This is a genomic window from Belliella alkalica (genome assembly GCF_022549785.1).
In the GTDB taxonomy this organism is placed as follows: domain Bacteria; phylum Bacteroidota; class Bacteroidia; order Cytophagales; family Cyclobacteriaceae; genus Belliella; species Belliella alkalica.
Genome location: NZ_JAKZGO010000004.1, coordinates 1 through 230686, shown reverse-complemented (window position 1 = coordinate 230686; position 230686 = coordinate 1). Strand labels below are relative to the sequence as shown.

Here is a 230686-nt window from a genome sequence, read left to right as displayed (position 1 = left end):
TTGAGTCTAACTCTAGCGATACCTCTACCGCCCAGCGAATCTGTAGGTTCCATTCCTGGCACGTCGTAATAACCCCCAATCCAAATTCTTCTTTGTTGTGGAGCTCCAAAACCTCCACCAGTCACATCAGAAGGGTTTTCCATTTCAAGAACCCAAATAGATTCAGTATTGCCTTGATTCCTTCTCTGATTGCCTTTGATAAACATATCCGAAAAATAATCACCTGGTTCGTTAGCTTTTACTCCAAATCTTTGATTGATAAGAGAGTATCTTCCACTGTTTATTACAGCAGAAGCTTGAGCCTCAGCATCAGCTGGCTTATCTAGTCTAAGGTAAACTTCTGCCAACAATTGATGTGCAATCATTTTATTGATTCTACTTTCATTTCGTGCAGACCCAGCGTTAGGAAGAAATTCTGTAGCAAAAATCAAATCTTGTTCGATCACTGCGTTCACCTCATTGATAGGAGTACGAACGAAGTCAGTTTTGGGTGCAGTCAATGGCTCAGTCAAAAGAGGGACATCACCATAAAGCGTTGCTAGCATATTGTAAGCATATGCTCTGAAAAAACGAGCTTCTGCATTGAATGCGCTAATTTCCGCAGCTGTCATTCCTGTAGGATTGTTGTTTTCAGCAGCATTGATCAATAGATTGGCATTGTTGATCAAAATGTATAAAGCACTCCAAATTTTTCTTGCTGCAGGATCCAAAGAATTCATTTGAGAATAGCTAAAATAAGGTCTAGCATCACCGTTTGATCTTCCAGATGGAGCCCAAAGAATGTCTGTGCCTAAATGCCAAACGCCTTGCAGAGTTTGATCTTGATCATTGGTGTACATTGATATAAACTGTCTATGTAAACCAATGGCGGCTGCATTGAAACCTAACCTATCATTTAATGATTCAGGAGCATATCTATCTAAGACTTTTTCGTCCAAAAAAGAGTCACTGCAAGCTGTATTGATAAATACCAACACACATAAAATTCCTATATAATTAAGTAATTTTTTCATTTTCTTCAGATTTTAAAGTGTAAGGTTGATACCAAGGGAAACTGATCGAACCAATGGGTAATTATTGGTCCAGTCACCAGAACCTCTAGGCGAGAAATTCATCTCTGGATCCCAGCCTACCCAGTTTGTAAAAGTGTACAGATTTCTACCTGCCATATAAATTGTCAAACCTTGAATACTATATCTCGATAAGAATTCACTAGGTACTACATAGCTTAGTCGAACATCTTTAATCCTTAGGAAGCTATAGTCCTCAGCAAACTGATATCCTCTATAGTTTCTGAAAGCACCTAAACCAGGCCAGTAGTTGTCCTGATTTTCAGGAGTCCAGTACCCGATTTCTTCCGGGATATTTCTTCTACCAGCTTCATCCGCATAAGATAGATCTACATTGTTCTTTAATCCACCTTTTACTGCTTGAAGGAAGATACTCAAGCTAAAGTTTTTATAAGTAAACGTGTTGGTCAGTCCGCCAATCCATAATGGATCCCTTTGTCCTAGTACTACTCTGTCGTCAGCATTGATTTGACCATCACCGTTTTGATCTACAAATTTTAAATCACCTGGCCTCGCAACTGGGTCAACATTAGCAGCATCTTCGCCAACTTGCCAAACCCCAACTCTTTCATAGTCAAAAACTACTCTAAGTGGCTGTCCTATGAACCATCTATTTCCTATATCGTCTCTACCATCACCATAAAGCTCCAGAATTTCATTTCTGTACCTAGAATAGTTTATGTTAGATTCCCAGGTGAAGTTTTGATTTTCAATGTTTACTGTATTCAAAGTTAATTCAAAACCAACATTCTGCATTTTCCCAAGGTTTGTCCAAACATTTCCATATCCAGTAATATTTGGCAGGTTTCTCCTTAGCAAAATGTCATTAGTTACAGTCTTATACAATTCAATACTACCTCTCACTCTGTTTTGTACGACTCCAAAATCCAAGGCTAGGTTGGTAGCTGTAGTTGTTTCCCAATTTAGGTTTGAGTTTCCAAGGTTATTGAATAGTACTCCTACCAATGGTGTTCCGTTAAACGGTAGCAATGAAGTATTGGCTGTAGTGGCTGTTTGATTCACTCCTATGGCTTGATTTCCTGTTTGTCCATGCGACAATCTTAGTTTTAATTCTCCTATAGAAGTTGCGTTTGCCATGAAGTTTTCATTATGGATATTCCAGCCTACGGCAACTGAAGGGAAGAATCCATACTTACTGGTATTGGCACCAAATGCTGAGTAACCATCACGACGGCCCGTTACTGTCAACAAATATTTACTCATATAAGAGTAATTGATTCTACCCATTTGTGAGAGTAATGTGTAGCCATTACCAGCAGATCCTGCCTGTTGTGTAGAGCCAGCACCTAAGTTGTAGAATGAAAGCGCGTCATTTGTAAAAATTCTTGAAGACGCATTGGAAGCAAAGTAGTCAACTTTTTGTGCACTGTACAAACCAGTGAAATCTATTCTATGATCACCTATTTCTTTGGTATAGGATAAAATATTTTCCAATACCCAATTGGTGGTTTCAGAATTGTTTATTTGTGCAGTTCCATTAAGATCATTAAACTGTCTTCCAGTATATTGAGCAAATCTATTGATGTTGTAGGTATAATTCCCATTAAGTCTGTAAGTCAAGCCAGGAATAATTCCAGGAGTAATATCAACATAAGCGCCGCCAGATAAGGTTTTTTGGCGATCTTCTCTATCTACAGTAAGCCCAAGCATTGGATTTAGAAAAAGCTGTTCCGGTGCCATAGGGAATATAATGAAATCACCATTATCATCTCTTGGCCTAGAGTATGGACTCATTGCTGAAGCGAGCAATAAATTCACTCTTCCTCCATCTTGATTTCTATCCGTAAAAAATGCGCTTGTTCCTACTTTGATATAATCATTGATTTTGGCATCAATATTTGTTCTGAAGGATGCCCTCCCAAACTGATATCCCTGCACTACCCCATCTTGATCAACTTTTGAACCAGACACAAAGTACTGTACATTCTCAGTGCCACCAGAAATACTTAAGTTATGTTCAGTTATTCTACCCTGCTGAGTGGCTACATCCATCCAGTCAGTTGTAATCCCATTGTTGAAATTATCAACTTCTGCAGCATTTGGGAGAATGTTTGTCATTGACAAATTGTTGGCAATCAGAAAATCTTCGTATTTCTGAATATACTGATCAGGACCCATTGGTCTGAGCAAGTTTGCAATGCCTTCTACACCAGTATAAGCACTATAATTGATTCGAGGTTTTCCGGCAGATGTAGAACCTCTTTTTGTTGTAATCAAAATAACACCATTCGCTCCTCTAGTACCATAAATCGCAACAGCCGACGCATCTTTGAGAATCTCAATTGACTCAACATCATTTGGACTAATATCATTGATACTTCCAAAAAAAGGAGAGCCATCTACAACGAGAAATGGACTTGTGTTTGCATTAATAGAGTTTACCCCCCTAATTTGAAGACCTCCTGTGCTACCTGGTACTGATGAGCCCTGAGAAACTTGTAAACCGGCTGTAGTTCCTTGGATCGCTTGGGTAATATCAGTTACTGGAAGATTTGAAAGTCTATCTTTGGGAACTGAAGCTACTGAACCAGTGATATCAGATCGCTTTTGGGTACCATAACCTACCACAACAACTTCATCCAACTGACTGATATCTTCACTGAGTGACACTTCAATGAAGCCTTTGTTTGTAATGCTTACTTCTTGTGAAGAAAATCCAATAAATGAAATGGTAAGAATGGCATTGGGAGAACTTACATTAATACTGAACTTTCCATCAATATCTGTAACTGTTCCATTTGTTGTGTTCTTTTCTACAATAGTAACCCCTGGGATGGGTTCGCCATTTGCGGCTTCTTTTACAACTCCTTCGATTGTGCTTGATTGATTTTGGGCTTCAGCAAAATTTACAGCCAAAAAACAAACAAAAAGGATTATAATCCTTCGTATTAGTCTATTCATAATTAGATTGGGTTAATGTTAAATGATTTGTTTTGGACTTGTCGATATTTATCAACAATTGATTTCGGATTACTCTAGTTTTAGTGGTTTTTACATCTGGATTTGAACTATAAATTTGATTTTTTGGTAAAGAAACAAACAGTCAAAATTTAATTGTATCAATCAGCTATTTGACGATCTTTGAGCGATGTAATGATTGCGATTAAAAATTAATAATCTAAATTTAACGTACATTTAACGGTATCTTTAACCGTTAAAACCTGCTCTTATTTTGCTCAAAAGGCATTTTATCATGCCTTTGCTACTAATATTAACTTCTTCCAAAAATGGATCAATCCGAAAAACTTCAAGCTCTCAAACATGTCCTAGAACATAAGTTGTTCTCAAGATCCCCTTCTACTAGCATGTTGCTGAAATATCTTGTCGAAGCATCAATTGAGAATAAAGATTTAAAAGAGAATACCATCTCTATGGAGCTGTATGGAAAGGACTATGCTGATGAAAAAAGTGCCGCCCACATGCGTGTCAATATCTACCATCTTCGCAAAAAGCTAGAAAAATATTATAGCACAGATGGAAAAAATGACGAAATAACACTTGAGATAAAAAAAGGGCAATATCAAGTAGAATTCATAGAGCGCTCAAAAGACCCTCAGCTAATTATAAGAACACGAAGAAAAAAGAGATACTTTTTTATCGCCGCGGCGGTCTTGTTTTCAATAATCATTCTAGGATTGTCCATTTACAATAAAGATGTTCCTGTGTGGCAACCTTTCTTCAGTAACAAAAAGCCAACGACCCTATTTATCGGTGATTTCTTTGGAATTATGGGTAATACCGTAACGGGGAGAAATGGATGGAACAGAGACTATGAAATAAATAACCTCCAAGATTTTTATGAATTTTTGGAGCAAAACCCTGATAAAAAGGAAAACATTTATCCTGCAAACTATCCTTATGTCACAGGAATGGCCGCAAATGGCACCATGAATATCTCTAGACTTTTTCATTCAAACAAAAGTGATTTTGACATTCGCTTTACTTCCCAAACATCTATAAAAGACATTTCTGCAGTCAATTCGATCTATATCGGTCCTGTGAAAAACAAAAACTTATTCCTCGATCTTTTCAATGACAATAACTCAAAGTTCAAAATTGATCAATACACAATTACCTATAAAGATGCTGCTGCTGAAAGGGATACTTTGATCAACCTAAGCATTGAAGACGGAACTAGATACGAGCATGTAGTAGTATCGAGAATTAAAGGTCCAAATGGTACTGAACAATTTATGTTTTTTTCGGATCACGATATCGGTGTAAAAGCTACTACCGATAAATTCACTGATATAAATTGGGTAGAAAATGTGTTTTACAAAATGATCGGTGAAGAAGTTGAGTACTTCACAGCAGTCTTTTTGGTAAAAGGCAAAGAAAGGACAAGTTTAGAGCTTGAGTTATTGATTTGGGATAGGTTGTGATCGAGTCGTTTATTGATTCTGTGATTTTAAATATTATGATTATCCGTTTTTTTACCAGTAGAATCTGAATAATTGAATTAACCTGTGGTTTCGAACCAATATCAATAAATATCCAATATCTATTAGTATCAGTTTGCCAAAAAACAATCGTTTAATTGATTAGTGGCATGATTGCGGATAATCATATTAAATATAATCAACTTCAAAACTCTAAATTATATTTTTAGCCTAAATACGTTGACGGATTGTCCTTTTAGGGAAACTTGTATTTTTTTCTTTTGTATGGAAATGTCATTTTCTTCAGGAACAATCCTTTTTGGTTCTTTCAGACTGTGGGCTTCTGTCAAATCATCAGATTGCAGTTCTAGCCATTTTCCATTCCCTTTTCCTTTGTAATTTCCGTTTAGCCTTACTGTAAATGCTCTTGATTCGGTATTTGTATTGACAATTTTGAAAATCAACTCTTTGGTATTTTCATCATAGGTGGATGAAGCGTATATACCTTCTTCACCTGCCAATGTATTCCCATTCTCTGTTATTTGGATTATTTGGGTTCCTGGATTGGTGGAAAACAATTTTTGGACATAATAATTTGGTGTGGCATAAGAACCTAAATTGTCAAACCAAATCATATCTGGAGCCCACTGCCAGCCATCCACATGCGCCAATAGTGGTGCATAGGAAGCCAATCTCACAATGTCTGCATTTCTTTCCAGCCCAGTCATGAATGCTGCTTCAGACAAAGCTCCCTCCCAATTGTTTCTTTTCAAAGCATCGTTTTCAGTTGTCGAATGGGCTGCATATTCACCTGCGAATACCTTTGGTCCACTTCTATCATAATCATCATACCTTCGGGCATTTTCTCTAAACCATTCTGGGGATTTGTAATAATGCTCGTCAATCAATTCTGCATTTCTCGCTTTGAGTTCCTTCCACAAATAGTCGAACTCATGTCCGTCTGGTGAAGGTCCCGAAGTAGAGACAATAATTATCTCGGGATAAGCTGCTTTGATTGCTTTTTCGAAGATCTCTGCTCTTTCGATATATTGTGGCCCCCAATTTTCATTTCCCACACCTATATATTTCAGTTCAAACGACTCAGGATGACCCATTTCAGCACGTTTTGCCCCCCAATAGGTATCCGTCGATCCATTTGCAAACTCAATCAGATCCAAGGCATCTTGGACATATTCGTCCAAAGCAGCCAAAGGAACCATTTCCCCTGAATTGTATTGGCAAGCCAATCCGCAACTCAATATCGGTAGTGGTTCTGCTCCCAAGTCAGCAGCAAGCTGGAAATATTCGAAGAATCCCAATCCAAAAGATTGAAAATAGTCAGGTGCATTTCTGTGGGCAAACTCAATATTCCATCGATTGATCATCGTGCCGCGATCCTTCATATCGCCAATTGTATTCTTCCATTGATATCGGTTCTCAAGGTCAAAGCCTTCAACAATACAACCTCCTGGAAACCTCAAAAATCCAGGTTTCATATCTGCCAACAGCTGCACGAGGTCCTTTCTTAGGCCTCTTTTTCTTCCCATCCATGTATCCTCCGGAAACAATGAAATCATATCTATGTCCAACTCTCCTTCACCATCCAAAAGTACCTTGAAATTCACACCGTCTGCTGTCTCAGTGGCTTTCAACATTACTTCATACGATTTCCATTCATCTGTCAACTGATCGATTGTCGTTTCTGCCAAGATTTTCTTACCTTTCGTAATCTGTGCATTGATGCTCAGATTCTCTCCCTTAGCCACTTTAGCGATGAATGTCAATCGGTAATTTTCATTTTCCTTAACTGCCATTCCTCTAAATCCTTCATTGGACATCCCAAAGTTACCTTGGTCATTTAATCTCTGTATTTGGAGGTATTTCTTGTTTTTGCTGTCATCTAAATGTGGCTTCGTATAGTGATAGCCCATGGCTCCATCTTCTTGAATTCTCCTCCAACCCATAAAAGGTGAAGGAAACTCAAAGGAATAATTCTTGATCATCTCTGCATAGAGTCCGCCATCGGCAGCAAAATTGATGTCTTCAAAAAATAGTCCCCACATATCAGGTGCAATTGTTGCTCCCTTCTTGTTGATATCAATATCCAAAGTCATGTCTGGAGCTTGTGCTTGGGTTCCAATTATTGAGAAAAATAGGAATAAAATAGAAAGTAAGGTGAGTTTCATGATGGTAAGGGTTTATTAATCGTACAATACAAGTGCTAAAGATAATTAATAAATGTATTTTAAACACTTAAATTCATACGATTATCAGTAAAAATGCCAAAAAGTCAATTTCCATCAGGCTTTTGACTTGAGATTTTTTTACTCAAAGGCCAATAGAAATCTTCAAATTTTCTGGGTTTAGAAGGATCAAATTTGGGAATGTCAGCCTTTAGGTAATACTTCAAATCAAGCTCAGTATTTACCAATCCCTCTACTACACAATTTGCCAATTCGTAAGCGCCAAAGGTGCTGAAGTGCGTATTATCAGCAAAATCGGTGGATTGTCCTTCAAAAGTTCCTGCAGGAAAATGAACAAATGCTTTTTTGGAATTCTCAGGACCCATTGCCTCAAAAAGTACTTTACTCATAGCATTCAGATCGATCAAGGCTACCTTTTCTTCTATAGCCACTTGTCTCATAGCATCAGGATAATCTCCCAAAGTATTGACAATCTTACCTTCATTGTCGAAGTTTCTTCTGTACATCGAAGTTACCAAGACAGGGATTCCACCTTTTGCCTTAGCTTGCTCGATATAGTGCTTCAATTCCTCTTTGTAGGTAGTAAATGGCTCCAAGAAATTTGCTCCAGGTTTTTGATCATTATGAGTGAATTCTATAAATAGATAATCACCAGCTTTCATCAAGCTTAGGATTTTCTCAAGCCTTCCTTCTCTTTTGAAAGCCAAGAGACTTTCTCCAGACTCAGCATGGTTGGCGATGGAAACTTGCTGAGGATCAAAGAAAAAGGGAAACATCTGTCCCCAAGCAGCCCAAGGTTCATTGGCTTGGTCCACCACGGTGCTATTGCCAGCCAAGAAAACGGTAATGGCATCGTCAACTTGGGTGATTTCTACCGCGCAGATTTTGGGAAGGCTGCCGTTGAATTCCAAAGTCAATTTTCTATCCCAATGGAGATAGTCTTGCTCTCTTTCTTTCAGCGCAACTTTCTTTGCAATACCGCTAATTTCAGGATGGCGTACATTTACCATCATCTGCTTTGATATGATTTCTCTGGTGTATGTTGTCAATTTGTTTACCATCAATCTTCTGGATTCAGCTCTGACTATATTTTCAGATGAACCCTTTAGATCTCCAAAAGTCACTTTTACGCTATAATTTCCCTCTGGAACACTTACGGAAAAGTAAAAAGGTTCTTCGCTTTGAATAAACCCATTTTTAAAAGCCTTTCCTTTCCTTCTTTTGACAGATTCCAAACTTTGGATTTCTTCAAAACCATAGCCTTTATTTTCATCAAACAAATCCGTATCAGAAATCGCAATCCATCCCTTTTTGCTGCTAGCTGCTCCAAAATCAAATTTATAACTAACCAGATCTTGTGCATTGACACCTTCAAAAAGTAAAAAACCTAAGATAAAAATAGCGGTATACAATTTCATGATATTTCGGGTTCAAAAGAGCAGAAAAGGTTCTATTTGATTTAAACACAAGCTTCCAATTCAAATAAAAAAGTGAGGGTGCAAACCTCAATTGCACCCTTACTCTTCTATTTCACCAATAGTTGCAAAGAACTATCGTTGATTTCAAATTTATTTTGCTTAAGTAATCTGATAATTTCAGCTCCAGCAGCCACTACAGGGCCATAGCCATGTGCGGCAAACTTATTGACTGGTCTGTGGTAGTAGAATGCAGGGTCAAATGCCATTCCTGTTCCTACACAAGTACCCTCCACTTGTCCTTGTTCATTGACCATGGTGGCTACTGCATTCCAAGCCAAAATCGCCATTGGAGCATGTGCTTTTTCATTGATCCATCCTTCATTGACTGCAGCAGCTATACAATATGCATAGATCGCTGTAGCAGAAGTCTCAAGGTAAGAATCATTTTTGTCCAGCAACTGATGCCAAAATCCTGATCCTGATTGCAAAGCTGCCAAACCTCTAACATGCTTTTGCAACAAATCCATGATCATTGCTCTTCCTGGGTGACTTTCAGGAAGCACTTTCAATACTTCGATTTTTGTCAACAAAGCCCAGCCGTTTGCTCTAGCCCAATGGAACTCCGGATGTACATCCATATCAGCAACCCATCCATGCATATAAAGTCCTTTTTTCTCGTTGAACATTCTATCTGAGAAAAGTTTAATCTGCTTCACAGCTTCGTCAAAGTACTTTTTCTCACCTGTTTTCTTTCCCATCTGCGCGATCGCAGGAACGCTCATATACAGATCATCCAACCAGAGTGTATTATCCAATGGCCTGTTTCTTGCCAAAGTTCCATCTTCAAATCTAAATTCCTTATTCATAATATAATCCATGAAATTAGAAATCAATGGATCTACATTTGCATCTAAGCCATTGGCTTCGGTCTTGATAAATGAAGCACAAAGTGCTCCACAATCATCCAAAGCTCCCGGAGCGACGATTGAGTGAAGTGCATGTCTTTTGTTCCCCATTTTTTCAAAATGTGGATAAAGATCCGCCAAAAACTTCACTCTATTGTTTGTATAATCTGTGTAAGACTGATCACCAGTCACTTCTCCTGCCAAAAGCATCGCAGAATAAGTTACACCCCATTCGTAGCTCAAAAGTCTAAAATCACCTTTTTTCAAAACTGATTTTTCATCAACCTTGCTAAAATCTGTAATTTCGGAACCGCCTTCTTCTGTCAATATGGTCGTGTAAGTAGTATTCTCTAAATATCCTTTTACTCTATCCAAAACAGCTTTCACTTCTGAAACCTCAGGAGCACCATACGGAGTAGGATAATCTGGCTCCAACAAATGAAGCGGAGTATTACTGTCATTCATCTCCTTTTCTACAGGTGGGTTTTCCTCTGTCGTATTGGAATTTTCTCCAGATTGTGGTTGGCAATTCAATAGAAAAAACGCTGCCAAAAGGAGCATAAATGGATTGATAATTCTGGTTATAAGGTTGTTCATTGTGCTTTATGTAAAATATATACCTAATGTAATCCCAAAAATATGCTTATTAAGCAAAAAACTTTCCTGTAGTGTCTGAAAGTGGCTATTTAATTGTACAATCAATGACAGATAATGCCTTAGGTGTTTTTTAATAAACAAAAAAATCACCAAGGGACACTTTTAATCCCTTGATGATTTTTTTTAAAGGTTATGCTAAACTCTTGGATTAATACCCAGGATTTTGATAAGCTGATCTTGCTGCTTCATCCAATGGCGCTCCAGTTTCATCTGTCAATTGTACCAAGTAGTTGAATGGCCAAGGTCTGAAAGTATGGAAAGGTTGCATTTGTCCTTTTCCATTTCCATTCTGTCCATTTCCTCCTCCAGTATTGGAAGCCACAGGCCAAAGTCCTGTTCTGTTGGAAGCCATCTGATTGTAATGCATCACTCTGTCATAAAGTATTCCAGCATTATGAAGATCTTCCCACATAATCCCTTCGGCCAAGAATTCTCTGTTTTTCTCATTATAGATAAAATGGATAAACATGTCTCTTTTTGTGCCTACAGTAGGAATATAACCTTCACGGTTAGCTTCAGGCGTACCCGGAGTGAAGTGGTTTTCTGTTACCATGATTGCATTGTATGAATCGCCATTTGCAGCAAATGGAGGCTCCAATTCGGCCGCATCCAAATCCTGTGCTTCAGGATACCACTGTGCAAAGAGTGAAGGTCTGTTTTCTCCAGCCTTGAATGCCGCTCTTTGTCTCAGCACATTGATGTCACCTACAGCAGAACCATAGTCTCCTTTGCGACCATAAGCTTCTGCCCTAATCAAATAAGTCTCTGCCAAACGCATCAAAATCACATCTCTTGTGCCAGCTTCTGAGTTGAAGTTACCTTCGTCATTGCTACCACCTCTCAATGGATCGACGTATTTTTTTACAGACAAATATGGGGCAGTTTGCGTTGCCAATCCCATATTTGCTCCGTTGATAAACAATCTGTAATAATACCTTCCTGTAGTGGAAGATCTCACCCATCTTACCATAAACTGATAAGGTTGGCTCATTACTTCCATTGAATCCAAAGCATTTTCACGGTCATTTTCCAAATAGATAATAGCTCTTTGACCATTCTGAATTCTTCTATCACCAGCTCTCACTTCAGGTTGGTCAGCAGGCTTGTTGGCATTCCACCATGCTGCAGTTTCTGCAGTCCAAGCAAAAGATGAAGAATTAGAACCCATATTACTGATGTATTCATGTCTGAAGGTTTTTGCATACCTTGAGTCATGCATCTTGTCTTTGTAATTGTCATAGCCATGATCTGTGGGCTTGAATGTACCAAAAGGTCTTCCATAGATCATCGCCCTTGCTACTCCTGATTGCTCAGTGTAATTTCCAACATGGTAATTGACAGATCTATTTCCAAATCTCCCGTTCAGTCCTGTATTTACATCAAATTGACCTGCCCACAAAACCTCAGAGTGTGGACTTGTCTCAGAAATTGCCGGATCAAACAACATATCATAATCAGGTGCCAATCCTCCAGCTCCATCAATTACCTCGGAAGCTATCTGAATAGCATTGTCTAGATCTGTAGGAACATTTCCTTTATAAAGCATTCTCAAAGACTCTTCACTGCTATTTGCAAATTCTGCTGCCTGAGCTCTATTAAGGTAAAGCTTGGCCAAAAAATGACCAGCAGCCAATTTTGTCAATCTTCCCCTAGGGGCTGAACTTGGTAAATTTTCATAAGCAAAAGTTACATCTTCAATGATTTGTGTATAAATATCTTCGAGTGAGGCTTTGGGAAAGTGGTAAATTCCATCGTCAACTCTTCTCGGCTCCAGCAACAAAGGCACATCTCCGAGCTGATTGGAAACAAGATAGAATGCCCATGATCTTAAGAATAAAATCTCTCCTTTTCTCTGGTTTGCGAAAGCCTGATTTGTACCAAAAACTCCCGGAGCAATATTTTCCAACACATCCAAAGCAATGTTACAATTATTAATGTGAGGATATGCACCCATTGGCGCAAAGCTAGCATTACCAGCACCCAAGTAATTGAAAATATTACCTGCCACACTACTTAGATCATTTCCATAAATACCAACTTCCATTCTAGCCCAAGGAGGACTTGTGCTCATATATGCATCAGTTTCTGCTTGAGTAATTCTAGCACCATTGGCATCCCATTCGTGCTTTACTCTTGCATATACATATAGTCCATTGATAAGGGACTCCAAACCATTTTCGTCATTGTAATAATCCTGCGTCAAATTCGCGACTTGTCTTTCATCCAAAAAGTCCTGGCAGGAATTAAGCACGCCTACCGCTGCCAGAGCTAAAATCAATATATATTTTTTCATCTTTTTCTGCTTTAATTTGATTAAAATCCTGCTCTCAAAGTAAATACTAAACTCTGTGGTAGTATGGTGTTGTTATTCATCCCACCAAGAGGATCTCCAGAAGCATTTCTGTTTTCCCAAGCGGTATCATCATCAGGGTTGATTCCCCATCTGACAACGTCTCCTCCAAAAATAAACGGATTGACTATTTGCATATTCATCTGAAGGTTCGACATGCCCAGTTTTTCAATGTATTGAATTGGGAAATCGTAAGCCAATGAAATGTGTCTAACTGTTACGAAAGAACCATTATTAAACTGCATTGGATTAGCAATATTTTCTACGTTGGCTCCAATGGTTGGCATTGGCCAACGTCCACCAGGATTATCAAAGCTCCATCGATCATTTTCAACTCTTCCATTTGGAAATGTGCCTCCCATACTAGGGTATCCACCAAAATACGTCTGTCCAAATCGACCATAAGCCATCACACTCAAAGTCCAATTTTTATAATTGAAGTTATTTGTGATTCCACCCGTCCATCTAGGTTGTCTCGTACCGACTACAACTCTATCATCTCCATCGATTCTAAAATCTCCATTTTGATCTACTACCTTGACAGTACCTGGATAGAAGTTATGTCCATTTGCATTGAAAAGTGCCATTTGCTCCAAATCTTCCGGAGTATTTTGCCAGATTCCTTCATGTCTGTAATCGAAGAATGAATGTATAGGATAACCGATGAATAGATTGTTGGCAATCATATCTTCTGCGCCATTGACAAGCTCAAGGATCTGCTCTCTGTTGGCACCGAAGTTGAAATCTGTCTGCCAAGTAAAACCATTTCTCTCAAGGTTGATAGTGGAAAGAGTCAATTCTATACCTCTATTTCTCGTGCTACCGATATTTTCGAATTTCTGAACATACCCTGTAACTGCAGGAACTGATCTACCAAAAATCAAACCTCTGGTAGTCATATCATACACTTCCAAAGCACCACTTAATCTTCCATCAAAAAGGCCAAAATCCAAACCAGCATTCCACTGAGTCGTTTTCTCCCAACCTAAATCAGGATTCTGTACAAGCTGAGGCAAAAATCCAATAGCAGCATCACTTCCAAACACATAAGGGTTTTGGCTCAAAGGCCCAGTCGTGGTATAAGGATTGACAGCTGAGTTACCTGTCACACCAAAACCAAATCTAGGCTTCAATTCATAAATCCAATCTACATCTCTCAAAAAGCCTTCCTCTTGCATCTTCCAAGCTGCAGAAAACGATGGGAAAAAGTCCCACTTGTTTCCAGGTGCCAATACTGATGATCCATCATATCTACCAGAAGCTGTCAATAGGTATTTGTCTTTCAATGAATAATTCACTCTCAACATCCATGATTGAAGGGTGTTTTCAGTAAATGATGAACCATAACTATCAGGACGACCTACTGTGTTCGAATTAAGGGAATACCATTGACTGGCTGGAATCACAATATTAGATACACTCATTCCCATTCCTTCTCTTCTAGAATACTGGGAAGATTGTAGTAAGGTAAATCCAAAGACATGATCTCCAAAGGTTTTGTCTGCAAACAATAAGTTTTCAGCAACCCACGAGAAATTTTCATCTTTTGACATCCCCGCGGTATTTGGTCTGAGGTTAAGGTGGTTTGAGGAATTTGGACCAGTCCAAGAACCATTTCTAAAGTTTCTAATTTGTCCTCCAAAATTCACCCTGTATTTCAACCATGGGGTAAAAGTCACTTCAGAGAAGATATTAGCCAATATAGAAGTGGTTCTTCTTTCATTTAATGATTGATCAATATCCATCAAAGGGTTCCACAAGTTCAAGTTCCCTCCTGGATTAGGAATCAATTCACCTTCAGGAGTTCTAGGGACTGCATAAGGAAATTGATTATTTGCTCTTGAAAACAGATCTTTTGATCCAGTATTACTCGTATTAGGCCCCATAAACCCATAATTTTGGGTAGAAAATGATCCCAATACTGAGGATCCGACAGTCAACCATTTGGTTGGGGTTACATCTCCATTGATATTAAGTGTAAATCTTTCAAAATCTTGATCCTTCTGTACACCTGTTTGATTGTGGTATCCTAAAGATAAATACAACCTAGAATTTTCTGTTCCAGAAGAAAGTGACAATTGGTGGATATTTGTGATCCCTTGTCTGGTCACATCATCTTGCCAATTATGATTCCCAACATTATTTGAATTGTAGATAGGAACTTGATCTGGCCAGCCTAGAGCTCTTTCCTCGGCAGTAGTTGGTCTAGTTCTTGGCGTCACACCAAATTCTTCCCATTCATATCCTTGCCATACCATATCCCTAGCGATAGGATCCTGACCAAGACCCATTACTTGTTGATCCAAAAAGGGATCTGGGTACCAAGGCTGTGCACGTTCGTTCAAATTTTCATTGTTCGCATCCCCATAAAGTCTTCCGTTGATCAACGACTGTCTCCAAAGATCTACATACTGTCCACCATTCATCCAATCGGTAAGGTTCCTGTATGAATCCATGGAAACTGTAGCACTATAATTTACTTTTATCTGTCCTTTTTGTCCTTTTTTGGTCGTCACCAAGATCACACCATTTGCTCCTCTAGATCCATAGATCGCTGTAGCTGATGCATCTTTCAAAACTTCTATTGATTCGATATCATTGGGACTAATGTCATTCAATGAAAATGAACTTACACCCAATTGAGATACGATCGGAATTCCATCAACCACATAAAGCGGCTCGTTGGAAGCATTGATTGATCTATTACCACGAATTCTGACAGCAGGCAGTTCACCTGGACGCATGTTTGTAGTCACATGGACACCTGCGGCATTTCCCTGAAGTGCTTGGGAAATATTGGCAATTGGCCTTTCTTCCAGCTCTCTTGTCCCCACACTTGTGATGGCACCAGTCAAGTCACTCTTTTTCTGAGAACCATAACCTACCACGACTACTTCTCCGAGTTGCTGCAAGTCTTGTGAAAGTTCAATGTTAATTGTGTTGGTAGACCCTACACGCATTTCTTGTGTAACATATCCAATAGATGAAAATACCAGTACAGCATCATTATTTGGTACAGTAATACTATATACTCCTTCAATGTCTGTAACTGTTCCATTTGTGGTGCCTTTGATGACCACGTTTACACCTGGCAATGTAACTCCATCTTCCTTGTCGGTAACAACTCCTGTGATAGTTACATCTCTTACCTCCTCTATATTACTAGCATGGGAAACTGTCAGGCCTAAGGGAATCATCAACGCTACCAATAGCGTCAGACGAATCCTAAAATAGTACTGAAGCAATAAAATTTGTTTCATTTGATTTGGGGTTTGATTTTAGGTTTATTATGTTATATAAATAGTTGGAAAATTCATTTATCAATTTTCTAGAAGCCTAGTTCTTAGATTTTTAAATTGAAAGATTTATAAATTTACATGGATGAAATAGGAAATCAATCCTGTTCTGTCATGCACACATTCGGATAAAATGAAATTAGTTAAAAAAGTAAGCTTGCTAATCAGGTTAGGACAGGATGGGTAAATCGCAAATTTGCCATAGATTTCCGAAGACTCTAAAACAGTTTAAAATCTATAAAAAAATTATTTCTAATTCCTATCGAAAATATTGTTCTATTATCCTCGTATGCCAAATTACACCATCATTTCTAATAATTAGGGCATTATTTAAAAGTTACCAAAGCCAAAACCCATGAACCAAAAAAAATTCCAATACTTTAGTTTAAAAGCCTTATTTCTTGTTGTATTTATATGTGCTTTGACAAGCTTCACAAATGTAAACCTGATATCCTCGGATTCTTCTGAGAAAACAAATATTTACTTAATTGGTGACTCCACTGTCCGAAATCAATCTGGAACTGGCGGACAAGGTCAATGGGGTTGGGGTACATTTTTACAGGATTTTTTCGACAGTACAAAAGTGGAGGTTCATAACCATGCCATGGCAGGTAGAAGCACAAGGACGTTTGTAAAAGAAGGTCGATGGGAAAAAGTGATGGAAAACCTCAAGCCTGGGGATTATGTCATCATGCAATTTGGTCACAATGAAGGCAGTCAGCCTGATACGACAAGAGCAGGATATCGTGGAGTTCTGAGGGGAATGGGTGATGAAACCAAAGAGCTAACCTGGCCAGATGGCACAAAGGAAACAGTTCATACTTATGGTTGGTACTTGATGAAATTCATCGAAGATGCCAAATCAAAAGGTGCAAATCCGATAGTCGCTTCCATGATTCCAAGAAATAAATTTCAAGAAGGATCTGTAGAACGAGCCGGTATGGATTTCGGACTTTGGGCGAAGGAAGCTGCTAGAAAAGGAGGTGCGGAATTTATAGACCTAAATGGAATTGTTGCTGACCAATATGACAAATGGGGTCAAGAAGTAGTCAAAGGCCTTTTCGAAAAAGACCACACCCATACCAATGAAGCTGGTGCTAGGATTAACGCTTGGTCAGTCATCCAAGGAATCAAATCCCTTAAAAATGAAAAACTCCTTTCCCTTTTACCAGCCAAAAAACCAACCTTGTACCTGATTGGAGATTCTACTGTCAAAAATGGTCAAGGTGATGGCGCAGGAGGATTATGGGGATGGGGAGATTTTATAGCCCCGTATTTTGACGAAGAAAAAATAAAAGTGGAAAACCACGCTTTGGGAGGGACGAGTTCACGAACATTCCAGACTTATGGACTTTGGCAAAAAGTACTTGGAAAGATTGAGCCTGGAGATTTTGTCATTATGCAGTTTGGACATAATGATAGCAGTCCACTGGATGACGAAGCTCGAGCTAGAGGAACCATTCGAAGTGCCGGTTTGGAAGCACAGCATATCTACAACCCAATTACCAAGCAGCAAGAAACCGTATATTCATATGGACAATACCTTCGCAATATGATTCTGGAAGCCAAAGCAAAGGGAGCTACAGCCATCGTCTGCTCTTTAGTGCCAAGAAATAGCTGGAAAGAAAACAAAGTCAACCGAGCATCTGATGGATACGGACTTTGGGCTAAACAGGCTGCTGAAAATTCCGATGCGATCTTCATAGACCTCAACGCAATCATTGCTGATGCTTATGATGAAAAAGGCGAAGCTTACGTTAGAGAACATTATTTCAATACAACTGATCACACGCATACCATTGAAGCTGGAGCAAAATTCAATGCGGAAGCTGTCGTAAAGGGAATTTCCTTGGAGCCTGAAAATCCGTTAGCTGGATTTTTGAAATAGACGTCTGCTAATTGAAAAGTAAAAATATATACATCTTTCTTGTCTCTACAATTAGTTATTAGCGCAAAGGATCAGAGAAATTCAAGGAAATATAAAGGCGTTGATTTATGGAAACACAAAATAAGGGAAAGGTATTAGTTTGTGGAGACACAAACCAAGAGAAAGGTGTTGGATTGCGGGAACACAAACCAAGGTCCCAAACCAAAGGGATAAGCTATTTTTCTATTTCATAAAATTTTGGAGATCCATTTGGTGACACAGATAACTGATCTAGGACAATACCAGTCTGATTTACATATACCTTCAAAACCTGTTTTCCTGATTCTGTAAAGCTAATTGGGTAAATGACCTTTGCATGATTCTGAAGTGTATTTTGTTTCCATTCTTCGCTTCTACCTCGGGTATTGATAGAATGGCTTTTACCAATTTTTCCATTGATCTCCAAAGTCACTTCATGGTCAAAATCATTGGCATGTGTAGGGATTAATCTAAGCTCTACATTGTAGTCTCCTTTTTCTTTTATGTCAAAATGGTATTCTAAGTAGGGCTGTGCTTCTTTATCGAAAACAAAATTGTCAAAAGGAAATAAAGTGACTGCTTGGTCACTATACCCTAATGCCTCCACAGTTTTCCATTCGTAATCTCCTGAGCCTTTTGAATTGACATAATCCTTTGCCTGAATAGCAATTGGTTTTGGAAGTTTACCGCCGTTTTCTGAATCAATTGATATCCTTTCATTTTCTTCCAAATGAAAAGTAGGCATAGAAAATACAGGGAGATTTCTCGGATTCATGGACATCATGCCATTCCATTTTCCAGTACTTATTTGCTGGTTATAAATCTCTGTTAAATTGATGATATTTTGGTATGCCGCCTCTACCCGTTTTGTCAATTTTTCTTTCTGCTCTGGATTCTTCTCCAAAGCCGCTTGCTGAGCGAAGAGGAACTTGTGATTCATCGACGCTGCTGCACGTACAGGATAAGAAACCAATTGGAAAAATGCATCTTGCCTATGGTCTGGAATATCTTCTTGAATGGCTTCTAGTCTGCTTACCAAATTGCTGTATGCTTCAATCCTTCTGCTCACCTCATCATTGTCTTGATCAGCTAAAAATGCGCCCATTCTTGTTTTGGTAGTAGGCTCAGTCTGACTCCAACCCATGTATTCTGGTTTTCTAAGTACTGCCAAGCGATAGTATTCCTGCATGACTTCAGTAATTTCCTTGGCATGGATTTCCCCAAATTCTCGAATACTCCAATCCAAAAGATGTTTGTTAATACTCGATTCGCTGATCGCTTTAACATCCCAAGCCATATCCAAAAATAGTTCTGTGGTATATTCTGCAGGTTTGATATCCCCAACATTGGCTATCCAGATTTTTTTTGCTCCGTTTTGGTAAGCCCTGGTCATTTCGTACCAGATCAATCCAGGCTGTGTCGTGGAAAGCCAAAGGTAATCATGTGGCCTTCCCCAATAGCTCAGATGGTAATAAACCCCACTGCCTCCTTTACGATTTTGCTCTTCTGCTTTGCCCAATCTTCGGATATAGCCGTAGTTGTCATCAGACCACATCAAAGTCACATCATCAGGAACTTTCATTCCTGCATCATATAGCTCTAGTACTTCCTTGTAAAGCGTAAAAACCTGTGGAATTTCCTCAATTGGCTTTTGGTAGGTCTCTTGAAGCATTTGTCGTTGATCCGAAATGATCGTTTCGAGCAAGTCAACCCTTTCTTCGGTACTTGCATCTCCTTCCATACCTGAATCATGGATTCCTCGCATTCCCAAAGTCACTAAGCCTTTTACATCTTTTGTCTCCGTGATTCTCTCCTGCCAATACGCTTTGACTTGGTCACTGTTCGAAAAATAGTTGAACTCCCCATATCTGGATTTGTCCCATTCATCTACATTGTTTCGAAGCATGGGTTCAGCATGTGATGTACCGACGAAAATCTGGTATTTTTCCGCCATTTCCTTATTACCTGGAATCTTGAAAAATGCCTTGGTAGATGGATGCATGGCCGGCCAAATCGTGTTTGCTTTCAAGCGAAGCAGCAATTGGAAAATCTTTTCGTAAGTTTTTGGTCCAATATCTCCTGTCTCCGGTTCAAAAGTCTTGGCTGCCCATGGTTGCAAGCCCCAATCTTCATCATTCAAGAATATTCCTCGATATTGGACAGATGGACCTGATATTAACTTTCCATTTGGCACATTAACGGACACAATTTCTTTCTGTTGTACAACCACATCTGCCCACCATTTCCATGGAGACACGCCAAGCATTTTTGCCAATTCAAAAACTCCATAAACTGTACCCCGAACATCACTTCCGACGATACAGAGTGATTTTTGATTTTGTTCGATGATAAAATTCTCCCACTTATTTTCTAAGTCAATAGCGAGTTTTGCAGATAAATTTTTCCCAATAGAATTTCCAACAGTCCCTACATAAATCCCTACTTTTTGCTCATCTAAATCATCCACATACTGGATTGCAAAACCTTTTCCTGTCATCATCTGAAGATCTTCCAACAAGTCCTTGACAGCCCATTTTACAAGATCATCTGCTTCTTGATCTAGATAAATGTTTGTTTGAAATTCTTCATCGGCTATAAGAAATTCGGCTGTTTTTTGGGTTGAACAAGCAGAAATAGAAATCAGGAAGATTGAAAATAAAATGGCTTTCTTCATAGGTTTATGAAATAGATACTGATTGGTAATGGTGTAATGTTTTTCGATTGTCAAATAAAATATTTTTTGGCATCGTGCAAAACGGCTGACAATAGTTATCACGCTACGCCCATGCGCCTAGGCGTAGCGCACAAGGATTATAAGTCGATCGGCTATATGTGTATCAATTGGCTTAAAACACATCGATTTGTTTGGCTGCTGGCAAGGAAGCAGGTACCCCCATATAATTTAATTTACATGCTATTGATATTGCTGAAAATCTTATTTGACATAAATAAACCAAATTCAATCAACTTAACCATCCTGTAGTATGATATTCCAACGCTACAGGACAAATCAGGATGGGATGTTCAATTTATCATACTAACTTTAAGATTTACTTAATCAAACCTTAAACCTTAAAATTTAATGAAAGAATTATTTGACTTGAGTGGCAAAAATGCCCTCGTAACAGGAGCAACTCACGGATTGGGAATGGCAATGGCTACTTCTTTGGCAAAAAGTGGTGCTAACTTAATTTTCAACGACATTGATCAGTCAAAAATTGATCAAGCGATCAAAGATTACGCAGAAAATGGCATTACTGCACATGGATACCTTTTTGATGTAACTGATCAAAAGGCAGTAGATGAAAACATCACAGCAATAGAGAAAAAGTTTGGTCCGATTCATATTTTAGTCAACAATGCAGGTATCATCATGCGCGTTCCAGCTTTAGAGATGGATCCGGAGGATTTTAGAAAAGTGATTGATATAGACTTGGTTTCTCCTTTTATCATGTCGCAAAGAGTGGCTAGGACAATGAAAGAAATCGGTGGAGGAAAGATCATCAACATCTGCTCTATGATGAGTGAGTTGGGTAGGGATTCTGTATCAGCGTATGCTGCTGCAAAAGGCGGTTTAAAAATGCTGACAAGAAACCTAGCCACCGAATGGGCAAAATACAATATCAACGTGAATGGCATAGGACCGGGATATTTTGCTACTTCCCAGACTGCTCCAATCCGAGTTGGCGGTCATCCATTCAATGAATTTATCATCAATAGAACTCCAGCGGGTCGTTGGGGTGATCCTGAGGATCTTCAAGGCACGACTGTTTTCCTCGCCAGCAAAGCAAGTGACTTCGTCAATGGACAAGTGATCTATGTAGATGGTGGAATCTTGGCTACAATTGGCAAGCCAGCAAACGAGTAGACAGGAAACTAAAATAAAAACCACAGGCTAGCAATTTCTTCACTATTTTCTTTAGAAGAGAAAAAAGGAAACTTAGCAAGCCTGTGGTTCTAATTCCCCTCCTGCTACACTTGGCAGCGACATTAGATCAAAGTTGGACTAAAATAAAAAAAAGCTAACTTCAATATCATTTTTAGAAAAGTGAATTTTTCAAAAAAAAATATTTCGATATAATTAAAAAAATATGCAGATTTTAGGTAAATAGCAATCCTATATGTTTTCATTATAGTAGGTAGGATGTTAGGATTGGGTTAAGCTATTTGATCGAAAGCAAGTAAAATTCTTTAAAAATTTATAATAATATGTATATCTGCTTTCTTACCAGTCGCGAAAAAGTTTGATATTTATTAAGTTAATTAATACTCTTATCGACTACTACGAAACAACGATTTTCCGCATGATTTTATAGGAAAATTGATCTCTTGATGTCATTTCGGGTAATCATAAAAAAATAAAATACAGATCTCTTAAGTCAAAGCAAACTATTTGAATCATAATGGCTTGAAAAAGCATCAGTTAAATTTTAACATATGGAATTATTTGAAAATTTAGACCCTTTGCTCAGAACTTTTTGGTACGTAGCGATTCCAACAAGCTTGATTTTTGTAATTCAAACTATTTTGACATTTGTAGGCGGTGATGCTACAGATGGTTTGGAAGCGGATTTTGAAGGCTATTTGGGCGAAGTAAATGCACCATTTCAGCTTTTTTCACTGAGGAATCTAATTAATTTCCTTTTGGGATTCAGTTGGACTGGAATTTCCTTTTTTACTAGCATTTCCAACAAGACCATTTTAATACTTTTGGCTATTGCGATAGGGTCTTTGTTTGTCTATCTCTTTTTTCTGATCATCAATCAAGTTCGAAAATTGGCAGAGGACAATTCTTTTAAGCTTTCTAATACCTTAAACAGGACTGCAGATGTGTATCTAACGATTCCAGGACACAAAAAAGGAAAAGGAAAAATCATGATTAGTGTAAATGGAGCTTTTCATGAACTCGATGCGGTAACTGAAAACGAAACTATTCCTTCAGGCGCTGTTGTCAAAGTAGTAAGAATTGATAGTAATAACCTTTTAATAGTAGAAACACTCTAACCAAATCAATTTTATGTCACCAATGATAATTGTTGTAGTTGCGGCAATCGTTTTGTTCGTAACAATCCTGGCATTAGTCTCAAGGTATAAGCGATGCCCTTCTGACAAAATCCTAGTAATATATGGCCGAACTGGAGGAACTTCCGCGAGATGTGTCCATGGTGGAGGCGCATTTATCTGGCCCGTGATTCAAGACTTTGCTTTTTTGGACTTGAAACCACTTTCTATCGAAGCCAACTTGACAAATGCACTTAGCCGTCAAAACATCCGTGTAGATGTACCTTGTAGGTTTACAATCGCAATCTCCACAGAATCAGACAGCATGAATACAGCAGCTGAAAGGCTTCTTGGCTTGTCTTCAGAGCAGATTCAAGAGCTTGCAAAGGATATTTTGTTTGGGCAGCTGCGTTTGGTTATAGCCACAATGACTATCGAGGAAATCAATTCTGATAGAGATAAGTTTCTTGAAAACATTTCAAAAAATGTTGACAGTGAATTAAAGAAAATAGGCTTAAAGCTAATCAACGTAAACGTAACTGACATCAAAGATGAATCAGGTTACATTGAGGCTCTGGGTAAAGAGGCTGCTGCCAAAGCGATCAATGAGGCAAAAATCAGCGTAGCCGAGCAGGAAAAAATCGGGGAAACAGGCAAGGCGCTAGCAGATAGAGAGAAAGATACGCAGATAGCAGAAACACACAGAGACCGTGACGTAAAGATCGCCATCACCCAAAAAGACAAAGAAATCAGTATAGCAACCGCTCAGAGAGATGAAACTATCGGTAAGGCTGAAGCAGAAAGAGATACAAGGGTAAAAACTTCCGAAGCAAATGCCGTTGCGATCAAGGGGGAAAATGAGGCTAAAATCTCGATAGCACAATCAGAAGCAAATAGAAGGGAAAAGGAGGCAGAAGCCCTTAGAGTAGCCCTCGCTTCTGAGAAAGTTCAAGAAGCTAAAGCTTTGGAAGAGTCTTATGTAGCAGAGCAAAGGGCTGAATTAGCAAGGTCTGAAAGAGAAAGATCTACCCAAATTGCAAACATTGTGGTGCCTGCCGAGATTGCAAAACAAAGAGCAATCATCGAAGCACAAGCTGCTGCCGAAACGATCAGGGAAAATGCAAAAGGTGAAGCTGATGCTATATTTGCGAAAATGGAAGCTGAGGCTAATGGTCTATATGAAATTCTTACAAAGCAAGCAGACGGGTACAGACAAGTCGTAGCAGCTGCTGGTGGAGATCCGACGAAAGCGTTCCAGTTGTTGTTGATAGAAAAACTACCTGAACTTGTAAAAACACAAGTAGAAGCAGTGAAAAACATCAAAATAGATAAAATAACAGTTTGGGATTCTGGAAATGGACAAGCTGATAATGGGAATTCCTCTACCGCAAACTTCGTCTCAGGAATGATGAAAACTGTGCCTCCACTCAATGATCTATTCAACATGGCTGGGCTGAATCTGCCTACATATTTGAAAGGACCTGATGAGGCAGACAATCAATCCGAAGACAAAGAAGGTAAATAATGCGTAAATAATAAACCGGTAAGTTTCCCAAAAGCAAAACTTCAGAACATTCTAAAGAGATTGATTTACTTGGAAGAAACTTACCGGTAATTTTTTAGGCAGTATCCAAAACATACACTACCAACTACCACCAGCTCCACCACCACCAAAAGATCCTCCTCCGAACCCTCCGAAACCACCACCGCCGCCAAAACCTCCTCTTCCAGAAGAGAAGTCACCGAACTTTCCTCTTCCACTTCCTTTGAGCATATTGGCAAGCATTATTGTGGTGAAGAGGTCTACTCCTCCCCCTTTACCACCCATGTGGTTATCATTATCTTTTCTGTTTTTGATCATTGGAAGAATGACAAAAACGAATATGAAAAAAAGAAACATAAATATAGCTCCACCACCATTTCCACTTGAAGTAACTTTCTCCGCATCGTACTCACCAGAAGCAAGTTTGAAAATCATATCTGTTGCTTTATCTAAGCCAGTATAATAATCTTCCATCCTGAAGTTTGGTACAATAAGCTGCTCTACGATTCTTTTGGCAAGTGCATCGGGAATAGCTCCTTCCATACCATACCCTGTCGCTATGAAGACTTTTCGATCTTTCATTGCTGCCAAGATCAATATTCCATTGTCTTTGTCTTTTCTGCCTATTCCCCACTTATCTCCAAGCTGAAACGCATAATCACTGATATCATAGGGCCCAATAGAGTTGACCATTACTATAGTCACTTGGGACGAAGTGCTATCATTGTAAGCTACTAACTTTCTCTCAAGGCTTTGAATTTCGGAAGATGAAAGGGTTTTAGAAAAATCATTGACCAACTTTGGAGGGTTTGGTACTGCTGGAAAATCCCCTTGTGCCCAAGCGAATGAACTTATCAAATACACAAAAAAGAAAAGCAATAGTGGTTTATTTTTCATAATGTTTTTGTGGATTCAATTTTAGCCAAATGAGATTTCATCAGGCAATTCATTTTCATCTCCTTTTTGATCATAAGGAAAATGCGACTGGAGTTGTTGTCCAGACATTTCTATACCTTTTCTTAATCCTTCGGTATATTTCCCCTGACGGAAATGTAGGGCCATTTCTTCTTTGATGTTTTCCCAAAAATCTTTGGGAACAACTCGATTAATACCTGCATCCCCCAAAATCGCAAATTTGTGATCATCCACTGCAAGGTAGAAAAGAACAGCATTGCGATTTTGGGTTTTATGCATTTTTAGCATTTCAAATACTTCAGCAGCTCTATCAAGGACATCAATTTTACAGTGACTTTCGATATGTACTTGGATTTCGCCTGAGGTTTCTCTTTCAGCTGCATGAATCGCAGCTTCAATGATGCTTTTTTCCTCTTTGCTGAATAATTGTTCTGCCATGGTTTTGTTTAATTAAAATTGTACTGTAGGGGCGTTTTCAGATCCTGCCGCTGCTTCAAAGTATCCTTTGCGCTCAAATCCGTACCAACCAGCAAATAAGTTGTTTGGAAATGTTCTCAAGTTTGAATTATAAGATTGTACTGATTGGTTGAAGTTTCTTCTCGCTACTGCGATCCTGTTTTCAGTACCTTCCAATTGCGCCTGAAGCTCAAGGAAGTTTTGATTGGCCTTCAGGTCAGGATAACGCTCCACTGCTACCAAAAGTCTACTCAAAGACCCACTCAATTGATCTTGGGCTTCTTGGAATTTGGCAATGTTTTCAGGAGTCAAGTCATCAGCTTGAAGTGTGATTGATGTAGCTTTTGCCCTTGCTTCAATCACTCCAGTCAATGTTTGTTGCTCAAAATCAGCGTACCCTTTCACAGTGTTTACCAAGTTTGGAATAAGGTCAGCCCTTCTTTGGTATTGAGTTTCCACCTCAGCCCATTCTCCATTGATGGTTTCCTCGGTTTGTACAAAAGTGTTGTAAACACCCACAGCTTTGGTGTATACAAATAGCCCTATCAGGGCAATTACAATAATTGGAATTAATGCTTTTTTCATAGTTTTGATGTTTTTAAAAACATTGCAGGTATTTGACGTAAATTTAGGATAGAGGTTTGTTTTTTATGCAAAATTCACTGATTTTTTAAAAAAGTGAGGGTCATTTACGCTTAAAACTCAATCATGATCTTGATCCTAAAAACCATCAGAGGACCTGTTTTTCAGAAAACAAATGTACAAAAAAGATGCATAAAGTGCCAGTTTTTGGGAAACAGCCAAAACTAGCTTTAATAGTAATTTATAGAACTAGATTTTTAAGAAAACTCCTCTGTATTGACAATCAGATTTTTTAAGTAGATGGAAAATGTAGTTCCTATCCCTACTTCACTTTCTACTTGAAGGCTACCGTCGTGAGCCCTAATCTGTTCTCTTACTAGATAAAGCCCAAGTCCTTTGCCTTCTACATGAGAATGAAATCTTTGGTAAAGGCCAAAAAGTCGATCACGATATCTTTTCAAGTCTATTCCAATACCATTATCCTTAAATTCAATTACAGTAAATTCATCTTGAGTGAATGTACTGATGGAAATTTTCAGATCCCTGTCAGGATGCCTATACTTAATTGCGTTTGTTGTCAAGTTTGTAAGGAAGTTTTCCAAATGAGAATAGATATAGTTGATACATGAAGCTTTGGTAAAGTCTTTGATAATTTCGGCGCCAGCATCATCTATTTGTTTTGATAGACTTCTTTCAATATTATTAATAATATGGTCAAAACTTACAAGTTCAATTTTTGGAAGCTTATTTTTCTTTATAGCTACCACATCGATAAGATCCTGCAGGGTATTATTTAATATCGTAGTGGCAACCCTGAGGTTTTCAATTATCTCTTTGTTGTCAGGGTCAGAAGAATCCTGATTGTTGTACAACTCCAGCAAAGAAGTAATATTAACTATTGGCGCTCTCAAATTATGAGAAATAATGTAGGCAAACCGTTGTAGTTCTTCGTTTTGCGATTTGAGATCTTTGATTAAATATGTACGTTCTTCTTCTGCATTTTTTGACTCTGTAATATTTTGTGTAACCAATAGAACCCTGTCAATTTTCCCGTTATTATTTACTAAAGGGACTCCATTTTTCAAATAATTCTGATCGCCAATTGTAATCTCAAAAACTACAGATTCACCTATCAACACTTGCACTAAATGTTCTTCTATTTTTTTTGCTGTAGCCTCGTCATATTTTTCAAAAAGAGAAGAACCTATCAAAAAATTTGGATTTATGCCTTGCTGTCTATATTCTTCACCATCGGTGTATACATAATTGAAGGAAGAGTCAAGTACTTCTATGGTACCCTTGGGGAAGTTTTCCGCAATACTCCTAAAAAGCTGCTCGGATGCAAGAAGTCTTTTTTCATAGGAAATTCTACTAAGTTCTGCACCGATCCTATCTGAAATCACACTCATTACATTTTCATAAGCATTACTCACATGCATTTGTCTTGACCCAATCAAAACTAGCATTCCTAATTTATTCTTATTTATATCAGAAAGTGAGACTCCCATATAGGAAGAAGCATTCATTTTTGATAGGTCACTATCCAATGGGAAAATTTTCTGTACGTCTTGAAGAATAATCAATGGTACATCAGAAGACAATGTTTTTTCACATGGAGAATGTGGGATATTGTAAGTAATATTCTGAGCTTTCTCTCCTTTACAGTGAATCGATATAGTGGTGGCTGTGTTGCTTTGTTCATTGATCTCCGCAATAAAACAATAGTCCATGTTCAACCTTTCAGAAAGTAGTAAAGTAAGCTCATCAAAGAACTTCTGACCACTGTACTTGGAAGTCCTTTCTGTCAATTCTGACAAAACATTGTGTACATACTCCTGCTCACTGATGTCCTCAAGTATTGCTTGATAGTTTTTTCCGCTATCTATTGACTTTGCATTGACACGCAAATGATAAAGTCTGTTTGTAAAAAAAGTGATGTATGGACCTTCATATTGACCAAAACCTTTTTCGATAGAATCTCTAAAGGACTGAGTGATAGGCTGACCTCTAGTGAGATCAAATAGGTTTTTACCAATTATTTCTTCTTCTGAAATCAGACCAATGTGTTCCAGAAAACTTTTATTTGCAGCTAGAATTGTACCTTCTTTTGTATAATTAAATATCGATACGGGATTCTCATCAAATAGCGTTTTGTACTTTATCAGGTTGGTTGTAAACTCTTCTTCTTTAAGCTTTCGATGTGTAATATCAACATACAAACCAGCCCAAATGGATTCATTTTGATGCTTTTTAAGCCGATTTGATGCTCCATAAATCCATTTTATGCTCCCTGACTTAGTTTTTATCCGAAATTCAGACTCGAACTTTTGATTCTTAAAGTAGGCATTTCTATCTGCTAAAAGAACATCATTAATATCTTCTCTTAAAATCAATTTTTCAAAAGCTGCCTCATCTTGAAGCATTTCATAAGGATGCAACTCAGCCAACTCCATGCTACCTTCACTAATAAAAATGTACTGATGAGTACCATCAGGGAAAGCTTTGAGCATGTAAACTATCCCGGGAACTACACCTGTGAGTTCATCTAATATATTTTTGTTTTCTAGAAGCTCCTTTTCTATCTCTTTAAACTCTGAAATATCAGAGATGATTCCAAGTATAATCTCCCCACCGCCATCATCATTGATGATAGTCCTTTTTTCATCTTGCAAAAATACATATTGCCCATTGGCATGCAGATATTTGTACACAATGGTATTGGAGTATTCAAAACCACGATTAAAAATCACCCTGTCATCAGGATGTATATGTTCCACCCATTTACCTTTAGATATACCATCCAAAAATCCTACATCATAACCCAAAACTTCTCTGACAGCGCCAGAAAATCTCATTTCTTCTGACTCTGTGTTGTATTCATAATAAATAAAATGGTTTTGTGACTCCGATGGGTCGATTTCCAAGAGTCCCGACTCCAACGCTGACTGTGACGTATGATATTCTAACTGAAAGATATTTATGTCTTCTCCAAGCTGCTTCTTGGTAAGGTAAAGTCTTCCTGGGAAAATTGTCAAAAAAGATGGGAAATCACTATTCTTAAATTTTGTAATCTCGTAGTCTCCAATAAATGAAAACCTAAACTTGACTAATTGTTCCCAATGCGCAAAATTATTTCCTCCGTTTTCATTATTCTGTATCGAATAAGAATGGCTCCCTACCAAAAGCCATGACTGCTTTATATTGTTAGAAATCTGAATTGGAGATACAAGTGCATTAATTAAATATGATCCATCTGCCTGATTGATCACATAACCTTCTATCCTTACCCATTGAAAACAATTGTCCTTCAGAACAATAGGACATACAAATTTATCTCCATTTCCTAAAGATTTGAAAAAAAATTCGAAGATTGGCTTGCTTAATGTGGGAAATAAAGATTCGAAAAAATACTCTTTATAAAATTTTGAATCCACACTAATCAACTCTCTGACTTCAGAAGAAAAATACAATAATTCAAAAGTACCAGTACTATACTTTTTTAGCGTAAAAAGAATGTTCTGAAAGCTGTATTTCGAATGTTCAGACATGTTACTACACAAGTTAAAATCTTATAATCCTTTGATTTAATATTTTATTACTCAAAAAATCTTGATTGTAAAGATACATAATTGGCAGAATAAATTGCACAAATTATTTAATCAACAACTTATATTAAACCTTAGTGTTAATTTACATTACTAGATTTGCCTTCGAAGCCTAAATTGAAATTCTTTCACTTCAACTTCGCCCACATTTTCTGATTCATATCTATTGATAGTAAGATTAATGGTTTTACCCACTTCAGATTTAAAGAATTTGATAATGTCCGATAATTCCCAAAAATCTATTGGAATATTGTTGATTTTGATAATTTCATCCTTTTCTTTTAATCCTATGTTTGCGGCAGGTGAATTTGATCTTATTTTGGATATATAGATTCTTCTTTCGTCAGTTAGAAGGACCTTAGTAGTGATACCGCTCATATCATATTCATGAGGATTCATAAATGTCGATGCTTTCCTAAACATGAATCTTTCCCGAGGATAGTCAAGTATAATCTCTAGCCTTCCAAGAAGTTCTGAACCCAAACTACCCTGCCTACCTGACTCTTTGATAATGTAACTATAATCTGTCTCTTCCGGATATGATGCTAAGATATTACTGAATCTGAGACCTTTCATAGATATGTACTTGGCCCTAGCTATTACTCCAAACAAGTCTCCTCCCAAAGATCTGCCTAAGTCCGCCTCCAAATTAGCTAAAGGAACTACTATGTCCTCAGAGGTTTCAGGATTAAGTAATAGACCATGATTTGCTCCAGTATCGATCAATAACTTACTTTGCAATATAGGCCCTTCACTTTGTCTTATTTTTGCATAGACATAAGGTTTGTTCATTTCAATATTCATAGTTAGCTTTCTAAAACCAAAAGGACGCCATTTTAGAGCACTAGCTTCATAAAAAGTGATTTTACCTCTATCGTAATCGACTTTGATAGGATTAAATTTAAAAAACTCATAGCCTATGACTCCATAAACAGGCAGGCCTATGACGCTTTCAAGTTCAAAAAAATCCTCATCAAGAACGAGAATGGTTTGTGAAATACCTTCTATTTTACCCAAATCTATGTAGTTATTGGGAGATATGGAGGCTGTCAGCACTGTTTTTCCATCTGCACCGATCAGATCCAAACTTCTGGTATAGTTGAGATTCATTTGATCCCCAAGGGACTTGCTGAAAAGTATGTTCGTTCGAACTCCTGTATCCAATATAAAATTTAATGGCGGATTGCCATTGACTGATACAGGAACAATAATTAAGTTATTGGAATTGATAAACCGCACTTCTATTTTTCGGGCAGTTTCCTTCATAAAGAAGCCTGGCAGTTGCGCAAAGGCAACATTACAAATCAGCAGGCATATTTGGGTTAATACAATTGGAAGAACTTTAGGCATAAAATTCTTAAAGGCTTACACATTACTTTCTTAATATAAGAAGAAAATAAATGGAAATTTGTTTTAGATAAATTTTATAAATATCATACCCTTCTCAAAAAATTATAGGACAATGGATACTCGCAAGCTTGATTTTGGGATTTGAATGTCATTAAAGTTGAAATTATCTAAAAAAACCTGCATCTTTAATTCTTAGAAAAAATTTAACATGGCAGAAAAGTCGGTAGTAGATAAAGCAAAAAAAATTTTTGAAAATTTCCTTTCTAGACAAGGAAGTAGAAAAACACCTGAAAGATTCTCTGTGATCGATGAATTGTACGCTCTTCCACAGGATGAGCATATTGATGTAGAGGGGTTATTTTTATTGATGAGAAATAAAGGATACACCATCAGCCGCGCTACGATTTATAATACTCTTGATCTTTTGGTAGAGTGTGGATTGGCCGTAAAGCATCAGTTCAAAGATAAAGTTGCACTTTACGAACAGGCCTTGACTTATAAGCACCACGATCATCACGTTTGCAATCAATGTAGAAAAATCAGGGAATTTTCTGATGAAAGACTGAATATGATCAAAGAAGCAATGGGTCGGGAGTTTCAGTCAGCTATCAGTAGTCACTCACTTGTGCTTTATGGTGATTGTCAGATTCAGAATTGTGAAAATTTACAGTTTGGATAAATCACTTTTTGAAAAGTTTTTTATAAATCGGTTTCCTATACAAAAATTGCAAATATAATGCAGGGTATAGAAGTAATGTCATCAAACCAAAAGGGCCACTGTAGGATATTTCATCACGAATTATACTTCCTTCTCCACTTTTGATAATTCTGTGCTTGTGGCGCCAAGATTTTAAGAAAAATGGCAAGACCGTGCCCTCATCTATAAAGTAAAACTCCTGCTCATCGGTACGGTCTTCTGTAATCTCACTTGTCCACTTTTGTTTGAAAAATATAAAATTCAACTCCAAAGTAACCAAATCTCCTTTCGACGAACCATCAAAACGTAGTAATTTTACTGGAGGAAAAGGTGGGCTAAGTTTCTTAAACAATGTCTCATCAAAGCCTTCTTTGACTTTAAGGTAATCCTGTTCAACTTTTGTTTCTATGTTAATATCCATCTATAGTATAAGCGAAAATCCATGATTATTGTTTGGTAAAGTCATGCTACAAGGATTTAAATCATGACGATAGATTCGAAATACAAGATGAAAAAGATTATGATACAATAAAAGACTTGTGGTAGTTGCAAGAGGAAATCAAATTATTAAAAATCAAATAGGCGGTCACATACTTATAGCTTAGAATAAAAATCTAAAATCAATTGAATTTTTGACTAGCAACTTGGCGTTCTTTGCGACTTCGCGGTTACTATTTACCGCAAAGGCGCAGAGAGCGCAGAGTTTATGATATTTAAATTAAAGTCATTTGAAAACCAATACTTTGTTCTGATTGATACTAGAATTACATCTACCTGTGACATATCCTTAGAGGAATTTGCAAGAGGGCAACAAATTATTAAAAACCCAGCAGGCGGCCACATACTTATGGCTTAGAATAAAAATCTATAATCAATTGAATTTTTGACTAGCAACTTGGCGCTCTTTGCGCCTTCGCGGTTACTATTTACCGCAAAGGCGCAGAGGGCGCAGAGTTTATGATATTTAAATTTAAGTCATTTGAAAACCAATACTTCGCTCTGATTGATACCAGAATGACATCTACCTGTGACATATCAGAGGAAGTTGCAAGAGGGAAACAAATTATTAAAAGTCAAATAGGCTGCCAAGTACTTATTCTTAAATCAATTAAATTTTTGACTATCATCTTAGCGTTCTTTGCGCCTTCGCGGTTACTGTTTACCGCAAAGGCGCAGAGGGCGCAAAGTTTATGAAATTTAAATTTAAGTCATTTGAAAACCAATACTTCGCTCTGATTGATACCAGAATGACATCTACCTGTGACATATCAGAGGAAGTTGCAAGAGGGAAACAAATTCTTAAAAAACCAGCAGGCGGCCACTTACCGATAGCGTAGACTAAAAATATAAATTCAATTAAATTTTTGACTAGCAACTTGGCGTTCTTTACGCCTTCGCAGTTAATCTTTACCGCAAAGGCGCAGAGTTTATGAAAAAAAAAAATTAAGTCAATTGAAAACCAATACTTTTTTCCGATTGATACCAGAATGACATCTACCTGTGACATATCCTTAGAGGAAGTTGCAAGAGGGAAACAAATTATTAAAAGTCAAATAGGCTGCCAAGTACTTATTCTTAAATCAATTAAATTTTTGACTATCATCTTAGCGTTCTTTGCGCCTTCGCGGTTACTGTTTACCGCAAAGGCGCAGAGGGCGCAGAGTTTATGATATTTAAATTTAAGTAATTTGAAAACCAATACTTCGCTCTGATTGATACCAGAATGACATCTACCTGTGACATATCAGAGGAAGTTGCAAGAGGGAAACAAATTATTAAAAACCCAGAAGGCTGCCACATACCGATAGCGTAGACTAAAAATATAAATTCAATTAAATTTTTGACTATCATCTTAGCGTTCTTTGCGCCTTCGCGGTTACTATTTACCTCAAAGGCGCAGAGGGCGCAGAGTTTATGATATTTAAATTTAAGTCATTTGAAAACCAATACTTCGCTCTGATAGATACCAGAATGACATCTACCTGTGACATATCAGAGGAAGTTGCAAGAGGGAAACAAATTCTTAAAAGTCAAATAGGCTGCCAAGTACTTATTCTTAAATCAATTAAATTTTTGACTATCATCTTAGCGTTCTTTGCGCCTTCGCGGTTACTATTTACCGCAAAGGCGCAGAGAGCGCAGAGTTTCTAAAAAAAATTAAGTAATTTGAACAGCAATACTTTGCTCTGATTGATACCAGAATGACACCAAAATATGGAATACTTTCAAATCAAAGGTATGTTCTTTCTGTCCAAGGTAAATTGCTTCTAATTCAATTTTCTTAAATATTTGAAGAATTCAGAATCAGTGGATAACACGATGCTAGTGTTTTCATCCATGGATTTTTCGAAACTTTCCATCGTTCTCAAAAACTTGTACAGCTCGATAGACTGCCTGTTTTTGTTGTAAGCTGAGGCATATATATTGGTAGCTTCTGCATCAGCTTTACCTTTGATTTCTTCAGCTTCTTTGAAAGCTTCTGATTGGATCTGTGCCAAATCTCTTTCCTTGTTACCTTCGATAGACCTGGCGCGACCTTGTCCTTCAGATCGGAATTGATCCGCTATTCTGTTTCTTTCAGAAATCATTCTGTCATACACCCTATCCCTTACCTCATCTACATAGTTCATCCTTTTGAATCTAAAATCCAAAATTCTAACTCCGAGATCAGTAGTTCTTTCATTAGCTTTTTGAAGAACAATGGCTTCTATCTTATCCCTTCCTACTGTAATGTCATCCAAAATCTCAATTTCTTCCATAAAATCCTCAGTAATCTCCGGATCTCTATTCGTAGATCTCACAAGATCTAGCAAGTCATGGCTTGCGATAGCATTTCTTGTTTCCCCATCCAAAATATCATCTAGTCGAGATTGTGCAGAGCGCTCATCCCTAAGTCGGATGAAGAATTGCAATGGATTGGTAATCTCCCACCTGGCATAAGTATCTACGAAAATAAACTTTTTGTCTTTGGTTGGCACTTGGTTTTTGTCCCCATCCCATTCCAAGTAGCGCTTATCGAAGAATTGAACTTTGTGCAAAAATGGTGTCTTGAAATTGATCCCTGGAGAAGTCCTTGGCTCACCTACTGGCTTACCAAACTGTGTGACAATGGCCTGCTGGGTTTCATCCAAGATAAAATAACTGTTGAAAAGCAAGATAGCCAAAATAGCTCCCAATACGATATATCCTATTCTATTTTTTCTCATGGCTTTGCTGTTTTTACTTTATCGATATTCAAAAGTGGCAGAACATTATTTCCTTTTTCATCTACAATTATCTTGTTTCCGATTTTTGGCAGAATTTTCTCCATTGTTTCCAAATAGATTCTTTGCTTTGTTACTTCTGGAGCTTTCATATATGCTTCAAATAGCGCATTGAATCTTTCAGCTTCCCCGATAGACCTGTTTACACGATTGAGGGCAAATGCTTCGGCAAGCTGTATTGTTTCTTCAGCTTCCCCTCTTGCTCTAGGAATTACACGATTGTATTCTGCTTCAGCTTGATTGATCAAAGTCTCTCTTTCTTGCTGCGCCTGGTTTACTGCATTGAAAGAAGGCTTCACTGGTTCTGGTGGATTGACATCTTGCAATACCACTTGGTCTATTCGGATACCGTTTTCATAATCATCACACATGGATTGAAGTAGCACTTCTACACTAGATGCTACTTCTTGCCTACCTACTGTCAAGACTTCGTTTACAGTTCTATCCCCAACGATTTTCCTCATGGCAGATTCAGACATATCACGAAGCGTTTTGTCTGCATTTCTTACTTTAAAAAGGTACTTGAAGGAATCTGTAATTCTATATTGTACCACCCACTCCACATCTGTAAGGTTCAAGTCACCTGTTAGCATCATACTTTCATCGTTGTAGCCTGCTTTGACATAATCTGAACTTCGACCAGCATTTGTAGTCCTGAATCCAAATTCTTGTTTAAGCTGTCTTTGGACTGGGATTTTGTGCATTTTTTCTATTCCGAATGGAAGCATAAAATTCAGTCCAGGCTGAACAGTCCTGTTGTACTCTCCCAACTGTACCACTACCCCTTCTTCTTCTGGACCTACCGTCCTTACACTTGATAAAATTGCTACCAAAAGCAACAAACCAATGACAATCTTGCTCAGATACTTTCTGATCCAATCAGGATTGATATTGATTTCGTAATTTTTTTCTGACATAGTTATAGATTATTTATTTTTATTAGAAGTAAGGCAATAATGTCCGCTTGCGGAAATTTATGCCTCAATATGACAAGAATAAGGCTAAATACCTTGAATAATACGGTTATTACCCATTTGTTTTCCTTGATTACGGGTTATATTTACCATTTGTTGTTCTCTTTTTTGAATTTTTTCAATACAAAATCCCATCAAAGTATTCTGCCGAAGATAGTGTTTTTTAGAAGGAAATGACAAAAATCAAAAATAGTGTCAACCAAATCAAATCCATAAAATACCAATATTTGGAAAACAGCTCAATCCGCATTTTTTCGAATGGATTTGTGAGCATGATAAGGTTTTGAATAGCGTCTTTTTCCCTTTTGTTGTATTGAAAAATCATGATCAAGGCAAAAATCATAGCCCCCACCAAGTGGAAAATGTGAATTCCACTCAAAATATATAAGAAACTTCCGCTTGGAAGACCACGGAAATCTATTCCCATATTCGCCAATTCTTTCCATCCAACGATCTGTAGCGCTGTGAAAATTATCCCCAGAAGAAATGTGGTAAACAAGCTGTTTTTCAATTTACCAATGGCTTCATCTTTATAATGAAGTGCCATTTTAGAACAAGTATATCCAGAAAAAATAATTACAATCGTACTCAGGATAAACGATCGGGGCATTTTGAAACCTATCCCCTCTAAAGCTCCATATCCCGAAGCCAAAAATGCCAATGTCAAAAACAAAAATATCAATCCACTACCAAACATCCCCAAATACATCAACGTCTGATAAGGATGCATATTTTCGATTCTTTGAAACCAAGTTTCTTTTTGCTTTTTCATTGATATTATTTAACCCTTGGTTTCTAAACATTTTTATAGAGCATAGGTTCAAGAATATTGATTACAAATTCATATTAATCTAGTAAAGCAGGTAACGAATCAATTTCCTAACTTGCGAAGATATTTATCAAAGACATCAATTACCATTTTGGAGAAATCAGCATTCTTATCGCTTTACGAAAAAGATCCCTTTGTACAGACCCTTTGTGAGAACCTCAAATACCGTAAAAATAGAGGTTTTCAGATAAAGGGAGTTTCTGGAAGTATGGACATGGTGCTTTTCACCTCAGTGTTCAAAAACCTAGGTGGGTTTCACCTCATAATTGCCCACGACAAGGAAGAAGCTGCCTATCTCAACTCTGATTTGCAGGAACTATTGGGAAAAAAGGATACGCTACTTTTTCCTTCAAGCTACAAACGACCCTATCAGTTTGACGAAGTAGAGAATGCCAACATCCTGATGCGAGCGGAGATTTTGAATAAAATTCTCGCAAAAGAAAATAAAAACGAGGTAGTTATCACTTACGCAGAAGCGCTTTACGAAAAAGTGATCAACAAGCGCTCATTGAAAGAAAACACTTTTGTAGCATCTGTAGGAGAGAAAGTTGACATGGAATTCATTGCCGAAATCCTTTCTACTTATGATTTTGAAAAATCCGATTTTGTCTATGAACCAGGCCAGTTTTCTATTCGTGGTGGTATTTTGGATGTGTATTCTTATGCCAATGACCTACCTTACAGAATCGAACTTTTTGGAAGAGAGATAGAGAGTATCAGGACATTTGATCCAGAGACACAACTTTCTGTGGACAATATCAATTCTATCAGCATCATCCCTAATGTACAGACTCGCCTTCTTCAAGAGGTTAGGCAGTCATTTTTGGAGTTTTTGCCCAATGACACTATCATTTGGATAAAAGATCAGCAGTTCACACTTGATGTTCTGGATGAAAACTTCGAAAAAGCTTCTAGACACTTTGAGCAAGTAAGCAACAGCATCAATAGCGACAAGCTTCTTCCAAAACCTACTGACCTTTTTGATAACGCGTCAGCTTTTCAAAAGCTAGTAAATTCATTCGTTAAAGTAGAGTTTGGGCACAAATTTTATGAAAAAGAAAGCCAAATAATCCAATTTGACTCTCAACCTCAGCCTTCTTTCAATAAGAATTTTGATCTTTTGGTAGAAAACTTGGTAAGCAATGAGAAAAACAGCTGGCTGAATATAATTTGTTCTGAAAATGACAAACAAATCAATAGACTGGATAACATTCTAAATGAATTGGATCCTACTCTGAAGACGCAATCACTCCTGATTGGACTTCGAGAGGGATTTATAGATAAGACTTTAAGGATTGCCTGCTACACTGATCATCAGATTTTTGAGCGATTTCATAGATACAAGACCAAACCTAGATCCAGCAAGTCGAAAGCACTTACACTAAAGGAAATCAAGGCTTTGCATGCTGGAGATTATATTGTTCACATCGATTATGGAGTCGGTAGGTTTGCAGGATTGGAAAAAGTCAATGTCAATGGCAAGTTTCAGGAAGCGGTAAGGTTGGTATTTAGGGATGATGATTTGCTGTATGTGAACATTCATTCACTTCACAAAATATCCAAATATTCTGGACAAGAAGGCACTGCGCCGATCATGTCCAAACTTGGATCGCCAGAATGGGACAATAAAAAGAAGAAGGTTAAAGGAAAAGTCAAGGACATTGCAAAGGATCTGATAGCCTTGTATGCAAAGAGAAGAAATGCATCAGGTTTCCAATTTTCGCCAGATTCTGTTTTACAAGTTGAGTTGGAAAGCTCTTTTGTATTTGAAGATACTCCCGATCAAGCATCAGCGACTTCAGATGTAAAAGTCGATATGGAAAAGCCTTATCCAATGGATAGGTTGGTCTGTGGAGATGTAGGATTTGGAAAAACAGAAGTAGCGATACGGGCAGCTTTCAAAGCAGTAAATGACAGAAAACAGGTAGCCATTTTGGTTCCTACTACTATTTTGGCAATGCAGCATTTCCAGACTTTTAAGGAGAGATTGGAAGCATTTCCTGTAAAAGTCGATTATATCAATAGATTCAGGACTGCCAAGGAGATAAAAGAAATTACGAAGCAGGTTACTACAGGGGAGATTGATATATTAGTCGGCACCCATAGGATTGTCAACAAGGATGTCAAGTTCAAAAATTTGGGGCTTTTGGTGATCGATGAAGAGCAAAAATTCGGTGTGAAGGTCAAGGATCAGTTGAAAGAGATGAAGTTGAATGTAGACGTACTGACATTGACGGCCACACCAATACCAAGAACGCTCCACTTTTCGTTGATGGGGGCGAGGGATTTGTCAGTGATAGCTACGCCTCCACCCAATAGACAGCCTGTGACCACTGAGATTCATACTTTCGAAGAGGAAGTGATCAGAGATGCCGTGGCATTTGAGTTGCGAAGAGGAGGTCAAGTGTTTTTTGTTCATAATAGAGTGGCGGAAATAGACTCGATAGCCAACATTATTATGAGGCTTGTTCCGGATGCAAGGGTCGCTGGAGCTCATGGGCAGATGGATGGCAAAGCCCTTGAAAAGATCATGGTGAAATTTATCGAAGGTGAATTTGATGTGTTGGTTTCGACAAATATCATTGAATCAGGATTGGATATACCAAATGCCAATACGATTATAATCAATCGTGCACATATGTTTGGTTTGAGTGATTTGCATCAGATGCGAGGAAGAGTCGGAAGAAGCAACAAAAAAGCATTTTGTTATTTATTGACTACCCCGACTACGGGGTTGACCACAGAAGCTAGGAAGAGGTTGCAAACTTTGGAAGAATTTTCTGATTTGGGAGATGGATTTAAAGTTGCTATGCGGGATTTGGATATTCGAGGAGCCGGAAATCTTCTGGGGGCAGAGCAAAGTGGGTTTATTACTGATTTGGGATTTGAGATGTACCATAAGATTTTAGATGAGGCGGTGCAAGAATTGAAAGAAAATGAATTTGCTGCATTGTTTGAAGATGATTTGAAAGAAAAAGTAGAAATTCTCGTTCAAGATTGCGTCATCGAGACAGATATGGAGTTATTGATCCCTGAAGAGTATGTGAGCAATATTTCAGAGCGATTGAGTTTGTATTCCAAGCTTGATAATATCAAAAAAGAGGAGGAGTTATTGTCATATATCAAAACAATTCAAGATAGATTTGGTCCAATTCCAAAAGTGGTCGAAGATTTGTTTGAGACAGTTCGCTTAAGATGGTTAGCAGAGCAGCTAGGGTTTGAAAAGCTTGTTTTGAAAAATGATGCGATGAAATGTTATTTTGTACCATCTTCAAAAGAGAGTTATTTCAAATCAACAGTTTTTGGTCAAGTATTGAGATATGTGAGTTCGCAGCCCAAATATTGCAAAATGAAAGAACACAAAAACCGGTTGATTCTGACTATCAGTGGAGTAAAGGATATAGGAAGAGCCAAAAAATGGCTAACAGACATGAAAATTTGAAAAATGAAAAAATTTGGTAGGATTAAATTTGTCACTTCGGAGATATTTTTTGTATAATATCTAAGATTTTAGCCAATTTCGCACTTCTTATGAGCAGTGCAGTAAAAAATAAAATTGTGATAAGATATTATTGATTATATATTAGCGTTCTATTTGTGCACAAAAAACACTTAATGTCATATGGTTTTTGGAAAGAATAAATTGGGGATAGTTGCCATTGCTTTGCTTTTTATAGCAACAGGCATATTATCATCTTGTAATAAAACGCCTGGTTATGGTAGAAGGACTGCCGCTAAGCCAGGGAAAAAAAGTGCCACTACCGGTGCTGATTTTAGTTTTGATGCGAATGACAGTACAAACTTCATCGTAACCAAAATGTCAAAGCAATTTGTTGGGCCAAACTTGAAGTATATTCAGGGTGGTAGAGCGGTGATCGGATCTCAAGAAGAAGACATAATGGCCTTCAGAGATAATGTAGAAAGAACAGTTACCATAGCTTCTTTTTACATGGATGAAACAGAAATCACCAATAATGATTACAGAGAGTTTTTATTTGGTATGCGAAAGAAAGTCAGTGCGGATTCCGTATTGAAACTAGAGCCTTCCGAAAAAGTATGGGCAGGAGCAATGTCATATAATGACGTATATGATACTTACTATTTTAGATTCCCTGGTTTTAATTTTTATCCTGTAGCGGGAGTTTCATGGACGCAAGCATCTGCATATGCAAAATGGAGAACAGAACGTGTCAGTGAGTTGATGCGTGAAAAAGAAGGTCTAGATAGTACCTTGACAAAAAATCAATTACTAGAAAGAGGCGTGGCAATACCAGAATACAGACTTCCTAACGAAGCTGAATGGGAATACGCTGCTAAGGCTATGATTGGAACGCAGTACATGGACGAAAATCAAGAATATGGAAGGATTTATCCTTGGGATGGTAGAGGCGTAAGAAATCCATACAATATAAAAAGAAGAGGTAAGCAAGGCGATATGCTAGCCAACTTCAAAAGAGGTAGAGGTGATTATGCAGGTATTGCAGGTGGACTTGCTAATGATGGTGATATCATTCCTACCAATGTGTATGATTACCCACCAAATGATTTTGGATTATACCAAATGGCAGGAAATGTAAACGAGTGGGTTCAGGATGTGTACAGACCACTTTCATTTACTGATTTTGACGACTTGAATCCATTGAGAAAAGATGGCATATTTGATGAAGAAACTGATTACAAAACTACCTTGATCGACGATAATTATAGAGTATACAAAGGTGGATCATGGAGAGATATGGCATATTGGTTATCCCCTGGAACTAGGAGATTTATGCACCAAGACTCTGCAACCAATCACATTGGTTTCAGATGTGCCATGATTTCTGTAGGTGCAGTTGGAAAATAAACCATTTAGGAAAAATATACAGTTCAAATCATTGATTTGATTTCAAAAAGGAGCCATCGTGCTCCTTTTTTGTTTTTAAGCACCAGAATTTACCGTTTATATCTTTGCGCTACCTAAAATTCAAAAATTTGCTGTAAGATGAACTAAAAGCTGTAAATTTCTACAAATAACGAATTTTACTATGCTATACTCATTACAAAATACGGTGAAAGCTTCGATGTGGCTATGCCTTGCATGGATCATTACCCTACCAAGCGCATTTGCACAAAGCTCCTTAACCTACCAAAAACCCCCAAAAGAAATCGCTGACTTGGTATTGGCACCATCTACCCCATCTGCAAGTTTTAGCCGTACGGGAGAGTTTATGCTGCTACTAGAGCGCTCTGGAAATCCATCTATTGAAGATCTGGCTCAGCCTGAATTGAGAATAGCAGGGATGAGAATCAATCCAGCTACCAATGGTCCTAGCCGTAGCGGTGCTGTAGAAAATGTCAAAATCAAAAACACTAGAACAGGTGTAGAAACACAAATCAAAGGATTGCCTACAAATGCAAGACTTGGAGGTTTTGCTCTTTCAAAAGATGAAAAATATGCCGCTGTCACCAATACAAGCAATACTGGAATCAGTTTATGGCTAGTTGACCTTACGACTTTTGAAGCAAAAAAACTAACAGACGAAATTGTCAACGATGTCATGGGAGGCACCATGAGCTGGACTCCTGACAACAAGATTCTTTTGAAAGCTATCAATCCTAAAAGAGGTTCAATTCCAGTAGCTCCATTGGCTCCTGTAGGACCAACGATCCAGGAAACTTCAGGAAATGCCGCTCCATCAAGAACATATCAGGATCTGTTGACAAACAGACATGAAGAAGATCTATTCGCATATTTTATGGATTCACAATTGATGCTAATCGATTTGGATGGTAACAAAACAGCATTTGGACAACCAGGTATGTTTAGCTCAGTGAGTCTTTCTCCAGATGGTAAGTATGTGATGATTGATAAGATCAAAAAGCCATTCTCTTACCTAGTACCAGCATCTAGATTCCCATATGATGTACAGATTTGGGATATGACTGGCAAAAATATCAAGACATTTGCAGAAATACCTTTGGATGAAGTAAGACCAACTGGTTTTGATGCAACAGTGACCGGTCCAAGATCGATCAACTGGAGAGCTGACAAGCCAGCGACGCTATACTGGGTAGAAGCTCAAGATGGTGGTGACGGCAGAGTTGATGTTGCGGAGAGAGATATCGTATATACATTAGACGCTCCATTTTCTGGAAACAAGGTGAAATTTGCAAGTACTGCATATAGATACGGTGGTATTTCTTGGTCAGATGACAATTTTGCACTATTCAGTGAAAGATGGTCTGCTACCAGAAAACAAATCGTAAGACTGATAAATCCTTCCAAGCCAATGGACAAAGGGACAGTGATCATCGAAAGATCTTCAGATGATATCTACAATGATCCAGGAAGCCCTGTATTTACTACCAACCAATATGGAAGAAGTGTAATTTTAAGAAAAGGTGACGATGTATTTATGACAAGTGAAGGGGGATCGCCTGAAGGAAGCATGCCATACCTTTCTACATTTAACGTAAAGACCAAAACTGAAAAAATACTTTGGAGAAGTCAAGCTCCATACTATGAAAGGGTAGTGAAAGTTTTGAATAATGACGCTACTGAGTTTATCACTTCCAAAGAAGGTATAGAATTGCAACCTAACTACTGGTTGGTAAACACAAGAAAAAGGATCGCTCCTCTTCAAATCACAAATTTTGAGCATCCTTATGAGTCGATCAAAGGAATCAAAAAAGAGTTGGTAAAATATAAAAGAAATGATGGCTTGGATCTATCAGCGGTAGTCTACACACCTGAAGGCTATGACCCAGCAAAAGATGGCAGATTGCCAGTATTGATGTGGGCTTACCCAAGAGAATACAAGTCCGCTGCCGTGGCTTCTCAAGTAAGAGGTTCTCTTTACAGGTTTACCAGACTAAGCTGGGGATCTCCGCTGTACTGGGTGACACAAGGATATGCGATCATGGATCAGACAGAGATGCCCATCGTAGGTGAAGGTGACCTTGAACCAAATGACTTCTTCTTAGAGCAACTTGTAGCCAATGCAGAAGCAGCGATTGACTATATCGTAGATTCTGGAATAGGAGATAGAGAAAAGATAGCTGTTGGTGGCCACTCTTATGGAGCGTTTATGACTGCAAACTTGCTTTCACATACCAATCTCTTTGCGGCAGGAATCGCTAGAAGTGGTGCTTACAATAGAACTTTGACTCCTTTTGGTTTCCAATACGAGCAGAGAACATACTGGGAAGCTCCAGATGTGTACAATACGATGGCGCCATTTATGCATGCTGACAAAGTGAAAACTCCAATTCTATTGATCCATGGTATGGCTGACAATAATGCAGGAACATTCCCAATCCAATCTGAGCGTTATTACAATGCACTAAAAGGACATGGAGCTACTACTAGATTGGTATTCTTACCTCACGAAAGCCATGGCTATGCGGCAGAAGAATCCATTCTACATACCCTTTATGAACAACACGAGTGGTTGGAAAAATATGTTAAAAACAAAAAATAAAAATTTGACAACAGTCGACGCTCATACGATAACAGCTGATTGATTTGAACTTCAAGCAATATTAAAAATGGGTACTAGTATGAAAAGGGATATCCAATTAACGAAGAACAAAACCTGAGACTGGACACTAATGTGTAAACCAAATTCAGACAAGATCAAATTGTCAACGACTTGTGCGCCTGTGGTGTAGAAAACAGCTGACAGTCGACTGCACTGAAGTTAGAATATGCACATGAATGTAAGTGGCGACTGGTAAAAAAGCAGATATAGATTTAGAATTATTGCCTCAAATATTAAAAAGGCCTCCGAAAGGGGGCTTTTTTTGTTTCTCGCAAAGTTTGGGAAGGAGCAAAGTTTCGAAGAGATGATTTAGGGGAAATTTTGGTAATATTTTTTAGTTTAGGTTATTGGTTTGTAGATTGATATAAAAATTATAGTTTTTATTTTTTAACATAATTTGTCAGGGGGAAATAACCATCAATCACCCTTTTTTTGGAGGTTCCAATGAAAAATAAAATTAAAAGGTACTTAAATTAGAAAGTAGCCAGACTTTCTGCATGAATTTTAAACTTAATTTTTAAATTTACTTTTAACATCCCCTTTCTATGAAGAAGCTTTTATTTTCTGCCCTTTTTATGGGGCTAATGTTTTTGCAAAATGCCAAAGGCCAAGAGTATTTTGAAGGATACATTCATTACACTTACGAATATTTCACCCTCGAAGGGGAAAACATCACCAAGCAAAAGCAAGATGTGCTTTTCAAAGAGCAACATTATTACATCAAAGAAGGGAATTATGTAGCCTTCGATCAAGAAGAAGCATTGATACAATTATACAATCAAAAAGGAAATGTCTATTACTATAAAAATGGTGATGGGGTATATAAATTGGATGCTGGTATTTGGGAACAAGGAAAATCTAACTACAGCAAAGGTAAAAAGAAAGCCAAAATCCTAAAGTATCGTTGTGAATCAGTAAAAAAGGATAAGTCAGTTACGTTTTACTCCAATAAGATAAAAGTGAATCCGGCAAATTTTGAATCTCATAAGTTTGGAGATTGGTCTGGATATCTTGAATTTACAAATGGTGCACTTGCTTTGAGAATTGTAACCTACTACGATGACTACTATCAAGTGATGACTGCCAACAAAATCGTACCAATGAAGCTCGATGATTCAAAGTTTGATATAAAAAAAATTCTAAATGTAAAATAGAAATCCATTTTGTACATGATAGAACTAAAGAAAAAGATCAAACTAATAAGGGTATTCTACAGCTCTTTTGCCTTATTTAGTTTGGTGATTACTTTGACATGCTTGGTAATCGCTTTTTCTTCTGGAGGAAAATCCTTTATGCTGCTCACTTGGCTAAAATTAGGGGTATCCGGTTTGATCTATTTCTTTCAAAATGACGAGATGCGACATGAATATTACTATTACAAAAACCTCGGGCTTGGAAAGAAAAGCCTGTGGATAGGAAGTTTGGGTTTTGACTTTTTTCTGTTTTTGATATTGATGATCTTAACTTTACAAATAGCATGAGCCATATCCTAGAAGTAGATGGTGTGATGCTAAGCTTTGGGATCAACCGTATTTTGCAAAATGTGTATTTAAAATGTACCACTGGAAATGTCACTGGGCTTTTGGGAAGAAATGGCTGCGGGAAATCCTGCTTGATGAAAATCATTATTGGCGATCCACTTACAGAGGAAAAATCAATCAGAATCAATGGCAAAAGCCTTTTGGGCTCTAGTCGGCTACCAGAGGATTTGCGCTATCTACCACAGCATAACTTTGTGCCAGACAGCTTATCTTTAGAACGTATTTTTGATGATTTTGAAATAGATATTGAGGCATTTATCGAATCTTTTCCCGAGTTTGAGCAGTACAGGGGAATAAAAATGGCACATCTTTCTGGTGGTGTGAAGCGAATTTTGGAATTATACCTTGTCCTCAAGTCAAAAAGCAAATTTGTCATCCTTGATGAGCCTTTCTCCCACATCATGCCTGTCCACGTGGACACGATCAAAAATCTAATCCTTGAAGAGAAGTCGAACAAAGGAATTTTGGTTTCAGACCATCTTTATGAACATATCATGCAGATTTCCGATGAAGTTTACATGATCAAAAATGGCCGAACTTTCCCGATAAAATCTGTCGAAGAGCTTCATGAAAATGGGTATGTGAGGTTGTGGTGAGGTAGAAGCTCGCAAAGTTTGGGGAGGAGCAAATATTCGCAAAGTAGAATTAACCACAAAGAGAACGGAGGTTTTCGCCAAAGTGTAAATGGAAGAGATGTAATGTTCTGTCTGGTTAATTAATTATGATACATAAAGTAATTCATTCAAACTTATAGTAATCAAATTAAACAAGCCATGAAGTATAATCGAATAGTGCAAGCCACCTTGATACCTGATCCAGCCAAACAAAAGTGCTCCCGGAGTAAGAGATATCATACAAAATGAAATCTTCTGGAAAATAGAATCGGTTTCGATATTTTCAATGTGTAGAATCGCAAAAAATAATGCAGTGAAAATATAAGTTGAATAAAATAAACCAGAAGAAATATAAGTCTGGTCTGGGTTCTTTTTATTCTCCGATAAAGCCCAAATCAAAAAAACAAGCCCAATACCAATCATTAACCACCAAAAATTCATGAAAACTAGTGCCCCAATTATTGGTAAAATAAAGAAAAACCAAAAATGAATATGCTTACCAGACATATAGCCCCTAACCAATAACTCCTCAAGAACGGGTGCGAGAATCAATGCACTAAAGATTGTGATAGTATCTGAATTGCTGAAAGCAGTATCCATACCTCCTACCCCCAAACGAATCGCCATAGGATCTATCAAAAGATATTGATAAGCAAAATTCAGGATCAAAGCACAAGCAGAAAATTTGATTATTTGAGGCTTAGAGAGCTTTTTTTCCTTTTGGTAAAAATCCAGATAAGGTTTGATATTCATGTTTAAAATCTCAATTAGATCTCATTTTTATCATTGTCCGTTTTGAATAAGTCAATCAAACTTTTTGAGAATGAAGCAAGTGCTAGGACTTGAATTAGGAGGTAAATAGTTTTGGGCACTTCAAAGGTTAACAATGAAAAATTATCATGAATATTCCAATAATAGATCACCCAACCTATGTTCATACTAAATGCAATCACCAAAAACATGTAAAGAGCTTTTCCAAAAGTTTTCATAAAAATCAATTTTAACAAAAAAACTAAGACTTTATTAAATTTCAAAAGATAAAGTAATTTTTTAGCATCTTTGTTCAAACCAGTTCTATCCCAGCTCATTGGAAATATTCCTTAGCTCATCTTTTTTTAGGGTGCGACCAGGTTTGTAGAATGTAGTTTTGAGGCATCAATCATTCAAAACAAAAACCAAATCAATATGAACAGGGAATTAGTATTACTCAGAACTTTTGCACTAGCTATGGCGGGCGGCGCAATTTTACTTGCATCAGTTGCATTCAAAAACAATGGAAATCACCATTTTGAAGAAATTGATGTCCAAAGAATCAATATCGTGGAAGCTGATGGCACCGTCAAGATGATCATCACCAATGTGGATAAATTCCCAAATGGCGATACCAAAATCAATGACAGACCTACCAATGCTGAAAGAAAAAAGCGTTCAGGAATGATTTTCTTTAATGAAGACGGTATAGAGTGCGGTGGATTTATCTACGATGGCGCACTTACCGAAAACGGCCACAGCTCTGGTTTGTCCTTGACATTTGACCAATATGATGGTGACCAAGTAATGCAGCTATTGACTACAGATGCCAAGCAAGGTGACAAAAGAAGGGTGAGCAGCAGTCTAGTGTTTATGGATAGGGCTGAAAAAGAAACCCAACTCAAAACAATGGAAATCATGGCAGAAGTACAGGAGTTGAGGAAAACCGATCCTGCTGCAGCTCGTGCCAAAATGCAGGAATATCAAGAACAGGGATTTGTTGGTGGGGCACCTAGGGTGATGCTTGGCAAATCAGGAAGCCAAAACAACGGACTGTTCCTATTCGATGACCAAGGGATGCCAAGAGCAATGTTCTATGTAGATCAAGAGAACCAAGCCAAATTGGATTTCTATGACGAAAAAGGCGAAGTGCTCTTTTCTTTCCCTCCTGTAGAGTAATCAAAATGATTTAACAATCGCTTATAGCCCTTTTGAAAGAAAGGGCTATTTTTACAATACCAATCATACTATGAAGAAGTTTTTCCAATCACTTTATTTGAGCAAATACTTTTTGGCTTTTATAGTCATCTTTGCCTATTTGGAATCCATACAGATCAGGTTCTACTTTAGTAAATCCTTCCGTTGGTTTTTGTTTACTCCAGACGCAGCCATTGGTCAGCTGATCAATGCTATGCTTTTGTTTGTAATCATCGGTTTGGTGATCCGAAGGTTTGAAGAAAAGCTGACACTTAGACATGCGCTTTCTGTATTCACTATTTCCCTTTTTGTTTATGTGATTGGAAATAACGTTTTGGCATTTTTGATATCACTTTCTTTCAATACTGTAGCGAGAAATTTCAATTTTAACTCCTTGGCAAGCTCAAACATCAAATATGTCATTGATGTATTTGTCTACGGAGGTTTCTTCTTGGCACATTATTATTTTCACAAGAATCAGGAGGACAAAGAGAAAATTTTAGAACTCGAAAAAGCTCAGATCGAAAGTCAGCTATCCAAGCTCAAAGCACAATTAGACCCACATTTTCTTTTCAATAACTTGAATGTACTTGATCAACTGATCGAAGAAGACAAAGAAAAAGCTTCTGGATTTCTCCATGATTTTTCTGAAATCTACCGCTATGTACTTAAGGCATCGGAACGAAAGTTGGTCAGTCTGGAAGAAGAGTTTCATTTTGCGCAACACTATTTCAGGCTGATGCAGCAGAAATTTGGAGATGCTTATAGGCTTCACGTTTCAGGGCAGTTCCCAACAAATGCCTTCTTACCACCATTGAGTCTGCAATTGTTGCTTGAAAATGCAATAGAGCATAATATTGGAACAGAAAAATTCCCGGTGGAAATTGAGCTGGTCTTTGAAGAAAAATCACTCCAAATAAGCAATACACGCAAACCCAAAAAGTTGCCAAAGCTCGATGGAGGAAGAGGATTGGAAAATCTAAGAGCCCAGTATCAGCTTTTTGGAGAAACTAGTCCTAGCATTGAGAAAACAGAAGAAAAATTTACGATTCGACTTCCATACCTATTTAATGATGCATATTGATATCCTGATCATAGAAGATGAACTTCCTGCAAGGAGAAAACTATTGCGCTATATTGGGCAGCTGCAAGATGATATCCAAGTGCTAGCTGAATGTGCTACTGTGGATGAAGCCATTTCTTTTTTTGAAGATGGGGGAAAAGTGGACCTTATCATTTCCGATATCTCCCTGCAAGATGGCAATGCTTTTGACATCTATCAGGAAATCGCCTTGAAGTCACCGATTATCTTTACTACAGCATACAATACATTTATGTTGGAAGCTTTTGAAAGCAATGGGATTGATTACCTATTGAAACCATTTACTTTTGATCGATTCGAAAAAGCATGGAGAAAGTTTTTGCTTTTCAGAAATCAACCTCCCAACATTTTCACCTCACCTTCGGAACCTTCTTCAAGTCAAGTTTACAAAAATAGATTTATCATCAATACCGCCAAAGACAGCTATTTCTTGGAAGTGGATAGCATAGCTTATTTTTTGGCCGAAGAGGGAATTGTCAGAGCCATAGAAATGAACGGAAAAGGCCATTTGATGGGAATCAGCACTTTGAAAGAAATAGAGGAAAATGTATCGCCGACACAATTTTTTAGGATCAATAGATCCGAATTGGTTCACAAGAAAGCCATCGTCCGCATGGAGCGCTATGGCAAAAACAACCTGGCGATTCAAGTGAGCGGACAAGACAAAAAACTAATTACCAGTCAGTCTGCTACGGCCGATTTTAGGGCATGGGTTCAGAAGTAGTTATACTTCATTTAAAAAGCGCTTATGGCTGATTGGGATTTACTAAATTGATTGAGAAATAACTTATTCTTAGCAGAATTAAATTGTTTTGAACTCATTTACTATGGCCGCAACTTTTTCTTTTACCTGATGAATTACTTCTTTTTTAAATGGTATCCCAATCATGTAGATTTTATTTGAAAAACTCATTTGGGAGAAGTTATATTCTTTCATTGAAAACTCAATTTTATTAGATGGATAGCACAAGAATCCAATCTTATTTTTAGCATCATTAAAAGAACTATATGCAAGAATTTGGTGAAGGTCTTTCCTGTGCTCTTCCTTTAAAGTTTCATTATGTTCATATTTATTATAAAAGTGAGACTTGTATTTAGCATCAATAAAAATAATTAGATCATCATTTATCAATACTCCATCTGGTTCTAGATTATTCAAATTCCACTGGAATTTATTCCGAGAATTAGAGTTAATTTTTAATTTAGGAATAAATTTTCCTCCTGTTGATTTCGCTATCTCTTTGAAAATATGCTGAGTAAACTTTTCAAAAACATCAGCAAAATCAACTCTCCATGCTGTTCCTTCTATAAGGTTGTAATTTAAAATTCTATTGGCGATTTCCTTGGTTTCTTTGATTATAAAGCTATCAGCATTTTTTACTGATACTTTGGAGGTGATTTTAGGTTTATGGAAATATAATCTTTCATCCAAAAAAGAAATTCTTTTTGAAATGGGAACTCTGATTCTTACAGGGGTATTTGGGCTTAATAATTCTAGTTTGCACAAGTCATAGACAAATCTAATTTCGCTATATTCGGAATGAAACTCACTTATAAAGTTTTTCCGGGTAGGGTATATTAACCTATTTTCAACTTTGTAACTTTGACTGATATATTTATTCCAGTTAATCTGGCCAATTGGTTGGTTTGATTGAATTTCCCTATTATCAAACTTTCTCCAGTTTTGTTTGACTAGCTTTTCTAAAGCAGAAATTAACTTAATAGCTTCTAAGTAAAGCGGAGGCCTAAAAGCTTTTTTAGAAGCCAATGGGAGGCTATCAATAAATTCAGGATTTATTTCACTGCCTAAGAGATCCAAAATTTCCACATATTCTTCGAATCGGTTTTTGCCTGTAAATCTAGGAGAGACAACGAAATCACCAATTTGTTTACCAGTATCAGGGGCTCTAAGAGGAATAGCTCCAATGTATTGAGAACTTTTAAATTGGATAAAAGCATTTAAATCGGATCCTTCAATAAAAGCTTCTATACCCAGAAAACTAAAAAGATCTGAATTGTAATCTAAAAACTTTTGTAAATAGAGGACAATTATAGTTTTATCAGCCTTTTTGAATACTTTTTTTTGCAATTCTTTACCACTAATCGGTGAAGATCTTTCTGTTAAGCATGGGATTTCATGAAATAAGCATTGACCTTTTATCATTCGAAAAGTGGTTGATTAATCCGATTCATGAAATAACTATTGAACTCTTCAATAGCGGAAGTCAATAAGCCTTCTTCAATATACTCTCTAATCAAAGGGAAGATTTCATATCTAATTCTATTTTCCATTTCATCATTTGAATCAGCTAGAAAGTAACCTTGGCCTGGTTGGAGATTCAATTCATTGGAAGTTGCATGCCAGTCAAAAATTTCAGAAATTTTATTAAAGTCATCTTTATAAAAATTTGGGTCTGAGATTGGCTTTGGTTTAACAGGATACCATGCAAAACGTCTTCTTAATGCAAAATCAACTACTGCCAAGCTTCTGTCGGCAGTGTTCATCGTTGCAATCACATAGAAATTAGAGGGAAGTTGATTTATTTCTAATCCAGGAGCTATTTTAATAAAGACATCTGCATCTTTCATTTTGTGTTCAAAGAGATAAAAAACAGGCCCTAAAACATTGGATAGATTTGCTCTATTTATTTCATCAATTATAAGTACTACCTCCTCATTAGGATTGTCTTTTGCAAACAAAATAGCTTCAGTTAAACTACCTGGAGTCCCTTGATAAGAAAGCTCATCACTTGTAAGATTAGGTCTTATTCCATAAATAAAGTCAGAATATGAAGTCTCTGCATGAAATTGAATAAAGAAACTTATTGCTTTTAGTTCAGTAACTATTGCTTTTGCAAGTGTCGTTTTACCAGTTCCAGGAGGTCCTTGGAGAACTATAAACTTTCTTTCATAAAGTAAGTTTTGAATTGATTCTATGTCCTTTACATTATCTTCTTTAAGAAACGGTTTTAGTGCATTTGAAACAGCTTTTCTATGTTGTGGATTTGTAGGCCATTCCCTGATTTTGGCGTATGCAGCAAGAAACCCTTTTATGTATTTTTGACCCTCTTCATCGAGGGGGTTCTCAATTATTTGACAGCTATTGATTACAGTAGAGTATTTTTTGATTGTTCGGGATAAATGCTGAATTTTCGAATTTCTACTAAAACTATAGGGAAGTGATGAAGTAGTATTTGTAAAGTCTGGTGAGCAATGACCATTGATATTAGTTAGGTTTGAAAAAAGCCTTCTCAATCCAGGCCGACTTGCTAATTCGTAATCTCTTTTAAAATTACTTGATCCAACACAAAATGAAACAACCCAAGGTTTATCTTCTTCTGTAGGAAAAATAACAAAAGAATAATCATGATAGGCTCCCGATTGCTCTTCTTCTGGATGAATTAGTCCAAAAAAGGCTCCATTATCTTTTAATGCTTCTCCTCTGATATTTTCTCTATAAATGTAAGATTTGGAGAATTCATTTTCATTATTCGCACCAAATTCTGATGCCCATTCTTTTACTAAATCACTAACTTCTTGAATCATTTTATCCTTTTTCTTAAAAATTTAAAACTCAAAAAAACTTACCATTGGTTTATCAAGTGCATTAGCGATTTTAAACACTGTTTCAATTGATACATTTCTCTTCCCATTCTCAATATCGGAAATATAGGTTCTATCCAAGTCTGCTAATTCAGCAAGCTTTTCCTGAGAAACATTCTGTTTTTTTCTAATGGCTTTTACTTTATCACCATATGCAACTTTGATATCCATTTTGCAATCTCAAAAAATGTCGCCTATTGTACCACGGACTATAGTCCACAAATCAAAAGTATACTTTACATTTACATTAAAAATATTTTAGACAATGAACAAAGTAAACCAAATCAGTGTCGAATATATTACTCCTTCTAGATCTATTGAAGTCTATAAATTAACAAGTTTAGGAAAATCAAAATTAGTTTTTGTATATAATTATGAAGGGATTCAATTTAGGTTTTTTGAGAGCATAATTGATTTGATCCGGTTTTTTGAAATTGGAAGGGAACCAATGTCTATTTTTGGCTCCGAAGAGGAATTGGACGATTATTTGAATAAGATTCTAGTTGAGGAGTATATTTAAACACCTATATTAAAATTTAATTATTGTTATCGAGATAGGGCAAATTACAAACAGTTTGGTTCAGCTGTTTTCTCAAATCCAACTTTCCTCACACCTCACAAAGCATCTGAAAAACTAATAAAGAAATTGATTTCGAACGAGTTTTTTGTTCCCCAAGAATGGGGATTACCCAAACTACATTATTATCAATTTGATTCTGAAATAGATCATGAATATCACGAGTTTGAGAGTTTTGAGTGGACAAATGACGAGATTACAGACAAAAGAAGTATTTCTGAATTTTTAAAACTTTGAAAATGTGTTCACAAAAAACAGGAACTTCAATTTTTGGTTCTCGATATGGTATTGGCTTTTTGCTCAAGGATGAAGCAGTTTTTCTAAAGATACTAATTAATTTCAATCAACTCCCCAAGACATCCCACCACGTTTTTCCGTCTAAAGGGTGTAAATTTGTAACAAATGAAAGCAGCAAAATTATTAGTGATCGCAGGAATGGTCTTCTTGATCGCCTCATGTGGAATTGTGGATGGATTTGGTGAAAAAAGCCTCAGTGGGTATTATGAAGGGACTTTTGAGCGATTTGTGGATGGGAATTCTGAAGGGATAGCAGAAGTTTCACTCAATTTTGAAGGGTTCAACTACAATGGACTTAGTGAGGAGCCAAGGTATCCGGTGATTTGTTCGGGAAATTATTCCATCAAAAGAAAGACAATATCCTTCTCCAATACTTGCAACTTTACGGCTGATTTTGACTGGACACTGATCCTCAATGGGGATTGGCGGATTGAAGAAAATGATGACAACCTGATTCTATCAAGATCTGAAGGGCAAGTTGTGGATTGGTACAGACTGAAAAAAGTAGAATAAGATTACGATAGCCACAGGGTAGCTTATCTTATTGATTCTGATAGTTTTTTATTGCTCCCTAATTCAAATAGCAAACAAGCTCTTTAGATATTTTTTCATTTACTGGATTTTATTGTGTATTTTTCGAACTAGTTTAGACCACAAAAAAACCATTTGTCGTTGATTCTGCCTCTTCGACATATACCACCCACTATGAAAGTTTCTGCCGAGCAGCCATTTGAGATTGTTTATTCTCTCTTTAACCACGAATTCTTAGGATTACTTTTTGAGTCCTTTGTAATTCAGTTGGATGAAAAAGGGAGGTTATCCTTGGCGCATCAAAACATTTCCCATGTCAATGCCAGTGAATTTGCGGCGGGTCTGGATGAAACAGACTATCAGCTAATCAAAATGATGGATGAAATGCAGCAAGATGCAATCACCAAAAAATTGAATACCAAAAAACTGAAGCCAAAAGAATACCTCAGAAAGATTTATGATGAAAAGACGGGAAACAAAGCTTCCCAAGAAATGATTGAAATCAAGTTGGAAGGACTAAGGTCAAGAATACTTGAAAAAATGAAGGGTAAGAGACTTTTTGAAATGGCCAATGACGGGAATCCGATTTGGAAGGAAATCTTCGTAATGGAAGAGCCTGCTTCTGTGCTCTTCCATTTTAGAAGAAACGAGGAAAACACCCACTATTTCCCTACGATCAAATATCAGGGAGAAAGATTGGAATGGCAGTACAGAAATGCTTATTTGATATGTAACGAGCCTGCATGGTTGGTGGTGGACAATCATCTTTATCATTTTGCAAAAGGGGAGGACGGTAAGAAGTTGATGCCATTTCTCAACAAAAAATTTATCGTAATACCCAAAAAAGTAGAGCAACAATACTATCAAAAATTTGTCACTCAACTCGTAGCATCTTTTGATGTGTACGCAAAGGGATTTGACATCAAAGTAGAGCGAAGTCAGCCCGAACCTGTCCTTAGTTTGAGTGACTTGCCGGGATCAACGAAGACAGACCTATTTGGCAATAATAATCAAATACAAGAGGAAGAAAAAATCGTTTTTGACCTCAAATTCCAATATGGAAATTATGCCTTTCGCTCCGAAGAAAGCGCTTCAAACAATGTAGAGCTAGAGCAGGAAGGGGATAATTATACATTTCATAAAGTCATCAGAGATGTTGTTAAGGAAAAATCCTACGGAGATTACTTAAAAAACCTTGGGCTACCGGTCAAATCCTCAAGATTTGCCTTAGAGAAATCAAAGGCTTTTGGCTGGATAAATACACACAAAGACAGCTTGGAGGAGATGGGTATCAAAATCCAACAATCAGCGACTTTCAAAGGCAAGCAGTACTTTATCGGCCATGCACACATTTCTGTAGAGGTCAATGAAAACATTGATTGGTTTGATGTGAATGCCCTGATCAAATTCGGTCCATATAAAATCCCATTTGCAAAAATTCGAAAATTACTTCTTCAAGGAAAATCGGAATTTGAGCTTCCCAATGGGGAAATTGCTGTGATTCCAGATTCTTGGTTTGTGAATTATTCTGAGATTTTTGCTTTTCTTGAAGACAATGAAAGTTCTGATGAGCAGACTTTGGTCCTCAAGAAGCACCATATAGCACTGGCACAAGAACTACAAAACAATAACCTGGTTCAGTTAACTATGAGCAGGAAATTGGAAAAGCTCAGGGATTTCTCTCAGATTGAAGAATATGACTTGCCAGATACATTCAATGGCACATTGAGACCATATCAGAAGGCAGGTTACAACTGGCTTAGGTTTTTGAATGAATATAGATTCGGTGGTTGTTTGGCCGATGATATGGGATTGGGAAAGACTGTGCAGACACTGGCACTTTTGGCACATGAGAAGAAACAAACCGAAGGAACGACTTCTTTATTGGTGATGCCAACTTCCCTGATTTATAATTGGGAGCTTGAAGCTAAAAAGTTTACGCCAGGCTTGAAAATATTGACTTACACAGGTACGAATAGGATCAAGGATAGTAAAAGATTTGCAAATTACGATTTGGTACTGACTTCCTATGGAATCATTCGGCTAGACCTTGACGTGTTGAAATCATTTTACTTCAATTACATCATCCTAGATGAATCTCAAGCAATCAAAAACCCTGGAAGTATCATTGCCAAATCGGTCGGAGAGCTCAATTGTAAGCATAAGTTGATCCTCACAGGTACGCCGGTAGAAAATGGAACAATGGACCTATGGTCACAGATGAACTTCATCAATACGGGCCTTTTGGGAAATCAAAATATGTTCAAAAAACAGTTTTTGCTGCCTATTGAGAAGAAAAATGACATGGATAAAGCCTCAAAGCTTCATGCCATGATCAAACCATTTATCATGCGAAGGTTGAAAACACAGGTAGCGACGGACTTGCCAGAGAAAGTCATCAATGTGAAGTACTCTTCTATGACTGATGAACAAGAAAAAGCTTATGAAGAAATCAAGAGCTATTATCGGGATAAGATTGTCAATGAACTTTCTTCACCTGGTGCGAAAAACAAACAGTTTACCTTACTGAGAGGTCTAACACAACTACGACAAGTTGCGAATCATCCGAAATTGACAAATAAGGATTATGAAGGAGATTCAGGAAAACTTGACGATGTGATTCACATGCTTCATTCTACAGCAAGTGAAGGCCATAAAGTACTTGTATTTAGTCAGTTTGTGAGGCATTTAGCAATAGTTAGGGAATATTTGGATAAAAATCAAATCAAATATGCTTATCTCGATGGATCAACCAAAGATAGGCAAGCTCAAGTAACGACCTTTCAAGAGGATGATGGTGTAAAGATATTTTTGATCTCTCTCAAAGCAGGTGGGGTTGGTTTGAATTTGACCAAAGCTGAATATGTATTTTTGCTAGATCCATGGTGGAATCCGGCAGTAGAAGCACAGGCAATAGATAGGGCTCATAGAATCGGGCAAGAAAACAAAGTGATTATTTATAAATTTATCACAAGAAACACCGTGGAGGAAAAAATCATGGCACTCCAAGAGCGAAAGATGGCACTTGCAGGCGAATTGATCAGTACGGAAGAGAGCTTTATGAAGAGTCTGAGCAAAGATGATATTGAGGCCTTGTTGGATTGATTGTAGATAGGAGCGTGAGAGGTGAGGTTTGAGACAAGGTTCCAATTAACCAATAACTTCAGGTTATAGATTTAATTTTAGATTTTAAAGTTCAGATTTTAGATTGGTTGTAAACAAATTGCGGCCTAAAACTCTAACCCCCTAACCTCCTAATCCTTGAACAGCTATGTTTAGAGGATTAGAGTTTAGAAGTTTATGATAAACATGCCTTTGCAGACTAATCTCCTGATAACTCAATTAACCAATAACTTCAGGTTATAGGTTTAATTTTAGATTTTAAAGTTTAGATTTTAGATTGATTGTAAACAAATTGCGGCCTAAAACTCTAACCTCCTAATCCTTGAACAGCTATGTTTAGAGGATTAGAGTTTAGAAGTTTAGGATAAACATGCCATTACAGACTAATCTCCTGATAACCCAATTAACCAATAATTTCAGGTTATAGATTTAATTTTAGGTTTTAAAGTTCAGATTTTAGATTGGTTGTAAACAAATTGCGGCCTAAAACTCTAACCCTCTAACCTCCTAATCCTTGAACAGCTATGTTTAGAGGATTAGAGTTTAGAAGTTTAGGATAAACATGCCTTTGCAGACTAATCTCCTGATAACCCAATTAACCAATAACTTCAGGTTATAGGTTTAATTTTAGGTTTTAAAGTTCAGATTTTAGATTGATTGTGAGCAAAATGTAGCCTAAAATACTAATCCACTAACCTCCTAACCCTCTAACCTCCTAATCCCTAATCCCCCAATTAACCAAAAACTAAATCACCAAATCAAAGCTAATTACCGATTTCCTCCTTCTTTCAAGTATTTGATTTTAAGAAAACCCCATATATTTGCCTTCAGAAATAAATGTGTTTTTAATTATTTAAACTTTAAGTCATAAACCTATTTTACCATGGACAAAGCGACCTTAATCATTCAATGTAAAGATCAAAAGGGAATAGTTTCGGCAGTTTCTGCATTTTTGTACGCACATCAAGGTAATATTCTTGAAATCGATCAGCACGTAGATCAAGAATTGGGAATGTTTTTTATGCGCGCATCTTGGGAATTGGAAAGTTTTGGATTGACAAAAGATGAAATTGGAACCGTCTTTCAAGAGCAAGTAGGTGCAAATTTTGGAATGGAATATCAACTATATTTCAATGACAAAAAGCCTAAAATGGCACTTTTTGTATCAAAGCAGTCACATTGCCTATTTGATATTCTGAGCAGATATTATTCGGGGCAGTTTGACGTAGAGATACCTTTGGTTATTTCCAACCACAAGGATTTGAAGCGAGTAGTGGAGGCATTCAGAATTCCATTTCACTACGTGCCGATGGACAAGGAAAATAAGGCTGCCACTGAACAGCATCAGATTGAGCTACTGGAACAGCATGAAGTGGATTTTGTAGTGTTAGCCAGGTACATGCAGATATTGAGCGGCGATTTTATCAGAAAATTTCCAAACAAGATCATTAACATTCACCATTCCTTCCTTCCTGCTTTTGTTGGAGCGAAACCTTATCATGCTGCTTATGAAAGAGGGGTTAAAATCATTGGAGCCACTGCACACTATGTAACTGAAGAGCTCGATGCAGGTCCAATTATAGAGCAAGATGTCGCGCGTGTTCGCCACCATAATACCGTTTCTGATTTGGTACAGATGGGTCAGGATATTGAAAAAGTAGTCCTATCAAAAGCAATCAAATATCACTTAGAAAACAAGGTCTATCCTGTTGGTAACAAGACGGTTATTTTTTATTGAAAAAGAGACTTCGAATTTAGTAAACTGAAATTGACCATGGAATTATTTAAGCAGATTACAGCAAACAATTTCTAAATCAAGCCAATCAATTGGGGCTAATTATTGAGATAAAATAATTTTCCAATATTGTAATCTTCTGATTTTCATTCAATCTCCACAATCGCTTTTCCTATCACCTTCCTATCCAACATATCCTGCAAGGCTTTTGGTGATTCTTCGAGTGAATAGGCCTTATGTATATGTTGGGAGATTTTTCCTTCTTGTATCATTTCGACCAATTCTATGATATTTTGTTGATTTTGCTCTGGTTCCTCTGTTGAAAACCTTCCCCAAAAGACTCCCATGACCGAACAGCCTTTGAGCAAGGCCAAATTAAAAGGGAGCTTTGGAATCTCACCAGCTGCAAAACCTACCACAAGGTACCGGCCTTTCCATGCCATTCCCCTCAAGGCTGGCTCTGAATATTTTCCACCTACTACATCCAACACCACATCTACTCCTTTTCCATCTGTGAGTACTTTGATCCGCTCCTTGATATCCTCTGACTCATAATTAATCAATATTTCTGCGCCATGTTCTTTACAAACTTGAAGCTTTTCATCTGTAGATGCTGCTGCAATAACTTTCGCCCCCATTACTTGCCCCAAAGCTACTGCTGCCAAACCAACACCACCTGATGCGCCAAGTACTAGCAAAGTCTCTCCAGACTTGATTTGTGCACGATCTTTCAAAGCATGGTATGCTGTCCCAAATGTGTATAAGGTAGATGCTGCTGTGATGAAATCCATTTGGTCTGGAATGGGGAATACCCGATCTGAATTCACCTTCACCTTTTCTGCAAAGCCTCCCCAACCACACAGTGCCAAAACCCTTTGCCCTACCTTGAGGTTTTTTACATCAGCCCCTACTTTCTCAATAACTCCAGATACCTCTCCACCAGGTGAAAATGGCAGCTCAGGTTTGAATTGATACTTATTTTGGATAATCAACACATCAGGAAAATTGACTGCGCAAGCAGCAACCTTGATCAAGACCTCAGTGCTATTTATAGATGGCTCAAGAATGTCTGTATATATTAGAGAATCAGGTAATCCGTGTTCTTTGCAAAGTATCGCTTTCATGTGTTTAAAATTTGTTTTCAAATATCCTCCTGATTTATCGGAACAAGCTATGGAAATCCATGCTTATGGGCAGGCTCGATTTCATATGGTTATTATTCGTAATTCATGGACAAGCTCTTTGTCCCATTTAGAAATTCTAACATCAAGTTCTAAAGCTTGGGTCATGCTATCCGCCTTGAGAAGCTTGGATTTCATTGATAAAAGTTTTGACTAAAATAGGCAATTGATGATTAAAAACGTAATTTTGCCAACGAAAATGGCCTTCGAAGATGTCCATTGTTACAACAAAAATAATATTTTAATGTTTCGCAAATAGCTTGTTTAGAGTCATTTCCGAAATTTAATCCAAACCCAAGTATATGTCAGTAAAAAAATATATCCAAGACAATCAGGAAAAATTCCTCAATGAACTTTTAGACTTGCTAAGAATTCCTTCAGTAAGTGCTGATCCGAAGTTTAAGGACGATGTTTTTGCAGCCGCGGAATTTGTAAGGGAAAGTTTGGAAAAAGCAGGAGCTGATCAAGTAGAACTTTGTCAGACAGCAGGCTATCCGATTGTATATGGAGAAAAAATAGTTGATCCATCACTTCCTACTGTTTTGGTCTATGGTCATTATGATGTACAGCCAGCAGATCCTTATGAACTTTGGGATTCTCCACCATTCGAGCCAGTAATCAAAACTACGCCAAGACATCCCGAAGGAGCGATTTTTGCCCGTGGATCAGCAGATGACAAAGGACAATTTTATATGCATGTCAAAGCCTTTGAAGCAATGATGGCCAATGAAGACCTTCCCTGCAATATCAAGTTTATGATCGAAGGAGAAGAAGAAGTCGGATCTGAGCATTTGGATATTTTTGTCAAGGAAAACAAAGAAAAGCTCAAAGCTGATGTGGTATTGGTATCTGATACACACATGATTTCTTTGGAAGACCCTTCTGTGACAGTTGGTCTAAGAGGTCTATCATATATGCAAGTAGAAGTGACCGGACCAAACAGAGACCTACATTCAGGAACATACGGTGGGGCTGTTGCCAATCCAATCAATATTCTTTGCAAGATGATAGCTTCTCTTCAGGATGAGAATAACCATATTACAATTCCTGGATTTTATGACAAAGTTGAAGAATATTCAGCTGAATATAGAAAAGCATTGAATGATGCTCCTTTTGATTTGGAAGCATACAAAAAGGAATTGGACATCAATGATGTACATGGAGAAGCGGGGTACTCGACGATCGAAAGAGTTGGTATCCGTCCTACATTGGATGTAAATGGAATCTGGGGAGGATATACTGGTGAAGGAGCGAAGACAGTGCTTCCTTCCAAAGCCTATGCAAAAATCTCCATGCGATTGGTTCCCAATCAAGACCACAAAGAAATCTCTAAGCTTTTTGAAGCACACTTCAATTCTATAGCTCCAGCTTCTGTAAAAGTGAAAGTTACACCGCATCATGGAGGACAAGCAGCAGTTGTTTCTACAGATACGCCTGGCTACAGAGCTGCCGACTTGGCTATTCAAGAAGCTTTTGGCAAAAAAGCAATTCCAACAAGGGAAGGTGGCTCGATTCCAATCTGTTCTCTGTTCCAGCAAGAACTTGGTCTAGATCCGATTTTGCTTGGATTTGGCTTGGATACTGATGCCCTGCATTCTCCAAATGAACATTATGGAGTGAAAAATTACTACATGGGCATAGAAACCATCGCATTGTTCTTTAAATATTTCAAAGAGCAAGCGAACAAATAAAAGTAATTTCAAAAACTCCAAACGACTTGAATTAAGCTGTTTGGAGTTTTCTTTTATTTATTCTCCAAGAATTGTTGCCTACTGAACTTTCTTAGTTCTTTTATCCTTTTTACAATCAGTTTAGCATCCATTTACATACCATGTCAAGACTTATCAAATCTTCACTGATCCTATCGCTCTTTTTATTCCTAACCAACGTAGCGAGTGCCCAGATGATTTCTCCACCTAGCTGGTCCATTCAGTTGTCTGAGAAAGAAATTAAAATAGGAGATGAAGTAAAGCTGGTTTTCAAAGCACAGATCCCGAGAGATTGGTACATCTATTCCAATGATTTTGATCCTGATTTAGGGCCGATGTTGACAGAGTTGGAATTAGATGAAAAGAAATCAACAGGCTTCACCTTGGTCGGAAAGCTGAAAGCCATCAATCCCAAGAAAAAGTTTGATGATACTTGGGATGGAGATGTGACTTATTTTGAAGGTTCGGGAAGCTTCGAGCAAACGATCAAAATCACCTCTGAAACTATCAATATTGATGGTTTTCTAAGTTATCAAATGTGTACTGATGTCACCGGGCAATGCGTACCATTTGAAGAGGATTTTACCATAAAAGCTAAGGCAGCTGCTACCACAAATCAAGCAAGTGCAGTTGACTCACAAATATTACCAGCAACTGATGCTGAAGAAAATGCAAATGAGGACTCGGTTGCTCAAGTCGAAGAAAGTCCAAATACAGAAGAGGTAGCTACTCAAGATCAAGAAAGAACTTACATTGATTTGGAGGGAGATTCTGACAAGGAAGGTTTGATTGGGTTTATGATTTTAGCCTTTTTGGCTGGCTTGGCTGCTTTGTTGACTCCTTGTGTATTTCCTATGATCCCGATGACCGTCACTTTTTTCACGGGAAGGTCAAAATCCAGAGCTGCGGGAATCAGAAATGCCTTTGTATATGGCTTTTCGATTATTGCAATTTACACCATTGCAGGTACAGCCGTAGCTGCTATTCAAGGCCCTGAATTTGCCAACTGGCTGTCCACCCATTGGGTACCAAATGTCTTTTTCTTTTTGGTGTTTATCTTTTTTGCATTCGCATTCTTGGGAATGTTCGAATTGACATTGCCAAGCAGTTTTGTGAACAAAATGGATGAAAAGGCAGACAAAGGCGGAATGACTGGAATATTCTTCATGGCTTTCACTTTGGTTTTGGTTTCGTTTTCATGTACTGGCCCGATAGTGGGGTCGATATTGATCAGCTCAGCAGGTGGCGCATTGGTAAAGCCAATATTGGGAATGTTTGCCTTTTCTTTGGCATTTGCCATTCCTTTTACGCTATTCGCAGTTTTTCCACATTGGTTAAATTCATTGCCAAAATCCGGTGGATGGTTGAATTCAGTGAAGGTTGTCTTGGGCTTCTTAGAACTTGCTTTGGCTTTCAAGTTCTTGTCAGTAGCAGATCAGGTTTATCATTGGGGATTGTTGGATAGAGATATTTACATTGCCATTTGGGTTGTTATTTTTGCTTTGTTGGGGTTTTATCTTTTGGGAAAAATCAGAACAAAGCACGATTCTCCGATGGAAACTATTGGCGTGCCGAGGTTGATGTTGGCAATTTCCACGTTTGTATTTGTAGTTTACTTGATTCCAGGCCTTTGGGGAGCACCTCTGAAAGCCCTAAGCGGTTACTTACCTCCTATGGCTACGCATGACTTTAACATCATGGTAAACAGAAATTCGACCATGTCAGGAGCAAACCAATTGGATGAAATCCCAAAATATGCTGACCTTTTACATTTTCCTCCTGGGTTTCAAGGTTACTTTGACTACGATCAAGCATTGGCAGCGGCAAAGAAGGCAGGCAAACCATTGTTTATTGATTTCACAGGACATGGCTGTGTGAACTGTAGGGAAATGGAAGCGAGGGTTTGGACTGACCCTCAGGTGATGCAGCGATTGAACGAAGATTTTGTATTGGTGGCCTTGTATATCGATGAGAGATTTGAGTTGCCAGAATCAGAATGGTTTGTGTCCGAGTATGATGGAAAGGAAAAGAAAACTATTGGCAAACAAAATGCAGATTTTCAAATCACAAAGTTCAACAACAATGCCCAGCCCTATTATGTGATTTTGGATCATAATGAGGAGTTGCTCGTAAAACCAATAGGCTATGAGACAAATATTGTAAGTTTTGTAAACTTTTTAGATACCGCCAAAGAAGAGTTTACCAAAAGGTAGGGTTCACTTGACGGTGTAAAGCTATTGCGGATAAAGCTGATTTTATAGGTGGACATTGGCTTAAAATTGCAAAGAACACAAATATTACCGGCTTGATTCTATGGTATTAGGAGTATAATTAAATTCACCTATTTCAGAAACTAATCCTCTGGAACCAACACTTTATCAATTCCATGGACAACTCCATTTTGTCCATGGATATTGAGAAGGTTTGAAATCAAACCTGATTCATTGATCTGGAGTTGGGCAAGGTTTACGCTTAGTGTTTGTCCACTGATCAACGTTGGAAGTGTAGCTCCTTCCCTTAGATCTTGGGAGAACAACCTACTAGGAGTCAAATGATATTGAAGGATTCTTCTCAAAGTCTCTACTTCTATAGCGTTGATACCCGTCACTCCCAAATCTGCGAACAACTCTTCAAATGCAGCATCTGTAGGAGCAAAAAGCGTCACATTATCTTCAAAATCCCTATCCAAATCAGTAATTTGGCCAGTTTTCTCCAATGCTTCTACCAAAATGATAAACTGTGGATTTTCAACAGTATTCAAAGAAGTGATTTTTTCTGAAATAGATTGCGTCGGTGATTGGATAACTTGGTCTATCACATGTACCAGACCATTGTCGGCGGCTAAGTTAGAAGCTGTTATCCTTGCCTTACCATTGACCCAAATTGCACCATTAGGTGCGACACTCAAGAAAATTGGCGCCTCTGTAAGTGATGGAACGCTCCCCGCTACTATAGAGGCTGCAGGAAGTACTCCATCAATCAAATGATAAGAAATGATCCTATCCAATTCTGGCGAATCCAAAAGTGTTTCTTGGTCTATATCAATTTCAGTCAAGTAACGAGTGAAGGCCGCATTTGTAGGAACAAACAGAGTGAATGGCCCTTCATTTGCCAATAAACCTTCAAATTCAACCGCTTCTACGGCCGCAAGGAAAGTTGAAAAACCATTATTCTCGACCACGTTCAGAATCGAATTTGCTGGTGGGAATAAAACTTTGTCGATCTCGTGGATCATTCCATTTCTTGCCTCAATGTTTCTAGAAAGAATTTGTATAGAGTCGTTGATAGTCAAATTATTGCCATTTCTGCTAAAAATGATATTTATACTTTCTAGGAAGGTTTCAACTTCACCAGTTGGGATTTGATTATAAAGAATTCTTCCTGGTATGATATGGTATGCCAAAAGAGCTTGCAGTTCATCCGATGGAATATTTTGAATTGAGCTGATTCCCAAACTTTGCAAGGTTTCCCTAAATGCTTCATCATTTGGGGCAAATACAGTAAATGGTCCTTGTTGGGCTAATGCCTCCTGAAGTCCAGCGCGATTGACCGCTTGCACAAAAAGCGTAAAATTCTGAAGATCTTCCACTGTACCAAGAATCAATTGCTCATTTTGTGGAGGTAGGTTGTTGGTATCATTGCAAGAAATGATAGACAGAATCACCGCAGACAACAACACTATTCCCTTTAACAATTTTAATTTAGAGTTTTTCATTTGATTCAAGTAAAAAGATAATCTAAGTACGCTACAATATCTGTCAAAGTTATGAACTAAATCCATTCAAAGGATGATCCTCAATGGTATTATCTGCAAAAGTTTCATGTTTTAATTTTAAAAAAAACAACAAAAATGATGTCATTAAAGGAAATGAGTAATCCATATGTCCATTCAAAAGGTCTATTTATTACGTGATATCCCCATTTCTCTAAATTTCATTGGACTTACTCCTTTGACTTTCTTAAACACCCTATTGAAATATGATAAATTTTGAAACCCAGATTGATAAGCAATTTCTGAAATCGGAAATTCTGATTCCTGCAGAAGTTCACAGGCCTGATGAATTCTAACTTGGTTCAAAAATTCAGTATAAGTCTTTCCTGTACGTGCTTTGAAAAACCTGCAAAATGCTTCCTTACTTAGATTCGCAACTTCTGCCACATCTTGCAAATGTATTTCTTGCTGACTTTGGGCGAGTATAAATGACATCACCTGCCCTATTCGCTTGCCTTCAGTTTCAGTGTAATCTATTGAAGGAATCAATGTATTTAGCAAAGCAAGATCTTTAGATTCCATTAAAACCTTCAATATCTCAAAAGAAATAAGCATTTTGTTCAAGCCTTTTTGTTCTGAAAAAAAACTCATCTTATTGGCTATCGCATTTTTAGCATCTCCATTAATAGAAAAACAACCCTTGGTTTGGTATATCCAGTGTTGTAATTCGACAAATTCTTCAACTTCAATAAATTTTTTACCTAATGCTTCAAAATCAAAAAACAAGGTATGTCCCAAAGACTCCTTTTCTGATTCCTGATCAAAATACTCAGAGTCAGAGCGAAATACATGTGGAATATTGGAAGAAAACAAAAACATATCACCAGGTTCAAACCTCCCAAGATAATCACCTACCATCAAGTGTCCTTTTCCCTTCAAAATCAAAGTAAGCTGCCATTGGGGATGCTGATGAAGCTTATCATAAAAATGTTTCCCGGCGTCTACTTGGAACCTTACAAATTCTTTATTGGATTTTGGAATTTGAAATGATATGACTTTTCTCATGGACTGTAAGGGGGTGAAAGATAATGGACAAAAGATTTATATGCCATTTGAAGTTTATAGACTAACATCAACTCCTATATCTTAGGCAATTTATTGAGGTTTCAAATTCGGTATTTCGATAGTAAATTAATATATCTAATAGATTTTAACTACAATTAAATCAATATAGTACTAATAACGACTAAATATGTATAGCATAAATAACTTTTGGAACTGTAACTTTGAAAATAGAATAACATGATTAGCCGCAAGGATGCCAGAAAGTGAATTTTCTCATGAAATCGTGCGGAGAATTGTTATCAGTCCATTAGACATTAGTGTATCAATGGAATTAAAATTTATATGGATACTGGTGTGAAAGCAGATAATCATATTAAATTATAAAATGTAGATTAAGCAGAGTGAAATAGATGAATGTCTCAATCAGTTTTCTCAAAATCTAAGCAAACCTTAAACATGACAATATGAATTGGCAAGGCGTATTCCCGGCAGTTACTACAAAATTTCACCAAAATGGAAATCTGGACATGGAGATGTTTTTCAAAAACATCGATGCCCAATTAGAAGCTGGGGTGAACGGAATCATCTTGGGAGGCACCCTAGGTGAGTCATCAGTACTTTCTCAAGAAGAAAAAATCAAACTCACCACCGAAACTGTCGATTACATCAACGGAAAGGTGCCTGTAATTTTGAATATAGCTGAAGGAGCCACCCGAGACGCTATTTTCTGGGCTGAAAAAGCCAAAGAAATGGGTGCTTCTGGATTGATGCTTTTGCCTCCAATGCGCTACTCAGCAGACCACAGAGAAGTAGTAACTTACTTCAAGGCCGTAGCCAACAGCATCGATTTACCAATAATGATATACAACAACCCTGTTGATTACAAGACTTTGGTAACAATCCAAATGTTTGAAGAACTAACAGCGTGTGATAATATCCAAGCTATAAAAGAATCCACCAGAGATATATCAAACGTAACACGGATGAAAAACCGATTTGGAGACCGCTACAAAATTCTGTGTGGAGTGGATACCTTGGCTATGGAAGAACTAGTGATGGGTGCAGATGGCTGGGTGGCTGGTTTGGTTTGTGCATTTCCAAAAGAAACTGTTGCTGTATTCAATTTGGTGAAAGAAGGAAAATATGAAGAGGCATTGGATATCTACAGATGGTTTTTGCCGCTTCTGGAGCTGGATATACACCCCAAACTCGTCCAATACATCAAGCTTGCAGAACAGCTAACCGGTATCGGAACAGAATGGGTCAGAGCACCAAGGTTGACCTTAGTCGGCGAAGAAAGAATCAAAATAGAAAACATCATCAAAAGAGGTCTGGAGAATAGGCCGGTGGTTTGAAAGTAGAAAGATCCGAGAGGCTAGAAGCGAGAGACGAGATTCAAGAACAAGTGAAGGTCACGCAGAGATCGCAAAGTTGCAGAGATGCGCTGAGGATAGTAGATGCTGGATTACAATCAAGTACCTAGCGAATTCTTGATTCATTATTCGGAGTTCAAAATTCATGATTTAAAAAATGTCGAATATTGTTTCGAGAAACTAGACACTGTGGCCTTTGTCTGCTTTCTTCAGTAATTCTACGGAACAAGCTTTGCGAGAGCAGAGAATTTGCCCAAAAATAACTTAATCCACTATTCAACCAATAACTAAAACAATCATCCATGAACTACGACCATATTTTCCAAGACGCACAAGAAGCATTTTTGCAATTCAAAAAAATCTCGGGAAAAAGCAAAGCGGGTTTTTTGAGAAAAATAGCTTCAAATATCGAAGCTGAAAAAACCACCTTAATCCCATTGGCATCTAGTGAATCAAACTTACCAGAGGGGAGAATTACTGGAGAATTAGGTAGGACAGTAGGACAAATCAAGCTATTTGCTGACTTGGTGGAAGAAGGAAGCTGGGTAGAAGCAGTCATAGATCATGCAAATCCAGAAAGAACCCCGGCACCTAAGCCAGACCTCCGAAGATTCCTTACTGCACTCGGACCAGTGGTAGTTTTCGGTGCTAGTAATTTTCCATTGGCTTTTTCTACTGCAGGAGGTGATACTATTTCTGCTTTGGCAGCAGGATGTCCCGTCATCTACAAAGGACATCCAGCACACCCCAAGACATCAGAATTGGTTGGACAATTGATTTCAAAAGCTGTGGCAGATTCAGGACTTCCATTTGGGCTTTTTACACATATAGAAGGTGGAGTTGAAGAGGGACAAGAGTTAGTAAAGCACCGCATGGCTAAGGCAGTTGCATTTACGGGGTCATATAAGGGTGGTAAAGCCATATTCGATCTCGCCAATCAAAGGGAAGAACCAATTCCTGTTTTTGCAGAAATGGGTTCTGTAAACCCAATTATTACATTAGAAAATAAATTAGGATCCAACATTGAAGGCTTGGCAAAATCTTTTGTAAGCTCACTCACTTTGGGAGCAGGGCAGTTTTGTACCAATCCAGGATTGATCATGGTACCGCAAATCCACACAGATGCATTTTGCAATGCAGTCAAAAAGGAAATCAAAGAGATTGCCGCTGCGCCTATGTTACATGAAGGCATAGCAAAAGCTTACTATGATTCACTTGCCAAATTAAAAAGCAAGGAAGAGCTTGAGTGGTTACAAATAAATTCTGCCGAAGACATCATCAAAGCCCATCCTGCTTTGGCAAAAATTACAGCAAATGATTGGTTGGAAGATGACCTATTTCAAGAAGAAGTATTTGGTTCATTTGCGATAGTGGTAATATATAAAGATTCGGAGGAACTACTTGCCATTGCCCGCAAACTTCAAGGACAGTTGACCATAACCCTTTGGGGAGAGGAGGAAGAGCTTTCTCAAAAATCAGCGCTTATCAATCTTCTAGAGGAAAAATGCGGTAGGCTGCTTTTCAAAGGCGTCCCAACAGGCGTTGAAGTAGGATATGCTATGCAACATGGCGGCCCCTATCCTTCCACTTCAGATAGTCGCTCTACCTCTGTTGGAGCATATGCTATCAAGCGTTTCGCCAGACCAATCGCCTTTCAAGACATGCCAGAAAAGCTTTTGCCAGACGCATTAAAAGAAAGTAATCCATTGGGGATCTGGAGGATGATTGATGGGGAACTCAATAATAGATATTAATGGATATTTGGTTCTCGATATTATTGGAAATTTGTGTTCTCTCGCGGAATTTATGTCTTTACTTAATAGTACACTAGTTCGGCGAACTATCAGTGAAATATAGCTTCGACAAAATATCTTGAAACAGATAATGATGGGTATTTGCCGTGCGAAAATTGTGAATATTGACCTTCACATTAATAAAAAGATTTGAAATATACTTTATGAAATATTTCAACTTTATTCAAATGTATTTCTATCCTGTTTTATATTATAACAAAACCAAAATTTCAAATTATGTGTATATTTATAAAAAACACACACATAAATGAGAACAAACATAGAGATAGATGAAGATTTGATTTCTGAAGCCATGAAGGTCACAGGTCATAAAACGAAGAAAGCTACTGTTGAAGAGGGCTTAAAGTTGATCATTCAATTAAATCAACAAAGTAAAATCCGAAAATTAAGAGGAAAGTTAACCTGGAATGGGGATTTAGAAAAAATGAGATTTGACCAATGATACTAGTAGATTCATCAGTTTGGATAGATTTCTTCAATGGAAAAGAAGAAGAACATGTAGAAAAACTATATGAGCTCCTTGGGAATAAAGTGCTAGTGACTGGGGATTTGATTTTGGTGGAGGTATTACAGGGATTTAAAAATGACAAACAGTTCCAAATAGCAAAAGAGGCGTTAGAATCCTTACCATATTTCTCTTTATGTTCAAAAGAAACAGCTTTACTTTCGGCAGAACATTATAGATTATTGAGAAAAAAAGGTGTTACAATAAGAAAAACCATAGACGTAATAATTGCCACATTCTGCATCAACAATAATATAAAACTTCTTCATCATGATAAAGATTTTTCTGATATGGAAAAGTATCTTGGACTGCAAGCTGTTTGAACCAATAAAATATATTATGAGTATCCGCAATGTTGCACGTAGGGTAAGAAGTAACTTTGTAAGTTGCGGATACTCGTCATCAGACAACAGTTCACAGACAACAGAACCACAAATCGTTCATCCAATATTCTATTGCTTGGCTACGTGCTAGAAAGCGGATACACATAAAATATATAGATACTTGTTGATATTCTTGAATATTGGATTCTTTATAATGATGGGTATTTGCCGTGCGATTTTGGTAGATATTCATTGAAATTTTTAATCCAATGAATCAAACAATATCTTAATATCCAATATCCTTAAATCATTTAACCATGAAAAAAACCTTCCAATGCATAGATGCCCATACTTGTGGCAATCCGGTAAGAGTAGTCTCAGGTGGCGTTCCTTTTTTGAAAGGCAGTAATATGCTCGAAAAACGTCAGTACTTTCTGGAAAACCTAGATTGGATCAGGACAGGATTGATGTTTGAGCCAAGAGGTCACGATATGATGTCTGGCTCCATGCTTTTTCCTCCACATGATCCTGAAAATGACTTGGCGGTGCTCTTTATCGAAACCTCAGGCTGCCTGCCAATGTGTGGACATGGGACTATTGGGACAATCACTATTGCTATTGAAGAAGGGCTGATTCAACCTAAGAAATCTGGCTTTTTAAAAATGGAAACTCCGGCAGGATTGGTTTTGGTGGAATACAAACAGGATGGAAATAAGGTAACTTCTGTCAAACTAACCAATGTAAAAAGCTTCCTAGCCGCAGAAGGGTTGGAAATCGAAACTGAAGAGCTTGGCAAACTATCTGTTGATGTAGCTTACGGTGGTAACTTTTATTGTATCGTTGATCCTCAGCAGAATTTTCCGGGACTGGAACACTACAGGGCAGAGCAGTTGATTTCCATGGCGAGAAACTTAAGACAAAAGATGAATGAAAAATACGAATTCGTTCATCCCGAACATCCACAGATCAAAGGACTTTCCCATGTATTATGGACTGGAAAAACCTTAGACTCTACCAGCACGGCAAGGAATGCCGTTTTTTATGGCGACAAAGCCATAGACCGCTCTCCCTGTGGCACAGGTACATCGGCAAGAATGGCACAGTGGTTTGCCAAGGGATTACTTAAACCAGGAAATGATTTTATCCATGAGAGTTTTATCGGATCCAAATTCACTGGAAGGATAGAAGAAGTCACCGAAATCGCTGGCAAGCCCGCCATCATTCCAAGTATAGAAGGTTGGGCAAAAGTGTATGGGTACAATACAATTATCTTAGATGATGACGATCCTTATGTGCATGGCTTTCAGGTAATTTAGAGAATAGAACCCGGATAAGGCTGATAGAGCGGATGGTCATGGATTTTTCATCTGCAACTATCTGCATAATCCGTGAAATCAGTGTTCCATTAATTTTTTTCATGTACTTCATATTGTGTAGAGTATGAAACACGGATAAGGCTGATAGCGCAGATGGTCACGGATTTTTCATCTGCAACTATCTGTATAATCCGTGAAATCAGTGTTCCATCCGGAAAAAATCCTCACTCCAAGGACTTAGCGTAGCAAATCCAAGTTTAAACTGAGGATAATTTTCTTGGAAATAACTGTATTTCTTTGGCTTGATTTGGTTTTGATCAAATTTGGCTTCAATAGCAATTGGTGGCTGCATATCAGGAATAATAAAATCCACTTCTTTTCCATCAGCAGTTCGCCAAAAACGAACAGCATCCTCCCCATGCTTGTCAACCAACATTCTAAAAACAGCCATCTCCCATAGCTCACCCTTATCTAGTCTCATATTTAAAGGCTGAAAATTATTGATCAAGCAGTTCCTCAAGCCTGTGTCCATCAAGTATCCTTTTGGCATTTTGGTGAGTTCTTTTCTAAGATTTGCATAAAATGGTTTAACCAAAGATAAATGAAAGCATGTTTGCATGACATCCAAATAGCTTTGAATAGTTTCATTCCTAGCCCTCAAGGTATTTGCCAATTCATTGATATTCACCAATTGCCCTGATTGTGACGCTATCAGTTTCATAAGTTGAAAAAACACTTCTTCATTTCTGATTCCCGCCTCTTGGATGTCTCTTTTCACAAATGAATCCCTTATTTCTTTAAGAATTTCTTTCTTTTCATCGATATCTGATTCTATCACCACGGCAGGATATCCACCAAAAAGCATATATTCTTCCCACTCCAATCTTATCAATTCTATCTTTACTGATTTGTAGGTTTTATTTTCTTGTATTCTTTGGATTTCATCTATTAATGACTTTTTGTCTTTCAACATCAAAAACTCCTCAAAATCACAAGTATTGATTCTGAAAATTCTTTTCCTCCCAGCTAATGAGTCTTTAAATTTATCATCCATATAAAAAGCACTGCTACCACTGCAAACAATCTTGACTTGATCGCTGTGGTCATCATAAAGCAATTTCAAAAAATTGGAGGGGTCGTTTAGATATTGTATTTCATCAATAAAGACAGTTACTTTTTGCTCTGTTGTCGGCAAATATGCCAGTAAATTCAATGGAGAAAAATTCAAGTCCTCTAAAAGGATTCTATTTTCAAGATTCACAAATAAAGTAGGCACTCCTTTGCTTTTAAGGTTTTGTTCGAGATCTTTTAGCAAAGTAGATTTACCCGTTTGTCTTGCTCCTGTCAATACCGTAAATTCTTTCTTCAAACAATGCTTCAAGAGTTTATCAAACAATTTTCTTTTCATGGCAACAGTCTTTATTAACACAATTATAGCTAAAATATTAGATATTTTTACTATTACGATAGATAAATTATCCGATATTTTTACTAATACACTAGATAAATTATCCGATATTTTTACTATTAGAATCAAAAAGCTATAGTGAAATCGACAAAGAGCTGCCTCAACACCCATCAATACAATACCATTTTTCGTCAACCTTCTCCACCTCTATCCTTACAAGAAATCTTATATTCGTAGCTTAATAGAAGTTGAATGCATACAACCAAAATGCTTATCTTTCTCTATTAATACCATCAGAAACCTAAGCGCCAAGTACTTTGTACATGGTAATTATTATTTTGTACAAAAAATGAAACCAACCATCATTATCGGCGGCGGCATCGTTGGCCTTTTTACGGCATATTATCTGCAAGAGCAGGGTGTAGAAGTTGTTGTCATCGACAAGAGTGACATGCTGACCAATACCTCCACAGGCAATGCCGGAATGATTGTGCCCAGCCATATTATCCCTTTGGCTGCGCCAGGAATGATCAGCAAGGGAATTGGTTGGATGTTTTCTTCCAAAAGCCCATTTTACATCCATCCAAGATTTGACAAAAAGCTCTTGGAGTGGTCTTGGCTATTTTATAAATCGGCCAATGCCAAACATGTGGAAAAAAGTATTCCCTATCTCAAAAACATTAGCCTGCTGAGCAAATCCCTTTATCAGGATTTCAAACTAGAGCATATTGATTCAGATTTGGAATTGGCGGAAAAGGGACTAATGATGCTCTATCAAACCCCCGAGGTGGAAAAAGAGGAAATTGAATTTGCACATCTTGCAAGGAAACATGGGCTTGAAGCAGAGATATTAAGCCCTGCTGATATTCAAAAAATAGAACCAAATATACAAGTCAATGCTAGGGGTGCAATCTTATTTCCAGGAGATGCACATCTCTCTCCTACAGCTTTGTATAGTTTTCTGAAGAGATATCTAACCGATCAAGGAGTCAATTTCAAACCCAACCTTCAAGTCAGAGGTTTTGAAAAATCTGCTGGAAAAGTAACTTCGGTAATCACAGATGAAGGTGCCATAGAGGGGAATCAGTTTATCCTATGTGGCGGTGCCTGGACTGGTGAATTGGCTGGAATGTTGGGTTTTAGGTTGCCCATGATGGGCGGAAAAGGCTACAGTTTCATCCAAGAAAACCAGCCTGAAATCAAACAAGCTGCGATTTTGACTGAGACAAAAGTAGCTGTAAGCCCATATGGCAAAAACATTCGTTTCGGAGGAACAATGGAAATAGCTGGTGTCAATGAAAATATCAATCTCAACAGGGTCAGAGGCATATTTGAGTCCATCAATCGCTATTATCCCGATTTCCAATCCAAATTCCCTGAGCCCGACAAGATTTGGAAAGGACTCAGACCATGCTCACCTGATGGCTTACCATACATCGGACAGGCACCAGGCCTAGAGAATGTCCTTGTAGGATCTGGACATGGAATGATGGGGATTTCCATGGCTCCTGCTACTGGCAAACTCCTTACCCAAATCCACCAAAAAGAACCTGCGGGAATCTTGATTGATGCATTTGGGGTTGGGAGGTATTAGAATAAGTTTAGAAAAATCTTGTGGTAATACCAAAAGCAATCATTGTCCTTCCTGAGAACATTTTTTCTGATATATAGTCAAGATTAACTTTAAACGGACCACGTATTCCTACTTCAAAACCGAGGTTATTTCTATATGTATTGAAAAATGAATTATTTGATCCTATTAATCGTCCATATCGAATAGAATATATGTTTTGCTGCGGGCTTACGTTAATACCTGCACCAAGGAAGCCATCATTTGTGATTGAAAAACTATTATCATCATTTTTTGAAACAAAGCTAAAATTCTTGTGATACAAACCAAACCCAAGATCTAAGCCCAGCCGCTTATTAGATCGCCCCAAATTATACATTAATGAAAACTCCGTGACAGCAGGGAAATTATTGGCGACTACGTTGACCCCCATATTTAAATGAAAAGATAAAGTCTTGCTTCTTTCAATATTTTTATAGGTAATTACTTCTTGTTCACCATTTTCTTTTATAATTAAATCTTTGCTAAATACATTTGTAAAGTATTTATTTTTCCAGTCATTTAATTCATAGAGATTTTTAATCCTTTCCGTTAGGCCTGCTTCTTTCCAAACCTTTAATTCATCAATCTCACCCAAATAAAGTTTTACTTCACCTTTATGGATTTTTCTATAAACGAAAGTTAGTGTATGTCTAACTAGAGGGATTATTTGATCATTTTCTGCCTTTAATTTTTGACTATCATGTTTCTTGATCAAAAGCTCTTTTGTCTGTGGACTAAAAGTTATATCGTACGCATTATTTACAAAATCTAAGTCTAATTGATCAAACAAAATAAAAAGCGTATCTATTTCTTTTTCAAAGCCTTCAAATCGATTTAAATATGAAATATTGTCCCAAAGAAAAGTAACTTTCTTTTCTCCATTTATAAATACATTAAGTGTGTCATTGGATTCAAGTAATTTCAGGTTTTCCTCATCGTAACTTTTGCTATATTTTCGCTGAGATTTAAATTCTGTATTATTTTGGGCGATACTCTCAATCCAAAAAAAACAAATTAATAAGACAAATAGAAACTTAATTTTTTTCATTTTCAATAAACTTTAATCTGCTTAAAATTGATTCTTGGTTTATATTACTTTCCTTAGCTAAGTCTATATTTTTGTCAGCACCGAGAAACTCTGCCAATGTAAAACGCTGGAGAATTATTTTTTCTTTAACCTCAGATTTAGGATTCACCTTATCCAAGCTAGCCTGTAATCTCTGGGCAGCTGGACTAAGTTGGATCTCAGCTGCTTTTGATTCTGTTGGTTGGACACTGTCAGTTGTGTCATTATCGACCACTTCTGTCAGGAAATTACTTAGCCTTTTAGTTTCAGCATCTTTAAATTCGTGAATTAGAGGTTCACTCTTTATTGGAACAGTTTTCGACTCTTTGATCAAGGCAGGATTTTCATTAGGACTTACAGATGCTGGCTTTTCCACTTCAGGAAGTGGTATAATTTCTACCCCTTGATTTTCAAATTCAGTCATCAATAGATTTTCCTGAAAATCATCACTTTCTGAAAACAAAAAGATTCCAACCGAGGCAATCAGAGCTACCGAGGCCGCTATCCACCAGAAGTATGGTTTTTTGTGATTGCTTTTGGGTTTGATTTGACCCCATATTGCATCTTGGCGGAATTCTATTCCTTCTGGAAGATTTACATGATGGTCTATATTTTTTCTATCAGGATGCATGGTTCAGTCCTAGTTTGGTGATTATTTCTCTCAAATACGCTTTTGCTTTACTCAACTGAGACTTGGAAGTCCCAACCGTTACACCAAGTTTTTCGGAAATTTCAGCATGTGAATATCCTTCTATTTCATAAAGGTTGAAGATTGTTCTATATCCCTCAGGAAGCCTCAATATCAATTCGAAAAGCTCCTGACTGCTGAGTTTGTCTATTGCTGATTCACTTTGTTCTGCCACATTTTCATCTGGCTCGATGGTTAGTGGGGCATTTTTTCGCTTCCGCAAAAACATCAAAGACTCGTTTACAGCTATTCTTCTGATCCAAGCTTCAAATGACCCTTCTCCTTGAGGTTCGAAACTCGAAAGCTTGCCAAAAGCTTTGGTAAATGTTGCACTGAGAATTTCTTCGGCATCATGTTGATTTTTCACATACCTCAAACAAAGCATGAATAAAGGCTTTCCCAACAGCTCAAAGATTTTTCTTTGCGCCTTAGGCTTTGCTTTTTTTGCATCTTGTATAAGGTCTATGTCGATCAAATCAAATACTTTTGGCTTACAAAATAATAAATGCAGCTGATGGGAAAATGGTTGTCTGAGCCAGCTAAATTTCTCCCAATTTATCTTTACTTTCGAAACCAAACTGAAAATCTTAAAAAAAATGAAACGGGCAGCGCTTCTCTTACTGCTATTTAAATGGACTAACAATTGAAACAACTCAAAAAAGAAGTCCTAAACTTTTGACAAGTTATCAAATTAGGTCAAGTTCAGTTAATGGTTGGATGAATCTGTTTGATCCGAAATATTGATATGGTGATTGGAGTGCTGTAAATACTCTAAAACTCCAGCCATTCTACTTTCCCATCCATTGTGGCTACGATAAGACTGGTATCTGAAATCACATTTACAGTATTCACCATTGAATTATCAACTTTGTGTGCCCAGATGATTTGCTGATTTTTTGGGTCAATGCTGTAAACCACCCCAGATTTAGTTCCAAAATAAACTTTGTCTTCATGCTCTATCAGCATAGAAGGAACATGCTCGTATCCAAATCCACAATCCATTCTCCAAGCTAATTTCGCTTCTGATTTTCCAGTTTCGAAAGCGACAATCTCGTCATTCATGGTTTTTCCGTAAATCAAGCGTCCATCAGCTGAAATCCCAATAGATTCTCTTACGGTAGCTTCATTGGTTCGCCACAGAGTCTCCCCAGATTCAGCATCAATTGCCGTCAAAAACCTATCAGGAGCCACGATATAGATCACACCATCATGTGCCACAGGAATACACATGGCCGGTGAATACATCCTATTGGGTGAGCCATTGTCCCATTTCCAGAGCAAGTTCCCCGAGACTATATCCAATGCATACAAATGCCTATCCCATGCACCAAATACGACCATTCCCCCATCAATCAAAGGCTTGCTAACAACTGGGCCTCCGATTCCATCATAAACCCATTTCTCCTTTCCTGTTTTCGAATCAAGCGCCCGAAAGGTTCCATCGCTACCACCAACAAGCACTAGATCATCATAGATTTCTGGAGAACCTAGGACAGACTTTTCAAAAGCTTTTTTCCAAATCAATTTACCTGAATTAAGTTCCAGCCCATAGACATTTCCATCCCCAGAACCCAAAATCACCAAATCATTTGAAATCACCGATGAAGAAAATATTCCGCCATCAGTATCAAATGACCAAATCACTTCACCTGTCTCTTTGTCCAAAGCTTCTATTTTCCCTACAGCATTTCCAAAAATCACCTTTCCATCAGTATAAGCAGGCGTAGAAATCACATTTGCATCTGAATGATACGACCACTTTTTCTCTACGTTTGGATACTTTCCATTGATCTCAAAGCTCGGTCTTTCAAAAGTTTGGTTTACATCGAATTCTCTTTTTCCTAAAGCAATTTTATGCCAAACCTCCTTGGTTCCTACTCCAGGATTTCTTTCTTGGAAATATGCTGTATCCGATTTGATACTGATCCATTGATATCCGCCTACTTCATCCTTTGCCCGAAGATTTGAGCGACTCATTATTCCAGGAATCCCTTCAAAGTCATATACTTTATTGGTATGACCATGCCCACAAACTGAAAATTGCACATTGTATTGCTTCAGCCTATCGGTTGCTTCATACCAGTTGTCAAGTGCCTTGTCTAGTGGATAATGATTCACATTGATGATTGGTTGATCTTTGGGCGTAGTATGCAACACGGAATCCATCCAAACGACGGCATCTCTTGGAATATGTCCGTCTGACATGCGCACATAAGGTCCTGAAGAAGTACCGATAAACTTATATCCTTTGTGCTCAAAGACAAACTTATCATCCCCAAAAGCTTGGATAAATCCAACACCACCAGACTCTGACCAACCAGTGTCATGATTGCCCGGAATAATGTAGTAAGGGATATTCAATTGAATAATAATCGATTTTGCCGTGGCTATTTCCTCTTCTGTACCCATCTCGGTAATGTCACCAGTCAGCAATACAAAGTCCAAATCAGGCTGCTTGTTGATATCATCCACCGTTCTTTGTAGATCTTCTTCAGCCACCCCATTTGGCGATCCTATATGAATATCCGTAACCAAGGCAAACTTAAAATCCTGAGCGTAGGATCCCAGTGCCAAAAAAAACATTGAAATGGTTAAAGTAAATTTTGTTGGAAATATACGCATGGATGTATAAGGTTATTTTAATCAGTTTATTGAGCGCTTTTTGATAGCGCATCATAAGCTACCTGCATGACTTTGGTTCTTGTTCCCAATTGGGAAAGTTTGGAGTTTTCCCTTGTAGGATTCACGCGATTGGATAGGAAAATATAGACAAGCTCATTTTCAGGATCTACCCAAGCATAAGTTCCTGTGAAACCTGTATGTCCAAAACTGGAAGCAGGAGCATCTTTTGCTGCATTGCCATTTTCACTTCCCGGAACTCTCGGTCTATCAAACCCCAAAGCCCTGTAGTTTCCTTCTTCACAGAATTTACATTTCGAAAACTCACTCACTACATTGTTGCCAATGATCACCTGATCAGCATAAATACCATCATTCAGGTATAATTGCATCAATTTTGCCAAATCATTTGCATTTCCAAACAAACCAGCATGTCCACTCACTCCGCCCAGCATGGCAGCACCTTCATCATGGATAGTGCCATGTAGTAATTGTTTCCTGAAAAGTGAATCATATTCTGTAGGTACGATTTGATCTAAATCATACTTGAGATAAGGATTGAAAGTAAGGGAGTTTGCACCTATCTTTTTGTAAATATTTTTTTGTAAATAATCTTCAAAATCCTCCCCAGTGATCGCTTTAATGACTTCAGGTGCTAGAATAAATGACAGATCACTGTAGACATACTTCCCTTGTTCACCTACTGGTGAGTCACAAATTCGCCGATACAACTTTTCTTTGTATTTCTTATGGATGTATAAATCTTGAGCTACTAAAATCGGAAATCTATCTGATTGGTCATGCTTAAAAGTACTCCATTTGAATTTGCCATTTTTCCTGACAGTCTCCTTCCAGAATGGAATCCAAGCTTGCAATCCAGACTGATGGGTGAGGATATCTGTGTATTTGAGGTTTTCTTTGTTGGTGCCTCTTGCCATTGGCAAAAACGCTCCCAAAGTGCCATTTTCATCAAATTTCCCTTCGCTTTTTAGCTTCATCAATGCCGCCAAACTTGTACTGATCTTTGTTACAGATGCCAAATCATAAAGATGGTCATTTGCTACCTTCACATTACTCTCGTAAGTGTGGATCCCAAATGATTCATGGAAGATGACCTTTCCACTTTTTGCTATCAATATCTGTGCACCTGGAATGGCTTCATTTGTAATAGCTTCATTGACCAAAGTCTCAATCCCATCAAAATCCCTTGAATCCATACCGAACTCTTCTGGTGAGGAATATCCAAGTCTCAAGCCTCCACTTGTCTCTAGTCCATCACCGACTTTGAAATCAGCATTGACTGTTACTGGCAACTTTCCTTTTGCTCCCAATGCACCAAAAATAATCTGCGAGGCAATGTCTTGGGCATTCTCAGACTCTTGGTATGTAGCGAATACTGCACTCGCTTTGCTAAGCTGATCAAATTCTGCCAAACTATAGACATTCCCAAAAACAGACACTATTGTTGGTTTTTGTGCTATTAGTTTTTTGAGAAAAAACTTAGTCTCAGAAGTAACCCCAAATCTAGAAGCCCCAGCCCTCATCTGAAGTTTGTGAACACCCGCTATCACTAGCGTATAATCTTCCAACTGCTCCATCAATGTTTGAAATTCCTCGATACTTGCATTATGGGAGATGAAAAAACGATCAACTTCCCCAAATCTTACTAGGCTCTTTTGAAAAATGGTCTCTTCATCCGTTCCAATTGCCAAAGCAGCGATTTTATGCTTTTCAAGATTTTTGATAGGTACAATGTCATCTTGGTTTCGAAGTAAAGTAATCGAAGCCTCCGTCAACTTTTTGTTCAGCATTTGAGCTTTTGGATTGTTCAAATCTTCATAGAGATTTTCCAAATCAACCGGTTCATACTTATCCAAACCAAGCCAATATTTCGCTTGAAGGACTTTTTTTACCCGATTTTCAATTTCTTCAATCGTAATTTCATTTCTATCAATGGCTTTTTTGATTTCGAAGATAGTCCTCTCGACATTCATGGTATTGAGAAGCATGTCATTACCAGCCAAAAGCGCCTTCATATCCACTTCTCCAGGTTCATAGAATTTGGCAACACCCTGCATATTTAGTGCATCTGTGAAGACAAGTCCCTCATATTTGAGATCATTTTTCAATAAATCTGTCACGATTGGCTTCGAAAGCGTTGAAGCAAGGTTGTGGGTAGCATCATAGGCAGGGATATTCATGTGTGCGACCATCACACTTCCCAAACCTTCATCAAAAAGCTTTTTGAAAGGGTATAATTCAGTTTCATTCATTCGGATTTTGGAAAAATGAATGACAGGCAATCCATAGTGAGAATCTACATTGGTATCCCCATGACCTGGGAAATGCTTGGCATTCGCTAGCACCTTATTGTCTTGCATTCCTTTCATGTAGGCCAAAGCTTTGCTAGCGACATTTTCCTTTTGCTCTCCAAACGAGCGATATCCGATAACGGGATTATTTACATTGTTATTAATATCCACTACAGGGGCAAAATTCACATGAACGCCAACCCTTCTGCATTGCAGTGCGATCTCTTTTCCCATCTGATAAATCAATCCTTCATCCGAAATACCTCCAAGAGACATTTGATATGGGAAGCTCATCGTACTATCCAACCTCATGCCTAAACCCCATTCTCCATCTATTGAAATCATCAACGGGATTTTTGCTTTTTCTTGGAGCTTATTGGTCATGATTGCTTGCCTGACTGGACCTCCTTGGAAAAAAATGATTCCTCCGACTTGATACTTACTGACTAGCTTTGAAATCGAATCAACATGAACCTGATCCTTATTTGAGTAAGCAGGAATCATAATCAATTGAGCGATTTTCTCATCTAAAGTCATAGATTGAAACGTAGCCTCAACCCAATCACTTCCTTGACCCATGAAAGGTGGAGGGATGATTGTTTTGTCTTGAGCATGAGCATTGCTGGCTCCGAGAATGATCAAAGTTGAAAAAAGTATACTGATTAAATTAATTTTCATTGTTGGTTGATGGTTTATACTTTTATAATATAGTGATGAAATAGGATTTTCTATATCATATTTTGATATTACTTAACGCTTTTTTATGCTAATACCCTAATTTATAGGCAAGTCATATCGACCATTTGGGAGACATCTCACTTCGCCTCCCTCTGTTGAGGTAAATTCGATATGACTAATCCCTTCTTACACTGCTCATTTTCCCACTTCTTTGTACAAAAACGGGACGAGACCTCTCCTGCCGTCGAGGTGACGTAGTCGTTGAAAGCACACTTCTCTCTTGAATCTTGCGTCTTGAATCTCCCACGCTTCTTGTGTCTCAAATCTCATATCTTGTGTCTCATGTATTAAATCTAAAATCTAAATTTTGAAATCTAAGTTACTATAAGAAAGGAAAGAGCCCGACCTATGTGTGAATGTCGAGCTCTCCAAAAAAATAAACTTATTGATATCTTACCACCCTTCGTTTTGAGTCAATACAACTCCATTTTCTTCATAGAGTGCTATTTGATCGATTGGAACTGGATCAAGATATACTCTTGGGTTATTGAAGATTCTTTGTGCAGCAGCAACATTTGCTGGTATGATATAACCTTCATTACCTTCAGAAAGGACTACAGCACTTTGTAAGTTTGGAAATTCTGCTCTAGTTACCCATGTACCTCTATTGATCGTAGGATTCGCTTGAGTATCTGCATATTCCAACTTTTTCCATCTTCTTAGGTCATTCAACCTAAAGCCTTCCATCATCAGTTCAATCCTTCTTTCTCTTCTAATTTCCCAAAGAATAGATGAAACACTTTGGTCTCTCTGAGGATCATCATAGGCTACACCATTTGCAGCAAATCTGTCCCCAACCAATGTGACAGCAGGAAGATTAATTCCTGGTCTTGCTCTCAATACATTGATAGATTTATCCAAATCAGCTTGAGAAAGGGCTGTTCCTCCCAAAGATGCAAGCTCGGCTGTTGCTTCCAAATAATTTATCAAGACTTCACCGTATCTCATAACTGGAGAATCAATAATATTCAAGCTCGAGCTTCCTTCAGGTAACAATCTCAATGATTCATTAAGATATTTGTGTGTAGAAATACCGGTGGTACTGAAATTTGGAGAAATACCATTTAATCTATACTGAGAAGTCACGAAAGTTTCACTAATACGAGGGTCACGGTTTGCGAAAATAGCTTCTCTAGTTCTATCACCTTGGTAAAGAGGAGAAACACCTATAGGCAAACCATCAGATGCCAAGTAAGAGTCAATTGCATTTTTAGAAACACCTGTTTGGGGTTCCATGTTATTATAACTCATCAAGGCATGCGTCAACATTCCAGCTTCATAATGGCGGAACAGAATCACTTCCGGATTCCCTGCCAAATTTACTGAGCTGAACACTTCACGATAATTACCAAGAGAATATCTGCCTGACTGGATCAATTGATCAGCAGCCGACTTAGCAGCTTGAAAATATTTAACTGCCTTTTCGTTATTTCCTAGGTGATACTTTTGCCATGATGCTTCAAAAAGCATGAATTGGGACATATACGCCAATACTACATCTTTGTTTACAGACTGCTTTGGTGTTCCATCAGAAAGTCTAACAAATTGCGCTGCATATTCAAAATCTTCCAATACCCTGTCCATTACAAAATCACGAGGATCTCTAGGTCTGAAAAGTTGCTCTGGATTCTGATCATCCACTTCTTCTCCAAACCACGGCACATCACCAAACTGCTGTACCAATTGTGCGTATTCTACAGCTCTAAAGAACCTGGCAACACCTGACCAATGATTGATTGCTTCTTCAGACATCGGAACAGTCTGAATTCTATCATGGAAAAGGTTAGCTTTTCTCACCCAAGAGAATCTCCAATATGCAGCAGTGGCGGCAGTAACTGGCTGTAATCTGAATTGCGGCGGACTGCTAGGCGAGAAGTCATCGTTCAATGATTGTCCTGAGAAGAATCTTCCCCAAGTGAATCCTGACCCGTATCCTGAGAAATACTGAGGATAAAATCCCCATGCAAAAGTCCTGACATTGGACTCATTGGCCCAGAAAGTCTCATCTGTAAGCCTATCTAGTGGTGGCCTTTCCAAGAAATCATCCTGGCAGCTTACCAATACTAGGGTAGTAAGTAAAATTGCAAATATCTTGATTTTCATTTTTTTTCTAGTTTAGAATAATTATTAGGTGTGATTGCTTCGGTCAATATCCCGTTTTTGTATAGGAGTTGACTTTTCTGAAATCATCAAAGCGTTACTTGTACACCAAATGAAATTGATCTTTGGAATGGGTAAACTCTACCGAAAGTAGCGGCATCATTCAAACCTGCTGGAGTATACTCTGTCTCAGGATCTATTGGCAGCCTCAAATTATCAATTTCAAATAAGTTCTCCCCAGAGAAATAAACCCTCAACCTATCCACTTTTATTCTTTGAGACAAGGATGTTGGAATGGTATAACCGAAAGTCACATTCTTCAATCTAGTGTAAGACATGTCCAACAAATACTTAGTTTGAGGAAGGAAATTCCTAGCATTATTTGACTGACCATGATCTGTAGGCCTTGGATAGAATGCATCTGGATTCTCAGGTGTCCAATAATCTAATTGATGCTGATACCAAGCTTCCCCAGGTCTAAACCCTGGTACGAATAATGGTCCATTAGCCCAGAAATCTCTTTTTCCTACACCTTGAACAAAGAAGCTTAAGTCAAAACCTTTGAAATCTGCTCCTAATCTAATACCATATTGATATCTAGGTGTTGAGTTTCCGATAACTCGCATGTCTCCTGGATCATCGATAGTATTGGTACCTCTATCGATTTTACCATCACCATTCAAATCTTTGTATTTCACATCACCCGGTCCATAGAAAAACCATCCACTTTCGAAGAAAGATTGATTAGGAACTCCATCAGCCATGATGTATCTGCCGTTATCTAATACAAACTCACCGTTTGCATCTCTTACAAAATCGTCTGCTGTAAAGAATCTGTCAGTTTCAAAACCCCAAATTTCTCCTAATACTCTTCCTGGCCTGTTTGAAAGTACACCTCTATTGTCAGCAAAATCAGTGATCACTTCTTTGAAATCAGATAGCATTACAGAAGAATTCAATCTAAGTCCATTATTAAAAGTGTGCGAATAATCTACTGCAAGCTCCCAGCCGGTGGTCTGAAGCTCACCAAGGTTTTGCTTGGTCGCTGCAGTACCAAAAGAAGCAGGTAATACAACACCAGCACTATGCATGTCACTTGTAACCCTTCTATACCAGTCAAAAGTAACCCCAAACTTATCTTTGAAGAATCTCGCATCAAAACCAAAATCCAAAGTACTGATAGTCTCCCATGTCAATGCAGCAGGCAGAGCTCCTGGTGTAGCCACAGTGAGCATGTTTTCATTTCCTACCAACCAGCCTGAGTTGCTAGAATTCATGATTCTATAGATATCTCCCAAAAAGGCATTTTGGTTACCGATGGATCCATAAGAAGCTCTTAGTTTCATAAATGAAAGTACAGACTCTAGAGGTTGCATGAATTTTTCTTCAGTAATCACATATCCTGCTGACATCGATGGGAAGAATGCCCACCTTTGAGTAGGAGAAAGTCTAGATGAACCATCATATCTACCATTCAATTCCAAAAGTAATTTATTCTTATAGGAATAGTTCATTCTACTGAAAAAACCCAAAGTAGCCCATTCATTTCTACTTCCGCTGACAAACATATCACCTGTGGCCAGTGAAAGCTCTCCTCTATCTGGATCCATAAGATTCCTTCTCTGTGACATATGCGCCCAGTATTCAAAAGTCTCAACATCAGATCCAGCCATAAATTTAAATGAATGATCTTCTCCTAAATCCAGTTCATAAGTACCAAATGCCCTACCAGTATTTCTTTTGCTTAGGTTAGAATCATATTGTACTCTATTGAAAGCAGGCCCACTGTATGGGGCATAAATAAGGTTTGCACCTGTTGCCCAAAAGTTATACGCTGACAAGATACCTCCTGTCTGGTGAAGCTGGGAATTATTATTGCTATATGTATAATCAAAATTAAAGCTCAATCCCTTTGCTGGCCTTATGGTAGTTCCCAAATTGATCCTTGACATTGTGCTGTTTTCATTGTTCATTTTGGCTTGCTCTACCTCTGAGATTGAGTTTCTGAAAGGCCTACCTTCATATGTTCCGTATGGATAAACAGCTTGCCATCTAAAAATATAATACCAAGGGTCATATGTTTCGCTTACAAAGTTGAATGGCTGGGTAAATTGTGTCTCTGAATAGAGTACTTTTGCTCTTACTTCGAGCCATTTATTCACCTCAGTACTCACACTGAAGTTCAAGTTGTATCGGTTAAATTCATCTGGATTCACTTTTAGCACACCCTCTTGGCCTAAATAACCAGCTCCAAGATAGTACTTGGTCTTATCAGTTCCACCGGAGACTGAAATATCGTGCTTTTGCTGAGGAGTCCATTGTCTCATAAACAGCTCTGCAGGATCCCAAGATCTATAAAAAAACAGTCTTCCATCCCTTACCTCAAAATCTCTTCCCATTACCATTTCAGGCCCTAAGTTTTGACCTCCATATTGCGCCTCCCAATCTCTCATTTTTTGAATACCTATTTGATCAAATGCCATTCCTACAGCACTGAAAACGTTGGTAGATGGATTGGTTCTTTGAAGAGCTCTAAAAGCCATCTCTGCCCCATCGGCTGCATTGGCAATCACTGGTGCATATGTGGGCGTATTCCAAGAAAAGTTATTGGAATAAGATATTCTCGGTTTGTCACCTTTCACACCAGATTTTGTGGTGATCAAAATAACACCCCAAGCAGCTCTAGATCCATATATCGAAGAAGCAGCAGCATCTTTGAGAACAGAAATACTTTCAATATCCTCTGGATTGACTAGCTGAAGACTTTCTATCTCTACGTTGTCTACCAAAATCAATGGCTGAGCACCTGCAGAATTACTTAAAGTTCCTGTCATACCTCTCAGCCTGATGTTGGGATTTCTCCCGATCTGTCCACTTGGAGAAGTAATCGTCAAACCTGGAGTCGTGCCTTGTAAACCCCTTCCTACATCTGTGATTGGACGTGACTGCAATACTTCCGTGTCAACAGTTGTAATTGCCCCAGTTAGGTCACTTCTTTTTTGTGTACCATAACCTACTACAACGAACTCTTCAAGAGTCTTTGCATCAGAAGCCAAGATCATGTTAATGATACTTTGATTTTCTACTACTACTTCTTTGGCTATCATACCAATAAAGCTAAAGCGGAGTACATCACCCCTATTTACCATTATTTTGTAATTACCATCAATGTCGGTAGTCACGCCTTGACTAGTTCCCTTTACTAGTACACTTACCCCTGGAAGAGTAAGTCCATCATCTGACGAGGTTACTACTCCCGTTACTTCTCTTTGCTGCGAATGAGCTTGAAAACTAACTAAGAAAAAGCAGAGACCCCACATTGAACCAAGCAATAAAAGTTTCTTCATGTGAAATTAATTTTATAGAGTTTTAAATTAGATGTTGATTTAATAGGTTTATTGTTTAGGTTTTGCATAAAAAGACAAAGAATCTTGTAAGTCGTTTTTTTACAGATTATTGGGTTCTTTTACACCTTGTAAATTTTTTCAAAAAAAGCTTGCTATCCATCCCTGAAAACAGGGATATTCTCAAATCACCAAAAATCACTTTGATTTAATTTTAAAAATTTTCACAAAGAAAACCCTGTCAAAACATAGCTTTCTTCTCGTTTTTTAAAGGAATATCAATAATAATAGTCGTACCTCTATTGGGGAAACTATCAACTTCAAATGTGCCCCCTAAAAGTTTTGCTTTGGATTGGATAGCCATAAAACCTAATCCCTGTACAATTGTGGCAGTATCCATACCTTTACCATTGTCCTCAATTAAAACATTGATCCTATCCAAATGTCTAATCAATTGTAATGAAGCATGGGTGGCATTGGCGTGCTTCATCGTGTTTTGCAATAGCTCTTGACAAATTCTAAATATCGAAATTTCAATTTTTTCAGGGATTCTTTTAGAAAAACCTAAAATTTGCAAATTGATTTTCAATAATCCCGAGGAATTGATATTTTCCACGAATGATTCTAGGGTGATTTTTAATCCAAATTTCTTCAAAGATGCCGGTGCCATATGGTGTGCAATCCTCCGAAGCTCTTCGATTGATTCATCAAGCATTCCGAGCGCATCATTGTATTCTTCAGACTTTTCTTGTTCAATATTTCGGAAATTTCTCTCATAAATCCCGTTGAGTTTGAGTCTAACTGTAGACAACATTGAACCCAAACTATCATGGAGATCACTGGCTATTCTATTTCTTTCCTTATCTTGAATTTCCATCAAATCCTTTAAATGATTGTTTTGCTGCTGCTCAACAAGCTTAGAAAGCCGCTGTTTTTCATACATTTCATTAGTAATCTCATTATTTAATTGGATGGTTTGTTCATGGATCATCGCATTTTCTATAATTATTGCACCTTGATTGGAAGTGATGCGTGTCCATTTTAGTCGGTTTTTATTGTACCAACTTTTTGCAAAAGAGCTTTCCAGGTAAATTACCATAGACAAATGACCTGTTATGTTGATTGGCAATATCAAGTAGCTCTTCACCCCTCTAGATTTTAGCATATTGACCTCAGTAGAGGACATTTCCAAATCTACATCATCGATCATCAAAGTAGTTTGGGTTTTGTGGGAAAACAAAATCAATGATTCAGGAATATCTTGGTACTCCAACGTGTTGAGTAGAGTCAGGCTATCAGAAGATAAAAATTTATCATTTTCCTTTTTCATTTTCACTACCACTCTTGATGATCCAGAAAATCTCAATAACAAAACCATAAGTTTTCTAACCAATGAAGTGACTTCCAAATCTCCACTCAGCTCCTGTTGAATCGTTTCAATATCAATTTCCCAAGCTTGATCTGGCTTGAGTAAGATGCCCTGATATTGTTGAATTATTTGATTTACTTTTGCTATGGCACCCCATTGATTGAAGGCTGCAATTGCCCCTTCGAGCAAGACCCGTGCGCTTTTTGAATCTAGGTGAATAGATAATAAATGCTTAGCAAATAACTCTTTGGCTACTCCTTCCAAAAAGCAATCTCCGTCTACAAGACTTAGTGTTTGTTTGAATGCTTTAGTTGCTTCAGCAGATTTTCCTTGAATTCTTTTTAACTCCGCTTTGAGCAAAAAATACATTCTGGAATAATTAGCAGGAGCGTATTTTGCCCAAAGAGCAAAGGATCTCAAAATATCATCTAGAGTTACAGAAAGATCGTCTCTCTGATTCAAATCATAACTATTCCAACATTGCGTAATAGATAAAAATCTTATCAATAGATTGGCAGGAACAAGAGGGGAACCCTCCTGCAGCTTCCTATTCTGATCGGCTTCATTTGCAGCTTTTTCAGCCAATTTGTAAAACCCAAATAAAAAGTAATATCTTCCCCAAACATAAAACCTGTAAAATTTTTCCTCTTGGATTGTCAATTGGGCTGCAAGAGAAGATCCTTGAAGTCTAGGAATTGAGAAAATAGTGTCTTTGCCCGTCAGGTAATCAATTAAGCTTTTTTGGTAATGCGTTATATAATAAGTAAGCTCATTTGCTGGATATATTTTTTCAAAATTATAATCCAAAACCTGACTTAACGGACTCCCTGATATGAATTTGAGATTCAATAAATGAGTGCTTAGAATATATTCTCCTATGTGGTCACCAGATCTTTTTCCAGCTTCAATCCCCTCTTCTATCAAAACGAAGCTTTCTGAAAATGGGTCTTTCCATGTTTTGATGTAAAAAGCAAAGACACCATATACCCTACAGCGTAAGTTCAAATCACCTAGCTCCTTATTAATATTCAAACCTGTAGTTCCGAATTCAAAACCTTTGGAAATTTGCCCACTTATGATCATCATCCTTGCAAAAGAGACATATCCAATAGCCTTGACTGCTGAGGGCATATCTGGTTTGTCAGACATCAATATTATCTGCAAAGAAGCCCAGGTCATCATAAGATCTGATGTATGATGAAGCGCCATTCCACCTACATAGAGTAAATCCAAGATATGCTTGTTTTTGTGATTAAAATTAGCTTTTCCTATTACAGATTTACCTTTTTCACGTTCTATCAAATCCTTTTTTAGCATGTTGATTTCGAAATCAAGTTGTTGCTTATTTTCAGGAATTTGAAGTCCCAGTTCGTTTAGACTTTCTTTGAGGATTTGTACAACTTTCCTATACCTACCCAAATGATTGTTAATTATTATTTTCAAAAGGTATGGATCTATCCTTTTTTCGGGAGTGAAAAAGCGCTCCAACAAAAAGTCGAGATGGATTTCTGCAAAATCATATTCGCCAAGTTCATATTCAGTTCTTGCTATTTCTAGATAAGAACTCCATGTCATCTCTATTACATCTTCCCATTTGCACTCAGAGAGGAGAATATTACATGCTTTGAAAAATTCTTTTGATTGCTCTAATACTTTTTTCTGCTTCGAAATTATCCCCGCATGGAAATTTAATGCTGCACCAAACTTCATCTCTCCTCTTACTCTAATTTCAGAAAGACCCTTGTTCAGATGGTTGGCAGCTAAAATAACATCTTCTAGATTTCCATGGTGACTGTACTCCCCATGAAGTAATTTTGCTAATTGATAGTGTAGCTTATCTGTTTTGGTGACATCCATGCCTTGGTAGATCAATTCTCCCAAATGCAACTGTGATATAGTAACTACTTCATGGCTGACTGTTAATAAGCCATATTTAGAACCTTGTTCTAGGATCAAGTCAAGCTTAGCATGTTCATTTGACAACCACTGAAGAATAAGGCGCTTGGATATACTACCCGCACAAGCTACAAGCATCACTACTTCCTGGGCTTCCAAACTCAACATTTCCATGTGAATGTTAAGAATGTTTTGCTTATCCAAACCATCAAAGGCCCCGATTATTTCTTGAACTTGTCCATGAAACATCCCATTGTCCACAGATATCAATGATGTGTTTTTGAGGTTTTCTACAATTAATTGCAGTAGGAAAAAATCTCCCTGACTAAGATTATGACAAGTTTCAATCAATTCTGGCGAACATTTACCTCCAAGTTGACTCTCAACATAAGCAGCACTCTGATCCAAATAAAGTTCTTTGATTTCGATATGATAGATATGCTTTTTCTCAAAACTCAGATTATCAATTATTCTTTTTGAGATGGTCAATTGATCTAAAGGAGTCCTCTGGGCACCTATCCAGATGAGTTTTTCTGTTCCTAAATCAGATAAAAGATAATTGAGCAAGTTTACCCCCGAACCATCCATCCACTGTAAGTTATCAGTAAACAGAATAACAGGCTGCTCAAAGTAAGTACTAAGAAAATTAAAAATCTTACTTAATAAGGGATATACTTGATTCTCAATCTTGGGAACAGAGAAATTTTTGTGCACAGGATTGGCCTCTGATATCAAAGACAATTCGGGGAAATAATCTAGGACTAAAAGATACCCTTCTCCAAGCTCAAACATGAGTTTTTTGGAAAAATCAGTGAAATGGTGAGGAGTTAACTGACTGTACAATTGACTGAGGAATTTAGAAATCGCATATCGAAATCCAGAATAAGGAATACTCTTCTGATTGACGTAGTGTCTTGCTGTTAAAACTGGCAGCTGACCGCTCATACTTGACAGAAAATTCTCAACCAAAAATGTTTTTCCAGAGCCAGCATAACCTGAGATTAGCACACCACTAGGACTGTTGCTTTCACCTCTCAACATATCCTTGACCATGGTATCCAACAGGATCCAATTTTTCTCACTAATCCTATTATTCTCTTGCTTAGATCTTCCTTTCATGACACCTATATTCATAACAGAAGTTACAATTACTCTAAAAATCGCATCACTTTCAACCTTTTTTTGAATATCCGCAGCAACATGATCTACGATGACGCATATTGTCAAGGATGCTTACCACAGCACACAGCTATTTAGGTCTACTGAAAATAAACAAACCCAACCAAGTAAAAGAAGCATTGACTAACAAAATTTCAAAACCAAATTGATATCCATTAAACCATTCGCTACTGTTCGAATCCAAAATGAACGATAGAACCGGACTCAAAATACAAACTAAAGGAATCCAATTATCTCTTACTATTCGCTTGCTTATGAGTCCAAAAGCAAACAATCCCAAAATAGGGCCATAAGTAAAACCAGCAGCTTTGAAAACAGCACTCACTACACTGGTATCGTTGAGAATATTGAAAACTACGATCACTACAAATACCAAAAGACAAAACCATATATGCACTAAATTCCTGGTTAACCCATTCTGTTTTGATGATTTTTTGTTTGTCGGTAGGCCTAAGATATCAACACAAAATGAAGTGGTCAGGGCAGTCAATGCAGAGTCAGCACTGGAAAATGCTGCCGCTATAATACCAAGCATAAAGGCTATTCCTATCAGCGTACCCAGATTATTGAGAGCCAAAAGCGGGTAAAACTCATCAGTACTTGTAGGTATATTTATTTGATTTACTTTAGCGAAATAGTACAACACAACCCCCAAACCAAGAAAAAGTACAGTCGATAAAAAGAAAGATATAGAAAACCAGAAAATGTTTTTTTGAGCTTCCGACTTATTTTTGCATGTAAGGTTTTTCTGCATAACATTCTGATCTAAGCCATTCATCGCTATGGTAATAAACATTCCAGAAACAAACATCTTGAAAAAGTTTCTGTCCGAGAGGATGTCCCATTCAAAAACTGACGACATTTCATTTTGTGAAACAAGCGCAATGATTTCTTTACCATTCATTCCAAGCTGCCTACTTACCACAACAATCGTGATCATGACTGCCGCCAATAGAAATGTAGTCTGTAAGGTATCTGTCCAAACAATTGTCTTGACACCTCCACTCACTGTATATAGCCAAATCAACAACAATGTAATCAACACTGTAAGAAAAAATGGCACGCCAAAAGCATCAAAAAAACCGATCTGAAGAACTGTCGCTGCGAGAAAAAGCCTGAAAGAAGCTCCAATTGTTTGAGAGATTATAAAAAAAATAGAGCCTGATTTGTAGGCTCGAATTCCAAATCTTTTTCGCAAATATTCATATATCGATATCAATTGCATATTGTAAAACAAAGGAATCAAAATAGTCGCAATCAAAGCGTAACCAACCATATTCCCCATCACAAATTGCAAATATGTCCAGTTCTTGGCCGCGACTTCACCTGGAACTGAAATGAAGGTGACACCCGAAAGTGACGCACCTATCATTCCAAAAGCTACCAAAAACCAAGGCGATTCTCTATTTGCTGTATAGAAAGTCATTTGGTCTGACTTTCTAGAAGTCAAATAGCTAATCAAAATCAGCATCAAAAAGTAAATGACTACTACAGTAAAAATCAATCCTTCACTCATAACTTCTCAATTCTAACTAATCTTCTTTGCCCTTTCGTTTTCAATTTTACAGTGTTACTGATATCACCTTCTTGATGCTGTCGATTTACAGAGGTAATTTGATAGGTATAACTCTTTCTCTTCTCCACATTTTCATCTCTCCACTGTTGAATTGGGTAATTTGATTTCTGTACAATTGCCAAAATATTCTTCGGATTTTCGATATCGATCGATTCTTCCCCCTCCACTCTATAAATCACATAATATGACTGATTCCCTGGATTTTGATCCTTCCATGTCAATTCAATACCTGTGTCAGGACTTCCAAAAAGATTGATGATTACAGAAGGCTCCGGTTTTTCTTCTTCTAACCATCCCATCGTGGGAATCAATGCAGGATAACGATAAACCTGAGCCAATTGCTTATTTACATCGTTCTTATTATTGGCTATGGTCTTAGCAGAAAAGTACATACTTCCATGTACATTCTCAAATGATCTATTAAAATTGATTTGGTTAAAAATCTCTTCAGGGTCTTCCCAGCCTTTTTCTCCAACTCTATATACTCCTTGGCCAATGTACAAATGTCTTCCAAAGGAATTTTCCTCCCACCATTTCACAAGTGTTTTATACTCAGCTTTGTCAAAGCCAATATGCCAATACAATTGTGGTGTAATATAATCAATCCACCCATTTTCAAGCCACTTCAATACATCAGCATAGAGATCATCATAATTGGTCACTCCAGCCTGGGTGTCCGAACCTTTGGGGTCTTTGTCACTGTTTCTCCATACGCCAAATGGGCTGATTCCAAATTTTACAAATGCTTTTTCTTCTTTGATTCTTTTTCCAAGCTCTTCTACGAAAAAATCCACATTTTCTCTTCTCCAATCATCAATATGCTCAAAATCTGATTTTCCATACTTTTCAAAAGATGCTCGATCTGGGAATTCCTCATTTGGAACTTTATATGGATAAAAATAATCATCAAAATGCACTGCATCAAGATCATAATGACGTACAACTTCGATTATTGATTGAAACACAAACTCTCTAGCTTCAGGGATTCCCGGATCGTAGTACCATTTGCCTCCATATTTGACAAACCACTCTGGGTTTTTCACCAAGGGATGCGCTTCAGATGGTTCGAAGTCTTTACTCATGCTGGCTCTATATGGATTGAACCAAGCATGAAACTCCATTCCTCTTTTTTTTGCTTCGTCAATCAAAAATGTCAATGGGTTATAATATGCCTGTGGAGCTTGCGCTTGATGTCCTGTAAGGTAGGCAGACCATGGTTCGTAGCTCGATGGGTAAAAAGTATCAGCAGTTGGCCGTATCTGCATAATGATGGCATTCATTCCAGCTGCCTTCAATTGATCCAAGAGCAACACGTATTGTTCCTTCTGCTCTTGTGCTTTGAGTCCCTTTTCATCAGGCCAGTCAATGTTTTCCACTGTCGCAATCCAAGCGGCTCGCAGCTCTCTTTTAGGATAATCTTGACTATGTGATTCCTGTATTGCTAGAGAAATCATCAACAAAAAAGTCAGTATGATGTATGAAAATCGGCTGGTGGTCATTTTGGTTATATTGTTAATTTTGATAATTAAATTCTTTAATTTTAAATGATGGACAAGATTTTATCATATATAAACCAAATCCAAAAATGGATTCTATGAATTTTCGATCACAGCTTTTACTGAGCCATATTTTTTTAGCATTTCTTTTGCCTTTTCTTCGTTTAATGATGGGACTTCTTCCAAGATCATACGAATGCCTCGATTTATCAATTTTTCATTACTCAGCTGCATATTGATCATTTTGTTTCCTTTGACTTTTCCAAGTCTAACCATTAAGGTAGTACTGATCATGTTCAAGATTAATTTTTGAGCAGTTCCAGATTTCATACGGGTACTGCCAGTAACAAACTCAGGCCCAACTTCAGCCACAATTGGGATATCCACTGAATCGGCCAATTTTGAGCTTGGATTACAAGTAATACAAGCAGTCAGAATTCCACTTTCCTTAGCCGCACGAACACCACCAATCACGTAAGGTGTCCTACCTGAAGCTGCAATTCCGACAACAGTATCATTGGTAGTCAAGTCAAAAGCAGAAAGATCTATCCATGCCTGATCGGCATCATCTTCAGCTCCTTCTACTGCATTACGTATGGCACTATCTCCTCCTGCAATCAATCCTGTCACTAATTCTGGGCTTGCACCATAAGTGGGTGGAATTTCTGATGCATCCAAAATCCCAAGCCTTCCTGATGTGCCTGCTCCTATGTAAAACAATCTGCCTCCATTATTAAACCTTGGCACCATCATTTCTACCAATTTCTCTATATCAGGGATTACTTTTTCTACAGCCAAAGCCACCAACTGATCTTCTCTATTGATATTTATCAATATTTCAGCAGTGGACATTTTTTCCAAGTTTGTATAGTTTGAGGCTGATTCTGTGATAGTCATAAATTAATCTTAAAATTGTATACATTAAATACTGAATGCTTTTGATTTATTCGCTGTATGAAATTGAACCAAACCATCGAGAGGATTCTTTACTATTGTGCTGATTTGCAATCCATGATTCTCTGCCTCTTTGTACAAAAAGCTTCTAAAGTGATAAGCGATTGACCCAACCAAAGTAATTGGGGATTTGGTAAGGTCTACTTTATAAGACAAAATAAAATACTCAAAAAATTTTTTGAAATTTTGCTCAATAAGTAATTCAAGTTCAGGAACATGAGAATGCTTAAGCAAAAAAGGTGTAAAAGAAGCCAAGAAACTATTGACGATCGGCCGATTATAAAGACGATCCAAAATTTCTCGATCATCCATTTGATAAGTTGAATAGAAGTCTTCTTGAATTTCTATAGGTAGCTTTTTTTGAAGCAAGAGCGCTATGGTATCCTTTCCTAAAACAGCTCCACTACCAAAATCAGCCAACAAATATCCCAATGAAGGCACATTGTCCACTACCTTTCTACCGTCATACACACACGAATTGGCACCAGTACCTATGATACACGAAATTCCTTCTTGGTGCTGAAGCGTGCTACGTGCAGCGCCGAGAATGTCTCCTTCTACCTGTATTTCTTGGGAGTTTGGCAAAGCTAGGTGGATCGCACTTTGAACGACATCAGCCTTTTTTTGCTTACCACAGCCAGCACCATAAAAGAGCACTTTCTCGATACTATCAGAAAGATGTCCTGATACCTCCTCCACTACACTTCTTATTTCTGTACCAGTCACAAAGTACGGGTTAAGCCCTACAGATTTGCGGGACAAGACCTCCCTTCCTTTTGAGTCTAAAAATACCCAATTCGTTTTTGTAGAACCGCTATCAGCAATCAATATCATAGATCTTTGAATAATATGAAAATATGCAAAGCCAAAGCTGACTTCATTCACTTCATACAAAATTCCATTTTATTTTTGCCTATAATATCCCTGAAAATAGGGATTTGCAAGAATCACTGAATCAATCTTTTTTTGTAAGCGTTTTTGACCAATTCAGCAGTATTTTTTGCGTTCAATTTGTATAGCAAGTTTTTCCTGTGAGTTTCTACAGTGTTTTTACTTATAAAAAGTTGGTCTGCTATTTCGTTTGTAGTCAATCCAGAAGCTATAGATTCCAATACCTCAAACTCCCTTTCTGACAATTTTTCTGAAACTTGGGTTTTGAAAGGGTTTTTGATAAAACTATTTAAGAGCGTTTGTTTTACTTCATCTCCGAGATAATTTTCACCTTCATGGAGTGATTTTATTGCAGTAAATAAATCTTGCATCCCGGTATTTTTCAGAATGTACCCATGCGCTCCTGCCTTGAGCATGTCTGAAATAAAACTCCGATCATTATGCATTGAAAGTCCTAAAATTTTTACTTTTGGGTGCTTGGAAATCAATTTTTTGGTAGTTTCTATTCCATCCATTTCAGGCATATTGATGTCCATGATGACGATGTCTACATCGAAGTTGTCACAAAAATTCAAAACTTCTTTTCCTGTCATAGCTTGACCCACTACCACGATATCTTCGGCATAGGTTAGAATGGATTTGAGCCCATCTATGAACATCTGATGATCGTCGGATATAAGTATCTTAATCATTATTAGGGGATCTTCGAAGGTTGATCGCATTAAAGTACACAAAAAAAAACTTCTAAATCGACAAATAAAAATAAAAAGAGCTTTAAACAAAGTCAGCGTTGGATTTCTCCATACCAAAATCATTTTACAAATCATCCTAAATTAGTAAATAGGTGAGGGAGCCTATACTTTCACCTATTTACTTCTTTCATCGTGGCTTGTGCCCCCACAAGTCACTAACCTGATGAAACGGTACAATGTATAATGACAATAAGAACACATGCTTTGAATAGGCGGTAACATAAAAAGGTCTGTGAGGGCACAGACCTTTATACGGTTAGTTAATATTATTTGAGGCTATCTTTAAATTGACATTTGAGGCTGCCTATTTAATATCCCCACTTTTTTTTTGGAATAAAAGAAGTTCTACTTAAATAAGGCCTCACATTTACTCACAAAAACCTAAACTACAAATTCACTCTCAATATTCTTGAAATAAACTTGGTTTTCAGTATCCAAATCTACCAATACCGCTGAGTCACTTTTGATATATCCAGAAAGGATTTGTTTGGAGAGCTCGTTCAGCACCAACCTTTGCATTGTCCTTTTGAGTGGTCTTGCTCCAAACTGAGGGTCAAAGCCTACTTTTCCAAGATAATCCAGTACCTCTTTTGTTGCATCTATTTCTATCTTGGATTCTGAAAGCCTCTGTTGGATTTCTTTCCATTGGATGTCAACTATTTTCCTGATGATACTCTCGCTGAGAGGCTCAAACATTATAGTTTCATCGATCCTATTAAGGAACTCTGGTCTTACTGACTTTTTCAAAAGATCATAGACTTCAGTTTTTGTTTTTTCCAAAACCTCTTCCTTATTCCACTCTTCCATTTCAGCAAAGCGTTCTTGAATCAGTCCTGACCCGATATTTGTAGTCAGTATGATGATTGTGTTTTTGAAATTTGCTATCCTCCCTTTGTTATCAGTCAACCTTCCATCATCCAAAACCTGCAAAAGAATATTAAACACATCAGGGTGAGCTTTCTCTATTTCATCTAAAAGCACCACTGAATATGGCTTTCTTCTAACTGCCTCAGTCAACTGTCCGCCTTCATCATACCCCACATACCCTGGAGGTGCTCCTACGAGCCTGCTTACAGCATGCCTTTCCTGATATTCAGACATATCTATCCTTATCATTGCATTATCGTCGTTGAAAAGATATTCAGCAAGGGCTTTGGCCAATTCTGTCTTTCCTACGCCAGTAGTACCCATAAAGATAAATGATCCTATAGGTCTTTTTGGATCTTGTAATCCAGCCCTACTTCTCCTCACAGCATCAGACAATGCTGTAATGGCCTCTTTTTGTCCAGCCACCCTTTTTCCCAGTTCCTCTTCCAAGTGTAGCAGCTTCTCCCTCTCACTTTGAATCATTCTGGATAGAGGGATACCAGTCCATTTGGCGACTACAGCCGCAATGTCTTCATGATCCACTTCTTCTTTGAGAAGAGGGGATCCCTGCTGCATTTCAGCTAATTGAGATTTGAATTGATCGAGCTTTTTTTCAGCCTCCACGATTTTCCCATATCGGATTTCCGCAACCTTACCAAAATCCCCTGCCCGCTCTGCTTGTTCGGCTTCTAGTTTTAATCTATCAATATTCTCCTTTTCAGTACGAATACCCGTGATGACTCCCTTTTCACTTTCCCACTTAGCTTTGATACCTTGTCTTTTTTCTGAAAGCTCTGCAATCTCTTTGCTCAATACAGTCTCCTTGTCTTTGTTGTTTTCTCTTCTAATCGCTTCCCTTTCAATCTCAAGTTGCATAATTTTCCGATTGAGCTCATCCAATTCTTGGGGCAGTGAATCTATTTCCATACGAAGTTTTGCAGCAGCCTCGTCCATAAGGTCAATGGCTTTGTCAGGGAGGAATCTATCAGAAATATACCTTTGGGAAAGTTCTACAGCGGATATGACTGCATCATCTTTAATTCTAACCCCATGATGCAATTCATATTTGTCTTTGATACCTCTTAGAATAGAGATTGCATCAGCCGAGTCGGGTTCATCAACAACCACCGACTGAAACCTTCTTTCCAGAGCTTTGTCCTTTTCGATATATTTTTGATATTCTTTTAAGGTAGTCGCTCCGATTGCATGCAATTCCCCGCGAGCCAGAGCAGGTTTAAGTAGATTTGCCGCATCCATAGCGCCTTCACCGCCACCAGCACCTATCAAAGTATGGATTTCATCAATGAATAGAATAACCTGACCGTCAGAATCAGTCACCTCCTTGATCACTGCTTTTAGTCGTTCTTCAAATTCACCTTTGTACTTGGCTCCAGCTACCAACAACCCCATATCCAAAGAAATCAATAATTTGGTCTTTAGGTTTTCTGGTACATCCCCACTCACTATTCGTTGGGCTAGCCCTTCTATAATTGCCGTTTTACCGACTCCAGGCTCACCGAGCAAAATGGGATTGTTTTTTGTTCTTCTTGCCAAAATCTGCAGGACCCTTCTTATCTCCTCATCCCTCCCGATTACAGGATCTATTTTTCCTTTTTTGGCAAGCTCATTTAGGTTTTTGGAATATTTCTCCAAAGCCCTGTATTTTGATTCTGCATTTTGATCTGTCACTTTATTTCCTTGTCTAAGTTCTTTGATTGCTTCTATCAATGACTTTTCTTTCAAGCCTTGATCTTTTAGTATTTGGGCAGCCTTGTCTGAACCATCCAAAATTGCCAAAATCAGATGTTCTATGGCTACAAACTCGTCTCCGAAATTTTTGAGATAATCTTTGGCTTTAGTCAAAACTTGGTTTGAAGCATTGGATAAATATGGTTGCTGCCCATTTACTTTAGGGTAGCTCTTGATAGCCTCATCAAGTTTTTGGGAGACAATTACTTTATTTACTGCTAACTTTTTGAACAAAAAGTCAGTTACATTTTCATCTTCTATAAGGATTCCCTTTAGCAAATGCCCTGGCTCAATTACTTGCTGCTGTTCGTTGACTGCCAACTCCGCAGATTTTTGTATAGCTTCTTGGGATTTAATGGTGAATTGTTTGAAATCCATACTTTGTTTTTTTTTGGTAAATTCAAGTGGTTAGAAGCATTTAATCAAATTATCAACCAAAGAAGATCTTGATCTTAAATCGGAATTTTTGGCAGCAATTCTTGTTGTGAAATCATGTTTTTATGCCATTTTGACTTAATAAAGTAACAAAAAAAGTCATGCCCAATGGACATGACTCAGTAAAATTATAATAAAGGCTTACTATTTTAAATGAAGATTAGTCTTCATCGGATTTATATCTTTTTAAATCCCGCTCGAATTTGGCAATTTCTGCATTCGCTTTCTCCACATCAATTTCCATTTCTTTTAGCTTCAGTTCCATTTTGGCGATTTTGTCATTTGTCGTCCCTTTCCTGATAGCTTTCTCGATTTTTAGGTTTTGTTGTGAATGCTTGATTTCTGCTTTCTGCCTTTTGGTTAAGGCTTTATCATATCCTTTCTGAGCCTTTTCGAGATTTTTTATTCTTTTTTCTTCTGCTTTTTGCTCTGCCGCTATCCTCTTCAACTCTTTTGATTCAGCTTTCAAAGCTGCCTTTTCCTCTTTCAAAGCTTGCTTTTCTTCCTTTGCTGCTTTTTTCATTTCAGCAATTTCTTGTTTGGTTTTTTCTTTTTCAGATTCTACTTCTTGTGCAAAACCCTGAAAGTTCACCAAAAAAACCATTAAAAATAATCCTGTTATAATCTTCATCTTTTTCATAATTTATAAAATTGGTTTAGCAATGTATGCTCTCAAAACATACAATAATTATTCCTATTTAATATTTTCAAAAATAATAATACTTTTTTCAATTTTCATACTAGTAATAATCCATATCATGAATGTCTGCCCTATTAGCAGTAATCACACAAAATGATTTTCTTTAAATCAATTTATATGCTTAAGCGCACAGGCGTCGCATAATAAAAGATTACCGGCAGGATTTTCTGCGAAAATTCACATCCTCCCGTCATTACATATAATCATAATCCATATTTAATGACTTTGTTTATCGAATATACTTAAGTCAAAGAGTAATCAAAACAGGATGACAAGTTTATCAAATCAAACGTCTTAGTGTCATATAGCATTTATGTAAGGATTAATTTAAAAACATTCTTTTTTGAAATAATTACTTAAGGTTAATTAGTTATTTGTAATTTAGAATATAACTTTAAGAATAATTAATTTGTCGCCTCTTATCGCTAAAATATACCTACTAAGAAGTTAACCTGACTTATTATTAGTCAACTATTGACGGTCTTTAGTGTTATTATGGTCAATAAATTTTATTATAAAGAAGTATTAGGTAATCATATATAATTTTTAAAAGATGGAAGTATTTCAACAATTTCAATTCAACTATATATCGATACCTGTTTTTCTAACGAGTATTTTATTTTTATTTCTTATCATTTTGAGCAGAAAAAAAGATAGTTATTTTGGTGAAAAATACTTTTTTTACTTATTACTAAGTTGTTTTTGGTATACTTTTATTTATGGTTTTGAAATGATTTCAACATCGCTAGAATATATACTCCTCTTTTTCAAATTAGAGTTTTTTGGTGCAGTATTTATCACACCTTTACTTTTGTCCTTTATATTGAAATACACAAAAAACGAAAAATACTTAACGAAGATCAATAAAGCGATTTTATTTGGACCTGCTTTTATATCTATAATATTAATATTGACTAATGAATACCATCATCTTTATTACAAATCATTTGACGTAATCAAAAATGATTACTTCTATGCCATTTCCTTTATACCGGGAATCTATCACTGGATATACGGAACATACACTGCCCTGTTAGTGGTAATCGCAAATACACTACTATTCAGAACACTATTATTTGTCCCAAACACTTATTCCAAGCAAGTTATAATTTTCTTGATAGCGACGCTAGTTCCGTGGAGCACCCATGTACTTGAGCTTTTAGATCTATACAACTTTCAAATCGACTTGGTCCCATTTGCATTGGCAATAAGCGCATCATTGACTTACTGGGGCTTATTTAATCTAAAAATCTTCAAATCCACTCCAATTGCATTTGAGCATATATTCAATGAGCTAAATGATGGGATAATCATCTTGGACCCACTAGGTGACGTGATTACCCAGAACAAAGTGGCTTCGAAATTTCTAAAAATAAAACCTCCTATAAGCAGTGTAAAGATCCTTCAAGAATACCCCTACCTCAAGCCCTTTTTAGATGTTCAGAGCACCACTGATCCACTAGAATTGACAATAGAGATGGGTCAGACATTGTTGATAAAAAGAGAGAAAACCATTGACCCAACTTCACACCGAAACATGATTCATTACATTATGATTCGAGATGTGACAGTAGAAAAGAAGTCAGCTGAGCTAATAAAATCAAATGAGCTAATGCTGAAAATGGCAAATGAAAGTCTATTGAGAAACGAAAGAATGCTCAAATCCATTACAATGGCTACAAAAGAACTGCTTTCAAACCCTGATTTTGCCATTGCCACACAAAAAGCTATTACAATACTTGGAGAAGGTGCAAATGTCGATAGAGCCTATTTGTTTGAAAACAGTATTGGTGAAGGAGGGAAAGTATTTAGTTCGCAGAGATTTGAATGGAGTGCCATGGGCGTACCACCTGAAATCAACAATCCGGAACTGCAGAATATTCCAATGGAATTTTATGGAGAAGCGGTTGCTTTTTTGGAACAAAACAGAATCTATCAAGCAATCGTGTCAAAAATAAATGATGAAGATTTAAGGTCTCTGTTGGTTGGTCAAGACATAAAATCCATACTTTTGATACCTATTTTTATAAATCAAAGATTCTGGGGATATGTTGGTTTTGATGACTGTACCTACGAAAAGGAATGGAGTGAAGCAGAAGCTGCATTGTTATTGAGTTTTGCTGATAGCATTTCCAATGCGTTAGAAAGGAAAAATCTAGAACAAAACTTATTGAAATCAATGCAGCAAGCACGTGAAGCGAACATGGCAAAATCAGAATTTTTAGCCAATATGAGTCATGAAATAAGGACCCCTTTGAACGGTGTGATTGGTTTTTCAGATCTTCTGATCCGTACTAGACTGGACGAAACGCAGAGAAGTTACTTAAAATCAATCACTCAGTCTGGAAATATACTTTTAGAATTGATCAATGACATATTGGATTTTTCCAAAATTGAAGCTGGAAAGCTTGAACTTAGCCCAATCAGGCTTAGCCTAAGGGAAGTCGCCAAGGAATCGCTGAATGTCATTAAACCTCTTGCGGATGCAAAGAATATTAAACTAATACTTTCATTAGATCTCAAATTACCAGAAACAGTAATCTTGGACTTAATCAGGATCAAACAAATTCTGATAAACCTTCTAAGCAATGCAATCAAATTTACTGAAGAAGGAGAAGTGGAATTATCAATTCAAGTGAATACAATCAACTCAAATATTCAGAAAACCAACATAAATTTTTCAGTAAGAGATACAGGAATTGGGGTGTCAAAGGAGAAAGAAAAAATAATATTTGAAGCTTTTGCACAAGAGGATAATTCTACAACAAGAAAGTATGGCGGCACAGGATTGGGCCTATCGATCTGCAATAAACTTTTGGAACTTATGGACAGTAAACTTGAACTTGAGACTGAACTGTCAAAGGGAAGCAAATTCTATTTTGCGCTAGATGTTCCATATGAGCTGGGAGAATATGAGTTAGAACACGAGAAAAATATAGAAAAAACCAATCCTGCTGAATCAAATTTGCTTGCTAGTGTTACTAGAACATTTCTATTGGTAGATGATAACGCTGTTAATATGCTTTTAGCTAAAACAATTGTAAGGAGCATTATTCCTAATGCCGCAATATATGAAGCTAAAAATGGCTTAGAAGCAGTCAATATGTACAAAACTTACAGGCCAGAGATGATTTTTATGGATATTCAAATGCCTGAAATGAGTGGATATGAAGCGACAAAGGAAATTAGAGCTCTCGAAAAAACCGAAAAAAGTGAAAGGGTACCTATCATTGCATTGACTGCCGGCACGGTAAAAGGTGAATATGGTCGTTGCATTGAGGCAGGTATGGATGATTATCTTAGCAAGCCGATTTTAGTTTCTGATATTTCCGAAAAACTATTCAAATATCTAAAGGCAGAAAACACCATCCCAGAAAATCAATATGAATCTAAATTTGAAGAATATAAAAAGACTGACCCGGAGTTTTTCAAAGAATTGATCGAAGTAAGCAGGGAAAACATCAATCTGCTGCACAGCGCTCTTCTATATCATGTTGAAGAGAAAAATTTAATCAAACTAAAACAAACCGGACATGCCATCAAAGGAATTGCTCTAAATTTGGATTTGAAAAGATTGGTTCATTTGGCCAATGATGTCGAGAAACTTAAAGAACTCCCCGCAAATGATGCAAAAAGTTTTTTCGAAGAAATAGATAAAGAAATTGGAATTATTATCCGCAGATTGGACCAAGAAATCACGGAATTGGAATAGGACAGTAAGTTGTCCATTGGAAATTATGCTGAAGAATTTTTTATTAAGCATAACATTGTAAATAAATATGAGTATCCGCAATGTTGCACGTTTGGTAAGAAGTAGCTATATAAGTTGCGGATACTCGTCAACAGAAAACAACTTACAGTCAATAGAACCACAAATCGTTCACCCGACAATCTTTTGATTGGCTACTTGCAAGAAAACGGATAGTCATATAAATAAAAAGGAAAAAGGTAAAAGGATCTACTTCCCTTTACCTTTTCCAAAACAGAGGAAATACTAGTATTTGATTTTTCTCGAGGATTTTATCTTTTAGCCGCAGCTTCTACTGCATTCCATACTCTGAAGAAATTCTTGTAGCAAATTTTCTCTAAATCTTCTTTAGAATATCCAAGCCTCATCAATTCTGCAATCAAATTAGGATACATAGAAGCATCCTTTAGTCCATCTGGCAAAGTATCACCAACCCCATCAAAATCAGACCCAAGGCCAACATGGTCTATCCCAACCATTTTCGCAACATAGTCAATATGCTCAGCTACTTTAGATACATGGACAGTCGGCTTATTCTCTGCCATATATGTTTTGATGTATTCTATAGCAGCAGAATCTCTTCTATCCAGTTTGTTTTCTTCCATCCAAGACTGGATGTGAGCTCTATTCTCAGTATTTTTTTCAGAGAAAGCCTGATCGACAAAACTACCTCCAAACGTAATCATAACCATTCCGTCTTTCTCGGCTATTTTTTTGATGATTTCATCCGAAACATTTCTCTCAAAACCAGGTGTAAATTTCCTTGCAGAGCTATGGGTAGCCACTATTGGTGCATCACTAACTTCGGCAACGTCAAAGAATGTCTTATCTGTGATATGTGAAACATCAATGATCATTCCCAATCGATTCATTTCTTTTACTACCTCTTTGCCAAACTCACTCAAGCCGCCATGGGTCTCAGAATCATCATATGAAGAGTCTCCTACGAGATTATCCTTGCCATGTGTCAAGGTCATGTAGCGTATTCCTTTGTTATAAAAGTATTCGACATTCTCCAGTTTATCTTCAATGGCAGCGGCATTCTCTATACCCATTGGAAGGGAAAGTAAACCTTTACTGAAATTATCTTCAATTTCCTTCGGAGATTTTGCCAAAGCCAATTGCTCAGGCCACGTATTTGCCAAGCGCTCTACCATCATGATCAAAGTATCAGCAAGGTCTTTTGCCCCACCTTTTTCCTGATAGCCCGCCGGAATATAAATGGCCATAAAAGGAGCATCCATCCCGCCTTCTTTGGCTCTTACATAATCGATATTCCCTTGGTCACTTTTGTTTATGAAATCATAGACCTCTCCAGTCATGGTGTTACCCATATTATACATTCGAAATGGCAGATCCATGTGGCCATCCACCAAAATGGTGTTTTTTGTAAATTCCTTTGCCATTTCCAGTCTTTCTTCATCAGAAAGTAACGAATAATCTACTTCTTTTTCTTTTTCACTACAGGAAAATGAAAGTACTAAACTGACTACTATTGGTAAGATTTTTTTCATAATGATTAGGTTTAAATTTCAATTTAAGCAATCACTTAAATATTTTAACCACAAGATTTATAAGCGGTTGAAATGTTGGGTAAAACAGATTTCAGCTATTATTGTTGTAGCTACTCAGATTGAATTATAGGAATTCGCTCTATTTCATAAATTATCCCTAAATTTATGTATAAATCAAAATTCGAAAAGATGAAAACCACCCAAAAATTAATACTAACATTAGCTTTCCCTCTAATCATCTGGAGCTGCGATTCCAAAACTACAAATGAAGAAGTAACAGAAGTAGAGGTAGAGGAATCTATAGAGCCCTCACTAACCAAGGTCTGGGAAACAACTGCTGAGTTGATGACAAATGAATCAACTTTATTTGATCCCACAACAGGAATCATATATGTTTCAAATATCGATGGTTCCCCTTCAGAAAAAGATGGTAAAGGCTCTATAGCTATCATCAGTAAAGAAGGTGAAATAATTCAAAAAGAATGGGTGTCAGGTATCGACTCTCCAAAAGGCATGGGTATCAGCAATGGAAAATTATATGTGACCAATATAGACGAGCTGGTAGAAATAGATATAAAAACTGCAGAGATCAGCAATAGATATAAAATAGAAGGTGCTGAATTTCTAAATGACGTCGATACAGATGGAGACAAAGTATATTTCTCCGATATGAACACTGGGAAGATTCACTTGTTCCAAGATGGGGCAATCAGCACTTTTGCAGAAGGGCAGGATAAAATCAACGGACTAAGAGTTGGATCAAATGGAGTACTTTATGGATTGGATGGATCTGGTTTGAAAAAATATAACAGTAACGGAAGCTTCGAAATGATCAATGAAGTAGTCACAGGTGGAGATGGTTTGGTCGTTATCGACGAAAGTACATTTATTGCAAGCAGATGGCAAGGCGAAATATATCTTATTCAAGATGGGCAAGAAACCAAAATCCTTGATACTAAGGCAGAAGAGTCAAACACTGCTGACATTGATTACATTCCAGAAGATAACCTTGTGCTTGTTCCTACGTTCTTTAAAAACAAGGTAGTAGCATATAAATTAACCTATTGAGAAGTAAACTCAAATTAGAAATCGAGTTTCTCCCATCGCATTTATCTATTTTGTACTTATCTTTATAGAAGAATTACCTTACCCAAATCTGAGATTAAAAATTTTTTAGCTTTTGGTAAGGTGTTGAATGATTAAATTATGAACAAGTCAAAAAATATCAATTACGAATTAGAAAAAAACATGGAAGTCATCAGTCAATTGGATGATTTCGTGGGGCATGCAGTGGACAATGTTCTGGTAGATCCAGATGACTGTTGGCAACCAACAGACTTTTTGCCAGACATGGCTAAGTTGGATGCATTTGATCAAGTAAAATTACTTCAAGAAAGAGCAGCAGGAATCCCTGACACGGTTATCACTTCCTTAATTGGAAATATGATTACTGAAGAAGCACTTCCGAGTTATCAGACATATTTCAACTTGCTAGAAGGAATCAACGAAGAAGGAAGCTTGCTAAGTCCATCTGGCTGGGTAAGATGGTCAAAGGCTTGGACTGCAGAAGAAAACCGTCATGGAGATCTTCTAAACAAGTACTTATACCTTTCTGGTCGAGCTGACATGAAAAAAGTAGAGCAGACTATTCATAGATTGATATACAATGGCTTTGATCCAAAATCAGAAAAAGATCCATTTCAAGCAATTATATATACATCTTTCCAAGAGAGAGCTACAAAAGTATCTCATGTGAACACTGGAAAGCTTGCGGATAAAGCAGGTGACGATGTCTTGTCAAGAATTTGCAAAACTATAGCAGGAGACGAAGCTAGACATGAAAAAGCCTACAAAAGCTTTATGTCTGAAATCTTCAAAATAGATCCAAATGGGGCTATTTTAGCATTCGAAAAAATGATGAGGAAGCAGATTGTAATGCCTGCAGTACTCATGGGACATGGAAGTGCAAACCCTACTCTTTTTGATCAATTCTCTGCCATTACCCAAAAAATCGGTGTCTACACAGGCTGGGATTATGCAAGAATTATTGACCACTTGGTAAAACTTTGGGATATCGAAAAATTGACAGGCTTGAATGACGTAGCTTCAAAAGCACAGGACTACTTAGCAAATTTAGCTGATAGATACATGCGTGTAGCTGACAGAATGAAGGCTCCTGACGAGGTTCAACTAGCTTGGCTTAAGTAAAAACAAATAAAATTACAAGACGCTGGACATAAATCCAGCGTTTTTTTTTGCTCCAAATGGAACAATTTTGAGTTTTTATCTATTTAGATGTATATACATATAAACTCCAATATGAAAACTATCAAAACAATTCATACGGCATCATATCACCCCATCGCAGACCTTATAACTTATAACCCACTCCCTTCAAGGGAGTTGAGGCAGATCGATCCATTTATTTTTCTCAATCATCATGGGCACCAAACCTATCCAAAAAACAACAATGGACTTCCATTTGGACCTCATCCACATCGTGGAATGGAGACCGTAACTTTCATTCTTGAAGGTGATATCATGCACAAGGATTCTGGAGGGCATGAATCTGTAATCGAAAAAGGTGGTATTCAATGGATGACTGCAGGAAGTGGACTTATCCATGCAGAGGTTAGTTCTGAAAAATTCAAAAAAGAAGGGGGAGATCTGGAAATCCTCCAACTATGGGTCAATTTACCTGCAAAGCACAAAATGACTAAGCCTAAGTATAAAGGCTTACAAAAAGATGAAATCACACATTTTGATTTGGAGGATGGAAAAATCTCTGTTCAACTAATCTCAGGTGAGTGGGATAATCACAAAGGATCATTTGAGACCATCAGTCCCATGATGATGAGTACAGTTTATATGAAATCAGGAAGTACATTTACCAAAAATATCCCTCAAGAAGAGAATGTTTTTTTCTATGTGGTACGAGGTGAAGTACAAATACAAGGGGAAAAAATTCCTTACAGAAATCTTATTGAATTTAATAATGATGGAGATTCTTTGACCGTCAAAGCTTCACAAGATGCAATAGTTATTTTGGGACATGCCAAGCCATTCAACGAACCTTTGGTGGCGCAAGGGCCATTTGTGATGAATACTCAGCAAGAAATCATGCAAGCATACCAAGATTATCAAGCAGGGAAATTTGGGACTTGGGAGGACTAGTCCTAAATCAAAATTTATGAGGTTTTGGGTTTCCAAAACCTCTTTGGTTTTTTTATCTTTAATCATTTGAAGCCTAATCATCTCAATTATTCTAAGAAGTTTAAGGCTAATTTCCAGCTTGATAAAATCTTAAAATTTCACAAATCTTTCAATCTTCAATTTCTCAATTCACGTCGATAATGTCTTGAGAGATCAGTCTATAAAGTTCTGCAACTTGCTCGTTGTAGTTCAAAAACTGGAAGTGGTTGTCAAGCGTCCCAAAATCACCTCTAATTGCAGGTCCTGTTTGTGCCCTCTTGGCACCGATTTCCAAAGTTTTGCTTATTGATTCTATGATCAAGGGTTTGAGCATTTCAAAATCCAACCCTTGCCTTGCCATAATTTCTTCTGACAATCTAATCATGTGATTCGTAAAATTGCTTGCAAAAACTGCTGCTATGTGCAATGCAAGCCGATCCTTTGACTTGACTATATAATTGTAGGGAGTTAGGCTTTTAGCCAATTTTTTCAACTTCTGCAAAGTCTCCTCATCCTCTGACTCCAACAAAAAAGGAACATCTACAAAATCAATTGCTCTCCCTTTACTGAAAGTTTGCAAAGGATACATTACTCCTGTGTAAGTAGCCGAGCTATAACCCAAAATACTTAAAGGAACTGTGCCTGATGTATGTACAAGGATGCTATTTTCTGGCAAGATAATCTCATCGGCAATATCTGAAATTGCGGAATCACTTACTGCCAAAATGAAAATTTCAGCTTTACTTTCAGAAAAATCCAGCTCATCAACAGCTTCCGCCACATAGACTTTTTCTGTCAATTTTTCCGCATCTTCCAAGTTTCTACCATAGATTTCGGTGATGGTATGGCCTGCATTTTCCAAAGCAGGAATCAGATGATAGGCCACATTTCCTGTCCCTAATATTGCAATCTTAAACTTCATGATTGAAAGATAAAAAAATTATAACTTCGATACCACTTAGCGCAATTTTTGTCTGACCTCCTCAGCTGCAATCCAAGCCAAAGGAGGCCAGACAAATTTACTTTAGTCAACCAATGTTCTTTTGAAAAACATTCTAGTAATAAATAATCCGCTACTATCTTCGGAACCAGCATGACTTTCTACAGCACTTGTCACATACACCAATCCATAGCCCTCTGATTCAAGTTCCATGATTCTAGCCGCTATCATCGCATCATTTGAAGCTATATTCTGAAAATTTATCCCCGTTGCACTGAAAAAATTCAAAAGTTTCGCTTCGTCAAACTTATCGACCTTTAGCTCTTTTCGGCTCACACTTCTTTGAGAAGACTTCTTTCCATCTGTCCTAGAGGTTCGAAACTGTTCGGTATCTACCTCTGTCATGTTTTCGATCATTCGAGATCTACCTAAGCCCATGGGAATAATTGACTCTACGACAGTTACGATTTTCCATTCAGTAAATGATTCCTGAACTTCATCGGATTGAGATTGAGCTTGTGCAGTAAATCCGGCACTCACAAGCAGTAAGCAAAAGAAAATAGCTTTTTTCATATGTGAAGGTTAAGTTTTAGAACTTTTACGGGTAAAGCTTCCTCATGGCTTATTTTTGGGGAAATTTCTCTCCACAATTTTTACAAAATTTTGCTTGGACGTCAGATTCTATGAATTTGCAATTTCCACAAGATCTAGCATTTGCCATGCTGATTTTATTTTTTGCACTAGCCATTTCAGCAGTGACTATACCTGTTGGAACAGCGATGATCCCATACCCCATTAGCATAATCAGTGAAGCCAAAAATTTACCAAAAGCTGTCAATGGCGTAATATCACCAAACCCAACGGTAGTTAAAGTTACAATCGCCCAATACATGGACATTGGAATGCTGGTGAAGCCACTTTCTGGACCCTCAACAATGTACATCAATGTACCCGCTATCAACACAATCGCCAATACTGACCCAATGAATATTTGGATTTTGGCTTTGCTTGCATTTAGTGCTTCTTTGAGAAACTCAGCTTCATTGAGATATCGCCCCAGTTTCAAAATCCTAATCACCCTCAACAACCTAAGCGATCGAATCACAACCAAAAACTGTGTGTTCAAAAGAAACAAACTTAAGTAAGTAGGAACAATAGCAAAAAGATCTACTAAACCATAAAAACTGAGGACATAGCCAATTTTCCTTTTAGAAAGCCACAACCTGAGTAAGTATTCCAATGTGAAAAGTATAGTGAAAGTCCATTCCAAGACCGAAAAAAACTTGTGGTACTCTACCCTAATCTCCCCTACTGAATCCAATACCACTACGATGATACTTCCCAAGATCAAAACAAGAATGGTCACATCAAATGCTTTTGAAGCTTTGTCGTCATGTTCGAAAACGATATGGGCTAACCTTTTTTTACTTGGGATCAATGACATTTGTAGAAAGTGTTTATCGAAGTTAAGATTTGTTGACCTTTTTTCAGTTTATTTAAAGCAATAATTATTGTAGCTCTTGATTTTCCTGATGCTGTAGATGCCTAATTCATAAATATTAATCGGCTCTACGTTTATAAGCTTTCTCCTCCATTTCTTGCATTCCAAAAGGTTTTGTGCATTTGCATTCCCCTGTTTGGTTGTGTGTTAGGTATAATTATTTGGCACCTTTTAATCTTTTTTAGGCGGAAGTTGATTTTTGATGATTTTATCAAAATCACTTTCAAATAATCTATCCTGAATTATTCTATATTTTTCAAATTCACTTTCTGCGTGCGCTTTGGCAATTTCAGCAGTTACTTTGCCTGCATTTTGTAATATCTCTCTATCGGTAGCTTCTATAAATTTATTTAAACGACTTTCCCAATCTTCCATAGTCATAGGGATTTGACGGTTGGCCATATCTTCTGCAATATCTAAATATGCAGACACTAAACGTTGAAGCTGTTGCATTTCATTTTCGGATAAATAGTTTTTAGCCACGCTCACATCGAATTTTTGAATTTTACCTTTCGGAGCATCTTGCCAATTGGTTAATCCCATATTTTCTTTTTGGTGGTCTGCTCTATTTATAATTACTTCTGCCGCTGTTTGGCCGTGTATTGCCCAATGCAGTTTGTTTTGTACGTTTGCAAAAAAACGTTTGGTTGCTTGCGCACTCAAGTCATAGTCAATAGCTGTTGCATAAATATCTGTTATCTTTTGATAGAACTTCCTTTCGCTCAAACGGATTTCCCTGATACGTTGCAGCTGTTCTTCAAAATATTTTTTGCCGAGAATAGTGCCGTCATTTTTTAGACGCTCATCATCCATTGCAAAACCTTTAATTGTAAACTCCTGGATTATCTGTGTAGACCATTTTCTGAACTGTACCGCTCTTTCTGAATTTACTTTGTAACCTACCGCAATAATTGCAGAAAGACTGTAATGCTGTGTATTATAGTTTTTACCATCTGAAGCAGTTATCCGGAATTTCCGGATAACTGTATTGTTTTGTAATTCATTGTCTTTAAATATCTTTTGAAGATGCTCGTTAATGGTTCTTACATTCACGTTATAAAGCGTACCCATCATTTTTTGTGATAGCCAAATATTTTCATCTGCATAAATAGCTTCAACTCCTCCTTCTCCAGTAGCTGCAATAAAAGTTAAATATTCAGCTGAAGAAGAACGGATTATCTCCTTTGACTCCGATTTCTTGTTTTCCTTCTTGCTCATTTTTCTTCATTTTTTAAATTTCGCAAACAGCGTAACTTTCTGCAACATCTCCTCATACATTTTAAACAAATACTCCAAACGCTCGGTACCATTTTTAAAAGGTTGCAAATGGTAATTTAGCTATTCAACATACATGTTAATTCTATCCAATGTCAGCCGATACATTTTCACCCTTCAAATTAGCCCTCAATTTTTTAATTTTCTCAGAAAACTACACATATTAAAATATAAACAATAATCCAGTTTATCAGAAAAGAACAAATTAATTCAAGGCCTTTATAAAAATAGCCATACAGTTTAGTAATTTAGCCTTATGGTGTACAACTGGAAGATCAGGGAAAAGGCGGATATAGAAAATGTAGTTTCTTTAAGTAGTGAAATCAATGTCAATGAAACTTTGGCCAATATGCTGGTCAACAGGGGCATCAATACTTTTCAGAAAGCAAAAGACTATTTTCGCCCAGATTTGGATAAGCTCCATGACCCCTATTTGATGCAGGATATGGACAAAGCAGTGGATAGGTTGATCCAAGCAATCGCTGCTGAGGAAAAGATTTTGATCTATGGTGACTACGATGTAGATGGTACTACTTCAGTAGCTTTGGTTTATGGATACTTGAGCCAATTTTACCAGCATTTGGAATTCTACATCCCAGATAGGTACAAGGAAGGCTATGGCATTTCAGAGCGAGGGGTGAGATATGCGGCAGAAGAAAATTTCAAATTGGTCATCTCATTGGATTGTGGGATCAAAGCCATTGAAAAAGTCAAGTTGGCCAAGGAGCTTGGGGTAGATTTTATCATTTGTGATCACCACACACCGGGAGAAGAGTTGCCTCCTGCCGTGGCAATTTTAGATCCAAAAAGATTGGATTGCAACTATCCATACAAGGAGTTGAGCGGATGTGGTGTTGGGTTCAAATTGATTCAGGGTTATGCATTGAAAACAAAGAAGGATGCTTCCAAGGTGACTGCATACCTGGATTTGTTGGCCATTAGCATTGCGGCAGACATCGTTCCTATCACAGGGGAAAATAGAATCTTGGCATTTTATGGAATAGAAAGGTTGAACAACAACCCGCGACCTGGCATCAAGGCATTGATGTTGAAAAGTAATTTGGTCGAAAAGGAGATTGATATATCGGATATTGTCTTCAAAATTGGGCCGAGGATCAACGCCTCAGGAAGATTAGAGCATGCGAAAGCCTCTGTGGAATTGTTGATCTCCAAAGATCTAGACGATGCCATGCGAAGGGCAGAAATCGTGGATACTGTCAATGCAGCAAGGAAAAATTTTGATGAAAACATCACAAGGGAAGCCCTTCAGATGATTGAAGAAAGGGATGTTGTGCATCAAATGAAATCAACAGTTCTATTTAAAGAAGATTGGCACAAAGGGGTAATCGGAATCGTGGCTTCACGTTGTATAGAAAAATACTACCGACCTACAATAATCCTTACCGAATCCAACAACAAAGCTACAGGAAGCGCAAGGTCAGTATATGACTTCAATATATATGAAGCTATCAGCGAATGTAGTGATTTGCTTGAGCAATTCGGCGGGCACAAATATGCTGCCGGGCTAACAATGTCAGTTGCAAATGTGGCAGCTTTTCAAGAAAAATTCGAAAGAGTAGTCAGCTCAAGAATTCAAGATGTACATTTGATGCCAGTATTGGAGGTGGATGATGAAATCTTGCTGGATCAGATCAATTATAAATTTTACAATATACTCAAGCAGATGGCTCCTTTTGGACCGGGGAATCCAGAGCCCATTTTCTACGCCAATCAGGTATATGCAGAAGACGTGAGGATCCTTAAGGAAAAACATCTTCGCTTCAATGTCGTTCAAAATGGACAGGTTACCAAACCCGTTTGTATTGCTTTTGGAATGGCTGATAGAACAAAATACGAAGATGAAATCGTGTACAAGATGCTCAAACAGAAAATGAGGTTTGACCTTGCATTTGAAATTAGAGAAAATACTTTCAGGAACAACAGTAGCTTGCAACTGTACGTCAAAGACATAAAATTCGATTGATATGATGATTCTAAAGGCAGATAACCTTGTCAAAATTTACAAGAGCAGAAAGGTAGTAAATGATATCTCTGTGGAAGTAAAGCAAGGTGAGATAGTTGGATTGTTAGGCCCAAATGGAGCTGGCAAGACCACGTCTTTTTATATGATAGTTGGATTGATACAGCCCAACGAAGGGCAGATTTTTTTGGATGACAAAAATATAACTTCCCTTCCCATGTACAAGCGAGCGCAGTTAGGGATAGGATATCTTGCCCAAGAAGCATCTGTATTTCGCAAGCTTTCTGTAGAAGAAAACATCATGGCTGTATTGGAGATGACCAAAATGAAAAAAGCTGACCGAAAGGAAAAAGTCGAAAGTCTTTTGGAAGAATTTTCATTGACACATGTTAGAAAAAATCTGGGAATGGTACTTTCAGGTGGTGAAAGAAGAAGGACAGAAATCGCCCGTGCATTGGCTGTTGATCCTAAATTTGTATTGCTAGACGAACCTTTTGCTGGGGTAGATCCTATTGCCGTGGAAGAAATTCAGACAATTGTAGCCAAATTGAAAAACAAAAACATTGGAATCCTTATCACAGATCATAATGTGAATGAAACACTTTCGATCACAGACAGGGCATATTTGATGTTTGAAGGCAAATTACTAAAAGCAGGTTCAGCAGAAGAGTTGGCAGCAGATGAACAAGTGAGGAGGGTATATTTAGGGCAAAATTTTGAATTGAAACGTAAAGTGTTTAATTGATGGAAGTGGTCAATACTTTTATGACTTGGATTTTTAAAAATCGAATTGGTCAAATCAAAAATTTCATGGAAAATCCGATAGATACTCAGGAAGAAATTCTTTTTGAACTAATCGATGACGCCAAAAGAACTGAGTTTGGAAAAAAACATCATTTTTCAAAAATCAAAGATTACAAAGACTTTGCTTCAAAAGTTCCTATTCATGATTATGAAGAAATGAAACCCTACATAGAAAAGACAATGAAGGGATCACAAAACGTAATTTGGAATACCGAAATCGAATGGTTTTCTAAGTCTTCCGGAACAACTTCCAGTAGAAGTAAATATATCCCTGTTTCACAGGAATCTTTGGAAGAATGTCATTTTAAAGGAGGCAAAGACATGATCTCTCTTTATGTCAATAATTATCCAGACAGCAAACTGTTTTCAGGAAAAGCATTGACAATCGGAGGAAGTTTGGCACCAAACCCAATATCTCCAAACCTCTCCAGCAAAGTAGGAGATATTTCTGCGGTGATTACACAAAACCTCCCTATTTGGGTACAGATGGCCAGAACGCCGAGTCTCGACATCGCACTGATGGAAGAATGGGAAGCAAAAATAGATAGGATGGCTAGAGAAGTCATGCATGAAAATGTCACTAGCATCTCAGGAGTTCCTACTTGGACCATTGTGCTTTTGCAGCGGGTTTTAGAATTGAAAAATGCCAAAAACATTTTGGAAGTATGGCCAAATCTGGAAGTGTTTTTCCATGGCGCAGTTGCTTTTGGCCCATACAGAAGCCTGTTCAAAGAATTGATTCCTTCCGAAAAAATGCACTACATGGAGACTTACAACGCTTCAGAAGGGTTTTTCGGGATACAAGACCAAAAAGACTCTGAGGAGCTTTTGCTCATGTTGGATTATGGGATCTTCTATGAGTTTATCCCAATGGATGAATGGGATAAGCCTCAACCAAAAGTAGTACCTCTATGCGATGTGGAAGTAGGTAAAAACTACGCCATTTTGATCTCTACCAATGCAGGACTTTGGAGATACAAGATTGGCGATACAGTCAAATTCACTAGTACTTTCCCATACAGAATTAAAATTTCCGGTAGGACTAAACATTTTATAAATGCTTTTGGTGAAGAAGTGATCGTTGAAAATGCTGAAAAAGCTATTCAAATGGCAGCTGACAAAACCCATGCAAGCATTATTAACTTTACAGCTGCGCCAGTTTATTTCAACGATTCAAAATCAAAAGGGGCGCATGAATGGATCGTAGAGTTCAAGACCTTGCCAGATGATCCCGAATTGTTCAAAACCACTCTAGACATTGCACTGAGAGAAATCAATTCCGACTATGATGCCAAGCGATATAAAGACTTGGCTTTGACAGAACCGAAGATTCATTTGGTATCCGAAGGTTTGTTTGAGTCTTGGATGCGATCCCGTGGCAAGTTGGGCGGCCAAAACAAAGTGCCAAGATTATCCAATACAAGGGAATATATTGACGAAATTTTGAAATTGATATAAAAAATAATCAGAGTATCCGCAATGTTGCAAGTAAGGAAATAAGGGATTTTAAAAATTGCGGATACGGATCCATCGAATACTCAACTGTCCACGACACTCAACTCATTCATCAACACTTTATTGAATGGCTACGTGCATGAATTCGGATACACTTAAAAATTAATATGATTATACGCTTCTTTGCCAGTAGCTTTAATTCCAAGGTTGATTGCTTGCTTATGTTCAATATCTATGAGTATCTAATATCAATTAATATCGGATCTAAGCTAAATCAGGCATTTTTTTAGTTAGTGGCAAAGTTGCGTATATCCGTAAAAATTAATTACAAATCTGTAGATTTCACTTTCGAAGCAATGACTGCAGGTCTATAGGAAGCCACAAAGGTGATCGTAATGACTGCAATGCTCGTCCAAAGAAAGTCAGTCCAAATCATTTTGACAGGATAGCTATCAATCACCGATGAACTGATTCCCAAGGATACGATCCCAAAAGTGGATTGTACCAAGCAGACTAAATACCCTAAAACTAAACCAATGATAGCACCTGAAAACGCAATTATTGCGCCTTGCTTCATGTAGATTTTTTTGATCAATTCTGTTTTGGCACCCATAGCAATGAGTACCGCAGTATCTTTTTTCTTTTCTATAGCCATCATCGAAAGGGAAAAGAAAATATTAAAAGAAGCTACTGCCAAAATAAAACTTAGAGTAATGAAGACAAATAGCTTTTCGATTTTGATGGTTCTGAGCAATCCTGCATGCTGCTCATCCGTGTCCTTTACAGAAAAATTCTGCCCCAGCACTGTTTTTAGGTTATTTTTCACAGTGGAGATTCTATAACCTTCCTGAATTTTAATTTCAATAGAAGTTAGCTTTTCGCCATAATTCAACAAATCCCTTACAAAACCTATTGGGGCAATGATATAATTGTCATCAAACTCTTTTTCGATGCTAAAAAATGCAGCAGGCTTGATCACATTTCTAGAATAAAGTTGTCTGGGATCTAAGGTGCCTGCATTTCTGGGAGCTTTGGGATAAAAGACTTGAAGCAATTCAAACTCATTGTCAATATCTATCGAAAGATAAAAACCTACTCCTCTTCCGATGATAGCCTTAGGTTGAGAATCAGACCCAAGCTCAAGATTTCCCCACACATAACCTTCGTCAAACCTTCCTTGATCCAAATAATTTTCGGAAACTCCTTTTAGTCTAGCGAGATGTTGGTAATCTTTATATTTGAAAAGTGCATTATCTTCAATTACTTCTGTAACTACTTCTACACCTTCAGTATTTGAGATTTTAGAGATAAAATCCTCATCATAGGTAAAAGATTTTCCCTGAACAGCCTCTATTTTCAATTCGGCATCAAAAGAAGCATACAATCCTCTCACCAAATCTTCTAAACCATTGAATACAGAAAGCACAATGACAAGTGCCATCGTGCCTATCGCGACTCCTACCATGGAGATCCTAGACAAAATGGTGATAAAATTCCGCTTCTTTTTACTGCGGAAATATCTGGCTGCTATAAAATAGGAGAGGTTCAAAGAGTTGGCTATTTGAAATTAATCTTCTTCTTCCTCATCTTCTTCTGATGCTTCTGGAATATCAAGTGAAGAAATCACCTTGTCCATATGCTGCGCATAAGAAGCTGATTCATCCATGAAAAATGCCAATTCAGGAATGATTCGAACACTTTTCCCAATTCTATTTCCAAGATGTTTACGAATTTCCTTTTTATGGTCATTGATTTTCTCAAAAAGGTCTTGGTTATTTGCCAATAGCAAACTGAGGTTGATTTTTGCCACACTCAAATCTGGGCTCATAATCACCCTAACCACAGTAACCATCGCGCTACCAACGAGCAACTTAGCTTCTTTTTGAAAAATCTCACCAAGTTCCTTTTGAATCAGTTTTGAATATTTTTGTTGTCTTTTACTTTCCATATCAATAATAGTTGGTACAAATTTAGTGAATTAAATGAGTAACCTTTAATTTCGTGGGTCATGAATGTCACACCTTTTAACATCAAATAGATTTTGCTCAGTTTTTTTAAAATTAACGACCCTTTTCGAATGATAGGAATCTTGCTCATGCTTATTGTTTTGAGTGGGATTTACTATTGGGTTTTACAAGCCCCAATGACACAGCCAGAACTTATTTGGATGTTGGCAGGGGAACGCCTAGCAAATGGTTTTCATATGTATAAGGATGTGGTAGATGACACTGGACCACTTTCTGCTGGAGTATACTGGGTTATTCATTTAATATTTGGAAAGAATTTTTTTGTCTACAAATTAATTGCAGGATTAATTATTCTTTTTCAAGTTGCCTACATAAACTCATTGTTCATCCAATACAAATCGTTTGAGGAAAACACATACATTCCTGGTGCTGTGATGATCGTATTGTTTCATCTTTCATTTGATTTCTTGACAATTTCTCCTGCATTGATGGGAGGTACATTTATAGTTTTGGCATTGGGACAGCTATTTTCACAGACAGTGCTTCAAAAGGAAGGGTCTGATTCGGTTCTTTTGGTAGGTGTATTTGGGGGAATAGCTACTTGTTTTCATTTTCCTCTAGTTATATTCTTGCCCTTCTTGATAGTCTCTGGAATAGTGGTAAGTGGATTTTCCTTCAATCAATTCGTTTTGTCTTTAGTTGGCTATCTTCTACCAATAGCCTTGTGTGCACTTTATTATTTTTGGATGGATGCATTGCCAGAATTTATCTTTGAATATTTCTTTGCCACAAGGATAATTGATGTATATTCTCATGTAAACTTAAAAGACGTTTTAATACTTTTTGCATTACCAATCTTATTGACACTAACGGGGTATTTTGTAGGCACATGGTTCAAATTGATCACCGTCAACCAGCAAAAACAAAGACAATTGATTCTCATTTTCTTAATCTTTGCCATTTTTTCCATCTTCCTTACCAATAGAAGAACACCCTATCAATGGATTATACTAATTCCAGCTTTCACATATTTTATCAGTCAAATATTTATTTATCTTACTCAAACCAGAGTCATCAACACTTTTGCTGTTATCTTATTTCTTGGAGTTCCATTGGTTGGCTATTCTTGGCTGGTTTATCAAAAAAGCTCGGGAAAACTGGAAAGCTATGCAATTATCTATCAAGAAAAGCATAAAATAACACAGGGTAAAAGAATTTTAGTATTGGGTGATGACACTGCATATTACAAAAACGCAAGCCTCGCAACATCATATTTAAACAGCAAACTTTCCAATAGGATTTTAAAAGATTTTGATGATTATGCCGACATGGCTATGGTTTATCAAGAGTTTTTGACAGAAAAACCTGATGTGATAATAGATCAAGAAAAAGTATTTGAGAATTTGATTGAAAGAATTCCCCCATTGGGAAATCTGTATCAGAAAAATGGAGAGTTCACATACTTTTTAAAATAGCTTTCTATTATATATAAAAACAGCCCAAGCGCTTACAATCTCACAATAAAATATTATTCTGTTTTGATATTTATCCACCGTGAAATTTTCTTTTTTATTTTTAATAATCTCATTTACAGTATATTATCCACAAAATTAACTTTTCTTAAAATCACATAAATTGCTTATAATCAAATTGTTATAATGTTTGATTAATCACATGTGGATAACTTATGCAAAATGTGGATAAAAAACACTTGCTTTTCTACTTAGTCGAATCCAGCGTTTTTTAGATGTTTTTTATGAATGGTCAAACAAAATTGACCCTAGTTCGTAGTTCATATAGTACTTAAAATTGAGTCCGAAAAAGAATAAAATTTTGAATTCAATCTTATTCTTTTGTTTATAAATGCTCCTTGTTAAATAAAGCTCAAATAAAGAATATTAATAAATGAAAAATTTACCTAGGTTATTTATTCAGTTTTTTTCTCTGAGCCTATTACTATCATTTCAATCAATAAATGGTAATGATAATAAAACTTTTGAAATCATCTCTTTCGAAGAATTTGAAGGGATGATGAATCGATCCTCTAAAAAGATCCGAGTTTACAATTTTTGGGCTACATGGTGTGCACCCTGCGTTAAGGAAATGCCGTATTTTGAAAAAACTGCTTCTGAAGATGATGAATTAGAGCTGTATTTTATTTCTATGGATGATGGGAGAAAACCAGAAAGAGTCACAAGTTTTATAGATAAAAGAAACGTTACGCACCCTGTTTACTTGCTAAATGATGTTGATTATGACAAATGGATAGATAAAGTCAATCCTGAATGGTCAGGTGCAATCCCTGCGACCTTGTTTATCAAACCAAATGGCGAAAAGTATTTCCATGAGGGAGAAGTGACAGAAGAAGAGTTGAAGAAATTGATATCAAATCTAAAGTAAATAACCTAAAAACAATATGAAAAACATAATCATGCTTTTATTGGGAGGAATGATATTCTGTACCATTCCCCACTTGACAATTGCTCAAGAAAAAGGATATAAAATAGGTGATACCGCTGCAGACTTTAAGCTCGAAAGTGTAGATGGTGCCTGGGTCACTATGTCTGATATTCGCGGTGCAAAAGGTGCTATCGTGATATTTTCATGCAATACGTGCCCTTATGTAGTGGCTTATGAAGATCGAATGATCAACTTACACAACAAATATGCAGCTCAAGGATATCCTGTCATTGCCATCAATTCAAATGATGACAAAGTAAGTCCTGGTGATAGCTTCGACAAAATGAAGGAAAGATCCAAAGAAAAGAATTTCCCTTTCCACTATGTTTACGACAAAACCCAAGAAACAATAAAAGCATACGGTGCCAGTAGAACTCCCCATGTTTACATTCTTGACAAAGAAGATGATGAGTTTATAGTAAAATATATTGGAGCAATTGACAATAATTATCAGAATGCTTCTGCTGTTACTGAGAAATATGTAGAGGATGCAATGGATGCAATATTATCTGGAGAAAAAATAGCTGTAGAAACTACTAAAGCGATTGGATGTACAATCAAATGGACTAAAGCAGACTAAACAAAAAGTTGTTAAACCATATTTTTTTAACAACAAAAAAAATAATACTGAAGATTAAGCCAGCTAAAAAAAGGGGATTTCGTAATTTGAAATCCCCTTCTTATTTTTTCAAAATAAAACTAAACAGCCTTTGTGGCCTCCATCTTATCTATGATGTCTCCATAATCCAACTTGTCCCAATTTTGAGTTATCAAAGGGCTTGACATGACCTTATCCATGATTGCCTCCTGTAACTTTCCTTGAGCATAAGCCTCTGAATAAGGCATATCAGAAAAAGTAACCATCGTATAAAGAGGCACCCAGTCATTTGGGTACAAAGCATGCAGTTTTGCCTCAATTTTCTTCCTTAAAAGAAATTTAGGATCCGAAACAGCACCTCTCATTTCAACAAAATTTTCCATTGCCAATTGACAAATAGCATCTGTATCTGGCTTCCTCATTTTCTGGAATTTTGCAAAAATCAAATCCCAAGCGGTCGTTCCAAACTTATCGATCAAGCTATCCAATATAAAGCAATCTTCAAAACCACAGTTCATACCTTGACCATAAAATGGAACCATTGCATGGGAAGCATCACCTATTAGCAAGGCCCTATCTTGAACCCAAGGAAAACACTCAATGTTGATCAATGCTGAGGTTGGGTTGTTAAAATATTGCTCAGTCAGATTTGGCATTAACTTGTAGGCATCATCAAAATGTGTTTTGAAAACACTTTTGATATCTACCTCATCATTGATTTTGTCAAAACATACTTTTGTCCCTTCAAAAGGCAAGAACAAAGTACATGTAAATGATTTGTCAGGATTTGGTAGAGCAATCAGCATAAATTTCCCTCTAGGCCAAATATGAAGTGCATTTGGATCCATGGCAAACTCTCCTTCTGCTGTAGCCGGAATAGTCAATTCTTTGTAGCCATGGGAAATATACTCTTGCTTATAATTGAACCTAGCTTGCTTCTGCATAGCCATCCTTAGCGAACTATAAGCACCATCAGCTCCAATGATTACATTAGAGTGAAGCTGACTTCTTTCCTCACCAACAGTGAAATGTAGCTCACCTTTGCCAATATTGACATGGTCACACCTATGTCCAAAATTGAGCTTTACACCTTCTTTTTCAGCTTCATCAATCAGGACCCTATTGAACCTGCCTCTGGAAATAGAATATATTGCTTGATCGTCTTTTCCATATGGGATAAATGTAGTCTTTCCATGTTCGTCATGAACTCTCCTTCCATACATAGGAATGGCAAGGGGCATGATTTTATCTTTTAGACCTATTTTTTCCAAAGCACGCCAACCACGGTCGCTTAGCGCCATGTTGATCGATCGGCCTTCTTCTTTATATTGTGAATTTCTGTTATCTAGTCTTTTTTCAAAAATAGAAACATCAAGTCCCCTTTTTTTCAAATAAATGCTCAAAAGAGACCCAATCAATCCGGCTCCTAAGATGCTAATTTCATTTTTTTCCATCACTTCCAATTCAATACCCTTATTTTTATGCAAACTTTCGGAGGGATTGTTCCAGGACTTGGGCAAACCTGAACACATCCGTGAAGCTATTATATAGTGGTGTAGGTGCTATTCTGATTACGTTTGGATGTCTCCAATCACCAACTATTCCATTTTGATAAAATTCATCAAATACTGCTTTGCCTCCTTTATGGACGTGCAAAGATAATTGACAGCCTCTTTCGTTTTTGTTTTTTGGTGTTATTATTTCAATCACACCGCTATCTCCGCTTATTTTATGAATTAAAAACTCCAAATAACCAGTTAAAGTTTCGCTTTTCGTTCTTAAGTTCTTAATCCCTGCTTCCATAAAGATATCCAACGAAGCCTGGTGTGCCGCCAAAGCCAATACATTTGAGTTTGCCAATTGCCAGCCATCTGCACCAAACATGGGCACAAAGCCTTTCTCCATCTTAAATCGCTCACCTTCATCATGTCCCCACCAACCTGCAAATCGAGGCAATTCTGGCTTTTCTGCATGTTTTTCATGTACAAATATTCCGGAAACATTCCCAGGTCCAGAATTCATGTATTTGTAACTACACCATGTAGCAAAGTCAACTTGCCAATCATGAAGATCCAATTGGGCATTGCCTGCGGCATGCGCCAAATCAAACCCAACATAAGCACCTACTTTATGGGCAGCTTCGGTTATAGCCTTCATATCAAAAAGCTGTCCAGTATAATATTGTAATCCAGCCATCATAACCAATGCCAACTGATCTCCGTGTTCCTGAATCGTTTGTAAAATATCCTCAGTCCTCAGAGTATGCTCTCCTTCCCTTGGAGCGATTTCTATAATTACTTCATCAGGATCTAAGCCATGAAATTTGACTTGGGTTTCCAACATATACATATCAGAAGGAAAAGCTCCAGCTTCGGTAATTATCTTGTACCTCTCTGCTGTAGGTTGATAAAATGAAACCATTAAAAAATGAAGGTTGGATGTCAAATTGTTCATTGCAACTACTTCGTGTTCGTGCGCTCCTACAATTTCCGCCAATGCTGGTTTTGATTTTTTGCGAATATGGTACCAAGCGTCTTCCCCATGAAAATGTCCATCAACCGCCATGCTTGCCCAGTTGTCAAGCTCTTTTTGAATATAAGCTTGGGTGGTTTTTGGCTGAATCCCGAGTGAGTTTCCACAAAAATAAATCGCCTCATTTCCATTTACCTTCGGAAAAATGAATTTAGATCGAAAATCTCTTAAAGGATCTTCCGCATCCATTTTTTTCGCAAAATCTAAACTGAACTCAAAGTTGACTTGGTTTGACATTATATTTTCTATTTGGGTAATTTTTGATTTAAATAAGAAAACTGAGGCCTATTTTTTCATGATCGTCCCACAGCTTTTGCACTTGGTGTTTTCTGGATTTGACCAAAAGCGTTCCATGATTGGCGGAAGTTGATTGACGATATCAGTGACTTCTGCATACTCTTCATAGAGTTTTTCACCACAATTTTCACAATGCCAAATAAAGCCATCCTTCTCCCCCTTTCTTCTATATCTTTCAAAGACCAAACCAATCGTATTTGCCGGTCTCCTTGGACTATGGGGAGTTCGAGGTGGCAATAAGAAGATTTCACCTTCCTTAATTTCTATGTCCTTTGGCTTTCCTTCTTCTACTATCTTTAGTGTGATGTCTCCTTCTATTTGAAAGAAAAATTCTTCCCCTTCATTGTAATGATAATCCTTTCTTGAATTTGGTCCACCGACCACCATCACGATAAAGTCTTCATTCTCTTTATAGATTTGCTGATTTCCGATTGGAGGTTTGAGGAGATGTCGATTTTCCTCTATCCATTTGGTAAAGTTTATAGGCTTGGAGATAGGCATACTGATGTCAGTTGGGAATTAAATATTTGATTTATTGACTGTAATAAATTACTAAACTTATGAGCTAAGCACTGTTAATTTGGAACTCGCTATTTTCTTTAACTCAAAAGAAGTCTAAAAGTATAAAAAAACTGTCATTTTTTGAGTTTCTTTGATACCTGATTCAAACCGACTTTATGAAAACCCCGATAGTTGACACCCATTGTGACTTACTTTCTTACTTGGCAAATGTGCCAGGAGCGAGAGCCGACAAAACAGAAGATATTGCTTGTGCTTTACCTTTTTTGAAAACAGGAAATGTAAAAATGCAGGTGATGGCAATTTTCACTGATGTGGTCCCAGGGAGTATGGATTTTGCTGACAAGCAAGTAGGCCATTTTCAATCTATTCAAAAAACTTTCTCCAAGGACTTAACAATAGCTGATTTTGAATTTTTGAATAATTTAGAAAATCAAGATAAAATCGGAATCTTGGCTTCAATAGAAAGTGCATCTGGATTGGCTAATGAAACTGCCCCAATTCAAGCTGCATTTGACAGATTAGACAAAATCATTGAGAAAACCGGAAGAGTTGCTTACATCAGCATGACACACCACAAAGAAAATCGGTTTGGAGGCGGAAATTATACTGAAGGAATCGGTCTCAAGGATGATGGGAAAAGACTACTTGATTATATGTCAGGCAAAAAAATAGCCATAGACCTTTCCCATACATCCGACTTGCTTGCAGAAGGTATTCTCAACCATATTGACAAGACTAATCTCCACGTACCCGTTATCGCGAGCCACTCAAACTTCAGGTCTATATGGAATCATAAAAGAAACCTGACAGATGAATTTGTCAAAGAAATAATCCATAGAAAAGGCATTATTGGGGTGAATTTCTTAAGGGCATTTCTCGATACAGAAGATCCAAACAGGATCTACGAGCACATTTTATATGGTTTTGAAAAAGGCGCTGAAGATCAAATCTGCTTTGGTGCAGACTTCTTCTATACGGTTGGTTTTCCGGATATAGGCAGGATTCCGTTTTATTTCCCCAATGTGGAAAATGCCGGTAAATATCCAGATGTTTTACAAACCCTTTCTGAAAAATTAAACCAAGATCAGCTAGAAAAATTAGCTTTCAAGAATGCAAAGGACTTTTTTCTGAGAACTTGGAGGTGAGAATAACTAATTCTAAAAGTAAAGGCTAGTAATAAACCAATATGAATCAGCTTTGTCACAAAAAAAGGCTATCGTATCGTAACCTTTTAATAATGTCCATAAGCTGAAATTACAGTGACTATAACTTTTTTACCATCAATAGAATAAACAAGACGATGTTCATGATTTATTCTTCTTGACCACAAACCAGAAAGATTATTCTTCAATCTTTCTGGTTTGCCTGTACCAGTCTCAGGATGTTCTTCAAGTTCGTCTAATAATTGATCAAGCTTTCTGATGAGCTTTTTATTTCCAGAATTTTTATGCCTCAAGAGATCTTTTTCGGCAATCTTAGTAAAGGTGATTTCAAAACTCACAAGCCTAGCATTTTTTTGCGTTTATCTTTGCTCAATTTAACAACCTCCCCAGATTGCAATTGCTTTACTCCTTCGAGTATGTTTTCAATATTTTTTGGGTTATCAAAATACGGATCTCCACTTGGTGAAGGATTTTCATTTAAAACATGATCCGTGACTACTTTAAAGTCAATACGCATAGCTTCAAGCATTGATTTTACTAGATCAAGCTTTGATTTATCTTTAGTTTGAACTACGATCTTTTCCATACAATAAATTTACAAATTTTAAATGATTTTAGTTTCAAAACAATGGTTAGTAATTATTTATATTTAGGTTTGAACTTTTCATTAAAAAAATACACAAGCACCATGTCTTCCCACCATTTTGTAAAAGAACAACAAGAGCCAGCTTTATTGATACTAGACACAAAAGGCTTTGGCTACGAAAATATCGCTCCGCTTTTGGAATGGTCGCCGACTGTATTGGTGACTCAGGAGGAGGTTCATACAGTGATTTCTTGGGGAATCAAAATTGATCTGATCATAGCAGGTATGGATTTCCAAAAAGAAAATTACAACCTATTGGAGGAGCAGTATCCAGTAAAATTTTTGGGAGTCAACAACGAGGATTATTTAGAAGAAGGGTTGCAATACTTGATTGCGACCAAACATGGGGCAGTCAATATCATTGGGTTTGACCATCAGCAGGTTTTTGGATTAGAAGCTAAGCTTTCATTTCTTGATTTGGTGGTTTGGGATGCGCCCATGAGGTACTTTCCAGTGAAAAATGGACAGTTCAAAAAATGGTTTGCCGGTGCAAGTTTGCAGCTTCATGCGCCTGAAGGTACATTTATTGAGATTCAGGAAGAGGATGATAGCCAAATCCAGCGCATTACTTATGCGACTTTTATTGAAGTAGAAGAAGGTACAGTTGTTTTCAAATCAGACAAAATATTTTGGATTGGGGAGTTTGTGATGGAGGTGTAAGCAAAAAAGTATAGTGCATAAAGCTCAAAAATCGGCTGATTTAAGCTACTGATGAATTTCAACAAATTTTCTTCTTGATGATGGTGAATTAAACCCTTGACCTATAATCCACTGATCACTATTCGACTAATAACTGTATTTCAAATATGGATGCCTCTTTAACTGAATAAATCATGAAGCTATTCAACCCCACACAGCCTTCACCATCCTATCCTTGCCATTAAGGTCTTTCAAAACTTCTACATCTGAAAAGTCAAGATCTACAAGAAGGTTTCGGGTTGCTTTTCCCAAAGCTTCATTGATTTCAAAATAGATTTTCCCACCAATCTTAAGATTTGATTTGGCTTTGTGCGCAATTACTTTATAAAAAACCAAAGGATCTTCATCAGAAACAAACAAGGCTAGGTGTGGCTCGAATTGTAAAACGTTTTCATGCATCAAGCTTTTCTCTGATTCGCAAACATAAGGAGGGTTGCTGACAATGATGTCTAAATCCTTTACAGGTAATTCCTCACGTAAAACATCCATCTGAAAAAACTCAACCCTTGCTTCATGCTCTTCTGCATTTTCTTCTGCCACAGCCAAAGCTTCTTTACTTACATCCAATGCATACACTTTGGATGAGGGAATTTCAAGTGCCAAACTGATAGGAATACAGCCCGAACCGGTACCAATATCCAAAATCCGTAGATTCAATCGCTTATTTTCTTTGATTATCAAATGAACAAGCTCTTCAGTTTCATTTCGAGGAATCAAGACGGATGGATCAACTTTGAATTCCCTGCCATAAAAAGGAGCTGTACCCAGAATATACTGAATAGGTTTTTTCTCCAAAAGCTGAGATAATGCCTCGTACAACTCTTGCGGAACATTTTCTATAAATTCATCACTGAGAATTTCTAACCTCCCTTTTTTCAGAAAAGCTTCAAACAGCCAAAAAACCAAACTTTCTGATTCTTGCTTATCATAAATAGCTTGTAGTTTTTCTGAATATTGGCTGAAAAGAGATCTTAGATTCATTGGTTTTCAATATTTGGACAAAGTTAATGTTTCCTATTGATCAATCTATCAAAAATAACGGTACCAATAGCATAACAAAGTACATCCCAAATATCTGCTGTATAAGTAGCTGACCATCTAGGCAGCAATACTTCAAAGAGGAAAGAAAAATAAAGCCAACCTACAAGCAACTGGACTTTGGTAAAATAGAACAAATTTCTCGAAGGATGAATCCATCTAAACACCTGTAAAGTCACTCCCAACACAACCGGCATCGCCAACAGGTCATCCAAGTAAGCATGGACATAAGGAATATATATTCCCAATAATCTTTCGACTGCTTGATTGATCCAAAAAAGGATGCAAGGGATAATGAAATAAATATTTTTAAATACAGACATCAACCAGGAAGCGCAGCTATCACCCAAGCCAAAAATGTAATGATCGCCATGTAAATGGTGTAAAAGAAGTTTCCTACTTTTTTCATGCCTTTTACGAATTCACTGTCAGTCTCTTTAATATAAAAAATCCACTGCTCTTCATTGGCTTTTGTGTCACGATCCCGCTGCTCTTTGTATTCCAAATCACGACCGCCAAGTGGCTTTCCACAATGTTCGCAAATATCATTTACATCTGTTGTCCATTTGGACCAATTCCCACAGTGGGGACATTTTTTCTCTCCCATAACTCAAAATTAATCATCTTTCTAATGAAATCCTTGATAAAACTATAAACCGCAATCATGATACCGAGATTAAATTTCAGTATTAAATTCTGAATTTTTCTCTTTTTCCTGATTCCACGCTTTTCTTTCTATCTTTGCTTTTTCAAAAATACAAACATGAAACTTCACACCAGTACAGTCCATGGGGTCATCACGGCCATAGAGGATATATTCAAGAATAATAGATATGCAGATAAAGTTATAGAAAGAACTTTGCGCTCCAATCCAAAATGGGGAGCGAGAGACAGAGGCTTCATTGCGGAATCTGTCTATGATATGGTTCGCTGGTGGAAATTGATCAATAAGGTCAGCCCATCTGACAATACATTCCACTTATTTGGAACATATTGGCTTCTTCAAGGAAATGAATTGCCTGACTGGAAAGAATTCAAGGGAATCGATTCGAAGATGGTGGAACATAGATTCAACAAAATCCAAGATAGACCTACACTTCAATCAATTCCGGAGTGGCTTGATGAAATGGGTGAGAGTCTTTTGGGGGAAATGTGGGATTCAGAAATCGAAATGCTCAACACTCAAGCAGATGTAGTACTTCGTGTAAACACATTAAAAATATCACGAGAAGATCTAATGAACAGGTTGGCTGAGGAGGGTGTTGAAACTTATGCTCCAAAAGGCTACAAAGATGCTTTGGTATTGGGCAAAAGACAGAATATATTCAAAAACTCAGCATTTAAAGCCGGTATGTTTGAAGTACAGGATGCTTCTTCGCAGCTTGTAGCGCAGGCATTGGAAGTAGAACCTGGCATGAGGGTAATTGACGCATGTGCTGGTGCTGGTGGAAAATCTCTCCATTTGGCAGCATTGATGGAAAATAAAGGTAGGATCCTTTCCATGGATATTGAGGGTTGGAAACTCCAAAATGCGAAACTGAGGGCAAGAAGAGCTGGTGTAAGCATCATCGAACCAAGAGTAATCGAAGGAAACAAAACCATCAAAAGGCTGAAAGAGTCTGCTGACAGACTTTTGCTTGATGTGCCGTGTACAGGTTTGGGAGTATTGAGAAGAAATCCAGATACAAAATGGAAAATCTCCCCAGATTCAGTAGCGAAAGTCCAAGAAATCCAACAGGAAATTATCCAAAATTACTCTGGAATGTTGAAACCAGGAGGAATCATGGTCTATGCCACTTGCAGTATTTTACCTAGTGAGAATCAGGATCAAGTAGCCAAATTTTTAGCTTCAGAAAAGGGTAAAGCTTTTGAACTCATAGAAGACCAAAAAGTATTGGCTCAAGAAAGTGGTTTCGATGGGTTTTACATCGCCAAGCTTAAAAAGAAAGCTTAATAGAATTATCTTTAACGCGAAACAGATTGGCGGATTCAAATAATTGATTGATAAAAACCCAATCTTATTTCAGTGAAAAAGTTAAAATAAGCAGCTTTAAATCTATAAAAACTGAAAGGTTTTAGGATTTAAAGGTTTAAAAAATCAACCATTCTATCAGAATCTTATAGATTTGTATTTTCAAAAAATCTGGAGCAGATGCAAAATAAGAAATTAGAAGCCATCAAGGCTGAAATAAGGGCAGCTAAAGCGATGAATGCAGAACAGCTTGAAGCTTACAGAATGAAATTCATCAGTAAGAAGAGTGTCGTAGGAGAGCTTTTTGCTGAGATGAGAAATGTAATCAACGAAGAAAAAAAGGCTTATGGCCAATTGATCAATGAAGTGAAAGTTCTTGCAGAAGAGAAGTTTCAAGAATTGATTGATAAAGTAAATAGTCATCAAAAAGAATCAAAATCACAAGATATTGATTTGACGCTACCACCTACCAACATCTCGGTAGGAGGAATACATCCTTTGACCGCTACACGTCAACGAATCATTGAGATTTTTGAGCGAATTGGGTTCAACCTTTCTGAAGGTCCAGAGATTGAGGATGATTGGCATAACTTTACTGCCTTGAACTTTCCTGAAAACCATCCGGCTAGGGAAATGCAGGATACATTTTTCATCGAAAAAAATCCCGACATCGCTCTAAGAACCCATACTTCTTCAGTGCAAGTAAGAGTGATGGAAAACCAAAAGCCACCGATCAGAACACTTTCGCCAGGAAGGGTATATAGAAATGAAGCGATTTCGGCAAGGGCACATTGTATTTTCCATCAAGTGGAAGGTCTTTATGTTGATGAAAATGTGGGTTTTGCAGATTTGAAAAACACGCTCTACCACTTTGCCAAGGAGATGTTTGGAAAAGAAACAAAAGTACGCTTCCGACCTTCTTATTTCCCTTTTACAGAACCAAGTGCCGAGATTGATATTTCTTGCCAACTTTGTGGAGGATCAGGTTGTAATGTCTGCAAAGGTACCGGCTGGGTAGAAATAGGAGGATCAGGAATGGTCGATCCTAATGTGTTGGAAAATTGCGGGATTGACTCCAAAAAATATACTGGATTTGCCTTTGGAATGGGAATAGAACGAATTGCAATGCTCAAATACCAAATAAAAGACCTCAGGTTATTCACAGAAAATGACGTCAGATTTTTGAAGCAGTTTAAGTCGATGCTTTAGGAAAGCGAGTTCTTAGCTAAAAAAGGTTTGGTAATCGATTGATGGTTTTTATCATCCTGATTACCAAACCTTTTTATTTTTCAACAAGTAAGAATACGGATAGTCATTAAAAAATCTTCCTGATCAAATCTCAGGTAGATAATCTTCGGATTTCTCTAAATATATGGTTCCAATTCCACTTTTCTTTTAAATTGCTTTTTACAAACAGCAATTATATTATTATTTGCTTTGTGTAATTAACATTTTTAAGTATTTCTGCTTTTAAAAGAAAGCAGAAATGGAGGAGTTGTTATTAGAGTTTCAAATAAAAATTTACTCTAGGACAAATATTGAGTTCAAGTCTCTAATTCAGTATCAATTTTAAAATCTTGAATCTTGAAATTTTTCAATCTTACTTCACCATCCCAAACTTCTCAGCAGCCTCTTTTCTGGAGAAGGCATTGAAATGCCACCATTCCGAACCTATCCCTGAGAAACCGCCATGCTTCATTACTTTTCTTAAGATCTCCCTGTTTGAGATATGTTCTTTGGTGATTTTGCCTTCTTTGAGCATTTGGCTTTCTCTATCGGGGTAGGCTGGATAGCCAAAAAAATCATACCCTGTACCCATATCCAAAGCCTCTCCAGTTTCCTGATTTGCCAAAGTCAAATCCACAGCTACCCCAAAATTATGCAATCCACCCACTTGGGGGTTTGCGACATAAAGCGGCTTGATACTATCTGGCTTATCCAAATTATCCCAAAGAATCTGTTGCACTGATTGCGGCCGAACACCATCATAGACCAAAAATGTCAATTCTGGATGCTCCTCTTTTAGTTTTTGGTGGGATTTGAGCAACATTTCTGCTACAATGGGCTGTACGTAGCATCGAGTCAAATCTCCATAGACATCTTTCCCAAAGAAGTTGTCTGTGGTAGAATACTTCAAATCCACATAGATATCCGGGATCACAGTAGCTACATCCACCAAGCCAGCGTCAATCAATCTCTGCTCCAATTCACCTATGAATTCATCTTCTGCAAGGATAATTTCTTCTACATGAACAGGGTCTTCTGTTTGCGATGGTTTTTCAACTTCCAAAACATCACTTTCAGGTGCTTTGTTTTCACAAGCAAGAGCAAAAAAAAGTGCTAATACCAAATAATTTACACTTAAAGTTTTCATGATTTTTGGTTTTTATTAACGATGGTAGCTGAAGCCTGTGCTGTAGGGAGCATTACAATATCTGCTAATACAACATGCTTTGGCCTGCTAACTGCAAAGGCAATCGTATCTGCTATATCCTCAGGAAGCAACGGTTCGAAACCTTGATAGACAGAGTCAGATCTTTGGGAATCTCCTTTGAACCTGACCAATGAAAACTCCGTTTTGACCAATCCCGGATGTATTCCAATTACCTTAATTCCAAATGGATTCAAATCTATCCTCATGCCATTTGTAATCGCATCTACAGCGTGCTTCGATCCACAATACACGTTTCCATTAGGATATACTTCCTTGCCTGCGATCGATCCAATATTGACAATGATCCCGGATTTTCTTTTGATCATGATTGGCATGATTTCGTGCGACACGTATAAAAGTCCCTTTACATTGATATCTATCATTGCATCCCAATCTTCCAAACTCCCATTTTGAATAGGATCCAAGCCATGAGCGTTACCGGCGTTATTGATCAGAACATCAATATTCTTCCATTCTTCAGCCAAACTGGAAATTGAATTTTTTACGGCTTCTTTGTCTCTCACATCGAAACAAAGTGTCATTAAACCCACATTTTCGGGCAATTCATCCCTAAGGATTTCTAGTCGGTCTTTTCTTCTTCCAGTCGCAATGATATCATATCCTAAATTAGCCAATGCTATCGCTGTAGCTTTGCCAATCCCAGATGTAGCTCCTGTGACGAGGGCGATTTTTCTTTCCATGTACTAAGCTAAATATAAATCCCAAACTATGGAATTCGAAAATTGTAAACGGTTTATTTTGCAAGTGGATTTTCAGGAAAACTATCTATAATATTTCCTTCGGAATCTATGGAGATCAAGCTGAATTGACTTCCTTCCAAAGTCAGAAGTGTAAAGGCATTCACTGACTGTGCTTTTTTGAGATACCATGTACTTGCAACATCATGGATCTCTCTTGGTTCTGTGCCCCAAGATCCATCACCTACATATACAATCCCACCTTGATTTATTTCGCCATTTAAAATCGGAAAAGTTCTTTTATAGGCATGGTCATGATTCTCGAATACTAACTTGATTCCATGTTTCTCTAATATCGGTGTCCAATTTTCTCTCACCAAAGTTTGAGTCTTGTCTTCATACTTTCTCACTGAAGGATATGCTGGAACATGATAAATTGGGATTCTATGAATTACATCCTTTCTTTGTTCCAGTGTTTTTTCCAACCACTCAGTCTGAATCCCCTGAATGGGATTGGAATGCTCTGTATCAAGTATAATCAAGCTCAAATAAGTCCCTACATCGAGCACATTGTATCCCGGCTGTCCTGGAAATGGAAATAAAGCATAGAAATATGGAGCAATTCTATTTCTGAATGAGTTTGTCTGTTCATAACCTTCATGTTTGGTATGATATCCACCTACAACTTCATGATTTCCTACGGCCACTATGCATGGCAATATTCTATTATCCGAAGTGACTAGTGTGTTTTTATATGAATCAAAAAAATCATAAATCCTTTCCACATTCTCAGCCAGGCCATTTTCGTATGCCATATCTCCCCCGATAATTATAAAATCAGGCTCATAGGACGCTACTACTTTATTTGTTTTTTCGAGCCATTCCTTTTTGTGCATAGAATCACCACCAATGGCAATTTTCAGTGACCGCTTATCGAGGCTTGACGGTAGGGTATTGAAATAGTAAACTTCCTCAGAGCCGGGGAACTTGATTTCATAGGAAGTTTCAGGCCTTAGGTTCTTGATACTTGCCCTGTGGACAAGTCTATCTGAAAAAGGATAAGGAAGCACATCACTTTCTACTCTCGACCACTCTCCAGTGCCTTTTCTCCTAATGCTAATTTCTGAAGGATCAGCCTCATCAGAATGCCAATCAATCGTAATGGTAGTCGTGGGATCCTCTTGCCATGTCAGGTAAAAAGCATGTGGGGCTGATTGAACAAATCTAGTGCTAAAAAAAAAGAGGAAAATCAATGCTAAATTAAATCTCTTGTATGCTATTAATTTCATGTTAATGCGAATTTTATGGGTTGCTTCAAACGTATTTTTACAAACTTCTTATTTTTTATTGCAGGATACCATTTGTCCAATGTCTTAATAACTCTAATGGACTCATTATCAATATTTCTTGAAACAGATTTTAAAACCTCTATATCTTCCAATTCTCCTTTTTCGTTGACAACAAAACTCAGGAGTACCGTTCCCTGTATTCCAAGACTTCTTTCTGTGGATGGGTAAACCAACCCCTTTGATAAGTCTTTGTAAATACCTTGCAAACCATCTATGTACATTGGCTGAGAGTCAACACGGTCTTTTTTATCCAATTTTTGCATATCGGGATTGGGAATTTCAATATATCCTTGCGCTTTTAGTTCCTTTTTTGACAACAAATCGCTTGATGAAAGACATGCACCAAAAATTAATCCATAGAGCAGAAAAAATATACTTATTTTAATCATTTTCAATGTTTTCATAAATCAACTTCTTTTAAAATGCTATTTACTAGAGTTTTATCCATCTTAGAAAAGGCAAACCCTTCCTAGGCGGCAGGCAGGCATTTTTTACCCAGATCTTTTAATGAGGCACCGAGGTGATAAACTTCTTCTCCATCGATTATCAAAAACCTGTCATGACTTTGTGTAAAGGTTTTGAGTTCAAAATTACTATATTGCTCATTGGCTTTTTTTACATCTAAGGCCAATTGCTTAGAAATTGTTTTGGTCAATAAAAGAACATTTACTGCTTTTGTTTTCTTAGCTAAATGGGTCAAGGTTGTTTCGTCTATATAGTTATCAATCAACACAATGTTTTTCTTGGCAGAGCGGATGATTTTGGAAGCCAATTCATAAGCATCGAATACTTGTCCGTCAAAGAAAATTCCTTGAGATGGAATGATGTCTTTTCTTTCAAGGGCTTTAAATACTTTCTCAAATTTTTGGTCAGTTTCCAATTGTCTGCGTTCAATACCGTCCATTCGCTGCAACAGCCCTAGGTTATCATTTATAAACTTCCTCATTTGAACAAAAGCACGCATAATCGCAACGTGCATATTAGCTGCTGCTTGACTCTTCAATACGCCAGATAAACCCGAAACACCTTGTTCAGCGAAAACATATGGTAAGTATTTTCGATGCTTTCCTTGCTTGTTTTCTAAGATCGCATTTTGCGACCTTAAACTTGATTTCGCTTCTTGCAACATCAATATGTCCCATTCTTCTTGTGTAAGTTGAAACATAAAATCATCAGGAAAACGCTCAATGTTTCGTTTTACTTGTTCATTCAACCTACCTGTAGAAACTTCATACATCGCAGCCAAGTCGCTATCCAACATTACTTGGACGCCTCGCACATTGTAAATTTTATTTTCAATATGTTGTTGCGATAATATAATCTCTCTATTCATTTTTCATTTTTAACAAATCAACTTAGCTTTCAGTCGTTCTCCCTCAACCATTCCTTCATGGCCAAGTAAACTCCATTGGTCCATCCAAAACCGTCTTGAACTGGGTATTCTCCACCTCCTGCTTCGAGGCTCAGGTCTTCGACGTTGTATTTTTCCATCATTTTTCCTGTTCTTTCGAATACGGATTCATTGAGTTTTGTCCATCTTTCAGCCAAGGTTTTTGCCATATCTTCCTTTCCATAATTCAGCATGGCCTGAAAACCAATCCACTGCAAAGGTGCCCAGCCATTTGGTGCATCCCATTGCTGGCCAGAGTTGATTTCTGTGGTGACAAGTCCTCCGTCCCGGAGAAAATAATATTCCACATAATCTAACACCCTTTTTGCTTGACTTGGGGTCGCAGTGTTAGCCCATAGTGGATAGAGCATTGCCAATGAAGGGCGGTTTACTTTTTCTTTAAATTTGATATGATAATCCAAGAAAATCCCTCTCTCCTCTTCCCAACAATAGCGTTCAATCCCTTCTATTCTGTTTTTCCTAAAATTTTTCATTCTAGAAATGACATTTTCGTCCTCACCATACAGCTCCATGGATTCTATAATAATCCTTTCTGTCTCAGATAGTAGGACATTGAGATCAACAGGAATCAGAGCAATGGTTTGTACACTCTTCAAATCCATAGCGTCATAAAGCCATCGCGAACTAAAATCCCAACCGGATTCACATGCTGCACGAAGGTTCCTAAAAAGCTTCTCTGGATAGCGCCTTGATTTGTCAGAAAGTTCTATGTCCTCCACATAAGATTCTGCCCTTGGGGTATTGTCATCGTCCCAATATCTGTTTAAAGCAGTATCATCATCCATCCTTACTACACGTTTGTAGTATTTCCCTGGTATGGGTATCTCCGTCTCACCTTCTATCCAAAAGAGATATTCAACCCAAATTTCAGTCAAATATTTCTTGATGATCTCTTTGTCTCCCTTGGCCTCTGCAAGCAACTCCACCATCTTGGCAAAAAAGGGTGGCTGTGATCTTGACAAAAAGTAGGTTCTGTTTCCATTTGGGATATGACCCACTGTTCGTATCAAGTGGGCGAAATTTTCAACCATTGATTCTATCAAATCTACCCGACCTGAAGCCTTCAGACCAAGCATGGTAAAATAGCTATCCCAATAATAAATCTCTTGAAATCTTCCTCCCGGAACTATGTATGGCAAAGGTAGAGGTATCAAACTTGACCCTTCTATTTCTACATCGGCTTCTTTGGTAAGGTATTGCCATTGGATTTTCAATCTTTCTTCCAGTGAAATGTCCTGAGGAATATCCATTTTTATTTCGTTATTTTCCTCCGGAATTATGAAATTTTCTTTGAGAAATGTCAATAAGTCAAAATCTGGCTTTTTTAGCGCACGATAAAAATCGGTCACAATCGCATTTGCATCGCGCTTTGGTAAGCAATCCACAAAGGTCTTTGAGTCCGCAAAAACGCCACTCATCTGAACCACTTCAAAAAGGGCTAAATATAAATCTTCTGGTTGTTCGTAAAATTTCATGCGGTTTGTTTTCTTACTTGTCTATGAAGCAAAATCAATACAAGACAAAGTGCTGTAATCGGAAATAAGGAGAAATAGAATGCATTAGTTCCTCCATACGCTTCAAATATATGTCCAGTTACAATAGAACCGGTAGTACCTCCCAATGCTGAGAATACTACTATCAATCCTGACATAGAGCTTTGCATATATTTGGGAAGCGCACTCAGAACTACCGAATTTATAGTAGGATATATTGGTGCCAAAAAGACACCTAATATCGGAAATAAATAAACTACAAATGGTGCATTGAACCAAGTGCTTGTTTCTGTAATTTCAGGCTGATTGCTCGTCAATGGTAAGGTCAATACAACACAAACTCCAACCAAAACTATACAACTAAGTGTAAAGGTAAGCCAATGAACCTTTTTTAAAATAAACCCTGCCAGTAATCTTCCAATCGCCAATGCTCCTGCCAATACTGCACCAGCCTGAATACCCATACTTGCGGGAACTTGTAAGACATCTTGATAGAAAGTAGGCGTCCAAGTCATAAAACTCTGTTCTATCAAGACAAACAAAAATGCCGATGCGGCAAATACCAATACCAGTGGTTTGACAACCAACTTCAGCATTTCCATAAAATCCTCTGAGGCTTTGGAATCACCTTTCTTTGACTCTGATTCATTGATTTGAGCGAAATATAGTAGCAATGCTGCTACCAATGTGATCGCTCCAAGGTACCAATAGATATTCAGCCAATTGCTGGAATTTGGATTAGCATCATCTACAAACAGACTAAAAAAAACGTTCCCCAACAAAACCCCGACCATAAAGAATCCCTCAATGGTACTCATAAAGCTACTATGCTCTTTGGGATTGTTAGTCACAAGACCAATTGTAGCAAACACAGATACTTTGATCACCGCAAATGAAATTCCTACAATGGCAAAAAGAAGCTTAAAGTACCAAAATTCATCAGCCACCAAAGGCATCATAAAACACAATACTGCTACTGCAAACAAAGCAATCAGCATGCCTTTCCTAATTCCTAATTTTGGGAGAAACGATGCTACAATAAATGAAAAAATCGCAATTGGCAAGTCTTTGAAGCCCTCCAAGACTGACGCTTCTGCCTTACTTACATCAAAAGTCCTTTGAACTTGTAATATCACAGCACCTACTGAATTAAGCAGTACCGCAAATACCATATAGTTAAAAACGAGGGAAAGCCTGATGAGTAGTTTTGAATTCATAATTTTTTTATTGCTTTAATGCTTTTTTTAAAAATAATTTAAAAACACAATTCAATATGAATAATTTATTTCAATTTCCATTACTTCTTTTACCTTAAAAAATGTATTTTAACACTTCGTTATGCTAACATTCATTCTTTACTAAATCGTTTACACTTAAACATATCATTTACCTTAATCTTTTGACGAAAAGCTTATTAAATAGAATTATGAATACCGACCAACAATTTTTTCAAGCGTTTCGAAAACATGTGCCAGAAGACGCTGTAAAATATTGTTTTGACTTATGGAAAGAAATGCCTTTTAACTTTTATATAACGAATAGCAGAAATTCCAAACTTGGGGATTTTCGTTACAGAAGTGACAAAAAAGTCCAAACAATAACTATTAATTACGACTTAAATCCATATCAATTTCTGATTACTTATTTGCATGAGGTAGCTCATTATAGAGCATTCTCTAAATTTGGTGGTTATATTAAGCCACATGGGAAAGAATGGAAATCATCTTTTCAAAAATTAATGGAGCCTGTGCTAAATCCAAAAGTATTTCCAATAGAAATATATATTCATTTAAAAAGACATATGGCAAATCCGAAGGCCAGCTCTACTAGAGATTACTTTTTGATGATAGAGTTAAGAAAATTTGATAAAGACAAAAAAGAAGAAAATTTAAAATTATTACAACATTTAAATAGAGGCACAGTATTCGAAATAAAAGGTAGAGTTTTTGAAAAAATTGAAACCAAACGCACTAGGGTCTTATGTCTTGAGTTGAAAACTGGCAAGAAATACTTGATATTAGGTCACGCAGAGGTATTAGTCAAATGATCAGCTACTCCTTTGACTCACCTATTTGATTCTCTTCTGATGCAAAATCTTTTGGTTGAGGCAAATCTGAAAGTGAATTGATCCCAAAATACTCCATGAACTTTTCGCTTGTACCATATAAAATCGGCCTGCCAATACTATCTGACTTTCCCTTGATAGTAACAAGCTCTTTTTCTAAGAGTTTCTGGATTGAATAATCACAGCTTACACCTCTGATTTGTTCAACTTCTGTTTTGGTCACAGGCTGCTTATAAGCAATAATTGAAAGTGTCTCAAGCTGTGCAGTTGATAATCTTTTTTGGGACTGTTGCTTAAGCAAAATTGATATACTTGTTTGATAAGCCGGTTTGGTCAAAAATTGATAGCCGCCTGCAATTTGCTCCAAAGAGAATGAAAAATCTTCAGATTCATATTTTGACTGCAAATCTTTGAATGCAGTCAAAATATGATCTTTTGGAACCTCTGACTCAAACATTTCGGACAAGCACTTCTGGGTCTCTTCAATACTTATCGGAGAAGGAGCGCAAAATACAAGTGCTTCAATATGTCTATGTAAGAAATCCAATTTATTTTTTAGCCAACTTAGCCTCTATTGAATGCATTGTGTGCGGAACAGCTTTCAACCTATCTTTAGCGATTAATTTTCCAGTGTCAACACATACTCCATAGGTACCATTTTTAATCCTCACCAAAGCATTTTCAAGATTTATTATGAATTTCTGTTGTCTAGCCGCAAGTTGACTCATATTTTCTCTCTCAAGAGTGTCTGCTCCATCTTCAAGAAGCTTTGAAGTAGAAGCTGTAAAATCAGTTCCGCTATCGTTTTTCTTGCTTAAGGTTTCCTTCAATGAGTTCAACTCTGCCTTGGCAACTCCTAATTTTTGTAATATTATTTCTTCAAACTCCTTCAATTCGTCAGGAGAATAAGCAGTTTTTTGGTCTTGACTCATAGCTTTTAGTTTTATAATTGGTATACTCTTTTTATACCCTTTGGGTTTAAAAGCCCCTAAAATACACTTACCTTTTGGAAATCAAAAATAAAAAAACCGCACTAGGCGGTTTTTAATTTACTGAGATATTTTGTAACCTTTTTTCTAATAGCTTTTCATCCATCATCAATCGGTATTTGATCCTTAAATATCTTTGGATAACTTTGATTGTCTTACCTTTTTCAAAGAAATAGGTTTTCAGTGTCTGTGTTACGATGTCGTGGTTCATTTGGTTTTTGGGTTTGAGTTTACGGTTCTTTAATTTAAAGATAATTTTATAATAATGCAAAAATTACTGGATTTTTGCACCTACCACGACTGTTTTTTTGATCTGCGAGACTCTCCCCTCCAAATCAAACAAATCTACAACAAGAACATAATAACCAGGCCTGACTTTCCGACTGTTGGAGTCAGTACCATCCCAAGTGTAAAAGCCTGAAGATCCCCAAATATCATTTTGACAGATCTCTCGAATTAATTGCCCGCCAACTCCATATATTCTAAGGGTTGCTATTTTTCCAGCCTGATCCATTTTGTAGGATATCTGTGTAAAATTTTGCTCTCCTGCCGCATCTGGCACAAACACTTTTGGTTGAATTTCTATTCCAAATGAATCTATTTCCTCAAAAATATTTGAATTCTTATATCCAGGAGTAGCAAAGCCTACTGATGCGGACGCAGATTTCCAGTTGTTGGGGTTTTCCACAAGCTCTAATGCCGACAAGCGCTCTAGTGATACTCCCCTAACTTCTTTCAACAATCTATGATGCATTCTTTCAGAGTAGGAGAAAATCTCTACGATATCCTCTTTTGGATCAAGCCAAACGACATTCCCTGATGACTGTGGATAACTTGGAAGTGTATTGACCAATGCAAAATTAGCCTTCACTCCTTTAGGATAGTCAGAGCTTAGCCTATCCTTATCTGTGGTAAATACTAGATAACTTTTTGGCTCTATAATCAAATCTTCACTTGAAACGATTCGCCTGTTGGCTATCTCATTGGAAGTGTTCAAATTCGCCAATTTCCAATCTTTCAAATTTATAAACTTATCGGAATGGTTATAAACTTCTACGAATTTTGGGCCTCCCGTATTTGCATTGAACAACACTTCATTGATTATAACATCACCTGAAACTGCCAAAGATGGGATTGTAAAAAAAGCTTCATTTTCACCATCCTTGATCAAATTTCCTATACAATCACGTAAGTCTTTTACAGTTATTGTGTATTGGGTTCCTTCTTGGATGGTTTGATCAAAGGTCAGCATCAATGACTCTTGTTTATCACCCAATTCGATTCTATTGATTGTGAGATTAGGGTTTATTTCAAAATTCAAATTTGACAAATCAGAGCTTAAGCTTTTGGAAAAAATCATAAGTATTTGATTTGCTGAAAGCACACTTGTTTTCAATAAAACTGGACTACTTCTATCGGGAGTCTCGTCAAATACTGAATTAATTCTCCCAGGTGTGCCCCTTTCAGCTGCAATAGATGTCTTCAAATTGCTGCTCAAATTACATTTTATAAAAGGATTTACAATTTCCAAACTATAACCGCCAGAAGCAAAAGAACTACCACCAAAGTTGGCAGTGGTATAATTCAAACTGTCTATAATTATCCCGTCATTGTCATACAATTTGACTTGATCTGCCGAATTCAATAATGTGGGCCAGTTAGTTAAACCGATTACACTCCCAAACCTGGTAAATTGATTAACTTGAGTTCTCGGACAAAGAATAATATATTGGTCAGGTAGAATTACTTCTGGAGGAAGTGTTGTAGTCCTCCTTGAATTGGCCAATTGAAAACCACCCAAAGCGATTGGATCTAAACTTGGATTGTAGATTTCTATATATTCGACATTTGGCAAAGAGTTTCCAGCGCGTGGGGCTGGCATGACTTCATTGATGATTAGATTTTTGAAAGCTAACTTCTTAGGAGATTCAAAAGTAAAATCAAAATCAGTTTTATCAATTACATTTCCTGCAAAATCCACCACTCCTTCAACCTCCAAAATATATGTTTGATTCTGTTCAAAATCAAAGTCCCACTTAAGAATTATCGAACTTCCATTCCCTTGGAAATGTGCTTCAATAGGTTCTCTTCCATTGATTTTGTAATAGCTAAGAATCGTCGCAAAAATAGGATCAACAGCCTCAGAAAATATAAGTAGTAATTCTCTGGACCCTATTCCATCCACACGTACTACTTCTGGAGGAGTTGCATCCCACACAAAATCCCTAAATGATCCATTCAACTGTTTCCCTCGAATTGTTTTCCTTGGAGGAATACGTAGGGTATATGTGATCCCTTCATCAAATGGGTTATTCGACAACAAGTCAAAGACTTTTCCATCACCAGAAATGTTCCATTCGGAAAAAATAATTTCTCCGTCAATTATCGAAAAATCATTAAAATCAAATGACTCAAAATTCAATTCCTGAAAATTGACTATGGAAATCCAATTTTGATCTTTTGCAAATAAGCTCTCAATCTCATCTTCATAAACAAATTCACGGATTTGGGAAAGTCCAAGCTCTTGATTTAAGTTTTGAAAAGCCTGTGTTTCGATCTTCACCTTTTTGCTGAGAGAAAGCACACTGGTTAAGCTTAGCTTTATACTAAATCCATCTTCATAAAAGGAAATATTTGAAGGATTTGCGCCGTTTACCAAAAACTTTGATGTCTGACTCACATCTGAACTCAAGTAATTTTGGCTGAATCTAATGAGTAGCGAGTTGGGATTTTCAATGATGATTTCTCCAATTTGGATTTTTGTGTTGTCGATCGATACATTAATTTCTTCCGTCAAAGCCCCATTCTTTTCAAGAATATTTTCCAATGAAAGTTGTAAAACTTGACTTGGAATCTCAGAGGCGGTATGGATAATCGCCGAAGAATCATCTGGAAAATCTATTGACAATATTTCCAACCCTTGAAGACTTGCTATGGCTTTGTCAAAAACCTGAATTTCTCTATCAAAATTAATTTTCACCCTATGTGGATCTAAGATCAAGGTCTCTTTAACCTGAATGGGATCCACTTGTTCATCTCCAGAAAAAACGCCAAAATCATCCATAAAAAACCTTGCTGCAGATCCTGATCCTTGACCAAATTTTACTTCAAACTTCAAATAGACACTCTCATCATTCCAAAATTGATCTGGAATCAATATTTCATAAAGGTTGTATTCCGTCTGCTGATTGCTAAAAGTATCATCATTCCCAATTTGAATGGCTTCAGAATATTGTATTTGATCTAGGGAAAAGGAAACAAAAACTATCACAGGTCTATTTCCTGAACCATTTTGGTTGGTTTTTGCAAAAAATGCTATTTTTGGCTCCTCCAAATCCTTAAGATTGATCTTGGTATAAATAAGCCCGTCAAAACTCCCAATCGGCTGTACAGCCAAAGCACGTGAACTGTTTCTTCCCTCAAGATTAGCTTGGAAAACCCTAGAAGCAGTACTTCTGATCTCATTGGCAGACCATAATGGCAAAAATTCATCAGGATGATTTACTATACTAAAGTTGCTTTCAAAATCCTGATTTTGAGCAAAAGTTTCGGCTTGTTTGAAAAAACTACAGCCTAGTATGGAAAAAGCAATGAAACCCCATACAAAAAGAAGGATCTTCATGGACTAAAAATAAGAAATCAACCTTAATATGTTTGGAAAATAAACGTTTAAATCAATTTAATTTTAAAATCGGCAAACCTTCTAACATATATTTGATGTTAAAGCAATTATCACCGCATCAAAGGTTCATTTTGAAAATACTTACATTACCTTTGCGGTTCATTTCAAACAATCAAAAACTATTAAAATGAAACTAGCCGTTGTAGGAGCTACCGGATTGGTAGGCTCAGAAATCCTAGAAGTGCTGGCAGAGCACGATTTCCAATTTGACGAATTACTCTTGGTCGCAAGCGAAAGATCAGCAGGGAAGAAAATGACTTTCAAGGGTAAAGAGTACACTATAATTGGACTCAAACAGGCAGTTTCTGAGAAGCCTGACATCGCTATTTTTTCGGCTGGAGGTGATACTTCCAAAGAGTGGGCACCATTGTTTGCAGAGGCAGGTACAATAGTAATTGACAACTCTTCTGCTTGGAGAATGGATCCTACCAAAAAACTTGTTGTGCCTGAAATCAACGCAAAAGATCTTCGAATCGACGACAGAATCATCGCCAACCCAAATTGCTCTACCATACAGATGGTCTTGGCTTTGGAGCCATTGAGGGCAAAATATGGTATCAAAAGAATCGTAGTGTCCACTTATCAGTCCGTGACTGGCACTGGAAAAGCTGCTGTAGATCAAATGATGGCTGAGCGTGCAGGTGAAAAGGCCGAAATGGTATATCCTCATAAAATTGATTTGAATGTTCTTCCCCATATTGATGTATTCCAACCAAATGGCTACACCAAAGAAGAGATGAAGATGATCAACGAGACTAAGAAAATCTTCAATGACAACAATATTCAAGTCACAGCAACCACAGTGAGAATCCCTACTATGGGCGGTCACTCAGAAGCTGTAAACGTGGAATTCCACAAGGATTTCGACTTGGAAGAAGTAAGAGCTTTACTTGCTGCGGCGCCTGGAATCATCGTTCAGGATGATCCCGCTAACAATGTGTATCCAATGCCACTGACTGCTCACAAAAAAGACGAAGTGTTTGTAGGTCGCCTAAGAAGGGACGAATCGCAAGCCAACACGCTCAACATGTGGATCGTGGCTGACAACCTTAGAAAAGGTGCTGCTACCAATGCCGTGCAAATTGCAGAATATCTAGTAGCACATAGCTTGGTATAATTTGGATTTGAATAAAATCTATACCGAATCATTGCAAAAATTTGTGCAGGATCATCTCACCGAAGATCCTGCACATTTACTTTTTAAGCACTCTGGCAAAACTGAGTTTGACCTCAAACTAGCTGTTCAACAGATTGCAGCCAGACAAAAGGCAAAAAACAAAATCCCCTCTTGGGCTAAAAACCCTAAATTGCTTTTTCCAGCATCAATCTCAATGGAGCAAGCTTCTTCAGAAGATACAGCCAGATTCAAATCAAATTTGGTCACTGGAAAATCGATGGCTGACCTTACAGGTGGATTTGGTGTGGATACATATTTTCTTTCCAAAAATTTTGAAAAAGCTACTTATTGCGAACGTCAAGAGGAGTTGGCAAACATTGCATTGCATAACTTTGAGCAACTTTCTAACGACAAATTCACTGTAGTCAATAGAGATAGTTTGGAGTTTCTAAATTCATATCAGGAATCCTTCGACCTTATTTATGTTGATCCTGCACGTCGTGGTGGAGAAAATCAAAAACGCTACAAACTTGCAGACTGTGAACCAGATGTTGTGAATCATTGGAATTTGATGAAATCAAAATCTACGTCTATTTTGATCAAAGCATCACCTATGCTTGATATCAAACAGGCCCTTATCGAAATCCCTGATATCCAAAAAATTTGGACAATCTCAGTTCGCAACGAGGTCAAGGAAGTTTTGCTTTTTTGGAAAAAGGAAGAAATTGAAGGTCCTAGAATGATCAATTGCATAGATCTTCATCCTGATGGAGAGCGCTCTTTTTCATTCACATTTGAAGAAGAAGAAAAGTCAGAAAGCAATTTTGGATCAATCGGCCAATATCTTATCGAACCTCTGGGTAGCATTCTAAAAGCTGGAGCATTCAAAACATTTGGAATAAAATATGGGCTGAAAAAACTTCATCCAAACAGTCACCTTTATACAACTGAACAATTGCCAACTAGTGTTATTCCAGGGAGAGTCTTTAGCGTTATTCAAGAGATTTCCAGTCCAAAAAAGAATTTGAAGCAACTTTTTCCTTCAAGAAAGGTAAATGTGATCACAAGAAACTACATCCTTTCACCTGACGAATTCAAAAAAAAGCACAAACTCAAGGATGGTGGCTCCCAATTTTTGATAGGTACCAAAGTTGGAGAAAAGTACACTTTGCTTTTGGCGGAGTTCGTGAAATAAATCTTGTCAAATACTTATCTGGGATACATTATTCAAAAACCAATTATCCAACTGGATATTTACCAAATAGGTAAAAAGGTTGCTGCAGTTCCTCTTCTTCTTTACGAAAGCTCGCGGAACAAACTCATATTCATAAAGAAGTTGACAAAGAAAAAAACATCTCGGATTTCATTAGTAACAAAAACCAAGGATGATTTTAAATTTACATTCTCAAATTATCGAAATAGGAGCCTCTTGATCTTTCCTTTCGTCAAAAATTTCTTCATTTTTTTAAATTCATTTGTTAGCTTGAAATTTAAACCTATTGACAATGAACCTAAAAACCTATCTAAGCTCATTTTTGCTGACACTTTTGATTTTATTTTGCTCTAGTGAAGCATCTTATTCACAAAACCAATTCAAAGCTTTGGTATTCAGCAAAACCAAAGGATTTCGTCACCAATCCATTCCTGATGGAGTCGTGGCATTGAAAAAATTGGCTAGAGACAACGTATTCCAAATATACACCACAGAAGATGAGGATTATATCACAGACAAAAATCTAGCAGGATATGATGTCATTATTTTAATGAGTACAACAGGGACAATTTTCAATGCAGATCAGAAAAAAAGCATAGAAAAATTTGTGCAAAGCGGTAAAGGAATAGTTGGAATACATAGTGCCACTGATACAGAATATGATTGGCCATGGTTTACCAAGCTGATAGGAGCACAATTTCTCAACCATCCCCATCAGCAGACATTGAAACTCAATGTCGTAGATAGAAATCATCCCTCAACTTATCATTTACCCGAAAAATGGGTTTGGTCAGATGAAATATATGCCTTCAAAAATTTCAACCCAGATGTAAATGTGCTGATCACTGCAGACGAAAACACCTACGACGCCAAAGATGGGATGGGGGATTTTCACCCAATGGCATGGACGAATGAATATGATGGCGGTAGGATTTTCTACACTGCATTGGGTCATACCGATTGGGCATTCCAAGATGACAATTTCATGAAACACATCATGGGAGGCATTTGGTGGGCAGCAAAGGGATATCCTGTAGACTAGCTATTTATAGCTCTAATTCTTTGGTCTTTAGTTAATATAGAATTGTTAAGTGGAGCATAATATTCCTCCACTTATCATATTTCAATTTTACCACACTCGCATTTCAAGTATATTTCATAGAATAAACATCGTCTATAGCTCAAAAAATGAAAAATCTATATCTACTCATCTGTAGTTTTTTGGTCATACAGTTTTCCAGTGCCACAGAGCTTTATCCTGCTATTAGTAGTTATCAAGCCGATGTAAGTGCTTTGAGCAGAAAATATAACAATCCTAATTCTGAGGAGTATTTCCAACGATTTGATAAGCTATATACAGATTGGCTGAAGGCTCTGGCAGCGATGCCTTATGAAAGCTACTCCATGGATGGGAAATTAGACTATCAGATTTTTAAAAACTACTTGGATAAGCAGCAATACTTCCATAGAGCTTCTTATGATGAATTTAAAGCTGTCCATTCTGTAGTGGATTTTGGAGCTCCTTTGGAGGAGTTTTACCAAAAGAGAAGGTCAGCGATCAAGCCAAATCCCCAAGAATTGGCAGCGACTTTTGACAAGGTAGAACGAAAAGCTAAAGACAAAATGGAGCAGATGAAAAAAGCTAAGCCATATAGTTCTTGGCAACAGGCAGAACTTGCTGCATCCGTAGTAGAATCCTTGAGAATAAGTACTGATGAAGCTTATAATTTTTATTTTGACTATGATCCTGAGTTCACTTGGTGGATGAAAAAACCAAGAGAAAGTTTAAACGAAACACTCAAAGCATATTCCAACTTTCTAAAAAATCATTTCGAAAACACCGTCGTCAAAGATGATGGCTCAGGAATCATCGGCAAGCCAATTGGAAAAACAAATATTGAAAAGGAGTTGCAATACAACATGATTCCTTACACGGCGGATGAGCTCATCAAAGAGGGTGAAAGACAATATGCTTGGTGTGAAGCTGAGATGATCAAAGCGTCTGAAGAATTGGGATTTGGGAAAGATTGGAGAAAAGCCTTGGAACATGTCAAAAATCAATACGTTCCAGCTGGAGTATGGCCGGGAATGGTAGTAGAGATGGCAGACGAGGCCATTGAGTTTGTTGAGAAAAATGATTTGCTAACTGTGCCAAATATGGCTAAGGAAACATGGAGGACTACCATGATGTCAGCAGCACGGCAGAAAGTGAGTCCGTTTTTCCTTGGCGGAGAGACCATTATCATTTCTTATCCTACTTCTGAAATGTCCCATGAAGACAAATTGATGAGTATGCGTGGCAACAATCCACATTTTTCAAGAGCTGTGGTGCATCATGAACTGATCCCGGGGCATCATTTGCAGCAATTTATGAATCAACGCCATTTTCCCCACAGAAGGATGTTCAATACGCCGTTTTGGGTGGAAGGATGGACTTTGTACTGGGAATTCAATCTTTGGGATAAGGATTTTCCAAGAAATGTGGAAGATAAAGTGGGGATGCTTTTTTGGAGAATGCATCGGGCTGCACGGATAGTCTTTTCACTAAAATATCACCTTGGTGAGTGGACACCACAACAGTGCATTGATTTCTTGGTCGATAATGTTGGACATGAAAGGGCCAATGCTGAAGCTGAAGTTCGCAGGTCATTTGAAGGTAGTTATGGACCATTGTATCAATTAGCCTATATGATTGGAGGAATCCAAGTTTATCAATTGAGACAAGAGATGGTTGAAGGTGGAAAAATGACCGAAAAGGAATTTCATGATTATTTTATCACCCAAAATTACATGCCTATAGAACTTCTTAGGGCAAGAATGAATGAGGATCTGCCGAGAGAGTTTAAGAGTAATTGGAAGTTTTTGAAATAAAAAAGGGAGTTGAAATATTTGGTTGAGACACTACAAAAAATATTTACGTCTTAATTGAAAACTATTTAATTATGAAATCAACACTGTTCTTTATTTTGACCATGACAGCTTTTCAAGTAATGGCTCAAGACCAACAAAAAGCTCCTATCAATAGGATGGTGCTTTACCCAGAAGTATATCAATTCATCGAACTGGAAGATAACCAAGAGATCCTATTGACAGACTTGATGGGTTTCTGTGAAGAACAAGAGCTTAAATTAATTCAGAAAGGGAGGCAATTAATGCTCCTTAAGATTTACCCTTCATTTTTAGAGGTTGAAAAAACCAGTAATGATCTAAAGGAAAAAATTGCTCCCCATGCAAAAATCAAATCCATAGTATCTTATGGACGAGAATATTTGCCCAAAGAATATCATTACTTGACCGCTATAAATAATGGTATAAATATGCCTCAGCCATAACGTCAACCAAGATTTTTGAGATTTTTCTTAGGAAAGACTAGTTGATTTCCAAAAGCCAATGCTTAGCGCTACTTTTCAAATCAGATAAAAAGGCTATTTTTGTAGCTATGCTATCCAAAAAAACCAAATATGCTTTTCATGCCCTTACTTATCTGGGCAAACACAGAGATCAAAAGACTGTTTTGATTCAGGACATCGCAGCAGAGTATGGAATATCGCATAAATTCCTTGAAAATATATTGCTTGAGCTAAAGAAAGCGGGAGTTCTCGGTTCCAAAAAAGGCAAGGGTGGAGGTTATTATTTGATCAAAGATCCTAAAGATGTAGCGCTTTCCAAAGTAATCAGACTGCTTGATGGACCAATCGCTTTGCTCCCATGCGTGAGCTTAAATTACTATGAACCGTGTGCAGAGTGTAAGTCAGAAGTAGCTTGTGGACTAAATAAAGTGATGATTCAAGTAAGAGACGAAATGCTTAATGTATTGGAAAACAAATCATTAGCAGATATTTTGGATAAAGAATAAAATTTTTTCTCCATAAACCCTACTTTTTTTATAGAGTTTATATACTTTTGTAGCTCAACTTTAATAAAATTAACGATGATTCTGGATCAACCAATAAAAAAATGGTTTGTGGACAAAACAGGAAAAGATAGCAATATCAAGAGTTTCCTTAAATCCATTTCTTGGAGAATAGTCGGAACTTTCGACACCATTATCATATCCTTTTTTATCACTGGACAATTGAAAATGGCCCTATCAATAGGGTCAATAGAGGTAGTTAGTAAGATAATCCTCTATTATTTTCATGAGAGAGTTTGGGAAAAATTCACTAAAGAGAAAAAAGATGAGCCTTCAAAAGAATTTGCATGAATTAAGACTCAAGGTCGACAATTTGGGGCCTATAAAAGGGTTACATTTTCTAGCTGACTTATTCAGAGATAAAGTGGTTTTTTCCACGTCTTTAGGACAAGAGGATCAGGTAATCACTCAGCTTATTGTAGATAATTACATCCCCATACATATATTTTCTTTGGACACAGGAAGATTGTTTCCAGAGACTTTGGACTTGCTAGCCCGAACAGAAAGTAAGTACAAAAAAAGAATAGAGCTACTATACCCTGAAAGACCATCAATTGAAGCTTTGGTGCAAGAACAGGGAATCAATGGGTTTTATGATTCTGTAGAAAACAGAAAATCTTGCTGCTATGTCAGGAAAGTAGAGCCTCTCAAAAGAGCACTCGCTGGCAAAAGTATCTGGGTGACTGGCCTAAGGGCAGAGCAAAGCCCAAACAGAAGTGATATGCAAAAATTAGAATGGGACGAAGCCAATCAAATCATAAAATACAACCCTTTGCTGGATTGGAAATATGATCAAATGATTACTTACATAAATGAAAATAATATCCCATACAATCCATTACATGACAAAGGGTTCATCAGCATAGGTTGTGCTCCCTGCACGAGGGCAATACAAGAAGGAGAAGATGCGAGAGCAGGAAGGTGGTGGTGGGAAGATTCCAAAAAAGAGTGTGGATTACATGTGAAATGAAAAGAGAGAGACGGGAAGCAAGTGACAAAAAACAGATACTCGACAATTATAGAGAAAGATAGTGATACTAGTACTTTGAATAACTTACAGGTTTGGGATATAATTAGAAATCAGCCTTCGGCGACATATTGGATCCACCAAATTAGTTCAAGATTCATCATTAACCCTGAAAGGGTTAAACCTTAAATAACCCAAGGTTGAACCCTGGAGAATAAAGTTGATCTACAACGGACAACCCCGAAGGGGTTGAACTGATAAAGAAAGAACAGCTTAAGCAATTAAAAATATTGAAAATGATTGCTGTCGAATTTTACGGCAAAAATCTAAAATCTAAAATCTAAGATAATTATGTCAAACCTATTTATACCAAATCCAAAAGAAGCGGAATCTATCCATATCTTGAGAGAAGTAGCTGCTCAGTTCGAGAAGCCTGTATTGCTTTTTTCGGGAGGAAAAGATTCCATTACTTTGGTAAGACTTGCTCAGAAGGCATTTTATCCAGCAAGAATACCTTTTCCACTTTTACATATTGACACTGGACATAATTTTCCCGAAACCATTGAGTTCAGGGATAAACTCGTAGCCGAACTTGGGCTAGAACTTATTGTGAGAAATGTACAGGACTCGATTGATCAGGGCAAAGTGACAGAAGAAAGAGGAAGATATGCAAGTAGAAATACCCTTCAGACAACTACGCTTCTTGATGCCATTGAGGAATTCAAATTCGATGCTTGTATCGGTGGAGCAAGAAGAGATGAAGAAAAGGCTAGAGCCAAGGAGCGCGTTTTTTCTGTAAGAGATGATTTTGGTCAGTGGGATGAAAAAAACCAAAGACCAGAGCTTTTCGATATGCTCAACGGAAAAATCCATCAAGGACAAAACGTTAGGGTGTTCCCTATTTCCAACTGGACTGAATTGGATGTTTGGGAATATATCAAAAATGAAAATATGGAAATCCCTTCTATCTATTTCGCCCACAAAAGAGAAGTTTTCTTCAGAGATGGTATGGTTTGGACTGCAAATCAGCATGTTTATAGAGATAACTCCGAAGAGGTAGTAGAGAGAATGGTGCGATTCAGAACAGTAGGAGATATGACATGTACTGCCGCGGTACTGTCAGAAGCAGACACGCTAGAAGCAGTAGTGGATGAAATCAGACTATCGACAATTTCTGAAAGAGGAGCAAGAATCGATGACAAACGCTCAGAAGCAGCAATGGAGAAAAGGAAGAAAGTAGGGTACTTTTAGAAGCGAGACACAAGAAGCGAGAGTCAAGAAACAAGATGAAAGACAAACCTGCAGACAGCAATCTGAATAGATATAAGCCTTCGGGGATGTAAAAAACCCTTAGTGTCTTTGCGTGAAATAAAAACCGAGAAATAAGAAACGACAATGGAAAATAGAAAACTTATAAAAATAGCTACAGCCGGCTCAGTGGATGATGGGAAAAGTACCCTTATCGGTAGATTGCTTTATGATACGGGGTCATTAACCACCGACAAGCTTGAAGCAATAGAGCGTAATAGCAAGCAAAAAGGATATGATTATCTGGATTTTTCCTTGGCTACTGATGGATTGGTGGCAGAGAGAGAGCAGGGTATTACCATAGATGTAGCACATATTTATTTCAATACAGACAAAACCAACTTCATCGTTGCTGACACACCCGGCCATGTAGAATACACAAGGAATATGGTGACAGGGGCATCTACTTCTCAAGTTGCGATTATATTGATCGATGCTAGAAAAGGAGTTATTGAACAAACTTACAGGCATTTTTTCATCAGCAATCTTCTACGCTTAAGCCATGTAGTCGTAGCTGTCAACAAAATGGATTTGGTGAATTATGACGAAGAGGTGTATTTGAAAATCAAATCGGATTTTGAGGAGTTGGTGGCAAAAAGTGATTTCACTACTGATCAAATCACATTTATTCCTATTTCAGCTTTGAAAGGGGAAAATGTGTCCGAAAAGTCAGAATTGATGAATTGGTACATAGGAAATACTCTTTTGGATCACCTCGAGGTATTAGAGCCTTCAGATTTGCAAGAAAGCAGTGCTGCAAGATTCCCAGTTCAATTTGTCATCAGACCAAAAACAGAGGCCTACCATGATTTCAGAGGTTTTGCAGGAAAAGTGTACGGTGGAAGTTTGAAAAAAGGAGATAGCATCACCGTTTTGCCTTCATTCACGGAATCCAAAATAAAGGCTATTCATTTTTTCGAAAATGAACTGGAAGAAGCAACACCAGGTGCTTCGGTTACCTTGACTTTGGAAGATGAAGTCAACGTAAGCAGAGGAGATACCATCGTAAAATCATCTGATTTACCAAAGTCAGAAAAGTCTTTGTCAGCCACCATCTGTCAAGTAAATGTGAAACCACTTCGTATTGGAGATAAATTTACTCTACAACATGGAGTCAATAGGGTTTTGGCAAAAGTAGAAAGCATCCAGGGAAAAATTAACACAGATTTCTCAGGGGAAGAGACTACAGAGCAGTTGAAGCTGAATGACATCGGTAAAGTGTCTTTCAAATTGAGCAAAGCAATCCATTTTGATTCCTACAAACAAAATAAATCAACTGGAAGCTTTATCCTAATTGACGAAGGTTCATTTGATACAGTCAGTGTTGGGTTTATTGATTGAAGATTGTAGAAGGTAGATTTAAGATTAAAAATAGGAAACAAGGAGGATGATGATATGATAACCACGAAGTGGTTGAAACTTGAATAACCCTGTATGAAATGCGGGGAATTAAGCAGAAACATATCGTATTGATCAACCCTAAAGGGGTTGAATTTGGGGGATAGATTAATAATTCTAGCAATAGAATTTCCTTTAAATTCTAATCCAAAGTCATAATGTACCAATTTCCAAGTCAGAAATAAAGCAGGTGTAAAAAACTTAGTACTTTGGTTTTCTTTACAACAAAAAAACCTATCAAACCTATAGAGAAAAAATATAATGCAAAGCTTTAGAACAGAAATAGAAAATCCGATAGTTGAAAAAGATATTATTGAACTTGAAAAGAAAATAGCACTTTTCAAGGAAGGGAAAATTGATGATGAAAAATTCAGAAGCTTGAGGCTTGCCCGTGGGATTTATGGACAAAGACAGCAAGGTGTTCAAATGATCAGGATCAAACTCCCCTATGGAAGGGTCAGTTCTGAGCAGTTGCATAGGATCTCTGAGGTTTCAGATAAATATTCCACAGGAAGACTTCATATCACCACCCGTCAGGATATTCAAATCCACTATGTCAAAATTGATCAGACTCCTGAGCTTTGGGCAGAATTGGAGAAAGATGATGTCACGATCAGAGAAGCATGTGGAAATACCGTCAGAAATGTAACAGCATCTGAAATGGCTGGTATTGACCCGAACGAACCGTTTGATGTAACACCTTATGCAGAAGCTACTTTTCAATATTTTCTTAGAAATCCAATCTCTCAAGAGATGGGGAGGAAATTCAAAATTGCTTTTTCTTCAAGTGATGAAGATACAGCCTTGGCCTACCTTCATGATATTGGAGTGATTCCAAAGGTGAGAGTTGAAAATGGAGAAACGGTAAGAGGATTTAAAGTCTTGCTTGGTGGCGGGCTAGGTTCTCAGCCCAGACATGCAGATGCTGTCTATGAATTTTTGCCTACCGAAAAATTGATTCCTTTCATCGAAAGTGTGATCAGGATATTTGACAGATATGGTGAAAGAGCCAAAAGAATGAAAGCCAGGATGAAGTTTTTGGTCAAAGATTTGGGTCTTGATGTATTCTTGGATTTGGTCAAGGAAGAGGAAAAATCACTTCCATTCAAAACTTATCCTGTTGATTACAAACGCCATGAAGAAGCACAATCACTTCCTTCTCCGGAAATTGTAAATGTACAAGAGCCCGTTGAACTGGCTTATGAGCAATGGAAGCTTACCAACATCATTCCCCAAAAACAAGAAGGTTATGTGGCCATTGGGATAAAGGTAAAATTGGGAGATTTCTATACTAATAAAGCAAGGCTTTTGGCCGATTTGGTTAAGAGGCATGCAAACAATGAAATTAGGTTCACCCTGAGACAGAATATTTTAATTAGAGATGTCAAGCAAGAATTAATTCCTTTTTTCTACCAAGAACTCAAAAAACTTGGCTTTGTAGATAGGGGGTACAATACACTTGGAGACATCACAGCTTGTCCGGGTACAGATACTTGTAATCTGGGGATTGCTTCAAGCACAGGGGCGGCCGATGTCTTGGAAGATGTGATTTTCAATGAATATCCACAATACCTCAACAATAAAGATCTGACGATCAAGATTTCTGGCTGTATGAACGCTTGTGGCCAGCATAACATGGCATCCATCGGTTTCCAAGGAATGTCGATCAAAGCAGGCAAGAATGTGCTCCCTGCATTGCAAGTACTTCTTGGTGGAGGGACTTTAGGAAATGGTGAAGGAAGATTTGCAGACAAGGTAATCAAGATCCCAAGTAAAAGAGGCCCTCAAGCTTTGAGGATTTTGTTGGATGATTTTGAATCAAATGCGCTACAGGAAGAGAGCTTCCTCGATTATTATGACCGTCAAGGGCAAATGTACTTCTATGAAATATTGAAGGAAACAGCCAATATCGATGATGTAGTAGAAAGTGATTTTATCGATTGGGGAAACAATGATCCTTATGTAAAGGAAATTGGAGTTGGAGAATGTGCTGGGGTGATTATTGACTTGGTTTCTACTTTACTATTGGAGGCAAGGGAAAAAATAGCCAATGCTGAAGAAAGTCTAGAAACAGGAGCTTGGTCTGATGCAATTTACCATACTTATGCAGGATTGGTAAATACTGCCAAGGCAATTTTGCTTGCAGAAGGAGTGAATACAAATTCACATGCCAGCATTTTGAAACAATACGACGAGCAATTTACAGTGACAGGAAAGATCGATTTAGGAAACTCCATAGAAGAGATCACCTACCAAATAAAAAATAATGAGCCTTCTGAGGAGTTTGCAAGGGCCTATTTTGCGAATGCGCAAAGTGTTTTTGAAACTATCAGTGACTACAGAGCTAAAGAAGTACAAGCATGAGAAGTGAAATCAAACCTAAAGTTACACTAGTTGGGGCTGGCCCAGGTGATCCAGAATTGATCACACTCAAAGGGATTTTGGCAATCAACAAAGCAGATGTAGTGCTGTATGATGCATTGATAGACCCTTCTTTGCTAAAGCATGCGCCAGACAAAGCGATCAAGATATATGTAGGAAAAAGGGTGGGCAAGCATTCTTGTCCACAGGAAGATACCAACAGGTTGTGTGTAGAATATGCGTTAAAGCATGGTCATGTGGTTCGACTGAAAGGAGGAGATCCATTTGTATTTGGAAGAGGTTCTGAGGAAATTGATTATATCGAAGCCTTCGGAATACCAACTACGGTCGTCTCTGGCATCAGCTCTTCGGTTGCAGTACCTGCGGCAGTAGGGATTCCTGTTACAAAAAGAGGAGTCTCCGAAAGTTTCTGGGTGATCACTGGAACGACTTCCAAGGGTGAAATATCGAGCGACATAGCATTGGCAGCACAGTCAACAGCCACAGTTGTAATCTTGATGGGAACCAAAAAACTTCCCGAAATCATCAAAACCTATAAAGACTATTCTAAGCATGATCTTCCGATAGCAATCATCCAAAGTGGTACTACCAAAGATCAGAAGCTTGTGGCCGGAACCATAAGTGACATCCAGGAAAAAGCCGAAAGCGAAGGCGTAGGAGCTCCTGCGATCATCATCATCGGTGAAGTAGTGAAGGAAAGTTATAGGTTGAAGGAGATATATCAGGAATTAGAAAAGATATCTATCTGAGAATTGATATTCAATTGATATTTGTGGATATTTTAATATTCGTATGATCAGAAGTCTCTTCAACCTATTAAGTATCGAAAAATATCGCAAAGCCAATATCCTAGTATCTCCGGCTTTTAAATTCAAGTTTGCGTTTATCTTATAGCTAGCATCCCATATCTCATGTCCAAAAACACCCTTTATCCCATCTTTCTCAAAGCCCATGAATTGAACTTTCTGCTTGTAGGAGGTGGATTTGTGGGGACAGAAAAGCTAAGCTTTCTGCTCAAAAGTAGCCCTGAAGCACAGGTTACAGCAGTATCGAAGGAGTTTAATGCTGAGTTTTTGGAGCTTGCTGAGTCAGCATCGAATGTTACTATGATTCAGGATACTTATGATGAAAAATACTTGGGAGGCAAGCACATTGTGATTGCTGCTACAAACTTCCCTGAAGTCAACAAGCAGATCCATGATGAAGCAAAAGAGCGGTTCCTCTTGGTCAATGTGGCTGATACACCTGAACTTTGCGATTTTTATTTAGGAGGAATCGTTACCAAAGGAAACTTAAAAATTGCCATTAGCACCAATGGAAAATCCCCCACTACAGCTAAGCGCCTTCGTCAATTACTCGAAGAAATACTTCCAGAAGAAATTGATGATTTATTAGAAAATCTAAATGCCTATCGAGACACCCTAAAAGGTGATTTCGAATACAAAGTTAAAGCTATGAATGAAATCACCGGCATGCTTGTAGAGAAGAATAAATAAAACTCAGGGGTAAACTAAGTGGCTTTTACTTAGCATTGAATTACTGTTTTAATAATTTGCAAAAAGACTTTTAAAAAGTATCAGGAAGTATACACAATCAATAATGCTCTCCAAATATTATTTGGCAAACTGAAAATGTGATGTTTTGAAGCATGATTTGTTTTCACAAGTTTTCTTTTAAGGTTTTATTCAATTGGATAATCCACTGATTAAAACTAATTTTGGGCAACCTAATTAAAATTATCACCATGAAAAGAGATCAGGCTATCTTTGACCTAATTGCAAAAGAAGAAAACCGTCAGAAGACAGGTATCGAGTTGATCGCATCTGAAAATTTTACCAGTAAGCAGGTAATGGAAGCGGCAGGAAGTGTATTGACCAACAAATATGCCGAAGGGCTTCCAAACAAGCGCTACTATGGTGGTTGCGAAATTGTCGATCAGATTGAGCAATTGGCGATAGACCGAGCAAAAGAGCTTTTTGGAGCAACTTGGGCAAATGTTCAACCACATTCAGGCGCACAAGCAAATGCTGCAGTGTTTTTGGCAGTATTGAATGCAGGAGACAGTATTTTGGGCTTTGATCTTTCGCATGGAGGTCACTTGACACATGGCTCTCCAGTAAACTTTTCTGGTAAATTATACAAGCCGCATTTTTATGGTGTAGAAGAAGAGACAGGTTTGATTGACTATGACAAAGTAGAAGCTACAGCACTTGAGGTGAAGCCTAAATTGTTGATTTGTGGAGCTTCAGCATATAGTAGAGATTGGGATTATGAGCGATTGAGAGATATTGCTGATCAAGTTGGGGCTATCTTGTTAGCAGATATATCGCATCCATCTGGTTTTATAGCCAAAGGTTTATTAAATGATCCTTTGGAATTTTGCCATATCGTGACTACGACTACCCACAAGACCTTGAGAGGTCCTAGAGGTGGTTTGATTTTGATGAGAGAAGATTTTGATAATCCTTTCGGGATTAAGACTCCAAAAGGAGAGTTAAGAAAAATGTCTGCACTTTTGGATTCTGGTGTTTTTCCAGGTACTCAAGGTGGGCCATTGGAACATATCATAGCTGCCAAGGCGATTGCTTTTGAAGAAGCACTCTCGGATGAATACATGGAATACATCCTACAAGTGAAGAAAAACGCAACGGTGATGGCTGATGCTTTTGTGGCACTAGGTTATAAAATCATCTCTGGCGGTACAGACAATCATTTGATGTTGATTGACCTTGGAAATAAGGAGTTGACTGGAAAAATCGCAGAGGAAACTTTGGGTAAAGTAGATATCACCATCAACAAAAACATGGTTCCTTTTGATAAAAGATCACCTTTTGTCACTTCAGGTATGCGAGTAGGTACAGCAGCTGTAACTACGAGAGGCTTAAAGGAATCAGACATGAAGCGTATCGTGACATTGATAGACAATGCACTTACCAATCATGAAAATGAAGAAGTTCTTGCCAAAATCAAATCGGAAGTAAACGATTGGATGGTACAGTTCCCATTATATTAATGTGATTACCCGCAATTACACCAATACTTACATATTTCTAAAATGTAATCGTGCGGATAATCGTCAACAGCCGACAGTCCATAGTGTCATATTTCAAAGTGTGAACATTATATTAAATGGCTATTGGTAAGAAGGTAGATAAAAATTTAATTAATTACCAAAATCAAAGGTGGCATTAGATCAGTATAGAGAAGAAGACGAGGAAGAAGAAGGGATGTCCTTCTTGGATCATTTGGAACAATTACGATGGCATTTGCTCAGATCTGTAGCAGCAGTTTTGATATTTACTATTGCCGCATTTCTAGCAAAAAGCATTGTGTTTGGGAAAGTGATTTTGGGTCCTTCCAAAGTTACTTTTGTAACTTATCAATTGCTTTGTAAAGTTTCGGATTATCTAAATATCCCCGCACTTTGCATAGATAAATTGCCTTTCACAATTCAAAGCCGTCAGATGACTGGGCAGTTTTCCATGCACATCACTTCCAGTTTGGTCGTAGGTTTGGTGGTTGCTTTCCCTTATTTGTTTTGGGAAATTTGGAGGTTCATTAGTCCGGGATTGTATAGCAAGGAAAGAAATGCAGCTAGAGGGGCAGTGTTCTTTGTGAGTTTGTTGTTCTTTATGGGGGCTGCATTTGGGTATTTTATCCTGTCGCCTCTGTCTATCAATTTCCTTGCAAACTATCAGTTGGATCCAAGTATTCTCAACGAGTTTGACATCACTTCTTATGTGACAACAGTCGTTATGTTGGTCTTGGCCTCAGCATTGATGTTCCAACTTCCCGTTGTAATCTACTTCCTATCTATGTCGGGATTGGTTTCTGCAGCGACTTTGAAGTCTTACAGGAGACATTCGATTGTAGTCATTCTGGTAGTCTCTGCTATCATTACACCTCCTGATGTCATTAGTCAAATCATCATTGCGATGCCGATTATGGTTCTCTACGAAACAGGAATCATGATAGCCAAGAGATTGGAAAAGAAAAGGGCTTTAGAAGAACTTAAAGAAAATCAACAATAAAACCATGTCAAAGAAAATAGCTATCGGGGGTGACCATGCAGGTTACGCTTACAAGCAAGATATGATTGCCAAGCTAGAAGCTGCAGGTTATATCATCAAGGATTTTGGACCTTATACTGATGCTTCTGCTGATTATCCAGATTTCGTTCATCCTTTGGCTGATGCGATAGAAAGCGGGGATTTTGAAAAAGGGATCCTAATCTGTGGAAGTGGAAATGGCGTAGCAATTACTGCAAACAAACACCAAGGTATAAGGGCAGCCTTATGCTGGAACCAAGATTTGGCAGCATTGTCAAGGCAACACAATGACGCCAACGTATTGGCACTTCCAGCGAGGTTTATACCTTTTGATCTGGCAGTAGAGTTGGCAGAAATTTTCCTTTCGACCGAATTTGAAGGTGGAAGACATGCTACTCGAGTGAATAAAATTGCTTGTAAATAAAAAAAAGCGAGATTTAGGTCTCGCTTTTTTTTGTGTTTTTTATCTAGTTTTACTTTTTTCATGTATCAAGCACAACCAATTCTTTCTTTTTGTTACGATTGGTTCGAAAAATTCAAAATGTTAAACTATGTAGGCCCTTAATTAAGAAAATCCCATTTTTCTTAATTAAGGAATTCCCTTATTTAAGTTTTTGATCAAAATCTTAAATTAGCCACTGGTTAATTTAAGATTTCCGCTTATTAGTTTTTGCATCTTCCAATTTGATCAAAATGGCTGTAAATCAATGGTATAAGTTGTTTTTCTGAAAAGTTATTAGTAAATTTTACTCATAATACGTTAGTTTCTGTTTTTTGATTTTGATTTCCACCATAAACTATAAAGACATGAATATCAGAGAAGTAACTATTTTTGTGCAAATCTGGCTGAAAGGCAAAGGTTTATACACAGGGAAAATTGATGGCGATTGCGGCCCTTTGACTTTGGCAGCCATAGACGCAACAGATCAGATCCCAAAAAATTGGTCAAACAGAAGAAAACTCGTAGGGATGCTACAATACATCACCATGCAGTTTGGTCAAAACCCTGGCAAGCTTGACGGCTATTACGGTCCCAATACACAATATGCTTATGAAAATAGTCTTAAAATCTCTGAAACAGGAAAGCAACCTGAGATTTGGAGGCCAGAAGAAATTGCCAATAAGCCCAGCAATTGGCCTAAGCAATATTCCGCAGAGTTCAATAATTTTTATGGATTGAAAGGAAGTAATTTGGTATTTGCCAATACACCATATCCTTTTAAAATTGCATGGAACCCCAATCAACAAGTCAATAGATTCACATGCCATGCAAAAGTAAAAGAGAGTGCAGAAAGGGTATTTCAGAAAGTATTGGATCATTATGGACATCAAAGAATCCAAGAATTGAGACTTGACTATTTTGGGGGTTGCTACAACGACAGATCGATCAGAGGTGGCACACTTCCCAGCATGCATAGTTGGGCAATAGCAATTGATTTTGATCCCATCAACAATCAGCTGAAGTGGGGACGAGATAGAGCTACATTTGCCATGCCTGAGTATGATCCATGGTGGAGGATTTGGGAAGAAGAAGGATGGGTAAGTCTAGGCAGACAGCGGAACTTTGATTGGATGCATGTACAGGCTGCTACTTTATAGTTTTAAGGCTTTTAATTCCTTTTTTATCCTACTTTCTTTCCTTTAAGTTCTCGATAAGTTTCCTTAATTTTGCCGCTATGGCAAAAAATGAACAAACTGCGGAAAATGCGCAACTGAAAGATATAATTGCACATGCCAAAGAGTATGGTTTTGTGTATCCATCCTCTGAAATCTATGATGGTCTGCAAGCTGTCTATGATTATGGGGCTTATGGGGTGGAGTTGAAAAACAACCTGAAGAGACTTTGGTGGGAAACGATGACCCGTCTCAACGATAATATCGTTGGGATTGACGCATCGATTTTTATGCATCCGACTACTTGGAAAGCTTCTGGTCATGTGGATAGTTTCAACGATCCGATGATTGACAATAAAGATTCCAAAAAGAGATACAGAGCAGATGTCCTGATCGAAGAAAAAGCGGCTTCTTATGAAAACGCTGGTGACAAAACCAAAGCCCAAGAGTTGCTCAATGCTATGGGCAGACTTTTGGAGGCAGAGGATCTAGCTGGTGTTCGCGACTTGATCATCAACGAAGATATCAAATGTCCTATATCTGGAACCACTAATTGGACGGATGTTCGCCAGTTCAATTTGATGTTTTCAACCCAAGTAGGCTCTGTGGCAGAAGATTCTTCCACCATCTACTTGAGACCTGAGACAGCACAGGGAATTTTTGTCAATTTCCTCAATGTCCAAAAGACAGCAAGAATGAAGGTTCCATTTGGAATTGCACAGATAGGTAAGGCTTTTAGAAATGAAATCGTAGCCCGTCAGTTTATTTTCAGAATGAGGGAATTTGAACAAATGGAGATGCAGTTTTTTGTAAGACCTGGCTCAGAATTGGAATGGTACAAGCAATGGGCTGATACAAGAATGAAATGGCATTTGGCTTTAGGCATTCCACAAGAAAAACTAAGAAGACATGACCACGAGAAGTTGGCTCACTATGCAAATGCAGCAATGGATTTGGAGTACCAATTCCCGTTTGGGTTCAAAGAAGTAGAAGGGATTCACTCAAGAACAGATTTTGATTTGAAGAGCCATCAGGAATTCTCAAAGAAAAAGCAGCAGTACTTTGATCCAGAAATCAATCAGAATTACATTCCTTATGTGATCGAGACTTCTATTGGAGCAGATAGATTGTTTTTGATGACTTTGTGCAATGCTTTTGTAGATGAAGAAGTGGAGGGTAAAAAAAGAACATACTTGAAATTCCATCCAGCTATTGCACCTGTAAAAGCAGCTATTCTTCCTTTGACCAAAAAGGATGGATTGCCTGAAAAAGGGAAAGAAATCTTTGATGCATTGAAATATGATTTCAATATCATTTATGAAGATTCTGGATCTATCGGTAAGCGCTACACGCGTCAAGATCTGATAGGAACTCCATATTGTATTGCTGTGGATCATCAAACTTTGGAAGACAACACAGTTACGATCAGGCATAGAGACACCACGGAACAGGAAAGGGTGACTATCTCTGAACTTCAGGGAAGATTGGCTGAAGCTTGTAGCTTTAGGAGGATTTTCGAGAAGGTCGGTTGATTGAGGATTGGAAGATTATAAAATTTCAAAATTTAGGAGCAGGCCTTTTGGGTTTGCTCCTTTTTGTTTTCAGGAAGGGTTTTTTTTAAAAAACTTGTCCACTCTTCACAGTCAAAAGTGGGGGAATAAGAAATTTTTTTGTCGATTCGTGGGGGCATGGGGATATCAAATATTGATTTAGAATTTAAAGTTTATGATTTTCTACAATGAGACCAGTAGGTGAATTTCCCAATAAAATCATGCGGATAATAGTTATTGGTTGATTAGTTATTAGTGTATCAATTGATTTAAAATTTATCAATTTATTTGGCTAGTGGTAAAAAAGCGGATATAGATCATAAAGTTTGAAAAGGAGTGAAGTCAATACTTTAAAAGAACAATATTTTATTTATAAAATATAATTACCTACTTTAATGTCATAGTTTCTTTGATGTCGGAATTATTATGAAAAAAATATTTTTGATGCTTTTAGTGTTCTTTTTTCACTCTATGTTAGCAGTATAAACTTACTTTAAAATGGTGAAAATAGTATTTAATCGCTAAATGTTTTCTGCTGAAGTATTTATACTCAACACTACGCAAAAACTTTTAGTAACAGTCAAATTAAAAAACTTTCGTTGAAATTTATTCTTTAAAAATCAATATTATGAAAAAGCTTTTGATTTTATTATTGTTTAGTCCTATCGCTCTTTTTGGACAAGATATAGAAGTGGGTGTTCAAGGTAGTTTTTGGTGGTCTAATGTTGGTATGTCAGGAGTAAAAGCTGGAAGCAATGGGACTCTAAATATAAGACAGATAAACAGTGTCTATCAATATCCATACAATCAAATAGGTTTGTATAATTTTAGAACTAATATTGGTTCGGATTTTATTTATGACAACCCTGGTGTTAGGGTTTTTATTAGAAAAAACTTTCCTAGCTATTATATCGCTTCTGGAATACAATATCATTCAGAAATTTTTGCAGTTGATATCCCCTATCAATCTAGTAATGGAAGCCAAATCGAGCAGTTATTCTCAAACCAGTCCCGTCTGGTTGAAATACCTCTTACTGTAGGTCACAGATTTTATTTTGCCCCTTACCTTAGGGTTTTTGGTGGTGTTCAGTTAACAAGAGCTTTCACTACTGCTGTCCATGATCGGTTTTTCACAGTTAAATATGGCCCAGATATTCCGATTTTTGAAGAGCCTATTTCGGAACTGGGATCAGTTTTGACAAATAATTTTAGAGATATCTATGCTAGCGCCCTTGGAGGTTTGGGAATTGATTACATGTTTATAACCTTGGATTTTCAAATTGAACGGACTGTGACTTCCATGACTAAATCAACATTGGAATTCAATGGAAACCCAGGGGTTTTTGACTTAAGGAAAACCAGAAAATCAATCTGGATAGGTTTTAAAATTCCTTTGAATTATAAATCAAATTAACCTTACCATACTTTAAGTTTTAGAAGTAATTAAAAGATTGAAAAATTTGGTTAACATCTAACATTGATTTTCAAGTTTTAGATGTTATAAATCAATAATTTTACAACATATAATGCACTGATAAACATTTATATTATTTTACGCTTCTCTGCTAGTAGCTTTAAGCCCATGGTTGATCGCGTACTTATTTTCAATATTTGAGGGTATCTACTATCAATCATTATCAGACCTAAGCTAAATCAGTTTTTTCTTTAGTTTGTTGCAAAGTTCCTTATATTCATGAACATTTAATGCGTAAACATGCCTTCAAAGAAACTGTCCGGCATTGATTTGAAAATCACCCCATCAATTCCCCGAAGTTCTTGATGCCCTTTTGCTCTGCTAATTTTAGGAGTTTCATCAATAATTGGGCTGTAAGGAATGCGTCTCCCGCTGCGGTGTGTCGATCATCCAGAGGAATCCCATAGCGGTCACAAAGGTTGTCTAAAGAATATTCCCCTCTTTTGTCCATTCTCGGATCATAGTGGGGGCCCTTTTCCAAACGAATTGCCAATGCCTTGGTGTCAATCATCGGGTTTAGCAATTCTTTTAAGCCAAATGATTTCAAAATCTTATTGATCATAGCCAAATCAAACCCGATATGATGTCCCACTATAATATCAGAACCCACATAACGAAGGAGATCTGAAGCAAAATCCTTTAAGGGTGAAATTTCTATAGGGTAGAGAATTTCATGAACCTTCACAGAGTTAGTGTTTTGGATGGGGGCATCTAGGTAAGTTTCAAAAGTTTCCTGTATATGAATGCTATATCCCTTCAGTTTGATAGCTCCAAATGACACGATGTAATCTTTTTTGGTATCCAATCCCGTGGTTTCAGTATCCAACACTACAAATTTGAGCTGGGAAATCGGTCTTAGTTTGGGTGTTTTTTTCTCAAACAAGGCTTCATATTCCTTTACAAAAGGAGATTTGGATATTTTTTTTCCGGTAAAAAAATCTAACCAACCCATATCAGTTTGTGAAATAATCTAATTGAAATCTTACTCGCATGATTTTTTGTAATTCATCTATTGGTGCAAATGTGTTTTTGAGTAATTGTCGCTGCAATTTACCCAAAACCTCCGGCTGTATATACCTACCACCACTATCAGATCGCATCCCTTCTATTGCCCGCATTCGCATAAGGATCTCATAAGCTTTACCAGCTTCCAGCATCAATTCTTGATGATTAGGTTCTAATTCCGCAAGTTTTTCGAATCGTTTGAAAGTATTGTTGATCCCAACTATCTTATGACTCAATACTAAAATCCTGGCAATATCTGCCAATGGCATCATGGCACGTAATTTTATATCAAATTTATCCCTATGCTCACCAGTTCTTTCCACAATGAAATTCCTGAAAAAACCCAAAGGAGCTGGATTCAGTAATGCATTTTTTGCCAAGAAATTCAAGAAAATGGTTTTCCCAGTAATCTCTTGATAAATATGATCTGTCATTTGATCTGCCAAGGTCCTGTGGCCAAATACAGGTCTGAAATCGAAAAAAATCGTCGCATGGAGCAAAGCTTTCTGATTTGGACTGATGATCCAATCAGAGAAATACTGCTTCCATTTGGATAGTGGTTGACACCACTTAGGGTTATTGGCCATCATATCTGCTGGGCAAGGTTGAAATCCGCAGATCAGTAATGTTTCGATAACTTCCTCTGCTATCAGCAACATGTATTTTTGTACTTCCTCCTCTTTACTTGGAGTCACGTCTTCATAGACAATGGCGTTGTCCAGATCTGTTCTCAGTAATTGTTCCTCCCGTCCTTCGCTGCCTAGTGAAAGGAAGCAAAATTTAACTTTTGAAGCTTCTGGGAAACTTGGGTCATGCTTGTTTTTGGCGATTTTGATTGCCCTTTGGATGATGATGTCATTGATTTCGGAAATTATATTTGCTACAAAATCCATCGCTACCTCATTTTCCAAATAATACTTCAGGAGTAACTCAGCACGATTTCTGACTTTTGCCATTTCATGGATATCCCAAGTATTCATCAGGGCATTGATCAATACTGCTGGACTATTTCCCTGAGATAATAATATGTCATGGTCCGATAATATCCCCGTGACTGGACTTTGGCTTGATCCATCTTCAGTGAAAATAAGATGATGAAGCCTATTTTTGATCATGGTCAAGTAAAGGTCAGAAAAGCCTGCATCTTTGCTTTTGGTAATGACAGGATTGGTCATTATTTTTTCTACCAAAGTATCGTATGATAGACCTTGTGCTACTACTTTGTTTCTAATGTCTTTATCTGTGATGATCCCCAGTGGGTGTTTGCTTTCATCGACTATAATGACTGATCCTACCCCTTTCTCAGACATCGCTTTAGCAGCTTCCCCTATGCTTTTTCCTACCAAACAACAAAGTACATCTGTTGAGAAATTCAAGTCTGATTGGCCAGTAAATATCAACAACCCATTGTCTTTGGACAATTCCTTAAACTCACTTCTAGCTTTTTGGGATTTGGATAGATCGGATCTTACCACTACCTGACCCGATGCAAATCCTGCTGCAAAGTACAAACTTACCCTGCTGTTTTCTTCCAGAATTTTTTCAAATATGCCAACAGGGATTGCATAGACTAAGCTATCTTCTTTCGCTTGAGCATTCAATATATATGGTCGCTTTCCCAAAAGTGCCAACACTCCAAAAACATCACCTTCGTCACAAACTTCCACTACTTTTTCTACACCATCCCTATATTCTGCTAGCTGCACGATTCCTTCTTTCAAGACAAAAAAGAAATTCTGTGCAGCATCTCCTTGGCGGAAAAGAAATTCTTCTTTGGCAAAATATTTCACCTCCACTTCCTTGGCAACCAAGCCTAAAGTGGCATCATTAAGGAATGTAAATGGGGGAAAACGTTTGAGAAACTCTTTTACCCTATTGACAATGACGTTGGACATTTGATTGTGAATTTGGTTGATTTAGCTTCTATTCTTCTCAGGGTTTTTTATAGAATTTCTTCTTTTGGTAAAGATATAAGTTGATAGTAGATATTCTTCATACTTCTAACAGCTATTTTCAAATAGAACACTTTGGTTTAAATCACTGTCTTAATGCGTTTATACCAAAAAAGGAGCAAATTTGAATTTAGTATTTGCCCCTTTTTCAATATAAATGAATCATGGATTAGATCCAGATATCAATCAATATCTATTCACCTCCAAAAGCAATGACTTAGCATCAATTACTGCCTCCCATCAATAATCTCCTTGACCACTTCAGGATCCAAAAGGGTGGAAATGTCTCCCATGCTATCAAGATTGCCTTCGGCCACTTTTCTGAGGATTCTTCGCATGATTTTTCCGGATCTGGTTTTTGGAAGCCCGGATACTATCTGGATTTTATCTGGCTTGGCTATAGGGCCTATGATTTTGGAGACTGTGGCTTTGATTTCATTGACCAAATTCTCTTCCGTCCTGTTGGTCATATCACAAATTACATATGCATAGATTCCTTGGCCTTTGACTTCATGCGGATAGCCAACTACTGCTGATTCGATCACCAAAGGATGTTCGTTGATGGCATTCTCGACTTCAGCCGTACCCATTCTATGGCCAGATACATTGATCACATCATCTACTCTACCCAAGATGCGGTAGTAGCCATCATGGTCTCTTTTGACACCGTCTCCAGTAAAATACATTCCCTTGTACGTGGAGAAATAGGTTTGCTTGCATCTGTCATGATCGCCATAAGTGGTTCTGATCATTCCTGGCCAAGGAAATTTGATGCATAAGTTGCCTTCAACCGAATTGCCGGTAAGTTCTTTTCCTTCAGGATCTACAATACAAAGCTGTACACCTGGAAGTGGCAGTGTAGCATAAGCAGGTTTGGTTGGTGTGATTCCAGCGATTGGAGAGATCATAATTCCGCCAGTTTCCGTCTGCCACCACGTATCTACAATTGGGCATTTTGTTTTTCCTACATGTGTATGGTACCAATGCCACGCCTCTTCATTGATTGGCTCCCCTACCGAACCAAGCACTTTTAAGGAACTCAAATCATAAGGTTGAATTGGGTCTGTTCCGTAAGCTTGCAATGCCCTAATAGCTGTTGGTGCGGTATAGAATTGATTTACTTTGTATTTTTCTACCACTGCCCAGAATCTTCCAGCATCTGGATAAGTAGGTACACCTTCAAACATAATTGAAGTGGCTCCAGCTAACAAAGGTCCATATACAATATACGAGTGCCCTGTGATCCAGCCAATGTCCGCAGTACACCAATACACATCACCAGGCGAATATTGGAATACATTTTCAAATGAATACTTAGTATAAACCATGTAGCCACCTGTGGTGTGCACTACTCCTTTTGGCTTTCCTGTAGATCCAGAGGTATATAGGATAAACAACATGTCCTCACTGTCCATCTCTTCAGCAGTATTTGTATCTGCTTCACCTTCGATCACTTCGTGCCACCAATAGTCACGGCCTTCTTCCATCGTGACTTCCTGTTCTGTTCTTTGGTAAACAATGACCGTTTCTACTGATGATTTCTCTAATGCTTCATCTACTACGGCTTTGACTGGTATTTTTTTATTCCCTCTGAAATTTCCATCTGAGGTCAACACTGCTTTGGCACCACAGTCATTGATTCTATCAGATAGAGCTGAGGAACTGAATCCAGCAAAAACCACAGAATGGATTGCACCGATTCTGGCACATGCCAACATAGCAATTGCCGCTTCTGGCACCATCGGCATATATATAATTACTTTATCACCTTTGCCAATTCCCTTTGCTTTCAAAGCATTCGAAAAACGACAAACTTCATGATAAAGCTCTCTATAGGTGATCGTACGACCTGCTTCATTTGGATCATTTGCTTCCCAAATAATGGCTGGACGATCTCCCAATGTGTATAAATGTCTTTCAAGAATATTTTCTGTGATATTCAATTTTCCGTTTACAAACCAATTTACATCTGGCCCATCAAAATCCCATTTGAGAACTTTGTCCCATCTTTTTTTCCAATGAAAAGAATCAGCTATTCTAGCCCAAAATTCCTCAGGTTGTGTAACGGATTTTTGATATTCATGAAAGTAACCGCTAAGGGTATGAATTCTATCACTCATGGTATGGTTATTTAAGATTTTAGGTTTATAATTTTTGATTAATCAATTCAATAAATTTTTGACTTTGGAAACAAGTTCTTTATTTCCAAAAGGCTTCGTCAAGTATAAATCAGCACCAAGATTAAGCCCTTTTTGAATATCTTGTTGCTTGCTTTTCGCAGTGAGAAATACCACTTTGATGTTAGTATGCTCTTCTTTGATGTGTTTGCAGACTTCATAGCCATCGACTTTTGGCATCATGATGTCCAGTAGAACCAGCTCAGGCTCTATTTCTGAAATTAGGTCTAGTGCCTCTTCTCCATCTCTTGCGATAAATACCTTGAATCCTTCTTTTTTGAATAGGTATTCTAGTGACAAAAGAATATTGGGTTCATCATCCACTATCAAAATCTTATTCATAATGTTTCAATTAATTATTTTCATTTTCGATTGGGCGAATGGAAGTGTGAATTCAAAACAGGTATAGTTTAATATTCTACGTACTTCAATTGTCCCATGATGATATTCTACTATTTTTTTTGAAATCGCCAAACCTAAGCCGCTGCCCAAAGGCTTTTTACTGGTCTGATTCTTAGCCTGAAAGAATTTGTCAAAAATATATGGCAATTCTTCCTCTGGTATTCCTTTTCCATCATCTGATACACTTATCAATAAATGACTCTCAGTTATTTTAGCTTTCAAAATAACCTTTGAATTGGCAAATTTTGATGCATTGGACAGAAGGTTCAAAAGGACTTGTTTGATCCTATCCTGATCCATTTGGATCAAGACATTTGAATTTATCAAGTTATATTCAAAATGAAGGCCTTTTTCTAGGAAAATGTGCTTCATTGAATCAATTACTTCCAAAATCAGTGAATCTACGTTTGAATTTTCGAGATTCAACTCTTGTCTGCCAGAGTCAAAGCGCTCAAGATCCAAAACCTGATCAATTAACCTGCTCATTCTTTTGGTTTCTTGTATAATTATTTCCAAAAACCTTGCTCTATCAGCTTCTGGAAGATCTTGATCCAACAAAATCTCAGAAAATGCACGAATGGAGGTAATCGGTGTCCTCATTTCATGCGTGACAGTAGATATAAATTCGTCTTTCAGCATATCATTGATCTGTAGAGATTCATTAAGAGATTTCAGTTTTTCCGACGCTATTTGAAGCTCCTTGGAATTGATCTCCAGCTGATCATTCAATGACTTCAGTTCACGTGCTTCTTTCAGGATTCCCAATACTTCTTCCATGCTGATTTCTTCCTCTTTGACTACAGATGCAACGATAATCCTAGCTGAAGCCGAGCCAATGATTCCTGATAACAAAAGCTCTGAATAATTCACCAATTCGGGATCAGCATATATTTTGTCATCAAGTTTTTTTCCTGTGTGTTTTACAAAATCTTGAAGAGCGTCATCTGTCTTATTGACACCTAAAAAGTTCATCAACAGTACTCTTAGATCTGGCACATAAGCTTGGCCTTTCCAAACAATTGCGGTGTCCAGTGATTCACTATACCTGAATATATCAACGAAAATTATAGCTTGATTGTGCTCTTTGGAAGTTTGCTGACTGAAAATTGAAATGACGACATACAATATTGAGTTGATTGTCAAACTGAAAAATAGCCCATGGCTTATGTAACTCAAGTCAGAGAATCCCAATAAGGATTGGGGTTTCAAAAAACCTAAACCAAATAAACCTTCGTTCAAAAGGACTTCTGATATATAGCCTGCTATCACCATCGTTGGTACTACCAATGTGTAAAACCATATCGAAAAACCTGCTAAAATCCCCACCAATGCACCAATTCTTGCACCTTTTTTCCAATAAATCCCACCAATGATCGCTGGTGCAAATTGTGCTATTCCAACAAATGAGATTAACCCAATGGAAACCAATGTGAATTGCCCTGCAATTTGTTTGTAATAGAGGTAAGCAGCTAGAATAATCAAGAAAATTGATACTCTCCGGGACCATATCAAAACCAAGCCAAGCCGATGTTGATATCTTTTTTGGAATTGGTCATTTATCAGGAGCAAAGGCATCACAAGATTATTACTTACCATTGTGCTCAATGCGATAGTAGAAACAATAATCATACCTGTGGCAGCCGAAAATCCACCCAAATAAACCAAAATTGCTAGCCATTTTTGATCAAAAGCAATCGGAAACGCCAAAACAAAAGTGTCTGCTTCATAATTTCCAATAGGAAAATGTACCAAACCTCCAAAAGCAATAGGAAGCACAAATATATTTATCAATAGTAAGTAAAGCGGGAAAAGCCACATGGCTGTATCAACATGCCTTTCGTTGGTATTTTCAATCACTCCCATCTGGAATTGTCTTGGAAGAAACAGGATGGCCATCATGGATAACACACTCATCCAAAACCATTCTGAAGCACTGTTTTCTCCTTGCATTACAAAAAGATGGTCTAATCCTTCAGCTACGGCTTTGCTGAAGATGTCGGTAAATCCGTCAAAAACAAAGTAAGAAACAAACACTCCTACAATCAGAAAAGCTATCAATTTGAAGATGGATTCGAAAGCTACCGCCATTACCATCCCTTCATGTTGCGCCGTAGCTTCTATATTTCTGGTGCCAAATAAAACTGTAAACAATGCCAGTCCCAAGGCCAAATAAAAGGCAGTATCCTGATAGAAAGGAAGGTTTGCGAGAGTTTCAGTAACCCCACTACCTTGTAAAATCTGAAATGAAGATGCAATGCCTTTGATCTGAATAGAAGTATAAGGTAATATGCCTAAAAGACAAACGATAGTGACTACTCCGCCCAAAGTGACATTTTTTCCATACCTGCTCGAAATAAAATCTGCGATAGAAGAAATCCGCTGTACTTTGGAAATCCTGATAATCTTCCGCATGACAATCCACCACAATGGGGCGATCAAACTCGGACCAATATAAATTGTGAGAAATTCTAGGCCGTTGGTTGCTGCTCTTCCTACGGATCCATAGTAAGTCCACGCAGTACAATAAACGGCCAATGTTAAAGCGTAAATGGCTGGGTGGTTTGAAAGCCTTCTGCCTTTTGATGCAGAACGTTCAGAAAACCATGCTATCGCAAAGAGCAAAGCCAGATAACCAAAAGTGAACGATATAATCAGCGCATTGCTAAACATCCTTCTTTTTTACTTTTTTGACAATCAGATAAGTCATTAGAATAATCCCAAGCCAAATAGCAAAAACAAATAAGTAAAGAACCGGTATGCCAAACCAAGTTTCAGGGATATTGTAAATCCCCAAGACAGGATAATTCAAAAGAATTAATCCTAAGAAAAACACGACCCACAGATATTGGTTTTTTAAACCTTCTTTCATCTTATTTGTATTTTCAAATCAAAAGTTTAAATTAAACTATTTCATATTTTAATAAAAGGAAACCCCAAGATTGAATCAATGGAGTTTCCTTATTTTTAAGATTAATGATCATGTGCTTTGCCTGCACCGCGGGGGATTCTGATTTCTTGAATCATGTCCTGAACATGCTGCGGAGGAGCCGGAGTTGCTTTTGAAACTGCAAAACATACAATGAAATTGATCAACATGCCTATAGAGCCTATTCCTTCAGGAGAAATTCCAAATAGCCACTTGTCTGGTGAAACCGCCTCAGGCGAGAAACCAAAGTGGGTTTGTCCAAACTTGAAGTAGGTAATGTAAAGGAGCGTAAAAACCAGTCCTGAGATCATTCCAGCAATAGCACCTTCTTTATTGATTCTGCTAGAAAATATTCCCATGATGATTACTGGGAAAAATGAAGCTGCCGCCAAACCAAAAGCAAAAGCAACCACTTCTGCAACAAAGCCAGGAGGATTTACTCCAAAGTATCCTGCCAATACGACGGCGCCAGCAGCTGAAATTCTCGCTATCAACAACTCTCTTTTTTCGGACATATTTGGCTTGAATGTTCTAAACAAATCACGAGATACAGAAGTGGAAATCACCAAAAGAAGACCAGCAGCTGTTGAAAGTGCAGCAGCCATTCCTCCCGCTGCGACCAAACCAATAACCCAATTTGGAAGGTTTGCGATTTCAGGACTTGCTAACACCATGATATCTTTATCAATCTTTAGCTCATTGGTTGCTGGATTTGGTGTGTATTGTACTATACCATCGCCATTCTTATCATCAACAGTTATCAAATTGGTTTTTTCCCAGTTTTCAACCCATACAGGCAAATCGTCCACAGGTTTTTCTGCAACTGTTTCTATGGCATTGTAAATTCCAAACACAGCTACTGCGGGTGCAGTGGTGTATAATATCGCAATGAAAACCAATGCATATCCAGCAGAGAGTCGAGCATCTTTCACCCTAGGAACAGTGAAAAATCGGACAATAACGTGCGGTAAACCTGCTGTCCCGACCATCAAAGCCAGAGTAATAGCAAAGATATCTGCCATTCCTTTTCTACCAGAAGTATATTCTGCAAATCCTAAATCTGCCAATACGCCATCAAGTTTGTCCAATAAGTAAGTGCCATCAGCTACTGTTCCACCCATACCCAATTGAGGAATAGGATTGCCTGTCAGCTGCATTGATACGAAAATAGCAGGAACCATAAATGCGAAAATCAAAACACAATATTGGGCAACTTGTGTGTAAGTAATTCCTTTCATACCACCTAATACTGCATAGAAAAATACTATACACATCCCGATGATTACACCTGTATTGATATCGACTTCCAAATAGCGTGAGAATACGATTCCAACACCTCTCATTTGTCCAGCCACATAAGTGAATGAGATGAAAAGTGCACAAATTACAGCAACCACACGTGCCTTATTGGAATAATAGCGGTCACCAACAAAATCTGGAACTGTGAATTTCCCGAATTTTCTCAAATAAGGAGCAAGCAATAACGCCAAAAGAACATATCCTCCGGTCCAGCCCATGAGATATACAGATCCATCATATCCTGAAAAGGCAATGATTCCAGCCATAGAAATAAATGATGCTGCCGACATCCAGTCTGCTGCTGTCGCCATTCCATTGGCTAGGGGAGATACGCCTCCGCCTGCTGTGTAGAATTCTTTTGTAGATCCTGCTCTTGTGTAGATCGCAATTCCAATGTAAAGTGCAAATGATGCTCCTACAAGTATATATGTCCAAGTTAAAATATCCATTTTGTAATTTCTATTTGAGATTAATCTTCATTTACATCAAATTCCTTGTCAAGCTGATTCATGCGCACAACATACACAAAAATCAAAATCACAAAGGAATAAATGGAGCCTTGCTGGGCAAACCAGAACCCTAACTTGAAACCGCCAAGACGTATTTCATTGAGTTGTTCTACGAATAATATTCCGCATCCAAATGATACGATAAACCAGATGAATAGAAGTACTCCCAAGATTCGGAGGTTCTTTTTCCAATAGGCTTCTTTACTAAATTTGTTTTCTGACATGGTTATTGGGTTTTATAAGAATATTTGTGTTTGAAAGATAAATTCTCCTGCTGTACCTGATTTGTTGAAGTTTTCAAAAATCGGTCTTTGACTATATTGTAAAGTGAGTTTAGCCTGATGGGCATTGATGTAATAATTCATCCCTGCATCATATTGCCAAGCTCCTTCATTATAATATTCGAAATTTTTGTGGGTAATTGCGGCAAATGGTTGAAGTCTTCCTTTTTCTCCAAGCCAGTTTTTTGGTAGTAAAAATCCAGTTTGATTATAAAAAATTTTTCCCGTACCAATCATAGGTTGTGAATTTCCTGGACCATTTTGAGTAGTTCCTGATCCGAAACCAACATTCATGATGCCAACGTTCCGAATGTAATTTGGTCCAAAATCATAATGGTAAAAGACGGAATAGGTAGTCAATGCAGTTCCTGAAGCTTTGTTTATTGGCAAATCTAAAAATGTGTCTATGCCAAACAGTTTGATATCGTGATTCTGGATTTCACCGTTTGCAGTTACCGAGTTGGTAGCCTCGGGGTGATGATGCCAACCTGCGCCAATATTGAATACTTTTTTTGAACCTAGATAGGATCCGACAAAAAAAGGAAGTTTATTATTTTCTTTTTCAAGAAATTGATATGCTATGTATCCCTGAGTTGCCCAATTGTCATTGACCACATTTGCCGCTACAGGTCTGCTGGTGGTTGCTTCATACCTCCCGCCAGAACCTACCGAAAAGGGTTTGTTCAAAGCAATTCTATAGTCCCATTTGGCTATTTGACCTTTTGCATAGAAACCAAACTGTCTAGCAAATTGATCAGTCAACTCTATCAATGGCCAATTGAAAATCGGAGCATCTATTGCCATAAAGTTAAGAGTGCTATGACTCGACATTCTAGATATTCCATTCCAATAATGAAGCCCCATGCCTGCGTAGAGTTCATTGGTTATCTTGAATTCCGTCCAGATATCGTGAAAAAAAAGTTGGGGTTTCTTTGCTGACATTCCAGATGCGCTACCTACTCCAGTCTCAGGATCTACGATAACGGGAACATTCCCTGGGTTTCCAGTCAATCCTCCACCAGGCACTCCTCCATTTGTGAAGGTTTGATTGTTTATTCCCCAATGTGACAAAATAAGGAAACGTGGAGAAATTTCAGCATAGGCGAGAACTCTTGCTCTTCGAATTCCAATATCTGTAGAAGTGGATTGTGGGTTACCTGATACATCAAGAGTCCCCGGGTTATTTTCTGTAGCTCTCGCCCACATTTGATTCCAGAAAAGGAATCTAATGTATTTGGATCCATCTTCATTGAGCTTTAGAGTGAGTGGTTTGTATGTATGGTCTACAAAATCCCCAGCTTTGTTCCCCATTTTTACTATGGATGGAATAGTGTCTTGGGCAAGGGTTGAATTATTTGATACGACCATGACAAATACAATAGAAAACATTGTCAAATGGATTTTCATGATTATTTGGGTTTACTAATTGGGTTTCTCACAACATTTCTGATTGCGAGTAGGCCAAGTTGAAAAGTTCCCCGTGAAATGAAAAAATAGATGTAGATATTTGTTAATTTATTATAGAAAAAATAATATAATTTGGTTTATCGATTTTTGAACCGCTCCCATTTGATAATCATGAACTTATCCCCAAGTTCGGTTATCAGCATTCCTGTATCCAATAAATTCTCCTTAATAGCCATAAACTTCACTAATTCAGTATGGTTCAAGACTCTGTAGGTAGGTCTATAATCATTGCTTTCTGGTGCTTTGATTTTGTATTGCTTGACCCAGTTCATTACCGAAACATGGCTGACACCTAAGATTCTTTCTATTTCTCGGTAGGAAACCCCCTCGATATAGAGTTGAAGGGCTTTGATTACATAGTACTTATCTATGGATTTACCCAGCTTATTCACTGTAAAATGGTATCCACATTTTTTGCACTTAAATCTTTGCCTGCCGCCAACTACGCCGCTTTTCACAGTCTTGACGTGATCACATTTTGGACAAATTGGCTTTTCCATAAAAAACTATTTTGGACTCAATATACTAATTTAGCGAAAGTATAATATTTTAGCAATATATAAGTATATTTTGATATTCAAAAGATTCAAACCAAATTTAATTCCGAATTTAACCCTTTATGCCAACTTAAAAATACTAAGACAAGAACTCAAACGAAATTGCTAAAGCAAATGCAAGAATGCTAATAAATACTTTATTTAGATGAAATTTGTGGTCGGGACTGCTTTCAAAGAAAATAGTCGTGGAAATGTGTAAAAACCCTCCTGCTACCATACCATAAAAAACATTCAAAGCGCCTCTTCCGATTAAATCTTGATCAAACAAAACAGAGCTCAGTATCATGCCTAATGGAGATGCTAATGCAAAAATCACCAAAAGCACAAATACCCAGCKTTTTTTTAATGCACTCATCAACACCGCCACTAATGCAAATGCTTCTGGTCCTTTGTGCAGCATAATTCCAAACATCAAATTATTACTTCCATGATGGTGGTGATGATGGTGTCCCTCATGTGCACCATGGTCATGGGCCACGAGAATTCCATCATGTGAGAGCAATGTACCTTCCAAAAATGCGTGTAAAAACAGACCAATCATCAATGTCCATACCCCAGATTCAATCCCATGATGATGGCCATGATGATGAATATGACCATGCTCCACCCCAGAGGAAAATAACTCCAAAACCTGTTGAAGTAAAAAACCCAACAGTATGTACAAGCCCATTTTTGTGGCATCTTCAGTGCCCACAAAAAGCTCAGGGAGAATATGTAATACAGTGATTGCAAATAGATACGAACCTGCGAAAACCAAAATAAGTTTGAAGTATCGTTCTTGCCAGCTAGGGATAAAATAAGCAAGGCTACCAGCGATCAAAGCGGTAAAGAATAACAAAAGGAAGTTTACTAACATGTTGAATTAAGCTTTGGCTGGGTGAAAATTATTGTGAGACTGTGAAAGACAAATAAGGCTTCAAGCCTTCACTTGCATAGGAAAGAGTTTTTCCTTCCTCATCACTATAAATCAAGAAAACTTCAAAATCCGAGTTCTTTTGTAGCTCTATGGCCTTATCTGTTCCCATGACCATCAAAGCTGTTGCTATAGCATCTGCATACATACAGTTCTCTGCCAAGACTGTTGCACTCAAAAGACCATGTCTCACCGGTCTTCCTGTTTTTGGATCAATAGTATGGGAAATCTTCTTGCCATCTAAGTCATAAAAATTTCGATAATTTCCTGAGGTTGCCATGCCTTGGTTTTTCAAAGCTACAATACTGTACAGCTCGTTTGGATTGCTGTCTGCTTCTGGTCTGTTGATCCCGACTTTCCAGAGCTCTCCCTCGTCATTTACACCTTTGGCTACCAATTCTCCTCCAATTTCTACAAGCATGTTTTGCACGCCTTGTTCTGTGAGGTAATCCGCTACGACATCTACTCCATAGCCTTTTGCGATAGCCGAAAAATCCAAATACATATCGGGCTTCATTTTCCAGACTTTCTTTTCATCAAATTGGATTGCTGAAAAATTGACCAAATTTAGCATTGCGTCTATATTCACACTGTCTTTCAGCTGAGGCCCTCCAGGCCCAAAGCCCCAAAGGTTTACTATTCGACCTACAGTAGGGTCAAATGCACCATTTGTTTGCTCAAATACTTTTTTGCTGACCCGCAAGATTTCAGGAAAATAAGTGGTCTCAAATAATAAAGTATCTGTTTTATTGAAAGAACTAAGTTCGGAATCTGAAATATAAGTGGACAGTGATTGATTAAAATCCAATAGAATTGAATCGATTCCTGCTTTGAAATCACGCGATTCTGCATCCAGATAGACAATTCTGTATGTAGTGCCCATTGTATTTCCAGTGAGCACGACTTTTTCAGAAGTAGGTTCTAATCCTTTTTCAGCTGGTTTTTGCTTGTTTTCACGATACAAATAGACGATTGCTACTAAAAGAAAAAGGATGATAGAATAAATAATATTTTTATTCGCATTGCTACGCATAGAGGCTAATTTTTTTTGCGAATTTAAGTCTATTTTTTGAATTTTTGGGTTGATTGAACGATCAGTTGCAATAATATTGCACAGTAGAATTCGGAAAATCATTTATCTTTTTGCCTTGCTTGATTTTTCTATCTTTGTATCTATTGAACTTAAGAACATGAGAGAAGATTATTTAAGCGGAGATGATGAACATTTGAGTCCAAAGGACAAAGAGATTGAGAAAGCACTCCGTCCTCTGAGTTTTGATGATTTTACCGGTCAACATAAGATTGTTGAAAACTTGAAAATATTTGTCCTAGCCGCAAAGCGAAGACAGGAGCCTCTTGATCATGTATTGCTGCACGGCCCTCCTGGCTTGGGAAAAACTACTTTGAGTAATATTATTGCAAATGAACTTCAAGCAGGTATTAAAATCACTTCGGGGCCTGTTTTGGATAAACCTTCTGATTTGGCAGGTCTATTAACCAATCTTGAAGAGGGCGATGTGCTTTTTATTGATGAAATTCATAGACTCAATCCTATTGTTGAGGAATATTTATACTCCGCTATGGAGGATTTTAGGATCGATATCATGCTGGATTCTGGCCCAAATGCCCGTTCGGTGCAGATTTCATTGAGTCCATTTACTCTTATTGGAGCTACGACCAGATCAGGATTGCTCACTTCACCTTTGAGGGCAAGGTTTGGCATCAATTCACGATTGGAATATTATGATGCAAAGTTATTGACTGACATTGTGATCAGATCGGCTAGTATTCTTCAAACACCCATAGATGAAATTGCGGCATTTGAAATAGCAAGAAGGAGCCGTGGTACGCCTAGAATCGCAAACATGCTTCTTAGGAGAACCCGTGACTTTGCTGAAATCAAAGGCAATGGAACCATTACCTTGGAAATCGCAAAATTCGCACTGAATGCGCTCGATGTAGATGAAAATGGTCTAGATGAGATGGACAATAGAATCTTGATGACCATCATAGAAAAGTTCAAAGGTGGTCCAGTCGGATTAAGCACCATTGCTACTGCTTGTGGGGAAGAGGCGGAGACTATTGAGGAGGTTTACGAGCCATTTTTGATTCAAGAAGGGTACCTCAAACGTACTGCAAGAGGTAGGATGGCTACAGAATTGGCCTATAAGCATCTCAAAATCAAACCGAATTTTGGTAGTGAAACAGGAAGCTTATTTTCTTAATTAAAAAATTTATGTCAGCAATGACACCATTAAGGAAATAGAAAAGGGATATTTAAAATCCAGATATTAATTGACATTCGATATTCATGGAAATTGGTCTTGAAGTGATGTTTAAATCTTGTAAAATACATTCACTTGCGTGATAGCGGATAATCATCATATAAAATTATATGGATATCCGTTTTCTTACCAGTAGAATCTAAATAATTGAATTAACCTGTGATTTCGAACCAATATCAATAAATATCCAATATCTATTAGTATCAGTTTGCCAAAAAACAATCGTTTAATTGATTAGTGGCATGATTGCGGATAATCATATAAAATTAAATGAGTTTACTATATTCCAAAGACAAGTATGCCCAAATTATAAAAACCCAGGCCAAAAACCTGGGCTTTGACTTTTGTGGTATTTCCAAGGCTGGATTTTTGGAAGAGGAAGCGCCAAGGCTTGAGAATTGGCTCAATCAAAATTATCATGGCCAAATGGGTTATTTGGCAAACAATTTTGACAAAAGGCTCGATCCAACCAAGCTGGTTGATGGGGCAAAAACTGTGATAAGCTTGATTTACAATTATTATCCAGCAAAAAAATTGAGTGAAGATCCCCAGGATTACAAAATCGCAAAATATGCTTATGGCAAAGATTATCATTTTGTGATCAAAGACAAGTTGAGGGATTTTCTCCAAAAGCTAAACGAAGAAATAGGGGAAATTGGCGGAAGGGCTTTCGTAGATTCTGCGCCAGTAATGGAAAGACAATGGGCACAAAAATCCGGCTTGGGATGGACAGGAAAAAACAGCCTTTTGCTCAACCGCCAAATGGGAAGTTTTTTCTTTTTGGCAGAATTGATCATTGACTTGGAAGTTAGCCCAGATACTCCGATGGCAAAAGATTATTGTGGAACCTGTACAAAATGTATTGACGCTTGTCCCACAGATGCCATTGTCAAACCTGGCGTAGTGGATGGATCAAAATGTATTTCATATTTCACAATTGAGCTCAAGGATCAAATCCCCACAGAAGTGAAAGGTAAATTTGAAAATTGGGTTTTTGGATGTGATATCTGTCAAGATGTATGCCCTTGGAATAGATTTTCCAAACCACATGAGGAGCCCGCATTTTTGCCCCATCCAGAGTTGGAAGAATTCTCTGCGAAAGATTGGGAAGAAATAACTCAAGAAACTTTCAATAAAGTTTTTCAAAAATCAGCTGTAAAGAGGACCAAATTGGAAGGTTTGGCGAGGAATGTTTCTTTTGTGAAAACATAATGAGCATAAAAAAAGGCTCTATTTAGAGCCTTTTAGGTTTTTTAACCTGCGAGTTTGACAAAATATTTATTTAAAACTGGTTCGTAGTTACGAGAAAATGTCCTGTAACACCAGGCCCTAAATTCGCTGATCTCTGCTGGTAGGATCAGATTAAGGCTTTTTCTCAGCTCTTTTTCGAAGAGCGCTTTGTCAAAACTCACTTTCAATAAGATAGTCTTAACGTATTCTAGCATGGCTCAAAATGTATTAGGTTAAACAGAAACAATTTTAATACTGATACGATACTACCGATCGTTTGTTGCGTTTAAAATATAAAGTTAATTTGCGCTTATATTTGAAACGAACAACTTATGATTAGAACGACGGTCACTTGGGTTTTGGTATTTACTTTAAGCTTTATCTGTGCAAACATTCAAGCTCAGGAAGTAAAAATTGAACTTGGCCCCAGTGAAATAGCCTTGAATGAAAACTTCACTATTAAGGTAACGATTTCGGATGATAAAATCAAATCATACGATCAGTTTCCAGAGATCGTTGGGTTTCAAAAACAAGGCATTTCACAATCCTCATCCATGAACATTATCAATGGACAGATGAGTAGTACAAATAGCATTATCCAATATTATAGGCCGAGCCGAAAAGGTGATTTCACAGTTCCTGATTTTACAGTCAAAATCAACGGCAACGATTATCCTGCTTCTGGGAAAAACATCAGCGTAGTAGATGCCCGCTCTGCACAAAGACAAAGCAATGCTTTTGATCCATTTGATGAAATGTTTGGAAGATCGCGCGAAGAGCCTGAGTTCATCGAAATCGATGATGAGGCATTTTTTGCGACTTCTGTGGATAAGCCAGAAGTGTATATTGGTGAAGGCGTGAATGTAAGCTTGGCATTTTACATGGCTGAGGCAAATCAGGCACCATTCAGTTGGCATGAACCAGGGAGACAATTGGATGGGATCCTTAAGAAGCTAAAACCAAGCAATGCTTGGGAAGAAAATTTCAGTATCACTAGTATCCAGCCAGAAAGAGTTTCTATCAATGGTGAAAACTGGGTGAAGTATAAGGTATATGAAGCTACATTTTTCCCTTTCTCTGAAGGTGAAATCATCATACCTTCAATAGGATGGGAAATGATCAAATATAAAGTTGCCAAAAACCCAACATTCTTTGGAAGCAATAGACAGGAAGATTTCAAAACCTTTTATTCGGCAGCAAAATCAATTAAAGTGAAGCCTCTGCCGCCACATCCACTAAGAAATGAAGTAAGTGTAGGTGTATTCCAGTTGAGGGAAAACATCAAAGAACTTAATGCAGAAACTGGCGAGGGGATTACATACAATTTTGGGATTTCAGGTGAAGGAAATATCAATTCGGTTTCCAAGCCTAAGACGAAACAAATCCAAAAGCTCAACACCTACGATCCAAATGTAAGGCAACAAGTCAACCGGGGAATGGGAAAAGTCACAGGAATAAAAGAATTTAGCTATTACCTTACTGTCAATGAACCAGGAGAAGTCTCCTTGTCAGATCATTTTGAATGGATCTATTTCAATCCAAACTTAGCTAAGTATGATACACTCCGACCAAAAGCAGTGCTAAATATCACAGGAGAATCTAAGGTAAATCAAGCTATTTCCAATCAAAGACTGGGTGGAATTTATGATTTGATTGAAGTTGAGAACAATAAACTTTTAAACCAACGATATAAGTACTATTTTTCCATCTTTATCAATTTATTGTTGGCAGTATCAGTAATTCTATTGGCTGTCTTGATTATGAAAAAGCGGTAATGGGGAACTCATTTGGAAAACTATTTAGAATAAGCACCTTTGGTGAGTCTCACGGAAAAGGACTTGGTGTAATTATAGACGGATGTCCTGCTGGATTAGAAATCGACGAGGATTTTATCCGAAGTGAAATGCAGAGGAGAAAACCTGGACAATCCAAAATCACAACTCAAAGAAAAGAAGAGGATGAATTTCAGATTCTTTCAGGTGTATTTGAAGGGAAAAGCACTGGTACGCCCATAGGTTTGGTTATCATGAATACTGACCAAAAAAGTAAAGATTATGGTCATATAGCGGATAAATTCAGACCTTCCCATGCTGATTATACTTATCAAGAAAAATACGGAATAAGGGATTATAGAGGTGGTGGAAGAAGTAGTGCAAGGGAGACTTCTGCAAGAGTCGCCGCAGGAGCTATTGCAAAATTGCTATTGCAGCATTTTGGCATTAGCATTCAAGCTTATGTAAGTCAGGTTGGAGATTTGAAATTGGAAAAATCTTATCTAGAGCTAGACCTTACACAAACAGAAAAGAATATCATCAGATGTCCTGATCAAGAAATGGCAGATGAGATGATCAGCTTTATCGATCAGATCCGAAAATCTAGAGATACAGTTGGTGGTGTAGTTTCGTGCGTTATCAAGGGAGTTCCTCCAGGACTTGGTGAGCCGGTGTTTGACAGGCTGAATGCAGAACTTGGAAAGGCAATGCTAAGCATCAATGCTGTAAAAGGATTTGAATATGGAAGTGGATTTGAGGGAGTGAAAATGAGGGGTTCTGAGCACAATGACGCATTTTATAAAGAAGGGGACAAAGTAAGGACTCGTACGAATCATAGTGGAGGCATTCAAGGAGGTATCTCCAATGGTGAGGATATTTATTTTAAAGTTGCCTTCAAGCCCGTGGCTACTATTATGATAGATCAAGAGTCTGTAAATGAAGCAGGAGAATCAGTGACAGTTTCTGGAAAAGGGAGACATGACCCATGTGTTGTGCCAAGAGCAGTGCCGATTGTAGAAGCTATGGGAGCATTGGTTTTGGCGGATTATCTTTTGATTAGCAGAGCAAATAAGTTGTAAAAAATTAACCCAAATATTATGTTCAAAAAAATACCCTTACACACCCAGATTATTGCTGGTCTGGTTCTAGGCCTTGTTTTCGGATTGGTGATTGTGCAATTTGGAATTTCTCCGGATTTCACTGTTAATTATATCAAACCTGTAGGCACAATTTTTATCAATGCCTTAAAAATGATCGCAGTACCTTTGGTATTAGCGTCGTTGATAGTCGGTGTGGCAAATCTGGGAGATATATCTAAACTTTCGAGAATAGGAGGCAAGACGATTTTGGCATACTTGGTCACTACAGTCATTGCGATTACTTTGGGGTTGCTTTTAGTCAACTTTTTTGAACCTGGAGAGCAGTTGCCTCAAGAGACAAGGGATAAATTGATGCTTCAGTTTGATGCAGCTGCCGGCTCCAAAGCTAGCGATGCAGCAGCTATAAAAGAGGCCGGTCCTCTGCAGCCAATAGTAGATATCGTTCCTGAAAACCTTATCGCAGCAGCGGCAGATAATGGAAGTATGCTCCAAGTTGTGTTTTTTGCGATTATTGCTGGAATAGCACTCCTTCAAATTTCAAAAGATAAGGCCAAAACCTTTACTGATTTCTTTGATGCATTGAATGATGTCATTATCAAAATCGTGGAGTATATTATGATGATTGCACCTTATGGTGTGTTTGCCTTGATGGCGTCCTTGATAGTCGAGATAGCGGGAGAAAATCCCGAATCGGCAGTAGAATTACTTTTGGCATTGTTGAAATATACACTTGTAGTCATGGGAGGATTACTATTGATTATTGTTGGAGTTTATTCATTGATGCTCAAAGCATTTACAAAAATCCCTTTTTTAGACTTTATCAAAGCATTGAGACCTGCGATGTTATTGGGCTTTTCTACTTCATCAAGCTCTGCGACACTTCCTGTTACAATGAAGCTGGTAGAAGAAGAGTTGGGTGTTTCTGAAGAAGTGAGCAGTTTTGTATTACCACTTGGAGCTACGATCAATATGAATGGGACAAGCTTGTACCAAGCTGTGGCAGCAGTGTTTATTGCGCAAGCTTTGGGTATGGATTTGACTATTTCTCAGCAGCTGACGATTGTCCTTACTGCGACTTTGGCAGCTATTGGCTCTGCAGGTGTTCCTGGTGCAGGATTGATTATGTTGATTATTGTATTGGAGGCTATAGGTGTTCCTGGTGCAGGTGTTGCTCTGATTATCGCTCCTGATAGAATTTTGGATATGTTTAGGACAGTGGTGAATATTACTGGTGATGCAGCAGTTTGTGTGACAGTTGCATCCACAGAAGGTGAGATGCCAGCTAGACTAATTAGAGACTCTAATCCATTCACAGCTAACGTTGATGAGTTAGAAAGTTAAGAATCTGATTCAATAAATACATAAATTGATTTTCACAAAAAAAGCTGACTTGTAAACATGTCAGTTTTTTTTGTGAAAAAATGAGTGAAACAAAGCAGTGATAACTGGCTAGCTATTTAAGAATTGTGTAAGTTTTTTCACCTAAAACAAAATTTATTTGAGTTTGATTAGATTGGCTATCAGAATTGTTTGTAACTTTGGCGTGCAAATAGGGTTACCTAACCAAATTTGCTATGAACCGAAATTCAAATAAATTCCTCTTTGAAGCGCTCACATACGATGACGTGCTACTTGTCCCAGGATACTCAGAAGTCCTCCCGCGCGACACCAATACTTCCACCCAACTTACTAAGAACATCAGACTAAATATCCCTTTAGTTTCGGCTGCTATGGACACTGTCACAGAAGCTGAATTGGCTATTGCCATTGCACTGGAGGGCGGACTTGGTTTTATTCACAAAAACATGTCCATCGAAAAGCAAGCTGCCCAAGTAAGAAAAGTGAAGCGTTCGCAGTCAGGAATGATTTTGGATCCAATTACCCTTCACATCGATTCCAAAGTAAGAGATGCTGAGAAAATCATGACGGAATACCACATTGGAGGAATTCCTGTGGTTGATGAAAACCGTCTTTTGATGGGGATCATTACAAATAGGGATTTGAGATTTATCAAAGATCCTAACAGAGATATCAAAAGTATCATGACCAAAGAAAATCTGATAACGGCAAAAGCTGGGATTACTTTGGAGCAGGCAGAGGAGATTCTTCAAGAATTCAAAATTGAGAAGCTACCAATCATCGATGATGAAAATAAGCTAACAGGATTGATCACTTACAAAGATATTCTTAAAAGAAGAGACAAACCACATGCATGTAAAGATGAATATGGCAGGTTGAGAGTTGGTGCTGCCGTTGGGGTCACTGCGGATATTGTAGAACGTGTAGAAGCATTGAAAAATGCTGGTGTAGATGTAGTTTCGATCGATACCGCACATGGTCATTCAAAAGGTGTTATAGAAACCTGTAGAAGAATAAAGGATGCATTTCCAGATCTTGATGTGATCGTTGGTAATATTGCTACACCTGAAGCTGCTATTGCTTTGGCAGATGCAGGGGCAGATGCTGTGAAAGTCGGTGTTGGTCCAGGTAGTATTTGTACGACAAGAGTGATTGCAGGGGTTGGTGTTCCTCAGCTTTCAGCTGTTTTTGAATGTGCTGAAGCGCTAAAAGGCAGAAATGTCCCTGTAATAGCAGATGGTGGTATCAGATATTCTGGAGATTTGGTAAAAGCAATCGCCGCTGGAGGAAGTTCTATCATGATAGGTTCCCTATTGGCTGGTACTGAAGAAGCTCCAGGGGAAATGATCATTTTCGAGGGAAGAAAATTCAAATCTTATAGAGGAATGGGTTCTCTTGAAGCAATGGAATCTGGTTCAAAAGACAGGTATTTCCAAGATGCAGAAGATAATATCAAGAAATTAGTTCCAGAAGGCATCGTCGGTAGAGTGGCATACAAAGGCTTAGTTCAAGAAGTTCTTTACCAGTTAGTCGGTGGACTTCAGGCTGGAATGGGATATTGTGGTACCAAAACAATCGAAGATCTACAGGAAAATGGAAAGTTTGTAAAAATAACTGCTGCTGGAGTGAAAGAGTCACATCCTCACGATATCAGCATCACAAGAGAGGCTCCAAACTATTCTGCTAAAATGTAATTTATCTCAATTATTGGCTGCCCATTGTCAATAGAGTTTTTGAAAAAAAATATAATGAGTATCCTCAGTATTGCACGTCGGTTGAGAAGAGGTTTTATGTGTTGCTGATTCTCGGCAATGGACAATTGTCAACAGGCCCTCATCTTCAAACATTCTATTGATTGGCTAGGTGCCAGAAAGTGGATAAACATAAAAATTAGAAAGCCGATGGAACAGATCCATCGGCTTTTTTATTATCCGGAATGACACAAGTAGGTGGGTTTTTCAATAAAATCATACGGGTAATCGTCATTAGTCGATTTGTTAATATTGCATTAATTGACTTAATATTAATCAATTTTTTTGGCTACTATTAAGAAAGCGAGATTTGTACAATTGCCACTGAGTTAGGGGCGTAGCCCTGAATTCTTTGTTGTCGCCAAATTATTTCCAACTCCATATCCATTCAGATTGCAGGGCTACGCCCCTGAAATTTGAATTGATGCTGATTTTCTACTAAGAAATGTGGGCTAGCGCCCCCTTTGAGATCTATGCCTAAATCTTTGGATTTTCTTCGGCCAAATGATGCTTTTGAAGACTATTGATTTATTAGAAATGGGATGACGATTTCCGTTTTTTTTTAACCCATTCCTAGAAAATTTAGGTTGCAAAAAATGCTACAAGTTAGGGGCGTAGCCCTTTCTTCTTCGTAGAAACAATAGCTAGATTAAACCCAGAGGGGCGTAGCCCTGAATTCTTATAAAAAAAGGTGTTTCAAAATAAAAAGGCCTCCCAAAATATCAAGTATGGGAGGCCTTTTTCAAAATTGTATTAAAATCTTACTACCAAATTTATTTAGCTGGAAATCTTTGTACTTCAAGTAAATTCTCTTTTGTCAAATATGCTTTTGCCGCGGATTGGATCCTTTCAGGAGTGACAGCGTCAATAGAAGCCTTACCTTCCAAGATCACTTCCCAGGGAAGGTCATAATTCCTAACTGATGACATTTGGGAATTCCAGAAAAAGTTACGTTTTAAATTCTCTTCATAAGCGATTCTTCTTTTTTCCTTCACTTTATTGAGATCTTCTTCAGTAGGTCCGTTTTCTTGGATTTTCTTCACTTCAGCCCAAGCTGCATCTGTCAATTTTTGCACCATATCTGGGCTGCAAGGGAATTGTATAGAGAATCTGAAATTGCCAACAGGTTCGATACCCATACTACCACTTGCACCGACTCCATATACACCACCGATTTCTTCTCGGAGGTTCTCGATTAGCTTGATGGTCAATATTTCACCGAGATACCCAATATCAGCAGCTTTTTTACGGTCATAATCTGTTTCTCCTGAGAAATACATGATCACTTGACTTTTCTCGTCAGTACCTACTTCAATCCTTTCAGTTTTGCCTTTTGGCGGTCTTATTCCAAGGTCAACAAAATCTTCTTTATTGTTGGGATCTCCAGGAAGGCTTGCGATGTATTGCTCTAGAAGAGGTATAAAAGTCTTGGTGTCAATATTGCCAGTGAAAAAGAATTCAAAATTAGCTGCATTTGAAAACCTTTCTTTGAAGATCTCCAAACCTCTATCTACGTTCAGTTTATCATAATCTGCTGGATCTAGAATCCCAAGTGCTCTCGGATTTCCATCTGCAATGATTTTGTTCAATTGCTTTGAAAACTGATAGTCTGGATTCGCTTCTGCACTTTCCAATTGTGATTTTTGATTTGCTTTATATACTTCATAGAGCTCAAGGTCTTTTCTTGGTTTGGTAAAGTATAAATGAATCAATTGGAAAGCCGTTTCTAGATCTTTTGGCGAAGCAATACCAGAGATAGTTTGGTTATAGGTTCCAATATTTGGAGTGATTGAAACTGTTTTTCCAGAAAGAACTTTTCTCAAGTCTGTTGGTGAAAAATCACCCACTCCCATTACATTGACCATTACCGCTGCATTGCTGGCATTTAGGTGATCTTCCAAAGAATAGAGCGAAGAACCTCCTTTAGAAGATGCTGAAATCAGGATTTCATCATTTTTGAAGTCGGTCGATTTGATAAATACTTTCGCACCATTGGACAATGTGAGTTCTTGCACATCTACATTACTAATGGAATTATTGGATGTTACTTTGCCAGCAGCAGGTAGATCGGTGATCAAGTCTTCTGCAAGTAGTTTTTCTTCGTAAGGTGTAAGTTGAATATGCTCTATTGCATCAAATAATGCCAATACAGTTTCTTCTGTTGGAAGATTCTCTTTTTCTTTTTCGGGAGCAATGATTACAACAACTCGATTTTCGTCTTTCACAAGCTCTTTCGCCAATGCATTGATTTCTTCTACGGTGATTTTAGGGAGAGTTTCTTTGTAGAATTCATACCTCCAATCTTGGCTCTCAGCAAACCTTCCGCTGAGAAAGTGAGAAACATACCTTCCTACAATCGAACCCGACTCCGCCTTATCCATCTCTTTGGCTGCTCTTTCGGCACTGTTTAGGATTGTTTTCTTTACCCTTTCCAATTCTTGCTCAGTAAATCCAAATTGAGCAACTCTTTCATTTTCTTGGATCAGCGCAGTAAGTCCTGCGTCAATTTTTCCTGGAACGACAGCTGCAGAAGCAGAAAAATAATCCATTTCTCGGACAAAATTCCCATAACCAGTTCCCGCATAGATAAAAGGAGCATCAGGTTTCTGTCTGATTTCATCCAATCTTTGGTTGAGCATTCCACTATACAACGAACGTTTTATGGTGTTTTTATAATCTTCTTTTGTCTCTGTAGGCTGAGCCTGATGCTTATAGTAAAGCTGGAGTTGGATCCCTGGAGCTTCTGCATCTGTTGCTATTGTCACAAAGGTTTCTTCATGTGATGGAACAGGAAAGCTTTCACGTGGCTTTGCATTTGCAGGGTTTTCCATTTCTCCAAAAAACTCCTTGATCAGAGCTTCCAATTTATCAGGATCCTCATCACCAACTGCTATGACAGCCATCAAATCAGGTCTGTACCAGTCTCTATAGAATCTTCTGATAGTTTCATATTCAAAATTTTCCACAATCTCCATTTTGCCTATTGGCAATCTATCTGCATACTTACTTTCATGGAGAAGTACTGGTAAGTATTGATCTCTGATTCTTTGGGAATATCCCTGACCTGTTCTCCATTCTTCTACAATAATCCCTCTTTCTCCATCTATATCCTCTTCCTCCATCAGCACACCATTTGCCCAGTCAGCAAGGACTAGAAATCCTTTTCTTAAAATTTCCTCATCTTCTGATGGAATTGGCAAAATATACACCGTCTCATCAAAACCTGTATATGCATTCAGATCCCCACCAAAGGAAACGCCTATCGACTGTAGATAGCTTACGAGTTCATTTTTCTCGAAATTCTTGCTTCCATTGAAAGCCATGTGCTCTGTAAAATGGGCTAGTCCTGCCTGATCATCATCTTCGAGAATTGATCCTACATTTACAGCGAGTCTCAATTCCACCTTTTTTTCTGGTTTAGGATTTTGTTGGACATAATATGTCAAGCCATTTTCTAGCTTCCCTTTTCTGACTCTTTTGTCCAAAGGAACTTTTTCGTTGTCTTGAGCAAGCACTGTAATAGTACACCCAAGCCAAAAAGCCATTAAAACAATGATTCTTGAATTTCTCATTTTCATATTTTTATTTACCGCTTTGTAATCTAACAAAAATATTTTAGTTCATTATTATCCAATTCTTAAATCTTCCTAATGATGATGGTATGGTTCATTTCTTAAAATAGTAAATGCCCGGTAAAGTTGTTCGATAAAAAACACACGAACCATCTGATGGGAAAAAGTCATTTTTGAAAGAGATAGCTTACTGTTTGCCCTCTGGTAGACAGCATCAGAGAATCCATAAGGACCTCCGATTACAAACACGAGTTGCTTCAATCCTGAGTTCATCTTTTTTTGGACAATATCTGAAAAGTCAACTGACCCATATTGTTTTCCATTTTCATCTAGCAATACTAGATCGTCAGAAGTTTGGAGTTTTTTCAGAATCAATTCTCCTTCCTTTTCCTTTTGGGAATCCTCAGAAAGACTTTTTGTATTTTTCAGATCTTGGATTATTTCCAATTCAAATTTGATATAAAATCCAAGACGCTTAATGTATTCCTCAATTAGGGATTGAATTTCCTTGCTGTCTGTTTTGCCAACAGCTATTAATTTGATTTGCATAAAACAAATTTAACTCTGAGAATTCAGCTATAAAAGAGAAAACTGTTTAATATGAAACAATGCAAAATGGACTTTATTAAGAAAAACTAGTACCGTTCGTGTAATTTTTTACTATATAACTACTATGAATGGATGTTAATTGTACACCAATACGTAGAATTTGTTTATGAAGAATTATGTTGAAGTTAGACATAAATAATTGACAAACAATATAGTATACAATGGACTTATATACCTACATAAACCAAAACTATCATTTATATGAAAAATTTTCTCACAATTGCAATGATGATTGCCTTTTTTGTAACATCATCATTCACTGTCAACAAAAACGCCACAACTTTCAATGTTGATAACGATATTGTTGACTTAGCTGTCCAAACTGAATTCTTGTCTACCTTGGTAGCTGCTGTAAAAGCAGGCGACCTTGTTGATGTATTGAAAGGTGATGGACCATTTACAGTATTTGCACCTACAAATGATGCTTTCGCAAAATTACCTGCTGGCACAATTGAAAATTTGTTGAAGCCCGAAAACAAATCTCAATTAGTAGCGATACTAACCTACCATGTAGTAGCTGGAAAAGTGTATTCCAAAGATCTATCTGATGGAATGGCTGCCAAAACAGTACAAGGTGCTGAAGTTAAAATTTCCTTGAAAGACGGAAAAGCAATGGTAAACAATGCAAATGTAACTACTGCTGATATCGAAGCTTCCAATGGTGTAGTTCACGTAATCGATTCTGTGATTTTGCCTCCAATGTAATTGGATAAACAATCAACAAAAAAACCTCGCAGAGCAATCAGCGAGGTTTTTTTTGTTTTGTCTAGTTTTTAATAAGCATTATCTCTATTGTAGACTAACTCAATTACGGTCTTAATACAGATGTTCAAATCCATCCAAATAGACCAGTTTTGAATATAGAAAGAGTCTAGCCTAACTCTGGATCTGATTTGTCGTAAGTTCTCAATTTCTCCTCGATAGCCTTTTACTTGCGCTAATCCTGTAATGCCAGGTTTGATCTTATGACGTGAATTATATTTTTCAACCTGCATTTGGAATGTCTGATTCATTGGGATGGTATGCGGCCTAGGGCCAACAATCGACATATTACCTATAAATACATTCAAAAACTGTGGCATTTCGTCCAAAGAAGAGTTTCTCAAAAAGGCTCCAATTTTTGTTACACGAGGGTCATTTCTTGTAGCTTGCTTTGTGTCTGCATAATCGTTAGGAGTCATTGACCTGAACTTCAGACATTTGAATACATTGTTGTTTACTCCATTTCTATCTTGAACAAAGAAAATCGGACCTTTGGATTCAAGCTTGATCAAAAAACCAACCAAAGGAACCATCCAACTTAAAATGAAAACTATAACAAAAAGTGAAAAAGCAATATCAAAAGCCCTTTTCAAAACTCTATTCATGAAATTGTCTAGAGGAATGTCGTTGACATTGATAACAAAAAACTCTCCGTACTTTGAGAAAGACAAGTTTTTCTCTAGTTGTAGGTTACCATTTGGAATTACTTTCACTTTGATATACTTATCATCAGCATAGTCCATTACCTTCTTGATTATGCTGACATCCAAATTCTCGCTAACATAAATCAAATCAAGGTCTAACGCACCTGCTTCATCAAAAAACTTCTCAATTGCCCCCTTAGTGCTCAGATCATTTGCATCTAAATCATCATAAAAACCTATGAAATTGATACCAAAATCTCTTCTTTGCCTAAATACTTTTGCCAATTTGCTACTTGCTCCGCTTTTCCCTAGGATTACGGCATTTCTATAGTTTTTCCCTTGAATTCTGTATTGCTTTAGTGCAAGGTGAACACCAACTCTATACAACCCCAAAAATAAAACCAAGTTGATAGCTACACCAATTAAGAAAAAAATACCTAACGGATGCTCTTGCGTAGGAACCCAAAAAATAGACATTAATCCCAAAAGCCATATCAGTGATTCTGGTAATTGCTTTAAGGTATACCCAACTTCTGTAGTCCTTCCAATCTTGTAGTCTTTTCTACCAACAGAAATTAATAGCCAGAAAAGAAGAAAATAACCATACAACGCAAGGTTGATGTTTGGGTAATCGATGAAATACACGAAAAGAGCTGCCGTGACGGTAAGCCCTATCGCGAGTGTTAAAAGATCCCCAATAACAAAAAGCCAAGGGAAGTATTTGTGAAAACGTCTTTTCATAAAAATTTTTAATCCTTTAACTATTTACGTAAATAGTTAGTGGATAGATTATTCTTGTTTACCTATTATTCGAATATTAACTTCGAATAATTAAATTTGATCGTAAAATTAAAAAAGTTTTACATAGCAGTGTTACATTTGAAGCAATAAATTTTTTAATCTTGTATTTACCAATTTAAAAGTAAAAGGCCACAAAGCCCATGTTTAAATTTAAAAACCTATTGAGTACTTCTGCTAATCCTGAATCTATCGGGTATAAGTTCAGAAATAGACGCTTTATTGTATTTGAAACTTTGATCGAAAAGAATTTTGACAAAAACACGAAGTTAAAGATCTTAGATGTAGGTGGTGCATCATATTTTTGGAGCGATAAAGATTTCTTGGAGAAATATGATGTAGAAATCACTATGTTAAATTTAGACGTAGTAGAATCAGGACATCCCAAGCTGAAATCGGTAAAAGGAGATGCAACGGATTTATCCGAATATCAAAATGATTCTTTTGACTTGGTATTTTCAAACTCAGTAATCGAGCACCTTTATACTTGGGAAAACCAGATAAAAATGGCCAAAGAATGTGTCCGAGTAGGCAAATAACATTTCGTTCAGACTCCAAACAAACACTTTTTTGTAGAAGCTCATTATACAAAATAGGGAATATCCAAAAGGTAATTATAACTATGGAGACCAATACATACGACAAAACAATTACAACCAGAAAATGTACAATACCCAACAAAAGTCAAAAACAGATATACAATGTTCTCCAAACCAAGTACCAGCCATTTCCCAAAAGAAAATCCCTAGTACACAAATCGGAAATTGAAAAAAAATGAAACTCCTAAAAAACAGCTAGTTCTGAGCGGTTAACTGCAATGTGGTTAAAGAAATGAAAGGGCTATAATCATATTATCTTATTTTAGTCGGAAGACAGTAATTAAAATCACAAATATTATTGGTTTAATTTTTTTTATAAGTAAATTTAGATCGTAAACTACATTTTTATTAACCTTTTAAATTTAAAATTATGAAAATAAGATTAACTTATTATGTTTTGATTGTATTTGCAATATTTTCATGTGATACATTAGAAATAAAAGATCCGATTTCTGATTATGATTTAGAGTCAGAGATCAATATCGTAGAAAAAGATGCCGATCTAAAAAGATTTTTAGATGAAAACGGTTTTTTTAATGCCAAAGTTTTTGATGTGGGTGAGTTTTATCTTATCGATAATTGTCATTCTGTAGAAAAAGATGCTCTAAGAAATGGAGATTATTTTCTAAAATCAAACCCAAATGCTCAAGCAGTGACAAATAATTTAGTAAGTGGTAATTTTTTTAGTTTCAGGACAATTAGAATTAGGGTTGATGATTCTACTATGCCATTTGGAGGTATTCATGATTGGCGTCCTGAAATTACTCAAGCTATAAATGATCTGAATTCAGTAAGAAATTTTAGGTTAAGATTCGAATTAGTTAGTGATGGTAATTTTGATATCCTAGTTAGAAGGGAGCCTTTTAATTTTATTGAAGATAGAGATTTAAGAATACGTGTAATTGCATCTGCTGGTTTCCCAACAAATGGTAATCCAGGATCAATTATTCGAATTAACACTCTTTGGGGTTTCGGGCTTAACACAGGTATGAAAAGGAATAATATGGTGCATGAAATTGGTCATACAATAGGATTTAGACATACAAACTGGAACTTATCTCCAAATATAGAGCCTTCTGGAGCTAGTGGAGCTAATACTATTCCTGCTACATATTCAAACGATCCTCAATCCGTAATGAATAAGGGAACTGCCCTAAATGTATGGTCTGGATTTTCTTTGAATGATATAGTTTCATTTAGAACTATATACCCTTTCAATAATCAGGAAAAACCTTTGTACACATTTTTTCGCGCTGTCCCCAATTTTAATGGAATATTTAGGCATTGGTGGACAGGAAATTGGTTAGAAGGTACTAGTATCATTACCAATAACCAAAACTTCTTGCCATCAGGTGTAACAGGTTTTATATATAACAATCCCCAACAAGGATCTACGCCACTTTATCGACATTATTCTGCTGGGATGGATTCATACTATTTATCTACCAATTCTTCTGAACAAGGTTTTATTAATAGTACTGTTATTGGTCATGCTTATAATTCACCAGGTCAAGGAAGAATTCCAGTCTATTTATGGTTTCACCCTAATGAAGGTCATTATATCAGTACAAATCAAAATGACGCTCGTATATCTGGATCTGGTTGGGTAGGTGGTAATGTATCATTTTATGTGGAAGGCTGGTTTTAATCAAATACAAATTAGTTTTTTCACTAAAAGCTAAACTAGCTTTAAATTCACTTTGCTGAGGTTAAATAATTTTCAGTGTGAATAACACAAAATTCACACTGAATAGGTTCTTTTAAAGCTTCTTTATACAATCTTAAATATAAATATGTAGTGGAAGCCCCAAGTTTTGCTTTTTAGCATTTTTGGGGTTTTCTTTTTTTAGATAACAAAAGAAAATACCAATAAAAACATTTGTAAACTTGGATTTCCCTAAGCCTAATTTGTTCAAGTATTAATCTAAAGGTAAAGTATATAATTTAGTCTTATGGTTGATTTTGTTTTATAAATTCAAGAAAAATACCTTAGCATGGATTACCTATCAGTTTTTCTGAAAAAGAAAATTTAAGTTAATACATTTAAATTTTAAAGCAAAATTCAGATCATGTCAATGAACAGATTGAAATCCTCATTTTTTCTATAAAAAGAATAATTTCTGAATAGAAATAGATCGAAGGCATGACAAAGTCTTATAAGCTCACAATCTTTGAAGTGCTTGACTATTCAATCTTCTTCTCCATCAATTCATAGATAAAATAACACTGATAGTCTTTTTCATACTCATGCAATTCAGCTTGGTCACCATATTGAAGATATCTATTTTGACCAACATTGAGCAAAATTTTGCCAGGTAAAGTCCATTCTATAGGTTTCCCTATTTGCTTTCCATCTTTGATATGGAAGTAATACTTTTTCCTTGAATTTGCTTCAAGCTCACGTTGCTCCTCACTTGGATTTTCAAAAACAGTATTCGGATCAGAACCTGTTCTATATCCAATCAACATCTCATCACCAAAACCTACAGCCTCAAAAAATGCTCCACCAAATCTATTGTTATTCCCTCGATGTTCTTGCACAGTAGCTCTTGTAGCTTCTTCCAATGGAACTGTAATCAATTTATTGGGAGCAATTCTCTCCAAGTTGATTTTATTCACAATCTTAAAATTGTCATTGGGATCCATTTGATACACAATAGAATCACCATACATGATACTTGAAATGTAGGTAGAGTTCAAATCTGAAAAGTAAATAGGATTATCTAAAAACGGAATAAAAACGCCTTGCTTGAAGGCACTGCTTCCATCAATTTTCCCTCCCTTTTTGATTTCGCCTGTTTTGGCATTCTGCAAATGAACCATATTTAGGGTATCAAAATAATCAACTGGATAGGTTTGTAGAAATGCATCATTCATATTCACCACAGCAGAAATGGCACCATCTGTGGTCTTGAAAGTGCTAAGGTTATCCCTTGTAAAATTCATCAATCTAAATCTAATCCCTTGCTCAAAAGTAAAGCTTCTTTGAACTTTCAGATTCAAGTCATATACAAATGTACTTCCGTCGGTGACCACCATAATCTCATCCCCAACAAACCCCACTCTTGCGGTAACTAGACCAAATGCATCTGGTCCCTCGGCTAAGGTATTCTCTGCTACTATTTCTCCTTCTTTGTCAATGATGATAAATCTACCCTCCATACTCATCTGAGGGATTATCAAATACAATTCTTTTTCGTGGTGATAGTCCAGTATATGAACTGTCTTCAAAATATCGATGACGACCGAATCAACTTTGACAAATTCGAATTCTTTATCTAGATCAGAAATCTTGTTATTGGAATCACAGGAAAAGACAATTAGGCTAATGCTTAGAATATAAATTAGTTGTTTCATATCGGCAAAAATTTTTCTTCAATATAATTGTTTATTTAGTTGAAAAAAAATCCCTATAGATATTCTCAAAAAATCCTCGGGGCTTCCGTGTGAAATTCAGATATTAGCATATCTATCACTCATCTGTTCAAAATACCTAAACCAAACATTATGAAACACATTCTCACAACGCTAATTCTAAGCATTTCAATTTTCTCATTTGCCCATGCCCAGACCCAGCCGATACTCAATCTGGAAAAAGCCACAAAAATTGCCGATGCTGCTCAAGAGAAAGCGATTTCTGAAAGCTGGAATGTGGTCATTTCGATTCTTGATCAAGGAGGAAATCTGATCTTGCTTAGAAGAATGGATGGTACACAAATAGGAAGTATAGAAATCGCCCAACTCAAAGCCAAAACAGCCTTTGAATTCAAACGTTCGACAAAAATCTTCGAAGATATGATCAAAGGAGGGGCGGTTCACCTGACTACCATGCCGATCACGGCTGTAGAAGGAGGACTTCCAATCTTCCAAGATGATGTCATCATTGGATCCATTGGCATATCTGGAGTGACTTCTGCACAAGATGGGATTATCGCAGAAGCAGCCTTGAAAGCTACTGGATTTATGTAAGAATTTTGATAATACCTGAATGCTCTGGATATTTTGCCAAAAGCTCTTCACAAGAAAACAGTCTAAAATCTTCAAAATCAAAACCAGGAGATACTACACAAGAGACTAGTGCATATGAATCATGCTGATCTACTGTAGATCCAAAAATCACCCCAGCAGGCACCATCTGTTGGGGTCTGTTATTCTCACATACAGGGCCGATTTTGATTTTTTCATATTGACCATTTTCATCGATCACATGTACTGTCAATGGAGACCCTTCATGATAAAACCACATTTCATCACTTTTGATTTGATGAAATTTGGAAACATTCTCAGAAGTCAACAAAAAGTAAATTGAAGTCACAGTACTTCGCTCTCCAGAAGGTGTACCAATTCCTAATTCAGATCTGTAGATCTCTTTATAATATCCTCCTTCTGGATGTGGTATTAAGCCTAATTCAGCAACCAATTCTTTGATTCTTCTTTGTATCATCCGTATATCTCAATAATCTTATCCACGATTCTCCCTGCCGTCTTGCCATCCCAAAGTGGGATTCCTTTATAGGTTTTCCATTCGCCACGCATCAACTTTTCAAGATATGGCGCTAGATTTTGGGGATTTGTCCCAACCAATTCATTGGTCCCCAAATGAATGGTTTCGGCACGCTCGGTATTGTCTCTCAAAGTCAAACAGGGTACGTTCATTACACTTGCCTCCTCGGTGATTCCGCCTGAATCTGTAATCACAGCAAAGGCATTTTCCACCAAATAATTAAACTCCAAATAAGCCAAGGGGTCAACTAGGTGTAAGTTTGAATAGGAAATCCCAAGCTTTTCCAAGCTTTTGGCAGTTCTCGGGTGAACAGGGAAAATAATCGGCATCCCATTGGTACCTTCTATAATTGCATCAATCATTGCCTTGAGCTGTCCCTCTTGATCTACATTCGCAGGACGGTGCATGGTGAGGACAAAGTATTTCTTCGCTTCCAAAACATCGAAAATTTCACCTTTCGGCTTTTGGAATTTTGACCTATTTGTCAACAAGGTGTCGATCATGGTATTGCCGACATAATGGATCTTTTCTTTTGCAAAGCCAGCTTGGAGAAGATTTTCATTGGCAATTTCTGATGTGGTGAAAAAATGGTCTGAAATACTGTCTGTCACCATCCGATTGATTTCTTCTGGCATTGTCAAATCTCCAGACCGAATCCCTCCTTCGACATGTGCTACATCTAAGCAAAGCTTCTTGGCAGTGATCGAACATGCAAGGGTAGAGGTCACATCACCTACCACTATCACCAAATCTGGTTTATTCGCAAACAATTCCTTTTCAAAGGCAATCATCACTGCAGCAGTTTGCTCAGCTTGTGTCCCTCCTCCAGCGGCAAGGTTCGTGTCGGGTTCAGGTATATTCAATTGATCAAAAAAGTCACCCGACATCTTTTTATCGTAATGCTGCCCAGTATGGACAAGCCTAAATGATAATTGGGAACCTTTATTTATTTCAGCTTGAATGGCGTGTATGATAGGTGCAATTTTCATGAAATTTGGCCTAGCACCTGCCACCAAAGTTATTTTGATCATAGAAGGGTTGATAAATATTGAATGGCTAAATTAACTATAATTGGCAGGAGGACAAATTCATAAATCATCTATTCTCTCTTGAAAATAAGACGTTTTGCATATTTATTTCGTTTATTTGTAGATTATTAAAATACCATACCTTCATCCAATCCACTTGAAGGACAAAAACATTGACGAAATGACTACCAATTTCAAAAAAACGCTTCCAATTTACTTTTTGGGATTTTTTCTTCTGACGGCGCTAAATTCATGTGAAGATGAATTGGTTGGTGAAACCCAAATCTACTCCAATGACTTTAACCAGTTAGATTTGAGGAATTTCAACAACTCTAGACTCTTTGTCTTCGAAAACGATACAATCATGGGCTTTTACCACAACGAGGAAGTTTGGGTCAAGCTATATGACATACCGCCTCACAATGCCATAAAAATCACAATTGACGTTTTAGCTCATGATTCATGGGATGGGAATCTTGATGATGGCGTTTCTGGACCAGATTATTGGTATTTTAAAATAGACGATGAAGAAGTATATAGAACTACCTTTTCAAATAGCGTTTGTGTTTCTACCTATTGCTTAAGGCAATCTTATCCTGATGAATTTTTCAAGCAAAACTTCCCTAAAGAAGGTGCTATAGCAACAAATCTACCTGGACTCTGCAGCTTGGCAGGAGTTCCAAATAGAACTACAAAATATTCTATAACCAAGACTTATAGACATTTTAAGGATAGCCTGAAAATCACAATGGGGGACGAGTTGATGCAAACAAATGCATTTAGCCCTCTCTGCGACGAAAGCTGGTCTATCTCAAAAATTGAAGTTAGTGCTCTTACTGTTAGATAATTGAATTAGAATTATGAAAAATTTACTAAAACTCAATGTATTCCTACTTTTGGCACTTACAACTTTTGAAAATGTAGCGCAAACCCTTCCTATCAGTACACTTGGGATGGAAGAATATTTGAGAAGAAAACAACTTTTGGGAGAAGTAGATCGCTTTAGTTCTTTTACGATAAGACCACTTTATCCAGCTCAGGCATTTGATACTAATACAGGTATAGATATAGATAATAGTTTTCAAGATTTTGACACATCGGAGATCAACATGAGATTCGGAGACAAAAATCAAGGTACCTTCATGCTCATGCCATTTACAATTATGAATCAATACAATTCAGATTTGACATTTGGACAAAATGATGGCGCAATGATTCCAAATAAAGGTATGCAATCGATGATTAGCATGGGAGTATTTGCAAGTTATGGTATTTTTAGTCTTCAGTTTCAACCAGAAATTGTTTTAGCTCAAAACAAAGATTTTATTGGCTTTCCAATCGAGCATCAATCCACAATTTTGTATTACTATGAATATCTTAATAGAATTGATATGCCTGAGAGATTTGGCACCTTGCCATATAGAAAATTTCTTCCAGGACAATCAAGTATAAGAATCAACCCAGGAAGCTTTTCTATAGGATTATCGACTGAAAACCTTTGGTGGGGCCCTGCAAAAAGGTCTTCTCTGATACTAAGCAACAATGCTCCAGGATTTGCACATTTTACAGTCAACACCAGGAAGCCTGTGAAAACTGCCGTTGGGCATTTTGAAGGTCAAGTCATCGCTGGACACCTCAGTAGTACTGACTACGAATTACCTCACCAAGATTATATTTTTCAGCAAAACAATGTATTCATACCAAAACGAGAAAATGGAGATCGCTATCTATCAGGCTTGATATTGACCTATCAGCCAAAGTGGGTGCCTGGACTTTCTTTGGGATATGCCTCCACAAATCACATGTATAGGAGTGATATGGACGAGCTAAAAGACTATTTACCTGTATTCAATGGTGAAAAAAGACTCAATAGTATTGACAATTCTAAAAGAGAGCAGAGGCAACAATTTAGCTCAGGTTTCTTTCGATGGGTAACTCCAGAGGGACATTTTGAATTTTATGGCGAATACGGAACCAATGGCAATAGTAGGAGATTGAAGGAGTTTTTTGTGACTCCTGAAAGAAACCGAGGATTTACATTTGGCTTTAGCAATATGTTTCCTCTTACTAAAAAGGATCAATACATTCAGCTTAGTGCTGAGATGACTCAAACTGGACAGACTATTAGAGAAAGTATAAGAGACCTCGATACATGGTATATTCACGATCACGTAAGACACGGCTATACCCACCAAGGTCAGGTGTTGGGTATGGGCTATGGTCCAGCAGCAAATGTTAATTGGCTAGAAGTAAGTTGGGTGAAAAACTACAATAGAATAGGTTTTCAATTTGAAAGAATTGTATACAACAATGACTTCTATTATTTCCGAATGGAAACATCCAAAGATTGGAGAAACAAATATATAGATCTAGTACCAGGTCTTGTTGCTGATTGGAGATTTGGAAATCTCCTTCTTAGTGGAAGCGTACAGTATGTGAATACATTAAACTATAAGTGGTATCTCGAAAATGATCCGGATTTCTATTTCGTACCTGGAGATGATCGAAAAACTGTAATGGGAAGAATTGGCATTTCTTACATTTTAAAATAAGATCATAAAACTTCATTCAAGCCAAAATAAAAGGCTCTTTGATCTCCAAATGCAATGTCAATCCTGATATTCAACCCTTCAGGATTTAACTTGTATCTAAAACCGATTCCTCCACCATATTTCATCCGACTAAGAGCAAATTGACTTGGAGTACTAGCCACTTGACCTGCACTTCCAAAAAAAACCATCCCGAAATTTCTGTAAATCGGCACTCTATACTCTGCTTGATGCACTACAGCATGACGATCTCTATACCTGCCCTCAAAGTACCCACGCATCAAATCACTTCCCCCTATCAAGGAAATATGCTGAAAAGGTGGATTTCCTGTCGTAAAACTCCAATAACTCTGAACTGCCAAAACCTGGCTCTTGAATGGATTGAGGAATTTTCTGAGGTCTAGCGCATATTGATTGAAGGTGAAATTACTCCCCAAAAAACTCTGAAAACTCATCCAAGTCAATCGATTGTACCAGCCGTCTGAAGGTTGAAAAATGTTACCTCTAGTATCATGGTTCAATACCAATCCCAAACCTGAGAGCCTCTGACCGTCTGATCCCGCTACTTGATCTGTGTCAAGGATACCTCCGACTTCTTTTTTGTAAATATCGTCTATCCTAAATTCATATCTTGGTCCCAAGTACAAGCCTTTTGCTATTCTCTTTTCATAATTCAAATGAAAATATGCATATCTTGTGGAATAGAACTCCTCATTGGAAGCGTCAAGATCATTTCCTATTCCATAAAATTTGAACGGGTAATTTGTAAATTCCATCCTCGCATTCAGAAACTCCTTATTCTCATTCATCCACAGATCCAACTCAGTAGTTACAATCGTCTGATTATTTAAAGTGTATAAGAAAGTAATAGGCAAAGTAGAAGGTCTAAGCAATTCATTGGAAGCATTTTTATGCCTAAATATCCTTATCGCCCTGATTCCCAATCCAAGGTTAGTCTCTGGAGAATAGACTACTGCAGGGATAAAAGACCATTTTTCCCCCGAAATCAAATCAACAGTATTGTCAGCAAAATCGAATAATTTTTCGATCAAACCCGATTTTTCAACACTGTCTGCTTCTGAAATCGCTTGTGGATAAGCTTTCAAAGAAAAAAATAGAAACAATATTACCCATGCTTTTTTCATCGGCAACAAAGTTACGCTTTCGATTCAGCTTCGCAACACCTAAAACTCGATGATGACCCCAACAGTAGGCAACACTGTACCTGCTGGGTTTTCAGCCAAGCGTAATAAGTATCTGGAAGGATCATTAGGATTCACTTGAATTTCACCAGACATATCCCTTACCGGAATCAGGTTGGGTGGTTGTTGGGCTTTGAAATTGTATGCGTTCTGAATATCAAAGTACCAGTTGAGATTCCATTTGTCAAAGAAATATTTCTTGTCTATTCTTAAATCCAGCTGATGAAATGCTTTAAGTCTAATATCATTGATGCGGTTGAAATCATTGATTCCAACTCCTCTAGCATCCCAATTATTGATCAAAGCTGAGCTTTGCAGGTCAAAAGGAGTATAAGGGGCACCACCTAAGAATCTCCATCTTCCACCGATTTCCCAGTTTTTGCCAAATCGCTTACCAGCAGTCAAGCTGACTATAAATCTATTGTCCCAAGAAGATGGTAAAAATCCATCCGTATTAGGATTGGTAAATTCACTTCTCACCAAGGTCACTGCTGCGATTCCATAGAAATTGTTGAATAACCGCTGCTGAGCCAAAAATTCCACCCCGTAAGCCCTTCCTTCTGCATTGGAATTGACTGGCTCATTTCCGATGACACCAAAATCAGCCCCCAAATTGGCCAGTGCAATCCCATTTCTGATCGAAGATGGATAATTATTATAATGCTTGTAAAATCCTTCTATTGTGAACCTCCTGTTTTTCTCAGGAAACACGCGCTCTATCCCAGTGATAAATTGGGTAGACCTGATAAATTTTATGTCATTTAGCTGATTTACTAATGCTCCCTCGTTATTTCTATAACCCAAAGCTGTATAAGGCGGCTTTTGGTAATAGATCCCTGAGTTTGCAGTCAGGAAGAAATTAGGCTTCAATTGATATGAAAAAGAAAGTCTAGGGCTAATTTGATTGAGAGGATTTTGGGCTGTCGCTCCAAAATCACTTCCATCCATTCTCACTCCTCCAGAGAGCAAAAGCCGCTCATCCGATGAAGTTTTTGTCCCGGAAACAAAAGCCCCATAACTATTAAAGAATGCTTTATTATTGACCGAAATGATTCCTCCTTCACTGGATAATGTACTTCGATCAAAATTATTGATCAAATACCTAGCAAATTCATAATTCACTCCATATTTTAAACTATACCCTTTTCCAAAAATACTGTTTTCAGCCCTAAATTTATTTTCACTTTCTTGGGAAGTATAGTCAAAAAGGAGATTTTGAGGGTCACTTTCATCGTTGTTGAAATATTTAATGGACTGATTGTTCAGCATATTTCGGCTAAGAATAAATGTCCAAAAACCATTTTCCCTGTACCGCTTCAATTTTGCACCAGTTGCATAATTCCATTGGGAAGAAATCGGTAGACTTCCCAAGAGATATAATCTTTCTTCCCTTTCTTCAAAAGTCTCATTATTTGGAACGTCAAAATTCAGAGCAAACTGATCAATGGCACCCACACCGATCAAAGTCAATTCTGTTTTGTCATTGAATTTTGTTTTGGTCTTAAATTGAAAATCATTGAAAGTAGGCAAAAAAGGCAAGCCAATCAGTCTAAAGAGCCCTTGCAAATAGGATCTTCTAGCTGATACCAAATATGTAGTCTTTTCTCCCAATGGCCCTTCATTGGAAAGTGTCAATTCACTGGCTCCAACTGTAAGCTGGGTAGCCATTTTATCTCTCCTGCCTTCCTTGAGCTGAAATTCAAAAAAGGAGCTTAGAGAGTTCATCCTATTTGCTGGAAATCCACCTGTGATTACCTCTACATTTTGGATTAAGTTTACATTGAGAATTCCAACTGGACCGCCTGATGAGCCTTGTGTGGCAAAGTGATTAATTACAGGAACTTCGATTTCATCTATGTAGAATTTATTCTCATTTGGCGCCCCACCCCTGATAATAATGTCATTTCTAAAACTTGCTGTACTTGCTACCCCAGGAAGTGACTGGATTACTCTAGAAATATCTCTGTTGCCACCTGGATACCTTTCGATTTCATTGGCATTGAGTTTCCTTACAGATAGTGGTGTTTCTTCCGATCTGGAAAATTCTGAGCTTACGACCACTTCATTCAGATCAGCAGCTTCTTCTTCCAACTCAAAATCCAATTGTACTGGTTTGGCTCGGGAAACTTGCACCTCAAAAATCGTTTTGCTTCTAAAACCCACAAAACTTGCTCGGACATTATAAAGTCCCGGCTTGATTCCTTCTAGTCTATAGATACCATTTTCATCTGAAACAGTTCCTATGTCAGAATCCAAGATGACGATATTGGCAAATGGAATTGCTTCATTGCTAACAGGATTTCTCACTTTCCCCTGAATGACTCCATCTTGGGCAAAACTATTGTATGAAATAAACAAAAAGCTAACTATTGTAAACAGATTTCTCATAATTGCCAATTAACAGTCTATCTAATCTATTTTGGACATAAATGGTTTCGGGGTTTTGATAAAAAAATAGAAAATTTCAAAATTTACTAATCTTTCAGCCTCCAAAGCCTCCACCATGGGGTGCCAGGAGAATCGTGATGTTCAAAATGATATCCAAAAAAGTAACAGGACAAAAATGCCCAAATATGGTTTTTTGATTGTGTTTTAGAATGGTGAATATTCTCAGATTCACCCATATGTGGTCTGTAAGTACCGAAATAAAACAACTGGAAAGTAGCCAAAACTGCTGGCAACATCCAGAAAATGATCAGATTTTCTGTTGGAAGAAATAGCTTTAGAATATTGAATGTGACAGCCATAAGAAGTATCTGCCATATCGAAACATATTGCTTTATAAAACTAAAATACCAAAGAAAGAAATTGTCAGAATGATGATAGTCAGGATCTTTGTCAGTGGCCACATACTTGTGATGCTCGTGGTGTTTTGGGAATAGTTTCCAATAAAAATTGTAAGAAAACAAGATTGCAGTAAACCAGCCTATCGTGTGGTTCAGTTTTTTGTTTTTTGAAACCAACCCATGCATTGCGTCATGTGAAGTGATGAAAAGCCCTGTGTAAAGGTGTGTTTGAACTAAAACACCCAAATAAGTAATAGGATTGGACCAATTCAAGTTGAAACTCAATAGAAAAACCAAAGATGCACACCATAGAGCAATTACAGAAAAAGCAATTATGATTCCTTTAGGATCTATTGAATTTGTATGGCTTATAGTATTGGACACGAGGCAAATTTAGAGAAAATTAATTCGCAACTTAAAACTTACTCAATCTTTCTTTAACTTGTTCCATTAGCCACATTGGAGTGGATGTGGCACCGCATATGCCAACTGTATCATTTGGAGAAAACCATGAAGGACTGACTTGATCTTGGTTGGACACAAAATGTGTGTTTGGATTTTTTTCCTTACAAACATTGTACAATACCTTCCCATTAGAAGACTTAGTACCACTTACAAAAATGATTTTATCGAATTTTTCAGCAAAAGCTCTAAGCTCTTTGTCGCGATTTGATACCTGACGACATATAGTATCATTGGTGTTTACGGTAATGTCATTTTCCTTCAGGATAGCATTGATCTCGTAAAATTTATCTGTGCTTTTTGTAGTTTGGCTGTAGAGGGTTAAGTTTTTAGGAAGGCTCGGAAGATCCAATTCTGATATATCTTGAAAGACTACTGCCTCATTGTTGGTTTGTCCCAAAAGTCCTACCACTTCGGCGTGTCCATGCTTGCCGTATATATAAATGGTCTCTTTCTTATCAAATGAGTTCTTAATTCTATTTTGGAGCTTCAATACTACCGGACAGCTAGCATCGATCAGGGTGAGGTTGTTTTTTATGGAAAGTTCATAAGTAGAAGGTGGCTCCCCATGCGCCCTGATCAAGACTTTTTCATTTTTCAAAACTTGAAGCTCATCATGATTGATGATTTTAAGACCTTTATTGGTAAGCCTATTTACTTCTTCATCATTGTGGACAATGTCTCCAAGACAATACAAGTACCCCTGCTCATCTAATATTTCCTCAGCCATTTCTATGGCATAGACTACACCAAAGCAGAATCCGGAATGCTGATCTATATGTACTTGAAGATTCATCATAAGCTATAAACTTGAAGTTGAATGAATTGTTTTCATACTTTTTATCTTCTCATAGATACTAATATTCATCAGAAGTAATATCATCGAATATACAGTATCTTCTATTGGTATTGTAAGGATTCTTATTGATAAATTTTCTGAGTCATTATACTTCACCACCGCCTCGTCGATAAATGACCCTGTCAATACTCCATTTACCAATATAAATGGAATCAGTGAAACCAAATAAGTAAGAAAAAACCTCCCAAGGTACCTTCCTTTAAAAAGGATATAATGAAAGGAAAGGATAATTGCTGCAAGAAGGAAATTTACAGATGTGTACCACTTGTCCAAATTATAAAAGCCAATGATTAGAAATAGTATAACCAAGGAAAGTGTTGCTGATTTTACAATTGGAGCAAATAGGTCTTTTTCCACAAAGTAATTTAACACTTCATAAATAAAAATACAGGCAAATGGAACAGTCAGAAAAAAGAGCCATTCTTCTAATGGCAGCTCAAAAAAATAAATTCCCAAGAGGTATCTTGGATTAAATTCCCAGACTCCGATCACAGTAAACCAATGATCCCAAATAAGAAAAAAAACGCCTGTAAGCAATATTGCAGGAAACAATGCATACCAATTTTTGGCATAATGAACCCTGTTTTCAAAAGATCTCAGAAGAGGAAATGATATGGTTAACAAATTAATAAATAAGTAGAGATATTTTTCCATGATCTAAGCCAAGCCCAGTTTCATAACAAAGTAAGTACTCAGCAAGAGCGACATTTTTCTAGAATTCGGAATTCTGACTCTTTCTTTTGTTATAGTCTCAGGAGGCAATGACCTGATTTTGTCAAACAGCTTTTGGTAATATAGATAAGCTACTTTGACGCCCATTTTCGCACCTTCGGGCAAATTATTTATTCCAATTAGTGATTCATCAAAATCTTTTTGGATATCTTCTTCTATCAGTTGTTTGGCTGATTTGTCAAATGTCATGAAGTCAACTCCAGGGAAATACACTCTACCTCTCTCTTCATAATCACTCTTGATATCTCTCAGAAAATTAACTTTCTGAAATGCCGCACCCAGTTTACATGCCGGAGATTTGAGGCGGTCATAGTTTTTTTCATCACCTTCACAAAACACTTTCAAACACATCAGACCAACTACTTCTGCAGAGCCGTATATATATTCATTGTATTTTGTATCATTATAAGTGTTGAAATCCAAGTCCATTTCCATACTATATAAAAAGGCTTCTATTAATTCTAGATCAATTTTATACTGATTAACAATGATCTGAAATGCATGAAGTACTGGATTCAAACTTATTCTTTCGCTAATTGCCTTATAGGTATCTTTTTTGAACAACTCTAGCAAGGCTTTTTTATCATAATCGTGAAATGTATCTACGATCTCATCTGCATACCTCACAAATCCATAGATAGCATATATAGGCATGTGAAATTTTCGGTCAAGAGTTTTGATTCCAAGAGTAAAACTTGTGCTGTATCTTTGGGTGATCAGCTTGCTGCACTCAAAAGTGGTTTGATCAAAGAGGGCTTTTGCATCCATACTATTAATATACAATTTTATTTACAAATTGTTTTCTTTGATCACTTCTTTGGCTACTACATGTCCAGAAATCAGAGATGGTGGAACCCCTGGTCCTGGCACGGTAAGTTGGCCAGTATAATAGAGGTTTTTTACTTTTTTATTCTTCAAAGAAGGTTTTAATATGGCTGTTTGCAACAAAGTATTTGCGAGACCATAAGCGTTGCCCTTGAATGCATGATAATCTGATTTGAAATCACTGTGAGCATAAGATCGTTTATAAATCACATGGCTCCTAATCTCTTGTCCAGTTAATTTCTCAAGTCTGTCCATGATCATATTATAATACTTCTCCCTCATTTCTTCAGAATCTTCCAGATCTGGAGCTAGCGGAACAAGCAAAAATAAGTTTTCACTTCCTTCTGGAGCTACCGTTGGATCAGTGATGGATGGTACTGACGCATAAAACAACGGTCTTTCAGGCCATCGTGGGTTTGTATATATTGCATCGGCATGTGGTCCAAGTGGTTCATCGAAGAACAAATTGTGATGCCGTAGATTTTTTAGTTTTTTGTTGATCCCAAGATAGAACAATAGACTACCAGGTGCCATGACACGGTTGTCCCAGTACTTGTCGTCATAGTTGCTGTATTTGTCTTCGAGGACATGCCTATCGATATGGTTGTAATCTGCTCCAGCGACTACAACATCTGCTTGATACTCATTCCCATCTAAAGTAGATACAGATGTTGCCCTGCCATCTTGGATGTTAATTTTTGAAACTTCGGCATCAAAGTGGAATCTAACACCTTTTTCTTTGGCCAAATTTACCATTCCTTCAATAATTTTGTGCATGCCACCTTTAGGATACCAAGTCCCCAAAGCTATATCAGCATAGTTCATCAAGGAATAAAGTGCGGGAATATTATTGGCAGTTTCTCCGAGGAATAAAACCGGAAACTCCATCAAACGGATGATCTTGTCTTCTTTGAAAAACTTGCGTACATGTTTTGACATGGATTGAAAAATATCCATCCTAAGCATGTCCATGAGTAACTTAGGACTAGCAAATTCCAATAAAGATCTACTTGGACGGTACACCAAATCTTGAATTCCTACTTTGTATTTATAGGCAGCTTGATTCAGAAATTCGTCTAATTTTGGACCAACTCCAGGCTCCAATGTTTCCAAAAGCGCTCTGAACTCATCTAGGTTTGCAGGTATATCCACAAAGTCATTATCCCCAAAAATCACTGTGTATGATGGGTCTAACCTTAAAAGATCATAATAATCAGAACTTTTCTTGCCAAAATGGGAAAAATAAGTGTCAAAGACATCTGGCATCCAATACCAGCTAGGCCCCATATCAAAAACAAAACCCTCGATCTCGAACTTTCTAGCTCGTCCACCGGGGGTACTATTTTTTTCGAGAAGAGTTACATTATAGCCTTGCTTTGCAAGGTGTGTAGCAGCAGAAAGGCCAGCAAAGCCAGCCCCTATAACTACAACATTTTTTTTGGACATGTTATTAATTTTTGTGTCTGTACACGTGAAGATCGTCTTTTAATATTTTACGTGCAATATGTATTCTGTTTTTTACAGTACCAATAGGTATATCTAATTTTTCAGCTATCTCATGGTATTTGAATCCTCTGTAATGCATCATGAATGGACTTTTGTAAACATCATCTAGACCCTCAATGGCACTATGTATATCATCCATGGTAAAATCTCCATATGCTCCATTTTCAACCAAAATATCTCCTGAATTGATATAATGCAGATTGTCAGTAGTATCTACAAAAGTACCTCTTCTCACCATCCTTTGATAATTGGTAATAAAGGTATTTTTCATGATAGTGTATAACCATGCTTTCAAGTTTGTACCTTCTGTAAATTTATCCTTATTGGTGAAAGCCTTAACCATAGTATCTTGCATTAGGTCATTTGCATCATCCATGTCTCTTGTCAATTTCAAAGCAAATGGCTTCAAAGAGCTAGAGAGCTTATTAAGTGAATAACTGAATTCTAGAGTTGTCATGGCATTTTGTTTTTGTTGAATCAAATATATAAATGATTAAACAAAGCGCAAAACTTTTTGTGTAATTTTTTTCATTTTTTATTAAACAAAATAAAAACTAGGAATGACGAAATCCATCAATATCTATTAAAATCTTTGTTTTGGATGTATATACACGTATTTAGTCAAAAAAAAAGACCCTGAGGTCTGTTTAATTTTTTATTATTTTTGGTGAACTATTTCTCTTGATAAACTTGGTCTAGTTCTTCTAGATACTCTTTTATATTTCTTATGTAGTTCATTACTCTAACATTGTCTTGGAATTTAAAATCTTGCCCTAATATTTGATAGCCAGAAACAATTAATTCAGAATCTTTGTAATTAGATGACAGGAAGTTAATGTATTCCTCAACTTGATCAGCACCAGGAGCTGTAGTGATTACAGTCATTAGATAATCTGGTTGATGCATTTTGTATATCAACTCTAAGTCCGCCTTTGGCGTACTTTGACCTAGATAAAACACCTTGTGTCCTTTAAGCTTTATCAGATATGCAGCAAAAAGTAGGGATATTTCATGCAGTTCCCCTTCTGGTAGAAATAGCAAGAATTTTTTTCCACCACCTTTATAAACTTGACCATCTATAGCAACTATGAGCTTTTGTCTGACCAGATTACTTATAAAGTGCTCTTGGGCAGGGTTGATAGCTCCAGTTTGCCACAGAACCCCGATCTTGGACATAAAGGGATAAATTATATTCAACATTGTCTGCTCAAAACCAATTTTCAAGATATTGGTTGAAAGAACTTTATCAAATCTCTCCTCGTCCATCTCAATCATACAGATAGTAAGTGCATGTATCTGATCGTCATGGGTAAGAGTTCTTTCCGTCAATTTCACGACTTCTTCTCTGATTTCTTTGATATTCATCTTAGCGATTTTGCTAATTTTGAAACCATTGTCATTCAGTAACGCGACATTTAAAATCAACTTTAAATCGTCGTCATCATAAAATCTAATATTTGTATCCGTTCGTTTGGGACTTAGCAAGTTGTATCGTTGTTCCCATATCCTCAAAGTATGCGCTTTGATTCCCGACAGCTGTTCCAGATCTTTAATTGAATAGGTACTCACGTTCATTTTGCTTTAAAATATTTTTTGGGTACTATGAATAAACCAAAAGAGACAGCATCTTCTTTTTTATTGGTTGCATGATGTGCCTGATGTGCTTTGAATATTCCCCTCAAGAAATAGTTCTTCGGTCTTTCAAACCATTTCACTCTCCGATGAATCAATACATCATGAAGGAAGAAATAACTCATACCATATAAACTGATCCCCACACCCATCCAAAATCTGTAATCAAACTGATTAAATCCAATTACAATCAGTACGATTGCAATACTACCAAACAGCAAAGAAAACAGGTCATTCAGTTCAAAGAATGATTTTGATGCTTGATGATGTGTTTTATGGATATTCCATAAAGGCCCATGCATAATGTATTTGTGTATGAACCAACCAGAAAATTCCATTATGGAAAAGCCTAATATAATATAAAGGACTGCGTACATCATTTGTTTAACTTCTTTTTGTACAACTTTGTTTATTAATATAACACGACCTGATACTATAGCAATATATTGAGCAGTAAAAAGAAAGCTGCCAAATTAAATAACAAATATAAAGAAAGTGGATTTATTTTGATAAAATTTGATTTTCTGTAAATCAACTGAATGAGAAAGGCAACTCCTAGCCACCCTACAAAATTGGAGGCAGGAATTAAATCATTCTCCCAAGACCAAAAATCGAGTTTTACAGCTACAGGCTCTATCAAAACATCCAATAAAACCATTATAATAGCACTTGAAAATGCTGCTAGGTAATCATTTTTAATCTTTTTGTGAAAAACTTCTCCACTTATATAAACTAACAACAACCAATTAATCCCTATCAACAATGGAACTTCAAACAATTGAAAGCCCAAAACTGGTCCATAAGTATAACTTCCAAAAGGAAATCCAGTATGCACCCCTAGTACTTCAGATCCATATCCTAATCCAAATGCCAAAACAGTAAATAGGTAGAAGGAGAAACTCCAATCCTTGTGAAAATAAAAAAGTAAAGAAGTACATAACAATAAATGAAAAGGTGTCAAAAACTGAAAGTAAACTCTTAGATCGGGAATGACCATCCCTAACAATCCAACTAAATGAAAAACAGTGATAATAAATTTAAAAATATTAACTTTCGTAAAAAAATAATCTTTTACGTAATTTTGAGTATGTTTTTTATGCATGGATAAAAACGTTTGTGAATATTTTAATGTTTAATATCAACAATTGCTGTAAAATCAACTTTGACAATTGTTATTTGTTCAATAGATAGCGGTACAAAACTAAATATAAATATATGATTTTATATAATATCACAGTCAATGTGGAAAAGGACGTGGAAGCAGAATGGCTGACATGGATGAAAGATACACACATCCCTTTTATTATGGAGACCAAGATGTTTGAAGAAAACAAGATGTTTAGAATTATGCACGATTCTGAAGATGGAGGCATAAATTATTCAGTCCAATTTTTCGCAAAAAATATGGATTTGGTCATGACATATCAGAATAAGTACTTTGACGCACATAATGCTTTGGTACAGAAAAAATTCCCGAGAAAATTAGCCATTTTTATGACTTTACTAGAGCAAGTCTGATATGATAAACTTTGTTAAACTTATCCTGTGTATTCTTCTACTACAGATAATTGGCTTAGTAGGTGCTACATTCACAGTCCCAAAGGTATTAACTTGGTATACAATAATTGAAAAACCCAGTTTCAACCCTCCATCTTCTGTATTTGGACCAACTTGGACAATCCTCTATATATTAATGGGGGTTGCTCTTTTCCTAATTTGGAAATCAGAACATCCAATGATGAAAAAAGCCATTGCCGTTTTTGGCTTACAAGTATTTTTAAATGCACTTTGGTCACCTGCATTTTTTGGACTTGAGTCACCATTAATGGGGCTAATCATAATTGTACCGCTATGGATAAGTATTCTAGTATGCATTAAAATATTCTTCCCAATCCAAAAATGGGCATCAATTTTAATGATACCTTACTTCCTGTGGGTAAGTTTCGCTACTGTTCTCAATGCAAGTATTTGGTATTTAAATTAAGAATTTATATGTCAATCTTACCACATGATCCAAACAAGATTCGTTGCCCTTGGTGCATGGGGTTTGAGCAATATGTGAAATATCATGACGAAGAATGGGGTGTGCCAGTGTTCGATGACAAGGTACATTTTGAATTTTTGATATTAGAGAGCGCACAAGCAGGACTTAGCTGGGCTACAATCTTGAAGAAAAGGGAAGGTTACAGAAAAGCTTTTGCTGATTTTGATTACAAAATAGTTGCAGATATGCCAGAATCATATGTCACAGAGCTGCTGCAAGACCCAAGCATCATCCGCAACAAACTCAAAATCGAAGCTGCAATCAACAATGCCAAACAATTCATGGAAATCCAAAGTGAATTTGGATCTTTTTCCAATTACATTTGGGATTTTGTAGATGGGAAGGTTATTGATAGGCAGCTAGATTCATTGCAAAATGCACCAGCTACAACTGCGGAGTCTGATAAACTTTCTAAGGACCTCAAGAAAAGAGGCTTTAAGTTTTTGGGAAGCACCACTATCTATGCGCATATGCAAGCCACCGGCTTGGTTAATGACCACCTTGTAGATTGCTTTCGATATGAAGAAGTGAGGAGGTTGGCGATTTGAGGAAATTTTAGCTCAAACTACTTTACTTCCTTTTGAAAATTTTGGCAATAGTTTTTCCAATCTCATCAAGCTTTTCCAAAGGCTCGATAAATGTTGGGTTTTTGAGATCAAATTTTGATGCGTCTGTGACACCAGCCTGCATAGGGTAAATTAGAATATAGCTTGTATCCTTAAAATATTTGTTGAGATAAGATGGTATTTTGTTCATAAATGAGTGAAATGAAGGCTTTTCCTTTCTACTCATCACAATAATCAGATTATCGTCTTTATGAAAATCCCTGGCTAATATCAGAAAATCATCCCAGTCGCTAAATTCATGAAATTCAGATTCCACAGGGTGCTTCAGCTGAATTTCTTTGATAAAAGCAAGCGACTCCTTTGTTGCATAAAAGACAAGCTTGGCGCCGGAATTTCTAGCAATATTCCATACCTTAATAAGCCAAAATGCAAATCCAATTTCCTTTTCAGCTTTCTCAGGAACAATAATTACGTGTCTTTTGATAGTACCGAAAGGCTGAGCAGGTTTATAGATCAAAGTAGTGGTATTGCATTTAGTGAGTATACCTTCAGTAAGGTGTCCCAAGAATGAATCTGAGATACCTTTTTTTACATGTAGACCTAAAATCAAATCGGTGATTTTATGCTCCTTCACTACACTTGTGATTCCGTTTACTATATTTAGATCATATCTTAACAGCTCATTCAAATGATTGTCTGTTGCAGAAGCTGTAACAGCAGCTTTGTTTAAAATTTTCTTTGCATTTTTATCCGCAGTTCCATCATTGGAGTTATTGTCGATTATACTCAGGGCATAAAGTCCTGTTTTATTTATTTTGGATTTGATTGTAACCCCAAGATTGATAAGCTCATCTGTAGTTTCGGAATTGCTCAATGGAATCAATATTTTCTCTTGGCTTTCTTGTTCATCAGATTCAGATTCTGAAGCATCTGATAATGCAATATTTTTTGCTCCTTTTTGAGCCACAAAAGAAGCAATGGTACAAGTAAATAAAATCATCAAAATTGTACCATTCAAGATACTCTCACTTAACAATCTGATAGGCTCTCCTGATGATGTCTCTCCAAGTATTATATTGTAACCGACCAACACAGCCGCCAAAGTAGCTGCAGCTTGTGCATTGCTCAAACCAAAGATCAAACGTCTCTCATCACGGGTGAATTTAAAAGTTTTTTGCGTCAACCATGCAGCTATAAATTTTGCAAAGGTGGCCACTACAATCATTACTGATGCCACTTTGATCGTCTCTATATCTTTGAAAAATGCCCTGTAATCAATCAACATGCCCACTCCTATCAGAAAGAATGGTATAAAAATAGCATTTCCGACAAACTCAATCCTATTCATCAATGGGGAAGTGTGAGGTATTAACCTATTCAAGGCTAAGCCTGCAAGAAAGGCTCCGATAATGGCTTCAATACCTGCAAGTTCTGCTAAGACCGCTCCTAAAAAAACCATGACCAAGACAAAAATATATTGAGATACATTATCATCAAAACGCTTAAAAAACCAACTTCCAATAATTGGAAACAATAGCATGACTATCAAACCAAAAATAATAATCGACACTGAAAGCCTTATCCAAAACTCTGAATTTACCTCTCCTGTAGTCATGCCTACAATAACAGCAAGAACCAACAATGCCAAAGTATCAGTAATCATCGTTCCTCCGACAGTAATATTAACTGCTTTGTTTTTGGCAACGCCAAGCTTGCTGATCAGGGGATATGCGATAAGTGTATGCGAAGCAAACATACTTGCCAATAATACAGAGGTAAAAATCGAGAAGTTTAAAATATACAAGCCTGACAGTGTACCAAGGGCCATTGGAATCAAAAATGTATAGAGACCGAAAACAAGACTTTTCTTGCTGTTTTTTTTAAAATCACCTAAATCAATCTCCAATCCGGCAAGAAACATTATGTACAATAAACCTGCCGTCCCTGACAGAATTATACTACTATCCCTTTCCATCAAATGAAAACCATTTGGCCCTATCACAGCGCCAGCTATAATTAGACCGAGCAAATGTGGGATTTTGATTTTGTTGAGGATAATTGGAGCAAACAAAATAATGACCAGTATCAAAAGAAATTTTAATACTGGATTTGTAAGCGGTAAACTTGTATCTAAAGTGTTTAGAAAAATCATATGTACTTACTTAAGACTGACTGGAAAGCTTCTCTATTGATTTGTCAAAACGGTAATTCGACAAAGTTGTTTCTAACTTTTTTTAGCTATCAACAAGATTATGATTTATTGAAAAATATAAATCTTTTACCTACAAACTCCCATATTGACATCTCAGTAAAAGTAAAACAAAGATAAATGATTCTCGGAATTAAAAATTTCTGTAGGATGTGACGATAATTAATTCCGAGAATAAATACATCTATTTTTCAGGCTGATACGCATCTTTGTATTTTGTCCAAATTTCATAAATCGGATCTCCTTTGGAACTCATACCACTGTGATGCCATTCGCCATCGATCACTTCATATTTGAAATCCAAACTTGCGCCAACTCTACTATCATCTCTGGAGAAAAACTCAATGTTTTCAATATACTTACCATCCTCGGCTGTGTATGTTCCTCCTCCCGTACCTGAGAATTCTTTAGTCTCTGAATTGAAAGCTACCCATTGGAAATGACCTCCACTTAGGATTTTGATAGTTCTTCGAGCCCCTGGCGTGGATCTACTGATTTCTTCATCTCTTTTTCTTCCTGTAATCACCCAATTACGTGTCAAGTCATCTTTGGCATCACTTACTTTTTCCCAAATTTCCACCGATGCGTTACCAGCTTTCTCTGTGGAGATAACCATTTTCCCATCTATCAAATCAAGAGAAAACTCAACTTTCATTCCCACCATTTCCTTATCTGCAGTAAAAAAATCGTAGGTCTCCAAATAGTAATTATCATTGAGACTAAACTCACCACCTCCAGCACTTATAAATTTATTGCCTTCGTTTTCTTTTGCTCCAAAAGAAAAATACCCGTCTTGATAGATTTTGATGTATGTTTTGTCTTTGATCTCTTTCCCATTTTGATGGGTAAGTTTCCATGCTCCATCTAGACTCTGGCCAAACAATGATCCGAATAAAAATAACAGTGGAAGAATTAATATTTTTTTCATGATAAGATTGTGTTAGGTTTAGACTTCTAAATTACCAATTAAATCTTTGATTATGAAAAATTTTACACTTGGAGAAAATAGATCGCAAGTAATGGACATGATAGCTGACAGAAATATCAAAGTTGTATTATTGGGTAGCACAAGGATTTGTATTAGTCGAGTAGGAGAAGTTTTTTATGCTTTCGAAACCCATTGCCCTCATAGAAAAGCAGAACTAAAGCAGGGAATGGTAACGAGTTTTGGAGAAATCGTATGCCCACTTCATGAATATCGATTTGATATGCAAACAGGTGATGTAAAGTCAGGTTCATGCGGTGAGTTGAAAACCTATCGCGTAGAATTAACTGAAAATGGATTGAAAATTTTTATTTAGTGTAATTTTCCACCATTGGGTACAGGAAAATCAACCGTAGCCAATGCTATCCTACCTTGTCCATCATCAAATCCAGTGACAAGTACTTCGGACATAAAATTGGCGATTTGCCTAGGCGGGAAATTGCAAACACAAATGACTTGTTTCCCTATCAATTCATCCACATCGTACAAATCTGTGATTTGAGCAGATGATTTTTTGACTCCAAGTTCGCCCAAATCAATTTTCAATTTGTATGCAGGCTTTCGTGCTTTCTCAAAAACTTCTGCATGGACAATTGTTCCAATTCGGACATCAATCTTTTGAAAATCAACATGATCAATCGTTTGCATAGATGCAATATTTTTAATACTTTTGAAAACCTTATTTCAAACTCCCAAGTTATACATTTAGGATTAGAGCCACACATGATGTTAGAACAAAATATTATTTCTTCAATAAGCACAAAAGGTTTGTTCCTTATTCTGGTGTTTTGTGCTTTCGGTAATTTCGACACCTTTGGACAAGGTGATAAAGATAAATATCTTCCTGATGTTCCAAAAACTACCGAAAACCCTATACACTTTGAAAGTCCTGAGTCCGCTAATTATGACCATAAGATAGATGTAAATAATAAATATAATAGTACTAGTAAAGAAACAAAAGCTTCTACTAATCAAAATCCAATTAGGAAAGAAAACCCAATTTATAAACAAGGAAGTGATAAAGAGGTAAAAAAAGAAGGAATGTCTACCCTCTCTTTCAATCTTTTCCTTTACATTGTGGATAAATTTAAAGAAGATAATTAAGCAAATAACAATAAACCTAAACTGAAAACAGGCTATATCGCAAGATTTAGCCTTTTTTTATTTTCAATTCTTCTAGTTTAGATATTTTTTTAAAAGAACACACAGAGGAGCTTTGGTGTAAATAGACATGTAAGATTACCATTACAGTATGGTGGAAAAATAAAAAATGTAAAAATGTGCCAATCCAAGGCAACCATGTTTAACGTAATTCCACCCAAATAAACAAACCAAAAATTTAGAATTATGAAAACTATCAATTTATTCAAATCAGCATTTTTAGCCATGTTTTTTCTAGGATCAACCCTGGCGTTTGCTCAAAGTGAAAAAACTGTAACTGTAGGTGGTGCTCCAATGTATCCTTCTAAAAACATCGTGGAAAATGCAGTTAACTCTAAAGATCATACTACTCTGGTAGCAGCCGTTCAAGCAGCAGGTTTGGTAGAAACTTTACAGACACCTGGACCATTTACCGTATTCGCTCCAGACAATGCCGCTTTTGAAAAACTTCCTGCTGGCACCGTAGAAAGTTTGGTAAAACCAGAAAACAAGGCTACACTTACTTCAATTTTGACTTATCATGTGGTAGCTGGAAAAATGGGATCAAAAGAAATCGCTGCAGCTATCAAAAAAGGCAATGGAAAAGCTACTTTGACAACAGTACAAGGTGGTAAGCTGACTGCATGGATGAAAGGAAAAGACCTTTATATCTCAGATGAAAATGGCAATCAGTCAAAAGTAACAATCGCTGATGTGTATCAGTCAAATGGTGTAATCCATTCTATAGATACAGTAGTACTTCCAAAAAGCGAATAATTCAGAACTCTTGAAACTCCACCAATTCAAGATCAACTAGAATTTTCCTTAGAAATAATAAAACACAAAAAAAGCTGAACGTTGATCGTTCAGCTTTTTTTCGTTTCAGGAATTGAATGAAAGCTTACCAGCTTCTTCCCCCACCACCTTGGAACATACGCATCATTTGGTTTCCACCTTGTTCACGAGCAGGTTGCTTAAAGCTTCCGATATTGTAAGTAAAGCTAAATAAAGCATATCTTGTCAATACTCTTGTGAAGGTATCAGTGATAGAGATGTCATTGATTGTTCTGGAAATAGCATTGTTTTGACCCAAAAGGTCAAATACTGTCACCTTGAATTCACCTTTATTATCTTTTAGGAATCTATAGCCTGCTTCGATATTCCATAACCAAACTTGCTGATCTAAGCCTGCTGACAAACCTCTATATAGCGCATTGTTGACTACATTAGAAACAAATAGTTTTCCGTTGTTCGGAGAATAGTACAACCTAATATTCGAGTTTTGGATATAATAATTATTGTTCAAATTAGTCTGTAAGGAAGAATTCACGATTGTATAAGTACCAGTAGTTGACAATGTAAAATCCAAATCCTTGCTGATATTTGAAGTTAAAGTCAAGCCTTGGCTCAAATCGATATTGTCATTTTGGTTACGTTGACCATTGATGATACCCGGCGTTCTGTTGAAGGAAGCCGAAGTATTCATGTTAAACTGTGATTTAATTGCTTTGATAGGAGCCCCGTAAGTCATAAATACTCTTGTATTGAATTGGCCGCTTAGATTTTCAGGTCTTGACAATTGCCCACCAGGTCTCAACAAAACCTCTCCATTGATCAAAGTATCTTGTTGGGCAACAAAAGTATTGGAACCGATAAAATTCTCTGTCAAAGATGCAAAAGCAAATACGAAGAAAGTTCTGGATTTTTCCAAATTCAATTTCCCCAAGTTTACAAATACATTGTGATTGAAGGACTGTCCAAGATTTGGATTACCTACTCTTAAGTTCAATGGATTTGAGTTGTCGATTACATTTTGCAATTGATTGACACTTGGCTCATTTGTAGAAGTTCTATATCTCATCCTAAAAGTCCTCCCTTTTGCAATGTTCCTATAGTTCAAGTTCAAACCAGGGAGCAAATTACTGAATGATCTATTGAACACCCTTTCCAAAGGAAACAAACTTTCATTATCCTGCTCAGCATACTGGTAATCCAAATTGGCATTGATATTCCAATTTTTATAATTGTATCTGTAGCCTACACTTGGTCTCTGAACGACAAATCGATTGTCAAAAACGTTACTCAATGCTGTATCAAGTACCATCAAATTTGCCTCTGGCACCAAACTAAAAGTCTGTTGATCTGCGGAAGACTTGTTGTTTGAAACTTGATAAGACAATGTCAACAATGATTTTTCCGAAATCGGCTCAGTCAATTGCATATTGACTCTATAATTGAATCCATCAGTCAAACCAAAAGTTTCTTGATTGATGGTATCACTGATATTTCTGATAAAATCCCTATTTGCTGCCAATAATTCGGAATATGAATCCCGCTTGTTCAATGCAGTGAATAAAGTAGTAGAAAGTGTTCTCCCTGGTTTTTCGAATTTATATCTGTAAACAATATTGTTTGAAATATTATACCCTGAAGAGTTGTTGTCTGAAATAGACCTTGTGCTACTCAATGGATCCAAGACAGCATTCATTGTCAAAGCATCTCTATCTGTATATGCATTGCTTGAAGTATAATTCAAACTTGGAGTAATTATCAAAGCATTTTTGGGATTGATATCATACTCTATCCTTGCGTTGGCTCTATGATTGCCGTTTTCAACAGTATTAATTAAATCCTCTTCATAAAACTGTCTATTGTCCCCTGACAAGATTATTTCTCTATTAGTAAAACTGCTCAGATTATTACGAGAATTGCTGTAGAAGTAACTTCCCGTTACATTCATTTTATCTCCCAACTTGTCGGAATAATTCAATCCCATGCTGTTGGTTGTAATGATACCATTGTCTTGGCCACCTCCAAAGTTAGCTGCTCCACCTCTTCCTCCTCCTGGCCTGCCACCTCCAGCACTTCCACCTAAATCTTCAGATGAAAAATTCTGCTGATTGATATTGTTAAATAGCCCTACGAGTGAAATCCTACGATCACCTTTAAAAAAGTTTAAACTTCCACCAGCTGAGTAGCGCTCGTCAGTTCCATAACCTGCATAAAGTCGTCCAAATGTACCTTGCCTTCTATCTCCTCGTGTGACAATATTGATAGTTCTTGCGTAATTTCCGTCATCAAAGCCAGTCAATCTAGCTTGATCTGATCTTTGGTCTAGTATTTCTACGCGATCTACTACATCAGCTGGAAGATTCCTCATTGCCAGAAAAGGATCGTTGCCAAAAAATTCCCTTCCATCTACCAATACCTTTTGAACATTTTCTCCCCTTGCTTGAATCTGACCATTCTGAATAGTCACACCAGGCAACTTTCTAATCAAATCTTCCGCATCTGCATTCTCCCTAGTTTTGAAGGCTGCAGCATTGAAAGAAGTTGTATCTCCTCTCTGCTCACCTACTACAATTTGGCCTTCTATAACTACCTCTCCAAGCAATTTGCTGTCTTCATTAAGGGCAACAATTCCAAGATCCAAACCGTCTGTTCTTCCCATTTGCTTGGAGAATTTTTCAAAACCCAAAAAAGAAATCTCAACTTTTACATCGGGGATCCAAGGTCTACTTACCTCAAAATTTCCATCAATATCCGTCACTGTGGATGTCAATACGGAATCGGTTACCGTTTTTACCAACACATTGGCACCAATCATTGGCAGCTTAGTAGCACCTTCGATGACCTTCCCTTTGAATTTCAAATCAGGTCTGCCTTGCTGATTTCGTTGAGCTGAAACCTCCATAGTGGCAGCCATCATCACAAGCAAGAAAAATAATCTGTAAATCTTAATATTCATTCCTTTGGTTTTTTAAATCGAGTCTTAGACACCACGAGTGATTGAAAAGTTTAACATCCAATTTCACTAAGTTTTAAATGGATTTTTTTCAGGTTAAAAGGCTAAAAAAGGGGGTTGGGGATTGGGGATTTGAAGATTGGAAGATTAGAAGATTGGGGGATTGGAGGACTTTTTCTAAACTCCTAAACCCTAAACTTCTAAACAGATAGGGGGGATTGGGGATTGGGGGATTTGTTAGAAGGTTATAAAGTTGGAAAGTTGGAAGGTTGGGGCAGACCTTTGAGTGGGTCGCCCAATTCGCTATTTCCAAAGCACCAAATAGATATTAGGGATTTGAAGATTAGAAGATTGGGGGATAGCAGGTCTTTTTCTAAACTCCTAAACCCTAAACTTCTAAACAGATAGGGGGGATTGGGGGATTTGTTATAAGGTTATAAAGTTGGAAGGTTGGGGCAGACCTTTAAGTGGGTCGCCCAATTCGCTATTTCCAAAGCACCAAATAGATATTAGGGATTTGAAGATTAGAAGATTGGGGGATTGGAGGACTTTTTCTAAACTCCTAAACACTAAACTTCTAAATTTCTTCAGAGCAGCTTTCAAACTTACATCCAAACTCATCTTCGTACATCATACTTTGTACATTATTCAAGTAAATCATTGACTACCACAGAAGCACAGGTACAGCCAAAAGCGGCTGGTAAGAAGGACATGGTTCCGTAAGCTGATTTTTTGAAATTTCGGCCATCAGTCATCATGAGGCTATCTTTGAGATAGAGTTCTGAAGAAAATACGGCCTTGAATCCAGAAGTAATGCCCTTATTCTTGATCCTCTTTCTGACATGTTTGGCAAGTTTGCAATTGTAGGTTTCTGAGATATCGGCAACTTTGATCTGGGTGGGATCTACCTTTCCTCCAGCACCCATCGAACTGACTATGGGAAACCCTTTTTGATAGGCACTTTCTATCAGATGAAGTTTCGGCGAAAAACTGTCAATACAGTCCACAACATAATCATACTCATTTTCCTGAAGCAATTTGAACATCGCACCAGGCTTTAGAAATTCCTTGATGACATGAATCTTAAGGTTTGGATTGATCGCGGTCAATCGCTCTTCCATCCATTCAGCCTTTAGCTGACCGACATTTTTTTGAGTAGCAGGCAGCTGTCTGTTACAATTGCTGATATCTACAGCATCCCCATCGATAATCGTCATTTCTCCAACCCCACTTCTACAGATAAACTCCGCAGCAAAAGACCCAACTCCACCCAATCCAACTACCAATACATGTTTTTTTGCCAATTTTTCCAATCCTTCACGGCCTACTATCAATTCCGTCCTTGAAAGCCACGCTAAATCACTCATGTCATTTTTCTTTTCGAGATGTTATTCCAATTTCCCACCACTTGTTCCAAAAGTCTTTCGACTGGAATTTGCAAAAGTAAAGAAGCTTGTGAAAAAATCTGTTCAATTTTCAAATTCGAATCATCAGTTTCTAAAAAAATTCTCTCAAGCGGACAAATTTTCAGAAATTCCTGTGCATTTGAGCCACTCTTGAACAACGCTTTACCAAAGGAAAAGTAAATAGGCGCATCCAACAAGGAGAGTCCGATCTGTGGTTTTGCATTGAAACCATGCCAAATCATCGGAGGAAGTTTTGCCTTATCCTTTATGATTTGTTGCAAAAGATGCAAACCTTTAACTTGATGCATGATGACTGGTAACCCTAACTCAAGGGCCCAATCTAGCTGTGCCACAAATGCTTCCTGCTGTATTTTGACTTCAGGCCCTTTGATCAGATCAAAGCCACATTCTCCAATCGCCATCAAATTTGGATCTTGGGAAGCTACTTTCATTTTTTCCAATTCCCGCCCCCAGTCTTCATCCAATTCCCAAGGGTGAATTCCCATAGAATACCAAAATTGGGCTTTGTCTTTTTCAGTACTTTGGTTGTATATCGAGCGCTTCCCATTGATACCATGCGTATGTAAATCAAATAACTCCATAAAATCAGCAACTCTTTTTTGATTACAAGTCCTTATTTGTTAGTTTAACATAAATTTAGACTCATGAAACGACAAATATTCTTATTAATGTCCTTGTTTTTGGTTTTTTCTTGTTCAGAGAAAAGTAATGAAAATAATGGAAAAGCAGAAGACCTAACTTTGGTAAAATCAGATTCTTTACAAATTTCTTATTTGGGTTTACTCAATTTGATGGATGTACATCCCAAATCTGGAAGGATTTTGCTTTTTGATCAGAAAAAAAGGAGTTTGATAGTAAGTGATTTTGATGGTAACAATCCTACAGAAATAAAAAACGAAACTGATTCACCAGATAGCTACGGCGCTTTTCCGTTAGGTGCAGGAAAATTTTCAGAAGATGGAAAAAGCTTCACCATCATTTCCAATCAGGGAGTATATACTTATGATTTGGAGGGAAATCTAATCAATGGAGGCAAACATCAAGAAGCAGAGATGCCGGCATTTTCAGGAAGGGCTTCGGCAGACAATGAGTTTTATTGGATTGGAGATAAAATCCTGACCAACGGTGCAGGAAGGACCGAATATTTCAGAGATACTCCAGAGTTTTATGAAAACTATACATCATTTGCTTGGTTTGATACTTTGGATCGAAAAGTTGAGAAATTCATGAATTTTGATGAACAAAGTATTTTTAGAAATGGAAAAGCACACGAAATCCCACATTTTATCCCGAGAATGACTTCAGCACAGGATCGAATTTACTTTATCCAAGGAATCGAGCCTGCTTTGAATATACATGAATTAAAAGAACCATACAACAAGATTAAGAGGGTCGATTTAGCTATTGGGGATTACTATTTTAACAAAGGCCAAAACTTCAAAGATGTAGATCCGCGTGCAATAAGTATGGATGTGTACAGTGGAATGTTTGAAAACATCAAAATTCTTGATGAATACATTCTAATTTCTTTTTTCCCAGGGGTGCCAGAACTTGATCAATCAAAGTATGAAAATGTGGCTTACATGGAGGTGATTCCCAAAACGAGAAAAGACTATCCAATCAGGATGCTGATTTTAGACATGGAGGGTAAAAAGTTAGCTGATTATGCGATACCTAATGAATTTGATGCTAGACAATGGCTCGTTCGAGATGGATATATTTGGTTTTTGGGGACTGAGAACTTAGAAGAGGAAGAGGATTTTGTAAAGGTGTTCAAAGTGATGCTGGGAAAAAATAGTTAATGTATATCATGTACAAAAATTAGAGTTTTTAATATTGATACTGGATATTCGAAGCTTATAAATTAAGAATTATGGCTATCCTCATCATCATCATTGGGTGAATTTCCCAATAAAAACGTGCAATCAATGATTTTTGTCGATTAGTTACAAGTATATATTTTGACTTAAATTATATCAATTTGTTTGATTATTGGCAAGAAAGTGGATGGACACAAAAAACAGCTGGGTTTTAAAAACACCAGCTGTTTTAGTTTTTATCAATATTATTTTTTCTCTTAGATTAATCTTTTATAACCTGAATCCAACCCTTGAACACATGTGTCCTTCCTGTCGAATCTACTGCATTGAATACATAATAGAATGTTCCCGATGGTAGACCTTCAGCTGACCAGTCGTTTTGATAGTCACTGCTTTCATATACATGGTCTCCGTATCTGTTGAAAATAACTATGTTGTTGCTCACAAACTTGCCTATACCCTTGATCACAAAACGATCGTTCTTGCCATCTTCACCAGGTGTAATCACGTTTGGTATAAAGAA

General features: G+C 37.3%; 184 protein-coding genes and 1 pseudogene (1 of these 185 cut by a window edge). 81 read left to right on the top strand and 104 right to left on the bottom strand.

Annotated features, from left to right (window positions below):
- Both MM213_RS06610 and MM213_RS06605 read right to left on the bottom strand, forming a co-directional pair.
- Positions 1-1013: the 5' portion of a RagB/SusD family nutrient uptake outer membrane protein gene (locus MM213_RS06610; protein WP_241410700.1), read on the bottom strand. It extends 661 nt beyond the left edge of the window; the window shows 1013 of its 1674 coding nt (coding positions 1-1013); it begins with the start codon at positions 1011-1013; its stop codon lies off the left edge, out of view.
- A 12-nt stretch (positions 1014-1025) separates the two neighbouring features.
- Positions 1026-3992, bottom strand: coding sequence for a SusC/RagA family TonB-linked outer membrane protein (locus tag MM213_RS06605; RefSeq protein WP_241410699.1), 2967 nt, complete (start codon positions 3990-3992; stop codon positions 1026-1028).
- A 326-nt stretch (positions 3993-4318) separates the two neighbouring features.
- Between MM213_RS06605 and MM213_RS06600 the strand changes: the two genes are divergently transcribed.
- Complete coding sequence (locus MM213_RS06600; protein WP_241410698.1) at positions 4319-5473, top strand: helix-turn-helix domain-containing protein; 1155 nt, start codon at positions 4319-4321, stop codon at positions 5471-5473.
- 215 nt (positions 5474-5688) lie between these two features.
- Here the strand turns inward: MM213_RS06600 and MM213_RS06595 are convergent, their stop codons facing one another.
- The 5 genes from MM213_RS06595 to MM213_RS06575 form a co-directional block, all read right to left on the bottom strand.
- Entirely contained in the window at positions 5689-7656 is a 1968-nt protein-coding gene (locus MM213_RS06595; RefSeq protein WP_241410697.1) for an alpha-L-arabinofuranosidase family protein, read from the bottom strand.
- 104 nt (positions 7657-7760) lie between these two features.
- Positions 7761-9092 (bottom strand): rhamnogalacturonan acetylesterase, encoded by a 1332-nt coding sequence (locus MM213_RS06590; RefSeq protein WP_241410696.1) that lies wholly within the window; start codon positions 9090-9092, stop codon positions 7761-7763.
- A gap of 107 nt (positions 9093-9199) precedes the next feature.
- The gene (locus MM213_RS06585) at positions 9200-10594 is read right to left on the bottom strand and encodes a glycoside hydrolase family 88/105 protein (RefSeq protein ID WP_241410695.1); all 1395 of its coding nucleotides are present in this window, start codon (positions 10592-10594) and stop codon (positions 9200-9202) included.
- A 208-nt stretch (positions 10595-10802) separates the two neighbouring features.
- The gene (locus MM213_RS06580; RefSeq protein WP_241410694.1) at positions 10803-12947 is read right to left on the bottom strand and encodes a RagB/SusD family nutrient uptake outer membrane protein; all 2145 of its coding nucleotides are present in this window, start codon (positions 12945-12947) and stop codon (positions 10803-10805) included.
- Positions 12948-12967: 20 nt separating this feature from the next.
- On the bottom strand, positions 12968-16264 hold the full coding sequence (locus tag MM213_RS06575; RefSeq protein WP_241410693.1) for a SusC/RagA family TonB-linked outer membrane protein: 3297 nt from the start codon (positions 16262-16264) through the stop codon (positions 12968-12970).
- Positions 16265-16655: 391 nt separating this feature from the next.
- Between MM213_RS06575 and MM213_RS06570 the strand changes: the two genes are divergently transcribed.
- Entirely contained in the window at positions 16656-18188 is a 1533-nt protein-coding gene (locus MM213_RS06570) for a rhamnogalacturonan acetylesterase (RefSeq protein ID WP_241410692.1), read from the top strand.
- Positions 18189-18402: 214 nt separating this feature from the next.
- Here the strand turns inward: MM213_RS06570 and MM213_RS06565 are convergent, their stop codons facing one another.
- Positions 18403-20880, bottom strand: a complete 2478-nt coding sequence (locus MM213_RS06565; RefSeq protein WP_241410691.1) for a glycosyl hydrolase 115 family protein — start codon at positions 20878-20880, stop codon at positions 18403-18405.
- Positions 20881-21288: 408 nt separating this feature from the next.
- Between MM213_RS06565 and MM213_RS06560 the strand changes: the two genes are divergently transcribed.
- The 3 genes from MM213_RS06560 to MM213_RS06550 all read left to right on the top strand — a co-directional run bounded on the left by MM213_RS06560 (position 21289) and on the right by MM213_RS06550 (position 24732).
- Positions 21289-22074, top strand: coding sequence for a gluconate 5-dehydrogenase (locus MM213_RS06560; RefSeq protein WP_241410690.1), 786 nt, complete (start codon positions 21289-21291; stop codon positions 22072-22074).
- A gap of 569 nt (positions 22075-22643) precedes the next feature.
- Entirely contained in the window at positions 22644-23210 is a 567-nt protein-coding gene (locus MM213_RS06555) for an NfeD family protein (RefSeq protein ID WP_241410689.1), read from the top strand.
- A 13-nt stretch (positions 23211-23223) separates the two neighbouring features.
- Positions 23224-24732, top strand: coding sequence for a flotillin family protein (locus MM213_RS06550; RefSeq protein ID WP_241410688.1), 1509 nt, complete (start codon positions 23224-23226; stop codon positions 24730-24732).
- Positions 24733-24849: 117 nt separating this feature from the next.
- On the opposite strand, the gene MM213_RS06545 is transcribed toward MM213_RS06550, so the two are convergent.
- From MM213_RS06545 to MM213_RS06525, 5 genes are all read right to left on the bottom strand, one after another.
- Positions 24850-25647: a TPM domain-containing protein gene (locus tag MM213_RS06545; protein WP_241410687.1), complete on the bottom strand. Its 798-nt coding sequence runs from the start codon at positions 25645-25647 to the stop codon at positions 24850-24852.
- Between the two features lie 21 nt (positions 25648-25668).
- Complete coding sequence (locus MM213_RS06540; protein ID WP_241410686.1) at positions 25669-26103, bottom strand: TPM domain-containing protein; 435 nt, start codon at positions 26101-26103, stop codon at positions 25669-25671.
- A 12-nt stretch (positions 26104-26115) separates the two neighbouring features.
- Positions 26116-26706, bottom strand: coding sequence for a LemA family protein (locus MM213_RS06535; protein ID WP_241410685.1), 591 nt, complete (start codon positions 26704-26706; stop codon positions 26116-26118).
- A 254-nt stretch (positions 26707-26960) separates the two neighbouring features.
- The gene (locus MM213_RS06530; protein WP_241410684.1) at positions 26961-30251 is read right to left on the bottom strand and encodes a PAS domain S-box protein; all 3291 of its coding nucleotides are present in this window, start codon (positions 30249-30251) and stop codon (positions 26961-26963) included.
- A 150-nt stretch (positions 30252-30401) separates the two neighbouring features.
- Entirely contained in the window at positions 30402-31658 is a 1257-nt protein-coding gene (locus MM213_RS06525) for an aspartyl protease family protein (protein ID WP_241410683.1), read from the bottom strand.
- A gap of 208 nt (positions 31659-31866) precedes the next feature.
- Between MM213_RS06525 and MM213_RS06520 the strand changes: the two genes are divergently transcribed.
- Complete coding sequence (locus MM213_RS06520) at positions 31867-32337, top strand: Fur family transcriptional regulator (RefSeq protein ID WP_241410682.1); 471 nt, start codon at positions 31867-31869, stop codon at positions 32335-32337.
- A 1-nt stretch (position 32338) separates the two neighbouring features.
- On the opposite strand, the gene MM213_RS06515 is transcribed toward MM213_RS06520, so the two are convergent.
- From MM213_RS06515 to MM213_RS06500, 4 genes are all read right to left on the bottom strand, one after another.
- Positions 32339-32776: an SRPBCC family protein gene (locus MM213_RS06515; RefSeq protein WP_241410681.1), complete on the bottom strand. Its 438-nt coding sequence runs from the start codon at positions 32774-32776 to the stop codon at positions 32339-32341.
- A 1846-nt stretch (positions 32777-34622) separates the two neighbouring features.
- The gene (hflC, locus tag MM213_RS06510) at positions 34623-35561 is read right to left on the bottom strand and encodes a protease modulator HflC (RefSeq protein WP_241410680.1); all 939 of its coding nucleotides are present in this window, start codon (positions 35559-35561) and stop codon (positions 34623-34625) included.
- Positions 35558-36535, bottom strand: a complete 978-nt coding sequence (gene hflK / locus MM213_RS06505; RefSeq protein ID WP_241410679.1) for an FtsH protease activity modulator HflK — start codon at positions 36533-36535, stop codon at positions 35558-35560. Before hflK ends, hflC begins: the two co-directional genes overlap by 4 nt.
- A gap of 220 nt (positions 36536-36755) precedes the next feature.
- Entirely contained in the window at positions 36756-37364 is a 609-nt protein-coding gene (locus MM213_RS06500; RefSeq protein ID WP_241410678.1) for a cytochrome c oxidase subunit 3, read from the bottom strand.
- Between the two features lie 148 nt (positions 37365-37512).
- Here MM213_RS06500 and mfd point away from each other — a divergent pair, with 148 nt between their 5' ends.
- From mfd to MM213_RS06470, 6 genes are all read left to right on the top strand, one after another.
- Positions 37513-40863, top strand: a complete 3351-nt coding sequence (gene mfd / locus MM213_RS06495) for a transcription-repair coupling factor (RefSeq protein WP_241410677.1) — start codon at positions 37513-37515, stop codon at positions 40861-40863.
- Positions 40864-41043: 180 nt separating this feature from the next.
- Positions 41044-42267, top strand: a complete 1224-nt coding sequence (gldJ, locus tag MM213_RS06490) for a gliding motility lipoprotein GldJ (RefSeq protein WP_241410676.1) — start codon at positions 41044-41046, stop codon at positions 42265-42267.
- Between the two features lie 217 nt (positions 42268-42484).
- Positions 42485-44884 (top strand): alpha/beta hydrolase family protein, encoded by a 2400-nt coding sequence (locus MM213_RS06485; protein ID WP_439647564.1) that lies wholly within the window; start codon positions 42485-42487, stop codon positions 44882-44884.
- A gap of 605 nt (positions 44885-45489) precedes the next feature.
- Positions 45490-46098: a hypothetical protein gene (locus tag MM213_RS06480; RefSeq protein WP_241410674.1), complete on the top strand. Its 609-nt coding sequence runs from the start codon at positions 45490-45492 to the stop codon at positions 46096-46098.
- Between the two features lie 15 nt (positions 46099-46113).
- The gene (locus MM213_RS06475) at positions 46114-46425 is read left to right on the top strand and encodes a hypothetical protein (RefSeq protein WP_241410673.1); all 312 of its coding nucleotides are present in this window, start codon (positions 46114-46116) and stop codon (positions 46423-46425) included.
- On the top strand, positions 46422-47081 hold the full coding sequence (locus tag MM213_RS06470) for an ATP-binding cassette domain-containing protein (RefSeq protein WP_241410672.1): 660 nt from the start codon (positions 46422-46424) through the stop codon (positions 47079-47081). The genes MM213_RS06475 and MM213_RS06470 overlap by 4 nt, the downstream gene beginning before the upstream one ends.
- Positions 47082-47204: 123 nt before the next feature.
- Here MM213_RS06470 and MM213_RS06465 read toward each other — a convergent pair whose 3' ends face one another.
- Together MM213_RS06465 and MM213_RS06460 are read right to left on the bottom strand one after the other, a co-directional pair.
- On the bottom strand, positions 47205-47852 hold the full coding sequence (locus tag MM213_RS06465) for a CPBP family glutamic-type intramembrane protease (RefSeq protein WP_241410671.1): 648 nt from the start codon (positions 47850-47852) through the stop codon (positions 47205-47207).
- 14 nt (positions 47853-47866) lie between these two features.
- Positions 47867-48088, bottom strand: coding sequence for a hypothetical protein (locus MM213_RS06460; RefSeq protein ID WP_241410670.1), 222 nt, complete (start codon positions 48086-48088; stop codon positions 47867-47869).
- A gap of 196 nt (positions 48089-48284) precedes the next feature.
- Between MM213_RS06460 and MM213_RS06455 the strand changes: the two genes are divergently transcribed.
- The 3 genes from MM213_RS06455 to MM213_RS06445 all read left to right on the top strand — a co-directional run bounded on the left by MM213_RS06455 (position 48285) and on the right by MM213_RS06445 (position 50872).
- Positions 48285-49028 carry a hypothetical protein gene (locus MM213_RS06455; RefSeq protein ID WP_241410669.1) on the top strand — a complete coding sequence of 248 codons (744 nt, stop codon included), beginning with the start codon at positions 48285-48287 and terminating at the stop codon, positions 49026-49028.
- A gap of 70 nt (positions 49029-49098) precedes the next feature.
- On the top strand, positions 49099-50130 hold the full coding sequence (locus MM213_RS06450) for a sensor histidine kinase (RefSeq protein ID WP_241410668.1): 1032 nt from the start codon (positions 49099-49101) through the stop codon (positions 50128-50130).
- Positions 50117-50872: a LytR/AlgR family response regulator transcription factor gene (locus tag MM213_RS06445; RefSeq protein ID WP_241410667.1), complete on the top strand. Its 756-nt coding sequence runs from the start codon at positions 50117-50119 to the stop codon at positions 50870-50872. Before MM213_RS06450 ends, MM213_RS06445 begins: the two co-directional genes overlap by 14 nt.
- A 78-nt stretch (positions 50873-50950) precedes the next feature.
- On the opposite strand, the gene MM213_RS06440 is transcribed toward MM213_RS06445, so the two are convergent.
- From MM213_RS06440 to MM213_RS06430, 3 genes are read right to left on the bottom strand one after another with little or no spacing between them, the layout of a single operon-like run.
- A complete protein-coding gene (locus MM213_RS06440; RefSeq protein ID WP_241410666.1) occupies positions 50951-52312 on the bottom strand; it encodes an McrC family protein in 1362 nt (453 codons plus the stop codon).
- Entirely contained in the window at positions 52309-53694 is a 1386-nt protein-coding gene (locus MM213_RS06435; protein ID WP_241410665.1) for an McrB family protein, read from the bottom strand. Before MM213_RS06435 ends, MM213_RS06440 begins: the two co-directional genes overlap by 4 nt.
- A 21-nt stretch (positions 53695-53715) precedes the next feature.
- Entirely contained in the window at positions 53716-53922 is a 207-nt protein-coding gene (locus tag MM213_RS06430) for a helix-turn-helix domain-containing protein (protein ID WP_241410664.1), read from the bottom strand.
- Between the two features lie 94 nt (positions 53923-54016).
- Here MM213_RS06430 and MM213_RS06425 point away from each other — a divergent pair, with 94 nt between their 5' ends.
- The 4 genes from MM213_RS06425 (at position 54017) to purU (ending at position 60017) form a co-directional block, all read left to right on the top strand.
- Positions 54017-54271: a hypothetical protein gene (locus tag MM213_RS06425; protein ID WP_241410663.1), complete on the top strand. Its 255-nt coding sequence runs from the start codon at positions 54017-54019 to the stop codon at positions 54269-54271.
- Positions 54272-54730: 459 nt separating this feature from the next.
- Positions 54731-55138 (top strand): hypothetical protein, encoded by a 408-nt coding sequence (locus MM213_RS06420; protein ID WP_241410662.1) that lies wholly within the window; start codon positions 54731-54733, stop codon positions 55136-55138.
- 192 nt (positions 55139-55330) lie between these two features.
- Positions 55331-58261: a DEAD/DEAH box helicase gene (locus MM213_RS06415; RefSeq protein WP_241410661.1), complete on the top strand. Its 2931-nt coding sequence runs from the start codon at positions 55331-55333 to the stop codon at positions 58259-58261.
- 901 nt (positions 58262-59162) lie between these two features.
- Positions 59163-60017 (top strand): formyltetrahydrofolate deformylase, encoded by an 855-nt coding sequence (purU, locus tag MM213_RS06410; RefSeq protein WP_241410660.1) that lies wholly within the window; start codon positions 59163-59165, stop codon positions 60015-60017.
- A 143-nt stretch (positions 60018-60160) separates the two neighbouring features.
- Here purU and MM213_RS06405 read toward each other — a convergent pair whose 3' ends face one another.
- A complete protein-coding gene (locus MM213_RS06405) occupies positions 60161-61138 on the bottom strand; it encodes an NADPH:quinone oxidoreductase family protein (RefSeq protein ID WP_241410659.1) in 978 nt (325 codons plus the stop codon).
- Between the two features lie 359 nt (positions 61139-61497).
- On the opposite strand from MM213_RS06405, the gene MM213_RS06400 reads away from it, so the two are divergent.
- Positions 61498-62886 (top strand): dipeptidase, encoded by a 1389-nt coding sequence (locus MM213_RS06400; protein ID WP_241410658.1) that lies wholly within the window; start codon positions 61498-61500, stop codon positions 62884-62886.
- A gap of 140 nt (positions 62887-63026) precedes the next feature.
- Positions 63027-65117 carry a protein-disulfide reductase DsbD family protein gene (locus MM213_RS06395; protein ID WP_241410657.1) on the top strand — a complete coding sequence of 697 codons (2091 nt, stop codon included), beginning with the start codon at positions 63027-63029 and terminating at the stop codon, positions 65115-65117.
- Positions 65118-65257: 140 nt separating this feature from the next.
- Here MM213_RS06395 and MM213_RS06390 read toward each other — a convergent pair whose 3' ends face one another.
- Positions 65258-66619: a fasciclin domain-containing protein gene (locus MM213_RS06390; RefSeq protein ID WP_241410656.1), complete on the bottom strand. Its 1362-nt coding sequence runs from the start codon at positions 66617-66619 to the stop codon at positions 65258-65260.
- 183 nt (positions 66620-66802) lie between these two features.
- A complete protein-coding gene (locus MM213_RS06385) occupies positions 66803-67681 on the bottom strand; it encodes a helix-turn-helix domain-containing protein (RefSeq protein ID WP_241410655.1) in 879 nt (292 codons plus the stop codon).
- 464 nt (positions 67682-68145) lie between these two features.
- Between MM213_RS06385 and MM213_RS06380 the strand changes: the two genes are divergently transcribed.
- The 5 genes from MM213_RS06380 (at position 68146) to MM213_RS06360 (ending at position 73012) form a co-directional block, all read left to right on the top strand.
- The gene (locus MM213_RS06380) at positions 68146-69036 is read left to right on the top strand and encodes a dihydrodipicolinate synthase family protein (RefSeq protein WP_241410654.1); all 891 of its coding nucleotides are present in this window, start codon (positions 68146-68148) and stop codon (positions 69034-69036) included.
- Positions 69037-69356: 320 nt separating this feature from the next.
- Complete coding sequence (locus MM213_RS06375) at positions 69357-70808, top strand: aldehyde dehydrogenase (NADP(+)) (protein WP_241410653.1); 1452 nt, start codon at positions 69357-69359, stop codon at positions 70806-70808.
- 307 nt (positions 70809-71115) lie between these two features.
- Entirely contained in the window at positions 71116-71310 is a 195-nt protein-coding gene (locus MM213_RS06370) for a type II toxin-antitoxin system VapB family antitoxin (RefSeq protein WP_241410652.1), read from the top strand.
- Positions 71307-71696, top strand: coding sequence for a type II toxin-antitoxin system VapC family toxin (gene vapC, locus MM213_RS06365; protein ID WP_241410651.1), 390 nt, complete (start codon positions 71307-71309; stop codon positions 71694-71696). The genes MM213_RS06370 and vapC overlap by 4 nt, the downstream gene beginning before the upstream one ends.
- 317 nt (positions 71697-72013) lie before the next feature.
- Positions 72014-73012, top strand: a complete 999-nt coding sequence (locus tag MM213_RS06360; RefSeq protein WP_241410650.1) for a 4-hydroxyproline epimerase — start codon at positions 72014-72016, stop codon at positions 73010-73012.
- 199 nt (positions 73013-73211) lie between these two features.
- On the opposite strand, the gene MM213_RS06355 is transcribed toward MM213_RS06360, so the two are convergent.
- Entirely contained in the window at positions 73212-74420 is a 1209-nt protein-coding gene (locus MM213_RS06355; protein ID WP_241410649.1) for an ATP-binding protein, read from the bottom strand.
- Positions 74421-74769: 349 nt separating this feature from the next.
- Here MM213_RS06355 and MM213_RS06350 point away from each other — a divergent pair, with 349 nt between their 5' ends.
- Positions 74770-76014, top strand: a complete 1245-nt coding sequence (locus tag MM213_RS06350) for an NAD(P)/FAD-dependent oxidoreductase (RefSeq protein ID WP_241410648.1) — start codon at positions 74770-74772, stop codon at positions 76012-76014.
- A 7-nt stretch (positions 76015-76021) separates the two neighbouring features.
- On the opposite strand, the gene MM213_RS06345 is transcribed toward MM213_RS06350, so the two are convergent.
- From MM213_RS06345 to MM213_RS06275, 15 genes are all read right to left on the bottom strand, one after another.
- Positions 76022-77080, bottom strand: coding sequence for a hypothetical protein (locus tag MM213_RS06345; protein WP_241410647.1), 1059 nt, complete (start codon positions 77078-77080; stop codon positions 76022-76024).
- Positions 77067-77729 carry a hypothetical protein gene (locus tag MM213_RS06340; RefSeq protein ID WP_241410646.1) on the bottom strand — a complete coding sequence of 221 codons (663 nt, stop codon included), beginning with the start codon at positions 77727-77729 and terminating at the stop codon, positions 77067-77069. Before MM213_RS06340 ends, MM213_RS06345 begins: the two co-directional genes overlap by 14 nt.
- Positions 77719-78261, bottom strand: a complete 543-nt coding sequence (locus MM213_RS06335; protein WP_241410645.1) for an RNA polymerase sigma factor — start codon at positions 78259-78261, stop codon at positions 77719-77721. The genes MM213_RS06340 and MM213_RS06335 overlap by 11 nt, the downstream gene beginning before the upstream one ends.
- 296 nt (positions 78262-78557) lie before the next feature.
- Complete coding sequence (locus tag MM213_RS06330) at positions 78558-80408, bottom strand: outer membrane protein assembly factor BamB family protein (RefSeq protein ID WP_241410644.1); 1851 nt, start codon at positions 80406-80408, stop codon at positions 78558-78560.
- 26 nt (positions 80409-80434) lie between these two features.
- The gene (locus MM213_RS06325) at positions 80435-83395 is read right to left on the bottom strand and encodes a serine hydrolase domain-containing protein (RefSeq protein ID WP_241410643.1); all 2961 of its coding nucleotides are present in this window, start codon (positions 83393-83395) and stop codon (positions 80435-80437) included.
- Between the two features lie 453 nt (positions 83396-83848).
- Positions 83849-85558, bottom strand: coding sequence for a RagB/SusD family nutrient uptake outer membrane protein (locus tag MM213_RS06320; protein ID WP_241410642.1), 1710 nt, complete (start codon positions 85556-85558; stop codon positions 83849-83851).
- 86 nt (positions 85559-85644) lie between these two features.
- The gene (locus tag MM213_RS06315) at positions 85645-88902 is read right to left on the bottom strand and encodes a SusC/RagA family TonB-linked outer membrane protein (protein WP_241410641.1); all 3258 of its coding nucleotides are present in this window, start codon (positions 88900-88902) and stop codon (positions 85645-85647) included.
- Between the two features lie 238 nt (positions 88903-89140).
- Complete coding sequence (locus MM213_RS06310; protein WP_241410640.1) at positions 89141-93283, bottom strand: AAA family ATPase; 4143 nt, start codon at positions 93281-93283, stop codon at positions 89141-89143.
- A 130-nt stretch (positions 93284-93413) separates the two neighbouring features.
- A complete protein-coding gene (locus tag MM213_RS06305) occupies positions 93414-94859 on the bottom strand; it encodes a sodium:solute symporter (protein WP_241410639.1) in 1446 nt (481 codons plus the stop codon).
- Positions 94856-96373: a glycoside hydrolase family 10-like protein gene (locus MM213_RS06300; RefSeq protein WP_241410638.1), complete on the bottom strand. Its 1518-nt coding sequence runs from the start codon at positions 96371-96373 to the stop codon at positions 94856-94858. The genes MM213_RS06305 and MM213_RS06300 overlap by 4 nt, the downstream gene beginning before the upstream one ends.
- 138 nt (positions 96374-96511) lie before the next feature.
- Positions 96512-97312 (bottom strand): N-acetylmuramic acid 6-phosphate etherase, encoded by an 801-nt coding sequence (gene murQ, locus MM213_RS06295; protein ID WP_241410637.1) that lies wholly within the window; start codon positions 97310-97312, stop codon positions 96512-96514.
- Positions 97313-97336: 24 nt separating this feature from the next.
- A complete protein-coding gene (locus tag MM213_RS06290) occupies positions 97337-98254 on the bottom strand; it encodes a BadF/BadG/BcrA/BcrD ATPase family protein (protein ID WP_241410877.1) in 918 nt (305 codons plus the stop codon).
- A gap of 62 nt (positions 98255-98316) precedes the next feature.
- The gene (locus MM213_RS06285; protein ID WP_241410636.1) at positions 98317-98952 is read right to left on the bottom strand and encodes a response regulator; all 636 of its coding nucleotides are present in this window, start codon (positions 98950-98952) and stop codon (positions 98317-98319) included.
- Positions 98953-99393: 441 nt separating this feature from the next.
- Positions 99394-102006 (bottom strand): ATP-dependent chaperone ClpB, encoded by a 2613-nt coding sequence (gene clpB, locus MM213_RS06280; RefSeq protein ID WP_241410635.1) that lies wholly within the window; start codon positions 102004-102006, stop codon positions 99394-99396.
- Positions 102007-102223: 217 nt separating this feature from the next.
- Entirely contained in the window at positions 102224-102694 is a 471-nt protein-coding gene (locus MM213_RS06275; protein WP_241410634.1) for an Atg14 domain-containing protein, read from the bottom strand.
- Between the two features lie 622 nt (positions 102695-103316).
- Between MM213_RS06275 and MM213_RS06270 the strand changes: the two genes are divergently transcribed.
- On the top strand, positions 103317-106475 hold the full coding sequence (locus MM213_RS06270) for a histidine kinase N-terminal 7TM domain-containing protein (protein WP_241410632.1): 3159 nt from the start codon (positions 103317-103319) through the stop codon (positions 106473-106475).
- Positions 106476-106783: 308 nt separating this feature from the next.
- Here MM213_RS06270 and MM213_RS06265 read toward each other — a convergent pair whose 3' ends face one another.
- The gene (locus MM213_RS06265) at positions 106784-108025 is read right to left on the bottom strand and encodes a dipeptidase (protein ID WP_241410630.1); all 1242 of its coding nucleotides are present in this window, start codon (positions 108023-108025) and stop codon (positions 106784-106786) included.
- Between the two features lie 189 nt (positions 108026-108214).
- On the opposite strand from MM213_RS06265, the gene MM213_RS06260 reads away from it, so the two are divergent.
- From MM213_RS06260 to MM213_RS06250, 3 genes are all read left to right on the top strand, one after another.
- A complete protein-coding gene (locus MM213_RS06260; protein ID WP_241410629.1) occupies positions 108215-109093 on the top strand; it encodes a YncE family protein in 879 nt (292 codons plus the stop codon).
- A 138-nt stretch (positions 109094-109231) separates the two neighbouring features.
- Entirely contained in the window at positions 109232-110233 is a 1002-nt protein-coding gene (locus MM213_RS06255) for an acyl-ACP desaturase (protein ID WP_241410628.1), read from the top strand.
- A gap of 111 nt (positions 110234-110344) precedes the next feature.
- Complete coding sequence (locus tag MM213_RS06250; RefSeq protein WP_241410627.1) at positions 110345-111199, top strand: pirin family protein; 855 nt, start codon at positions 110345-110347, stop codon at positions 111197-111199.
- Between the two features lie 163 nt (positions 111200-111362).
- Here MM213_RS06250 and MM213_RS06245 read toward each other — a convergent pair whose 3' ends face one another.
- The 4 genes from MM213_RS06245 to MM213_RS06230 form a co-directional block, all read right to left on the bottom strand.
- Complete coding sequence (locus MM213_RS06245) at positions 111363-112139, bottom strand: Rossmann-like and DUF2520 domain-containing protein (protein WP_241410626.1); 777 nt, start codon at positions 112137-112139, stop codon at positions 111363-111365.
- A 102-nt stretch (positions 112140-112241) separates the two neighbouring features.
- Positions 112242-112730 (bottom strand): hypothetical protein, encoded by a 489-nt coding sequence (locus MM213_RS06240; RefSeq protein ID WP_241410625.1) that lies wholly within the window; start codon positions 112728-112730, stop codon positions 112242-112244.
- A 49-nt stretch (positions 112731-112779) separates the two neighbouring features.
- On the bottom strand, positions 112780-113601 hold the full coding sequence (locus MM213_RS06235) for an ion transporter (protein WP_241410624.1): 822 nt from the start codon (positions 113599-113601) through the stop codon (positions 112780-112782).
- A gap of 228 nt (positions 113602-113829) precedes the next feature.
- Positions 113830-114876: a virulence RhuM family protein gene (locus MM213_RS06230; protein ID WP_241410623.1), complete on the bottom strand. Its 1047-nt coding sequence runs from the start codon at positions 114874-114876 to the stop codon at positions 113830-113832.
- A 313-nt stretch (positions 114877-115189) separates the two neighbouring features.
- Between MM213_RS06230 and recJ the strand changes: the two genes are divergently transcribed.
- From recJ to MM213_RS06215, 3 genes are read left to right on the top strand one after another with little or no spacing between them, the layout of a single operon-like run.
- Positions 115190-116917, top strand: coding sequence for a single-stranded-DNA-specific exonuclease RecJ (recJ, locus tag MM213_RS06225; RefSeq protein WP_241410622.1), 1728 nt, complete (start codon positions 115190-115192; stop codon positions 116915-116917).
- 4 nt (positions 116918-116921) lie between these two features.
- On the top strand, positions 116922-117659 hold the full coding sequence (gene lptB, locus MM213_RS06220; RefSeq protein WP_241274518.1) for an LPS export ABC transporter ATP-binding protein: 738 nt from the start codon (positions 116922-116924) through the stop codon (positions 117657-117659).
- The gene (locus tag MM213_RS06215) at positions 117659-119176 is read left to right on the top strand and encodes a GH3 auxin-responsive promoter family protein (RefSeq protein WP_241410621.1); all 1518 of its coding nucleotides are present in this window, start codon (positions 117659-117661) and stop codon (positions 119174-119176) included. The genes lptB and MM213_RS06215 overlap by 1 nt, the downstream gene beginning before the upstream one ends.
- A gap of 322 nt (positions 119177-119498) precedes the next feature.
- On the opposite strand, the gene MM213_RS06210 is transcribed toward MM213_RS06215, so the two are convergent.
- The gene (locus tag MM213_RS06210) at positions 119499-120722 is read right to left on the bottom strand and encodes an FtsX-like permease family protein (protein ID WP_241410620.1); all 1224 of its coding nucleotides are present in this window, start codon (positions 120720-120722) and stop codon (positions 119499-119501) included.
- An 18-nt stretch (positions 120723-120740) separates the two neighbouring features.
- The gene (gene rbfA / locus MM213_RS06205) at positions 120741-121121 is read right to left on the bottom strand and encodes a 30S ribosome-binding factor RbfA (protein ID WP_241410619.1); all 381 of its coding nucleotides are present in this window, start codon (positions 121119-121121) and stop codon (positions 120741-120743) included.
- 129 nt (positions 121122-121250) lie between these two features.
- Here rbfA and MM213_RS06200 point away from each other — a divergent pair, with 129 nt between their 5' ends.
- From MM213_RS06200 to MM213_RS06190, 3 genes are all read left to right on the top strand, one after another.
- Positions 121251-122615 carry a hypothetical protein gene (locus tag MM213_RS06200; protein WP_241410618.1) on the top strand — a complete coding sequence of 455 codons (1365 nt, stop codon included), beginning with the start codon at positions 121251-121253 and terminating at the stop codon, positions 122613-122615.
- Between the two features lie 430 nt (positions 122616-123045).
- The gene (locus tag MM213_RS06195; protein WP_241410617.1) at positions 123046-123540 is read left to right on the top strand and encodes a TlpA family protein disulfide reductase; all 495 of its coding nucleotides are present in this window, start codon (positions 123046-123048) and stop codon (positions 123538-123540) included.
- A 16-nt stretch (positions 123541-123556) separates the two neighbouring features.
- Positions 123557-124180 carry a thioredoxin family protein gene (locus tag MM213_RS06190; protein WP_241410616.1) on the top strand — a complete coding sequence of 208 codons (624 nt, stop codon included), beginning with the start codon at positions 123557-123559 and terminating at the stop codon, positions 124178-124180.
- Positions 124181-124299: 119 nt separating this feature from the next.
- Here the strand turns inward: MM213_RS06190 and MM213_RS06185 are convergent, their stop codons facing one another.
- The 3 genes from MM213_RS06185 to MM213_RS06175 are packed head-to-tail and all read right to left on the bottom strand — an operon-like array spanning position 124300 to position 127528.
- Complete coding sequence (locus tag MM213_RS06185; protein ID WP_241410875.1) at positions 124300-125652, bottom strand: FAD-dependent oxidoreductase; 1353 nt, start codon at positions 125650-125652, stop codon at positions 124300-124302.
- Between the two features lie 25 nt (positions 125653-125677).
- Positions 125678-126967, bottom strand: a complete 1290-nt coding sequence (kynU, locus tag MM213_RS06180) for a kynureninase (RefSeq protein ID WP_241410615.1) — start codon at positions 126965-126967, stop codon at positions 125678-125680.
- Between the two features lie 48 nt (positions 126968-127015).
- Positions 127016-127528, bottom strand: a complete 513-nt coding sequence (locus MM213_RS06175) for a 3-hydroxyanthranilate 3,4-dioxygenase (RefSeq protein ID WP_241410614.1) — start codon at positions 127526-127528, stop codon at positions 127016-127018.
- A 176-nt stretch (positions 127529-127704) separates the two neighbouring features.
- On the opposite strand from MM213_RS06175, the gene MM213_RS06170 reads away from it, so the two are divergent.
- A complete protein-coding gene (locus MM213_RS06170; protein ID WP_241410613.1) occupies positions 127705-128694 on the top strand; it encodes a dipeptidase in 990 nt (329 codons plus the stop codon).
- A gap of 86 nt (positions 128695-128780) precedes the next feature.
- Here the strand turns inward: MM213_RS06170 and MM213_RS06165 are convergent, their stop codons facing one another.
- Together MM213_RS06165 and MM213_RS06160 are read right to left on the bottom strand one after the other, a co-directional pair.
- Entirely contained in the window at positions 128781-129050 is a 270-nt protein-coding gene (locus MM213_RS06165; protein ID WP_241274452.1) for a Txe/YoeB family addiction module toxin, read from the bottom strand.
- The gene (locus MM213_RS06160; protein WP_241410612.1) at positions 129047-129298 is read right to left on the bottom strand and encodes a DUF2683 family protein; all 252 of its coding nucleotides are present in this window, start codon (positions 129296-129298) and stop codon (positions 129047-129049) included. Before MM213_RS06160 ends, MM213_RS06165 begins: the two co-directional genes overlap by 4 nt.
- A 102-nt stretch (positions 129299-129400) precedes the next feature.
- Between MM213_RS06160 and MM213_RS06155 the strand changes: the two genes are divergently transcribed.
- Positions 129401-130018: a thiamine pyrophosphokinase gene (locus MM213_RS06155; RefSeq protein WP_241410611.1), complete on the top strand. Its 618-nt coding sequence runs from the start codon at positions 129401-129403 to the stop codon at positions 130016-130018.
- Positions 130019-130201: 183 nt separating this feature from the next.
- Here the strand turns inward: MM213_RS06155 and prmC are convergent, their stop codons facing one another.
- The 3 genes from prmC to MM213_RS06140 are packed head-to-tail and all read right to left on the bottom strand — an operon-like array spanning position 130202 to position 131702.
- Positions 130202-131038 carry a peptide chain release factor N(5)-glutamine methyltransferase gene (gene prmC / locus MM213_RS06150; RefSeq protein ID WP_241410610.1) on the bottom strand — a complete coding sequence of 279 codons (837 nt, stop codon included), beginning with the start codon at positions 131036-131038 and terminating at the stop codon, positions 130202-130204.
- Positions 131039-131061: 23 nt separating this feature from the next.
- A complete protein-coding gene (locus MM213_RS06145) occupies positions 131062-131418 on the bottom strand; it encodes a magnesium citrate secondary transporter (protein ID WP_241410609.1) in 357 nt (118 codons plus the stop codon).
- Entirely contained in the window at positions 131418-131702 is a 285-nt protein-coding gene (locus MM213_RS06140; protein WP_241274447.1) for a YgzB family protein, read from the bottom strand. The genes MM213_RS06145 and MM213_RS06140 overlap by 1 nt, the downstream gene beginning before the upstream one ends.
- A 156-nt stretch (positions 131703-131858) precedes the next feature.
- Here MM213_RS06140 and MM213_RS06135 point away from each other — a divergent pair, with 156 nt between their 5' ends.
- Positions 131859-133049, top strand: a complete 1191-nt coding sequence (locus MM213_RS06135; RefSeq protein ID WP_241410608.1) for an RsmB/NOP family class I SAM-dependent RNA methyltransferase — start codon at positions 131859-131861, stop codon at positions 133047-133049.
- 198 nt (positions 133050-133247) lie between these two features.
- Positions 133248-134276, top strand: a complete 1029-nt coding sequence (locus MM213_RS06130) for a phenylalanine--tRNA ligase subunit alpha (RefSeq protein WP_241410607.1) — start codon at positions 133248-133250, stop codon at positions 134274-134276.
- 391 nt (positions 134277-134667) lie between these two features.
- Here MM213_RS06130 and MM213_RS06125 read toward each other — a convergent pair whose 3' ends face one another.
- From MM213_RS06125 to MM213_RS06095, 7 genes are all read right to left on the bottom strand, one after another.
- Positions 134668-135441: a M15 family metallopeptidase gene (locus MM213_RS06125; RefSeq protein WP_241410606.1), complete on the bottom strand. Its 774-nt coding sequence runs from the start codon at positions 135439-135441 to the stop codon at positions 134668-134670.
- Positions 135438-136202, bottom strand: coding sequence for an SDR family NAD(P)-dependent oxidoreductase (locus MM213_RS06120; RefSeq protein WP_241410605.1), 765 nt, complete (start codon positions 136200-136202; stop codon positions 135438-135440). The genes MM213_RS06125 and MM213_RS06120 overlap by 4 nt, the downstream gene beginning before the upstream one ends.
- Before the next feature lie 53 nt (positions 136203-136255).
- Positions 136256-137488 carry a purple acid phosphatase family protein gene (locus MM213_RS06115; protein WP_241410604.1) on the bottom strand — a complete coding sequence of 411 codons (1233 nt, stop codon included), beginning with the start codon at positions 137486-137488 and terminating at the stop codon, positions 136256-136258.
- On the bottom strand, positions 137485-137952 hold the full coding sequence (locus MM213_RS06110; protein WP_241410603.1) for an energy transducer TonB: 468 nt from the start codon (positions 137950-137952) through the stop codon (positions 137485-137487). Before MM213_RS06110 ends, MM213_RS06115 begins: the two co-directional genes overlap by 4 nt.
- A 65-nt stretch (positions 137953-138017) precedes the next feature.
- A complete protein-coding gene (locus MM213_RS06105) occupies positions 138018-138881 on the bottom strand; it encodes an ORF6N domain-containing protein (protein WP_241410601.1) in 864 nt (287 codons plus the stop codon).
- 29 nt (positions 138882-138910) lie between these two features.
- Positions 138911-140434, bottom strand: coding sequence for an alpha,alpha-trehalase TreF (treF, locus tag MM213_RS06100; RefSeq protein ID WP_241410600.1), 1524 nt, complete (start codon positions 140432-140434; stop codon positions 138911-138913).
- Entirely contained in the window at positions 140431-141669 is a 1239-nt protein-coding gene (locus MM213_RS06095) for an MFS transporter (protein WP_241410599.1), read from the bottom strand. Before MM213_RS06095 ends, treF begins: the two co-directional genes overlap by 4 nt.
- A 209-nt stretch (positions 141670-141878) precedes the next feature.
- Here MM213_RS06095 and MM213_RS06090 point away from each other — a divergent pair, with 209 nt between their 5' ends.
- Positions 141879-142499 (top strand): SprT-like domain-containing protein, encoded by a 621-nt coding sequence (locus MM213_RS06090; RefSeq protein ID WP_241410598.1) that lies wholly within the window; start codon positions 141879-141881, stop codon positions 142497-142499.
- Positions 142500-142503: 4 nt separating this feature from the next.
- Here MM213_RS06090 and scpB read toward each other — a convergent pair whose 3' ends face one another.
- From scpB to MM213_RS06070, 4 genes are all read right to left on the bottom strand, one after another.
- The gene (scpB, locus tag MM213_RS06085; protein ID WP_241410596.1) at positions 142504-143064 is read right to left on the bottom strand and encodes an SMC-Scp complex subunit ScpB; all 561 of its coding nucleotides are present in this window, start codon (positions 143062-143064) and stop codon (positions 142504-142506) included.
- A 1-nt stretch (position 143065) separates the two neighbouring features.
- Positions 143066-143449 (bottom strand): TraR/DksA family transcriptional regulator, encoded by a 384-nt coding sequence (locus tag MM213_RS06080; protein WP_241410594.1) that lies wholly within the window; start codon positions 143447-143449, stop codon positions 143066-143068.
- Between the two features lie 112 nt (positions 143450-143561).
- Complete coding sequence (locus MM213_RS06075; RefSeq protein ID WP_241410592.1) at positions 143562-143717, bottom strand: hypothetical protein; 156 nt, start codon at positions 143715-143717, stop codon at positions 143562-143564.
- 63 nt (positions 143718-143780) lie between these two features.
- Positions 143781-147128, bottom strand: coding sequence for a lamin tail domain-containing protein (locus MM213_RS06070; protein ID WP_241410590.1), 3348 nt, complete (start codon positions 147126-147128; stop codon positions 143781-143783).
- Between the two features lie 187 nt (positions 147129-147315).
- Here MM213_RS06070 and MM213_RS06065 point away from each other — a divergent pair, with 187 nt between their 5' ends.
- The 19 genes from MM213_RS06065 (at position 147316) to MM213_RS05975 (ending at position 168113) form a co-directional block, all read left to right on the top strand.
- On the top strand, positions 147316-148305 hold the full coding sequence (locus tag MM213_RS06065) for an aspartate-semialdehyde dehydrogenase (protein WP_241410589.1): 990 nt from the start codon (positions 147316-147318) through the stop codon (positions 148303-148305).
- Positions 148306-148312: 7 nt separating this feature from the next.
- A complete protein-coding gene (locus tag MM213_RS06060; protein ID WP_369413884.1) occupies positions 148313-149500 on the top strand; it encodes a THUMP-like domain-containing protein in 1188 nt (395 codons plus the stop codon).
- Positions 149501-149810: 310 nt separating this feature from the next.
- On the top strand, positions 149811-150560 hold the full coding sequence (locus tag MM213_RS06055) for a ThuA domain-containing protein (RefSeq protein ID WP_241410586.1): 750 nt from the start codon (positions 149811-149813) through the stop codon (positions 150558-150560).
- Positions 150561-150706: 146 nt separating this feature from the next.
- Positions 150707-152389 carry a DUF885 family protein gene (locus MM213_RS06050; RefSeq protein ID WP_241410584.1) on the top strand — a complete coding sequence of 561 codons (1683 nt, stop codon included), beginning with the start codon at positions 150707-150709 and terminating at the stop codon, positions 152387-152389.
- A gap of 71 nt (positions 152390-152460) precedes the next feature.
- Positions 152461-152850 (top strand): hypothetical protein, encoded by a 390-nt coding sequence (locus MM213_RS06045; protein ID WP_241410583.1) that lies wholly within the window; start codon positions 152461-152463, stop codon positions 152848-152850.
- Between the two features lie 107 nt (positions 152851-152957).
- On the top strand, positions 152958-153374 hold the full coding sequence (locus MM213_RS06040; protein ID WP_241410581.1) for an RrF2 family transcriptional regulator: 417 nt from the start codon (positions 152958-152960) through the stop codon (positions 153372-153374).
- A 75-nt stretch (positions 153375-153449) separates the two neighbouring features.
- Positions 153450-153722: a DUF2061 domain-containing protein gene (locus tag MM213_RS06035; RefSeq protein ID WP_241410580.1), complete on the top strand. Its 273-nt coding sequence runs from the start codon at positions 153450-153452 to the stop codon at positions 153720-153722.
- Positions 153697-154401 (top strand): phosphoadenylyl-sulfate reductase, encoded by a 705-nt coding sequence (locus MM213_RS06030; RefSeq protein WP_241410579.1) that lies wholly within the window; start codon positions 153697-153699, stop codon positions 154399-154401. Before MM213_RS06035 ends, MM213_RS06030 begins: the two co-directional genes overlap by 26 nt.
- A gap of 348 nt (positions 154402-154749) precedes the next feature.
- The gene (gene cysD / locus MM213_RS06025; protein WP_241410578.1) at positions 154750-155649 is read left to right on the top strand and encodes a sulfate adenylyltransferase subunit CysD; all 900 of its coding nucleotides are present in this window, start codon (positions 154750-154752) and stop codon (positions 155647-155649) included.
- A 144-nt stretch (positions 155650-155793) separates the two neighbouring features.
- Positions 155794-157047, top strand: a complete 1254-nt coding sequence (locus tag MM213_RS06020) for a sulfate adenylyltransferase subunit 1 (RefSeq protein ID WP_241410576.1) — start codon at positions 155794-155796, stop codon at positions 157045-157047.
- Between the two features lie 318 nt (positions 157048-157365).
- On the top strand, positions 157366-159468 hold the full coding sequence (locus tag MM213_RS06015; protein ID WP_241410575.1) for a ferredoxin-like domain-containing protein: 2103 nt from the start codon (positions 157366-157368) through the stop codon (positions 159466-159468).
- Entirely contained in the window at positions 159465-160235 is a 771-nt protein-coding gene (cobA, locus tag MM213_RS06010) for a uroporphyrinogen-III C-methyltransferase (RefSeq protein WP_241410573.1), read from the top strand. Before MM213_RS06015 ends, cobA begins: the two co-directional genes overlap by 4 nt.
- A 162-nt stretch (positions 160236-160397) precedes the next feature.
- Positions 160398-160982 carry a precorrin-2 dehydrogenase/sirohydrochlorin ferrochelatase family protein gene (locus MM213_RS06005; RefSeq protein ID WP_241410571.1) on the top strand — a complete coding sequence of 195 codons (585 nt, stop codon included), beginning with the start codon at positions 160398-160400 and terminating at the stop codon, positions 160980-160982.
- A gap of 248 nt (positions 160983-161230) precedes the next feature.
- Complete coding sequence (gene glyA, locus MM213_RS06000) at positions 161231-162499, top strand: serine hydroxymethyltransferase (RefSeq protein ID WP_241410569.1); 1269 nt, start codon at positions 161231-161233, stop codon at positions 162497-162499.
- A gap of 169 nt (positions 162500-162668) precedes the next feature.
- A complete protein-coding gene (gene tatC / locus MM213_RS05995; RefSeq protein ID WP_241410567.1) occupies positions 162669-163517 on the top strand; it encodes a twin-arginine translocase subunit TatC in 849 nt (282 codons plus the stop codon).
- Positions 163518-163521: 4 nt separating this feature from the next.
- Positions 163522-163959 (top strand): ribose 5-phosphate isomerase B, encoded by a 438-nt coding sequence (gene rpiB, locus MM213_RS05990; protein ID WP_241410566.1) that lies wholly within the window; start codon positions 163522-163524, stop codon positions 163957-163959.
- Between the two features lie 383 nt (positions 163960-164342).
- Positions 164343-165134 carry a M15 family metallopeptidase domain-containing protein gene (locus tag MM213_RS05985; protein WP_241410565.1) on the top strand — a complete coding sequence of 264 codons (792 nt, stop codon included), beginning with the start codon at positions 164343-164345 and terminating at the stop codon, positions 165132-165134.
- A gap of 77 nt (positions 165135-165211) precedes the next feature.
- On the top strand, positions 165212-166681 hold the full coding sequence (locus MM213_RS05980; RefSeq protein ID WP_241410564.1) for a glycine--tRNA ligase: 1470 nt from the start codon (positions 165212-165214) through the stop codon (positions 166679-166681).
- Positions 166682-167327: 646 nt separating this feature from the next.
- On the top strand, positions 167328-168113 hold the full coding sequence (locus MM213_RS05975; RefSeq protein WP_241410563.1) for a hypothetical protein: 786 nt from the start codon (positions 167328-167330) through the stop codon (positions 168111-168113).
- A 337-nt stretch (positions 168114-168450) separates the two neighbouring features.
- Here MM213_RS05975 and MM213_RS05970 read toward each other — a convergent pair whose 3' ends face one another.
- The 12 genes from MM213_RS05970 to MM213_RS05915 form a co-directional block, all read right to left on the bottom strand.
- Complete coding sequence (locus MM213_RS05970; RefSeq protein WP_241410562.1) at positions 168451-169125, bottom strand: 3'-5' exonuclease; 675 nt, start codon at positions 169123-169125, stop codon at positions 168451-168453.
- Position 169126: 1 nt separating this feature from the next.
- Positions 169127-171073, bottom strand: coding sequence for a DUF294 nucleotidyltransferase-like domain-containing protein (locus tag MM213_RS05965; protein ID WP_241410561.1), 1947 nt, complete (start codon positions 171071-171073; stop codon positions 169127-169129).
- A 284-nt stretch (positions 171074-171357) separates the two neighbouring features.
- Positions 171358-173250, bottom strand: coding sequence for an acetate--CoA ligase (gene acs, locus MM213_RS05960; protein ID WP_241410559.1), 1893 nt, complete (start codon positions 173248-173250; stop codon positions 171358-171360).
- Between the two features lie 42 nt (positions 173251-173292).
- Positions 173293-173649 carry a response regulator transcription factor gene (locus MM213_RS05955; RefSeq protein WP_241410558.1) on the bottom strand — a complete coding sequence of 119 codons (357 nt, stop codon included), beginning with the start codon at positions 173647-173649 and terminating at the stop codon, positions 173293-173295.
- Between the two features lie 6 nt (positions 173650-173655).
- Positions 173656-176379, bottom strand: a complete 2724-nt coding sequence (locus tag MM213_RS05950; protein ID WP_241410557.1) for a sensor histidine kinase — start codon at positions 176377-176379, stop codon at positions 173656-173658.
- Positions 176372-176578 carry a hypothetical protein gene (locus MM213_RS05945; protein ID WP_241410556.1) on the bottom strand — a complete coding sequence of 69 codons (207 nt, stop codon included), beginning with the start codon at positions 176576-176578 and terminating at the stop codon, positions 176372-176374. Before MM213_RS05945 ends, MM213_RS05950 begins: the two co-directional genes overlap by 8 nt.
- 101 nt (positions 176579-176679) lie before the next feature.
- Entirely contained in the window at positions 176680-178383 is a 1704-nt protein-coding gene (locus tag MM213_RS05940; protein ID WP_241410554.1) for a sodium:solute symporter family protein, read from the bottom strand.
- Positions 178384-178403: 20 nt separating this feature from the next.
- Positions 178404-178667, bottom strand: coding sequence for a DUF4212 domain-containing protein (locus MM213_RS05935; RefSeq protein WP_241273827.1), 264 nt, complete (start codon positions 178665-178667; stop codon positions 178404-178406).
- A 12-nt stretch (positions 178668-178679) separates the two neighbouring features.
- A complete protein-coding gene (locus MM213_RS05930) occupies positions 178680-180131 on the bottom strand; it encodes a porin (protein ID WP_241410552.1) in 1452 nt (483 codons plus the stop codon).
- 137 nt (positions 180132-180268) lie between these two features.
- Positions 180269-180691 carry an IS1/IS1595 family N-terminal zinc-binding domain-containing protein gene (locus MM213_RS05925; protein ID WP_241410551.1) on the bottom strand — a complete coding sequence of 141 codons (423 nt, stop codon included), beginning with the start codon at positions 180689-180691 and terminating at the stop codon, positions 180269-180271.
- Positions 180692-180827: 136 nt separating this feature from the next.
- Entirely contained in the window at positions 180828-181604 is a 777-nt protein-coding gene (locus MM213_RS05920; protein ID WP_241410550.1) for a ZIP family metal transporter, read from the bottom strand.
- 28 nt (positions 181605-181632) lie between these two features.
- Positions 181633-182694, bottom strand: a complete 1062-nt coding sequence (locus MM213_RS05915) for an FAD:protein FMN transferase (protein WP_241410548.1) — start codon at positions 182692-182694, stop codon at positions 181633-181635.
- Between the two features lie 157 nt (positions 182695-182851).
- Here MM213_RS05915 and ruvB point away from each other — a divergent pair, with 157 nt between their 5' ends.
- Together ruvB and queG are read left to right on the top strand one after the other, a co-directional pair.
- Positions 182852-183886 (top strand): Holliday junction branch migration DNA helicase RuvB, encoded by a 1035-nt coding sequence (ruvB, locus tag MM213_RS05910; RefSeq protein ID WP_241273822.1) that lies wholly within the window; start codon positions 182852-182854, stop codon positions 183884-183886.
- A 330-nt stretch (positions 183887-184216) separates the two neighbouring features.
- Positions 184217-185158: a tRNA epoxyqueuosine(34) reductase QueG gene (queG, locus tag MM213_RS05905; RefSeq protein WP_241410547.1), complete on the top strand. Its 942-nt coding sequence runs from the start codon at positions 184217-184219 to the stop codon at positions 185156-185158.
- 41 nt (positions 185159-185199) lie between these two features.
- Here the strand turns inward: queG and MM213_RS05900 are convergent, their stop codons facing one another.
- Complete coding sequence (locus MM213_RS05900; protein ID WP_241273820.1) at positions 185200-185391, bottom strand: hypothetical protein; 192 nt, start codon at positions 185389-185391, stop codon at positions 185200-185202.
- A 117-nt stretch (positions 185392-185508) separates the two neighbouring features.
- Here MM213_RS05900 and MM213_RS05895 point away from each other — a divergent pair, with 117 nt between their 5' ends.
- From MM213_RS05895 to guaB, 4 genes are all read left to right on the top strand, one after another.
- Complete coding sequence (locus tag MM213_RS05895) at positions 185509-186951, top strand: BatD family protein (protein ID WP_241410546.1); 1443 nt, start codon at positions 185509-185511, stop codon at positions 186949-186951.
- Positions 186951-188027, top strand: a complete 1077-nt coding sequence (gene aroC, locus MM213_RS05890; RefSeq protein WP_241410545.1) for a chorismate synthase — start codon at positions 186951-186953, stop codon at positions 188025-188027. Before MM213_RS05895 ends, aroC begins: the two co-directional genes overlap by 1 nt.
- Positions 188028-188045: 18 nt before the next feature.
- Positions 188046-189389, top strand: a complete 1344-nt coding sequence (locus MM213_RS05885) for a dicarboxylate/amino acid:cation symporter (protein ID WP_241410544.1) — start codon at positions 188046-188048, stop codon at positions 189387-189389.
- A 233-nt stretch (positions 189390-189622) separates the two neighbouring features.
- A complete protein-coding gene (gene guaB / locus MM213_RS05880) occupies positions 189623-191101 on the top strand; it encodes an IMP dehydrogenase (RefSeq protein WP_241410543.1) in 1479 nt (492 codons plus the stop codon).
- Between the two features lie 830 nt (positions 191102-191931).
- On the opposite strand, the gene MM213_RS05875 is transcribed toward guaB, so the two are convergent.
- On the bottom strand, positions 191932-194730 hold the full coding sequence (locus MM213_RS05875) for a M16 family metallopeptidase (protein WP_241410542.1): 2799 nt from the start codon (positions 194728-194730) through the stop codon (positions 191932-191934).
- Between the two features lie 75 nt (positions 194731-194805).
- Positions 194806-195279, bottom strand: coding sequence for a 23S rRNA (pseudouridine(1915)-N(3))-methyltransferase RlmH (rlmH, locus tag MM213_RS05870; RefSeq protein WP_241410541.1), 474 nt, complete (start codon positions 195277-195279; stop codon positions 194806-194808).
- A 261-nt stretch (positions 195280-195540) separates the two neighbouring features.
- Here rlmH and MM213_RS05865 point away from each other — a divergent pair, with 261 nt between their 5' ends.
- Positions 195541-196044 (top strand): fasciclin domain-containing protein, encoded by a 504-nt coding sequence (locus tag MM213_RS05865; RefSeq protein WP_241410540.1) that lies wholly within the window; start codon positions 195541-195543, stop codon positions 196042-196044.
- A gap of 68 nt (positions 196045-196112) precedes the next feature.
- Here the strand turns inward: MM213_RS05865 and MM213_RS05860 are convergent, their stop codons facing one another.
- Entirely contained in the window at positions 196113-197486 is a 1374-nt protein-coding gene (locus MM213_RS05860) for an exopolysaccharide biosynthesis polyprenyl glycosylphosphotransferase (RefSeq protein WP_241410539.1), read from the bottom strand.
- 200 nt (positions 197487-197686) lie between these two features.
- Here MM213_RS05860 and MM213_RS05855 point away from each other — a divergent pair, with 200 nt between their 5' ends.
- The 3 genes and pseudogenes from MM213_RS05855 to MM213_RS05850 all read left to right on the top strand — a co-directional run bounded on the left by MM213_RS05855 (position 197687) and on the right by MM213_RS05850 (position 199790).
- A complete protein-coding gene (locus tag MM213_RS05855; protein ID WP_241410538.1) occupies positions 197687-198082 on the top strand; it encodes a class I SAM-dependent methyltransferase in 396 nt (131 codons plus the stop codon).
- A gap of 50 nt (positions 198083-198132) precedes the next feature.
- Positions 198133-198355: pseudogene (locus tag MM213_RS21055) on the top strand (IS1634 family transposase); the annotation flags it as partial.
- A gap of 157 nt (positions 198356-198512) precedes the next feature.
- Positions 198513-199790 (top strand): M57 family metalloprotease, encoded by a 1278-nt coding sequence (locus tag MM213_RS05850; protein ID WP_241410537.1) that lies wholly within the window; start codon positions 198513-198515, stop codon positions 199788-199790.
- A 536-nt stretch (positions 199791-200326) separates the two neighbouring features.
- On the opposite strand, the gene MM213_RS05845 is transcribed toward MM213_RS05850, so the two are convergent.
- Entirely contained in the window at positions 200327-201499 is a 1173-nt protein-coding gene (locus tag MM213_RS05845) for a hypothetical protein (protein ID WP_241410536.1), read from the bottom strand.
- A gap of 150 nt (positions 201500-201649) precedes the next feature.
- On the opposite strand from MM213_RS05845, the gene MM213_RS05840 reads away from it, so the two are divergent.
- On the top strand, positions 201650-202111 hold the full coding sequence (locus MM213_RS05840; protein WP_241410535.1) for a GlcG/HbpS family heme-binding protein: 462 nt from the start codon (positions 201650-201652) through the stop codon (positions 202109-202111).
- Here MM213_RS05840 and MM213_RS05835 read toward each other — a convergent pair.
- Complete coding sequence (locus tag MM213_RS05835; RefSeq protein WP_241410534.1) at positions 202104-202586, bottom strand: cupin domain-containing protein; 483 nt, start codon at positions 202584-202586, stop codon at positions 202104-202106. The two genes, MM213_RS05840 and MM213_RS05835, sit on opposite strands and share 8 nt — an antisense overlap.
- Positions 202583-203677, bottom strand: a complete 1095-nt coding sequence (gene wecB / locus MM213_RS05830; RefSeq protein WP_241410533.1) for a non-hydrolyzing UDP-N-acetylglucosamine 2-epimerase — start codon at positions 203675-203677, stop codon at positions 202583-202585. The genes MM213_RS05835 and wecB overlap by 4 nt, the downstream gene beginning before the upstream one ends.
- A gap of 178 nt (positions 203678-203855) precedes the next feature.
- Between wecB and MM213_RS05825 the strand changes: the two genes are divergently transcribed.
- Complete coding sequence (locus MM213_RS05825) at positions 203856-204521, top strand: hypothetical protein (RefSeq protein WP_241410532.1); 666 nt, start codon at positions 203856-203858, stop codon at positions 204519-204521.
- A gap of 13 nt (positions 204522-204534) precedes the next feature.
- On the top strand, positions 204535-206226 hold the full coding sequence (locus MM213_RS05820) for a capsule assembly Wzi family protein (RefSeq protein WP_241410531.1): 1692 nt from the start codon (positions 204535-204537) through the stop codon (positions 206224-206226).
- 2 nt (positions 206227-206228) lie between these two features.
- On the opposite strand, the gene MM213_RS05815 is transcribed toward MM213_RS05820, so the two are convergent.
- The 11 genes from MM213_RS05815 to MM213_RS05765 all read right to left on the bottom strand — a co-directional run bounded on the left by MM213_RS05815 (position 206229) and on the right by MM213_RS05765 (position 217329).
- Positions 206229-207368, bottom strand: coding sequence for a BamA/TamA family outer membrane protein (locus MM213_RS05815; RefSeq protein WP_241410530.1), 1140 nt, complete (start codon positions 207366-207368; stop codon positions 206229-206231).
- A 39-nt stretch (positions 207369-207407) separates the two neighbouring features.
- Entirely contained in the window at positions 207408-209813 is a 2406-nt protein-coding gene (locus tag MM213_RS05810; RefSeq protein WP_241410529.1) for a TonB-dependent receptor, read from the bottom strand.
- Positions 209814-209899: 86 nt separating this feature from the next.
- Positions 209900-210595, bottom strand: a complete 696-nt coding sequence (locus MM213_RS05805; RefSeq protein ID WP_241410528.1) for a fatty acid desaturase — start codon at positions 210593-210595, stop codon at positions 209900-209902.
- Positions 210596-210626: 31 nt separating this feature from the next.
- Positions 210627-211472 carry a 4-hydroxy-3-methylbut-2-enyl diphosphate reductase gene (locus MM213_RS05800; RefSeq protein ID WP_241410527.1) on the bottom strand — a complete coding sequence of 282 codons (846 nt, stop codon included), beginning with the start codon at positions 211470-211472 and terminating at the stop codon, positions 210627-210629.
- Positions 211473-211475: 3 nt separating this feature from the next.
- Positions 211476-212186, bottom strand: a complete 711-nt coding sequence (locus MM213_RS05795) for a lycopene cyclase domain-containing protein (RefSeq protein ID WP_241410526.1) — start codon at positions 212184-212186, stop codon at positions 211476-211478.
- A 3-nt stretch (positions 212187-212189) separates the two neighbouring features.
- Positions 212190-213032 (bottom strand): phytoene/squalene synthase family protein, encoded by an 843-nt coding sequence (locus tag MM213_RS05790; RefSeq protein ID WP_241410525.1) that lies wholly within the window; start codon positions 213030-213032, stop codon positions 212190-212192.
- A gap of 21 nt (positions 213033-213053) precedes the next feature.
- The gene (gene crtID, locus MM213_RS05785) at positions 213054-214535 is read right to left on the bottom strand and encodes a bifunctional phytoene desaturase/3,4-desaturase (protein WP_241410524.1); all 1482 of its coding nucleotides are present in this window, start codon (positions 214533-214535) and stop codon (positions 213054-213056) included.
- A 4-nt stretch (positions 214536-214539) separates the two neighbouring features.
- A complete protein-coding gene (locus tag MM213_RS05780) occupies positions 214540-215052 on the bottom strand; it encodes an RNA polymerase sigma factor (RefSeq protein ID WP_241410523.1) in 513 nt (170 codons plus the stop codon).
- A gap of 215 nt (positions 215053-215267) precedes the next feature.
- Positions 215268-216170: a MerR family transcriptional regulator gene (locus MM213_RS05775; protein ID WP_241410522.1), complete on the bottom strand. Its 903-nt coding sequence runs from the start codon at positions 216168-216170 to the stop codon at positions 215268-215270.
- Positions 216167-216607 (bottom strand): sterol desaturase family protein, encoded by a 441-nt coding sequence (locus MM213_RS05770; protein WP_241410521.1) that lies wholly within the window; start codon positions 216605-216607, stop codon positions 216167-216169. Before MM213_RS05770 ends, MM213_RS05775 begins: the two co-directional genes overlap by 4 nt.
- A gap of 53 nt (positions 216608-216660) precedes the next feature.
- Positions 216661-217329 carry a carotenoid biosynthesis protein gene (locus tag MM213_RS05765; protein ID WP_241410520.1) on the bottom strand — a complete coding sequence of 223 codons (669 nt, stop codon included), beginning with the start codon at positions 217327-217329 and terminating at the stop codon, positions 216661-216663.
- Between the two features lie 113 nt (positions 217330-217442).
- Here MM213_RS05765 and MM213_RS05760 point away from each other — a divergent pair, with 113 nt between their 5' ends.
- From MM213_RS05760 to MM213_RS05750, 3 genes are read left to right on the top strand one after another with little or no spacing between them, the layout of a single operon-like run.
- Complete coding sequence (locus MM213_RS05760) at positions 217443-217745, top strand: DUF4286 family protein (protein ID WP_241410519.1); 303 nt, start codon at positions 217443-217445, stop codon at positions 217743-217745.
- A 1-nt stretch (position 217746) separates the two neighbouring features.
- Complete coding sequence (locus MM213_RS05755; RefSeq protein WP_241410518.1) at positions 217747-218211, top strand: TspO/MBR family protein; 465 nt, start codon at positions 217747-217749, stop codon at positions 218209-218211.
- An 8-nt stretch (positions 218212-218219) separates the two neighbouring features.
- On the top strand, positions 218220-218819 hold the full coding sequence (locus tag MM213_RS05750) for a DNA-3-methyladenine glycosylase I (RefSeq protein WP_241410517.1): 600 nt from the start codon (positions 218220-218222) through the stop codon (positions 218817-218819).
- Positions 218820-218841: 22 nt separating this feature from the next.
- Here MM213_RS05750 and MM213_RS05745 read toward each other — a convergent pair whose 3' ends face one another.
- Positions 218842-220989: a cation:proton antiporter gene (locus MM213_RS05745; protein WP_241410516.1), complete on the bottom strand. Its 2148-nt coding sequence runs from the start codon at positions 220987-220989 to the stop codon at positions 218842-218844.
- 241 nt (positions 220990-221230) lie between these two features.
- Positions 221231-221974, bottom strand: coding sequence for a DUF4488 domain-containing protein (locus MM213_RS05740; RefSeq protein ID WP_241410515.1), 744 nt, complete (start codon positions 221972-221974; stop codon positions 221231-221233).
- Between the two features lie 52 nt (positions 221975-222026).
- Here MM213_RS05740 and MM213_RS05735 point away from each other — a divergent pair, with 52 nt between their 5' ends.
- Positions 222027-222347 (top strand): Rieske (2Fe-2S) protein, encoded by a 321-nt coding sequence (locus MM213_RS05735; RefSeq protein WP_241410514.1) that lies wholly within the window; start codon positions 222027-222029, stop codon positions 222345-222347.
- On the opposite strand, the gene MM213_RS05730 is transcribed toward MM213_RS05735, so the two are convergent.
- Positions 222344-222679 (bottom strand): tRNA-binding protein, encoded by a 336-nt coding sequence (locus MM213_RS05730; RefSeq protein ID WP_241410513.1) that lies wholly within the window; start codon positions 222677-222679, stop codon positions 222344-222346. The two genes, MM213_RS05735 and MM213_RS05730, sit on opposite strands and share 4 nt — an antisense overlap.
- Between MM213_RS05730 and MM213_RS05725 the strand changes: the two genes are divergently transcribed.
- Together MM213_RS05725 and MM213_RS05720 are read left to right on the top strand one after the other, a co-directional pair.
- Positions 222662-223135 (top strand): hypothetical protein, encoded by a 474-nt coding sequence (locus tag MM213_RS05725; protein WP_241410512.1) that lies wholly within the window; start codon positions 222662-222664, stop codon positions 223133-223135. The genes MM213_RS05730 and MM213_RS05725 overlap by 18 nt on opposite strands.
- Positions 223136-223378: 243 nt before the next feature.
- Positions 223379-223948 carry a fasciclin domain-containing protein gene (locus MM213_RS05720; RefSeq protein ID WP_241410511.1) on the top strand — a complete coding sequence of 190 codons (570 nt, stop codon included), beginning with the start codon at positions 223379-223381 and terminating at the stop codon, positions 223946-223948.
- Between the two features lie 124 nt (positions 223949-224072).
- On the opposite strand, the gene MM213_RS05715 is transcribed toward MM213_RS05720, so the two are convergent.
- The 3 genes from MM213_RS05715 to MM213_RS05705 all read right to left on the bottom strand — a co-directional run bounded on the left by MM213_RS05715 (position 224073) and on the right by MM213_RS05705 (position 228924).
- Positions 224073-226919, bottom strand: coding sequence for an outer membrane beta-barrel protein (locus MM213_RS05715; RefSeq protein WP_241410510.1), 2847 nt, complete (start codon positions 226917-226919; stop codon positions 224073-224075).
- Positions 226920-227560: 641 nt separating this feature from the next.
- On the bottom strand, positions 227561-228283 hold the full coding sequence (locus tag MM213_RS05710; protein WP_241410509.1) for a tRNA threonylcarbamoyladenosine dehydratase: 723 nt from the start codon (positions 228281-228283) through the stop codon (positions 227561-227563).
- Positions 228280-228924, bottom strand: a complete 645-nt coding sequence (locus MM213_RS05705) for a TatD family hydrolase (protein WP_241410508.1) — start codon at positions 228922-228924, stop codon at positions 228280-228282. Before MM213_RS05705 ends, MM213_RS05710 begins: the two co-directional genes overlap by 4 nt.
- Positions 228925-228987: 63 nt before the next feature.
- Here MM213_RS05705 and MM213_RS05700 point away from each other — a divergent pair, with 63 nt between their 5' ends.
- Positions 228988-230145 carry a hypothetical protein gene (locus MM213_RS05700; RefSeq protein ID WP_241410507.1) on the top strand — a complete coding sequence of 386 codons (1158 nt, stop codon included), beginning with the start codon at positions 228988-228990 and terminating at the stop codon, positions 230143-230145.
- Positions 230146-230425: 280 nt separating this feature from the next.
- On the opposite strand, the gene MM213_RS05695 is transcribed toward MM213_RS05700, so the two are convergent.
- Positions 230426-230686 (bottom strand): T9SS type B sorting domain-containing protein (locus tag MM213_RS05695; RefSeq protein WP_241410506.1); only part of this gene is annotated, 261 nt, incomplete at its 5' end.

What these genes read in the sequence shown, in the direction of transcription:
- MM213_RS06605 (WP_241410699.1), bottom strand. Translation starts at nt 3,992, where the DNA reads ATGAATAGACTAATACGAAGGATTATAATCCTTTTTGTTTGTTTTTTG.
- MM213_RS06600 (WP_241410698.1), top strand. Translation starts at nt 4,319, where the DNA reads ATGGATCAATCCGAAAAACTTCAAGCTCTCAAACATGTCCTAGAACAT.
- MM213_RS06595 (WP_241410697.1), bottom strand. Translation starts at nt 7,656, where the DNA reads ATGAAACTCACCTTACTTTCTATTTTATTCCTATTTTTCTCAATAATT.
- MM213_RS06590 (WP_241410696.1), bottom strand. Translation starts at nt 9,092, where the DNA reads ATGAAATTGTATACCGCTATTTTTATCTTAGGTTTTTTACTTTTTGAA.
- MM213_RS06585 (WP_241410695.1), bottom strand. Translation starts at nt 10,594, where the DNA reads ATGAACAACCTTATAACCAGAATTATCAATCCATTTATGCTCCTTTTG.
- MM213_RS06580 (WP_241410694.1), bottom strand. Translation starts at nt 12,947, where the DNA reads ATGAAAAAATATATATTGATTTTAGCTCTGGCAGCGGTAGGCGTGCTT.
- MM213_RS06575 (WP_241410693.1), bottom strand. Translation starts at nt 16,264, where the DNA reads ATGAAACAAATTTTATTGCTTCAGTACTATTTTAGGATTCGTCTGACG.
- MM213_RS06570 (WP_241410692.1), top strand. Translation starts at nt 16,656, where the DNA reads ATGAACCAAAAAAAATTCCAATACTTTAGTTTAAAAGCCTTATTTCTT.
- MM213_RS06565 (WP_241410691.1), bottom strand. Translation starts at nt 20,880, where the DNA reads ATGAAGAAAGCCATTTTATTTTCAATCTTCCTGATTTCTATTTCTGCT.
- MM213_RS06560 (WP_241410690.1), top strand. Translation starts at nt 21,289, where the DNA reads ATGAAAGAATTATTTGACTTGAGTGGCAAAAATGCCCTCGTAACAGGA.
- MM213_RS06555 (WP_241410689.1), top strand. Translation starts at nt 22,644, where the DNA reads ATGGAATTATTTGAAAATTTAGACCCTTTGCTCAGAACTTTTTGGTAC.
- MM213_RS06550 (WP_241410688.1), top strand. Translation starts at nt 23,224, where the DNA reads ATGTCACCAATGATAATTGTTGTAGTTGCGGCAATCGTTTTGTTCGTA.
- MM213_RS06545 (WP_241410687.1), bottom strand. Translation starts at nt 25,647, where the DNA reads ATGAAAAATAAACCACTATTGCTTTTCTTTTTTGTGTATTTGATAAGT.
- MM213_RS06540 (WP_241410686.1), bottom strand. Translation starts at nt 26,103, where the DNA reads ATGGCAGAACAATTATTCAGCAAAGAGGAAAAAAGCATCATTGAAGCT.
- MM213_RS06535 (WP_241410685.1), bottom strand. Translation starts at nt 26,706, where the DNA reads ATGAAAAAAGCATTAATTCCAATTATTGTAATTGCCCTGATAGGGCTA.
- MM213_RS06530 (WP_241410684.1), bottom strand. Translation starts at nt 30,251, where the DNA reads ATGTCTGAACATTCGAAATACAGCTTTCAGAACATTCTTTTTACGCTA.
- MM213_RS06525 (WP_241410683.1), bottom strand. Translation starts at nt 31,658, where the DNA reads ATGCCTAAAGTTCTTCCAATTGTATTAACCCAAATATGCCTGCTGATT.
- MM213_RS06520 (WP_241410682.1), top strand. Translation starts at nt 31,867, where the DNA reads ATGGCAGAAAAGTCGGTAGTAGATAAAGCAAAAAAAATTTTTGAAAAT.
- MM213_RS06515 (WP_241410681.1), bottom strand. Translation starts at nt 32,776, where the DNA reads ATGGATATTAACATAGAAACAAAAGTTGAACAGGATTACCTTAAAGTC.
- hflC (WP_241410680.1), bottom strand. Translation starts at nt 35,561, where the DNA reads ATGAGAAAAAATAGAATAGGATATATCGTATTGGGAGCTATTTTGGCT.
- hflK (WP_241410679.1), bottom strand. Translation starts at nt 36,535, where the DNA reads ATGTCAGAAAAAAATTACGAAATCAATATCAATCCTGATTGGATCAGA.
- MM213_RS06500 (WP_241410678.1), bottom strand. Translation starts at nt 37,364, where the DNA reads ATGAAAAAGCAAAAAGAAACTTGGTTTCAAAGAATCGAAAATATGCAT.
- gldJ (WP_241410676.1), top strand. Translation starts at nt 41,044, where the DNA reads ATGGTTTTTGGAAAGAATAAATTGGGGATAGTTGCCATTGCTTTGCTT.
- MM213_RS06485 (WP_439647564.1), top strand. Translation starts at nt 42,485, where the DNA reads ATGTGGCTATGCCTTGCATGGATCATTACCCTACCAAGCGCATTTGCA.
- MM213_RS06480 (WP_241410674.1), top strand. Translation starts at nt 45,490, where the DNA reads ATGAAGAAGCTTTTATTTTCTGCCCTTTTTATGGGGCTAATGTTTTTG.
- MM213_RS06475 (WP_241410673.1), top strand. Translation starts at nt 46,114, where the DNA reads ATGATAGAACTAAAGAAAAAGATCAAACTAATAAGGGTATTCTACAGC.
- MM213_RS06470 (WP_241410672.1), top strand. Translation starts at nt 46,422, where the DNA reads ATGAGCCATATCCTAGAAGTAGATGGTGTGATGCTAAGCTTTGGGATC.
- MM213_RS06465 (WP_241410671.1), bottom strand. Translation starts at nt 47,852, where the DNA reads ATGAATATCAAACCTTATCTGGATTTTTACCAAAAGGAAAAAAAGCTC.
- MM213_RS06460 (WP_241410670.1), bottom strand. Translation starts at nt 48,088, where the DNA reads ATGAAAACTTTTGGAAAAGCTCTTTACATGTTTTTGGTGATTGCATTT.
- MM213_RS06455 (WP_241410669.1), top strand. Translation starts at nt 48,285, where the DNA reads ATGAACAGGGAATTAGTATTACTCAGAACTTTTGCACTAGCTATGGCG.
- MM213_RS06450 (WP_241410668.1), top strand. Translation starts at nt 49,099, where the DNA reads ATGAAGAAGTTTTTCCAATCACTTTATTTGAGCAAATACTTTTTGGCT.
- MM213_RS06445 (WP_241410667.1), top strand. Translation starts at nt 50,117, where the DNA reads ATGATGCATATTGATATCCTGATCATAGAAGATGAACTTCCTGCAAGG.
- MM213_RS06440 (WP_241410666.1), bottom strand. Translation starts at nt 52,312, where the DNA reads ATGATAAAAGGTCAATGCTTATTTCATGAAATCCCATGCTTAACAGAA.
- MM213_RS06435 (WP_241410665.1), bottom strand. Translation starts at nt 53,694, where the DNA reads ATGATTCAAGAAGTTAGTGATTTAGTAAAAGAATGGGCATCAGAATTT.
- MM213_RS06430 (WP_241410664.1), bottom strand. Translation starts at nt 53,922, where the DNA reads ATGGATATCAAAGTTGCATATGGTGATAAAGTAAAAGCCATTAGAAAA.
- MM213_RS06425 (WP_241410663.1), top strand. Translation starts at nt 54,017, where the DNA reads ATGAACAAAGTAAACCAAATCAGTGTCGAATATATTACTCCTTCTAGA.
- MM213_RS06420 (WP_241410662.1), top strand. Translation starts at nt 54,731, where the DNA reads ATGAAAGCAGCAAAATTATTAGTGATCGCAGGAATGGTCTTCTTGATC.
- MM213_RS06415 (WP_241410661.1), top strand. Translation starts at nt 55,331, where the DNA reads ATGAAAGTTTCTGCCGAGCAGCCATTTGAGATTGTTTATTCTCTCTTT.
- purU (WP_241410660.1), top strand. Translation starts at nt 59,163, where the DNA reads ATGGACAAAGCGACCTTAATCATTCAATGTAAAGATCAAAAGGGAATA.
- MM213_RS06405 (WP_241410659.1), bottom strand. Translation starts at nt 61,138, where the DNA reads ATGAAAGCGATACTTTGCAAAGAACACGGATTACCTGATTCTCTAATA.
- MM213_RS06400 (WP_241410658.1), top strand. Translation starts at nt 61,498, where the DNA reads ATGTCAGTAAAAAAATATATCCAAGACAATCAGGAAAAATTCCTCAAT.
- MM213_RS06395 (WP_241410657.1), top strand. Translation starts at nt 63,027, where the DNA reads ATGTCAAGACTTATCAAATCTTCACTGATCCTATCGCTCTTTTTATTC.
- MM213_RS06390 (WP_241410656.1), bottom strand. Translation starts at nt 66,619, where the DNA reads ATGAAAAACTCTAAATTAAAATTGTTAAAGGGAATAGTGTTGTTGTCT.
- MM213_RS06385 (WP_241410655.1), bottom strand. Translation starts at nt 67,681, where the DNA reads ATGAGAAAAGTCATATCATTTCAAATTCCAAAATCCAATAAAGAATTT.
- MM213_RS06380 (WP_241410654.1), top strand. Translation starts at nt 68,146, where the DNA reads ATGAATTGGCAAGGCGTATTCCCGGCAGTTACTACAAAATTTCACCAA.
- MM213_RS06375 (WP_241410653.1), top strand. Translation starts at nt 69,357, where the DNA reads ATGAACTACGACCATATTTTCCAAGACGCACAAGAAGCATTTTTGCAA.
- MM213_RS06370 (WP_241410652.1), top strand. Translation starts at nt 71,116, where the DNA reads ATGAGAACAAACATAGAGATAGATGAAGATTTGATTTCTGAAGCCATG.
- vapC (WP_241410651.1), top strand. Translation starts at nt 71,307, where the DNA reads ATGATACTAGTAGATTCATCAGTTTGGATAGATTTCTTCAATGGAAAA.
- MM213_RS06360 (WP_241410650.1), top strand. Translation starts at nt 72,014, where the DNA reads ATGAAAAAAACCTTCCAATGCATAGATGCCCATACTTGTGGCAATCCG.
- MM213_RS06355 (WP_241410649.1), bottom strand. Translation starts at nt 74,420, where the DNA reads ATGAAAAGAAAATTGTTTGATAAACTCTTGAAGCATTGTTTGAAGAAA.
- MM213_RS06350 (WP_241410648.1), top strand. Translation starts at nt 74,770, where the DNA reads ATGAAACCAACCATCATTATCGGCGGCGGCATCGTTGGCCTTTTTACG.
- MM213_RS06345 (WP_241410647.1), bottom strand. Translation starts at nt 77,080, where the DNA reads ATGAAAAAAATTAAGTTTCTATTTGTCTTATTAATTTGTTTTTTTTGG.
- MM213_RS06340 (WP_241410646.1), bottom strand. Translation starts at nt 77,729, where the DNA reads ATGCATCCTGATAGAAAAAATATAGACCATCATGTAAATCTTCCAGAA.
- MM213_RS06330 (WP_241410644.1), bottom strand. Translation starts at nt 80,408, where the DNA reads ATGCGTATATTTCCAACAAAATTTACTTTAACCATTTCAATGTTTTTT.
- MM213_RS06325 (WP_241410643.1), bottom strand. Translation starts at nt 83,395, where the DNA reads ATGAAAATTAATTTAATCAGTATACTTTTTTCAACTTTGATCATTCTC.
- MM213_RS06320 (WP_241410642.1), bottom strand. Translation starts at nt 85,558, where the DNA reads ATGAAAATCAAGATATTTGCAATTTTACTTACTACCCTAGTATTGGTA.
- MM213_RS06315 (WP_241410641.1), bottom strand. Translation starts at nt 88,902, where the DNA reads ATGAAGAAACTTTTATTGCTTGGTTCAATGTGGGGTCTCTGCTTTTTC.
- MM213_RS06310 (WP_241410640.1), bottom strand. Translation starts at nt 93,283, where the DNA reads ATGAAAGGAAGATCTAAGCAAGAGAATAATAGGATTAGTGAGAAAAAT.
- MM213_RS06305 (WP_241410639.1), bottom strand. Translation starts at nt 94,859, where the DNA reads ATGAGTGAAGGATTGATTTTTACTGTAGTAGTCATTTACTTTTTGATG.
- MM213_RS06300 (WP_241410638.1), bottom strand. Translation starts at nt 96,373, where the DNA reads ATGATTTCTCTAGCAATACAGGAATCACATAGTCAAGATTATCCTAAA.
- murQ (WP_241410637.1), bottom strand. Translation starts at nt 97,312, where the DNA reads ATGACTATCACAGAATCAGCCTCAAACTATACAAACTTGGAAAAAATG.
- MM213_RS06285 (WP_241410636.1), bottom strand. Translation starts at nt 98,952, where the DNA reads ATGATTAAGATACTTATATCCGACGATCATCAGATGTTCATAGATGGG.
- clpB (WP_241410635.1), bottom strand. Translation starts at nt 102,006, where the DNA reads ATGGATTTCAAACAATTCACCATTAAATCCCAAGAAGCTATACAAAAA.
- MM213_RS06275 (WP_241410634.1), bottom strand. Translation starts at nt 102,694, where the DNA reads ATGAAGATTATAACAGGATTATTTTTAATGGTTTTTTTGGTGAACTTT.
- MM213_RS06270 (WP_241410632.1), top strand. Translation starts at nt 103,317, where the DNA reads ATGGAAGTATTTCAACAATTTCAATTCAACTATATATCGATACCTGTT.
- MM213_RS06265 (WP_241410630.1), bottom strand. Translation starts at nt 108,025, where the DNA reads ATGAAAAAAATCTTACCAATAGTAGTCAGTTTAGTACTTTCATTTTCC.
- MM213_RS06260 (WP_241410629.1), top strand. Translation starts at nt 108,215, where the DNA reads ATGAAAACCACCCAAAAATTAATACTAACATTAGCTTTCCCTCTAATC.
- MM213_RS06255 (WP_241410628.1), top strand. Translation starts at nt 109,232, where the DNA reads ATGAACAAGTCAAAAAATATCAATTACGAATTAGAAAAAAACATGGAA.
- MM213_RS06250 (WP_241410627.1), top strand. Translation starts at nt 110,345, where the DNA reads ATGAAAACTATCAAAACAATTCATACGGCATCATATCACCCCATCGCA.
- MM213_RS06245 (WP_241410626.1), bottom strand. Translation starts at nt 112,139, where the DNA reads ATGAAGTTTAAGATTGCAATATTAGGGACAGGAAATGTGGCCTATCAT.
- MM213_RS06240 (WP_241410625.1), bottom strand. Translation starts at nt 112,730, where the DNA reads ATGAAAAAAGCTATTTTCTTTTGCTTACTGCTTGTGAGTGCCGGATTT.
- MM213_RS06235 (WP_241410624.1), bottom strand. Translation starts at nt 113,601, where the DNA reads ATGTCATTGATCCCAAGTAAAAAAAGGTTAGCCCATATCGTTTTCGAA.
- MM213_RS06230 (WP_241410623.1), bottom strand. Translation starts at nt 114,876, where the DNA reads ATGAGCAAGAAGGAAAACAAGAAATCGGAGTCAAAGGAGATAATCCGT.
- recJ (WP_241410622.1), top strand. Translation starts at nt 115,190, where the DNA reads ATGGTGTACAACTGGAAGATCAGGGAAAAGGCGGATATAGAAAATGTA.
- lptB (WP_241274518.1), top strand. Translation starts at nt 116,922, where the DNA reads ATGATTCTAAAGGCAGATAACCTTGTCAAAATTTACAAGAGCAGAAAG.
- MM213_RS06215 (WP_241410621.1), top strand. Translation starts at nt 117,659, where the DNA reads ATGGAAGTGGTCAATACTTTTATGACTTGGATTTTTAAAAATCGAATT.
- rbfA (WP_241410619.1), bottom strand. Translation starts at nt 121,121, where the DNA reads ATGGAAAGTAAAAGACAACAAAAATATTCAAAACTGATTCAAAAGGAA.
- MM213_RS06200 (WP_241410618.1), top strand. Translation starts at nt 121,251, where the DNA reads ATGATAGGAATCTTGCTCATGCTTATTGTTTTGAGTGGGATTTACTAT.
- MM213_RS06195 (WP_241410617.1), top strand. Translation starts at nt 123,046, where the DNA reads ATGAAAAATTTACCTAGGTTATTTATTCAGTTTTTTTCTCTGAGCCTA.
- MM213_RS06190 (WP_241410616.1), top strand. Translation starts at nt 123,557, where the DNA reads ATGAAAAACATAATCATGCTTTTATTGGGAGGAATGATATTCTGTACC.
- MM213_RS06185 (WP_241410875.1), bottom strand. Translation starts at nt 125,652, where the DNA reads ATGGAAAAAAATGAAATTAGCATCTTAGGAGCCGGATTGATTGGGTCT.
- kynU (WP_241410615.1), bottom strand. Translation starts at nt 126,967, where the DNA reads ATGTCAAACCAAGTCAACTTTGAGTTCAGTTTAGATTTTGCGAAAAAA.
- MM213_RS06175 (WP_241410614.1), bottom strand. Translation starts at nt 127,528, where the DNA reads ATGCCTATCTCCAAGCCTATAAACTTTACCAAATGGATAGAGGAAAAT.
- MM213_RS06170 (WP_241410613.1), top strand. Translation starts at nt 127,705, where the DNA reads ATGAAAACCCCGATAGTTGACACCCATTGTGACTTACTTTCTTACTTG.
- MM213_RS06160 (WP_241410612.1), bottom strand. Translation starts at nt 129,298, where the DNA reads ATGGAAAAGATCGTAGTTCAAACTAAAGATAAATCAAAGCTTGATCTA.
- MM213_RS06155 (WP_241410611.1), top strand. Translation starts at nt 129,401, where the DNA reads ATGTCTTCCCACCATTTTGTAAAAGAACAACAAGAGCCAGCTTTATTG.
- prmC (WP_241410610.1), bottom strand. Translation starts at nt 131,038, where the DNA reads ATGAATCTAAGATCTCTTTTCAGCCAATATTCAGAAAAACTACAAGCT.
- MM213_RS06145 (WP_241410609.1), bottom strand. Translation starts at nt 131,418, where the DNA reads ATGTCTGTATTTAAAAATATTTATTTCATTATCCCTTGCATCCTTTTT.
- MM213_RS06140 (WP_241274447.1), bottom strand. Translation starts at nt 131,702, where the DNA reads ATGGGAGAGAAAAAATGTCCCCACTGTGGGAATTGGTCCAAATGGACA.
- MM213_RS06135 (WP_241410608.1), top strand. Translation starts at nt 131,859, where the DNA reads ATGAAACTTCACACCAGTACAGTCCATGGGGTCATCACGGCCATAGAG.
- MM213_RS06130 (WP_241410607.1), top strand. Translation starts at nt 133,248, where the DNA reads ATGCAAAATAAGAAATTAGAAGCCATCAAGGCTGAAATAAGGGCAGCT.
- MM213_RS06125 (WP_241410606.1), bottom strand. Translation starts at nt 135,441, where the DNA reads ATGAAAACTTTAAGTGTAAATTATTTGGTATTAGCACTTTTTTTTGCT.
- MM213_RS06120 (WP_241410605.1), bottom strand. Translation starts at nt 136,202, where the DNA reads ATGGAAAGAAAAATCGCCCTCGTCACAGGAGCTACATCTGGGATTGGC.
- MM213_RS06115 (WP_241410604.1), bottom strand. Translation starts at nt 137,488, where the DNA reads ATGAAATTAATAGCATACAAGAGATTTAATTTAGCATTGATTTTCCTC.
- MM213_RS06110 (WP_241410603.1), bottom strand. Translation starts at nt 137,952, where the DNA reads ATGAAAACATTGAAAATGATTAAAATAAGTATATTTTTTCTGCTCTAT.
- MM213_RS06105 (WP_241410601.1), bottom strand. Translation starts at nt 138,881, where the DNA reads ATGAATAGAGAGATTATATTATCGCAACAACATATTGAAAATAAAATT.
- treF (WP_241410600.1), bottom strand. Translation starts at nt 140,434, where the DNA reads ATGAAATTTTACGAACAACCAGAAGATTTATATTTAGCCCTTTTTGAA.
- MM213_RS06095 (WP_241410599.1), bottom strand. Translation starts at nt 141,669, where the DNA reads ATGAATTCAAAACTACTCATCAGGCTTTCCCTCGTTTTTAACTATATG.
- MM213_RS06090 (WP_241410598.1), top strand. Translation starts at nt 141,879, where the DNA reads ATGAATACCGACCAACAATTTTTTCAAGCGTTTCGAAAACATGTGCCA.
- MM213_RS06080 (WP_241410594.1), bottom strand. Translation starts at nt 143,449, where the DNA reads ATGAGTCAAGACCAAAAAACTGCTTATTCTCCTGACGAATTGAAGGAG.
- MM213_RS06075 (WP_241410592.1), bottom strand. Translation starts at nt 143,717, where the DNA reads ATGAACCACGACATCGTAACACAGACACTGAAAACCTATTTCTTTGAA.
- MM213_RS06070 (WP_241410590.1), bottom strand. Translation starts at nt 147,128, where the DNA reads ATGAAGATCCTTCTTTTTGTATGGGGTTTCATTGCTTTTTCCATACTA.
- MM213_RS06065 (WP_241410589.1), top strand. Translation starts at nt 147,316, where the DNA reads ATGAAACTAGCCGTTGTAGGAGCTACCGGATTGGTAGGCTCAGAAATC.
- MM213_RS06055 (WP_241410586.1), top strand. Translation starts at nt 149,811, where the DNA reads ATGAACCTAAAAACCTATCTAAGCTCATTTTTGCTGACACTTTTGATT.
- MM213_RS06050 (WP_241410584.1), top strand. Translation starts at nt 150,707, where the DNA reads ATGAAAAATCTATATCTACTCATCTGTAGTTTTTTGGTCATACAGTTT.
- MM213_RS06045 (WP_241410583.1), top strand. Translation starts at nt 152,461, where the DNA reads ATGAAATCAACACTGTTCTTTATTTTGACCATGACAGCTTTTCAAGTA.
- MM213_RS06040 (WP_241410581.1), top strand. Translation starts at nt 152,958, where the DNA reads ATGCTATCCAAAAAAACCAAATATGCTTTTCATGCCCTTACTTATCTG.
- MM213_RS06035 (WP_241410580.1), top strand. Translation starts at nt 153,450, where the DNA reads ATGATTCTGGATCAACCAATAAAAAAATGGTTTGTGGACAAAACAGGA.
- MM213_RS06030 (WP_241410579.1), top strand. Translation starts at nt 153,697, where the DNA reads ATGAGCCTTCAAAAGAATTTGCATGAATTAAGACTCAAGGTCGACAAT.
- cysD (WP_241410578.1), top strand. Translation starts at nt 154,750, where the DNA reads ATGTCAAACCTATTTATACCAAATCCAAAAGAAGCGGAATCTATCCAT.
- MM213_RS06020 (WP_241410576.1), top strand. Translation starts at nt 155,794, where the DNA reads ATGGAAAATAGAAAACTTATAAAAATAGCTACAGCCGGCTCAGTGGAT.
- MM213_RS06015 (WP_241410575.1), top strand. Translation starts at nt 157,366, where the DNA reads ATGCAAAGCTTTAGAACAGAAATAGAAAATCCGATAGTTGAAAAAGAT.
- cobA (WP_241410573.1), top strand. Translation starts at nt 159,465, where the DNA reads ATGAGAAGTGAAATCAAACCTAAAGTTACACTAGTTGGGGCTGGCCCA.
- MM213_RS06005 (WP_241410571.1), top strand. Translation starts at nt 160,398, where the DNA reads ATGTCCAAAAACACCCTTTATCCCATCTTTCTCAAAGCCCATGAATTG.
- glyA (WP_241410569.1), top strand. Translation starts at nt 161,231, where the DNA reads ATGAAAAGAGATCAGGCTATCTTTGACCTAATTGCAAAAGAAGAAAAC.
- rpiB (WP_241410566.1), top strand. Translation starts at nt 163,522, where the DNA reads ATGTCAAAGAAAATAGCTATCGGGGGTGACCATGCAGGTTACGCTTAC.
- MM213_RS05985 (WP_241410565.1), top strand. Translation starts at nt 164,343, where the DNA reads ATGAATATCAGAGAAGTAACTATTTTTGTGCAAATCTGGCTGAAAGGC.
- MM213_RS05980 (WP_241410564.1), top strand. Translation starts at nt 165,212, where the DNA reads ATGGCAAAAAATGAACAAACTGCGGAAAATGCGCAACTGAAAGATATA.
- MM213_RS05975 (WP_241410563.1), top strand. Translation starts at nt 167,328, where the DNA reads ATGAAAAAGCTTTTGATTTTATTATTGTTTAGTCCTATCGCTCTTTTT.
- MM213_RS05970 (WP_241410562.1), bottom strand. Translation starts at nt 169,125, where the DNA reads ATGGGTTGGTTAGATTTTTTTACCGGAAAAAAAATATCCAAATCTCCT.
- MM213_RS05965 (WP_241410561.1), bottom strand. Translation starts at nt 171,073, where the DNA reads ATGTCCAACGTCATTGTCAATAGGGTAAAAGAGTTTCTCAAACGTTTT.
- acs (WP_241410559.1), bottom strand. Translation starts at nt 173,250, where the DNA reads ATGAGTGATAGAATTCATACCCTTAGCGGTTACTTTCATGAATATCAA.
- MM213_RS05955 (WP_241410558.1), bottom strand. Translation starts at nt 173,649, where the DNA reads ATGAATAAGATTTTGATAGTGGATGATGAACCCAATATTCTTTTGTCA.
- MM213_RS05950 (WP_241410557.1), bottom strand. Translation starts at nt 176,379, where the DNA reads ATGTTTAGCAATGCGCTGATTATATCGTTCACTTTTGGTTATCTGGCT.
- MM213_RS05945 (WP_241410556.1), bottom strand. Translation starts at nt 176,578, where the DNA reads ATGAAAGAAGGTTTAAAAAACCAATATCTGTGGGTCGTGTTTTTCTTA.
- MM213_RS05940 (WP_241410554.1), bottom strand. Translation starts at nt 178,383, where the DNA reads ATGGATATTTTAACTTGGACATATATACTTGTAGGAGCATCATTTGCA.
- MM213_RS05935 (WP_241273827.1), bottom strand. Translation starts at nt 178,667, where the DNA reads ATGTCAGAAAACAAATTTAGTAAAGAAGCCTATTGGAAAAAGAACCTC.
- MM213_RS05930 (WP_241410552.1), bottom strand. Translation starts at nt 180,131, where the DNA reads ATGAAAATCCATTTGACAATGTTTTCTATTGTATTTGTCATGGTCGTA.
- MM213_RS05925 (WP_241410551.1), bottom strand. Translation starts at nt 180,691, where the DNA reads ATGGAAAAGCCAATTTGTCCAAAATGTGATCACGTCAAGACTGTGAAA.
- MM213_RS05915 (WP_241410548.1), bottom strand. Translation starts at nt 182,694, where the DNA reads ATGCGTAGCAATGCGAATAAAAATATTATTTATTCTATCATCCTTTTT.
- ruvB (WP_241273822.1), top strand. Translation starts at nt 182,852, where the DNA reads ATGAGAGAAGATTATTTAAGCGGAGATGATGAACATTTGAGTCCAAAG.
- queG (WP_241410547.1), top strand. Translation starts at nt 184,217, where the DNA reads ATGAGTTTACTATATTCCAAAGACAAGTATGCCCAAATTATAAAAACC.
- MM213_RS05900 (WP_241273820.1), bottom strand. Translation starts at nt 185,391, where the DNA reads ATGCTAGAATACGTTAAGACTATCTTATTGAAAGTGAGTTTTGACAAA.
- MM213_RS05895 (WP_241410546.1), top strand. Translation starts at nt 185,509, where the DNA reads ATGATTAGAACGACGGTCACTTGGGTTTTGGTATTTACTTTAAGCTTT.
- aroC (WP_241410545.1), top strand. Translation starts at nt 186,951, where the DNA reads ATGGGGAACTCATTTGGAAAACTATTTAGAATAAGCACCTTTGGTGAG.
- MM213_RS05885 (WP_241410544.1), top strand. Translation starts at nt 188,046, where the DNA reads ATGTTCAAAAAAATACCCTTACACACCCAGATTATTGCTGGTCTGGTT.
- guaB (WP_241410543.1), top strand. Translation starts at nt 189,623, where the DNA reads ATGAACCGAAATTCAAATAAATTCCTCTTTGAAGCGCTCACATACGAT.
- MM213_RS05875 (WP_241410542.1), bottom strand. Translation starts at nt 194,730, where the DNA reads ATGAGAAATTCAAGAATCATTGTTTTAATGGCTTTTTGGCTTGGGTGT.
- rlmH (WP_241410541.1), bottom strand. Translation starts at nt 195,279, where the DNA reads ATGCAAATCAAATTAATAGCTGTTGGCAAAACAGACAGCAAGGAAATT.
- MM213_RS05865 (WP_241410540.1), top strand. Translation starts at nt 195,541, where the DNA reads ATGAAAAATTTTCTCACAATTGCAATGATGATTGCCTTTTTTGTAACA.
- MM213_RS05860 (WP_241410539.1), bottom strand. Translation starts at nt 197,486, where the DNA reads ATGAAAAGACGTTTTCACAAATACTTCCCTTGGCTTTTTGTTATTGGG.
- MM213_RS05855 (WP_241410538.1), top strand. Translation starts at nt 197,687, where the DNA reads ATGTTTAAATTTAAAAACCTATTGAGTACTTCTGCTAATCCTGAATCT.
- MM213_RS05850 (WP_241410537.1), top strand. Translation starts at nt 198,513, where the DNA reads ATGAAAATAAGATTAACTTATTATGTTTTGATTGTATTTGCAATATTT.
- MM213_RS05845 (WP_241410536.1), bottom strand. Translation starts at nt 201,499, where the DNA reads ATGAAACAACTAATTTATATTCTAAGCATTAGCCTAATTGTCTTTTCC.
- MM213_RS05840 (WP_241410535.1), top strand. Translation starts at nt 201,650, where the DNA reads ATGAAACACATTCTCACAACGCTAATTCTAAGCATTTCAATTTTCTCA.
- MM213_RS05835 (WP_241410534.1), bottom strand. Translation starts at nt 202,586, where the DNA reads ATGATACAAAGAAGAATCAAAGAATTGGTTGCTGAATTAGGCTTAATA.
- wecB (WP_241410533.1), bottom strand. Translation starts at nt 203,677, where the DNA reads ATGATCAAAATAACTTTGGTGGCAGGTGCTAGGCCAAATTTCATGAAA.
- MM213_RS05825 (WP_241410532.1), top strand. Translation starts at nt 203,856, where the DNA reads ATGACTACCAATTTCAAAAAAACGCTTCCAATTTACTTTTTGGGATTT.
- MM213_RS05820 (WP_241410531.1), top strand. Translation starts at nt 204,535, where the DNA reads ATGAAAAATTTACTAAAACTCAATGTATTCCTACTTTTGGCACTTACA.
- MM213_RS05815 (WP_241410530.1), bottom strand. Translation starts at nt 207,368, where the DNA reads ATGAAAAAAGCATGGGTAATATTGTTTCTATTTTTTTCTTTGAAAGCT.
- MM213_RS05810 (WP_241410529.1), bottom strand. Translation starts at nt 209,813, where the DNA reads ATGAGAAATCTGTTTACAATAGTTAGCTTTTTGTTTATTTCATACAAT.
- MM213_RS05800 (WP_241410527.1), bottom strand. Translation starts at nt 211,472, where the DNA reads ATGATGAATCTTCAAGTACATATAGATCAGCATTCCGGATTCTGCTTT.
- MM213_RS05795 (WP_241410526.1), bottom strand. Translation starts at nt 212,186, where the DNA reads ATGGAAAAATATCTCTACTTATTTATTAATTTGTTAACCATATCATTT.
- MM213_RS05790 (WP_241410525.1), bottom strand. Translation starts at nt 213,032, where the DNA reads ATGGATGCAAAAGCCCTCTTTGATCAAACCACTTTTGAGTGCAGCAAG.
- crtID (WP_241410524.1), bottom strand. Translation starts at nt 214,535, where the DNA reads ATGTCCAAAAAAAATGTTGTAGTTATAGGGGCTGGCTTTGCTGGCCTT.
- MM213_RS05780 (WP_241410523.1), bottom strand. Translation starts at nt 215,052, where the DNA reads ATGACAACTCTAGAATTCAGTTATTCACTTAATAAGCTCTCTAGCTCT.
- MM213_RS05775 (WP_241410522.1), bottom strand. Translation starts at nt 216,170, where the DNA reads ATGAACGTGAGTACCTATTCAATTAAAGATCTGGAACAGCTGTCGGGA.
- MM213_RS05770 (WP_241410521.1), bottom strand. Translation starts at nt 216,607, where the DNA reads ATGATGTACGCAGTCCTTTATATTATATTAGGCTTTTCCATAATGGAA.
- MM213_RS05765 (WP_241410520.1), bottom strand. Translation starts at nt 217,329, where the DNA reads ATGCATAAAAAACATACTCAAAATTACGTAAAAGATTATTTTTTTACG.
- MM213_RS05760 (WP_241410519.1), top strand. Translation starts at nt 217,443, where the DNA reads ATGATTTTATATAATATCACAGTCAATGTGGAAAAGGACGTGGAAGCA.
- MM213_RS05755 (WP_241410518.1), top strand. Translation starts at nt 217,747, where the DNA reads ATGATAAACTTTGTTAAACTTATCCTGTGTATTCTTCTACTACAGATA.
- MM213_RS05750 (WP_241410517.1), top strand. Translation starts at nt 218,220, where the DNA reads ATGTCAATCTTACCACATGATCCAAACAAGATTCGTTGCCCTTGGTGC.
- MM213_RS05745 (WP_241410516.1), bottom strand. Translation starts at nt 220,989, where the DNA reads ATGATTTTTCTAAACACTTTAGATACAAGTTTACCGCTTACAAATCCA.
- MM213_RS05740 (WP_241410515.1), bottom strand. Translation starts at nt 221,974, where the DNA reads ATGAAAAAAATATTAATTCTTCCACTGTTATTTTTATTCGGATCATTG.
- MM213_RS05735 (WP_241410514.1), top strand. Translation starts at nt 222,027, where the DNA reads ATGAAAAATTTTACACTTGGAGAAAATAGATCGCAAGTAATGGACATG.
- MM213_RS05725 (WP_241410512.1), top strand. Translation starts at nt 222,662, where the DNA reads ATGATCAATCGTTTGCATAGATGCAATATTTTTAATACTTTTGAAAAC.
- MM213_RS05730 (WP_241410513.1), bottom strand. Translation starts at nt 222,679, where the DNA reads ATGCAAACGATTGATCATGTTGATTTTCAAAAGATTGATGTCCGAATT.
- MM213_RS05720 (WP_241410511.1), top strand. Translation starts at nt 223,379, where the DNA reads ATGAAAACTATCAATTTATTCAAATCAGCATTTTTAGCCATGTTTTTT.
- MM213_RS05715 (WP_241410510.1), bottom strand. Translation starts at nt 226,919, where the DNA reads ATGAATATTAAGATTTACAGATTATTTTTCTTGCTTGTGATGATGGCT.
- MM213_RS05710 (WP_241410509.1), bottom strand. Translation starts at nt 228,283, where the DNA reads ATGAGTGATTTAGCGTGGCTTTCAAGGACGGAATTGATAGTAGGCCGT.
- MM213_RS05705 (WP_241410508.1), bottom strand. Translation starts at nt 228,924, where the DNA reads ATGGAGTTATTTGATTTACATACGCATGGTATCAATGGGAAGCGCTCG.
- MM213_RS05700 (WP_241410507.1), top strand. Translation starts at nt 228,988, where the DNA reads ATGAAACGACAAATATTCTTATTAATGTCCTTGTTTTTGGTTTTTTCT.